The sequence below is a fragment of the Burkholderia sp. PAMC 28687 genome (assembly GCF_001577465.1).
Classification (GTDB): Bacteria; Pseudomonadota; Gammaproteobacteria; order Burkholderiales; family Burkholderiaceae; genus Caballeronia.
Map to the genome: position 1 here is coordinate 741,398 of NZ_CP014505.1, position 226,827 is coordinate 968,224.

The following is a 226,827-nucleotide window of genomic DNA, read 5'->3' on the forward strand; positions in this document are numbered from 1 at the left end:
TACCAGCCGGCGCGCCCGTGTTTCCCAATCGACGATGAGACTCTGTGCTCCGGCCCCGGTAAACGTGAACGAGAGCAGATTCCGATCCCGCTCGCCATCCAGCCAGCCAACAAACAACGCCGCCGCCTGCGCGTTCCATCGCAACGCGTTCCATTGCCGGTCGAGCACGTAGGCGGGGGCATCGATCAATTCCACGGATTTCAGCAGCGACGCCGGCGCATCCTGCGCGGCCGGATCGGGCTCGGCGGGATCGCGCTGGGCGGCGAGTTCAAAGAGATATGCGCGCTCGGCCCGCGAGAGCTGCAATGCGACCGCGATGCGCGCGAGGGCATCGGCGGAAGCGGAAACCGGCCGGCCTTGCTCGATCCACGTGTACCAGGTCGGGCTGACGCCGCACAACTGAGCGACTTCCTCACGACGCAAACCCGGCGTGCGGCGGCGCGGACCGGGTGGCAAGCCGACGGCCATCGGCGAAAGCCGCTCGCGATGCGCGCGGATGAACTCGCCGAGCGCGCGCGCGGGCGTGGCATCGAGCGGCGGCGCGACGCTGGGTGCGTTAGAAGAAGAGGGCGACGACAGAGTCATGAATGGGCGTTGAGATGAATTCGATACGCGGTCGGGTACTTTATATACCAGAATAACTGCACAACTTGTACCGGTACAGGGCGGCGCTTATTGTAGCGTTGCTGTCGCTGGGAAAATACTGACAAAAACCTGGAGCTGCCCCATGAAACACCACGATCAGGTCGCCGATGCATTCGGCTCGACCGCCGCCGCCTATCTCACGAGTGCCGTGCATGCAACCGGCGCCGATCTGCAGGAACTGGCGCGCGAAGTTGCCGCGGTTCCGGATGCGGTCGTGCTCGACCTGGGTTGCGGGGCGGGTCACGTGAGTTTTTCGGTCGCGCCGCACGCCAAGAGCGTGGTGGCGTACGACATCGCGGAACAGATGCTGGCGACGGTTGCCGGGGCGGCGCAGGAACGCGGGCTTGAGAACATCACGACGCAGCAAGGTCCCGCCGAACGTCTGCCTTTCGCCGATGCCATCTTCGACCGCGTGCTGAGCCGCATGAGCGCTCACCACTGGCACGATGTGCCGGCGGCGCTGAAGGAAGTCCGGCGCGTGCTGAAGCCGGGCGGGCGCGTCGTGTTCGTAGATATCGCGGGCGCGGACCATCCGTTGCTCGATACCCATATCCAGGCCGTCGAAGTGCTGCGCGATGGCTCGCATATCCGGGATTATCGTGGGGACGAGTGGCTGGCCTTGTTTGAACAGGCGGGCTTCAAGTCCGGGATTCGCAGCCGATGGCGCTTGCCGCTTCAATTCGATACGTGGGTCGCGAGAATGCGTACGCCGCCGGAACGCGTGACGGCGATTCGCTCGCTGTGGAAGAACGCGCCCGACGAAGTGCGCCAGTATTTCGCGGTTCAGGACGATGGTTCGTTTGAACTGGATGCGTTGATGGTCGAGGCGGAATAACGAAAAAGCCGGCAGATACCTCGCCGGCTTTACTCAACGCAACTGCGAAAGATCAACCCGTATTACGCAACCCCGCCGCAATCCCGTTGATGGTCAAGTGAATCCCGCGTCCTAGCCGCACGTTGTCATCCCCCGCGCGGTGCCGTTTCAGCAACTCGACCTGCAAGTGATTCAGCGGGTCCAGATACGGGAAGCGGTTCTTGATCGACCGCGCGAGCAGCGGGTTGTTCGCGAGCCGCTCGCTGTGCCCCGTGATTTCCGACAACACGCTCGACGTCCGCTCCCATTCCGCCACGATCCGGCTGAACACGTGCTTGCGGAGTTTTTTATCGGTGACGAGTTGCGCGTAACGCGAAGCCACCGCAATGTCCGTCTTCGCCAGGACCATGTCCATGTTCGAGAGCAGGTTCGCGAAGAACGGCCAGGTCTTGTGCATCTTCTTGAGCATGGCGAGCCGCCTCGCGCGCTCGGCGGCGTCGGACGCGGTATCGAGGAAATTCGTGACCGCGCTGCCGAAGCCATACCATCCCGTCAGAAGCAGACGGCATTGGCCCCACGAAAAGCCCCACGGAATCGCCCGCAGATCCTCGATCTTGCGTTGCTTAGGATCCTGCAATTTTCGCGATGCCGGCCGGCTGCCGATGTTCAGCTCCGCAATCTCCGAAATCGGCGTCGATTCGAAGAAATACTCCTTGAATCCAGGCGTTTCATAAACCAGCGCACGATACGCGGCCATCGCCGAATCCGACAGGGTCTGCATGGTTGCTTCGAACGCGGGCAACTGCGCCGGCGTATTTTCGTGTGGCAAAAGCGAAGCTTCGAGCGTCGCCGCCACCACGAGCTCGAGATTGCGCCGCCCGATCTCAGGATTGCCAAACTTGCTCGCGATCACTTCGCCTTGCTCGGTCGTGCGTATCTGGCCATCTACCGTCCCTGGCGGCTGCGACAGGATTGCCTGATACGTCGGACCGCCTCCGCGACCGACCGTGCCCCCACGGCCGTGAAAAAGGCGCAAGGTTGTCTTGTGCTGCTTGAACAACGCGACCAGCGCCAGTTCCGCGCGATACAACTCCCAGTTCGACGTAAGAAAACCGCCGTCCTTGTTGCTGTCGGAATAACCGAGCATGACTTCCTGCTCGCCGCCTTGCAGCTCGACCAGCTTGTTCACGCCCGGCAGCGCGAAAAAGTCGCCCATGATGTGCGGCGCGTTGCGCAAGTCGGCGATGGTTTCGAACAGCGGAATCACCATGAGGCCATCGTGCGCGGGATCTTTCGCGTGTCCGAGACGCCCCTGCAGCAGGCCGGTTTCCTTTTGCAGCAACATCACTTCAAGCAAATCGCTGACCGTTTCCGTGTGCGAAATGATGTAGTTGCGCACGGCCCGCGTACCGAATTTCTCACGCGTCACGCGCGCCGCTTCGAGCACGCCGAGTTCGCTCTTCGCGAGATCCGAGTAATCGAAATACGGCAGGCGCAGCGGCCGCGGCTGGGCCAGTTCGTTGAGCAGCAACGCGACTTTATCGGCTTCGGGCAGCGCGGCGTAATCGTCCTGCACGCCTGCGTGCGCCAGCAACTCCGCGATCACCGCTTCGTGAATGTCCGAGCTCTGACGCAAATCGATACTCGCCAGATGGAAGCCGAACACTTCGGCCGCGCGCGCCAAAGGCGACAAGCGCGGCGCCGACAGATACTCGCCGTGATGCGCGGCGAGCGATTCGATCAGCACGTTCAGATCGGCGGCAAACTCAGTTGCCGATGCATACGGCTTCGCCGGATGACGGCTGCGCGCTGCGACCACGCCCGCGCCCAGACGTTCGTCGGCGGACGCGACGAGCCTTGCGTACACGCCGATCAGCGCGCGCCGATAAGGCTCATCGGTACGATGCGGCGACGCATCCGGGGAGTTATCGGCGAGTTTCTTGAGTTCGGCGCTTGCGCCGGCCAGCAAGTTCGACACCGATAATTCCGCGCCGAGCTTATGCACCTGCTCCAGGTAGTGTTCGAAAATCACCGTGGCCTGGCGCGTGATGGCGTGAACCAGCGTGGGCGCGGTGACGTTCGGATTGCCGTCGCGATCTCCGCCAATCCAGCTTCCCATTTGCAGGAACGGGGGCAGGCGCGCGGGCAGTCCGTGCTCGGCGAGCGCGGCTTCTATATCAGCGTAAAGCGCAGGAATTTCTTCGAGGAACGTTGCACGATAATACGAAAGCGCATTTTCGATTTCATCGGCGACGGTCAGGCGCGCTTCGCGCAACATCCGCGTTTGCCAGAGCGACGTGACGCGGGCGCGCAGCATCGACTCGTTGTGCGCGCGTTCGCGTGTGGTCAGGTCCTGATCGCGTTCGGCCAGCAGCCGCGCGACTTCGTGCTGTGCATCCAGAATGCTCTTGCGCGAGACTTCCGTGGGGTGCGCGGTCAGTACGGGCACGATCAGGGCGGCATCGAAGAACTTCTGGAGCGTCGCCTGCGCCGATGAAGCATCGGGACTCGCTTTCAGCCGCTCGATTGCATAAGCCATTGTGCCGGCCTGCGGCGTCGAGCCGGCGAGCGCATGAATCCTGCGGCGCCGGTTGTGATGCCGGTCCTCGGCGATATTCGCCAGATGCGAGAAATAGCTGAACGCGCGCACGACGCTCACAGTCTGCTCGGGCGAAAGCGATTTCAGGCGCTTGTCCAGCGCCTGCGATGCCTCGCTGTCTTCCTCACGACGAAACTTGACCGCGGTCTGACGAATCGTTTCGACGACATCGAAGACCTTGTCGCCTTCCTGTTCACGCACGACGTCGCCGAGCAGGCGGCCGAGATAGCGGATGTCCTCGAAGAGGGGAAGGTCCTTGTCGTCGCGTGTACGCGATGCGGCTTTGGGCGGCTTACTGGCGGCCTTAGCAGCGGGCTCTTTCACAGCAGGCTTCTTGACGGCGGTGGCGCGCGCCTTGGAGGCTTTGGCGGCAACCGTTACATCGGCCGCAATGGCCTTGACGGACGAACCTTCATTCTTCGATACCGCGTTGCGGCGGGGGCGGGCATTGCGCGCCGATCCGGGAGACGTCACGTTGAATTCCTCTTGCTTGTCGTTCAGTTAGCCAACTTTAAAGCCGCAGACTCGATATGGAAGCGTGCAGGCGCCGTGCATGAAAGAAACGGCGTCCGCTTGCCCGCCAAGCTGCTTACAGTGTTACTGGCGTTGCGGCTGAGACTCGGGAAATCCAAGGCGACAGGCACGGCAGCGCGAGAGAATGCGTGCCTCAACCATGACGCGTGCCGCATGTTGCGGCTTTTGTGCCCTGCTGTCTCCGTCCTGCCGCAGCGCGCCAGGCCCGTTTCCGCGGCGCTTCGGCGCGGTCAGGACTGTAATTGGGCTTGGGCGTGCGTGCTACCATTGTTTGTTATCCATCCCGTCATTCGATTGACCCGCAATGAACTCCGAGACGCCTTCCACGCCACCGCCCCGTACTTTGGTCATTGCCTCGCGGGAGAGCCGTCTTGCCATGTGGCAGGCTGAGCACGTGCAGTTTGCGCTGCACAAATTATATCCATCTTGCGACGTCAAAATCCTCGGAATGACGACGCGCGGCGATCAGATTCTTGACCGGACCTTATCGAAGGTCGGCGGCAAGGGACTCTTCGTGAAGGAACTCGAAGCAGCGCTCGCCGACGGCCGTGCCGACCTCGCCGTGCATTCGCTGAAAGACGTGCCCATGGAACTGCCCGACGGCTTTACCCTGAGCACGATCCTCGAACGCGAAGATCCCCGCGATGCCTTCGTTTCGCCGCACTTTGCGTCGCTGGCGGATTTGCCTCACGGCAGCGTCGTCGGGACGTCGAGTTTGCGACGCGAAGCCATGTTGCGCATGCATTTTCCTCATCTCGAAGTCCGCCCGTTGCGCGGCAATCTCGATACCCGTCTGGGCAAGCTCGACCGGGGCGACTACGCGGCAATCATCCTCGCGGCCGCCGGGCTGATCCGGCTCGGGCTGGAATCGCGGATTCGCGCGTATCTGTCGCCGGAGGAAAGTTTGCCGGCGGCGGGGCAAGGCGCGCTCGGCATCGAGATCCGTGCCGGCCGTGACGATCTCGCCGCGTGGCTTGCCCCTTTGCATCACGATGCCACGGCTGCAGCAGTGGAAGCCGAGCGCATGGTGTCGCGCTCGCTTGGCGGCAGTTGCGAAGTGCCGCTCGCGGCGTACGCGCAATGGCGCGACGGCGCGCTGCATTTGCGTGGATGTGTATCGACGGTCGATGGTACGCGCGTCCTTCGTGCCGAAGGCTCGGCGAATGCCACCGGTGTCGAAGCCGCGCTCGATCTCGGCGCGCGCGTTTCCGCCGAGCTCGAAGCGCAGGGCGCGATGGACATCGTCCGCGAGTTGAGCACGGCAAGCGGTGCGCGCATTCCTCCTGCTGCAACGCCTGCCGACTGATGGCGAGCGCTCACGATTCGACCCATACCCCGGCCGAAGCCACACCCCGGCCATCCACGGTTGTCATCACGCGTCCGTCCGGCCAGTCGGCCGAACTCATGGCGCTGCTCGAACGCGCGGGTTTCGAGCCGTTGGAGTTTCCACTCATCGATATAGGCCCCGTCGCCGATACCGCACCGCTGCAGGCCGCGCTCGGCGAGCTTTATGCGCCCGCTGAACTTGGCTTTGCGCTGGTCGTCTTCGTGTCGCCGAACGCCGTCCAGCACGCGTTCGCCGGGCTCAGTGCGCCGTGGCCAGCGCATGTTGCGATTGGCGTGGTCGGTCCCGGCAGCGTGGCTGCTTTGGCGCGCCAGGGCATCGCACCACCGGCTTATACGGTTATCAGTCCCGGCGCCGATGCCACGATCACCGAGACGCCCACCGATCCCCGCTACGATTCCGAAGCACTGCACGCAGCAATCGTGGCGCATTTCGGCGCGGATGGCCTCAGGGACAAACGTGTGTTGATCGTGCGTGGCGATGGCGGCCGTGAATGGCTTGCCGACACGCTCGCCGAGGCCGGCGCGAAGGTGGAGAAGGTCGCGGCCTACACGCGCATCGTGCCGGAGCCGTCCATGCGCGACTGGGAGCGCATCCACGAACTGCTGGCGGGCGAACCGCACGCGTGGCTCCTCACCAGTTCGGAGGGCGTGCGCAACCTCGAAGAGCTGGCCCGCGAATATCTGACCGTCGATGAAACCCTGACGCTCAAGCACGTTCCGCTCGTCACGCCGCATCCGCGTATTGCCGAAGCCGCGCGGCAGGCGGGTTTTGATAGGATTACGGTGTCCGGCGCCGGCGACGAACGCATTGTTCAGGCGTTCAGCACGCTCTTCGGCACTGCTTCACTATCGGACGGGAAAGCGGACCCGAAAGCGGAGGCGAAACCGGACGCGCAGGTTGCAGAGGCACAAGAATATGGATACACGGCCCCGGCGGCAACGCCGCCTGGCCAGTCCAGTCAAAAAACCAACCAGGAGTCCGCGCCGACGGATTCCAGGCCGGCGTCCGCGCCGGCTCACCAACCGGCTCAATCACGCATGACTGATTCGATCGATTCAAGCAAGACCGCTTCCAAGTCCGACGCAAAATCCGATGCCAGGTCCACGGCGTCGGCTCCGCCTTCGAATCCGCCCAACACGCCGTTCACGCCGTATGAATCGCAGCCGAAAGAGCGGCGTGGCGGCGCGGGCACGGCGCTGCTGTGGCTGGTGCTCGTGATCATCGTGATCGTGGCGGGCGTGGGCGGCTTCATGCTCAACCGCAAATTCGATCAACGCGACGCGCAACTCGCGCAACGTCTGCAGGCAAGCGACGCGCAAACCGCGGCGTTGCGCGCGCAAGCCGACCAGGCGGCGAGTTCGGTCACGGCCATCAGCACGCAGATCATCCAGTTCCAGGGCAAGCTCACAGATGCACAGGCGCAAAGCCAGGCGCTGCAGCAGCAATATCAGGATCTGGCGAGCAATCGCGACGACTGGACGCTGGCCGAAGTCGAGCAGATCCTGTCGAGCGCAAGCCAGCAACTGCAGCTCACGGGCAACGTCCAGCTCGCGCTCTTCGCGCTGCAAAGCGCCGACACGCGTCTCGCCGCCACGACCGGCCCGCAGATCGTGACCATCCGCAAGGCCATCGCGCAGGACATGGACAAGCTGCACGCCACGCCATCGACGGATTTGACGGGCCTGGCCATCAAGCTCGACACCGCCATCGACCAGATCGATCGCCTGCCGCTCGCCGGCGAAGCGCCAATCGTGCCGTCGACCGCACATGCCGATGCACCCGGCGACAGCGCCGCAATCGCCGCCGCGACGAACCAGCCGCGCTGGAAGGTCTGGCTGCAGCAGATCGCGGGCGGCATCGGGCAGCAGTTGTCGAGCCTCGTGTCGGTACGCCGTATCGATAACGCCGACGCCATGCTCGCTTCCCCCGACCAAGGCTACTTCGTGCGCGAGAACGTGAAGCTGCGCTTGTTGTCGGCGCGGTTGTCGCTGTTGTCGCGCAGTGAACCGGCACTCAGGTCGGATCTCAACGCCGCGGATACGGCGCTCGGCCGCTACTTCGATCCGTCGTCGGGCAAGGTCAAGTCGGTGCGAGATCTCGTCAAGCAGGTCAATGACGCATCGACCGCCGTCGCCGTGCCCGACCTGAACGCGAGTCTTGCGGCGGTCCACCAGTTCAAGCGAGGCGGGTGATGACGATGCGTGGACTCATCTGGTTTGTGCTCCTGTTCGCGGCGGCGGCGGCGCTCGCGCTCGTCGGCGTGTTCGACGGCGGCCAAGTGCTGCTCGTAATCCCGCCGTATCGCGTGGACGTGTCGCTGAACCTGTTCGTGGTGGCGCTGGTGGTGTCGTTCATCGTGCTGTACGCGGTCCTGCGCGCCATCCGCAGCGTGTGGAAGATGCCGCAGCGCGTGTCGGCGTACCGGACGCGCTCGCGGCTGGCGAAGGCGAACGCGGCGTTGCGCGATGCCATCGGCCACTTGTATGCCGGGCGGTTCTCGAAGGCGGAAAAATCGGCGCGCGATTCTCTCATCGTCGATGAAAACGCCGGTGCCGCCGGCCTGATCGGTGCAAAAGCGGCACACGAGATGCACGAGTACGCGCGCCGCGACGAGTGGCTCGCCAAGGTGGCGGACAGCGACTGGCAGGACGCCCGTCTGATGGCGACCGCCGACATGCGTGCCGATGGTCGCGATGCCGACGGCGCACTCGTCGCGTTGACCGAAATGCAGGCCCAGGGCGGCCGCCGCTTGCACGCGCAGCAGATCGCGTTGCGTGCGCAGCAGCAGTTGAAGAACTGGGGCGAAGTGCTGAAGCTCGTCAAGACGCTCGAAAAACGCGAGGCGCTGCATCCTGCGGTCGCGGTGCGTCTGCGGCAGGTTGCGGCTGAAAACCTGCTGCGCGATCGCCGGCACAATCCCGATGCGCTGCTTGAATTCTGGCAGTCGTTGTCGCCGGTGGAGCGACAGTCGCCGCGTCTGGCCGATCTCGCCGCCGAGTTGTTGATCGCGCTGGATCGCCGCAACGACGCGCGCAGGATCGTCGAGGAAGCGCTGAACCACAATTGGGACGCGCGTTTGCTGCGCCGATATCCGGATTGCGCGTCGCCAGGCGATGCCTTGCCGCTGATCCAGCGTGCCGAAGCCTGGCAGAAGGAGCGCACGGAAGACGCCGATTTGCTGTTCACGCTCGGCCGTCTGTGTCTGCATCAGCAGTTGTGGGGCAAGGCGCAGGCGTTCCTGGAATCGGCTTTGAAACTCGCCGATAACGAACCGCTGAAGATCCGCACCCATCGGGCCCTGGCGCGTCTGCACGAACAGCTCGGCGACAGCGACAAGGCGAGCCAGCATTATCGTGAGAGTGCGCTGGCTATGAACGTGGTCTGAGGTTTTGTTGGCTGCTATAACAAACCGCGAGCTTCCTTTTGTACGAAGGCTCGCGGTTTTTTTATCGCTTATTGCGGCAGGGAGCGCCGGCCGGCTGCCGGATTCGCCGTGCGCGGATGCGGCACGGTCGGGACCACGGGCAGGGCGGTGAGCGCCGTGTCGTCGGTGGGGGAGAGCAGCGAGTTCAGCGAGAGCACGTCGCTGTCCGTTAGGCTCGCCGTGGACGCCTTCAGCTTCAGCGAGTTGACCAGCGTGTCGTAGCGCGCTTTCGCAAGATCGCGCCGTGCCGAAAAAAGCTGGTCCTGGGCGTTGAGTACATCGATATTGATCCGCACGCCCACCTGATAACCCAGCAAGTTCGATTCAAGCGATGTCCGCGCGGACCGCTCGGCGGTTTCGAGTGCGCGAACCTGCGCCAGTCCGCTCGATACCCCCAGAAACGCCTGTCGCGCAGATAACGCCGCCGAGCGCCGCGCGGTATCGAGGTCGGCCTGCGCCTTGTCTTCGAGCGCGAGCGTCTGCCGCACGCGGCTTTGCGTTGCGCCGCCTTCGTAAAGGGGAATGGTGAGTTGAACGCCGACCGTCGCGTTGGTGTAATACGCACCGAAGTTGCCGAGTTCGGCCGCCGCAGCCGGAATGCCCGGACCGATCGTCCCCGCGCCGCTGCCAAAACCGCCGCCGAAGTTCCCGCCGAAGTTGCCCGCGCCCGCCGCGCCCAGGCTGCTTTTGGAATAACTCGCGACGAGATCGAGCGACGGGTAATGACCTGCTTTCGCCTTCAATGTCTCGCGCTGCGAATTTGACGTCGCCAGTTGCTTGAGCACCACGTTGTAGTTGGTGTCGCGCGCGGCGTCGACCCACTGCTGCATGTCTGCGGGAACGGGCGGCGGCAGTGTCACGCCGCGCGCGAGGCCGTCCACACGGGTCACCGGATGCCCGACGATCTGCTCCAGCGACGCCAGTTTCACTTCGAGATCGTTCTGTGCCGCAATTTCCTGCGAGATCGCCTGATCGTACTTGGCCTGGGCTTCGTTGGTATCGGTGATGGTGGCGCTGCCGGCATCGAAGGAATGCTTGGCCGATTCAAGCTGCTCCGCAATCGATGCCTTTTGCGAACGCACGATCGCAAGACTGTCCTGGGCTGAAAGTGCATCGAAATAAGCTTGTCCCAGCCGGACGATCAGATCCTGGCGGGCGGCGGCGAACTGCGCCTGGGCCGTGGTCAGCGCGATCTGGCCTTGCTGGTAGCCCTGCCAGTTCGCGACGTTGATGAGCGGTTGGGTCAGCGAAACAACGAAGCCGTTGCTGTTTCCATTCGATGCCGGCAACCCGCCGCCAAACTCCGTGCGCTGCTCGTTCGCGCTCGCCGACGCCGACAATTGCGGCAGCAGCTTTGCGCGCGCTTGCGGCAGTTGTTCGCTGTCGGCCGCGAGGCTTGCCCGCGCGCTCTGAAGCTGCGCGTCGGTGTTGAGCGCTTCGTCATAGAGCTGATCGAGGCCCACGGCCATGGCCGGTGAGCACGCTAACCCGGCGCTGATGCTGGACAGCGCCAGCGCAAACATCGGGCGCATGGAGATTCCGTGATGACTGAATACAGCGTCGAATCAATACGTGGGGATGGCCGGATCGACTTGCTTTGACCAGGCATCGATACCGCCAAACAAGTTGTACACCTGCGTGAAGCCACGCGATTCCAGGAACATGCCGACTTGCGCGCTACGGGCGCCGTGGTGGCAGATGCAGACGATCTGCGCTTCGTCGTCCAGTTCTTCGCTGCGGGCAGGGATGTCGCGCATCGAGATGGCGACGATGTTGGCCATCTTGGCCGTTTCGAGTTCCCACGGTTCGCGAACGTCGAGCAGGACAGGGGCGGGGCGCGATGAATCGGCGAGCCATTCGGCCAGTTCGGGTGCGGACAGATTTTGCATGGGATTCCGTTGAAAGCAGCAGGCAACGGCGAGCGGATTTGCTCACCGGTATGCTGTCTGAGTTTGCCGTTTGGAAGTATCGGACCCGAACGGTTCACCCCGCACGAGTCCGGATTTCCGGGGAAAACTTAAAACTTGAAGCGCGAAGGCTGTACAGCGTTCTTGAGCGGCCCGATCAGCGTTTCAAAGATATCGGCGACGCGGAACTGTTTTTCATCCACGCGCGTGATGATCTGCGCCTTCATGACCGGCGCGCTGCCAACGAACGCCGCCAGCCGGCCGCCAATCTTCAACTGGTCGAGGAATTCCTGCGGCATGACCGGCAAACCGCCCGAGACGCAGATGATGTCGAAGGTCTCGCCCTGGTTCCAGCCGCGTGCGCCGTCGCCGACTGCAACTTGCGCATTCGACACACCGTTGGCCGCCAGATTGTCTTCGGCCAGTTTGGCGAGTTCGGGTTCGATTTCAACCGTCGTCACCGAGCGGCCGCGCGCGCCGAGCAGCGCTGCCATGTAGCCCGAGCCCGCGCCGATTTCGAGCACGATCTCGTGCTTTTTCACAGCCAGTTCCTGCAACACACGCGCTTCGACGCGCGGAAACAGCATGTGCTGGCCGGCCGGCAGCGGAATCTCGAGATCCGCGAACGCGATGTTCCGGTACGCGGCAGGGACGAAATTTTCACGCTTGACGATCGACAGCAGGTTCAGGACGTCCTGGTCCAGCACATCCCAGGGACGGATCTGCTGTTCGATCATGTTGAAACGCGCTTGCTCGATGTTCATTTTCAGTCTGCGGGTCGATCGACCGTTGAGGGTGGAGTTGACTTATTGACTAGAGCAACGACGAGACGCAATGACGTGTTCATTGCCGTCAGTAAGCCGAAAATCGAAGTCGGATTGTAGCAAATCGACAGGCGCCGGAAATTAACGGCGGCGAGCGTTGGCCATTCGGCCGGGTTTAAGCGCGGCTGACGGCCCGGTTCGCAGTCTATTAATGAGGCAGCCGCACGTCCAGTTTCAGCGTCACCAGCCGCGCCACGAGAATGAACGCCGTCGAGAACAACACGTTATAGACGCCCAGGACGCCCAGTGCATCGAGTCCGAGATACAGCCAGCATCCCGCGAACGCACACACGGCGTAAGGCCGGGAGTCGCGCAGGATCAGCGGGACCTCGTTGCACAGCACGTCCCGGATGATGCCGCCGAAAACCCCTGTCACCACGCCCATCAAGGCCGCAGTGAATGCAGGCATTTGTGCATCGAGCGCGATGGACGTGCCCGAGATGCTGAACAAACCCAGGCCGATGGCATCGGCGACCAGCAAGGCGCGCTGGTCGAACAAGCGGGTCGTGAGGCGCAGGAACATCGGTGCCGTGAGCGCCAGTGCGAAGATGATGATGACGTAATCCTGATGCTCGACCCAATAGAACGGCCGGCGCGAAAGCAGGACGTCGCGCACGGTCCCGCCGCCGAATGCCGTCGCGAGGGCGACCAGGAAGGCGCCGACGGCATCCAGCCGGCGCTTTCTCGCTTCGATCAGCCCCGAGATTGCATACGCGAAGATCGCGAGCCCCTCCATGATGGAGATTGCCAGCGTGAGCCTGGGATGCACCGTCAGGACCTCTCACGCGGATCGCGATGGCTGCGGGCATCGTGGTCTTGCGGGTGCCCGTGATGATGTGGCGTCCCGCCCGGTTTCAGCAGCACCAGCACGGCGCCGGCACCGCCATCGTGAGGACGCGCCTGACAGAACGCGATCACTTCTTCCTTTTGCACCAGCCACGCGCGGACCTTGCCTTTGAGCACGGGTTCGCGCCCAACGGATCCAAGGCCTTTGCCATGAATCACGCGCAAGCATCGCACACCACGTTTCACCGCTTCCCGGATGAAATCCGATAACGCCTCGCGCGCTTCCTCGCGCCGCATGCCGTGCAGATCGAGTTGTGCCTGCACGATCCAGGCGCCGCGCCGGAGCTTGCGCACGACTTCCTCGCGTACGCCGTGGCGGCAGTAGGAGAGGGAATCGTCGGTATCGAGGAGGCTTTCGGGGTCGTATTCGTCGGAGAGGGCTTCGTGCAGCACGGCTTCCTCGTCGAGCCGCGTCTGCAGCGGCAAAGGCGACGGAGGCACGCGCGGCAACGGTACGCGCACCGCCACGTTCAGCGGTTCGACCTCGCCGATGGCGTTGCGGAACACGTCGGCATCGGCGAGGGCTTCGCGTTCCGCCACGATGGCGGCGGCCCGCTGGGCACGGTGCCTGACCGCCTGCGCCTGAAGCGATTCGCGCAGCGCGGCAAGTCCGGCCAGACCTTCACGCTTGAGCGCGGCCGCGAGTTCCTCGGGCGTCAGCGGCGCTTTCGCGGACGCGGCGGCCGTGCGCGGCGCCATGTCGCGCGGGCGTCTGGGCCGGGGTTCGTTCGGATGGGGCAGGTTCTTGGGCATTGCAAGGCAAAAGAAAATGCACGGCGGCGCAACGCGATATACGCCGCTTCCGGAGCCCCTTTTTAACATGAGAGCCGGGGAAATGGACGCGCCCGAAGCGCGGCCGCCCGATTTTCACCGCGTCCGAAACGAAAACGCCGGCCGATCCAGAGGATCGAAACCGGCGTTTGAAGGTTCCGGACGCTTTTTCGCTCCGGTGCAACGGTCAGCAGCTTAACGTTCCGCTTCGGCGCTCATCGAATGGACGGCCGGGTTCTCGTTGATGCTTTCGAGATAACGCTGTGCGTCGAGCGCAGCCATACAACCCGTGCCGGCGCTCGTAATAGCCTGCCGGTAAATGTGATCCTGCACGTCGCCGGCAGCAAACACGCCGTCGATGCTCGTGCCCGTCGCATTGCCCTGCAGGCCGCCATTCGTGATGATGTAGCCGTTCTTCATTTCCAGTTGACCCGCGAACAGGTCCGTATTCGGCTTGTGACCGATCGCGACAAACACGCCTTGCAGCGGCACTTCCGTGGTCGTGCCCGTTTCCGTGCACTTGATCTGCAAGCCGGTTACGCCGGTCGCGTCGCCCTTGACTTCATCGAGAACGTGATTCCACTTGATGTCCACCACGCCTTCTTTTTCCTTCGCAAGCAGGCGGTCGATCAGGATCGGCTCGGCGCGGAACTTGTCCCGGCGATGCACCACTGTCACCTTCTTGGCAATTCCAGCCAGATAGAGCGCTTCTTCGACGGCCGTATTGCCGCCGCCGATCACGGCCACTTCGCCGTTCTTGTAGAAAAAACCGTCGCAGGTTGCGCAGGCCGACACGCCTTTGCCCATGAACGCTTCTTCCGAAGGCACGCCCAGATATTGCGCCGATGCACCCGTCGCGATGATCAGCGAATCACATGTGTACTCGCCCGAATCGCCGATCAGGCGGATTGGCCGTTCGGTCAGCTTGGCAGTGTGAATGTGATCGAACACAATTTCCGTGTTGAAGCGTTCGGCGTGTTCCAGCATGCGCTGCATCAGTTCCGGACCTTGCACGCCCAACGGGTCGCCCGGCCAGTTTTCCACGTCGGTCGTGGTCATCAGTTGACCGCCTTGCGCTAGGCCCGTGATGAGAAGCGGCGACAGATTCGCACGCGCCGCGTAGACGGCGGCGGAATAACCGGCGGGACCGGAACCGAGAATCAGCACTTTTGCGTGTTTGGACGAAGACATGAGAGCAATCCGTTTGGTTAGGGCCAAACCGCCGGGCGAACAAGCGGTTTATGGGCAAAAGGCGCGGGCGGTCGAGAAAAACTGCGCCGGCGGCGCGCTTCTGCCGATGACCTGTAAATAGGCGCGAATTCGCCATTATAAAGAGTGTCTCCAGGCGCCGCCGAGTGATCCTTTCAATGGCGGCCATAGCGCGCACGGGCCGTTGCAGCGGGCAGGACGCATGTAACGCGGGTGTTACAGGGTGAAACCATGGCCCATTTTTGTCCGATCATCGCAATGCAGCGTTTACAATGCGTCCTTAACTCTGTCGGCTCGCCGTGCCTTTCATGGCGGGTCAAAAGCCTTACGGATCAATGGCAAAAGCTACCTATTCTGCAAGTGCGCAGGCATTGCCTCATCGCATGTCGCGCCTTTTTACCGAGATTCGATGGATCTTGCAGGTCGCGCTCGGCGTGTTCCTGCTCATGGCGCTCGTGAGCTACAGCCGCCATGACCCGAGCTGGACCCATGCCGCGCAAGTCGACCAGATCGCCAACTGGGCGGGACGGGTCGGTGCGTGGACGGCAGACATCCTGTTACTGCTGTTCGGTCTTTCCGCTTATTGGTGGGTGGTGCTGCTCGCGCGGCGGATCATCGCGAATTACCGGAGGATCACGAATCAGGAAGCTTCGGCCGAGCAACCGGTGAAGGATCGGACGTGGCTCGCCGAGGCCTTCGCGTTCGTGCTGGTGCTGCTCGCAAGCGACGGCATTGAAGCGCTGCGCATGTGGTCGCTCAAGGTGCAGGTGCCGCGCGCGCCGGGCGGCGTGGTCGGCGAAGCAGTGGCGCACGCCGTCTCCCACGCGTTCGGTTTTACCGGCGCCACGCTGATCCTGTTGATCGCGCTCGCGATCGGCTTGTCGCTGTATTTCAATTTTTCCTGGCTGTCCGTCTGCGAAAAAACCGGCGACGGCATCATGGCCACCATCACCGGCGCGCGACTGCGCCGCGAAGCCGGGCGTGACCGCAAGCTGGGCGAAGTGGCAGCCGAAAAGCGCGAAGGCAAGGTGGTGCGCGGCCGGGTCAAGATCGAGGAACAGGAACCGGTGATGATCGTGCCGCCGGTCGCGACTGCGAAATCGGCGCGTGTGGAGAAGGAAAAGCAGGTGCCGCTTTTCACCGATCTGCCCGGCGATTCCACGCTGCCGCCGCTGGCCTTGCTCGATGCCGCGCCGGAAGTGAAGGAAACCATTTCCGCCGACACGCTCGAATACACGTCCCGGCTGATCGAGAAGAAGCTCAAGGATTTTGGCGTGGAAGTCGCTGTGGTCGCTGCCTATCCGGGCCCGGTCGTGACACGTTACGAGATCGAGCCGGCCACGGGCGTCAAAGGCTCGCAGATCGTCGGGCTGGCGAAGGATCTGGCGCGCTCGCTTTCGCTGGTTTCGATTCGTGTGGTCGAGACCATCCCGGGCAAGAATTTCATGGCGCTGGAGTTGCCGAACCAGCGCCGCCAGACCGTGCGTTTGTCGGAGATTCTCGGCTCGCAGGTTTATGCCGACGCCGCTTCGCCCCTGACCATGGGTCTAGGCAAGGATATCGGCGGGAAGCCGGTCTGCGCGGATCTTGCGAAGATGCCGCACCTGCTGGTGGCCGGTACGACCGGTTCGGGCAAGTCGGTCGGTATCAACGCGATGATCCTGTCGCTCTTGTACAAGGCCACCGCCGACGAAGTGCGCATGATTCTCATCGATCCGAAGATGCTCGAAATGAGCGTCTACGAGGGCATTCCGCACCTGCTTTGCCCGGTCGTCACCGACATGCGGCAAGCCGGGCACGCGCTCAACTGGGCCGTGGCCGAGATGGAACGCCGCTATAAGCTCATGAGCAAGATGGGCGTGCGCAACCTCGCGGGTTTCAACAACAAGATCGACGAAGCCACGAAGCGCGACGAGAAGATTCCCAACCCGTTCAGCCTGACGCCGGACGAGCCGGAACCGCTGAACCGCTTGCCGACCATCGTGGTCGTAATCGACGAACTGGCCGACCTCATGATGGTCGTCGGCAAGAAGGTCGAGGAGCTGATCGCGCGGATCGCGCAGAAGGCGCGTGCGGCCGGCATTCACCTGATTCTCGCGACGCAGCGGCCGTCCGTGGACGTGATCACGGGCTTGATCAAGGCAAACGTGCCGACGCGCATGGCGTTCCAGGTTTCATCGAAGATCGATTCGCGGACCATTCTCGATCAGCAAGGTGCCGAGTCGCTGCTCGGCATGGGCGACATGCTTTATCTGCCGCCGGGTTCGGGCCTGCCGGTGCGCGTGCATGGCGCGTTTGTATCGGATGAAGAAGTGCATCGCGTGGTGAACAAGCTGAAGGAGCAGGGCGAGCCGAATTACATTGAAGGGATTCTTGAAGGCGGCGTGGTCGGCGACGGTGAAGAAGGTGCGCCGGGCGCGGCGGGCGGCGGGGATGGCGAAGCCGATCCGCTTTACGATCAGGCCGTCGAGATCGTGATCAAGAACCGTCGTGCGTCGATCTCGCTTGTGCAGCGGCACTTGCGGATCGGTTATAACCGTGCAGCGCGCTTGCTCGAGCAAATGGAGAATTCGGGACTGGTATCAAGCATGTCCTCGAACGGTAATCGCGAGATCCTCACGCCGGCGCGTGAATCGGAATAAACGCAGCAGAGTTGGTTTCTGGAGGTTTTATTGTTATGCAGTCAGTGTCGAAGTCGTTTCATCGCGTAGCTCATCGTATGGTTCAGGCAGGAGTTTTGAGTGCTTCCATGCTGCTCGCATCGCACGCATTCGCAAGCGGCACGGAACAGTTGAAGGCGTTTGTGGCTCAGGTTCACGCGGCGCACGGCTCGTTTGTCCAGCGTGAAATCAAGGCGCCGAGCAAGGCGGCATCCGCCACGGCCGCGCAGAGCGCAGCGCCGAGGACCTCCGGCACGGCAAGCGGCACATTCACGTTCGCGCGGCCGGGCAAGTTCATCTGGTCGTACGAAAAGCCCTACGCGCAAATACTCCAGGCCGACGGCGACAAGCTCTATGTCTACGACAAAGACCTGAACCAGGTCACCGTTCGTCAGTTGGGCAATGCGCTGGGCGCGAGTCCTGCCGCCATCCTCTTCGGCAGCAACGATCTCGACAAGAACTTCACGTTGCGCGACGCGGGGGTCAAGGACGGCATCGACTGGCTGGAGTTGACGCCTAAGGCGCAGGACACGCAGTTCCAGCAGGTGGGTATCGGCTTCAGGAACGGCAATCTCGAAGCAATGGAATTGCACGATGTATTCGGCAACGTGACCTTGCTGACGTTCTCGAATATCGAGAAGAACCCGCCGCTGAAGGCCAACCAGTTCAAGTTCGTGGTGCCGAAGGGCGCTGACGTGATCGACGGCTGATTACCGTTGCGAAAAGCGGGGCGATCATCGCCTCGCTTTCCTGAATTGCCGTCATCAAGCTCAAGTCGACGACCGGCTCTCTTCCCGCCGACCCGCACCCAGCACCAACGCCAGGTAAGCCACCGCGCCGATGGCAAGCGACGGCAAGGTCGCGCCGAGGTTCGGGATCCATTGGTTGATCGCGTGATACGCGGCGATCCCGAGCGCCCAGGCAACCAATCCGCTGACATGCCATCCGCCCGAGAACGCGTACGGGCCTTGCCGGTCGGTGAGCGCAGCTACAACCACGCGGCGTTTGCGCACGATGAAATGATCGGCAAGCACCACGCCGAACAGCGGTGCAAAGACCGAGCCGATCAGGAGCAGGAAGTTCTGGTACTTGCCCATCTGCACCAGCAACGCGATCAACGTGCACAACCCGCCGAACGCCGCGGATAACAACGGCACACTCGCCTTCGCCCAGAAGGTGCCGGTGGAGACGGCGGCGGAATGGATATCGGCGAAAGCGTTATCGATTTCATCGATGAGAATCAGCAGCAGCGCAATCCCGCCCGCCGCCTGCGCGAATGCCACGGTCAGCAGCGCGTCGCCGCCGCCGGCAGCCAGGCCGTAGAAGGCGCCGAGCGCATAAAACCAGATATTCGCAATGCCATAACCGAACAGCGTGCCGCGAAACGTGCCGCCTGCACTGCGCCCGAAGCGCGTGTAATCCGCGATCAGCGGCAGCCATGAGAGCGGCATCGCCACGACCAGATCGATACCCGCGCCGAACGGCATCTCGCCTGTCCCCGGCCGGTTCATCAACGCGCCAATATCCTGTTTCGACAGCAGGTTCCACGTCAGCCAACCGGCGCCTCCGAGCAGCAGCCACATGCCCCAGATGCGCAGGAATCGCCGGACGAAGGACAGCGGGCCGGTGATCGCAAGGATCGTGGCCAGCACGCCGAAGATCAGCGTCCAGATGAGCGGCATCGATAAACCGAAGGATTGCCTGGCAAGGGCATCGGCGGAATCGCGCATCACGATGATCTCGAACGATCCCCAGCCGACCAGTTGCACCGCGTTGAGCACGGCCGGGACGGATGCCCCGCGAAGCCCGAGTGTGGGGCGCAGCGACGACATGGCGGCGAGTCCGGTGTCCGTGCCGACCACGCCCGCCAGTGCAAGCAGCAACACGCCGATCACTGTTCCGACAGCGATGGCCGCAAGCGCGTGCGGCAGCGACATGCCCGGCACGAGCAGCGCGCCGGCCTGCGCCACCAGCAAGCCGATGCCAAGAGAAAACCACAACGCGAAGGCGTCCGACGTTCCGAACGCGCGGCGCTCGACCGGGACGGGCAACAAAGGCGCGTAGGTCGAGGCGGCGGTGTCGGTGGTGTTATCTGATGCCATTCAGGTTCTGTCCTTATTTGCAGATGTTGGCTGTCGCGTCCGCTCTGAAGCGTGGGCAATCCGGGGAAGCGGCAACTGTCATAATCAACCATTGCAGCATTTTGAAGCAGCGCGGGCGCTTGTCTCGAACAAGGGAACGATTATCGCTGTCTTCGCTGTTGTCCAGACCATTCGGAACCCCTCATCGCGCCATGTTCGAAGAAAACCGTGCCAATGTCCCTCTTGCCGAGCGTTTGCGTCCTCGCACCATCGACGAGGTGATCGGCCAGAAACACCTTCTCGGCCCCAACAAACCGCTGCGCGTCGCGTTCGAATCCGGTGAAGCGCATTCCATGATTCTCTGGGGACCGCCCGGCGTGGGCAAGACCACGCTCGCACGGCTGATGGCCGCGGCGTTTCATGCGGAGTTCATTTCGTTGTCGGCGGTCTTGTCGGGCGTGAAGGATATTCGCGAGGCCGTGGAACTGGCGCAGATCCATCGGGCGAACGGGCATCAGACGCTGGTTTTCGTGGACGAGGTGCACCGGTTCAACAAAAGCCAGCAAGACGCGTTTTTGCCGCACGTCGAGTCCGGGTTGTTCGTGTTCGTGGGCGCGACGACCGAGAATCCATCGTTCGAGGTGAACAGCGCATTGTTGTCGCGGGCAGCCGTGTATGTGCTGAAAAGCCTGGATGAAACGGAGCTCAATGAATTGCTCGAACGGGCGCAGGGCGAGCTGGGCGGCCTGACGTTCTCCGATGACGCTCGTGCGGCGCTCATCGGTTCCGCCGATGGCGACGGCCGCAAGCTCCTCAACAATCTGGAAATCGTGGCGCGGGCGGCCGCGCAACAGAAATCGACGCACATCGACGGTGAGTTGCTCGGCAGCGCGCTGACCGAAAACCTGCGTCGTTTCGACAAAGGCGGCGACGCGTTCTACGACCAGATCAGCGCGCTGCACAAATCGGTGCGCGGCAGCAATCCTGACGCGACGCTTTACTGGTTTTGCAGGATGCTCGACGGCGGCGCCGACCCGCGTTATCTCGCGCGGCGAATCGTCCGGATGGCCTGGGAGGATATCGGTCTCGCCGATCCGCGTGCGGGCCGCATCGCGCTCGATGCCGCCGAAACCTACGAACGCCTGGGAACGCCGGAAGGTGAGCTCGCGCTGGCTCAGGCGCTGATTTATCTCGCGGTTGCGCCGAAATCGAACGCTGGCTACATGGCCTATAACGAGGCGCGGCGGTTTGTCGGCAAGGACCAGTCGCGAGGCGTGCCGGTCCATCTGCGCAACGCGCCGACCAAGCTGATGAAGGAGCTTGGATACGGGCACGAATATCGGTACGCGCACGACGAACCCGACGCTTACGCGGCCGGCGAAACCTATCTGCCCGACGGCATGCGCGACCCGCACTGGTACGAGCCAACGCCGCGCGGTCTGGAGGGGAAGATCAGTGAAAAGATGGCGCGTCTTGCGCAACTCGATGCCCAATGGCGGCGCGACCACAAGGACGAAAAATAAGCGTTGCTCCATTGCCGACGGATGGTGAAACGCCGCGTTCCATTAGACCGAACGGCCAACGCGGCCAAAGCGCGCCAACACGGCCGCCTCGCTGCGCTAAAATCGCGGATTCGCACACTCAGAAGAACCGGCCCTGCCATGCTCGACATCCAACTCCTGCGCAAAGACCCCGACGCCGTTGCCACGCGCCTGGCTCAACGCGGCTACACACTCGACGTCGCTGCGTTCGCGGCAATCGAAGCGGAACGGCGCGAAATCCAGACGCGTACCGAAGAGCTGCAAATGCGCCGCAATACGCTGTCGAAGCAGATCGGCGCAATGAAAGGGCGTGGGGAAGACACCGCAGCAGTGATGGCGGAGGTCGGGGGTATCGGCGACACCATGAAGGCTTCGGCGGCTCAGCTCGATGACATCCAGAAGCGCCTGTCCGACCTGATGCTCGGCGTGCCCAACCTGCCGCACGAAAGCGTGCCGGTCGGCCCCGACGAATCCGGCAACGTCGAAGTGCGTCGCTGGGGTGCGCCGCGTTCGTTCGATTTCGAAGTGAAGGATCACGTCGATGTCGGCGCGCCGCTTGGCCTCGACTTCGAAACGGGCGCAAAGCTCTCCGGTGCGCGTTTCACCTTGCTGCGCGGGCAGATTGCGCGCCTGCACCGGGCGTTGGCGCAGTTCATGATCGACACGCACACCGAACAGCACGGCTACACGGAGGCGTACACGCCGTATATCGTAAATCCGGAAATTTTGGTGGGTACGGGCCAGTTGCCCAAATTCGCCGAGGACATGTTCCGGGTCGAGAAGGGCGGCGAGGAGAACACGGTCACGCAGTACCTGATTTCGACCTCGGAGATCTCGCTGACCAATACGGTGCGCGAAAGCATTCTTGAAGCGTCGGCGCTGCCGGTCAAACTGACGGCGCATTCCCCGTGCTTCCGCTCGGAAGCGGGTTCGTACGGGCGCGATACGCGCGGCCTGATCCGTCAACATCAGTTCGACAAGGTCGAAATGGTGCAGGTCGTATCGCCGGAGAAATCCTACGAGACGCTCGACGAAATGGTCGGCCACGCCGAAGCTATCTTGCAGAAGCTCGAGCTGCCGTATCGCGTGATCACGCTGTGTACCGGCGACATGGGATTTTCTGCAACGAAGACCTTTGACCTGGAAGTCTGGCTTCCCGCGCAAAACACGTATCGGGAAATTTCGAGCTGCTCGAATACGGAGGCGTTCCAGGCGCGGCGGATGCAGGCGCGGTTCCGGAATGCCCAAGGCAAGCCGGAGTTCGTTCATACGCTCAACGGATCAGGTCTCGCGGTCGGGCGGACGCTCGTCGCCGTGCTGGAAAACTACCAGAACGCGGATGGCTCGGTGACGGTGCCAGTGGCGTTGCGACCGTACATGCGCGGAGTCGAAAAGCTCGAAGTCTCGAAGGCGAGTTAAGACCTCTTTGTTGTATCAAGCTCACTAAAAGGGGCTTGGAAATCAGATTGGACTCGTCTATAATCTTTCTCTCGCTGGACATCGACCCGTTCAGCGAGAGCCGCAGCAAGCAGTCGCGCGGTTGCAGGATCTGGAAAGGTGGCAGAGTGGTCGAATGCGCTGGACTCGAAATCCAGTGTACCTTTAGGGGTACCGTGAGTTCGAATCTCACCCTTTCCGCCAAATTAAAAACCCTCGCTGATCGCAAGATCAGCGGGGGTTTTGCTTTGTGTGCCTCAGCATTTGGGCAACAGACCTTGAATATCCGAGATGCTCCTGCCATCCGGATTCTTGCCAATTGAACTCCGCGTCAAATTATTCGATGTCCGGCAAGCCCAGTTGTCCGGTTTTTCAAGAGCGGGGGTCGGGCGCGCCGGCTCGTCAACGCCCGACGCGGTGTTGAGATCAGAAGCCTCGGGCGACGCTCCCATGATGGATGGTGACTGGTACCTGTACCGAGGCGTTATCGACAGCGAAACGGGATCGTCAGGCGGCGGTGCTGCAGGCCCTGCGGCGTGAGCGGCCGACCATAGGCACAACAAGTCGGCAACGACGGCGATGGCCAGCAGGCTTTTTCTAACATTGGACATGAAGTTTTTCATGCATGCATTCCCTCGACGTTAATCAATGCGTCGAACCCGGCGAACATGACGAGAAGGCTCGCGATTCGATGCTTTTATAAACCTTTAAAACTCTGTAGAAACTTTTCACTAAATTAACCTTAGCAACGTTTTACTAAAAAACGGACGATAAAAGATTAGAAGCCGTGCAACGGCGTTGTTGTTCGCAAGCGACAGCCAGTTACTGGCAGGCGTTCCTGGCAGCCGCTCCCAGCGGGAGCCAGTCAATAAATCATAGCGCCGAAAAATCAATTAGGACCGCTCTTATGGGTCCGACGCATCTTCACCATTTAATCTTTCATTCGTTGCGAAATTCAAAGTTGCAAAATTTTTGTGACTTTCGGATTAGCCGATCATGCAACAAACGCGGCAATTAACTTTGCTTTCGATTTAACGTTATGTTTTTAAGTCATGTTCAACTTCAAGAAATTTATTGCCGCGCTGGTCATTGCTCTGACCGGCCTATCCGCAGCACAAGCCAGTGAGTTTTCCGGCCCTTACGCAGGCCTGAAAGTGGGTGAGAACTGGTCTGACGCTTCTGGCGTCGTCAACGTAGGGTCCCATGCATCGACTTTCCTCGGCCTGACTGCCGGGTATAACTTCGATGTAAGCCGCTTCGTTATTGGTGCTGAGGCATTCGCTGACTTCCATCACTCGTCGACCACATACAAGGATGGTGGCATCGATGCGAAACTCGGCTTGCCGTTCAATTCGGTAATGCCGTATTTGCGTCTGGGAGTGACGGGAACCTGGCCGAACGCACGTTTGCACACTTGTTTGGGCGTTGAGTACAAGTTCATCAAGCAGGCAAGCCTTGCGCTGGAATGGACCACCGACCAAAGCAAGCGTGACGGCACCACGCGCCACAACGACAGCGTCACCCTGGGCGTGCATTACTTCTTTTAAAGACGACTGGCGTTCAAAAAGCCCCGCTGAGCTGAAAGCTCATCGGGGCTTTTTTACGACCTGCTCGCAAATCAATCAGGTTGTACATCGCGCGATATCGAAGCGCATTTCAGGTTCCGGCAATCCGCCGTAGTCCCGGTCAGATTTCTGCACCTTCACAGTCGACCCATAGTGCGACGGCGTCAATGTCACGAGCCACGCGTTCGGTCCGACCACGAGTTCCGAAGCGTTACCCGATTTCGAGGTAGACACTGAAGGCAGCCGGTCCTCGAGGCAACTGAAGACGTCGGAAGGCGCACGCCGCGATGACACGTAGATTAGCGGGCTCGACGCGCGAAGTTCAGGTGCGCTCGTGGAACTGCACGCCGTGAGCGCAACGGCCGCGAACACTGCAGCCAATAAAGAACCGGAAAGAGCAAACGAAACAACGCGACTTGAGATCATTGGCGGAAGACGTTGGTCAAAACGATAAGCGAATAGAGCGTAAACCGCTCGAAGTGGCAAGCGCGAATCACGACGAACGCAGCGCGGCGTGGTTGTGCGGCGACTCGTCGGGGCATTGGAAAAAGAGCGGGAAAGCGCGCGATGCTATCATCGCCGGCATCCTGAAATAATGCGCTGCGGATACATCGATTTCGTATCGCGATTAGACGCGTACCGCGCGCCGACACACCAACGCTCCATGGCCATCACACTCAAGTCGCCTGCCGACATCGAAAAGCTGCGAATCTCCGGACGTCTCGCCGCAGAAGTCCTCGCAATGATCGGCGAGCACGTCAAGCCCGGCGTCACGACGGAAGAACTGGATGCGATCTGCAACCGCTTTATCGTCGATGAACTGAAGGCGATTCCGGCGAACGTGGGTTACATGGGCTTTACGAAGACCATTTGCACATCGGTGAACCACGTGGTCTGCCATGGCATTCCGAGCCCGCGTGAGTTGAAGGACGGCGATATCGTCAACATCGACGTCGCGATCATCAAGGACGGTTATTTCGGCGATACGAGCCGCATGTATTACGCAGGCACGCCGAGCCGCGATGCAAAGCGCCTCTGCGACACGACGTACGAAGCCATGGTCGCGGGCATTCGCGCCGTGCGTCCGGGGGCCACGCTCGGCGACGTGGGTCATGCGATCCAGACGGTGGCCAACCGCGAGGGGTACTCGATCGTGCGTGAATATTGCGGCCATGGGATCGGGCGTGTTTATCACGAAGATCCGCAAGTGCTGCACTACGGGCAGCCGGGCGCGGGCCTGCGCCTGAAGCCCGGCCTTGTCTTCACCATCGAACCGATGGTGAACGCCGGTCGTGCTGCAACGCAACAATCGCGGGATGGCTGGACGGTTACAACGAAGGACCGGTCGCTCTCGGCGCAGTGGGAGCACATGGTGGTCGTCACCGACGATGGCTTCGAGCTGCTTACGCCGTGGCCCGACGGCACGGGCGGATACGCGGCGCCCTGAGCGCATGCCTGCACCAAAGAACGTAATTGAGCCGGTCGCGCACGTTGCCTGCAATAATGATTTGACTCGTTTGCCTGTTCGGTTGAAGCTACTAATTAGACTAAGCCGGCTAAGAAGCCCTAAGAACATAGCCTAAGAAGACAGCTTAAGAAGCTTGTGAAAGCTTGAGAGAAAAACACCCGCATGAGTCCTTCACTTACTGTTCACCGGATCGCCGCGCATCAAGGCGCCGTCCTGCGCGAACTTCGCACGGCCTCGTTGCGCGAAGCACCGTATGCGTTCGGGGAGACGCTGGAGGAAGCCCTGTCCGCCGATGTCTCGAGCTTCGACGAAACGGCCGGTCGCCACGCGAATTCCGATATCACGGCGTCGTTCATCTTGTACACGGAAGGACATCCGGCGGGTCTCGTCGGCGCGTTCATCGAAGAGGCGGCTCAACCGCGCGCCTTCGTGTACGCGCTATGGGTGGCGCCGGCGGTGCGGCATCTGCGTGGCGGCGAGCTGCTGGTGAATGCGGCCACGCAATGGCTCGCGGAGCGCCGCGTGCACGACGTCTTTGCGTGGATCGCCGATGGCAACCGCAACGCCATGCGCTTTTACGAGCGCCTCGGCTTCGGTCCAACCGGCGAGCGGCGCCGCATTCCCGCGCATCCCGAGGAATTCGAGACGCTGCTCGTGCGGCGCGTGAGTGAACACACTGCGTAGCTGCCGAATGGGTAGTTGCCTGATCGGGTAGCGGCGAATAGCGTGTTTGCTGCAATCCTGGCAACAGGACGGGCCGTGCGTGATAACGTGGCCCGTCGTTCATATCCTCTTCGCTGTCCTCTTTCTTCCAGTTGAACTTCACGACGGCCCTCTTTGTGACGGCAATCTGAAATTTTCCTGCTGCCCGCGCTCACGCCTGTAAAATACGCAAAAATTTTGGCTTTACCTATGTCGCTCAAAAAAACGCCCTTTTTCGAATTGCGCAGCGGCTCTGTCGACACGCTTTTGTTTGTCGTCAAGACTACCGACTTCGACGCGCTGCGCACGGAACTCACGCGGCGCTTCGAAGCGACTCCCGAGTTTTTTGCCAACGATACCGTCGCCATCGACGTGCGCAAGCTCGACGCCGGCGAACGCATATCGGTGAGCGAGCTTGCTGCGTTGCTCGACAGCGTGCGCATGCGCCCCATTGGCGTGGTCGCGCTGCCCGAACAGACGTGGGCCGCGGAAGGCACGTTGCCGCTGCTCGAAGCGCGCGACCGGCGCGGTGCGCCCAAGCCATCGGTCGACGCCAACGTCGAGAACACCGAAGCCGTTGCCGTGATCGAAGCCGCCGTCGCGCAGGCGCCGCCGCCGAGCGCGCCGGTGCCGAAGACGACGATCATCGACCGGCCGTTGCGTTCGGGGCAGCAGGTCTATGCGAAGGGCGATCTCGTCGTGCTCGGGCTCGTGAGCTACGGCGCGGAAGTGATCGCGGAAGGCAACATTCATATTTATGCGCCGTTGCGCGGCCGGGCGCTCGCGGGCGTGCACGGCAATCTCGATGCGCGCATTTTCTGCACGTGTCTTGAACCGGAACTGATTTCGATTGCCGGGATTTACAGGACGACGGAAACACCGCTCGGCCCCGACGTCCTGGGCAAGCCGGTGCAGATCTGGCTCGACGAAGAAAAATTGATGATCGAACCGCTGCGGCTGACCTGAGTGGCCTGACAAGAATCAGCCAGGCGCGCCCGATGGGGACGGCGCGCTCTCGAACAGAACGCCAGCGGATTTAATTGACGAACACAAGGTACAGGAATGGCAAAAATCATTGTGGTGACATCGGGCAAGGGCGGCGTCGGCAAGACGACCACCAGCGCGAGTTTCTCATCGGCCCTCGCGTTGCGCGGGCACAAGACGGCCGTGATCGACTTCGATGTCGGCCTGCGCAATCTCGATCTCATCATGGGCTGCGAGCGCCGCGTAGTGTACGACCTCATCAACGTGATCCAGGGTGAAGCGAACCTGAACCAGGCGCTGATCAAGGACAAGAAGTGCGAGAACCTGTTCATCCTGCCGGCATCGCAAACGCGCGACAAAGACGCGCTGACGCAGGACGGCGTGGAAAAGGTCATCAACGACCTGATCGCGATGGACTTCGAATACATCATCTGCGATTCGCCTGCCGGGATTGAATCGGGCGCGCTGCTCGCCATGCATTTCGCCGACGAAGCGTTGATCGTGACGAACCCGGAAGTGTCGTCCGTGCGTGACTCGGACCGCATTCTCGGCATTTTGTCGTCGAAGACCAAGCGCGCAATCGAGGGCAAGGAGCCCGTCAAGGAACATCTGCTGATCACGCGCTACAACCCGAAGCGCGTGAGCGAAGGCGAGATGCTGTCGCTCACCGACATCCAGGAAATCCTGCGCATCGACCTGATTGGCGTGATTCCGGAATCGGAAGCGGTGCTGCATGCATCGAACCAGGGTTTGCCGGCCGTGCACCTCGATGGCACTGATGTGGCTGAAGCGTACAAGGACATCGTTTCGCGCTTTCTCGGCGAAGAGAAGTCCCTGCGCTTTACCGATTATCAGAAGCCAGGTCTGTTGCAACGCATCTTCGGCAACAAGTAAGGGGACGCAATGTCGATTCTTTCGTTTTTGCTGGGCGAGAAAAAGAAGTCCGCTTCGGTCGCGAAGGAACGCTTGCAGTTGATCATCGCGCACGAGCGCGCGGGTGGCCAGCCGGCCGCTGATTATCTGCCGGCGTTGCAACGAGAACTCGTTGCCGTGATTTCCAAGTATGTGAAGATCTCAAGCGACGATATTCGCGTGAGCCTGGAACGTCAGGACGATCTCGAAGTGCTCGAGGTCAAGATCGAGATTCCATCGGCGTGAGATAACTCGACCGCTGATGAAAAAGCCGGAATCGATGTCTGATTCCGGCTTTCGCGTTTTTTCGGTTTATCGTTTGCGCGCCCGTGGTTGTTGAGCAGCGGCAAATTACATCAATATTCCGTTGCAGTTTAGCCATCGCGGTTACACGGGCGGTGTCGGCTAAAGCGCGGCCTCGCGCATTGATTGGGTATCGCCGTAGATTCACGGACGCGGCGAATCACTCAGGAGGCCGATCATGAAAATTCGTTTGTTAATCGCCCAGGCCGCCATTGTCATGGCCGGTGTCGCGGCTGTCGCGGGAACCGCTTCGGCTGAAGTCATCATCGTGGCGCCGAACGCGCCGCCGCCCGTGCGCATGGAGGCGGTGCCGCCGGCGCGTGTCGGATACGTGTGGGATCAGGGTCACTGGCGCTGGGAGCACGGCCAGTACATGTGGAACCCGGGGCATTGGCAAGTCGAGCGCGTGGGGTATCACTGGGTGCCGGGGCACTGGATCGCACATCGCGGCGCGTGGCGTTATATGCAGGGGCATTGGGCCTGAGGTCGACCGGCTTTGACGTAGCCCTTTGAAGCGATGGGCGGCCGCAAAGCCGCCGCCCGCATACCGGAGCACCACATGAAAACGAAGCTTCTGATCATCACCTTGCTGGCGACGCTGCTTGGCGGTTGTATCGTCGTGCCGGCCCATTCCTATGCATACCGGCCGGCCGCGCGTGTCTATGTGTATTGAGTTTTATTTGACGGCCGGCGCTTCTGCATCGGCGGGTTCCTCGGGTTCTTCAGGCTCTTCTGGCACTTCCGGCGATGCCTTGGGCACAGGCACCGGCAACGGCGTCATATAACGCTCGGCGAGCGCCTCGTAAAGCGGCGGCGCGAAGAAGCGCGATACGCGGCTTGCGATCAGCGCCGTCCCCATCAGTGAAATCACGAGCGCGTGGCCGTTGATCATCTCCATGACAATTACAAACGACATGATCGGCGACTGCGTGACGGCCGCGAGATAGCCGACCATGCCGAGGGCGATGAGCATCGACAACTGCATGTCGCCGAAGACCATATGCAGCACGTTGCCGAAACCGGCGCCAATCGACAGCGACGGCGCGAAGATGCCGCCGGGAATGCCGGGCAGATATGACCCGATCATCGATACCATCTTGAGCAGCGGATAAAACACCGAGAGTTGTTCGTGGCCTTCCAGCAGACCACGTGCTTCGGCGTAACCGCTGCCGAACGTGGTGCCGCCCGAGACAACCCCGACGATGGCGATGATGAAGCCGCATATCATCGCGAAGACGACCGGCTTCGATGCATGCAGTTCGCGCAGGCGCGCTGGAATCCACTTCGACGTATTCAGCAGCAGCCAGCAGAACACGCCACCCGCAATACCCGTCACGATCGCCGTCAACAATACGGCGAGCGCAAGGAGCTTGGGAAAATGTGCACTGACTTCGATGGTCCCGAAGTACGTGTAATTCCCGTTCAGCCCAAGAGCGACGATCCCCGCCAGGATGATGGCAGTGATCAGCACGCCGCTCGTGCGCGCTTCGAAGCTGCGCGTGAGTTCTTCGATTGCGAATACGATACCGGCAAGCGGCGTATTGAACGCAGCCGATAGCCCCGCCGCCGCGCCCGCGAGCACGAGTTGCCGTTCGATGCGCGCGTTGGATCTCGGAAAGAGGCGGCGCAGGTTGTACATGAGCGCCGCTCCGACCTGTACGGTCGGCCCTTCACGGCCGATGGTGAAGCCGCCGAGGATCGCGAGAAAGGAGATGCCGACCTTGGCGACCACGATTCCCGGCGACAACAACCGCGTTCCCAGTCCTGGCGGACTGTGCAATACCGCGATGACCTGAGGAATGCCGCTGCCTTCCGAGCCGCGAAAAAACTTGCGCGTGAGCCAAACGGACAACGCGGCAACGGCCGGCGTGAGGATGAGCGGCAACCAGACGTGCTCGTGCTGAAGCGCGCGGAAGGTGTTGTACCCCCAGTCGATCAAACGCGCGTAAAGCACCGCGACCAGCCCGACCACAATCGCGCCGACCCAGAAAATGCCGTACCGATACCAGAGACTGCGTGCGCGGCGGACGGTCAGCCGGGGGAGGGAACTGAACCTGCGATTCATAGGCAATGAGCCATGCGACCGGCTGTCGGCAAAGGCATGATTATAACGACGCATGTAACAGCTCCGAATTTAATCCGCTTAAAAGGGTTATATCGATTCGGACCGCAAAGAAAAATGGGACGCTGGCTTAGTGCCTGCGTCCCATAAACACTCTCGTCGGGGTGGCGAGAGCGGAGAGAAGATCGAAAGTAAAAAGTAATATTAGGTTCAGCCGTTTGTATAATGCGCAAACGTTTGAACAGACGCGCAGGCTAATGAAAGAATTATCGACTAGTGTTAGAGAAACCCGGAACGAACGGTGGTACTTAATTCAAACCGTGCGTGGAATTTTTCCAGAGCGTGAGTCGATACGAACGACTTGGCGGCAGTGGACTCGCTCAATACCGTCGAGCGTTACTGCCATGATAAGCCTCAAATCTGTTCAAGGTTTGTTTGAGTATAGGCAGCCCGGGCCGGTACGCAAGTTGCGATTGTCACAGCGAGCTTATGTGCCACACCTTTCTCGCTGTAAGTGAATGATCTGACAGGAATTTTCCAAACGCGTTCAGTACTAACCCGCATCTGCAGGGTGAACCTGAATTCGAACCTTTGGCGTTGTCGCAGACACGTTGTTTCCACGGAGTCGCACCCATGAGTTCCCCGAATCGCCGCTCCCTCGAAGTTGATTTTTTCCGGGGGCTCGTGCTGCTTGTCATTGCCGTTGACCACATTTCGGGAAGCGTCCTGTCGCGCTTCACGCTGCATAGCTATGCATTCTGCGATTCCGCTGAGGTGTTTGTATTTTTGGGCGGCTATGCATCGGCGGCGGCTTATACATCGATTGAATCGAACCGCAGCCATTCGGCCGCGCTCCGGCGCTTCTTGAAGCGGAGCTGGGAGATCTATCGTGCATATCTGTTCACCGCGGTCATGATGCTATTAGGCGGCGCGCTGCTGATGTGGATGCGCATTGACACCCCCATGCTGCAAATCACCGAATGGCCGGCTTTCCTTGCCCGGCCGCTCAGCCTTTCCTTCGATATCGCCACGTTGCGGCATCAGCCGTATTTGTCGTCGGTGCTGCCGATGTACGCCATGTTCGCGCTCGCCGTGCCGTTCGTCGTGCCGCTTGCAGAGAAAAAGCCCGTTGTCGTGCTGTTCGGCAGTCTGGGCATGTGGCTGTTCGCGTCGTCGCTTGCGCAGTGGCTGCCTTCGGCCTACGCCGAGGGCTGGTCGTTCAACCCGTTCGCTTGGCAATTGATGTTCGTGCTGGGCCTGCTTTCGCGGGTTCAGCCGATCAGCGCCGAATTCCACAACTCGAAAACGGCGCGTTGGCTGACGCGCGCCGCGATCGTGGTGTTCCTGACGTTCGCATTCGCCAAGCTGTTCCTTGAGACGCAAGCGCCGCCGGGATACATGAAGCAGAACCTCGCGACGCTGCGCATCGTGAGTTTTGTGGTGGTTGCGTGGCTGTTCGCGCAGGCCGTTCACGCAGGGTGGATTCGATCGCTCGCGCAGGCTTTGCCGAGTGTGGTGAACGTCGGCAAGCAGGGGCTCGTGTGCTTTATTGCCGGCGCTTGCATGTCGCTGGTCATTGATTCCGCGTTGCGCGTCGTATCGCTCGGATCGTACCAATGGATGGCCGGACTGACCGGCGACGCCATTGCTATCGGCACGCTGATCTGGCTCGCGGCATTCTGGCGCGACCGGAAGGCCGCCCAGCTCAACCGCGTGCCCAAACATCCCGCCGTGCCGGTGCATGCGACCAACCGGCGGGATCGATAAAACGTCGAAGCAGCGTCAGAGCTTGATCCCGCGCGTCTCACGCATGCACAGGACGCCGATCAAGCTGACTGCGGCCGCCGCGGAAACGTAACCGCCAACCCACGTCAGGCCGCCGCGATTCGCCAGCAATTGCGCGATATACGGCGCCACCGACGCACCCAGAATCCCGCCGAGGTTGTACGCCACGCCCGCGCCGGTGTAGCGCACGTTGGTCGGGAACAGCTCGGGCAAGAGCGCGCCCATCGGGGCAAACGTCACGCCCATCAAAAATAGTTCGATGGTCAGGAATAGCGCGACTGCGAACGTGTTGCCGCTGCCGAGCAAGGGCGCCATGGTGAAGCCGGAAAGGATCGCGGCAATGCAACCGACGATCAGCACCGGCCGACGGCCGAATTTGTCGCTTGCGAGCGCCGAAAGCGGCGTGGCGATCGCCATGAAGATCACCGCAAAGCACAAGAGGCCCAGGAATTTCTCGCGCGTGAAATGCAGCGTCGAGACGCCGTACGACAGCGAGAAAACCGTCGAGATGTAGAAGAGCGTGTAGCAGACGATCATCGCAATGGCGCCAAGCAGCGTCGGCCCGAGATAGCGGCTGAGCAACGTGGCGACAGGCATGCGCACGCGTTCGTGCTTTTCAATGGCCGCGCGAAACGCCGGCGTTTCCGCGATTTTCAGGCGCACGTAGAGTCCAAGCCCCACCAGCACGGCGCTGACAATGAACGGCACGCGCCAGCCCCAACTGCGGAATTGTTCGTCGGTGAGAGACAGCGCCAGGCCGAAGAACAAGCCGTTCGATGCCAGGAACCCCACCGACGGCCCCAGTTGCGGGAACATCCCGAACCAGCCGCGTTTGTTTTGCGGGGCGTATTCGGTCGCGAGCAGCGCCGCACCGCCCCATTCGCCGCCGAGGCCAATGCCTTGCCCGAAACGCAGGATGCACAGCAGCACGGGCGCGAGGCTGCCAATGGACGCATATCCCGGCACGAAGCCGATCAGCGTCGTGGAAACGCCCATCACCAGTAGCGAAGCAACCAGCGTCGATTTTCGTCCGATCCGGTCGCCGAAATGGCCGAACACGAAGGAACCGATCGGGCGCGCGATAAACGCAATGCCGAACGTGACGAATGCCGACAACGCCTGCGCGGCGGGCGAACTATGCGGAAAAAAGACCGGGCCGATCACGAGCGCGGCGGCGGTGGCGTAGACGTAGAAGTCGTAAAACTCGATCGCCGTACCGATAAAACTCGCGAAAATGACGCGAGAACTGCTCATTTTGGCATCGCTGGCGGGCGATGCAGGCAGTGAGGATGAAGCTGACGACATGGCGTCTCCGTTTTGCCCATCGCGCGCGATTCTCAACCGCGCCGCGGGACATTTTATAAAGGCAAACAAGGCAGGCAGACTGCGTCGAACGGCGCGCGGGTGCGGCGTGGTATCGAGCGGGCGGGGCGCATTGCACAGGCGCTGGATGGGCGGCGGCAATGGCGTGACCGGCATGGCCGGCCAACCGGTGTAACGGGGTATCGAAAATTATAACGACCGTGCGTGGCGACGGGCAAGGAAGTGTTTCCCGAAGTGCAATGAAAGTTCCCTCAGTCGATGGTCGTTGCCTGCGGCGAATGCGCGCTCCTTAGCTGGAACTGGCCGTTGTCGTTGAAAAGCCAGCCTTCGAAGAGGTCGAGGTGGCCGTTGCCATCGAGCAGGCGCGTGGGCGGTGCGGGCAACGGCGAGGCCCGGCGCAGCGAGGCGAGGGCGGTGGCTTCGGCTTCGTCGTCCCCATTCGTCCGATACACCGACGAGCGGATCACACGCCCGTTGCGATCCACGGTGTAGGCGACCACGACAAGCGAGCGCAGCATGGCTTGCGGCGTGCCCTTGAGCACCAGCGACGGATTGTGCTCGAAGATATGTTCTGCGACGCGCACCTTGTATTGATCGAGCGTCGCGCCCGCGACCGCCGCGGCGGGTTTGGGCGTTTCGAGCGCGCTGGGCGGCGGTGTGATCGTGCAGGCAGCAAGAGTCGCGAGGAGCGCGATGCTGAATCCAATGTGTGCCTGTTTGAAGCGGTAGGTCATGATCGGCGAAGCTCCGCAGAAATCGCTGCATCCAGGCTCAACGATACGCGCCGGGACCACGTCTTGCTGCCCCATTTTGCATACCCACAGCATCTCAATGCAAGGAGAGGACCATGAGCAGCGATCCGACCGATCTGAACAATCCGCAACCGGCTGAACACAGCGACAACGAGGCGAGCAAGATGCCCGATCGCGACGACGACCAGCGCAAGCAGGCGCCAAGCGATCAGCCTGGAAAGAAACCCGGTGAAGGTGAGCCGGACGTAGGTTGACGAAGGGCCCGACACCTCAGCCCGGCGCAGCCTTCTTGCTGCGCCGGCGGGGTTTGGGCTCGACACCGATCCGTTCATCGCGCGCGAGTACAAGCGCCGTCATCCTCTTCACAGTGTCTTCAAACGCCGGATCATCCTGCGATATATAAAGCCACTTCCCGAGCACCGGATGCGGCTGCAACGCCGGCATTTCACTGATGAGCGCAGCGTGGCGATCCTGCGACGTGGACACCAGCAAACCATTCCACGGTTCGTCGCGATCGCCGGCAACCAGGCATAACAATCCGTCCAGGTAAGCGGCGTCGAGGCCGAACATCCGTTTGCTGAGGTAGGCCGGGTCACGCTCGAATGCCTCGAAGATCCAGGCGAGCGAGTTGTTGATAGCGGAGGGCATCGATTTCAAATCCCATTGTGCAAGGCGTATTTAAACCCGGTCCCTCGCGGTTTCGCTGAGAAGCCATTCGCGGAACGCGACGAGCCTGAGTAGTGCCGCGCATTCCTTCCGGTAGACCACGAAATACGCGAGCGATGACGGCAGCGTGATCTCGGGAAACAAGCGGATCAAGCGGCCGGAATTCAGATCATCGCGCGCGAGAACGCTGCGTGCCAACGCCACGCCGTGACCATCGACGGCAGCCTGCAACACTGCCGCGGAATTGTTGATCTTCAGGCCGGCGCGGCTCGCGACGACTTTCACCCCTGCGTTTTCGAGCCACGTATCCCACGTGACAAAACCGGATTGCCGGTCGACGGAAAGATCATCGATCAATGTCAGTCCGGCCAGATCGGCAGGGCCACGCAACCCGGAATGGCGCTCAAGGAATTCACGCGAACAAACCGGAAAGACCTCCTCGTCCATCAGCTTTTCCGCTTGCAGCCCCGGCCAATGGCCGGCGCCATAACGCACTCCGATATCGATACCCTGACTCGCGAAGTCCATGAGTTTGAGACTCGTGTCGAGACGTACATCGGTTTCTGGCCACGCAGTCTGGAACCGGTCTATACGCGGTAGAAGCCATTTCGCCGCGAACGCCGGGCTGACAGTGACGGTGAGTACGCCTCCGGTCGACGCTTCCTTGAGCCGCGCGAGCCCGAGGTTCAGCCGGTCGAAGCCTGCACGGATGTCGGGCAGCGCCCGGGTTGCGATGTCCGTGGGTATCAGACGCGCCCGCCCGCCGCCGCTTCGATGAAAGAGTGGGAAGGCCAGCCACTCTTCGAGGCTTCGAACAAGTTGTCCGACAGCCGCCGGGGTGACATTCAGTTCCGCTGCTGCTGCCGAAAAGCTTTGGTGGCGCGCACTCACTTCGAATGCACGCAACGCGTTCAAGAAAATTGGCGTGGTCATACGATAAAGTTTTTCTTTTAAGAACAGACAGAATAACTGATTTGCGATTGCGTACGCGCGAGCCAACAATACTCTCCATCAAGGAAGCAGGGAGCGGATCGTTCCTTCACTTGGCTGAACTTTTCAGGAGTATCGGAATGCATAGTTTTTCTTCTAAAGTGGCGATTGTTACGGGCGGCGGATCGGGGATTGGCAAGGAGGTCGCGGCGCGCCTCGTGCAAGCCGGGGCAAGTGTGGTTATTGGCGGGCGTGACGACGCCAAGCTCAAGCAAGCGGCAGAGCAAATTGATCCGACCGGCGCCCAGGTTCGCACGTTCGCCGGTGACATTGCAGCGCCAGCGACAGCCGCCGGCCTCGTGAATCTCGCGACTCATGCCTTTGGCGGCGTCGATATCCTGATCAACAATGCTGGCGTGTTTGCGCCTAAGCCGTTTCTCGACGTGACGGAATCTGAATACGACTGGTTCATCGATACGATCCTCAAAGGCAAGTTCTTCATGGCCCAGGCCGCGGCGCGCGCCATGAAGCTGCGCGGTGGTGGCGCCATCGTTTAGACCGGCTCGCTCTGGGCGTTGCAGGCGATCGGCGCAACGCCTTCAGCGGCGTATTCGGCGGCGAACGCGGGCGTGCATGCGTTGACGCGGAATCTGGCGATCGAACTGGCGTCGTCGAACATTCGCATCAATACCGTAGCGCCGGCGGTCGTCGAGACGCCTGTCTACAACACGTTCATGACCGACGATCAGGTCAAGGCGACGTTGCCTGCGTTCAACGCGTTTCATCCGCTCGGGCGCAACGGGCAGCCGGCGGATATCGCCGAGGCAATCCTTTTCCTTGCATCGCAAAATGCATCGTGGATTACCGGTACCGTGCTGCCCGTCGATGGCGGCGTCATGGCCGGCCGTCAGGCCTGAACCGGGGATTCCGTGACGACGCGGTATCCCGCGATTGAACGCAAAAGGTGCGCTGACCCCTCATTCCCGCTCTTCCGCCGATAAAACGATTGGCGCCTTCGTTCCCGCCTCGCCTGATGTCTCGCGCTGCCAGATCGCCTTGTAAAGCCGCTCGAGATCGCGCGTGAATTGCGCGGTATTGAAGAGCGGAAGCGTTTCACGGCGCTGGATCAACTGAGTGCTCAGCGCGGCGAGCCGTTCCGGATCGGAAGCGAGTGACAGCGCAACATTGAAATAGGTCTCGTCGTCTTCCGTCACCAGTTCGCCAAGCCCGGCGGCCCGCAGCAGGCTCGCGCCCACGCGGCTGGCGAACAATGCACCGCTGCGCGTGACCATAGGCACACCCGCCCACAATGCGTCGCTACCCGTGGTGTGGGAGTTGCACGGAAAAGTGTCGAGCGCGATGTCCGCCAGCGCGAGGCGCGCAAGATGCGCCGGCTGTTTCAGGCGATCGGCGAAAATCAACCGTGACGCATCGATACCCCGGGCCGTTGCCTCTTTACGCAGATTGTCGATGACATCGGGCACGGGTGGTTCGAGAAGCCATAGCACGCTGCCCGGCACCGCCGCGAGCAGACGGCACCAGACCGAGAACATCGTGGGCCCGAACTGGAACGTCTGATTGAAACTGCAGAATACGATACCGGTTTCCGGCAAGCCCGCTTCGGCATGGGTGGGCTGCGGGCCGGATTCGCGGCGGTGGTCGTTCGGCTGATAGCAATGCGGCATCAGCGCGAGTGTTTCGCTGAAATGATCGGCATGGGCCGGTGGCGTGACGACCGGATCGCCTATTAGGTAATCCGCGAGCCCGGAATGCCCGAGCGAGCCGGGATAGCCAAGCCAATTGAGCGTGACAGGCGCAGGGCGCCGCGCCGAAATGCCAAGCCGGGTGCCAGTCGTGAAACCCTTGAGATCGACCAGAAGTTGAATACCGTCGGCCGCGATCTGCGTGGCGGCCTCTGCATCGGTCGCGGCGGCGACATCATGAAAGGTCGCCGGCATGTTGGCGATGCGCGAGGTAAAAGCGTCGTCGCGGGATGGCCCGTACGAATACAAATGCACATCCACACACGATTGATCGTGCAACTCGAGTACGCCGGCCAGCAAGTGCATCGTCGCGTGATCGTAAAAATCCGATGACAGGTAACCAATTTTCAGCCGGTGCCCGTCGGCTTCGCGGGGCGTCGCCGCAGACGCGCCTTGCGCATTCAATTCCCGGCCCCAACGGCTCAATGCAAAAAGACGACCCGCTTCGCGATGGACCGCAGGCGGCATGGATGGAATGCCAAGCAGTTCCCATGTCCCCGGATTGGCAAACCGCGCCGACTCGACCAGTTCGATGGCGGCGGCGTCAATCTCATCCAGTCCATCCCACGACGCCGCCTGTCGCATGACATGCTGAACGGAGTCCCATCGGCCAGCCTGCCTGTACGCGGCTTCTGCATCGTCCAGCCGGTTCAGTGAGTCCAGCAGGTCGGCATAGGTCGACCAGATCGCACCGGTTTCCGGCTCGATTGCGAGCGCCTGCCGAAAGCTGGTTTCGCTTTCGTGAGGACGGCCAGTCTCGCGCAACAGGATGCCCAGGTTCCGGTGAGCCAGGCAATAACGGGGATCGGTGGCGAGCGCTCGCCGATAGTTCAATTCCGCGCCCGCTCGGTCCTGCATGCGGTCCAGGATCGTTCCAAGGTTGTTGTATACGCGCGCGGCCTGAGGCTCAAGCGCAATGCCGGCTTGGTAAGCATCGCGCGCTTGTGCATCTTTGCCCTGGGAGGCCAGGGCAAGACCGAGGATGATGAAATAGGTCGGGTTCCGGTTGATAGCGACCGCTTTCCTGAGGCATTGCTCAGCTTCCGGAAAACGCTTCTGCTCGATGCGCGTGATGCCGAGGAGGTGGATCGCCTCGGCGTTGCGCGGGTCGCGTTTGAGCAACTGCTGGATCAAGATTTCCGCCTTGATCAACGAGCCCGATTGGAGCGCAACAGTGCTGGCCTGAAGCATGGCGCCGACGGTGGGACGGCCTGCAGTACGCGACCCGGAAATGTTTCTGGTTGCTGACATTGATCGATTACGTGAAACAACGCCTCGCTCTGCCGTGCGGGGCTTGCCGACAATCAACGAGTCTGGGGGAGCGTATCAGCAGGCCGGCCACACTTACAACTTCGGCGGCTTCCTCTGAAACGGTCCTGAAGAGCGTTGATATAACCGGGACAGGCGTGAACGCGCCTGCTTCGGCGCTCGTATCTCGATCGACGCCATCACATGGCCGTTGTCGGTCTACAAAAAATGACGAGTCAGATGCAACGGAGCAACAGGACAGGGATAGGCCGCGAGCATTCAGCAGAGATTTCGGCCGCATGACGGGCCTGTTGGTGCGTAGAAAAGACAAAACCCCGTAATTCATTGAATTTACGGGGTCTGTTGTTCATTCTGGCGGAAGCGGTGTCCGCGACACATCCTTGCTAGGCAAGGTTTTCAAGGATGGCGCTTTAGACAGTCCACCATCCAGTCCACCATAAAATCATTGGCGAGCAAAAATAGCGATCAATTCGTCTGCGTTGAGCTTGCGGGGTGCTCCAAGATCGACACGGATCGGCTCGAACACGGTGAGCATTCGTTTGTAGCGCGGCGTCGTCGGCATGTGTGAGTTGTTGACCCGTCCATCAAATTCCTCGAAGCGTTCGAGTTTTCCGACAAGCATTCGAGCAATCGAAAGCAATTCGCTTTCGTTGTTGCCATCAAAGCCTGGAAACGTGCCGCTGAAGTGGGGATGCGCCTCTTTGACCCTGGCTACGTCTTCGGTAGACAGGCCGGCACTGGCATCTTCAATAAATGACCACATATCGAGGACGTCGACCACATAGCCGACCTCTTCCGGGGTCTCATCTGCATTGTCAGCGAAGAGTCCGTGATATTTCCATTCGATTGCCCACAGGTGATTCGAGTAGATCGCATCCTGAATTAGATCCGGGTCAAGTTCATCGGTTGCCTTCACCTTTTTCATGACCTCGCACAGCATCGTAGCGATTAGCTTCTCGGCATTCGACATCTTCATTGCTGGATCCTCGCAGGGTAAATGAGATGCAGCCCCGACAGGGGTGTCACTGTTCGTTATCACCTGCCGGGTGTTCGCGCTGCGCGGTTAGGCTAGCACGATCACAAGCCACGAAGGGCTACGGATCCAACATAACAGCTCGCGGAGTCAGAGTGATAGACGATCTATGACGCTAACGCGACCCACATGGAAAAATCTTTTTCATATAAGATTTCTGCATCTACTCAATTCGCGAGATTCTAAAAATGAAAGCATCGGAGATTTTCACGCCAGGGAAAACCCCAACGGTTACACTTATCAACGAACATCTCGTTGAGCGACGTCAGCTTTTTGAAGATGCCCTTGATCAAGGTGGGATGCTAATCTCAATCTCTGGACCCTCCAAATCGGGAAAGACAGTGTTTGTGAAGAGCATCACCGGTTCAGATAACCTCATTCCAGTGACGGGTGCTGGAGTTAATAGCGTAGACCAACTTTGGTTGAGGGTGTTTCATCAGATTGGAACCGCTGTTTCATATACCGAGTCATCGGAAGAAACTAAAAATTATGCGAGTACGAACGGTGCCAAAGTCTCAGGCGGGCTACCGTTTTTGAGGGGCGAAGTTGGTTTGTCAGACACCGACACTTCCGGCACTAAAACAACTTCTGGTAATACAAAAGCGGTAGATTATCTCCAACTTTTGATTTCTGAGCTGGCCAACTCCGGTTTAGTACTTTTCATAGACGATTTTCATTATATTCAACGAGACATTCAAATTGAAGTCGCGCGGCAGATTAAAGAGGCGATTGACAAGGGCGTCGTAATAGTATGCGCTTCCGTTCCTTACCATTCCGAGGATGTCCTCCGCGCAAACTCGGACCTTCGAGGGCGTGTTGTTTCGATAGACTTTGATTATTGGAAATTGGATATCTTAAGAAAAATTGCTGAAGTTGGTTTTGAAAAGTTAAATGTTCAGGTTGATCGCGAATCAATGAATTTTTTGGCGAGTGAAGCTGCCGGTTCACCACAACTTATGCAGTCGGCGTGCTTGAACGCTTGCTACGAAGCGAAGGTTAGAGTCCGACCTGATAAAATTACCGTATTTCCGAATGATCATCACTTTCTCAAGTCAATTTGCAATCGCACTGCACAAAGCGCTGATTATTCAAATACTTTGGAGCGTTTGAACGAAGGACCGAAAACCCGTGGGACTGAAAGAAATCAATATCGTTTGAACGATGGTACGGTTGGAGATGTTTATATTATTATTCTTAAGGCCATAGCCGCATCACCCCCAACGCTACATTTTCGCTATCCCGAATTATTGGACCGTATCAAAGCGATATGCGAAACCGAGACACCGGTTGGATCGAGCGTAACTGGCGCTTGCTATCAAATGTCCCTGTTAGCTAACGACGGTGCTCAAAGAACAATTTTGGAATGGGACCACAGCGAAGATGTGTTAAATATTCGTGACCCGTATTTGTTATTCTTTATAAGGTGGGCAGAAAGTTTTTTGCGAAATTAATGCGCTACCGATTTTTTAAGCTTGGTTGTCGCAAATCGCATACGCGGCAGATGCACCTGTTTTTATCCTACCTGAGTGCTGGGAAGTGCTGTGGCCGGTTTTTCGGCCACAGCTTGATCGTGAGGTCTGCCGGCCGCTGCCAGGGGAGAGCGATGCCACTCGAAGAGGTAACCCCCGCCTGGCCACATTGCGTCGACAGATGCCGGTGTTTGTTTTGCGCACCGCCGGCTGACGCATGGACTAGATCTTGTCGGCCGTGAGTTCCTCGAGCGCCTCAGTAATGATCTCCGTCAGCAGGTCATTAAGCTCGTTGACCGTTTTGCATCGATGCAGCCGCGGCGAATTTCCAGACGGGATCGATAGAAGCCGGGTTCGGACCTTCGCATATTCTTCGCCAACGGCCTTCGCGACATCCGCGACCATGACAACTTGCCCGGACTTCTGGTCGTATTCCAGCTCGTTCAGCAGGGCGAGGTAGTTTTCCTTGACCCGGCGCGCCTCGTCGAAACTCATGTTGGCGCCGCGCTCGATCAAAACGCGTGCAGCCGCCTGGTCATATTTTTCGCCGGGCAGCATTTCTACCGGCGGACGATCGTCTGAAAACGCAATTGCGGGCTGTTTTTCGCCGTCAGCGTTACCCCTTAAGTCTGTTTTTTCGGCCACCGTTACCCCTTCGTTACCTGGGGGGGTAATGGTGGGGGTAACGGCTGCCGCGCGGTTGTCGTGGTACCGGTCAAGAAGCTCAATAGATTTTTCAACATCGACCAAACGGCCTTGTGTGACAAGCCTTTTCTTGTCTTTGTACTTTGAAACCGTCTTTGCTGAAACGCCGCGGATCTTCGCGAACTGCGCCTGAGATACGAGTGTCATAGTTTTCCTCTATGGGCTGATATTGCCCTTGAATTACCCTAAATTAAAAATTTTCCAGCTAGGGGAGAATCGGGGTGCGCAATAGCCCGTAGTGGTTTTTCTTCATGGAGGGACCCTGACAATTCTGTAAGGTATTTCCTACACGGTCGGATGGGTCGCGAGTGGGCGCCGCACCCTCGAAACAGGAAAGGTTTACAAAGACGCGCGTGGTTGCGGTCGGGCAGGGCGGTTCGCACGATCGTTCGAATATCACAAGTCCTGATTAGGGCGTGGGTATTGGCAGTTGGCGCGGGCCGCGATTTGTTCGCCGCGTGATTGCCGATGGTTTGGAGGTGGATGTTGGCGAGGTTCATGTGCCCAATCCACACTGTTCGGCAATGCGTTGTTGGGCGATTGCCACGCTGTTCATATCAACTTCAAGGTAGTTCACAGTGGTCGCGACGTTCTTGTGACGCATCGCTCGTTGGATCGCTTGGACGGGCACGCCGGCATAGCTGAGTGAAGTTGCGAACGAGGCTCGCAATCTGTGTGGTGTGATCCGGTCGATGCCGACGTGCTGAGTCGCGGCATGAATGCTGGCGCGTGTGAAGCCGCGACCGTACTGGCGGCCGTCAGGCTTGACGATCATCGGTCCAGTGATCTTTCGCAATGGCCTCAGGTAGTCGCAAAGCCAGATGGGCATTGGAACAGGGTCAGCCTCGCGACCTTTGGTTTTCGGGGGTGTGTAAGACATTCGGAGCCAGTCGCAATTCTCCCAACGGGCGGACGCTGCTTCTGATTCCCGCAATCCCATGCCGAGCATGAGCCTCACCGCGAGTTGAATGCCGGGTGGGGCAGTCTCATCGATCGCCTTGAGCCATTGGGCGGTGAGGTCGTGTGGCAACGTGGCACGAGCTTTTTTCTGGACTTTGATCATCCTGACCTTGAACGGCACGGCCGGAATCACTTCACGATGGACTGCCCAGTTACACAGCAGTCGAATCGTTCGGCACCAGTGGTTTGCCGTGGTGGCCGCGTGCGTTTCGAGATGCTGGTTCCGAGCTTGCTCGACGGACGCCGTGGTCAACTCATCAATCAAGGTATCGCCGAGCCCGTATAGATGAAGGCGCCCGAAGGTTTCCACGCCGCTGATGTGCGACCGACTGACAACGTTATCGTGTGCCTGCAGCCATTGCGAGACGAGCTCACGAAGCGTCGGGATCACGCGGCCGTTGCGAGCCCAGAGGCTTGCTTCGCGATATGCGGCCTGCGCAACCTTTTCGGCTCGAGCGTATTGGGTGCTTCTGCTTGATCGTTGGACCCGCTTGCCGTCGACGGTGTATCGGAAGTGCCAAACCCGGCCGATTCGAAAGAGATTCACGCTCATGGTTATTTGGCCGTGGTGATAGCTTGGGCCAGCGCGTCACGCAACTCACGTTGAATGATCATCGGGACCATGCGCTGAGCGAGATCTCCGAATCCGAGACGCTGGGTTACAGGGTGAGCGTCGGCGAAACGAATCAACAGCTTCAGCCCGGTTTGCCGGCCGGCGACCATTCCTTGATTGGTACCGGAGCGCCGCGCCGTTCCGCGCACTTGGCGCCGCTTGGCGACGGGCGGACGCATCCAAATTCCGTTGATGGTCTGGCCGCTCCGTCGAAACGTGACCGGCCCAACGAACACGTTTGGATCCGCGAGCAGGTTCTTGATGTAATTTCGAGGCAGGTTGCCGTACTTGTTCAGCCTTGCCTCGATCGGCTTGAGCAGGGCGCGGCTATTCAGTTTGTTCGTGCCGCCAATTTCATAAGGATCAAGGTATCCGGCCGCGATCGGCTTTACGAACACGATCGCTGTGGGATTGGACTTGTTCCCTTTTTTAACGCCCACCGAATTGATAGTGAAGGGTGTCGGCTCGTCGAGCACCTTGCGCATGTTCGCTTGCTCGGCGGCTTGGATTTTCACGGCGGCCGCATTGACCGCTTGCGATGCGGCGAAAGGCATTTGCTTCCGGGAGAGATCGTCCAGCCGCTTGGAGATCTCCTTGATGTTGGTTTTGATCGAGATGGTGAGCATGGCCGCCTTACTCCGCCTGGTTCGGCACGTTCGTCGTGAGGTTGGCTGACCCGCTCGCCGCGACGAAGTTGTGGTTGTGCGTATCGTAGATTTGACGGTCTGCAACCATGCTTCGGCCGGTCGTGTCGCAGTGGTCGACGATGTCGCCAGTGCATTCCAGAAGCGGCGTTTCAGCGCGGACCTTCGGCGTGTTGGTGATCGTCACCGGCTTTCCACCGCCATTCAGGATCATGCCGGCAGCCGACAGGTACACCGACTGGCCCGTGTCGTCGTGAATCGCCACTTCGCCCGTTGCCAGGCCAGTCATTCGATATTTGGCGTTTGATGTCGCGATCACGATGCCGTCGTCACGGTCTCCATTCTTGAAGGCGATAACGACTTGCGTTCCCTTCGGGGGATTTGATGTGAAACCATACTCGGCGAAGCGGGGCAGGTCGTCGATAAGCTCGAGCTGGTTCACCTGTGCTTGGATTGTCTGCACGGGTTTGGTGTCATCGGTCAACGTCACGCCCCCGCGGGACATCAGCAGCAGCATGCGCCGCGACAGTCGGTTGAATGCTTCCATCATTGCTGTACCCCTGAAGTAGTGGATTCGTCCATCGGCAGCGTGTCGAGCGCGACCGGCTCCGGGATAAACCCTTGACGCGGTGCAAACGCGAGCTCCGCGTGATGGCCGTTCTCGTCGAGAATGAACGTCGCCTCAATAAGGAGAAGGGTCGTCCGATCGGGAACGCCCACGCTGGGCCCGGACACCGGGTAATTGACGTTGACCAGCCACGGGGAACCATCTTCAGCCCGCCATCCGTCCGTCAGTACCCGCACGCGGCGGGACCGGCCGTACGCGCGGGCCGCCATCCAGTTCACACGTTTTTCGATGAAGCGCCGATCCGTCGCGCTTTGCTCCGACACGAAAAACGTGGGCCGCAGCCGGGACGACTGAGCCACGACGGTGACCGCCGGCATGTTGACCACGCCTTCGTCGTCCGTGCTGGCGCTGTACGCGCTGAGTACCGCGTTATAGGTGGAGTAGGTTCCTAGTGTTGTCTTGGTGCAGGTGATTGCTTCGATGTTCGCGCCCACGCCAACGCCTGATGCTGATAGCTCGGTCCCAGCGGTCGAAAGGGTCAACTCGCCTTCCTCGCTTTCGAAAACGAGCACGCCGCAGTAGCGGGCGTAGCGCTCGATCACTTCCCATGCGGTTTCGGTGATGCTGACCAGCTGGCGAGGAAGCTTTGGAAGCGCGTCGAGAATCGCCTGCGTCCCATTTGGCGGAATGAATATATCGATGCCGTAGGGCGCCGCAATTGACGTCGCCAGGCTCTCCAATGTCGCGGAGACGTTGACGCGATCGATGCGACACGAACAGTCAATAAGATCCGCGCACTTGCCGCGCCCGGAAAGGATGAGATCGTGAAACTTGGGCGTCAGGATGTGCTGTACGGTTTCCAGATACCCCGACAGCACCACATCCTGGCCGATCGTGATCTTGACCGGCGCGCCCTCGTTGGAAATCAGTTTGAACGCATTGGCGTCGGATGAGCAGCGCATCTCGAAATATGATGTCCCGGTCTCGATAGAGCGCGTGATACGCACTGCCTTCCAGCCGGTGAGAGTCAGTCCATCCGCCGTGAACCGGATCCGAACCTCGTTCTCCCCGGGTGCGGTGCCGCCCTGCATTTCGGAAATTCGGTCGGCGCTGGGCATTAAAACGCTCCCGGGCGCGAAGCGAACTGTTCACCGAGCGACATGCTTTGGCGATCCGTAGTCATCGAAACGTCTACGTCACGCGGTGACGTGACATTCACGTTCGTACCGGGCGGCGGATTCCTGTGAACGATCTCCAGCTTGATCGCCTGCTGCCGCTCACCGCGACCGACCGGACCGCCTTCGGCCTCGGGCTGCTCGCGCCGGCTTGCATATGGGCTTTCCGGTACGGCTTGTGATTCGTCGGGCGGTGTTGCCTGTGCTGCGACGCCTCTCGGATAAATTCCGGAAATCAGCGATTTCACCGCGCCCATTGCCGTGGTTTCAGATCCTGCAGCGGGTGCGGGTGCAGCGGGATAGAGTGCGGCAAGCTGCGAGGCGATGCTTGCGCGTACGCTTGCTTCGGCATCAGCTGCTTTGGGCCGCTCGTATTGGCGCGAGAGGATTGCGGCGCCTGCCTCGACTGATCCAGCCGACTTCAACGCGGCATTCGTGCCCTGGTAGTTTCCGGCTCGCAGCTCGTGGTCCATAAACCCAAGCTGTTCCTCGAGCGTGGAGGTGCGGATAGTGTGCCCCGACCATTTTTCGAAATCCTTTTGCCGGTCTTTGTGCCACTGCGCCACGCCGAACGCTTCGCCGTTGTCGCCCTCCGCTACCGGGTCAAGTTTGCTTTCACGAACCAGATTAGCTGTTTTTGCGATCGCTTCGATGCGCGATGATCCGTGCTGGGTGAAATACTCAATGGCGCGCGGCACGTTCGCGTTCGGCTCGGCCGCCACCTCTGCATTGGATCGAGCGCCATTGCCGCGCAGATAATTGCCGAAAGCCTCGATCGGGTGCCGTGCAGTAGGATCAGGGCCGTTTTGCTGAAGCTGTTCGTTGGTCAGCGCGCCATTGCCGCGCAGCTGGTTTCCGAACTGCTCGAAACCTTCGTGCACGCGCTTTGTGTCCGGCGTCTTGCGGCCCTCGACCGTATCAAACGCAAACTGGACCGCGCGCAAAACCGAGTTGAGCGCCGGCTCAAAGTCGCTCAGGATCGTGTTGCGCAGATTTTCGTAGGTGATACCAAGCTTAGCGGTCGCGTCGGCGTATTGATTGGCGCGCTGTATGTCGAGCGGGCTTGGAACATAGGACGTCGCATTCTGAAGGTCTGACGCTACGCGAGAAGGACCGCGATTCAGGAAATCGATAAGCTGCCCGGCGCCTGCTGCATTCAAGTAATTCGAAGAACCCCCGTACTTGCCTTGATCGCGCAGCGTTTGCGCGTAAGCGGAAAGCTTGGTGAGTACCGTTTCCACGGTATCCATGTGAGTGGGGTCGGTCGAGATCCCTGCCGCCTGGTACCGCTTCAATGCCTCAGGGTTCCGATTGTTCAGCGCGTCGCTGTACGTTTGGCGAAGCTGTTCGATGCCACCGTTCGCTTGCTCGGGCGTGAGTCCGGCGAGCCGGCCGGCGTACTGGACTTTGTACGCCTCGGGCGTTGCAAGGCCAGTGCGGGTGCCCAGATTGGTCATCGCTCGACCCTGCGCTGCCCACGCAGCTTCGAGTTTCGACAGAGCAAACACTGCCGCAGCTACACCGCCGACGACACCCAGCGTTCCGCGCAAGAATCCTGAAACCGCGCCATTGCCAGCTGAGAATGATTCCACCACGTGAGTCAACCGGTCGGTGTGCCGGTAGGTCACCGTCGATGCTTGCTTTGCAAGCTGCTGCAGCGAGTTTTTCGCTTTATTGATCGGGCCGTTCGTCTGGTCGACGGCCGTCAACACGACCTGGAAATTATTCGCCATATTCATCTTCTCCGAACTGGCTCATGAAGCGGCACGCGGCCGCGAAGTCGCGTGCACCCAGCCGCTCAATGGCCTCAGCAGGCACTTCGGCGACCAGCGCGAGCATGGATATAAGCTGGTCCATGTCGTCACCGGCTTTCGCGGCCCGTTCGGCCTGTTTCTTCGTCGGGCACGCAAGCGCGAGATCCGTGTATCGGATGGCGCCTCGCCCGCTCCCTATCATCACCGGCCGCTTCAGGCGCAACTTCAGCGTCGGCTTCACATTGATCACATCCATGCGGTTTCTCCGTTGCGCGAGCATCCGTCTGTCGGACAGGCTTCTCATCGAACACCTGCAACGATGTCGATCGTTTCGCTTTTCCCGAGAATCGCTCGCGACCTCATCAGCAAGGCATCCCCGTCTTCATCGACAGGATTGAGATCATCCATGCCGTAAACTTTCACGAGTAGCTGACTACGCAACAAGAGCGCGAGAGGCTCATCGATGTCAACGTCATCGCCGACCGTGTACGTGGCCTTTGGGCTTTGAATGGTCCCGCGAAGGATGCGAACCTTCAATTTTTTGGCAGCAGCGAAATCCATTACGCCACCTCCTTCTCAACCAATTCGGCCAGCCGTTGCGGCAACTCGATCCCGCGATCCTCGAGACGTTGTGCAATGCGCAAGACGTGGGGCTCGGTCATACTCCAATCGGGACCACGATCCAATATTGGAGAAGGGTGAAAGTTAGGGGGGGCGCTCACAATCCCGTGTTGGCCGATCATTCGCACCAGCGCGTCATACGCGTTCATCTGGTACGTCGAAGTAGCCGTGCCGAAATTCGAAGAAGTCGCCGCGGCCGCGTGTATGCCGGCTATTGCCGAGATGTACGCCGCCAGCGCTTTTTCGTATTCATCGATCGCCCGTGCATACGCCTCCCCACACTCCTTCACGGCCTGGCTGGTGTTCTCCAGTTCAATCTCTTCCAGCTCGGAAGTAGCCACTTCAATTTTTCTCGCCAAAATCACTTTGGCGTTAGCGGCGGCGACACCTGTATCGATCGCCGCGCGATGCGCTTGCTCCGCATCAGCGATCTGCTTGTCGAGCTTCTTTGTATCGGGATTGGTGCTATCGAGAAATGCCTGGGCGACGATGGTTTCGCGCTGCTTCTTCAGGTCGGCGACGGCCTGCCTATGAACGTCTCCGGTTGCGGCGGACGAGTCGCAGCGCGCAACGTCCTCATGCAGCTTTGCTATTTCTACGCGCTTCGCGTGGAGCTGATCTCGAAGTTTGGGTGCGGACATCATTTTCCTTTTGGTTAAATCTCACCGCGCCGGCGCTTTCCGGCATCGATGATTCGTTGAGCCGTTGTATTGGCTTCACTGGGTTGAGTTGCGGCGGGCTTCACAGCCTCTCCGCGCCGTTCCTTGCCGGCGGCGACAATCTGGGCGGCAAGGGTTTCAGCACTGTTGAGTCCCTTCTGGGGGGTCGCGCGGGCTGGGGCGTAAAGCGCCTTTCCCATTGCGTCCGCGAAGGGTGTCGAGCTCGATACACGTTGCGGTCTAGATGCGTTTGGCTTCGCGGTGGGTGGGGCGGACTGACGAGGCGATTGAGCAGTTAATTTCGACGCGACGGTCGTGGAGAGACCGAGATATTTTGCGAGTGGGTCAGTCTGCTTTGCGGGCATGCGTTACTCCTTACTCGTCGGCGAAGCGCCCAGCGCGGAGCGCAGATCGCCAACGCGCCACGTGAGCACGCCACCTTGTTTAATGGGCTGGGGGATCTCGCCGACGTCAACGCGGCGATGGACGGTGCGGGTGCCGACTGAGAGCAGGGCGGCTACAACCGAAATCCGCACGCGCGCGACGTCGGGGAGATCGTCGAAACCACGCAGTGCGTCACGGGTTGAGATTGCTTGCGATGTCATCGGATTTACCTTGTTGGCTTTCGATGACCGCAATTTGACAGATTGCTTTTTCTTACCTCAACTATGCGAGGCGAGGTAACTTATTTCCGTTTGGTGAATTGATTGGGCCATCTAAATGGACCGGCCGGTGCGGCTGTGGATTTGCGGGTGAGGCGGGACAGCGGACGGCGGGTCAAGCCATGCTTAGAAGCGAACTTGACCAGATAGCTTCGCTTACGCGAAATACCCCATGCTACGAGCGTGTCCCGCGCAACGTCGAAGTTCACGCCACGCGACCCCGAGCCCAACAACGCCACGCGGATTGATCGAATGTTCAACTGATCGACGCGTGCCAACGGCGCCCGCTTGCCGCCGCGGTACAGCGCCTTCTGCGTTTGAGACGGCGTGGTGGCCGTGATTAATGGCTCCCGCAACCGGGATAGGCCAGCGGTCACACAGCGGCGAAGCACCTGCCATTCGCGGCGTAATGGCCGTTTTCCGTTACCTGCCCGGAACCATGATCGCTCTGCCCGATCCAGCCGGTCTAACGCGTCGAAGAGCAGCAGGTAATTGCGGCTCTCCCTCCACGCAAAGAAGTACTCCCAGCCGCTTAAAATGAAGTCGTCAGACTCTTCGTGCACGATCAGCATGTCGCTCCTTTCCTGTAGCCGTTTCGGCGCGCGCCTTTTCCAATCGAAGGCGAAAGTACTTTAGGTCGCCGCGCAGGGTGCTGGCCGGCTGCTGATAGATGCATTCGATTACGTGCGAGCGATCTTCCGGCCGCCATCCCTCCAGTGACGCGAGATCAGCAACTATCAACGCAAGCTTGTCGCGCCACTCCCGAAGCGTCTGAGAATTTATCTGCGGGCCCCATGGCAGATAGAGGTTCCCCGCAGGCGTGAGAAGTGCACCGATGCAATCCGTGGGAATTTCGTCTGAATCGATTTTTGGAATACGCCCACCCGGCTCACTGACAAAACTGACAGAAGGTGCATCGTTTTTTTCAAGGCGCTCCCCCATGGTACTGACAGAACTGACAAAAGCCGAATCGCGTTTTTCGATATGCTCACCCACGCCACTGACAAAACTGACAGAAGGGTGTTTGCTGGGTTTGAGGCGGTCGAGGTATTTATTCATCGCCACACCTCGGCGTGATCACGCATCTCCGATAAGGGCTCGTCGGCACATACCAGCAAAGCCGTAAATCCGGCGTAGAAAAATGGGCGTAGGGCGCGCGCCGTTTTCTTATCGAGGTTGCTTACGAAATACTCAACGCCAATTTTGTAGTCATGCCACAGTGGTTGCACCGTCGGATGCAAAAGACGCCCAGCGGCCTCTAGCGTTCCGCAAAGCCACGCAGCCCGCTTGAGTTCGTCCAACGGCGGGGCGGTGTCCTCTAGAGACTCGACAAGGTCCCATATGCGATCGCTCTGGCTTCTCATGACCGCAACTCCGGATAGATCCGATAGAGGGACTTGCTACGGCCGCCCGTATCAACTGCTTCGGTTCGCAGATACCCGTATTCGACCAAGACGCTGATCGCTTTTGCAGTCGCTTCGCGGTTCTCCAAGCCCGACCACTGGTTGCGATAGACGTCGCGCGCCGTGAACGCATCTTCGATGTCGCCGACCACGATCCGCTTCAGCAGCGCCTTCGCACCAGAAACCTCGGCGAGCAGGACTGAGCCGTAAGCACGTTCGGCGTGGCTGCGTAGGTACGCCGCCCAAGCAAGTGCCCGAGTCATCGCTTGGGCACTGATATTGCCAATCCCGTCATCAGCCAAGTGCAGCACCAATGCGAGCGACGGGACCAGCTTCCTGTACTTCGCAAGATGACTTTCCATCGCCGGGTGAAGATCGCCTCCGCGCAGCTCGTTCTCGTGCTCGGTCCGCCACTCCACGAACAGTTCCAGAGCTTCGGCATCAAGCCGGAGGAACGGCGGGTTACCGTCATGCTGGCCGTCCGGGCCCGTCGGCAGTTCCGCTTTCCACGTCTCGATCGGATCGGCAACGTCCAGCTTTTCGAAGACTGCATACGCACTGTGTTTCGCCTCGGCGTCGGGCCAGCAATCGACGTTTTCCCACGCCTGCCGCGGCACGTCGGGCCATACCAGCACGCCGAAACGTTGCATCAACCCATCATCCGCCGCACCGCCGCCAATCGCGCCGCGCAGATATTCCGACAGCCGGCCGGGTTGTGTACTGCCGATCACACTCAAACAAACCGCCTCGATTCGCTGATGGCCGCGCATTATGCGGTCGACAATGTAGGATTCGTTGCCGTTCCAAGCCGTCAAATAGAAGCCGCGCGCGCTTTCCTGCCCGTCACGCTCAAGCGATTTCAGCAAGCTCACCAGCTCATCTCGAAACACGCCGATTCCTTGCGGATTGTCGGCGCAGATTTCCCCAAGCTTCTCGACGGTCGCGTCGTTCACCAGATAGCGGTGATGCTTCGGCGGATCCAGTTCGTCAGTCTCAGGCAGGCTTACGTGAGCGTCCGGGTTTTTCTTGAGCGCTGCCATGGCTTTCTTCTCGCCAGCGTCCTGACGCATCTTGTGGATTTTGGCCTCGGCCTCGAAGAGCGCCAGCTCGTTCTCGAACTGCATTGACGCGTCGTAGTCGAGCCGCTTGAGCGGCGCAAGCACAGCAGACATTGCAGGCGACTTCATAACACCGGGCCGACCTACGATGCATACCCATTGATTCGCGTATTCGGTCCAGTCGTCGCGTGATTTGGGGCGAACGCCGACGCGCCGGCCGATGATCGTGCCGAGTACACCGATGATCGTGGCGCCGATGAAGTCGGGCGGGCATTGCACACGATTCGCGATGTCCTCAGCCCAACGACACAGAGACTCAGGCAAAAGCCGCATATCGAAATCAGCCACCGGCCGCAATGAATTCGGCAAAGGCTCTGGTGCCGGCCAGTCGGGCGTCGCTTTGCCGGCTTCAACAGCGGCGGTCAGTTGCGCGTTTTCGATAGCCGCTTTCACTGCGGCCAAACCTTCCTTTGCCGCCATATCGTTGAAGTCCGTATCGTCGTTGGTGCGTTTGGAAAAAGTCGGTTGAGCGACCGCGCCGTTGATAGCCAGCGCGGCCGCTTGAGCCGCAGTTCGACCAGGATTGCCGGGCGTGAAATCATCGTCGCCGCACACGATGATCGAGCGGCCGGGATACTTCTCGCGAAGCGCGGTACACACCGCCATCAGATTGCCGGCGCTCATCGCTGCCGCTACCGGATAGCCAGTAGCCTGTCGCAGGGTGCAGGCCGTCGCCCAGCCTTCGCATACTAGTAAAGGTGTCGATGGGTTTAGTCCGGCGCCGACGGTACAGAAGGAGCCGGCGACAATCCCGCCGCTCTTGAATGTTTTCTTGCCGTCCGGCTGGATGTACTGGGCGCTGCGCAACACGCCGTCAGCGTCGCGGAGCGGCACCATAATTGCCGCAAACCGCTGCTTGGCTCCCGCGGGTGCAATTTTCTTGCGGACCACATAGGCGTGATCAGCCCTAATCGGATATGCCTCTGCCCAGTGTGCCGTCACGATGCGCTGCGCTTCGTCAGCACGCTCGGTCCGGATGCGCGCCTCTAATGCACGCGCCTTCGCGATGCGCACCCGGTTTTCACTACGCTCAGCATCGGTCAATGAGCTTTCGACTTTGGCGCACCAAGTGTCTCTCAGACCTGTTCGCCAGTCCCCAAAGACTCCCACGCCGATGCCGTCGGCGAACAGGATGTACCAGGCTGAGCGCTTGCCGCGTTTTTCATCAGGCCCATCAAAGCGGTGTACCTGGCCGTCGCCAACGATTTCGGCGGGGGAGAACCCAGCATGTGACAACGCACTAGCGAATTCAGCTTCGATGTTGATGACTTCGCTCATGCGACCTCCCCGAGGCTGACTTGATAGCGCTCATAATTCCGCTGCATGGCCTCTTTGTAACTGCAAAATGCAGAAGAGCGGTCAATGCAAAGAGCTTCAGCCATTTTCGCGAGCCGGTTTGGAAGCGAACCGGGTTCAGTGGCCACCTGTATGGCTTCGAAAATCACGCATAGGTCCCCAAAGGACTCTTCCGCATGCCCGAGCAGCGACGCTGCTCCATCAATCTCGTGCACGACTTCCTTGACGTCGAGTTCCTGATCGTCTCGTGCAATTGTGCTCATACAGCCTCCTGTGAGGACTGCTCAACGAATCCGACATGCTGGGATTTTTCTTTAGACCTTGCTGCGAAACGTTCATTAAGGACGTATGAGGCACCCCCTGCAATCGTTGCAAGTTGGCCGATTACCGCCAATGTGTTGGCAACCTGACACAGATAATTGTGCACGCTGGTGCCATTAACTAAGGAGAAATCCCGGCCGGCCTCTTTGTCTTCGCAGGCTGCGGCTGCGGCCGCCAGCACCGTGTCAGCAGTTATGTTCGCCAGCGTCGACGCCTCCTCTGAGGCATTGGAGAGGAAATCCAGATCTTCATCCGATGCGCCTTTGGCATCGAATCTATGCCATAAAAACTGAAGCACATTGGAAGTGTCGGAAATTCGCAGATCCGTGTGGAGTTGATTATCAGCCATGGTTCACCTCGCGCTGGGTCAGGGTGGCGAGGGCGAGGAGAGCTTCACCAGCGATGTCGAGCGCGGCGACCGGCGTAGGTGCCAGTGAAGCGCGCTTGATGGCATCGCGAGCGATGAATTCGATGATGGCGGGGCTTACATGCTCAGAACGAGCGGGGGCAACAGCACGCATAGCGGGCTCCTTCGGTTTGTTTGAAGGCCCGCCGTCCACTGCAAAATGGGGTGGGCGGGCACACGGGAGGGTTTGCAGACCGGCAACCGAAGGAACCGGCGCATCCGAAGATGCCCCCACCGAGGCCCACCCGTAGAAAGGATGCGCAAAGGCGATACGCACAAAAAAGCCGCTGAGCGCGGCGTGTGCGCTTCGATTGTTCAGGCTGCAAAACCCGGCGTCTGTTATTTCAGACACGTTCCGAGTATAGCGAATCTGCCGGGGTATACAAGCGATTTTTTCGGATATGTCGCCCGGGGTAACTGACACAACTGACACAAGATGCTTTTGGCAGTTTTGGCAGGCACCTCCCGGTGTGCTTGGTGAAATTGCGTCGATACTTCTGTCAGTTTTGTCAGTGCCCTGGGTAGGGGTTCCTGAAAAACGTGATTTCACGATGTACGCGCTGAAAGCAGGATTTCCTGCTTTGTGGATTGCCGAAGCTGTGGCGGATTTTTCCGCCGCTGCATTGATGGTCCGCATCACGCACCTCTTTTAGGATCGTGCGCCTGGACCGCGAGAGTGAGCGCTTGAATGATCTGGGGGACGTGTTCCGGACGAAGCGAAATACCGCGCTCAGATGGAGACCATTCGCCGGCGTCATCGCGGAACCAGAGACGGAGACCCACATACATGCGGCCGCGGTACTCATGCAGATCGACTCGGATCTGCTGCTTATCGGTTTTCTCAATGCGAAGAAGGGTGGTGTTCGTCATCAAACACCTCCGAGGAGTCGGCTGGCGACTTGAGCGAAAGCCAGCGCGGATTCTTTGGCTTGCCTATACGCTTCCTTGTGGTCGGCGCCGGCCTTAATTGCTGCATGCAGCGCGTTTCGCATCACTACTTGGAGATTGGTCACCATGAGCCGCTGGGTGTCGGAAAGCTGATCGCGCATTCCGGCGCTGATGCCGGCCGCTTTGTTGACGAGCTTGTTGGCGTTGCAGTGAAAGACCTCGTTGCCGGCCAAGCTACCGTGGTCATGCGCGATTTGAGCCAGCGCCATTACTTCGTCGTGGAGGGCGTGATACCCGGGCAGGTACTGAGTGTCCGACAAGGTACGGCGTTCCCGGCATTCTCGAAAGGCCAGTACAAGCTTGAGCTTCAGCGCGCGCACGCGATCGGTATTGCGGCTGTACGACAGAAGCAGATAGCACTGATCTTCGTTCAGTAACGCGTAGCGTTCCGGCTGGCCGCGCCCGTGGATTTCTCCGGTTTGAAACCGGAGTATTCCGAGCGTCTCGAAATCTGCCACGTAGCCTTCAATCAGTTCACGAACGTGTTGGTGAGCGTTCCCAAGATGATCGGCGAATACTCGGCTGTCTACACGCACTTCGCCGCGTGACTCGTGCAATGCCACTGCGGTATCATTGCCGCGCACCTCAGCAAGGATGCATTTTGGGCTGCTCTTCGGAGTGGCCTTTTCTTTTTTCATGCGGCCTCCGCGCTCGACATTGCCTCGCGAAGCTCGCGCACAATCCAGCGCGTGCAACTACCTTGCTTGTGCGGTTTCGGCAACAAGCCTTTTTTGGCGTGGCGCCATACGGTCGGTATTGAGACGCCCAAGATCGCAGCAACGACCTTTACGTCTACTCGCTGGCTATCAGCGAGATCGTCATAGTGTTTGACGGTTGGCGAGATGACGCCGGGGAAGGGTGATTTAGCCATATCAGGACTCCATCGAGGGCCTGACGCGGGCTGATCAAAACGTATGCGCCAGGCTGGTTCTCGCAGTTGGATAATTCAGCCTGATACGAATTCTTTACCTCAATAGGAAAGGCAAACACCCTGTATGCGTGGTGCGTGCAACCGCTGCGCGGTCAAGTTACACCGCGCGCGCAGAGGCTACACTCACCGTGGAGGGAGTCTTGACAAGTTCCATTTAGTGACGTACCGACGGGCAGTCCTGAACGCGACAGGAACAACCTTCGTCAGCTGTTCCGCTGCGTGATCCATGCTGTTGCAGCTGACATCAAAATTCTCAGTCAGCCAGTCGAACGCTGATTGCATGATTTGCCTGGTCTCTGCATGGCGGGCATGCGCAGCACGGCGCGTCAAAGCCGAGACGCTCTCAGATTCCGGTGCATGGCCACGGCTTTTGAAAAGGCCGATCGCGACACCGTGCCAAAAAGATGCGTCTTCTACATAGCTCCACGCAAGATTATTTGCTTTTACTAAAACAGCGAGCCTGACATGCACTGCGTAAGCGTAAGCAAGCACAATAGGTTTTTCAATAAGAGGCCATGTGGATAGCGCTACGCTGTTTTGATCTTTAATTTGTTCGTAGTCGTTTTCAAGTGTTTCAACATCAGCTTCATCGTGAAGAGGAGTCGCAATGATCTCGTCAAACTTCTCCGGTGTTGCATCGGGCGATACTGCTATCCATAACGATTCGAGCTCGTCCATCAGATCAAGTGCGGCCACTTCCGCTGTTCTCGTCCCGCGCGGCGAGAAGTCGATATAAGGTTCGTATTCCATGCTTACCCCACAGCAACCCTAAAAGCGGAGCCGTGCCGGTCGGGTAGGGAACCCGATCTTCGCCCCGTCGGGCTAGGCACGGCAGAACGGTCATGCTGTTCTATTTATCGGTATCACTTCGCCTGGCGTGTGCGGCTTGGCTATAAATTCAGCCCAGTCAACAGAGGTGGCCCCGTTCGGTCGGACAGTTTTTTCGATTTTTAAGTGGAACGCTGGGCGGTCACGCTGCCGTTTTCATCGCGGGCAGCATCGCGAAGTAAGCTTCATCCGGGGTCTTGTCCGACAGACTTGAATGAGGCCTTTGCTGGTTGTACCACGTCAGGTAGTTAGCGATCGACTGCCGTGCCTGGCCGACGGACTCATAGGCCTTCAAATATATCTCTTCGTACTTCACGCTGCGCCACAGCCGTTCGATAAAAACGTTGTCCCGCCAGCTTCCCTTGCCATCCATCGACAAAGCGACCCCGCGCGACAGGACCGCGTCGGTGAAGACTGTACTGGTAAATTGGCTGCCTTGATCGGTGTTGACGATCTCAGGCAATCCATATTTCGCGAATGCTTCTTCAAGTGCTGCCACCGCATGCTCAGCTTCCATCGTGATCGCAACCCGGTGCGCTAAAACACGACGGCTAGCCCAATCGATCACAGCAGTCAGATAGACGAAGCCCTGTGCCATAGGCACGTAGGTCGTGTCCAGTGCGTACACCTGGTTGCCGCGCTCGATCTTCCGATCGCGCAGCAGGTACGGCCAGATCTTGTGCGCCAAATGTTTGCGGCTCAAGTTCGGCTTGCGATACAGCGCTTCGATGCCCATTTTGCGCATCAACGTGCCGACGTGCTTGCGTCCGACCACTATGCCCTCTCGCTTGAGCAGGCGCATCAACATGCGCGCGCCGGCAAACGGATGCTCCAGGTGCAACTCGTCGATGCGGCGCATGAGCGCCAGATCCGCGGCACTGACCGGGCTCGGCGCGTAGTACGCACTGGATCGACTGATGCCGACCAGCTTGACCTGCCGGGAAACCGGTAGGGGGTGGGCACGATCAATCATTTCTTTGCGCTCAGCAGGCCTGCCTTGCCGAGCGCGCCGGACAAAAAATCATTCTCCAGCGCCAATTGGCCGATCTTTGCGTGAAGCGTCTTCAGATCCACCGGCGGCTCATTGACGGGCACGCCCGCCGCGCCGAACACATCGGCCGCTCGTTCTTGCAACTGCCGCTTCCATTCTGTGATCTGGTTCGGATGAACCTCAAACTGCTGCGCCAATTCTGCCAGCGTGCGCTCGCCGCGTACGGCTGCCAGTGCCACCTTCGCCTTGAACGCCGCTGAGTGCGTGCGACGGGTTCTCTTAGTCATCGTCTGGTTTCCTTTGTAGGCATTATGCCTATCTCAGAACCCAGCGATTCCACCTAACCGACTGTCCAGATTTCCGGGGCCACCTCTAACCATCATTCGCCTGCGCTTCTCAAGCACGTCACCCCGCCAGTACGCTGCCTCGGTAGCGTCGTTCTTGATGTGCGCAAGCGCGACTTCAGCCAGCTCGCGCGGATAGTTGGTGTACTCGCCTGCCCAATCTCGAAACGTCGACCGAAATCCATGGGGAGTCGCTTCAAGGCTCTGACGGCGCATTAACGCGAGAAGCGCCATATCTGAAAGCATGCTGCCGGATCGAGGGCTGGCGAAGATCAAATCGTTGTCCGGGCGTACGGGCATCGCTTTCACGAGCGCAATCGCGGCTGGCGACAACGGCACGCGATGTTCCTTTTTTCCCTTCATCCGCTCGGACGGGACGATCCAAATTCCCTTATCCAGATCTACTTCGGGCCTTCGTGCGCCGCGCGCCTCACCGGACCGAGCGGCGGTCAATATCGTGAATTCAAGGCAACGAGCGGAGATTCCCTGTATGGCGCGAAGAGTAACCATAAACGTCCCCATCTGTTCGATAGGGAGCGCAGGGTGATTGCGAACGCGCTTAGTGCGCTTGGGTGCCGAAAGCAGCTTGTCGAGGTTCCCGCGCCATGCGGCAGGGTTAATGCCGTCATCACGAAAACCCTTCACTCTCGCCCAATCGAGTATCGCCTCGAGCCGGCCGCGCAAACGTGATGCGGTTTCGGTTTTTGTCGCCCAAATCGGCTCGAGTATTTCCACGATATGCGGGCGAGTGATATGCCGCACCATCATTTTCCCGATCACCGGGTTGGCATATTCCACGATCGTGTTGGTCCACTGGTCGCCATGTTTGACGTTGCGCCATTCCGGAGCCTTCGCCTTTATGAATCGTTTGGCTGCGTCCTCGAACGTGATTTCGAGCGCGTGGCTTGCACGCAAACGGCTTGCGACTTCCATCCGCTGTATTACTGGATCAATGCCACGAAGTATTTCCTCGCGCATTGCGGTGGCTTTAGTCCGGGCTCCCGCGACACCTATGCCCTGGTCTGAGTAACTGCCGAGGCCAATCTCGCGCCGCCGCCCACCCACCACAACACGAAGCACCCACGAGCGGGATGTTTCGCTCACGACCTTGAGATACAAGCCTTCCACACCGCCAACCGGATGCTTTCCCGGGGTGGTCAGTCGCTTTACGGCCAATGGGCCCAGTTCCTTCGCTTTCTTTGGCATCGTTACCCGCTACAAGGCGTCGGCAGTCCACCATCCGGTCCACCAACGTCAGTCCACCATCTAGTCCACCATAAAATCTAAGACTGAATGATGTTTGATGAAACGAGTTGATACAAGAAATTTCTTGGAAATATGCTGAGAGGCTTTCTAGGCGGGGATTTGCGAGATGCGGGGAGGTGAGGCGATACACTGTGATATGAGCGTTCTGGCGGAAGCGGTGAGATTCGAACTCACGGACGAGTCACCCCGTCGCTAGTTTTCAAGACTAGTGCCTTAAACCACTCGGCCACGCTTCCACGTTCACACATCACAACCAAAGGAACTGCCGGAACAGCACACCTTTCCGGCAAGGCGCGTATTGTAGCGCAACTTCGCCGGCCGTTTAAGCCTTCGCCAGCGCGTCATCCTTCCAGCGATTTCGTCGCCCGCAAAGCAGGAAACAGGCGCATCCAGATCAGGGCCACAACGATCGTCCCGGCTCCGCCGATCAACACCGCCGGCACCGCGCCGAACAAGCCCGCAGTCATGCCCGATTCAAACTCGCCAAGCTGATTCGATGTCCCGATAAACAACGAATTGATCGCGTTGACGCGGCCACGCATATCGTCGGGCGTTTGCAACTGGACGAGCGAATTGCGCACGACCACGCTGATCACATCAGACGCACCCAGTGCGCCGAGCGCGAGCATCGAAACGATGATGTTGCGCGATAAACCGAACACGATCGTTGCAATGCCAAACGCAATTACGCCTCCGAACATTGCGGTTCCCGCGCGTTGCCGCAACGGGAAGTGCGCCAGATAAATCGATCCCGCCAAGGCACCGACGGCCGGCGCCGCGCGCAAGACGCCGAGCGCCCAGGGTCCGGCCTGCAGCACATCGCGGGCGAACACGGGCAACAAGGCCGTCGCGCCGCCGAGCAGCACCGCAAACAGATCGAGCGACAACGCGCCGAGAATCACCGGTTTGCGTCGAATGAATGCGATACCCGAGAACAGCGACTCGAACGAAAGCGGCGTTTTCATACGAACCGCTTTTTCGATTTTTATCAGTGAAAGCAGCAGCGCCGCGCCCACGAACGCCACCGATACCGCCCCGTACACCACGAGCGCGCCGAGCCCGTAGAGCAGGCCGCCCATCGCGGGGCCGAGAATCTGCGCGGTCTGGTTCGCAGACGTGGACCACGCGGTGGCGTACTGCAACTGGGCGCGCGGAATGAGGTTGGGCAAGAGCGCTGACATCGACGGCGATTCAAACGCCCGGGCCGAACCGGCAACTGCAGCGATCACATAGATCAGTTCCTGACTCGTCACCCCACGCCACGTGGCGATACACAAGGTCAACGCCGCCACGCCCTCGATCGCCTGGCAGATGAACGCGATCGTGCGCCGGTCGTACCGGTCGGCCACATGACCGACCACGAGCGTAAGCATGAACATGGGCAGGAACTGCGCGAGGCCGACCAGCCCGAGCGCGAACGCGCTGTGCGTGATCGAATAAATCTGCCAGCCGATGGCGACCGACATCATCTGGAACGCCACCGATGACATGACCCGCGCGCTCCAGAAGAGCGCAAAGGGCCGGTGACGCATCACTGAATTGGGCGGTACGGCAGGAGAGGAGGCGCTCAATTAACGGTTGTCCTTGGTCGTCTTCGAGTCAGGGTTCTTGAGGAACAGCGCCTGCAGGTCGTTGAGAAAATCCTGGCCGCGCTGCGTTGGCGCAATGGTGTCGATATCGCGCGTGATCAGGCCGCGCTTCTCGGCTTCGATCAACGCGGGTTCGATCGCGGACATGGCAAGGCCGGTGCGTTCGTTAAACGAATGCACCGGAAATCCTTCGACGAGCCGCAGCGTGTTGAGCATGAATTCGAACGGCAGATCGCGCGGACCGACTTCGTTTTCTTCCTGCACGGCCGCGCCTGCGAGCGCTTCGTCCATGTATGTGCCTGGATGTTTGTATCGGACCTGCCGCACGATCTTTTGCGGGAACGACAGCTTGGTATGCGCGCCCGCGCCAATTCCCAGATAGTCGCCGAAGCGCCAGTAATTCAGGTTGTGCCGGCTCTTTTTGTTCGGCTTCGCATACGCCGATACCTCGTAGCGCTCGTACCCCGCCGATGCCGTGCGCTCGTGAATCCAGTCCTGCATGTCGGCGGATTCGTCGTCGTCGGGAACGGGCGGCGGGTATTTCGCGAACAGGGTGTTCGGCTCGAGCGTCAGGTGATACAGCGACAAATGCGGCGGCGCGAAACTGATTGCGGTTTCTATGTCGGCACGGCATTCGTCCTGCGTTTGCTTCGGCAGCGCGAACATCAGGTCGAGGTTGAAGTTATCGAAGTTCTTCGCGGCGATTTCCACGGCCTGGCGCGCTTGCGTCGCATCGTGAATCCGTCCGAGCGCCTTCAAATGCGCTTCGTTGAAGCTCTGGATTCCTATCGATAACCGGTTCACGCCGCTCGCCCTGAACTGCGCAAACTTCGCCGCTTCGAAAGTACCGGGATTCGCTTCGAGCGTGATCTCGGCATCGGCGTCGAGGGGCAGCAACGCGCGGGCGTCGGAAAGCAGACGGTCCAGCCCCTTTGCCGACAACAAGCTGGGCGTGCCCCCGCCGATGAAAATTGAATGGACCTGCCGGCCCCAGACCTTCGGCAATGCTTGTTCCAGATCGGCGCGCAATGCATCGAGATAACGGTCTTCCGGAAACGTCTGTCCCTTCCACTCATGCGAATTGAAGTCGCAGTACGGACACTTTTTGACGCACCAAGGGAAATGCACGTACAGCGACAACGGCGGCAGCGACGTCAGCCGGATACTGCCCGGCGACGTGAACGCCTTGACGACGTTGATCGTTTGGGGACCGGCGCTCACGAGACGTCCTTCAACCGGCCGAGCAGATGCCGAAGCGCGATTGCCCGGTGGCTGCTGGCGTTCTTGACTGCGGGATCGAGTTCACCGGCCGTTTTTCCAAGCGATGGCACGAAGAAATGGGCATCGTAGCCAAAGCCGTTTGCGCCGCGCGGAGCATCCACCACTTCGCCATGCCAGCGGCCCTCCGCAATCAGCGGTTCTGGATCGTCGGCATGACGAACCAGCACGAGCACGGAGAAAAAATACGCGCGACGATCGGTTTCATTCGCCAGGTCCGCGACAAGCCGCGCGTTGTTCGCGGCGTCGCTTTTTTCGCCGCCGTTGAGCAATTGCGCGTATCGCGCGGAATAGACACCGGGCGCGCCGCGCAACGCGTGAACGCAGAGACCGGAGTCATCGGCGAGAGCGGGAAGTCCCGTCGCCTTCGATGCATGCCGCGCCTTCGCCAGCGCGTTCTCGACGAACGTCACGTGCGGTTCCTCGGCCTCGGATACACCGAGTTCGCCTTGCGTCACCAGATCGATGCCGGCGCTCGCGAGCAAAGCCGCAAACTCGCGCAACTTGCCGGCGTTGTTCGACGCCAGCACGACCCGTTTGAATACAGGATCAGACACTGAGCAGCTCCAGGGCGACTTTCTGCTTCGCAATCAACGTTTCAATGCCGCTTTGCGCCAGATCCAGCAATGAATTCATTTCCGAGCGCGTGAACGGCACGCCTTCGGCCGTACCCTGAACCTCGACAAAACCGCCGGCGCCCGTCATCACGACGTTCATGTCGGTATCGCACTGGGAATCTTCGTCGTAGTCCAGGTCGAGAACCGGCTGGCCGTTGTACACGCCAACCGAGATCGCGGCGACGAATTCGTTGATGGGCGATTCTGCGATCTTCCCGGCTGCAATCAGCTTGGTGACGGCATCGTGGGCCGCGACGAACGCGCCCGTGATGCTTGCCGTGCGCGTGCCGCCATCGGCCTGGATCACATCGCAATCGATATGCAGCGTCCGCGCGCCGAGTTTGTTCAGATCGAACACGGAACGCAGCGCGCGCCCGATCAGCCGCTGGATTTCCTGCGTGCGTCCGGTCTGTTTGCCGCGCGCAGCTTCGCGATCGTTACGTGTGTTCGTCGCGCGCGGCAGCATGCCGTATTCGGCGGTGAGCCAGCCCTGATCGCGGCCGCGCAGGAATTCGGGCACGCGCTCGGAGATGCTTGCGGTGCAGATCACCTTGGTATCGCCGAATTCGACGAGGACCGAACCTTCCGCGTGCTTCGTGTAATGACGCGTGATGCGCACGTCGCGCAACTGGTTCGCGCGGCGGCCGCTGGGGCGTGAAGTCGGGGCGGGCGAGGTCAGCGGAGAATCTGTCATGGAAGCGATCAAGTGAAAAAGCAGTAAGGGAGGGCGGTGCTGAAAGTCGCCAGAAAGCGGCAGCGAGCGACGAACACAGCGAAGGAACGCCGGGCCGGAAAACAAATTTTATCCGCAATCCGGGTGAGCGTCCGGCTGCGTATGAAGCCGACGCACGCGTTTCCCCGGGCTTTCAAGGGCAGTAACGGCAAAAATGGGATAATGCCAGCTTCCCCGCCCGGCCAACCATGCATGCCATTCGCGCAGCTTCACGCCGGGCGTACTGAAGTGAACCAGCCGTGCGGCGCATGCAGTGAAGACGCCGGTGCACACGGTCTTCAACAACGGACGCGATAATGATCTACAGCATGACAGGCTATGCGAGCGCCACGCGCGAGGTAGCGTCGGACGGCGCGGGCGCAAATGGCTCGGGCGTGGGAGTATCGGTGGAATTGCGCACGGTGAATTCGCGCTTTCTCGACATGAACTTCCGCATGCCGGAAGACGTTCGCGTATGCGAGCCGCAGTTGCGCGAAATGCTGATGAACAAGCTCTCGCGCGGCAAGGTCGATATCCGCATCAACCTGAATCGCGCCGAGCAAACGACCATTTCCGGCGCGCTCAACCGCGATGCGCTGTCCCAACTGGCCGCGCTGGAGCGCTCGGTTCTCGACGTTTTCCCCGATTCCGAACGCATGCGCACCGGTGAAATCCTGCGCTGGCCCGGTATTTTGTCGGAAAGCGGTGTTTCGGCAGAAACCTTGCGCAACGCGGTGCTGGCGTGCGGCAAGCAGGCGATTGCCGAACTTATCGATGTCCGCGCCCGCGAAGGCGCCGCGCTCAGCGCCGTGTTGATCGCGAATGTGACGGAAATGGAAGCGATCGTCGCGCGCATCACGCCGCTCGTGCCGGAACTGATCACGAAGCATCAGCAGAAGATCGTGGAACGTCTGCAGATTGCGCTCGGCATTGCCGCACCGGAAGGAACGACGCAAACCAGCATTCCGCGCGAAGAGATCGCCGAGCGGATTCGCCAGGAAGTGACCATGTACGGCATCCGTATCGATATCAACGAAGAATTGCAGCGCCTCACCGCGCATTTGAAGGAAACGCGTCACGTGCTGCAAAAGGGCGGCAAGGTGGGCAAGCGGCTCGACTTCATGATGCAGGAACTCAATCGCGAAGCGAACACGCTCGGCTCGAAGGCGGCAGCAAAAGAACTCGCAGATGCATCGATGACGCTCAAGCTGCTCATCGAACAGATGCGCGAGCAAGTGCAGAATCTGGAGTAACGGCACATGAACGACGCTCAACGCAACACCTACGCCGGCGTTTATCCGGGCAACCTGTTCATGGTCGTGGCGCCGTCGGGCGCGGGCAAATCCACGCTGGTGAACGCGCTGCTCGCGCAGGATCCGGCAATCCGCCTGTCCGTCTCGTACACCACGCGCGACCCGCGTCCCGGCGAGGAAAACGGCGTGCAATACCATTTCGCTTCCGTCGATGATTTCATGGCGCGGCACGACGCCGGTGAATTCCTCGAAAGCGCGGAAGTACACGGCAACTACTATGCAACGTCGCGCGTATGGATTGAAGCGCAGATGAAAAGCGGCCATGACGTGCTGCTCGAAATCGACTGGCAAGGCGCGCAACAGGTCAAGAAACGCTTTCGCAACGCGGTGGAAATTTTTATCCTGCCGCCCTCGCTCGATGCGTTGGAAGAGCGCTTGAAGAAGCGCGGACAAGATTCGCCGAACGTGATCGTGCGCCGTTTGCTTGCTGCCGGCAGCGAGATGGCGCACGCGCCCGAAGCGCAATATGTGCTGATCAACGAGAACTTCGACAAGGCGCTGACCGAATTGCGCTGTCTCGTTGCCGCGACACGTCTGCGCTTTGGTTCGCAATATGCACGTCATACGCAGTTATTCGTCGAGTTGGGCATACACTCGCCGCACGCCGAGTGAGCGGGCTTTCCGGTCACATAAGGTAGAATGAAGAACATATCGAGAAGGAATCAACCATGGCCCGCATCACTGTCGAAGACTGTCTGAAAATGATCCCCAATCGCTTCGAGCTCGCGCTCGCAGCAACGTACCGCGCGCGCCAGCTCGCTCAGGGCCACACGCCGAAGATCGAAAGCCGCGACAAGCCGACCGTTGTAGCGCTGCGTGAAATCGCGGCGGGCCAGGTCGGTGTGGAAATGCTCAAGAAGGTTCCGGTTTAAGTTTCAACCGGGTTATCGGCACGAGCGATTTCGAATCAACGCGCATCTTTGCTAAAGCGTCAGCTAACCACGGAGGCGACCATGAATCCTGTTCCATCGTCCGTCTCTGTGGATACGCACCACGACGCGCTCAGTGTCGATTCGCGTCGTGACGCCCAGGTTGAGCTGAACACTGAAAACCACGCGCACGATCACGACCAGGACGGAGATTCTCCGTCGGCGGCGCGCAAGTATATTGACGCAGTCCTCGAACAATCGTTTCGCCATCTGTTCGGGCCGACCGCCACCCCGGAAAAACCGCGCCGCAGCGACGTCGTTTCCATCGCGAAACTGACGACCGAACTGGCCGCGTATCTTTCGCCGGAAGAAATCAAGCAGGTCAAACAGGCTTTCCATTTCAGCGACGAAGCCCATCTCGGGCAGTATCGTCAGAGTGGCGAGCCGTACATCACGCATCCTGTTGCAGTCGCGGAAATTTGCGCGAGCTGGAAACTCGACGATCAATCCATCATGGCGGCATTGCTCCATGACGTGATCGAAGATCAGGGCGTGACGAAAACCGAAATCGCGGAACGGTTCGGGCCGAAGGTTGCAGAACTCGTCGACGGTTTGTCGAAGCTCGACAAAATGGAGTTCCGCAATCGCGAGGAAGCGCAGGCGGAAAACTTCCGCAAGATGCTGCTCGCCATGGCGCGCGACGTACGCGTGATCCTCGTGAAGCTCGCGGACCGGCTGCACAACATGCGCACGCTCGGCGCCGTGCCGCCGGAAAAACGGCGTCGTGTGGCGCGCGAGACCATCGACATCTATGCGCCTATTGCGCATCGGCTCGGGCTGAACAATACGTATCGCGAACTGCAGGATCTGAGTTTCGCGAACTTCAATCCGCACCGTTACGCCACGCTCGAGCGCGCCGTCAAGGCCGCACGCGGCAACCGGCGGGAAGTGGTCGGCAAGATCATGGAAGCGGTGCAGCGGACCATTGCTGACGCGAAGATCAAGGCGGACGTTACCGGCCGCGAAAAAACCATCTTCAGCATCTACAAGAAGATGCGCGACAAGCAGTTGTCGTTTTCGCAAGTGCTCGACGTGTACGGCTTTCGCGTCGTGCTGGACACGGCGCTGGAGTGCTACACGTGCATTGGCGCACTGCATGCGCTCTACAAGCCGGTGCCGGGCAAGTTCAAGGATTACATCGCGATTCCGAAGGTGAATGGCTATCAGTCGTTGCACACCACGCTCGTGGGTCCGTTTGGCGCGCCTATCGAGTTCCAGATCCGCACGCGCAAGATGCACGAGATCGCAGAAGCCGGGGTGGCAGCGCATTGGCTGTACAAGAACGGCGGCGCCGATCTCAACGACGTGCAAAAGCGCGCGCATCAATGGCTCAAGTCGTTGTTGGACATACAGAGCGAAGCCGGCGATTCCAGCGAATTCCTCGAACACGTCAAGATCGACCTGTTCCCGGATGCGGTGTATGTGTTCACGCCCAAGTCGAAGATCATGCCGTTGCCGCGCGGCGCCACGGCGCTCGACTTTGCGTACTCCATCCACAGCGACCTCGGCAATCAGTGTGTCGCGGTCAAGATCAACAACGAGTTGCTGCCGTTGCGTACGGAGTTGAAGAGCGGCGACATTGTCGAAGTCATTACCGCGCCGTACTCGAAGCCGAATCCCGCCTGGCTCGGCTTTGTACGTACCGGCAAGGCGCGCTCGGCGATTCGTCATTATCTGAAGACGATGCGCCTGAATGAATCGGTGCAGCTGGGCGAACGGCTCGTCGATCAATCTCTCAAGGGCTATGGCCTGGCGCTTTCCGAAGTAACCGCGGAAGTCTGGGAGAAGCTGGCTCAGTGGACGGGCAACAAGAGCCGTCAGGAAATTTTCGCGGACATCGGCCTCGGCCGCCGTGTCGCAGCAGTGATGGCAAAGCGCATCGAAGTGTTGATGACCGGGCGGGACGACGACGATTCTCCGCGCGAGAGCTTCACCACGAACACTGCGCCGCCGGTCGTGATCACCGGCACGGAAGGCATGTCGGTGCAACTGTCGGCGTGCTGCCGCCCGATTCCCGGCGACGACATCATGGGTTATATCGGCATCGGGCTGGGCATGGCGATCCACACCACGGAATGCCGGGTTGCGCAGCGCATCCACAGGCGCGATCCCGGCCGATGGATCGACGTTGCCTGGGCGCCCCAGCCGGGCCGTCTCTTCGATGTCGCCATCAAGGTGCTCGTGAGCACATCGAAGGGCGTATTCGCCCGCGTGGCGGCTGACATCACGTCCGCCGACGCGAACATCGTCCACATTGCAATGGACGAGGACGTGACGCAGGAATCCACCGTATTGCGCTTCGTGATCCAGGTCAGTGACCGCGTGCATCTGGCGAACGTGATGCGGCGTGTCCGGACGAATCCGGATGTGATGCGCATTGCGCGTGAGCGGCCAAGTGACGAGCCGCATCATCGCAACAACGAAGGCGGCATGCGGATCGATCGCGAACGCGGCGACTACTAGCGTCCTCACGTTCGCCTCATTGCGGCAGTTGGCGCGGCAAGTTCAAGCACCGACGCTGGAACACGACCTGCGTGCCCTGTACCCATTCTGCGTACAACGAGGGCACTTATGAAAACATCAGAACTGGAAGGCGCCGAGCTCGACTATTGGGTCGCGCGAGGGCTGCACGACTTCATCCGCGAAATCCATTTCACCGATGGTGGCCAGACCCTCGCCATTCGTGGCAATGACCGTGGACGCGCGTGGGATGGGCGGTTCTTGCCGTCATCGTCCTGGGAAGCTGCGTCGGTAGTGTTGGAGCGCGCGTGCCGGCTGGAAATGAGCGATCACGGGCGCGGCGAAGTCGTTTGCACCGCGGTGTTCGGCAAGGATGGCGGGGAAGTGGAGGGGCGTGGCGCGTCGTTGAGAGTTGCGTTGCTTCGCGCGTTTTTGCTGCACGCATTTGGCGAGACCGTGGACGACGAATATCCGCATCGTTCGCAAATGCTTTTGGGCGAGCGTGCGGAGCCGTTGGGCGAGCAGAGTTCGGTTGCGTCGGTTGATGATGCACCGGCGCCGGATGGACGTATCGGCGACATTGGTTCGGCCGCGCGCCAGTAAGCGCCGGGCATCAAACCGGCCCACAAACAAAAAGGGCCTTCCGCGAGGAAGGCCCTTCTCAAATTGGTGCGGCTGGCAGGATTCGAACCCACGACCCCTTGGTTCGTAGCCAAGTACTCTATCCATCTGAGCTACAGCCGCATGTGCAACAGGGTAATACAAAAATCGACTATGACAAACTAATACATGAAACGCTCGATGAGCAAAGCGTTTTGAAGAAGTGGTGCGGCTGGCAGGATTCGAACCCACGACCCCTTGGTTCGTAGCCAAGTACTCTATCCATCTGAGCTACAGCCGCACGCGAGACCAAGAGTATAGCCAAGCTCTCCCAAAAAAGGAAGGGTTATGGCGCAATTTGTGTGATGCCGATCTTCTTCGTGTTACCTTGCACAGGAGCGATCTCGCCTTTCTATACGTTATTTTGAGCGGTTTGCACCATGAATAAAGCATTTGTCAAAGAATCGGATGAGAGTGACGACGACCTCGATATCGAACAGCCGCCAGGCGTTCCGCCCGGCACCAAGAACTACATCACGCCGGCAGGGCACCTGCGCCTGCGTGATGAATTGCTGCATTTGCTCGATGTTGAACGTCCGGATGTCGTGAAGCTGCTCTCATGGGCGGCATCGAATGGTGACCGTTCGGAGAACGGCGACTACATCTATGGCAAGCGTCGATTGCGCGAGATCGACCGGCGTATCCGTTTTTTGACCAAGCGCCTGGATTTGGCAGAAGTGGTGGACAGCAGCCGGCAGGAGAACGTCGATCAGGTGTTTTTCGGTGCGACGGTGACGTATGCCGGCGACGATGGGGAAGAGCAGACGGTGACGATCGTGGGCGTGGACGAGGTGAATCTGGATGTAGGGCATGTGAGCTGGATATCGCCCATTGCGCGCGCGTTGCTCAAGGCGAAGGTTGGCGACACGGTGACGCTGCATACGCCGGCGGGCGTTCAACAGATCGATATCCTCGACGTGCACTATCCGCCGAAGACCTGAGCCGGGATCACGCAAAACCTCGGGACGAAAAAAAGCGCCGCAAGCGGCGCTTTTTTCACATCGGTACTACCTGAATCAAAGCTTAGAAGCGGTGACGAATGCCAACCGTTGCCGACACTTGATTCGGGGTCGACGACATGCCTACGCCCGTGATCGGAGCGCCGAGGCCCGTGCCGTCGAGGTCGATTGCGTGAACGTACTCACCTTGCAGGTACACGTCAGTGCGCTTCGACAGCGAGTAAGCCGTTTGCAGGGCGAACTGATGGAACGAAGGCTTCTGACCGTCGATACGTGCGTCCGTGTACGTGTACTCGCCAGCCAGGCTGAGTGCCGGGGTCAGCGCGTAACGGCCGTTCAACTCGTAGTTGTTGAAGCGGATGTAGTTGCCGGTCGCGACGCCGTTCGTTGCGCTGATTGCGCCGGCTGCGATGCCAACTGCATCTTCAAGCTTCGTTTGCGTGAACACGAAGCCAACCGTTGCCGGGCCGAACGCGTAGTTCAAGCCAGCACCGTACGTGCGCTGCGTGCCAGCCACGAACGTGTTGTCGCCTGCAACTGCACCACCCGTGTTCGACAGTGCGGCGTTGATGTTCGCGCCGGTCGTGTCGTTGTTGAGTTGCAAGTAAGCAGCAGCGATGTTCAACGGACCGTAGTTATACGACGCGCCAACGCTGTATGCACGGTTGTTTGCGAAACCGTCAGCCTGGTTCGAGAAGCCGTACTGCGCGCCGAACTTGAAGCCAGCGTAGTTCGCGCTCTGGTACTTGACCGAGTTGTTGATACGGAACGAGTTGTCGAGGTTGTCGTTGTCGAACGGGTGGGCGAACTGCGTACCACCGTACTGCGTGCCGGTCAGAGCCAACGGGCCCAGGTAGTCAACCACTGAGTCATATTGACGACCGAGGGTCACAGCACCGTATTGCGTGCTCGACAGACCAACGAATGCTTGACGGCCGAATTCGCGACCACCTTGACCCAGCGTGCCGTTAGCAATGCTGAAGCCGTTTTCCAACGTGAAGATTGCCTTCAGGCCACCACCGAGGTCTTCAGCGCCGCGCAGGCCCCAACGGCTGCCGTTCACCGAGCCGCTCGTCATCTTGAAGTTGTGTTGGCCGCCTTGGTTGTTCGTGTACGTCAGGCCAGCGTCGATCAAACCGTACAGCGTCACGCTGCTTTGTGCGTGAGCAGCGGTAGCAAATACGCCCGTCAGGGCGGCGACCATGAGAGTCTTTTTCATCTTTGTAACTCCGAGAGCAGTTTGGGTCTGACAACCCAGGCTTGAAGGAAACCTTCACTCCGACGCGCTGCGAGAGGCGCTGTCAGATGAATTCGTGTGGCAATGAATTGACACAGTCGTTTCCGGACCAGACGAAGTGTAAAGACGGTGTTACAGCGATGGCATTCCGATTTCCGCAATAAAGTATTCTGCTATCGGCAATGATCGTAAAATTCCAGCGAAGGCTTGACTGGCAAGGAGTTGCGGGGGATTGGGAAGGGTGATGCGCACGTGTCAACAACGTGTCGTTGCGCAATTGCTACAACTTCTATCGTTAAAATACAACGCCAATAATCCGAAAAGGCGATTGTTGACGGAACCGCAATAGATGATTGCCAGAAGTGTGGATGATTCCCCGGTAATGCATGGCTATACTTAATTCGCTGCTTTCCGAAGCAGACTTTTTCGTTGACGGAAAAGATCTCCAAACCTTGTCAGCGCGACTTCACCGTCGCGCTTTTTTTTCGTCTAAACCGCGAAAAGCGGATTCACGAGGAATCCGCTTGGTGCAATCTCAGTCTTCCACGAAAACCTCAGAACGCAGGCTCCATTTCTTCTTTAGCCTGCCCCGGTGCGTCTTCAACCTGGGTTTCAAGCGACAGAGGAGCCGCAAAAGTCCAGTCTTCCATTACGTACCGCCGAGCATCCATTGGTGATGACAACAAGTTTTGCCAGTGATCCCCATGCCACGCTGGATCGAAATCGAGTAAAGACAACGTTTGTGCTTCTGATGTTTCCACTGCGGGTTGAGGGCCTACCAGAGTCCTGATCCACGAAAACATGCTTTTGAGTTCGGTCGTCACGACATGACCTCCTTAAAAAGTGTTTGCGGTACACATCCATGATGCCGAGCGTCTGCTTCGGTAACAAGACTCGTAAACGCTTACGATTCGATAAAACTGGTTACATCGCAAGTAAATTATGCCGATGGCGATTTTCGGAGCCCGATTTCGCAAATGTTGCGATGACTCGTCCTTTCAATCTCCGAACTCAATAGGCGAATTGCATGAATTCGAAGGGCGGACGGCCCGTGGGCTAAAATGGGCTGACTCTCTCTATTAGTGGTCAGCAGCCTTGCTCCCAACCGTTTCCAATCTCTATTGTGCCGAGCCGCTGGTTTTTGTCGATCTGGAGACAACGGGCGGAAGCCTGGGTGTTCATCGAATCACTGAAATTGGTGTGGTCGAAGTCGGCCCGGCGGGTGTGACGCAATGGAGTTCGCTCGTCAATCCGCAGCAGCCCATTCCATTCTTCATTCAGCAACTCACCGGAATCAGCGATTCAATGGTGCGTGATGCGCCGACTTTCGATGTAATCGCGCATGATCTTCTGGCGCGTCTCGACGGCAGATTGTTCGTGGCTCACAACGCGCGCTTCGATCACGGCTTTCTGCGCAGCGAATTCAAACGACACGGCATCAGGTTTCAGCCGGACGTTCTGTGCACGGTGCAGTTGTCGCGCGCGATCTATCCTACCGAGCGCCGGCACGGTCTGGATGCGTTGATCGAGCGGCACGCGCTGGTTCCGTTTGCCCGTCACCGGGCACTCGCCGATGCCGATCTTCTCTGGCAGTTCTGGCAGCACCTTCACAACGCGCATTCCGCCGATATTCTCCGCGGTCATATAGATCAGGTCACGCGGCGCTTCCGGCTGGCCGGGGATATCGATGAAGACACCATCGAGCGCATTCCGGCGGGTTGTGGCGTCTATGTGTTCTACAGCGAAAACGACGTGCCGCTTTATGTGGGGCGAAGCGTGCGTTTGCGTCAGCGCGTGCGCGCGCATTTGACGGGTATGAAGCGGTCCGCGAAGGAACAGCGGCTTGCGGAACTCGTGAGGCGCGTCGAGTGGACGGGGACGGGCGGTGAGATTGGCGCGATGCTCGAGGAAGGGCGTTCGATTGCGCGGCTTGGTCCGGCGCATAACCGTGTATCGAAAGCACGTCGCGACGATCCGCGCGGCGCGCCATGGACGCATCCCGGCGCAATTGCGATCGAAGAGGCGGACGCCACGACCGGCGCGCGCGCCTGGCATGTGGTCGACGGGTGGCAGTTTTTCGGCACGGCAACTTCTCTCGACGAAGCTGCGCGCCTGCGTTCGTCCGCAGCATTGGCGGTCTTCGAGTTGTCGACCTATCGAATTCTCAGCGAGCGGTTGTCGCGTGGATTGAAGATCGTGCCGCTCGGGGTTGCAATGCTGGTTGGCACCGAATCCGCTTAACCCACAGCCCCGACGCCTCCCGCGCAGACGTGCGATAACGCGCGTGTCAGCGGCGCATTCTGGGTCGAGTCGTAGCGCGTCATATGTTTCCATCGAGCGATGCTGTCGGAGAGGCGCACCGGGCAGTCATCGGCGTGACGCAAGGGCTCCACGCGAGCCAGCGCGCCAAGCAGCGAATTTGTCACGCGATCGAGTTGCGGCCGGGTATCTCGGGCGAGATCCGGTGGCGTGCCTCCCGGCGGACGGGACTTGCGCCAGTTGTCGAAGAGGGCGTTCTGCACATCCTTGCTCGCCTCGATCTGATCACGAAAGAAATCTCGCGCGAACGCCGGATCGATTCCGGCGGCCTTCGCCTGGCTGTCAATGCGTGCAAGCAGCGCGGCCTCGCGGGGTTGATCGGTGATCGATTCGTGATTCGCCCACTTCCAGCGTGCGACTGGTTCAGCCAAGGCCAGCCGTTGCGACGATAACGCGATGAGATTGGTGAGCGGAGTATCGTCGCCGTCGGCTAGAGCATTCGATGCAAACGTCGCGGCGATCGTCATGGACGTGGCGGCAAAAGCGATGGTCCGCAGAGTACGCAAGAAGGAAGTGGAGAGCATGAGCGGCCGTTAGCGTGCGAAGAGCCGCAGCTTAACCCACGATGTTTGAAATGGTTGTCACATTGTGATGCGCGCGGCCGCGCACGGCATCACAGAGGAGAGATGTCGCGAAACTCAGGCGTGTAGCGGCCGCAGTCCGCGCGCGGTCCACACAAAGCCGGCACACGCATGGCGCATGCGAAAATTTTCAGCAATTACTTCGAGTCGCACAGGTTGCGTTGTTCGTCGAAGAAGGCCCGGACATGCTCCGGCAATTCCGCGAGGAATTCGACTGCGACCGGATCTTGATCCGGACAGCGCACCTTGTCGGGCGTCGGAATTTTGGTCGGTTTGGCGTCCATCACTTTCTCTCCTTGTATGAGGTCGATTATCAATCTCGACTCTGGCTTCGCGCTAGCGTCGAATGCGCGGTTGGAACTTTTCCGGTTTCTTTGTTGCTTTAACGGAACAACCCTGAGGTGACTTAAGCGTGTCACAAGTTAATCCGTCGGTATTGGCTTCTGCCTTTATTGCCGATACCCATGCTGCTTTGCGGCAAATATTTCGCCAGATGCTTCAAACTCTGCGTGATGCGCCAGATGCGCTATTCGGCGTGGCGCAAACCGCTGAATAACGCGTCCTCCTATTATTGATAACGGCAGCATTTCGGCTCGGTTGACCAAATTATTAACTTTTAAAAAGCTTTTTGCTCTCGATGCGTTTGGCAGCGCACATTCCCATAGAAACGAATGTTCGCAAATCAGATAAATCCGAAACATCGATAAAGCGACGTGAATATGTTCGTTTTACGATGAGTTTAAATTCCGGGCTTAACGCATTACTTTAAGTGTGCGGCGTGAAGCATTGCAGCGAAAGAATATTTAGCGCTGAAGGGCTAGTTGGACCGCGCTGCAACCGAATCAATCGAGCCGGTTGCAAGCGCCAATGCGGCCGCCGCCGAGAGCGCGCCGCTGTAACTGTCCGCGCTTGCGTTTTTCGCGACCAGCAGTTGGTTCTGTGCGAGCAACGCGTCAGTGATCGAACCCACGCCTTGGCGGTATGCGTCGAACGCGGCGTCGTACGTGGTCTGCGCGGCGCTCAGCAATTCGCTCGCGGCGGCGTTCGCGGCCAGGCTCGTCTGCAGTGTGTTCTGGGCGGTGACAATCTGCCGGACCGCTTCTTCGCGGCTTCGGGCGAGGCGGGTGGACGCACTGTCGGCATCGTTGCGTGCCTGTGCGAGCACGGCCTGCCGCAAGCCGCCGTCGTATAACGGAATGGTCACGCCGACGATCACGCTGCCGCCGTAGCGGCCGCCGCTCAGGTTCACCGTCGGCAATTGCTGGCCGATGCTCGGAACAGCCGATATGGAAGAACTGCCGGTGTTGTACGCACCGTTCGCCGAGAGAAAAACCTTCGGCATGAATTCCGACTCGGCGGACTTTACTTTTGCGAAATTGATTCGTTCGGCGGCATAGGCGCTTAGCACGTCGGGGCGCCGGGCAATCGCGTCCGACACGATCCGCTCGATTGAATCGTTCAGCGGTGACGGAAGCGTGCGCGCCGGCATCACGGCGATCATGGGTTGCGATAACGGCGATATTCCCATGGCCGAAATCAGCATCAGATAGGCATTGCTCTCGACGCCCTGCGCCTGGACCAGCGCGAGCTTCGCCTGCGCGCGGTTCTGGTTGGCCTGCGCGACTTCGATGACCGTGCCGATGCCATGTTTGTAGCGCGATTGCGCGGCGGCGAAAATGGCTTCGGCGTTGTCCAGGCCTTGCCGCGTGGTGGCAATACGGGCGCGCGCCGCCTGATAGGTATAGAACGCGACGCTGACATCGAAAATCACTTGCTGGTGAACCGCGGTAAAGCCGATGTTCGCCATCACCGAACCCTGCGACGCCGCCTCGACGCGTGCGGCGCGTCCGCCGAAATCGAAGAGCAGCCATTGCAGCGACAGCACCGATGTCGCGCCGTGTCCCGAGCCATTGGTTGACGAACCGTCGAACGCCGACGAGTTCGGGCCCTGGGTGGCCGCGTACTGTCCCATTGCTGCTATCGATAATTGCGGAAGGTACGCGCCCTTGGTAATGCCTGCCGCCAGCGCTGCGTTGCGCGCATCGTTCCACGCAATACGCGTCAGCGGATTCGCCGATTCCGCCAGATCGATTAGTTCGGCCAACTCGTACGCATGTGACTGCGATAGCGTCGGAGGAGGGCGAACGGCGGCGAGCGCGGGATTCGCGGGCAATTGATAGTTGCTTGCCAACACCGATCCTGCTGATCCCGTCGCCGGCCCGGGCACGATGGCGCCCGTCGAATCCGTCTTTGGCTGCCAAGGATGGTCGGGGCTCTCGGGCGCCATATCGATGGACGATGTCGCGCACCCGGCCAGACCCGCCGCCGTCAGGATTGCCAGTGCGAAGGAAGGCTTAAGCCGCAGCATGAGTCGTGAAGCCCTTCGCCGCGTCGCTCGGCGCGGCGTGTTCGAGTTGGATGAGGCGTGCATTGCCGAGGCCGAGCAAGGCGGTGCGCGTGTCGTTGTTTGCATCGGCGGGCGATGGTGGTGGTGTGCCGGCGCCAACGGTTTCACCTGAAAGCCGGCTGATCCAATCGTCGATGGCGGTATCGCCCGGATGCCGTTCTGCGAGCAGGAACATGGGCGTTTCAAGGGCGTCGAGCCTGGCCAGTGCGTTGCGGCGCTCGGCGATCCACGTTGCATCTGGACGAACCCATGACGGCTCGAAATGCATCGTCGCAAGATCCTGTTCCAGCGCGCCGCATTGAGCCATTGCGCTCGCGGCCATCGCGCGGCGCGTGCCGGCGTGCGTCAGCATCGCGATCCGCTTCCATTGCTGTTGCAGCGCGGTGAGGCCGGCATCCACGCGCGCCGCAACGCTTACCGGCCACACGCGCGTGAAGATGAGATAGACGACCACGTTGCCGATCAGAATCCCGATCGTGCGATCCCGCGCGATGGTCAGGTCGAATGCGGGCGCCGGACCCTGGATCACGCACATGAAAAACACCAGCGCGATCTGGAATCCCGCATACGCGATACGCGGCGAACCAAACGCGATCCACGCCGAGAGCCATGTACCGGCAAACACGATTCCCATCAGCCCGAGAGCGGCCGTCGTCACGGGCATCAGGAACACGATCGCAGCCGTACCGAGGATCGCGCCAATGAGACACCCGGCGATACGCAGCGTCATTTTCTCTACGGTTTCGGCGGTCGTGCCGAGCGACACCATGTAGACGGTGATGAAGCAGGTATGGATGCCCGGCCAGTTGATTTGCGTGTAGAGCAGATAGCAGAACATCGCGGCTGCCGTGGTCTTCAGCGCGTAGCGGACGTGCTCGGGGTTCGTGAATGCATCGGGCAGAAAGAACCCGCCGGATTTGGCGGCGGGCGGTGGGAGCGGTGCATCGGCTTCAACCACCGCAAAGCGGGTGATCGCCCGCTGCAGATCTTCGGCAACGACTCGTGCGAGCGGCAGCAGTTCAGCCACGCCGGGCAGAGTGAGCTCGATATCGACCGGATAACCGCCTGCCTCGAGCATGCGCGCCATGTTCTCCAGTGTGTCGGCCATCGGTGCTGCAAAGGCTGCGGGCAAACGCGCCGATGCTTCGCGGGCGGCCAGATCGGCGGCGACCAGAATCGCAAGCGTCGATGAAACCGCTTGCCTGAGCGCCGGGAAATCCGCGCGCGCCGACGAGCCGTCGACGACTGACAGCTTCAGCCATGTGCCGATCTGCTCATCGCCTTCACGCAAGCAGGCGCCGAGTGCGGCTTGTGTCGACTCCGGGTCGACCAGGCTCCGGGCGGCAAGCCGCAGGCGCCTGGCTAGCGTGCGGCCCGCGAGCCGCCGTGGCGACGGCGCGATCAGCACGTTGACGCAAACCGATACTGCGAACGGAATTGCTGTCATCACCCAGGCGTAGAGCAGGGCGCGGGTCGCCACTTCGCCGAACGGCACGCTGCCGAGTTCATCGAGCAAAAAGCCGATGATCATCGCGAGGATCGCGCCCACTGGCCGCAGCTTGCTCGCCGACGTCACGAACAGCAATCCGAACGACAGCCCCGCGATGCATGCGACCCGCCAGAGGGGATCGTCGAGCGCAAACATGGCCACGATCAGTACGATGCCGAGAAACACCGTGACCAGCACGAGCATCGCGATGCTTTGCACGACGCTCATCACCCGGTCGGGCTGGTTCAGGAAAAACACGACATAAGCGGAAATCGCGGCTTCCACCGTGCCGTAGGCGCTTGTCACATATGCCGTCAGCGCGCAGATCAACGCAATGCGGCACGCCATTGCCGCTCGCCCGGGAAAGGGCGCGAGGAGCTTCAGGATGTCGGCGGCACCCGGCCGGGCAAGATCACCGGCAGGCTGCGCCATGCCGCACCTCGACCATCGCACTTGCGCCAACCCGGACCAGTTGCGCGGCCGGCTCGTCAAGACGCACGCGAACCGGGAAGCGCTGGGCGACGCGGACCCAGTTCACTGATTGCTGAACGATAGGCAATGAGCGCGGCAGATCGATCCGGTCGGTATCGGCAACACCCGCGCCGATGCCCGTCACCTTGCCGTGGATCGCCTGGCTTCGGTCGATCATCGAATAGACGGTTGCGCAATCGCCGGGTTGAATGCGCGCGAGTTCCGTTTCGCGGAAGTTCGCGACCGCGAACCATTCGTCCGAGTGGACGAGCGTGAAGATCGACTGATGCGGCGCGACCGTTTCGCCGGCCAGCACCGAGAGGCCCGTGACAAAACCATTGTGCGGCGCGCGCACGATGCTTGAATCGAGGCTGTGCTGCGCAATCCCGAGTGCGGCCTCGCGCGCAACCACGATGGCGACTTCGCCTGCATCGTCGCCGATCGTCTGCGCGGTTGCCTGCTTTTGTTCTTGTGCCTGCTTGAGAGACAGCGCGGCGTCGCGTTGGGCAACTTGCGCCTGATCGAGCTGCTGCGTGGACACATAGCCCTTCGCCGCGAGCGGCGTGAGCCGCTGCACGCTGCGCGATGCGAGTTCATAGTTGCGTGCGGCTTTTCCGGTCTGATCTCCTGCGATCACCGCATTAGCGCGCTCGCTGATGAGCCTCTTGCGGCGCGTTTCCAGCGCCGCCCGGGCGAGATCGAGGTCGGCCTGGGTCTGCGCGACCAGCAGCCGGAACGGAACCGGATCGATCTCGAACAGCACGTCGCCTTTTGCAACGTGCTGGTTGTCCTCCACGAGCAACCGGACGATGCGGCCGCCGACCGGCGATGCGATGTGGACTACATCGGCATCGATTGTGGCGTCATCGGTCGAAGGAAAGCGGGTTGTCCGGTCATACGCGTAGTACGCCGCTGCGAGACCGAGCACGATGATCACGCCCGCGATCATTCGACCTTTCATAAAGCCTTGGCGTTTGCCGGCGATTTTCATGGCAGATGTCCTGTTCCCGACAGCCAGAAGAGCACGGCGATCATGACGCCAATAGCCATGCACACGAAAAGCTGAAACGGGACGATCTGCGCAAGGCCAGTGGACACGAATATTCGATGTGCGATCAGCGCGCCAATAAACCCGATCAACGCGCTCATTAACCAGAGCGGAAAATAGGCGCCGAAGATTTCATATGACGGCGCACCGCGTAACGCGCATCCCGAGAGAAGCAGACTCAACACAGGAGTCGCGGAAAGATGCCGCGTGCGCTGCAGGATCGCGTTGCGGACGCTTATTTGAATGGGTTTTGGCGGCATTGCAGCGTGCGTGTTGATAAAGGCCCGGGGGAAGCAACGAAATCATGGGCACTTTAACAGCGCGGCAAATTCATATCCAAGAATTCGCACAATGCACAACTTTTATTACGAATTTTCCGAAAGCGTGCAGCAAATAGAAATAATGAGATAACGCGGGCGGAGTTTATGTCTTGAGTTTTTAAGTCGAACGCAACGCGAATCAGCAAAGCAAAAAGCCCAGTCCGAAGACTGGGCTTTTTGCTTGATGCTATTTGGTGCCGGAAAGAGGAATCGAACCCCCGACCTTCGCATTACGAATGCGCTGCTCTACCGTCTGAGCTATTCCGGCATCAGAGAAACGAGATTATAAGGACCCTTCGCCGAGTTTGGCAAGACCCCTGGTCAATTCTTTTCTGCGTGATAGCGCGTGACGCGTTCGACCTCGCTTTTCGACCCGAGGAACACCGGGACGCGCTGATGCAAGCTGGTCGGAACGATATCGAGAATGCGCTGTTCGCCATCGGTCGCGGCGCCGCCCGCCTGCTCCACGATGAACGCCATTGGATTCGCTTCGTACATCAGGCGCAACTTGCCCGGACGATCCGGCGTGCGTTTGTCGGCGGGGTACATGAACACGCCGCCACGATTCAGGATGCGATGCACGTCGGCGACCATCGATGCAATCCAGCGCATGTTGAAGTCTTCCTTGCGCGGACCATCCTTGCCTTCGTTCAGTTCGTTCACATACTTCTGCACCGGCGCGTACCAGTGACGGCTGTTCGACGCGTTGATTGCGTATTCGCGCGTTTCAGTGGGAATCTGCATGTTGTTTTGCGTGAGCACCCACGAACCAAGTTCGCGATCGAGCGTGAAGCAGTTGACGCCGTAACCCGTGGTCAGCACGAACACCGTTTGCGGTCCATAAACCGCGTAGCCTGCCGCGACTTGCGCCGAACCCGGCTGCATGAACGCCTCTTCACTCGGCTCCATGCCGTCGGGGCATCGGAGAACGGAGAAGATCGTCCCAATCGATACGTTCACGTCGATGTTCGACGAGCCATCGAGCGGATCGAACGTGAGCAGATAGTTGCCCTTCGGGTAACGATTCGGGATCGGGAAGATCTTTTCCATTTCTTCCGATGCCATCGCGGCGAGGTTGCCGCCCCATTCGTTGGCTTCGAGCAGGATTTCGTTCGAGAGGATGTCGAGCTTCTTCTGCACTTCACCCTGGACGTTCTCGCTGCCGGCCGAGCCGAGCGCTTCGCCCAATGCGCCCTTGCTGACTTGATAGCTGATCTGCTTGCACGCACGCGCCACGACTTCAATCAACAAACGCAGGTCGGCGGGAAGGTTTTGATGTTCGCGCTGCTGCTCAATCAGCAACTTGGTCAGCGTGGTGCGACGGGAAATCGATGAAGGGGTCGACATTGCGTTGGGCTCCGGGAGCGTTAAGACGAATGCCCCAGATTCTACCCGCTCAGCTTGTGTGTCTTGATGTCACAAAAAGCATGGCAGCTATATGGCACAAAAAAACCGGCGCCGAAGCGCCGGTTTTTGCGTGAAAGCTCGATCTCTGGCAATTATTGACCGAGCGCCTTTTCCACGATTTCACGCACATCCCGCGACTTCACCTTCGACGCGACCTGTTCCAGCGCCGCGTGCGCTTTTTCGCGCAAGGCAGGCGTGTACCGGCGCCATTGTTCGAGCGTGCGTGCAAGGCGCGCGGCGACTTGCGGGTTCATTGCGTCGAGCGCGATCACCTGTTCCGCCCAGAACGCGTAACCGGAACCGTCGGCGGCGTGGAACTGCGCCGGATTGGCGCCACAGAAGCTGAAGATCAGCGAACGGGCGCGATTCGGGTTTTTCAGCGTGAACGCCTGGTGCTGCATCAGCTTGCGCACGATTTCGAGCACGTTGCGTTTCGGTCCGCCACGTTGCGTGGCTTGCAACGAGAACCATTTGTCGATGACAAGCGGCTCGTTCTCGAAACGTTTGTAGAAGTCGTCGAGCGCGGCATTGGCAGCGGTGGTATCGGCCGAGCCCGATGCGCCCGCCGTCAGCAACGCCGACAATGCCGCCGACCGGTCCGTCATGTTATTCGCGGCGTCGTACTGCGCACTCGCGAGTTCGATGGCGCGGGTCGGGTCGTCGAGCTGGCTCAAGTAGGCGAGGGCGAGGTTCTTCAAGCCGCGTTTGCCGGCGTCGTCCGGGCTCGCGCGATACTCACCCGGCGTCCGGTTGGCTTCGTAGACGGCCAGCCACCGGTCGCGCAGGCTCGTGGCGAGCCGCTGGCTCACGAACACACGTGCTGCATGGACCGCGGCCGGGTCAGAGACGGCCATTTGCTCGGCGAGATATGCCTCCGATGGCAACATCAGCGCGAGTTCCCGGAACGCCGGCGTGAGTGTTTGATCGTCGAGAACCTGGGCGAAGGCTGCGACCACCTGGTCGTCGAGGGTAAGTTCTTCTCCCTTCGATGCCCGGTCCGCCAGCGTCAGCAACTCGCGCGTGGCGAGGCGCTGGCCGGCTTCCCATCGATTGAACGGGTCGCTGTCGTTCGCCAGCAAGAACGCCAGTTGCTCGTTGGTGTAGTCGTATTCGACCACCACCGGCGCCGAGAAATTACGCAGTAGCGACGGCAATGGTTCCTCCGTGACGTCGGTAAACGTGAACACCTGCTCGGGTTCTGTGAATTCCAGTACACGCGTTGTGCCAAGCGCTTCTTTCTCGCCTTCGAGTTTCAGCGGCAAGTCAGCGCCGCTCTTGCCAATGAGACCGATCGAGAACGGAATCAGCAACGGACCTTTCTGCGTCGCACGCGCGGCTTCGGATGCCTCGCCGTAACCTTGCTTGAGCGTCAGCGAATAACGTTTGGCGGCAGCGTCGTAGTGCGTGCGCACCGTCACGCGCGGCGTGCCCGCCTGGCTGTACCAGCGCTCGAATTGCGAGAGGTCGCGGCTGTTGGCGTCGGCCATGGCGTGCCGGAAGTCGTCGCACGTCACGGCCTGGCCGTCGTGCCGCTGGAAGTAGAGATCCATACCGCGCCGGAAACCGTCGCGTCCGAGCAGCGTCTGGTACATGCGCACGACTTCCGAGCCTTTCTCGTAGACGGTCATCGTGTAAAAGTTATTGATTTCGACGTAGCTTTCCGGGCGCACCGGATGCGCCATCGGGCCCGCGTCTTCGGCAAACTGCATCTGGCGCAGGACCCGTACGTCGTCAATGCGCTTGGTCGCGCGCGCAGCATCCGCGGCGGCGCCCGGCTCGTGGCCAGCGGCCATGTCGGCGGAAAATTCCTGGTCGCGGAAGACCGTCAGGCCTTCCTTCAGGCTCAACTGGAACCAGTCGCGGCAGGTCACGCGGTTGCCGGTCCAGTTATGGAAGTATTCGTGGCCGACGACAGCTTCGATATTGCCGAAATCAATATCGGTCGCCGTTTCCGGATTGGCCAGCACGTACTTCGTGTTGAAGATGTTCAAGCCTTTGTTTTCCATCGCGCCCATGTTGAAGTCGCTGACGGCGACGATCATGAAGCGGTCAAGATCGAGCTCCAGTCCGAAGCGCCGTTCGTCCCATTCAATGGAATGGACCAGCGAATCCATGGCGTGCTGGGTCTTGTCGAGGTCGTGCGGTTCGACCCAGACCTGCAGCAGCTTTTCCTTGCCCGAACCCGTCTTCATGCGCTGTTCGAGCTTGACCAGCTTGCCCGCGACCAGCGCGAACAAGTAACTCGGCTTCTTGAACGGATCTTCCCAGCGGGCGAAGTGCCGGCCGTTTTCCAGGTCGCCTTCTTCAATCAGATTGCCGTTCGACAGCAAGACTGGATAAGCGGCCTTGTCGGCGCGCAGCGTGACCGTGTAGGTGGACATGACGTCGGGTCGGTCGAGGAAATACGTGATCCGGCGAAAGCCTTCGGCCTCGCATTGCGTAAAGAAATTGCCGCTCGATACATACAGCCCCGACAACGTGGTGTTGGCCGCCGGGTTGCACGTGCTTTCGATGGTCAATTCGAACGAGTCCGGAATATTGTTCACCGATAGACCGTTTTCACTGACACGGACGTCCGCGTGCGGACGTCCGTCAAGCGTGGCGCCAAGGAACTCCATATGTTCGCCAATCAGCTCCAGGCTCGCCGCCGGCGCGGCGTCCGGATTGCGGCGCAGGCGCATGGTGTTGCGCACGACGGTTCGCTCCGGCACGAGATCGAACTCGAGCGCGACGGTGTCGATCAGGAATGCGGGCGGCGTGTAGTCGGCGCGGCGGATTACGGCTGGGGCGGTCGAGTTGGACATGTCGGTTCGAATTGAGTTGGGAGCTGTGCCTCGGCTGCGAGGCGGTCGAGGCGGCCTTGTATCGGACCATTGTACAAAGGCTCGGAGAAACGTGGGCTCGATTCGGGGTCAGCCGAATGGCCTATTCCCCGAACTTCGACAGGGCATTACAGTCTCTTAACAGGTGGGGCAAGGCAATATCCATGCAGCGCTTGTGGCACTGGCTTGGTGGGGCTCGCTAAAAAATCAGCGTAAGAAGATCAACGGAATCAAAGAGGTCGGCCATGGCGTTTGGACGGTTGTGCGGAGAATGGAAAAGTGCGGCGCGCGTAGCGCTGATCGCGGGTTTCGCACTGCTCGGAGGGTGCACGACCTACGTCCAGACGCAGGTCTCGGCGTTTTCGGACTGGTCGGGTAGCGACGCGACCCGGACGTATGCGTTTGCGCGCTCGGCGGAGCAGCAGAACAGCATCGAACAGAAAACGTATGAAGCGCTGGTTGCGAACGAACTCGCGACGCATTCGTTTCGGCAGGTGCCGGATACGAGCGCGACTTATCGGGTCGAGTTGTCGTATTCCATTCGCGGTGACTTCGTGACGGTGCGGCAGCCGGTCTATTACGATCCGTGGCCCATGTACGGCGGCTGGTACGGACGCCCGTACGGAGGCTGGGGTGGTTACGGGGCGTGGGGCGGCTGGGACATGGGCCCGGCGGGATACGTCGATCAAAGCTATCCTGTATTCGTCCACGCGCTGCAGATCCGCCTGACTGATCGGGCAACCGGGCGCGAGGTTTACAAGGTGAGCGCAAGCAATTCGGGCGGCGAGGCGTCGCTGGTGCGGGCCATGCCATATTTGATCCGTAGCGCGCTGACCGATTTCCCGCTGGGTAACGGAACGGTCCGCACGGTGAAGATTCCGCTCGACAAAACCGGGAGTGCCAGCAATGAGACCGCGGTCGCAGCGGGAAGCGCCAGCAAACCGTCAAGCCCGCCGACGGCGGTGCCAGTACCCCTGCAGTAGGCGGTCAAGAAAAAAATACCGACGTTTAGACGGGCTACTTTGCCCGCACCATGGTTTAGGTTTGGAACACTCAAACGAGCAATAAAACTTTGCGTTGCACTGTGCTCGAATGCGGACACAGTGCGGCTCTAACGCGCATCGAATCCGGTGACCCCATATATGCAATTAAACTCGAAACGAGATATATTTCGAGGATGAACAATCCCCGCAACGCTACACTCCGTGCCCTTCCCGAGCCCGCAACCTTGGACGCGCGGCTCGCCCGGCGCCTGGTTACGCCGCTGATCGGCACCCCGATTACCCCCAACCATCTCACCACCTTGCGCCTGCTCATTGGCGTGGTTGGCGCATACTACCTGTCGGTTGGCAGTTTCTGGTCTTGCAGCCTGGGTGCTTTACTAATCGCTGTGTCGAATTTTGTCGATCATACGGACGGTGAATTGGCGCGGATCAGCGGGCAATCCAGCAAGATCGGTCATTTTTACGACCTCGCGTGCGATTCTGTCGTGACCGTGTTGCTGTTTGTAGGACTTGGGTTCTACGTCGGCGTGCATCATCCGTCAATGATCGTTCCGGCCCAATGGCTGGGCGGCGTAGCGGGCGTTGCAGTCGCGCTGATCTTTTTCTTGCGCATGCGAATTGAATCCATGGCGGGTAAAAACGGTACGAAACAGGCGTCCATGGCAGGCTTTGAAACCGAAGACGTTTTGTATCTGTTGCCCGTCGTGACCCTGCTCAATGGCATGACGCCGTTCCTTGTTGCTGCTTCCATCGGCGCGCCGCTGTTTGCAGTATGGGTCGTGGTGGACTATCTGCGTGTGGTTCGCCGTGCCGCCCGTAATACAGCATCGAGCGGGGACGCCGACGGACAAGACTTGCAGGCTGTTCAATGAATTCAACTGTCAATCCGGCTTCCACGCATAGTTACGGCGGCACGACTGCCGCGCGCAAAGGCGTGCAGGCTGTCGACGAAGCGCTCGCCGCACATTTTCAGCGTTTTGCCGCGGATCTTCAGCCGGCAACGCTGCACAAGACCTTCGATGACCAGGGCGCGTTCCTGTATCTGGAAGACTTCCTGCCAAGCGCGTTCACGGAAAAGCTCGTCGAGGCCGTGCGTGCCGTGACGCCTTCAATCAACCGGAATTACATTCCGGGGCACAAGGCGGGCGGCAGCGTAAGCCGGCACACAATTGACGAACTGGCGCCGTTCATCGCCGATTTGTACCGGTCTCCCGCGCTGATCAAATGGCTGGAAAAGATCAGCGGCGACACGCTCCAGGAGTCTCCTGCCGACGACCCGCATGCCTACGCGCTGTATTTCTATACGAAGGCGGGCGATCACATCGGCTGGCATTACGACACGTCGTACTACGAAGGCCGCCGTTACACGCTGCTGCTGGGCGTGATGGACGATTCATCGTGCCGCCTCGACTACGAGCTGCACACGCGCACGCCTGAGATTCCGGATCAACCCGGCTCGGTGCAAATCCCGCCGGGCGGCCTTGTTTTCTTCGATGGCGACAAGCTGCGCCATCGCATCACGCCCGCACGCGCGAATGAATTTCGCGTATCGCTGACTTTCGAGTACGTCACGAATCCGAACATGCGGCCGTGGCAGCGTTTTATCTCGAACATGAAGGATTCGATCGCGTACTTCGGTTTCGGCCAGGTATTCCGCCGCAAAGGCGGGAGGAACGGCGCCGCATGAGCCGCGCTGGAACTGTCCTTCTGTCGCTCGGCGTGGTGTTGTTCATCGCGCTGCTGGGCTGGCAGGGTTTCGGTTCCGTCGCGACGGCGCTTGCGGCCGCTGGCTGGGGACTGCTCGCGGTCGCGGCATTTCATGTGCTGCCGGTCGTGATCGACGCGCTGGCTATCGAAACTCTTTTCCCCCGCAATGAACGCGATGTCACGTTCCGTGACGCATTGCTCGCACGCTGGACCGGCGAGTCCGTCAATAGCCTGATGCCGGCCGGCCAGATAGGCGGCCCCATGCTGATGGTGCGTTATCTCTCGCAGCGCGGCATGCGTGCGCGCGACGCCGCCGCCGTCATCACCGTCAGCACGACCATGCAGTCCGTCGGCCAGATGATCTTCGCAATGATCGGCCTCGCGCTCCTGAGCGGCTATGCATCGGGCGTGGGCATGTTGCTGCCGGTGCTGATCGTGATCGTGGTGTGCTCGCTGATGGTCGTCGGCTTCTTCTTTGCGCAGCGTGCGGGTTTGTTCGGCCGGGCAACGCGTTTTGCTTCCCAGTTTGCCGCGCGCTTTTCGAAGAAGCGCGACTGGTCGTCGCTGGTATCGCGCGCGGAAGCCGTCGATAGCGCCGTGCTCGAGCTCTACAAGAAGCCCGGACCGGTTGCCGCGAGTTTCGCGCTGAGCCTGCTGGGCTGGATCGTCGGTACGGGCGAAGTCTGGCTTGCACTGCATTTGCTCGGCTCGCCGGTTGGGTGGGGCGAAGCGTTGATGCTGGAAAGTCTTGGCCAGGCCATTCGTGGCGCGGCGTTCGCCGTGCCCGGTTCGCTCGGCGTGCAGGAGGGCGGCTACCTGCTGCTCGCGCGCCTGATTGGTTTGCCGCCCGAAGCCGCCCTGGCGCTTTCGCTTGCCAAGCGCGCGCGTGAATTGCTGCTGGGTTTGCCGGGCATCGTTTATCTTCATTTCGCTGAAAAGGGCTGGCAGCGCCGTCGTCTTGCGCGCGTGCCGGATATCGAATAAAGCCTTACCCATAGGATCAACATGCGCGCAATCATCCTTGCCGCCGGCATGGGATTACGTCTCGTGCAGCCTGAAGGGCAGCAAAAGCCGAAGTGCCTGCTGCGTTTTGGCGAATCGTCGCTGCTTGAACGTCATCTGCAACTGCTGAAAACCGCGGGCGTCGACGAGATCGTTTTTGTACTCGGATTCAAGCACGAAGTGGTTGAAGAAGAACTGGCCACGATCGCCTGGAAGCCGCATACCGAAGTGGTGGTGAACAACGAGTTTTCGCTTGGCAGCGTGTTGTCCGTGCATACGGCGGCCGATGCGTTGACGCGTGGCGGCGACGTGCTCCTGATGGACGCCGACGTGCTTTACGACGAACGCATTCTCGAACCGCTGGTCGCGGGCGCGGGGCCGGTGAACCGCTTGTTGATCGACCGTGATTTCGAAGCGGGCGATGAACCCGTGAAACTCTGCGTGGCGAATGGCGTACCGGTCGAGTTGCGCAAGCAGGTGCTGGCGGATCTGCAGTACGACGTGATTGGCGAATCGGTGGGATTTTTCCGCTTCGATGAAACCGCCGCACGCCGTCTGGCCGAGGTCGTCGCGGGATACGTCGCGACGGGTCGCGCGAACCTGCCGCATGAAGAAGCTGTCCGCGATCTGCTGCTGGAACGCAGCCAGGTATTCGACGTCGCCGATGTAACCGGCGCGCCGTGGATCGAAATCGATTTTCAAAACGACGTTAAACGCGCGGCCGACGAAGTCTTGCCGCAACTGCGTCAGCTTGCTGGAGCCCTACGATGAACGCACCGTATCAACTGCCCGCGGCTTATGCCCGTTCCCTTCGTCTGCGCGAAATGCTTCAAAGCAATGAGCTCGAATTCCTGATGGAAGCGCACAACGGCTTGTCGGCGCGTATCGTCAAGGAAGCCGGTTTCAAGGCGATCTGGGGGTCGGGCCTGACGATCTCCGCGCAGTTCGGCGTACGCGACAACAACGAAGCAAGCTGGACGCAAGTGGTCGACACGCTCGAGTTCATGGCGGATGCCAGCGACCTTCCTATCCTGCTCGACGGCGACACTGGTTACGGCAACTTCAATAATGTCCGCCGGTTGGTGAAGAAGCTGGAACAGCGCGGTATTGCAGGCGTGTGTATTGAGGACAAGCAGTTTCCAAAGACGAACTCTTTCCTGAACGGTGAGCGCCAGCCGCTCGCCGAGATGGACGAGTTCTGCGGCAAGATCAAGGCCGGCAAGGATTCGCAAAGCGATCCGAATTTCTCGATCGTCGCGCGCGTTGAAGCGTTGATTGCCGGCTGGGGCATGGAAGAGGCGTTAAAGCGCGCCGAGGCTTATCGCCAAGCCGGTGCGGACGCCATCCTGATTCACAGCAAGCTGTCGAAGCCCGACGAGATCCTCACGTTCGCACGTGAATGGGCCGGCCGCGGTCCGCTCGTAATCGTGCCGACCAAGTACTACAGCACGCCAACCGATGTCTTCCGTCAGGCCGGCATCAGCACGGTGATCTGGGCGAACCATTTGCTGCGCGGTGCGGCATCGACCATGCAGGCGATCGCGAAGGAAATCCACACCAGCCAGACGCTCGTGAACGTGGAAGACCGCGTGGCGAGCGTGAACGAGATCTTCCGTCTGCAGGATGCCGAAGAGTATTCGACGGCCGAGGGCGTGTACCTGTCGTCGGCGAGCGCATCGCGTAACGCGGTTGTTCTGGCGGCAAGCCGGGGCGCAGGCCTCGAAGCCGTCACCGCCGACAAACCCAAGGTGATGCTGCCGATCGCGGGCAAGCCGCTGCTGCGCCGCCTGGTCGAAGCGTTCAAGAAGGAAGGCATCAACGACATCACGGTGGTGGGCGGTTATCGCGCTGATGCCATCGATACATCGGGCGTTCGCCTTGTAGTGAACGAAAAGCATGAGCAGACGGGCGAACTGGCGTCGCTCGCATGCGCAGCGAAATCGTTCACGGCCGACACGGTCATCTCGTACGGCGACCTCTTGTTCCGCAGCTACATTCTTCGCGATCTGGTGGAGTCCGACAGCGACTTCTGCGTGGTCGTGGATTCGTCGCAGACGCCGCAAGCCGGGGTTGCATCGACGGACTTTGCGTTCTGCTCCACCGCCGATGACCGCGCGCTCTTCGGCCAGAAAGTCTGGCTCGAAAGCGTCACGAGCTCGGCCGCTCCGGCAAACGTGGAATCGAAAGCGCCGCAAGGCCGCTGGATGGGCTTGCTCAACGTCCGCGGCGCGGGCCGCGAGCGTCTGGTCGCCACGCTCGAACAACTGCAACGACGCGATGACTTCGCCAGGCTCGACATGGCCGCGCTGCTCAACGCACTGATCGCGGCAGGCGAGCGCATCGAAGTGCAATACGTGCATGGCCACTGGCGCGGCGTGAACGACCTCGACGAACTGCGTCAAGCCGGTGACTTCGCTCACGGGCAAGCACCGTACGGATCGAACGGATCGTCGGGCGCGGAGGCAGGCGCGTGATCGAAGCTGCACAATTTGTCGAAGCTGCGCGTGAGCGCGGTTTCGACTGGTACGCGGGCGTGCCGTGCTCGTACCTGACGCCGTTCATCAATTACGTGCTGCAGGACGAGTCGCTGAATTATGTTTCGGCAGCGAACGAGGGTGACGCGGTTGCGTTGATCGCGGGCGTGGCGCTGGGCGCATCGGGCGAGTTCAAGAAGCGGCGCGGTGTGGCGATGATGCAGAACTCCGGGCTCGGCAACGCGGTGAGCCCGCTCACGTCGCTGACGTGGACGTTCAGGCTGCCGCAATTGCTGATCGTCACATGGCGCGGCCAGCCCGGCGTCGCCGATGAACCCCAGCACGCGCTGATGGGTCCGGTCACGCCAGCCATGCTGGACACCATGGAGATTCCATGGGAATTGTTCCCCACCGAAGCCGATGCAATTGGTCCCGCGCTCGATCGTGCGACCGCGCATATGGACAGCACCGGGCGGCCGTATGCGCTCGTGATGCAGAAGGGCAGTGTTGCGCCGTACAAGCTCACGAAGAAGGGCTTGAGCGGCGTGCGCCGGCGTGCTTTGAACGAGCGCGCCGAAGTCCGAACGCAATTCGCTGAAAACGGCGAACTGTCTTCACGCCACGACGCACTGCAACGCGTGATCGCGCATACGCCGAAGGAATCCACGGTCGTGCTGGCATCGACGGGATTTTGCGGGCGCGAACTCTACGCCATTGACGACCGCGACAACCAGTTGTACCTCGTCGGATCAATGGGATGCGTGACGCCCATGGCGCTCGGGCTGGCTTTGTCGCGCCCGGACCTGAACGTGATCGCGCTCGATGGCGACGGCGCCGCGCTCATGCGCATGGGCGTGTTCGCCACGCTCGGCGCGTACGGCCCGTCGAACCTCATGCACCTGCTGCTCGACAACGGTGCCCACGAGTCGACCGGCGGTCAGGCAACCGTGTCGCCGGGCGTCGAGTTTGCACGCATTGCATCGGCGTGCGGGTACGCGCTGGCGCTCGACGGCGACGATCTTTCGGTCATCGACACGTTGTTCGAAGCAAAGGGTGTCGATGGCGTTCGCTTCGCCCGCCTGTCGATCAGCACCGGCACGCCCGGCGACTTGCCGCGGCCGTCGATCACACCGGAAGACGTGCGCGCGCGCCTGCAAAAACATATCGGACGCTAGACATCATGCTGCTGCTCAACCCCGGCCCTGTCACGCTGACCGAACGCGTGCGCAATAGCCTGCTGCAAACCGACTTGTGCCATCGCGAGCCGGAATTTTTCGATCTGCAGGACGAAGCGCGCTCGCGTTTGCTTGCGGCTTATTCGCTTGATCCGAAGGTCTGGACGGCTGTCTTGATGACTGGTTCGGGCACGGCTGCCGTGGAAAGCATGATCGCCGGAATGGTGCCTCAAGGCGGCCGTCTGCTGGTCATCGAGAATGGCGTGTACGGCGAGCGGATTGCGCAGATCGCGACGCAGTACGGAATCGATCACGAGGTCGTGAAGTACGCGTGGATGGACGCGCCGGATGTCGATGCGATCACGGCCAGGCTGGATGGTTTCACGAACGTCGCGATCATCCATCACGAGACTACAACCGGCCGCCTGAACAAGATCGACCAGTTGAGCGCGGCGTGCAAGGCACGCGGTATCGGCTTGTTGCTCGATGGCGTGAGCAGCTTCGGCGCCGAGCATATCGACTTCGATGGCGGCGGCATCACCGCCGTCGCCGCGACCGCCAACAAATGTCTGCATGGCGTTCCCGGCGCGGCATTTGTGATCGCGAAACGCGAAGCGCTGAAACATGCTGCGAGCCGCACCTATTACCTCGGCATCACGCGCTTGGCCAGGTTGCAGGACGAACGCAATACGCCGTTTACGCCCTCCGTGCACGCGTATTACGCGCTGGTCGAAGCGCTGCGCGAGTTCGAGGACGAAGGCGGCCTGAACGCGCGTCATGCGCGCTACGCGGCGCTCGCCGAGCAGGCGCGTTCGGGGCTGGCTGCGTTGGGTATCGAAGGCGCGCTGCCGGATGGCGAGTCGTCGGTCGTGTTGCGGGCTTACCGGTTGCCCGCGGGAACCACGTACCCGGTTCTGCACGACGCGTTGAAGACCAAGGGTTTCGTGATCTACGCCGGGCAGGGCGGTTTGTCGAACGAACTGTTCCGCATCTCCACGATGGGCGCTTTGCACGCAGCGGACATCGACCGGCTGATTGCATCGATCGCGAATATCGTGCGTTAAGCCTCAAGGCTTGTGCTCAAACGAAGAAGGCCGCGACAACGCCATGTTGTCGCGGCCTTCTTTTTGGAAACTCATCAATCCCGGTTGCAGAAAATCGCGGTGATGAACGGCGCGACATGATGGATGATGGCGTCGCTTCCGGCGGCGCGAACTTTCTGTCTCACTGACTCTTCCCCGCCGATAACCACCGCGCCGTAAGCCGATTCCGCGATTGGCGCGCCGGTCCCGGTCTTGAAGATCGCGTCGTCCTTTTGAAATCCGACGACCGCGAACACACCGAAATCGAAGGCGGTCAGATGGCTGTCGCGCGTCGGCTTGAATGCGTTGATGGAGTTGGCTTCCACGCGCATGGGCGTGGCTTCGATAACGTGGTCCTGTTGAAGCGGCGCGATGAACGCGTGCGCGTCGGCTTTGCAATCGAGCAAGGAGTCCAGCGCGTAAGCCGAAGCGTGCACGGAGGTTGCGGCAATCAGGACGGTCAAGCCGATTCGGACGGCTCGATAAAGCGGCTTGATGTGTGGCTTCATGAACGGTGGGTAAGCGCTCGGGCGTTGCCAAAGGCTAAACTTTACCGGGAAGCCGACAAACGCGCTCGATCTGTAATTTTGTCCGATCGGGCTTACGTTCTTGTAATGGTTAAACGGCCCCGTCGCGCGTGGTCAAGCTGCAGCCAGCTCCGCAACCGCAGCACGCCGTGCATCTCTTTCATGCACACGCTGCCCCGCCGAATAGGTTTCGAAGACCGCGCGGTCATCGCCCAGCATTGCGAATGCGAACAACAGTTCTTCCAGCGAGTCCGCCCGTGTCGTGCGACGCGCGAGAAGCGGCGTGCCGGCCGGATCCAGCACGACGAAATCGGCTTCACTGCCAGGTTTCAGCGTCCCGACCTTGTCCGCCATATCGAGCACTTGCGCGGCGCCCGTCGTCGCAAGCCAGAACATGCGTGCGGCCGTCAGGTGATGACCTGTCAGGCGCGCGATCTTGTGTGCTTCGCCCATGGTTTGCAGCATCGAAAACGATGTGCCGCCGCCTACGTCGGTGGCGAGCGCGACCGGCATGTTCGCTTTGCCGGCTTTTTCGATATCGAAGAGGCCGCTGCCGAGGAACAGGTTCGATGTCGGGCAATGCGACGCGACCGCGCCGGTCTCGGCCATGCGTTGACGGTCGGTATCGTCGAGGTAGATGCAATGGCCATAGACCGCGCGTTGACGCAGCAGATCGTAGTGATCGTAGATGTCCAGATAGCTTCGATGCCCGGGGAACAGGCTTTCGACCCATTTGATCTCGTCGGTGTTTTCCGCGACGTGGCTCTGGATATATACGTCCTGGTGCTTGCGCGCGAGCACCGCGCAGGCTTCGAGTTGCGCCTCGGTGGAGGTCGGCGCAAAACGTGGCGTGAGCGCATATTCCTGACGTCCGCGGCCATGCCATTTCGCGATGAGTTCGGCGCTGTCGTCGTAACCGGATTGCGCGGTATCTTGCAGATATTCCGGGCAATTACGATCCATCAGCACCTTGCCCGCGATCATGCGCAGATTGCGGGATTCGCTTTCGCCGAAGAAGGCATCGGCGGATTGCTTGTGGACCGTGCAATACACGAGCGCGCTGGTCGTGCCGCACGCGAGGAGTTCATCGATGAAAAATCCTGCCGTCTCGCGTGCATACGCCGGGTCTTCGAACTTGCGCTCGGTCGGAAACGTGTACGTGTTCAACCATGGCAGCAAACCGGGCGCGGGCGACGCGATCATGTCGGTCTGCGGATAGTGAATGTGCGAATCGATGAAGCCCGGCACGATCAGCTTGTCGCGCAGATCCTTGACGATGGCGTCCGGCGCGATCTGAGCGCGCAAGGCCGCATACGCGCCCGCCGCCACCACGCGGCCATTCTCCACGAGCAACAGGCCGTCGGTCTCATACACGGCGTTGCTGTCGGAGAAAGCAGGATCGTCGCGGAACGTGAGAAGTTGCGCGCGGTAGGCGGTCTGGCGGGTGGGCGTAGGCATTTGAAACGTCTCCAGTAAAGCGTGTTATAGCTGTGTCAAAAGCAGCAACGAAAGCGCGGCGACAATCCACATCGCCGGCTTGATTTCTTTTCCGCGGCCCGTGAAGAACTTGATCACGACAAACGCGAGGAATCCGTACGCAATGCCATCGGTGATCGAGTAGGTCAGCGGGATCAGGATCATTGCGAGGAAGGCGGGAATGGCTTCGTCGAAACGGCCCCATTCGATCTTCGTGATCGATTCCATCATGAACACGCCGACAAGCACGAGCGCCGGCGCCGTCGCGATTGCGGGCACGAGCGAGAGCAGCGGCGAGAGGAACAGGAACGGCAGGAAACACAGGCCCGCGATGACCGCGACCAGGCCCGTGCGTCCGCCCGCCGAAATCCCCGCCGCCGATTCAATGTAGGCGTTCGCCGGGCTTGTCCCGAGCGGCGCGGAAATCAGTGCGGAGAACGAACGACCATCATCGACTCGCGGATGTTGCGCGGGTTGCCATCTTTGTCGTAAAGCTTGCCGGCTTCCGAGATCGCCATGAAGGTTGAAAGCGCGTCGAAGAACGACGTGAACAACATGACGAAGATGAACGGCCAGTAGATCACCTTCAGCGAGCCGAAAATATCGAGCCGGCCGAGCGCCGAAAAATCCGGGGCCGAGACCAGGCCGTTCCAGTTCACGAGTGTTTTCGTGGCGATTGCGGCGGGCCAGTATGCCGTGCCGTCGCCCCAGAACCGGCCAATTGGAATCGCAATCACGGTCGTGAAAATGATGCCTAGCATCAGCGCGCCGGTCACCTTGCGCGCGACCAGGATGGTGGTCACGGCCAAGCCGATCAGGAACGTGATCACTACCGGATTCAGCGATGCCGAATGCACGATCGTGACCGGATCGCCGACCACGAACTTCGCGTTGACCAGGCCAATCAAGCTGATAAAGAGCCCGATGCCGCACGATACAGCGTGGCGCAGATTCGCCGGAATGGCATCGACGACCAGCTTGCGCGCGTTGAACAACGCGAGGACCGCGAAGATCACGCCGGCCCAGAAGACGCAGCCAAGCGCCGTCTGCCACGGCATCTTGCCGCCGTGGACCATCACGAACGCAAACAGCGCGTTCATGCCCATGCCGGGCGCCACCAGCACGGGGTTGCGCGCGTACAAACCCATCGCGCAACTGCCGAGGAAACTCACGATCACGGTCGCCGTCAGCGCCGCGGGAAACGGCACGCCCGCCTGCGACAAGATCCCTGGATTGACGACGATGATGTACATCGCCGTGAGAAAGGTCGTGATGCCCGCGACGACTTCCGTTTTCGTGCGCGAACCCGCGGCGCGGATGCCGAAGAAACGCTCGAGCGTGGTGCTGTCCTGAGTAATCGATGCCATGACGTTCCCGCGCGTCAGGCCGCTGCGTGCCAGTAGGCATCGAGCTTGGCGACCATGGCGTTGCGTTCTGCATCCGTCACGAACGAGGCTTCCAGGCTGTTCTTGAGCAGCGTGTAGACCTCGGCATCGGTGAGATTCAGGGCTTCCTGGATCGCGAAGTAATTGGCGTTCACGTAACCGCCGAAGTACGCCGGATCGTCCGAATTGATCATCACGGCCACGCCCTGGTCGAGCAGCGCCTTGAGCGTGTGCTTGGTCATGTCGTCGAAGACGCGCAGCTTCAGGTTCGACAACGGGCAGACGGTCAGCGCAATGCGGGCATCGGCGAGACGCGCGACCAACGCCGGGTCTTCCATGCTGCGCACGCCGTGATCGACACGATCGACCTTCAGCAGATCGAGCGCTTCGTACACGTACGCAGGCGGTCCTTCTTCGCCTGCATGCGCCACGAGTTTCAGGCCTTTATCGCGCGCCTTTGCGAACACGCGCTCGAACTTCGACGGCGGATGTCCACGCTCCGACGAATCCAGCCCGACACCAATCAGCCGATGCTTGTATTGATCGAACAGGGGCAGGGCTTCATTGAATGTCTTGAGCGCGTCTTCCTCCGGCAAATGGCGCAGGAAACACAGGATCACCTTGCTCGTCAGGCCGCGCTTCTCGCCTTCGGCCAACGCGCTTTCAATACCCGCCATTGCCGTCGCAATCGACACACCGCGCTCGGTGTGCGTCTGGGGATCGAAGAAAATTTCGGTGTGCGTGACATGGTCGGCAAGCGCGCGTTCGACGTACGCCATGGTCATGTCGTGAAAATCGCGTTCGTGCAGCAGCACGCTCGCGCCGGCGTAATAAATATCCAGGAACGATTGCAGGTCGGTGAATGCGTAAGCCGCGCGCAATGCATCGATGGAATCGTACGCGAGCGTCACGCCGTTGCGGTTTGCCAGCTCGAAAATCAGTTCGGGTTCGAGCGAACCTTCAATATGGATATGGAGCTCGGCTTTGGGCGCGCGGGCGATCTTTTCGGCGAGAGTGGCAGTCATGTTGTTGTGCTTAAAAAAGGTCTTGATCACGCGGTTTGCGGATGCTGCGCGGAATTGTAGCCGTGCGCGGCGTGTTCTTCGACCTTCTGCAACAACTGGGCTGCAACGGAGACTGCGATCATTTCCGGGGCTTTATCAACGATTCCGGGTACGCCGATGGGGCAGGTCATGCGGTCAATCCGCATGGGTTCGACACCGCGCGCCGCCAGACGCCGCTCGAACTGGACCTTCTTCGTGTGCGAACCGATCATGCCGAAAAACGCGAAATCCCCACGGCGGAGAATGCGTTCGGCGAGCGCGAGATCGAGCGCGTGGTTATGCGTCATTACCAGGAAATAGCTGTTGGCCCTGGCTTCGTCCACGGCGGATTCGGGCGTGCCGCTGGCGTCCATGGTGACGTTGTCAGGGAGATGATCCGGGGGCGGGAAGGTTTCATCGCGTTCATCGACCCAGACGACCCGGCATGGCAGATTGACCAGCACCCTGACGATCGCCGCGCCCACGTGTCCCGCGCCGAACAGCACCACGGAGAACTCGCGCAACGTGATGGTCTCGGTGAGCAATGCGCCGCTTTCGTCGAAGCCTGAGCCGTCCCAGAGCAGGCAGTCCTGCGTGTTCGTGCCCGGCTCGGGATCGGACAGCATCACAGCTTCGGGGAAGGGACCGAAACCGACGCTGCGCACGGTCGGATGGCCCTGCGTCAGGCGTTTGTTAAGCGACGTCACCCATGCCAGATCGCCGATGTCCAGGCGCTCGAACGCCAGCACGACTGCGCCGCCGCAACACTGGCCGAGACTCGGGCCGAGCGCAAAACGTTCGAGACGCCGCATGTGCGGACTGCGCGCGCCGTCTTTCAGCACTTGCCGCGCGGTTTCGATCGCTTTCCATTCGAGATGCCCGCCGCCGATGGTATGACGCGTGTCGTCGCGGGTAACGAGCATCTTCGTTCCCGGCTCGCGCGGCGCCGAACCCTGCACGCGCGCGACCGTCACCAGCACGACGGCGTCGCCGTGCGCGAGAAGGTGTTGCAGGTCGTGCAGCCAGGCTTGCATGGTGTGCGCTCCTAGTTGACCGTCGCCGGCTGCGCGACGTCTGCTACTGCTTCGACTACTTGCTTCGATGCTTGCGCGTCCAAAGCGTTCAGTATCGATTCAGGTGTGGCGGGGGCGCGCAAAACGGGGGCATCGATGGAATCGGGTGCTGTCGACGCGATGGCCGCGCGAATCGCGAGCAACACCGAAAACCCGAGCAGCAGCGGCGGCTCGCCTACGGCCTTTGAACGGAACACGGTCGGCTCGACGTTCTGGTTCTCGAAGAGCTTCACGTTCATCGCGGCAGGAATATCGCTCACCGATGGAATCTTGTAAGTGGACGGCGCGTGTGTCATCAGCCGGCCATCGCGATTCCACCAGAGTTCTTCGGTCGTGAGCCAGCCCATGCCTTGCACGAAGCCGCCCTCCACCTGACCGATATCGAGCGATGGGTTGATCGACTGGCCCGCGTCGTGGAGGATATCGGCGCGTAGCAAACGCCATTCGCCGGTCAGCGTGTCCACGACCACTTCCGAGATCGCCGCGCCGTACGCGAAATAGTAGAACGGCTGGCCGGTCAGCGTTTTCGAATCCCAATTGACCTTGGGCGTGGCGTAGAAACCATCGGACCACAACTGGACACGCGCAAGATAAGCAGCCGCGACGAGTTGATCGAAGGGCATCTGGCCACCGTTCGATTCCACCACGCCATTGTGGAAACGCACGTCTTCCGGACGTCCGCCGAGTTGTCTTGCCGCCAGTTCCGCGAGCCGTGCGCGAACGGTGAGTGCGGCGGCTTCGGCCGCTTTACCGTTCAAATCGCTTCCCGTCGATGCCGCCGTCGCCGATGTATTCACGACCTTGGAGGTATCGGTCGCCGTCACGCGAACTCGCGATAACGCCACGCCCAATGCATTCGCCACGACCTGCGCGACCTTTGTGTTCAAGCCCTGGCCCATTTCCGTGCCGCCGTGATTCACGAGCGCGGAGCCGTCCTTGTAGACATGCACGAGCGCGCCGGCCTGGTTCAGGAACGGCACGTTGAACGATATGCCGAACTTGACGGGCGTGAACGCAATGCCGCGCTTGAGCACGGGACTTGTTGCGTTGAACGCGGCAATCGCACGGCGCCGCTGCGCATAGGCACTCGTTGAAACCAGTTCATCGGTCAGGGGTTGAAGCACATTGTCTTCGACGGTCTGGCCGTACGGCGTAACGTTGCGCTCGCCGATGCCGTAGTAGTTCACGCGACGCACATCGACGGGATCGCGCTTCAACCGGTGCGCGATCTCATCCATCAAGACTTCCATCACGAGCGCGCCTTGCGGACCGCCGAAGCCGCGAAATGCCGTGTTCGACTGCGTGTTCGTGCGGCAGCACAGCGCGGTGATATCGACGTCTTTCAAGAAGTACGCGTTATCGAAATGGCAGACCGCGCGTGTCGCCACGGCGCCCGACAAATCCGCCGAATAACCTGCGCGCAATGCGATTTCCACGCGCGCGCCTTGCAGACGGCCGTCGTCATCGAAGCCGGCTTCGTAGGTGTAGACGGCGTCGTGGCGCTTGCCGGTGATCATGAAATCGTCGTCGCGATCGGCCCGCAGTTTCACGGGTTTATGCAGCAAATGCGCGGCCAGCGACGCGATGCACGCAAAGATCCCCGATTGCGATTCCTTGCCGCCGAATCCACCGCCCATCCTGCGGCATTCGCACTGGACGTTGTGCGTGGGCCAGTCGAGCATGTGCGCGACCAGATGCTGCATTTCGCTCGGATGCTGCGTCGAGCTATAGACGAGGATTGAGTCATGTTCCTTCGGGACAGCGTACGCAATCTGCCCTTCCAGATAGAACTGCTCCTGCCCGCCGACTTCGAATTCACCCTGGAGCCGGTGCTTCGCCGCCGCCATCTTTCCATCCGGATCGCCACGTTTCAAATGCAGCGGCGGCAACACGAATTCCTTCTTCGCCTTGGCATCACGCGGTGTGAGGATGGCTTCGAGCGGTTCGTACCGGATCACTTCTTCGCTTTTGGCGAGCGCGGCAGCGCGGCGCGCCAGATCGTGCGTTTCCGCGATAACCGCAAACACCGGCTGCCCGAGGTAATGCACTTCGTCTTTGGCGAGGATCGGGTCGTCGTGCAGCACGGGGCCGCAATTGTTCTCGCCGGGGATGTCGTCGGCGGTAAAGACGGCGATCACGCCGGGCGCGGCGAGAACGAGATCGAGGTTGATCGACACGATGCGCGCATGCGCATGCCGCGACAGGCCAAGCGCCGCGTGCAAGGTGCCGCGCACCTCGCCGATGTCATCCACATACGTGGCTTCGCCGCTTACATGCAGATGCGCCGATTCGTGCGGCAAGCCGACGCCGATCGCGGCGCCCTCCGGCTTTTCCGCCGATGGCGCGTCGAAGGTTTCACCGGTGCGCGCCGTGATTTCGCTGTCGGCGGCGCTGTCGAGAAGGGGATCGGTACGCTTGTTCATCGCGTGGTCCTTGATGCTTGTGGTGCTGCGTTTATACGGCCTGTGAAAGACCCGCTTATTGCGTGTCGAACGCGAACGCGTTGACGTCGTGGAGTGCGAGCGGCTCGTTCTCGCGCGTTTCCAGGAAGAAACGCCAGAGCACGTTGCGCGCCACTTTGCTTCTGTAGGCGCTCGACGCACGCATGTCGGTAAGCGGCTGGAAGTCGACGTCCAGCGCCTGCATGGCGGCCTTGACGTTCGCCTCGTTCCACTCCTGATTCACCAGGACGGCTTCGGCATTCGATGCCCGCTTCGGCGTTGCCGCCATGCCGCCGAACGCGAATCGCGCGGCGGTGACACGGGTGCCATCGAGCGTCACCGCGAACGCCGCGCACACGGCCGAGATGTCCGAGTCGTAGCGCTTCGAGACCTTGTAAGTGCGAAAACGCAATTTCGCCGATGGCAGCGGCACACGGATCGCCGCCACGAACTCGCCCGGTTCGAGCGCGGATTTCTGATAGCCGAGATAGAACTTGTCGAGCGGCATCGAGCGGGTTTTCATCGCACGCTGCAGCACGATTTCGGCGTCGAGCGCGATCAGCGCAGGCATGGAATCGCCGATGGGCGAACCGTTCGCGACATTCCCGCCGAGCGTGCCGGCGTTGCGGATCGGCCGCGATGCAAAGCGCGTCCACATCTCCGCGAGTTCCGGATAAATGGACGAGAGCGCGCCATACGCATCTTCCAGCGACGCCGCCGCGCCAACGGTGAGCCATTGAGCATCGCGCGTAATGGACTTCAACTCGGCCACATTGCCAATGAAGAGGATATCGCCGAGATTGCGGAATTGCTTGGTGATCCACAAGCCGATGTCCGTGCTGCCGGCAAGAATCCTTGCGTCCGGGTGTTCGGCGCGAAGGCGGCCGAACTCCGCGAGCGTCACCGGCGCGTAGAAGGTCGGACGGCCGAACGCGGCGCCGCGTGCGTCGGGCGCCGTGTATTCGAACGTGTACTTGCGCTGGATGGATTGGAGTTGCTCTTTGAGCGTCTCGCGGTCGAGCGCCGAGCGCGGATACTCGAACATTTTCTGCGAAGCATCCACGATCGGCCGATACCCCGTGCACCGGCAGAGATTGCCGGAGAGGGCGGCGTTGATTTCGTCGCGGGTGGGCATGCCGGCGTCGCTCGGCTGATTCTGGTAGAGCGCCCACATCGACATCACGAATCCCGGTGTGCAGAAGCCGCATTGCGAACCGTGGCAATCGACCATGGCCTGCTGGACGGGATGCAGCGTGCCGTCCTTCTCGCGCAGATCTTCGACGGCGAAAAGCGCGCGGCCATCGAGCGTCGGCATGAGCTGGATGCAGGCATTGACCGCCTTGAGCTGCGGTTGCCCGTCGCCATCCAGTTCACCGATAACCACCGTGCACGCGCCACAATCGCCCTCGGCGCAGCCTTCCTTGGTGCCGGTGCATTGGTCGTGTTCGCGCAAATGCTGCAGCACGGTGCGGGTGGCGGGTGCATCAAGCACTTCGCGGATTGCGCCGCGCTGAAAAAACCGGATGGTTTGCGTTGTCATATAGAAGTCCGAGACATTGCGGATCAGGCGCGCGTTACGCGAAATCGGCTTTGAAAGTCCGGCCGAAGAGCGCACGTGGATCGCCATCCATGAAACAAGATATCACCGCAATATCTTGAAAAGATTCCGGTGAGCGTATCCAGATCATGCGAGGAGCCGAATGAGGGCGGAACGCGTTCGGCGACGCGGGTGATCCGGGGCGAGGGGGAAAGCCCCGGATTCGAGGCGCAGCGGCCTGGAGCGGCCGGATTTGCTTGGCTGACGCGGTTCGGGGAGTTCAAGGGCTCGGCGAAACACAGGGCCAGCGCCGAGGCCCGTTTATCAGGCTCGCAGCCTGCGTTTGGACCACAAACTTCCGGCGACGGCCAGAAACATTACAGTGAACCCGATCAGGCCCCACTGCGGAAGCGAAAGTCCGAGAATTGGCGGGTACGGCGTCTCGCACAAGCCTGCGACCTTGAACACCTGCGGCAGCCACTGCGCGGGCGGCAGGGAATCCACAAGGGGTTGCAGCGCATCGAAACCGCAACTGAAACCCGGATGCGCCTGGACATAGACGTGCCGCGCGGAAGCGACCACGCCGCCCAGCGCTGAGAGGACGACGAGCACCTCGAGCAGCGCGATCCCGCGCCAACCTCTGAACGACGCGCCAAGCAGCGCAAATACGGCGATCAGCACGAAGAAATAACGCTGGATGATGCATAGCGGGCAGGGATCTTCACCTTTCACGAACTGCAGATAAAGCGCGCCGCCGACCAGTGCCAGGCTTATCAGCGCAAGCAGGACCAGTAGCCGCCGTTCGCGGCGAATTGTGCGATCGTCCCCGTGCATGGTGAAGTGATTCAATGAATTATTCATATTTCCGGTTGGTTCGAGAAAAAAGCACCTGAAGATGCGCATCCGGCGACGGAATTCTATCGCGTTGTTTATCGGGTGGTCTCAAGCACGGCTTCGACCGCGCGGCCAATGGAAAGCAGCACGTCGTCGCCAAATGGCGCGCCGGCCAGCATCAGGCCGACCGGAGCTTCGCCACGTGGATGGCAAGGCAGTGACAACGCGCAACTATCGAGGAAATTGAAGACCGACGGATTGCGCAAGATCAGTGCATTGATGCGGCCGAATGCTTCGTCGTCGTGTTCCAGATCGGCGATGCGCGGCGGCCCGACCGGCACGGTCGGGCACACGATGGCGTCAAACCGCTGCCACAGCGTGCGCGCTTGCTCGATCATCGCGGCGCGTGCCTGCAAAAGGTCGAGATAATCGGCAGCTGTAGCCGGCGCGCCCTTCACGATCCGCGTGCGCACGCGGGGGTCGTACTGGTCGGCATGCGCTGCGAGCAATGGCCGGTGCCACGCATATGCTTCCATGGACGCGAAGCTGAAGCGGCTGATCTCGCCAAGCTGGTCGAGCGGCCCGAAACGCACGTCCTCCACCAACGCGCCCGCCGCCGACAGATGCCCGATGGCAGCCGAATACGCGCTTGCAACGGTTTCGTCGACGCCGTCCATCACGAAGTTGGTCAGCACGCCGAGGCGCACGCCGTCGAGCGGCCGGGTTGCTGGCACGACGGCGTCGCGGCCGGCCAGGATCCTGTCGACCAACGCGCAGCACGCCACCGACAACCCGATTGGCCCGAACGAATCGAGCGTCGTGGACAAGGGCACGCCGCCTTGCGTGGGCACGCGCGCCGCGGTCGGCTTGAAGCCGGTCAGTCCGCAGAGCGCGGCCGGGATGCGGATGGAACCGCCGGTGTCCGTGCCCAGTGCAATGGCGGCCATGCCGTCCGCGACCGATGCCGCCGCCCCTGAAGACGAGCCGCCCGCGATGCGTTCGTCGCCCGCCACGTTGCTTCGATACGGCGAGCGCGGCGTCCCGTAATGCGGGTTCAGCCCCAGCCCGGAAAACGCAAATTCGCTCATGTTGGTTCGCCCGACGATCACGCCGCCGGCACGCCGCAACCGTGCAACGGCGACGGCGTCAGCCTTGGCCGGCTGTGCGTCGGCCAGCACGCGCGAACCCGCGCGCGTGACCTGGCCTTCGATATTGAAGAGATCCTTGATCGATATGGGAATGCCTGCGAGCGGCGAGAGCACGGTGCCGGCGCGGCGAAGTGCGTCATGCGCGTCAGCGGCGGCGCGGGCGCGGCCGGCATCGACCTGAAGGAAAGCGATCGCGCCTTGTCCGGCGGGATCTGCGATGCGTTCGAGTGCCTGTTCGACGAGCATCCGGCTAGTGGCCTTGCCGTCGCGAAGGGCTGCAGCGAGTTGCGCGAGGGGAGCAAATTGCGGCGAAGTGATGGGCATGTTCGACAAGATTCAGTGGCGTGAACTGGACATGGTGCCGGGCGGCGCGCGAGGGCCGACCGTGCCCGAAAGTGGCTGTCATTCTATGCCAGTCGGACGCTTCCGGTAGTTAATACTCAGCGCAAACGAGCGCGTTAGCCATCCGGCTGATAGCGGCGACAGGGCGGGTTCCTTAAGCTTGGATTTCCGCTGCTGCGATTGTCTGCATGCGGAAAACAACAATGCCAGAAAAAACCCAAGCGTTTGGGTTTACTTGCGCGCTGCCAACGTATAGAGTGAACACATGCCAACGATTTTTCGCATCGGCGCTGCCCGCGTCGTGATTTATCTGAACGACCATATGCCGGCGCACGTCCACGTACTGGACGGGAACCAGCATGCTGTTTTTAATCTTCACTGTCCGAATGGACCGCCGGCGCTTGTTAGAAACCACGGTTTTTCACACGCCGCTGCAAACACCTTTGCCCGCCGGATGCAGAACGTGGTCGGCTCACTGTGCACTGAATGGAAGACACTTCATGACTGCTTTAGTTGAAATTACCGAACGCCAGATGCGCGAAGCCGAAGAGCGGGCGCGCAAGCACGTTACCGAAAATCCGGTAGCGCTTTCCGCGGTGTTCATTCCGGAGGACGGCCGGCTATCAATCGAGTTGTCGAACGGTGCGTCGTTCGCCATTCCTGCGCGGCTGATACAAGGTCTGGAACACGCATCGAATGAGGATCTCGAAGAAATCGAGATCACGGCTTCGGGTACGGGCCTGTATTTCCCTGCCGTCGACGCCGACATTCTTGTGCTTCCGCTGCTCGCAGGCGTAGTTGGATCGAGGTCGTTCATGGCCCGGCGAATGGGCAAGGCCGGCGGCGCGAGCCGCAGCGCTTCAAAGGTTGAAGCTGCTCGGGCGAACGGCGCTCGCGGCGGCCGGCCGCGCAAGGTTGCGGTACGGAGCGAAGAAGAGGGCTTGGTCCTGGCGAAAAAATAGCCTTGGGCGGCAATGGTTCCGCGCCGCCTTCGGCTTTATGGAAGGCGACCCGCAAGTCGTGCAAGTTAAAGCGGCCCCGTGCCCGTTGCCGGCTTCTCCTTGCGTCGCCATTTTCGTGAGGCCCACGCGCCGAAGTCGTCCAGCACCGTGTAGACCACCGGCACGACTACCAGCGTCAGCAGCGACGACGTAATCACGCCGCCAATCACAGTCTGCCCAAGCGGCCCGCGCTGCTCGCCGCCTTCACCCAGCCCGAGTGCGAGCGGCAGCATGCCGAAGATCATTGCGAGCGTGGTCATCAGGATTGGCCGCAGACGCACGCGCGCGGCTTCGAGCAACGCATCGCTGCGGGACATGGCGTGTCCCTTGCCGGAGGCATCGAGCAGACTTCCGCGCCGCGCCTGGTTCGCAAAGTCGATCAGCAAGATCGCGTTCTTTGTCACGAGCCCCATCAGCATGATGAAGCCGATGATCGAAAACATGTTGAGCGTGCTGCCGAACAGCAGCAACGCGGCCAGCACGCCGATCAGCGTGAGCGGCAAGGACGCCATGATCGCGAGCGGCTGCAGGAAGCTGCCGAATTGCGACGCAAGGATCATGTAGATGAAGATCACGGCCAGCGCCAGCGCCTGCACGGCGTAGATGAACGACTCGTTCATGCTCTTCGTGGAGCCGCCGAAGCGGTATCGGTAGCCGGCCGGAAGGTGCATGTCGTCAAGTGTCTTCTTGACGTCCGCGGCCACTTCGCCCGGCGAGCGCCCGGTCACGTTCGCCGATATCTCGACCTCCCTCGACAAATCCCGGCGGCTGATCACATCGGGCCCGGTGGTTTCGGTGATCGCGGCGACCTGGCGCAGCGGCACGAGCAAGGGCGCGCCGTTGGCATCGGTGCGGCTCGTAGCGATCATCAGCTTCGACAAGTCGTCCACGTTGCGCCGTTCGGCCGATGGCAACCGCACGCTCACATCGTAATCCTGATCGTCGGGCGCGCGCCACGTGCTGATGGCGTCTCCCGAAAGCAACGGGCGCAACGCCTGACCGACTTCCGCCACGCCGACGCCCAGGTCAGATGCGAGTTCGCGCCGGATATCAATGGCCACAATCGGCTTGTCGTCTTTCAGGCTCGCGTCCAGATCCACCAGGCCCGGAATCTTCGCAAGCCGGTGTTGTGCTTCGGCCGAAAGACGGCGCAGCTCGTCAAGGTTGTCGCCCTGAAGGCTGAACTGGACGGCTTTGTTCGACCCCGCGCCGTCCGACATGCCGATCTCGGTCACAATAATCCCGGCGATGCTTTTCAGCCGGTCGCGGAAGACCTGATTCAGCTCCTGCACGCCGCGCGTGCGGTCGCGCCGCTCCTTCAAATGCACGGTGATCATCGCGTCGTTCTTGCCCTGCGCGTTGCCGGAGTTGATGGTCGCGTAGCTGTAGCGGACTTCCGGGTACTGCGCGAGCACGGTTTCGACTTGCCGGACCTTGTCGGCGGTAGCTTCCAGCGACGTCCCCACCGGCGTGTTCAAGCCGATCTGCGTAGTGGAGAAATCGGCGTTCGGCACGAACTCGGTGCCGATCAGCGGCACGAGAAACAGGCTGCCAATGAACGTCGCGGCTGCGACCACGAGGGTCGCCACGCGATGCCGCAGCGACCACCCGAGCAGCCGCTGGTAGAACCGCGCGAGCCGCTCCACGCCGTGCTCGAAGTACGCAAGAAACCGCGCCAGATATTTCGTGCCGCGGACATGCAGGGCAGGGTCCGGCCAGATCGACGAAAGCATCGGGTCGAGCGTGAAAGACACGAACATCGATATCAGCACGGCGGCCGCAACCGTCACGCCGAACTGATGGAAGAAGCGTCCGATAATCCCGCTCATGAAGCCGACCGGCAGGAACACGGCGACAATGGAGAATGTCGTGGCAAGCACGGCGAGCGCGATTTCCTTCGTGCCGTCGAGCGCGGCGGTGCGGTGATCGGCTCCAAGCTGGACATGGCGCACGATGTTCTCGCGCACCACGATCGCGTCGTCGATCAGCAGCCCCACGCAAAGCGACAATGCCATCAGCGTGATCACGTTGATCGTGAATCCGGCCATGTACATGAACGCGAACGTGCCGATCAACGCAATCGGCAAGGTGAGTCCGGTGATCACGGTGCTGCGCCACGAACCGAGGAAGAGGAACACGATTGCAATCGTCAGCAGCGCGCCTTCCAGCAACGTGCCCTTGACCTCGTTCACGCTGTTTTCGATTTCGCGCGATGAATCGTCGGTGACGTCGAGCTTCACGCCCGGCGGCAAGGATTTTTGGAGCGCCGCGACTTCGGCGCGGATCCCTTGCGCCACGTCGACGGTGTTCTCGCCCTGAGCCTTGATCACCGATAAAAACAGCGCCCGGTTCCCGTTCAGCAGCGCCATGCTGTCGGGCTCTTCCTGACCGTCGACAACTTGCGCGACCTGATCGAGCGTGACGGCATGGCCTGCATTCGAGGCGCCGCGCCGGGCGACGATGATCCGCTTGAAGTCATCGGGCGTCTGGAAGCGGCCCTTCACCTGCACGGTCTGCTCGATTCCCGCCGATGTCAGCGGCCCCGCCGGAATCTCCTGGTTTTCGTTCTGCACGGCGCGGATCACCTGATCGACGCCTACGGAAAGCGCTTGCAGCCGGTCGGGACTGACGTCGATGCGCACTTGCCGTTTCACGCCACCGACAATGCTCACCGACCCCACGCCGCGCACCGTCTCCAGGCGTTTTCGCACGATCTGGTCGGCGGTGGTCGTGAGATCGCGGGTGCTGAGCAGCGACCCCGGCGCGTTCGAAACCGCGACGGTAACGATCGGCATGTCGGCCGGGTCGTAGCGCAACACGCGCGGTTCCTTCACGCCGTCGCGCAGGTCGGGCCGGATCAGCGCCACTTTGTCGCGCACGTCCTGCGCCGCCTGCATCACATTCACGGACAGGTCGAACTGGACGATCACCACCGACAACGCGTCGTACGAGTGCGACGAGATTTCATCGATACCGCTGATCGTGTTGACCGCTTCCTCGACCTTGCGCGTGACATCGGATTCCACCGATTCCGGCGATGCCCCCGGATACGCTGTCTGCACGACAACAACGGGGAAGGTGATATCGGGGAACTGATCGACCTTCAACCGCTGATACGAAAAGAGACCGATCACGAGAAACGCCGCCATCATCATGGCGGCAAAAACCGGATTGTTGATGCTGATTCGCGTGAACCACATGGCGTGCGGCTCCGCTATTTGGAGGCGACGGGTGACGAAGCCGCGGCGCTTGTGCTTGAACCAACCAGCCGCACCTTGCTGCCTATACGCAACGCCCCGAGGTTGTTCTTCACGACCTGCTGACCTTCCTTGAGTGACGAGTCCGCGAGTTCCGTCCAGCTTGCACCGTCGGCGTCGCCGGTCGCGCCTGTCGTCACCGGGACTTCGACGAGCTTGCCGTTCGTGACTGCGTAGACGCTATGACGCGAGCCGTCCGTGCGGACCGACGTCGCCGGCACGACCATCGCATTTGCCGTGCTGCCGACAATGACGCTGCCGGTTCCGAACATGCCAACGCGCAAGGTCGACTGTGGATTGGCCACGCGCACATAGATCATGATCGAGCGCGAGCCGGCTTGCGCGGCCGGGTTGATGCGCGTGACCGTGGCGCTGACCGGGGCATCGATTCCATCGAAGCGGATGCGCACCGGCTGGTCGACCCGCACGCGCCCGATCTCGCCCACGGGCACGGGTGCTTCGAGTTCGAGCTGGGTTAGATCGACGACATCGAACAGCTTGGCGTCCACGGCCACATGCTCGCCCGGTTCCACGCTGCGCGAAGCAATCTGCCCGCCGAACGGCGCGCGCACGATGGTGTCCGCCACCGACAAATTCGATGACGACAACGCCGCCCGCGCCGCAGCCAGGTTTGCTGCGGCGATGGCGTATTGGCTTTGCGCCGTATCGAAGGCGTTCTTCGATATGAAGCCCTTTTCCACCAGCACGCGATTGTTTTCGAGCGTCTGTTTCGCGATGTCCAGTTGACCGGCCATCGCGGCCATCTGTCCGCGCGACTGGTCGGCGCGGGCGGCGTAGTCGCGCGCATCGATCGTGGTCAGGATTTGTCCGGCCTTGACCGTATCGCCTTCGCGCGCCCGGACATCCAGCGCCGACCCCGCGACCTTCGCCTTCACTGCCGCTTGCGTGACTGCGCGCAGCGACCCGGTGAGCGGCAGCGTTTCGGACAGCGTATGACGCGTGACGACGGTGAGATCGTCCGGCGTGAATTCGATGACCGACTCATCGGCCGAAGCGGACGGCGTCGCCGGTGCTTCGGCCGCAGCGCGCTTTTTGAGCGAATGAACGACGCCGATCGCCAGTAAGATAACGACGACGATAGCCGCAATGACGCCTGCCCGTTTTGTGGATAAATGCATTGCCTGCCTGTGGAACGTGGAGCACGCCGCACGATAGCGCGTTTCACGGCGACGGGCGGCAAAGTTGCCAAAGGTATCGCGAGGAGGCGGGCGCTGCAAGGGCCATGCGGCCGCGGATCAAATTGTTCTGGAGAAGCGCTGCACGGCATGACCGGCGAGATAGCGATCGAAGATCATTGCCACGTTGCGCACCAGCATGCGTCCGTCGGCGAGCACGTTGATGCCCCAGTTTGTGACTTCGACCAGCCCGTCCGCTTCGAGCGGTTTCAGCCGTTCGAGTTCGCTCGCGAACGCAATGGGAAACCGGATGCCATAAACCGCCTCGATGGCGTCGAAGCGCAGCGAGAACTGACACATCAACTGAGTGATGACGTCGCGCCGCATCCGGTCGTCGGCGGTAAGGCGCACACCGCGGGTGATCGCCAGCTCGCCGCGGTCGATGGCCTCGCCGTATCCCGCCATGTCCTTCGCGTTCTGCGCGTAGACGTCGCCGACTTTGCTGATCGATGAAACCCCGAGCCCGATCAGATCGCAATCCGCTTGCGTGCTGTAGCCCTGGAAATTGCGCTGCAGCGTCCCGGCGCGCTGGGCGATCGCGAGTTCATCGGTGGGCAGCGCGAAATGATCCATCCCGATATACACGTAACCCGCCCCGGTCAGCTTCTCGATGACCCGTTCCAGGATCGCGAGACGTATGGCGGGGGACGGCAGCGCGGTTGCATCGATGTGCCGCTGCATCTTGAAAAGGCGCGGCATATGCGCGTAGCCGAAGACGGACAGACGATCCGGCGCGAGGCCGATGATCGTATCGAGCGTACGGCTGAAGCTCTCGACGCTTTGATGCGGCAACCCGTAAATCAGGTCGACGCTGACCGACTTGTAGCCTTCCGCCCGCGCCGCCGACATCACTGCTTCGGTCATCTCGAAAGGCTGCACGCGATTGACCGCCTGCTGCACGCGCAGATCGAAGTCCTGCACGCCGAAGCTGAGGCGGTTGAAGCCCAGATCGCGCAACACGCCGATGGTCTCCGCCGACGCCTCGCGCGGATCGATCTCGATGGAGTATTCCGCTTGCGCGTCGGGAAGCAGATCGAACGCCTCGCCGGTCGCGACCATCAGCTCGGCCATTTCCTCGTGCGATAAAAACGTCGGCGTGCCGCCGCCCCAGTGCAATTGCGTGATGGGGCGGGTTGTATCGAAGCACGCGGCCTGCAAGGCAAGCTCACGTTTCATCCGATCGAGATACGGCCTCCCGTGCGCGCGATTCTTCGTCACGATCTTGTTGCAGCCGCAATAGAAACAGACGGTGTCGCAGAAGGGGATATGGAAGTACAGCGAGAGATCCGCCGATGCCGCGTCCGGGTCCGCCGCCGCCCGCCTGTAATGGTCGCGATCGAAGGAGTCGGTGAACTGGACGGCGGTCGGATACGACGTGTAGCGCGGCCCGGCCGCATCATATTTTGTGAGCAGATCGGGGCGGAAGAGGGACATTGCTGACACGCCGTGATGGGATCGTTCGAGTCTATCCGACACATTTCCACGATTCTTGCGTGATATCGCCGCAGTCACCCAGTGGCACAATGCCGGGTTGCCGCTTTTTAAAAACGCCCGATCCATGGCCGCCGTTCCCGACCCGAAGATGTCCGCCCACGCGTGCCGCGAAGCGTGCGGCGCGTGCTGCATCGCGCCGTCAATTTCGAGCGCAATCCCCGGCATGCCTCACGGCAAGCCGGCGGGAGTACGCTGCGTGCAGCTCGGAGAGGATCTGCGCTGCGCGATATTCGGCGATCCGCGCCGACCCGCTTGCTGCTCGGGCCTTCAGCCATCGGAACCGATGTGTGGAGACAGCCGCGGCTACGCGCTCGCCTGGCTGACGCAACTCGAAATCGATACACAACCTGAGCAACCCGAGCGCGTCTGAACGGTCGAACGCTCATTCAAGTCACTGGAGAATTTCGCATGACTCAAGCCGTTGCGCCGAAGCGGCGCCGGTTCCTGCTCGCGGCCCTGGGCGGCGCGGGCGCGGTGGCGCTGGGAACTCAGCCGGGCAAACCGGCGCGCGCTGCATCCATTTTCCCGTTCATCCCCGATCACTACACGTTTAGCCGCGCCGAAGTACAGGACGCCGTGCAGCGCAAGTTTCCGTTCCAGCGCACGGCATCGCAGATATTCGATGTCACGCTCGCCAATCCGCTGGTCGGCCTTGCACCGGATCGCAACCGCATCACCGTGCGGGTGGACGCCCGCCTGGCAACGCCATTCATGCCGAACCCCGTGACGGGCGTCTTCACGTTGTCCAGCCAACTGGCCTACGACGCAGCCAGCCATTCGGTCATCCTGATGTCGCCGACTGTCGACGATACCCAGGTCACCGGCGACGCCGCGCAATACACCCAGCAGATCAACGCGGCCGGCGCGGTCATGGCGACGCAGTTTCTCGACCGCTACCCCATCTACACGTTCAAGCCCGAACAATTACAGTTTGCCGGAGTTAATTACGAACCCGGTACAATCACCGTCCTTACAAACGGCATACGCGTGCAGATCGTCGAGAAATAGTTTTTTTCGATGAGATTTCCGCTCGCGGCATGCCCTGAACGACCGGCCGGCAACGGCCGACCAATGGCGAAAGGGCGGAGCGATGGACGGGATTCTGTTTTGCAAGGCGCTGATTCTGGGCGTGGTGGAGGGGTTGACCGAGTTTTTGCCGGTCTCGAGCACGGGACATCTGATCGTGGCCGGCAGTTTGCTGAACTTTACGAACGCCCAGGCGAAGACGTTCGACGTGGTGATCCAGTTCGGCGCGATCCTTGCCATCGTCTGGGAGTACCGGCGCAAGATCGGATCAATCGTGGCCGGTCTTCCAACGCAGCCCAAGGCACGCCGGTTCACGTTGAACGTGATCATTGCGACCATTCCGGCCATCGTGCTGGGGCTGCTGCTCGAAAAGCACATCAAGGCTGTCTTGTTCGCGCCGGTGCCGGTTTCGGTGGCGCTGATCGTGGGTGGCCTCGTGATCCTGTGGGCGGAGGCACGCAACCGCGACAAGAATGTCGCGCCGCGCGTGACTTCCGTCGACGACCTCAGTTATTCCGATGCGCTCAAGGTCGGCCTCGCGCAGTGTTTTGCGCTGATTCCGGGTACATCGCGTTCGGGATCGACGATCATCGGCGGGATGTTGTTCGGGCTGGAACGCAAGGTTGCGACCGAGTTTTCGTTCTTCCTCGCGATCCCGATCATTTTCGGCGCCACCTTGTATGAGCTTGCGAGGGACTGGAAGTCGCTGACGGTGGACTCGCTCGGGCTCTTCATGGTCGGGCTGGTGGCGGCGTTCATCAGCGCGTTCGTTTGTATCCGATGGCTGCTGCGCTACGTCGCCACGCACGATTTCACGGCGTTCGCGTGGTATCGGATCGGTTTTGGGTTGCTGATCTTGATCGTCGGATACAGCGGCGGATTGAGCTGGGCTGAATAAGCGATTGCCCATGCATATGGAAACAGGCCGGTTCAACTTCAGTTGAATCGGCCTGTTTTGTTTCAGCGATGCGGGGTATGCGCTACGTCAGCGGCGTTTGAACACCAGGTCCCAGACGCCGTGGCCGAGTTTCAGCCCGCGGCGTTCGAATTTCGTCACCGGCCGATAATCCGGACGCGGGGCATAACCGGCATCGGACGTATTGTCGAGCGCCGGTTCCGCCGATAACACCTCGAGCATCTGCTCGGCATAGTTCTGCCAGTCTGTCGCGAGATGCAGATAACCGCCGGGCTTGAGCCGCGAAACGAGCAGCGAGACGAACCCCGGCTGGATCAACCGGCGCTTATGGTGCCGCGCCTTGTGCCACGGATCGGGGAAATAAATGTGAACGCCGTCGAGGCTTTCCGCCGCGATCATGTGTTCGAGCACTTCCACGGCGTCGTGCTGGACGATCCGGATGTTTTCAAGGCCCTGCTCACCGATCAGTTTCAACAGCGCGCCCACGCCCGGCTCGTGCACTTCGACGCCGAGAAAATCATCGCCGGGACGTGCCGTGGCAATTTCCGCCGTCGTCGCGCCCATGCCGAAGCCGATTTCGAGCACGCGCGGCGCGCTGCGGCCGAAGGTGGCGTCCCAATCGAGCGGTTGCGGCGTGTACGGCACGACAAAACGCGGGCCGAAGTCATCGAGCGCACGACGTTGTCCCGTCGATACCCGGCCCGCCCGCGTCACGAAACTCCGGATACGGCGGTGCGGCCGGCCGTCAGCCGTATTCTCGCTTTCGGTTGAATCGTTATCGGCCGCTTCGGCGTCGTCGTGGTCTGAAGTGGGGTCGTGGATCATCGGCAAGGACGGATTCAGTGGTTGAGCAAAGGCGCGGCGGCGGAAAATACGAGAACGCCGCCTTAAATCAAAAAGCCGCCTAGGAGGGCGGCTTTTTGAAGTCAAAACAACTCGAAACTGGAGCGGGCGATGGGAATCGAACCCACGTCTGTAGCTTGGGAAGCTACGGTAATGGCCATTATACGACGCCCGCAGAGACCGCGATTTTACGCGGAACGGCCGCGTTCCCGCAACCTCGGCCGTTTGGACAACGCTTCAGACGCCGAACATGGTCATTGTCACGGCCAGGCGCGTCACGATCATCAACAGCACCTGCACGATCACGAACAGCAGGATGGGCGACAAATCGATACCACCCATGCGCGGCAGAATGCGCCGCAGCGGTTCGAGAAACGGCGCCGTCAGTTGATACAGCAGCGGCATGGCCGGCGATTGCGGATTGAGCCACGACAGCAACGCCATCAGGATCGTCATCCAGATGATCAGGTTCAGCGCCCATTTGACGACCGTGATCACCGCGACCAGGAGCAGGGTAGGCAGCAGGACCGGGATGCCTGCCGGATCAATGCCGGCAAGCAGCACCATCAGGATCAGGAAGACAAACGCCGCGATGAACGCGGCAATGATGCTCGCCAGATCGACCGACTTGGTGGCCGGCAAGATCTTGCGCAGCGGCAGGACGAGCCAGTTGGTCGCCTGCATCACGGCGTTGGAAACCGGGTTGTACGGCGGCATGCGGACAAATTGCATCCAGGCGCGCAGCAACAGCGCCGCGCCGAACAGCGTAAATACGGTGTTGAGTACAAAACGGGCGATCTCGCCAAACATCTCAGATCCTTTTCAAGGCAAAAGCGCGGCGCTCGCGGCCGCGCAGGGTTGTCACGAGGGCAGTAAAGGGCGGCGTGGCACGCCGCATAGCCGGTTGTTTACCTAGCTGCTGGCTCGGACTTCGCTGATCTGCACGACGGCCGGATCGCCGTCGGTGTAATTCGTCAAATCGTCCGCAAAAGCTTTTGCGTGCGGCGCTACTGCGGCCTTGAACGCATCGACGGAGTCGAACAGCAGGTGGCCGGCGGCCACGTATAGGGGCTTTGAACCCGGTGCGCCGCCGCCAAGGCCGACGTCGGCCGACCAGCCTTTCAATGTAGTGCCCAACAGGCCGGCGACCCACGGCATATGGTGCGAGCAGTAGTAATCGATGTCGAAGCGCGCATTCTCGCTATACGGATACATAAAGCTGACTTTGATCATTTTGTTCTTTCTGGTAGCTGAATGGATTGGCGTCGAGGGCAGCCGGGTAACTGGTGTATCGGGTGTTTCCGGCCAGCGTTCAACCAGGGCATTCGAACGGGTGGTTTGCAGCATTGGTTCAGCGCGCCCGCCAGATCCCCCGGCGGCTTCCCCACACTGGCGCGCCGGGCATCACCATAGCATGGCTTGAGTGCGCCTTGGGACGGTTGCCGCACGCTGCGGTTGGGCATGCGCTCGCCTTCAGCCCGGGCGATTCGATGGTCATGCGTTCGGCGTCGCACCGATGACGTCAATGGGGAGGGTTAAAACTACAACATAGGTGGGACGAGGGCGATCGTCTGTATGCCAGAGCGTTCGCCCGCAAAGCCAGGAAGCGATATGGAAGGAAGGGCATAGTCTTTGCTCCGATGAAAAAGTAAGCACCTTTTTGATCGCGGCGTGGTCGGTTTGCGCGACGCGACGGTAGGAATAGGCGGAATCGGCGCGGCGGCCCATTCCTCATGGGTTTCGACAGAGTGCCGCTTCAGCGCCAGGTTCAAGTGTCAGATTGCTTGCCAATGCCGGTTTCGCAACCTTCAGGGGTCACCATGAGTATCTTTGCTTATCGGAAACATCTTCGTTTTCTCAGTGAGACGCATCGGCGTCAGTGGTGGGATCAACGAAAAAGACTTACGCCGCGGGTGCGCATCAGCGGGGCGTACGTGCCACCCAATGTCACACGCGAATTCGCGTACGTGAAAGTAGGCTGAGCGAAAAAACTTGCAGCACCTTGCCTGACTTAGAACGCTTAGAAATCGCAGCCCTGTTCGATGGTTCTCCATCGGCGGGGCTGTTTTAGTTTTCGCGTCGTTCAGTCAATTGTAATGAATCATTTCATTGGTGACATTTGGAATAAACGGTCACCTCGGGCTGTGACTGGCGGCTAACTCTGCAAACCCTTAACATCGCCCGCTGAGCGGTTACAGCTATGAAGCGAAAGGCGCCGCTCGACTTGAAAACCGCCGGAGAACGCCCAGTTTCAAGACAGTTTCAATTGCATTTGGCTACAAATGCTTAAGGTGGGTTTCAGGGTTTTTAGCTACATTCAATGCATGTCGTTGCGTTATCCCGTCGTGTGCACGGGTACCGCAGCGGGGAGAAGAAAAGTGAAAAAGTTAGTCCCGTTTGTGGTCGCTGCAGCCATCGGTGCAGGCTTCGCAAGTGCAGCTCAGGCTCACGTTTCCGTAGGTATCGGCATTGGCGTGCCGGCGTATCCGGTCTACGCTGCGCCGCCTCCGCCCGTGTATTACGCTCCGCCCCCGGCTCCGGTCTATTACGCGCCGCCGCCGGTGGTCTATGCGCCGCCCGCTGTGGTCGTCGGTGGGGGTTATTATGGTCGGCCGTACTACGGCGGGTATCACGGTGGATACGGATATCACGGTGGCTATCGTGGTGGATATGGCGGCGGATACGGTGGATGGCGGCGTTGAGCCGCGGCTCGTTAGACTGATTCTTTCGCTTGATGACAAGCGCGGATGACAAGCGCGGCGCAATTCGGCTCGACCGGTTGCGCCGTTTTGCTTTTTCGAGGTTTATCCGCAGTTCTCGATCGTAGGCCGATTGGCCAGCTTTTCAGACGCAGCACTATGCTGGGACAATGGCGTTCCCTCCAACCGCCGCCTGATGCTAGATGCCCATTCTCCCCGCACCCACATATGCCGACGTCGCCGATGCCGCCAAACGCATTGCCGGCGCCGCGCATCGCACGCCTGTCCTGACCTCGAACACCGCTGACGCCCTCGCCGGCGCCAGCCTCTTATTCAAGTGCGAGAATTTCCAGCGCATGGGGGCCTTCAAGTTTCGCGGCGCATTCAACGCGATCTCACATTTCTCCGATACCCAGCGCAAGGCCGGCGTCCTGACCTATTCGTCGGGCAACCACGCGCAGGCAATCGCGCTATCCGCCCGGATCGCGGGCATCAAGGCGACGATCATCATGCCGGAGGACGCGCCCGCCGCGAAAATGGAAGCCACGCGTGGCTATGGTGGCGAGGTGATCACATATGACCGGTACACGGAAGATCGTGAGGCTATTGGCGCGAAGATCGCGCAAGAGCGCGGCATGACGCTGATTCCGCCGTACGATCATCCGCACGTGATCGCCGGGCAGGGAACCGTCGTGAAGGAATTGATCGAGGAGACGGGGCCGCTGGACTACTTGTTCGTGTGCCTTGGCGGCGGTGGGCTGCTCGCCGGATGCGCGCTGGCAGCGGCCGAGCTGAGTCCGTCGTGCACGGTGATCGGCGTGGAGCCGGAAGCGGGCAACGACGCCCAGCAATCGCTGGCGCGCGGTGAGATCGTGCATATCGATGTGCCGCGCACTATTGCCGATGGCGCCGCGTCCACGCATGTCGGCGAATACAACTTCCCAATCCTGCAGCGGCTCGTGGATCGCGTCGTGACCGTCAGCGACGACCAGCTTGTCTCGACCATGAGGTTCTTTGCCGAGCGCATGAAGATGGTTGTCGAGCCGACCGGCTGTCTCGCGGCCGCAGCGGTGCTTCAGAACGTCGTGCCGGTAGCGGGCAAGCGCGTGGGCGTGGTGATCAGCGGCGGCAACGTGGACATGGCGCGGTTTGCGGGTTTTATCGCGTGATGCGATCGCGTTAAATTGCCGTTGCGCTGTTCACGATCAGGTCGTGGTATCCGTGCACGATCACGCTGTACGAGAAGTACGCGAAAAGCACCGCCGATAAAACATGGCAAGCGCGCAGCAACGCAGTCCCTGCGCGCTCGCGGCCATGGCTTGCGAGCGTGCAGATGAACACCGTCCATGCGAGGCCGCCTGCAAGAAAACCTGCGAGAAATACCGACGCGCTCATCTTGCCGGTCGCGCCGGCTTTCGCGATGAGCGCGCCACCCACGGCGGCGAACCAGAGGATTGCGCTCGGCGATGAAACCGCCAGCAACACCCCGCGCAGGAAACTGCGCAGATGCGAGGGCCGGGGCGTGGCGACATCGGCCTCGCCTTCCACCGGAGGCGCGGATGCCGGATATAGCGCCTCACGCGTCATCCTGAAGGTGAGGAACAGCAGCACGATCGAGCCGCCGATCCATACGACCCAGCGCACGGCATCGAACTGGAGCAACGCGGCCATGCCCGCCAGCGCCAGCGCCGCATACAGCAGGTCGCCGACGCAGGTGCCGAGGCCCAGCATCATGCCGGGCTTGAAACCGTGGGAAAGCGTCAGCGAGATGATCGCGACGTTTGCAATACCAATATCCAGACACAGCGACAACGACAGAAAGAATCCATCCGACAACAACGGCAACGCGTGCATCCAGGCTTTCCCTTTTTGATTGCTATTGAGTGGGGCAGTGGTTACGCGCGTTCGAGCGGCACTGAGGCCACAAGCCGTCCCGTTTCAATACCCATCGTGTTGCGCATGGTCGGATTCCGGTAGGCGCTTAGCTTTTCGCGTTGTGCCGCGTTGCCAATGCCGAGTTGATCGAGCACGTCGGTGACGATGGCGTAGAGCACGGCCGTGTTGCCGTCCTCGACTTTCACGGCGATACCCAGTGCCGGGCGCGAGCCCGATTCGCGCACGCCGATCGCATAGCTCGCATCGGCGCCCACCTTGCCGACCAGTTCACCTTCGAAGGCGCGCATCAGCGCAGTACAGAAGCGGTGTTCGCCGGCGACGAGTTCGGGGTAGGTTGTCATCGCGCGGTAGATCCGGGCGAGGGCGGCCGAGCGCGGCGTGTTATCGGGAGGTGTACCGGCGGCGGCGATCTTCACGAAAAGCCGTGCGAGCCGATCAAGCGGAAACGCCGGCGTAGGCAGGTTGCATCCGTCCGTGGCCCATTGCACACCGTCGCCCGGAAGATCGCAAACTTCGGCCATGGTCTGCTTGACCCGGACCTGAAGCGGATGATCGGGCAAGTGATAATCCGCGATCGCCGCACCCAGTGCCTGCGCACCGGCGAGCATCCCCGCGTGTTTTCCCGAGCAATTGCTGCACACGCCTGTTGGCGTGAAGTCGCGCCTGATCCAGTCCTTCCAGACCGCGTCCGATAACGGCGGATGACCGCCGCATCGAAGATCGGTTTCTGTTGCGTGCGCCTTGGCGAGCATCGCCTTCACGCGTTCGATATGGCGCGGCTCGCTGTTGTGCGACGCGCACATCAGGGCGAGATCGGCGTCATCGAAGCCGAAACGTTCGAGCGCGCCCGTTTCCAGCACGGCCAGCGCTTGCGCCGGTTTTGCGGCGGAGCGCGCGAGCGTCATGCGCGACGGATCGCCGAATGCATGCAGGAGGCGGCCTTCGGTGTCGACCACGGCGACATGCGCGGTGTGCGTGTTCTCCACCGACTCCCCACGATAAACCGTCGCCGCAGCGCTCATGACCGTGCTCCTCCCGAAAAGCCGATTTCGTCCCACAGCGCATCGACGCGCCGTTTGACCGCGTCGTCCATCACGATCGGGCGGCCCCATTCGCGGTCCGTCTCGCCGGGCCATTTGTTCGTGGCGTCGAGACCCATCTTCGATCCTAGCCCGGCCTTCGGCGAAGCAAAATCGAGGTAATCGATCGGGGTGTTATCGACGAGCACCGTATCTCTCGATGGATCGATACGCGTTGTAATTGCCCAGATCACTTCCTTCCAGTCGCGGATGTTGACGTCGTCGTCCACCACCACGATGAACTTCGTGTACATGAATTGCCGCAAGAAGCTCCAGACGCCGAACATCACGCGCTTGGCATGTCCCGGGTAGCTCTTCTTGATCTGCACGATTGCCATGCGGTAGCTGCAGCCTTCGGGCGGCAGATAGAAGTCGGTGATCTCGGTGAACTGCTTCTGCAAGAGCGGCACGAATACTTCATTGAGCGCGACGCCAAGGACGGCGGGTTCGTCGGGCGGCTTGCCTGTATACGTGGAGTGATAGAGCGCATCGCGGCGCATGGTGATCTTTTCGACCGTGAAGACCGGGAACCACTCTTGTTCGTTGTAGTAGCCCGTATGGTCGCCGTACGGACCTTCGAGCGCGTGCTCGTATTTGCCGGACGCATTGTTCGATGGCCTCGGCGGCGCGCCCTCGGGCGCCTGCGGCAGGGGACCGTCTTGCGGGTAGATAAACCCTTCGAGCACGATCTCGGCGCGCGCCGGTACTTGCAGCGTGTCGACGCCCGGCGTCAGGCATTTTGCCAGCTCGGTCTTCGCGCCGCGCAGCAGACCGGCAAACTGATATTCGGAAAGCGAGTCGGGCACCGGCGTCACGGCGCCGAGAATCGTTGCGGGATCGGCGCCGAGCACCACGGCAACCGGATACGGCTTGCCCGGATTGGCAAGCGCGAACTCCCTGAAGTCGAGCGCGCCGCCGCGATGTGCGAGCCATCGCATGATGAGCTTGTTGCGCCCGATCAGTTGCTGTCTATATATGCCGAGGTTTTGCCGCGTCTTGTTCGGCCCGCGCGTGACGGTCAGGCCCCACGTGATCAGCGGACCGGCGTCGCCCGGCCAGCATGTCTGAATAGGAAGGCGTGCAAGATCGACGTCCTGTCCTTCCCACACGATCTCCTGGCACGGCGGGGCGTTCACCGTCTTCGGCGCCATGTCCCATACGGCCTTGGCGAGCGTGAACAGCTTGCCTGCGTCCTTCAATCCCTTGGGCGGCTCGGGTTCCTTGAGGGCGGAGAGCAGGCGCCCGACATCGCGAAGTGACTCGAGTGCAGCTTTGTCACTGAGAAGACTCGGGTCCGAAGCGGCTTGCGCCTCCGTTTCGATACCCATGCCCAGGGCCACGCGCCTCGGCGTACCGAACAGGTTGGCCAGCACCGGCATGGTGTGTCCGGTTGGCGTCTGGAAAAGCAGCGCGGGGCCGCCCGATCGCAGCACGCGATCGGACAACTCGGTCATTTCAAGAACTGGAGAAACGGGCTGCTTGATGCGGCGCAACTCGCCAAGCGTTTCGAGGCGAGCAGTGAAGTCGCGCAGGTCTTTGTATTTCATCGGCTGAGGGGTAGGGCCTGCGAGGAAAATTATCTGCAGCCCGGCGCATAACAAAGTTCGTGGAGAGGCTCCGGAGCGCGCGCGGGCGATTGTCGATTTTACCTGTGTTGATGTCGGTACGTCAGGTCACACAACGGCACAACTCGGGCTTGACCGCTGGAAAACCGCTTGGGAAGGCGCTTTGAGGGCTCTGAACACTGTTTATAATAACCAAAAGTAATGGGTTTTACATTTCTCAGCATTGACGGATCATTTGAGGCTGCTAGAATCCATCGACATTGACAACACCGATTGCAACTTTTTACCAGTGCCACGGGTCTTTTGAAACGACGCGCTGCGTCACCCGGCCGGATTGTTCCGGTAAGTAATGGCAGTGGTGTTCATGCCGGCGCTCTTCTTCGCCGGTTTTTCGCGTGGTGGCCTGTGTGCGCGCCCCGGCATGTTCTTCGTGCCGCGCGCACCCGGATTCGAAGTATTCCGGTTAGGGCTGTCCCAACGGTTTGTGCCGTTTTTCCCGATACCGCTCGTGGGCTGTCCCAGAGCTGGCGGTGTCGATTTCTCCGTGGTGTGGCGGTTTTCAACGTTTACATCTGTAGAAATCAATGCATTTGGGAGCTCCAATGAATGCTTGGTTGTCGTGGCGTCCTGACGCTCGCATCGCGCTGTATCTGCGCGCCGTGCTGCGTCGCGCCAAACATATGAGTCTTACCGTCTTCAGCCTGGTCGGTTGTGCGGCCGTCGTAACAGCGCTCGCGCTGTGGCTGCTTCCCGCCTGGCGCGGCTCCTTCGCCGCAAAATTGATGCCGCTGGTCTCGGCGGCCGTCCAGGCCGGCCCGGCGCGTCTGCTTGCTGGCCAACCCCTACCGCCATTTGCAATTGGTCATCAGCGTGAAGAAGCATTGCGCAACGGCGAGACGGCGTCGCTCGGCTCAGCCGCCAGCGACGACGACAGCGCCCGCAAGCTGACTGGCGGCCTGAGCCTGGCGGTTTCGCCGAACGGGCTCGATCCCCGCACCTTGCCCACAGTTTCCACGCTCGCCAGCGCAATTTCATCGCAGCGGGTAGTGGCCGATGCCCGCGACGATCGCGTTCTGGTTTCCACGCGTGAGCAGAACCTCGTGGCGAACTTCATTGCGCGGCGTTATCACGTGGCGCAGGACCCGGTGAGCGAGCTGGTCCGTGCCGCCTTCGATACCGGCCGTGAAGTCGGTCTCGACCCGTTGCTGCTCCTCTCGGTCATGGCGATCGAATCCGGCTTCAATCCTTACGCTGAAAGCGGCGTGGGCGCGCAGGGCCTGATGCAGGTCATGTCGAAGGTCCACTCCGACAAATTCCAGTACTTCGGCGGATCGCACGCCGCGCTCGAGCCGCTTGCAAACATCAAGGTCGGCGCGCTGGTCCTGAAAGATTGCATCGCGCGCGGCGGTTCCGTTGCGGGTGGCCTGCGGTTCTACGTAGGTTCGACCTCGCAGGACGACGGCGGTTACGGCGCCAAGGTGCTGGCCGAGCGCGCACGTCTTCGCGATGTCGCCCACGGCCGCAATGTGCCGATCAACGCGCCGCAAGCGCCGGCACAGCCGGTTGCGCCGAAGACGGTGGTGGCGTCGGCTAACGCGCCGGCGAATGGTTCTACCGACAAACGTGTGCACTTCACGCTCGACGGTGTTCCGCCGATCACGGCGCCGGCCAAGGCTACGTCGCCGCAAGCGAGCGAGCGTAACGAAACCGACGACGCTGATACGCAAGCCAAGCATGAACATGGCGCCTGGGAAGTTGGCGCTTGAGACGGCATCCCCAGCCTTAAACCGGTAGCAGATGCAAAAAAGCCGTTCCAGCTTGATGCCGGGACGGCTTTTTCAATGGCGAAGGCTTTCCAAGCGGAGGCGCTAGACCCTGAACAACGTCCCAAGCCGCTGCACGGCTTCTTCGAGCTTCGAATACGCCGTGGCATAAGAGAGCCGGATATAGTCCCGCGGCGCATGAACGCCGAAATCATTGCCGGGAACCAGCACGACGCCGGCATCGTGAAGCATGGAGCGGGTCAGCGCCGTGCTGTCGCCGGCGGCCGGGTGCGCGACACGGCGGGTATCAGCGTAGACGTAGAACGCACCGTCCGGCACTACCGGCACTTCGAACCCGAGCGTGCGCAACGCCGGCACGATGAAATCGCGTCGGCGCCCAAATTCCAGCCGGCGTGACTCGTAGACTGCAAGCGTGGCAGGTTCAAAGCACGCGAGCGCCGCGTGTTGCGCGAGCGCGGACGCGCAAATGAACAGGTTCTGCGAGAGCTTTTCGACCGTCGAGACCATTGCGGGCGGCACGACCAGCCAGCCGAGCCGCCATCCAGTCATGTTGAAGTACTTCGAAAAGCTGTTGACGGTGACTACGTCGTCACCAAGCGAAAGCGCTGAAACGGGTTTCGCGTCGTAGCTCAAGCCCTGATAAATCTCGTCGACGATGGTAAAACCGCCGTGCGAACGCACGACATCGACGATCTTCGCCAGTTCCGCCGGTTCGATGGACGTCCCGGTAGGATTCGACGGCGACGCCAGCAGGACGCCGCGTGTAGCGGGCGTCCAGTGCGCTTCGACCTGGGCTGCGGTCAACTGGAAGCGCTCGGCCGGACCGCTCGGAATCAGGACCGGACGGCCTTCGGTTGCCGCCACGAAATGGCGATTACACGGGTAGCACGGGTCGGGCATGAGGACTTCGTCGTCGCGATCGACCAGTGCCGTGCATGCCAGAAGCAACGCCGCCGATGCACCCGCCGTCACCACGATGCGCGCCGGATCGATATCGAGCCCGAACACATCGCGATAATGACCGGAAATCGCCTCGCGCAACGACGCCAGCCCGAGCGCGTTCGTGTACTGCGTGACGCCGCGCCGCAAGGCGTCGGTCGCTGCGGCAATTACCGGTTCGGGCGCAGTGAAATCCGGCTCCCCGATACCCATGTGGATGATGTCGCGCCCCGCGCGTTCGAGCGCCTGCGCTTGCTTCGCCAGTTCCATGACATAGAACGGCTCGATCGCATCGACGCGCGCGGCGTAGCGAATTGCGCTTTGGGAGACGGCGCCGAGCGGGTCTTTGGCGAAATTCATCAGCTTCGCTGGCCGCGGCCTTGTGCTTCTGTCGGGCGCAGTTGAGCCGCAAGCTTGTCCAGCACGCCGTTCACGTACTTGTGGCCATCGGAACCGCCAAACGTCTTGGTCAACTCGATCGCTTCGTTGATCACCACGCGATACGGAATGTCCAGGTGATGCTTGAACTCGAACGCGGCGACCATCAGCACCGCGCGTTCAACCGGCGAGAGCTGGTCGAGCGGGCGGTCGAGGCAGGGCTGCAATTCGGCGGAAATGATGTCCGCTTCCTTGATCACGCCGTGCAGCAGGGCGTCCAGATGCTCCTGGTCGGCTTTATCGTAGCCTTGCGCGCCGCGCAACTGCGCGTCGATCTCGCCACCGGGCGAGCCCGACAGCAACCACTGATAAAGCCCTTGTGTCGCGAGTTCGCGCGAGCGGCGTCGAGCGCTTTTCATGCACGGTCCTCGTCATCTTCGTCTTCATCGTCCCCGCCCAACTGTTCCAGCGCGACCGACAGGTTGGCCATCTCGACCGCCACGCGTGCAGCGTCGCGGCCTTTTTCCGTCATGCGGGCAACGGCTTGTTCGTCGTTTTCCGTTGTCAGGACGGCGTTTGCGACCGGCGTGCCGAAGTTGAGCGCGATGCGCGAAATACCTGCACCACTTTCATTTGATACCAGTTCGAAGTGATACGTCTCGCCGCGAATGACGGCGCCGAGCGCGATGAGTGCATCGAACTGACCCGATTCAGCGAGCTTTTGCAGCGCCAGCGGGATTTCGAGCGCGCCCGGCACGGTGACGAGCAGCACGTCTTCACCGATCACGCCAAGCCGTTCGAGTTCTTCCGTGCAGGCGTCCACGAGGCCGTTGCACACCGGTTCGTTAAAGCGCGATTGCACGATGCCGATGCGCAGTCCGTCGCCGTCGAGGTTCGGTTGGTATTGTCCGATTTCCATTATTTATCCGTTTTCAGTGTTGTACGTGTGGTGTTGAGCCGGCCGGTCGTGGTCAGACCGAACGCAGATGAGCGATCGAAGCAGCGTCCGCGGCATCCGTGGATGGCGTGGCAGGGCAGCCGGGCATGGGAATGAAGCCCGTCACTTCGAGACCGTAACCGGACATGCTGCCGAGCTTGCGCGGATTCGACAGGACCTGCATCTTGCCCACGCCCAGTTCACGCAGGATCTGCGCGCCGATGCCATAGGTCTTGAAGTCGATCGGCCTGCGCTTCAGTTCAGCCGCCTTGTCTTCCTGCTCGAACGCCTCGAAGACCTCGACCAGATGCTCTTTCGTGTCACCGCAATTGAGCAGCACGATCGCGCCCAGATCGCGCGCGGCGATCTCCTTCATGGCGGCATCGAGCGTCCAGGAATGCGTGGACGAATCCACTTCCAGCAGATCCAGCACCGAAAGCGGCTCATGCACGCGCACCGGCGTTTCTATATCCGGCGTCGGCCGGCCGCGTACCAGCGCGATATGCGGCGATCCGCTCGGCTGATCGCGATACAGCACTGCGCGAAACGCGCCGTGCGCCGTTTGCATCGTGCGTTCGGCGACGCGCTCGACGATCGATTCGGTCCGCGAGCGGTAGTGAATCAGGTCGGCGATCGTGCCGATCTTGATGTCGTGCAACTCGGCGAATTCGATCAGATCAGGCAGGCGCGCCATTTCGCCGTCGTCGCGGATCACTTCGCAAATCACCGATGCTGGCGTCAAACCCGCCAGCGCCGTCAGGTCACAGCCCGCTTCGGTGTGTCCGGCGCGAACCAGCACGCCGCCCGGTTGCGCCATGATCGGGAAAACGTGGCCCGGTTGGACGATATGTTCGGCTTTCGCGTCGTGCGCGACGGCTGCCTTGATCGTGCGGGCGCGGTCGGAAGCCGAAATGCCGGTTGTCACGCCTTCGGCGGCTTCAATGCTTACCGTGAACGCCGTACCGTATTGCGTGCCGTTTTTCTGCGTCATCAGCGGCAGGTTCAACAAGCGGGCGCGTTCCGGCGTAATGGTCAGGCAGATCAGCCCACGGCCGTGCCGCGCCATGAAGTTGATCGCTTCCGGCGTCACGAAGTCGGCTGCGATGATGAGATCACCCTCGTTTTCGCGGTCTTCTTCGTCGACGAGAATCACCATCCGGCCTGCTTTCAGCTCAGCGATGATCTCTGGAGTGGAGGCGAGCGTCATTGCGATGGTCGTCCGTTCGGGAAAGGGCGTATTTTACGCCACCGGGGAGGGCAACGCGGGGGTTTTGCCGGTTTGAGGCGTGCCGGGCGCCGGGGTCAACGTCGAGTCATTGCCAGGCATGTCAGTCAGGTGGGAAGCGAATCTGCGAAAAGTGCCTTCCCGCAAAGGTCGCCTTGCGCTCAATTTGTGCCGGTGTTGGCCGGCATCGGTTATTTGCGCAGCGCGTTCAGGTCGTCGATCATGCGAGTGTCCTAGTTGGCCGATCCCGACGACGAAAGAATCCGCTCCACATACCGCGCGATCAAATCGATCTCCAGATTCACCTTCGAACCTGCCTTGAGATGCCGCAGCGTCGTCACTTCCACCGTGTGCGGAATGAGGTTGATCGAAAACTCGCATCCGTCCGGCCGGTCGGTCACGCTGTTCACCGTCAGGCTCACGCCGTTGACCGTCACCGATCCCTTGTACGCCAGGTACTTGCCGATATCCTTCGCCGCCAGAACCCGCAACTCGTGCGATTCGCCAACCGGCTCGAAGCGCGTCACTTCGCCGAGACCGTCCACATGTCCGGATACCAGATGTCCGCCCAGCCGGTCATGCGCGCGCAATGCCTTTTCCAGGTTGACATCGCCGGGGTCGGACAGGCCCGCCGTCCGGTTCAGGCTTTCCCGCGATACATCCACGGCAAACGACTCCGCCGATTTCTCGATCACGGTCATGCACGCACCCTGAATCGAAATGCTGTCGCCGAGTTCGACGTCCGCGAGATCCAGTCCGCCCGATGCAACCGTGAGGCGCACGCCGGTATCGTCATCTGCGGGCGAGCCCAGCGGGGTGACAGTTTCAATGCGGCCGACCGCCGCGACAATTCCTGTGAACATCGTCGAAATTCCTTGGAGTTATGCGTCAGGTAAGAGGCTGCACGTCGGCCTTCACATCGGCAAAGCGCGCGAGCATCCGCACATCGTCGCCCATCCGGTCGATGCGATGAAACCGCAAATGCGGCCGCGCCTCGAGCGTCCCGGGCGGCGTGAAGTCGAACATGCCTGGCGCGTTGCCAAGCAGGCTCGGCGCGAGATAGATCAGCAATTCGTCGATGCAGCCCTCGCGCAACAATGAGCCATTGAGCTTATGGCCGGCTTCCACATGCAGCTCGTTGATACCGCGATCGGCGAGAATGCCGAGCATTGCCGGAAGATCGACCTTGCCTTGTTCGTTTGTCAGCGACGTGAATTCGATACCCCGTTCACGCAGCGCTTCGGCTTTAGCCATATCAGGCTCGGCGCCGCAAAAAATCCACGGCGGCGCACCTTCCAGAATCCGGGCATCGAGCGACACGTCAAGCCGGCTGTCGATCAACACGCGTTGCGGCTGGCGCGGCGTTTCCACTGCGCGCACGGTCAGTTGCGGATCGTCCTCACGCACCGTGCCGATTCCCGTCAGGATCGCGCAGGCACGGGCGCGCCATGCGTGGCCGTCGGCGCGAGCGGCTTCGCCTGTGATCCACTGGCTGTCACCGTTCGGCAGGCCCGTACGGCCATCGAGCGTGGCCGCAATTTTCATGCGGACCCACGGACGGCGTCGCGTCATTCTCGACACGAAACCGATGTTCAGTTCATATGCCTCGTTCGCAAGGAGGCCGCAACGCACATCGATACCCGCGTCGCGAAGAATCGCCAGCCCACGCCCGGAGACGGCCGGATTCGGATCTTCCATTGCCGCAATGACCTTCGTGACCCGCGCCTCGATCAGCGCGTTCACGCACGGCGGCGTGCGGCCGAAATGGCTGCATGGCTCGAGCGTCACATAAGCGGTTGCGCCGCGCGGATCGTGGCCGCGCGCGCGTGCGTCCTTGAGCGCGCGGATCTCGGCGTGGTCCTGCCCGGCAGGCTGCGTGAAACCTTCGCCGATGACATCGCCGTCCTTGACCAGCACGCAGCCGACGCGCGGGTTGGGCGTCGTGATGTACATCCCGCGCGCGGCGAGCGCCAGCGCGCGCTCCATGTGCGAGAAATCGGTCTGCGAGAACATTGCGGCGGCCTCTTTTTTTCTGACGTAAGCGTTGATCAGGCAGCGAGACGGCTGAAAGCGCCCCGGGCGGCATCGAGCGTGGCGTTGATCACGGCGTCATCGTGGACGATCGAAACGAAGCCCGCTTCATACGCCGACGGCGCGAAGTACACGCCTGCATCGAGCATTTCGTGGAAGAAAGCGTTGAAGCGCTTCGTGTCGCCTTTCGTGACTTCGGCGAAGCTCGCCGGGATGCTGTCGGCGAAATAAAGACCAAACATGCCGCCGATGGCATCGGCCGAGAACGCTACGCCGGTTTCCCTGGCGATCGCGGCGAGGCCATCCGTGAGATGACGCGTTTGCCTGGTCAGCGTCTCGTAGAAACCCGGCGCCTGGATCAGTTGCAGCGTTTTCAAACCGGCCGCGACCGCGATCGGGTTCCCCGACAAGGTGCCCGCCTGGTACACGCCGCCAAGCGGCGCAAGATGCGCCATGATGTCCCGGCGGCCGCCGAAAGCAGCCGCGGGCATGCCGCCGCCGATCACCTTGCCGAGGCACGTCAGGTCCGGTTTGATGCCGTAGACCTCTTGCGCGCCGCCGAGCGCGACGCGAAAGCCGCACATGACTTCATCGAAGATCAGCACCGCGCCGTGTTCGTCGCAACGCGCGCGCAACGCCTGGAGAAACGCCGGCGAGCCCTTCACGAGGTTCATGTTGCCGGCCACGGGCTCCACGATCACCGATGCAATCTCCCCGCCGAACGCGGCAAATGCCTCGTTGAGCTGCTCGACGTTGTTGTACTCGAGCACGGTGGTGTGCTTGGCGATATCCGCCGGAACGCCCGCCGATGTGGGGTTGCCGAACGTCAGCAGCCCTGACCCCGCCTTCACCAGCAGGCTGTCCGCGTGGCCGTGATAACACCCTTCGAACTTGATGATCCGGTCACGTTTGGTGAAACCGCGCGCGAGACGCAGCGCGCTCATGGTCGCCTCGGTGCCGCTCGAGACCATGCGAACCTGTTCTATCGATGGAACCAGCTTGCAGATCTCTTCCGCGATTTCGATCTCGGATTCAGTCGGTGCGCCGAACGAGAAGCCGTTCGCCAGCACGCGCTGGACGGCCTCGAGCACTTCAGGGTGGACGTGGCCGAGGATCATCGGCCCCCATGAACCGATGTAATCGATGTACTGCTTGCCATCGGCGTCCCAGAAATGCGGACCCGACGCGCGTTCGATGAATCTCGGCGTGCCGCCGACCGAGCGAAACGCGCGTACCGGCGAGTTCACGCCGCCGGGAATGGTTTTCTGGGCGCGTTCGAAGAGAGCTTCATTTCTGGACATGACTGGACCTGCGCTGGATGACGGGTTCTGCTTGAGAGGGCTGCGGCCGCGGGGATTGCGAAGCTTCGATCCGGCGCCGGACGATGGTCGGGCGCGCTGGCGCGGCTGCACGAAATCAAGGTGAAATTGTACCGGAGTCGCCTGGATCGGGCCGCAAGGGGCGGGCGCGTTGCGCTCGTGGCGAGGGAGGGCCAAACCGGGCGCGTACAATGCTCCCACTGTTAAGGCTTCGTTTAAGTCGTTTCGACGTCCGCCGAAGACCTTGTCCCTACGTTCCTTTTTGTCTCTCATGCCCGAAATCATCAAGCGCCGTTCCGATCGCCGGCTGATTCTTCTGCTCGGCGCGCTGGCGGCATGCGGTCCGCTGTCCATCGATATGTATCTGCCAAGCCTGCCGTCTCTTGCCGATGCGTTCGGCACGACAGCCGCCGCCGCGCAGATCACGTTGACCAGTTTCATGCTCGGATTCTCGCTCGGCATGCTCGTGTACGGACCGCTGTCGGACGCTTATGGGCGCCGGCCCGTGCTGCTCGGCGGCATCATCTTGTATGCGATCGCGAGCGTGGGATGCGCGCTGTCGTTTTCCATCGATTCGCTGGTTCTGATGCGATTTTTGCAGGCGCTCGGCACGGGGTCCGCTTCGGTGCTGGCGCGGGCGATTGCACGCGATGCCCACGCGCCATCGGACGCGGCGCGCGTGTTGTCCATGCTGGCGATCGTGACGTCCATCGGGCCGTTGCTTGCGCCGTTGATCGGCGGGCAGTTGCTGCTGCTCGGCGGGTGGCGCGCGGTGTTCGTCACGTTGTCGTTGTTTGGACTGGTGTGTGCGGTGACCACCTACCTGCGTGTGCCGGAGACATGGCCGCGGGAGAAACGGGCTTCTTCGGCGGTTGGGCGCTCGTTTGCCGCTTATGGGCATTTGCTCAGCGATCCCGTCACGTGGGGCCACATGTTATGCGGCGGGATGGCGTTCGCGTCGATGTTCGCCTATATCACCGCAACGCCGTTTGTTTATATCGACTACTTTCATGTGAAGCCGCAGCATTATGGGTTCTTCTTCGGCATGAATATCATCGGGATCATCGGATGGAATGTGGTGAATACGCGGCTTGTCGGCGTGCTCGGGTCTTTGAAGCTGATTTCAATCGCTTCGTTTGTCAGTGTCGTTGCCGCGCTTGCTACTGCGTTTGTCTGTCTTACCGGGATCGGTGGGTTGTGGTCGATTGTCGGGTGCCTGTTTTTTGTTGTGGGCGTCGTGGGGCTGCTTTCGGCGAATTGCACGACCGATCTCATGCATCGGTATCCGCATAATGCCGGCGCAGCGGCCGCTGTTTTTGGCGCCGTGCAGTTGGCGCTGGGGGCGCTCGCAAGTCTCGCTATCGGGATGCTGCACGATGGCACGCCGAAAGGCATGGGGATCGTTATCGCCGTGACCGGAGTGCTGACTTTTGCCGGGCGGACGCTGGTCTTACGGTGGCATGGGACGCCGGTTAAGGCTCGGACCGTTGGGTGAATCCGGGCTTTGGTCGTAGTGGTCGGGGCTGGTGCCGGGTTGCTGCTTTTTAAGCTACCGCGCGTTCTGTTCTAGCCGTTCTTTTTCGCACTATTAGCCCCTGTCCGTGGCGGGACTTCATTTCTTTTTCCAACGGCGAAAAAGAAACGAAGCAAAGAAAACGCCTCTCAACCGCTAATTCTTAAGTGTCCCGAGCGTGCACGTACAACTGTTTGGTTCTTCAGAAGAACGCTCGACGCCGCAATCAAGAACACTTGAAACCCTCCCCCTCCGTCAACAGATACCCACACGCTTCGCCACCAGTGTGGGAATCCATTAACCAGGAAACCCATACTGCGTCTTTGTTTTTTTAACGTTGGGCCGTCATCGTTTTCAGGAACGTGAACGCCGTTGCCTCCACCCTCGCAATGCTTTCCGCTTCCACGCCCGCGCCGTGGCCTCCATCGCGGTTCTCCAGGTACCACACGCGGTCGTGGCCCTGTGCCTGCATCCTTGCCGCCATCTTGCGCGCGTGACCCGGATGTACACGGTCATCCGTCGCCGATGACGTGAACAACGCCGGCGGATACGTTACGTCGGCCTTCACGTTCTGGTACGGCGAGTAGGTCATCAGGAAACGCAAGTCGGCAGCGTCGTCGGGGTCGCCGTATTCGTCCATCCACGATGCCCCCTGCAACAACACATGGAACCTCGCCATGTCGAGCAGCGGCACCTCCGATACCACTGCGCCAAACAACTCGGGCCGCTGCACGAGCATCACACCCGTCAGCAAGCCGCCATTGCTGCCGCCACGCACCGCAAGTTGTTTCGATGTCGTCACGCCCGATGCCACCAGCGCTTCTGCAACAGCAATGAAGTCATCGAAGGCGACTTGGCGCTTTTCCCGCTGCGCCGCCTGGTGCCAGCCCGGGCCGAACTCGCCGCCACCACGAATGTTCGCAATGGCATACAAGCCGCCACTTTCAAGCCATGCCATGCCGGTGGTCGCGTCGTAATGCGGGTCGAGCGCAACTTCGAAACCGCCATAGCCATACAGCAGACACGGCGCCGATTGTTCGCCCTTGACGTTTGCTTCGCGGCCGACGAGCCAGTAGGGGATCTTGACGCCGTCGGGCGCCATGGCGTGGCGGCGTTCGGCGATCAGACCCGTGGCATCGAATTGGGACGGAAGGCGCGCGAGCAATTGCCACTCGCTTCCAGGCGCGGCGAGATCCGCGAAATACATCGACGGCGGGCTCAGGAAATGTTCGATGTACACCAGCACGGTGTCGTCGCGCTCGCTGTCGATGGAATTCACATACGACTGGCTCGCGGCCGGCACCGCGAAGTCACGGCAGGTCCAGGCGCCTTCGAGATTCGCGGGCGGCGCGTATAGCTGGACTTGCGGCGAGCCGTCGTTCATCAGCGATACAAGCAGCCAGTGCTTCGTGAAGTCGATATTCGCAAGCACGTTGCGGCCGGATGCCGCGAACAGCACGGTGAAATCCCGCGCGCCGGCGAGAAACGCGTCGCGCCGGATCACGAGCAGGGAACCGCCGGCATGGACCGTCGGGCCTGCATCGTATGCTTCACGCGGTGTCGCGAACAGCCAGCCATTCCAGTGCTCGAGCTCGACGTGCAGCGGGACATCGTATTGTTGCCACTCGCCGGTGGTTTCATCGAGCCAGTATTGCAGCGTCTCGAAGAACGAGGTCGCACGCGACGCGAGGTGCAGGTTTTCGAGCGGGTCGTAATCCACGCCCGCCGATACATCACGCCGCTTGCCTTCGAAGACAATGGGCGCATCGGCGAGCTTCGTGCCGCGCTTCCATTTGCGCGCCTGGCGCGGGAAGCCCGACGTGGTGAGCGCCGGTTTCTTGCTATGCGCGCTGTCGTCCCAGCCGACATACACGGCGTCGCGATTGATCCACGATATGTCGTGCTTGCCGACATCGGGAAGCTCGAAGCCGTCTTTCACGAAAGTGCGCGATTCGATATCGAACTCGCGCACGAGACATGCGTCCGAACCACCCGGCGACAGGCTCACCAGCGCGCGGTCCCAGGTGGGGTAGAGCATGTCGAAATCATGCAGCGCCCAGCGGGTGGCATCGTCGGGATTGTTGTTGAGGTCGAGCTTGTCGACATCGAGGACGATCTGCCACTTCGCCTTGCCCGCGAGCCATGCAGCCCACGGTGTGCGCCGCACGATGCCCAGCGGATTCTCCTCGTCCTGCCACGTGTTGTAGCCCCAGTCGCCATATCGCGAGCAGGACACGATGCGCTCCTGCGACGTGTATGCCTTCTTGAGGCGCGCGGTGAGCGCATCTGTTTCAAGCGTCTTGCCGAATGCGGCCGTCGTACGCGCGTTCTGCGAATCAACCCATTGCTCGACGCGGGCGTTATCGAGCGACTCCAGGTCGATTAACGGATCGGCGCCCGAGGTAGCGGGCCATTCGAGTTCGGGGTGTTGGCTGAGGAAGGAGTTTGTCATATAGGAAAGCGCGCCTGCGTTGGAATGCCGGCGAGTGCGCCGACGTGATCAGGAATCAGAAGGCTGATTGTGCCTGATGACGTGTCGCGCGGCAGTCCGCGTGAATTCGGACTATTCCTATTTCGGTTTCGTAACGAACCTTTAGATTATTACAACACGACGGCGCGACGGAAAGCCGCGAGAAACGAGCGGCCGAAATCACGAGCCGCAGATCAATTTTTCAGGAGGCAATGTGTTGGATCTCATCATCGCAGCAATCAACAAGCGGCAAGTTCTTTCAATGACGTACAGCGGATTGGCAAGGGTCGTAGAACCGCATGCAGTTGGCCTGTCAACGGCAGGAAAGCACGTCCTTCGCTGCTTTCAGACGAGCGGCGGACACATTAACGCGGGGCACGATTGGGATCTCTTCGCATTGTCCGACATAGAGGTCTTGGCTCCCACCGGCGAGTCGTTTGTCGGTCCGCGGCCCGGATACAAGCGCGGCGATCGACATATGATCGAAATCTATGCGGAACTTTGATTGAAGCACCGTTGGTTTCACCGGCATAAGTGGCCAGAAGGGACAGTGCAACGGAACTCTCGATCGAAATAAAAAATGCCGCGTGTCCCTCAGGACCACGCGGCATTTTTAATGCGGAAACCTGCCGTCAAGCCAACCGTTCTTCCGTCTTCGCGTCAAACAACACCGCTTTCGATACATCGAACAGCAGCGTCATGTTCGTCAGCGGCTGCGGATTTGCTGCCGGGTGCACGCGGCTCACCACGCGCTTGCCGTTCACCTGGGTGAACACGAGCGTATCCGGGCCGGTCGGCTCGATCACATCGATCTTCACCTCAACCGGCTGCAGACGTGCGTCTTCCACATTGTGCGCGCTGCGGGCATCCGTAATGCGCTCCGGACGCAAACCAAGAATCACGTTCTGCCCGATCTTGCCACGCACGGCGGCGGCATCGAAGGGCAGGTTCAACACGGTACGCGACACGCCCGTGTCCAGCTCGATACCCACGCCCGATCCGGCCTCGACCAGCTTGCCGTCGATAAAATTCATCGGCGGCGCGCCAATGAAACCCGCCACGAACAAATTCGATGGCGAATCGTAGATGTCCTGCGGCGCGCCGAATTGCTGTACGACGCCATCCTTCATCACCGCAATCCGGTCGCCGAGCGTCATGGCTTCGATCTGATCGTGCGTCACGTACACGATCGTCGTGCCCAGGCGCTGATGCAGCAGCTTGATTTCCGAACGCATTTCGATACGCAGTTTCGCGTCGAGATTCGACAACGGTTCATCGAACAGGAACATCACCGGATCGCGCGCCAAAGCGCGGCCCATTGCCACGCGCTGGCGTTGGCCGCCCGACAACTGGCCGGGCTTCCGGTCGAGCAGATGCTGGATCTGCAGCGTATCCGACACGCGCTTCACAATGGCGGCCTGCTCGTCCTTCGGCACCTTGCGAATGTTCAGCCCGAACGAGATGTTCTCGCGGACCGTCATGGACGGGTACAGCGCGTACGACTGGAACACCATCGCGATGTCGCGATCTTTCGGCGAGAGGTTGTTCACCGTCTTGCCGTCGATCATGATGTTGCCCTTGGTGACCGTTTCCAGGCCGGCGATCATGTTGAGCAACGTGGACTTGCCGCAGCCCGAACCGCCAACGAGGATCAGGAACTGACCGTCCTCGATGTCGATGTTCACGCCCTTCAGAACGGGTACGCCGTTCGCATAAGTCTTGTATACGTCGCGGATTGAAAGGCTTGCCATGCTATGAATCCTTTAGTTTCTCTGCGCTGAGCGTGGTCGTCCGCGCATCTGTTGATCTTTTATCGCGGGCGCTTCGTTCGGTTCGAACCTGTGGAAGCGCCCCGCGGAAATCAGCCCTTCACCGCGCCCGCTGTCAGGCCGCGCACGAAGAACCGGCCGGCGACCATGTAGACGAGGAGGGTGGGGAGAGCAGCGATGATCGCAGCAGCCATGTCGACGTTGTATTCCTTCACGCCCGTCGATGTATTCACGAGGTTGTTCAGCGCCACGGTAATCGGCATTGAATCCACGCCCGAAAACACGATGCCGAACAGGAAGTCATTCCAGATCTGCGTGAATTGCCAGATCAGGCAAACCATGAAGATCGGCAACGATACCGGCAGCAGGATCTTCGTGAAAATCGTGAAGAAACCCGCACCGTCGATACGCGCCGCCTTCACCAGTTCGGCTGGAATGCTCACGTAGAAATTGCGGAAGAACATGGTCGTGAACGCGATACCGTAGACCACGTGAACGAGTACGAGACCCGTCGTGGTATTGGCGAGTCCCAGCATGCCTTGCAGACGCGCCATCGGCAGAAGAATGGCCTGGAAGGGGATGAAGCAGCCCACCAGCAGCAGCGTGAACACGAGGTCCGCGCCGCGGAAACGCCAGTGCGTGAGCACGTAACCGTTGAAGGCGCCGATGATCGATGAAAGCAGCACAGCCGGAATCACCATGCGAACGGAGTTCATGAAAAACGGTTCCATGCCGTCGCAGCGCACGCCGGTACACGATTGCGACCACGCCTTGACCCACGGCGCGAACGTGAACGATGTCGGCGGCGTGAGCAGGTTGCCCGTGCGCAACTGGTCGAGGTCCTTGAAGGACGTCGAGAGCATCACGTAGATCGGAAACAGGAAATACAGGGCAAACAGGACCAGCGCCGCATAGATGACGGCGCGGCTGATCGTCATCTTAGATTCCATTGCGGGTGCTCCTCGATTCCAGATACATGAGCGGCACGAGCACGGCGACGACGGTGGCGAGCATCATCATCGATGAAGCTGCGCCCAGGCCGAGCTGTCCGCGGTTGAACGAAAACGTGTACATGAACATGGCCGGCAGCGACGACGACGTGCCCGGACCACCCGCGGTCAATGCGACCACGAGGTCGAACGTCTTGATGGTGATGTGGCAGAGAATCAGCAGCACGGAAAAGAACACGGGACGCATGCTCGGGATCACGATCTTGCGATAGATGCGCGGCAAGGACGCGCCATCCATTTGAGCCGCCTTGAAGATTTCCGCGTCCACGCCACGCAAACCGGCGAGGAACAGCGCCATCACGAAACCAGTCGATTGCCACACGGCCGCGATCACGACGCAGAAAATCGCCTTGTCGGGGTTGCCGAGCCAGTCGAACGAAAAGCTCGTCCAGCCCCAGTCGTGGAACACTTTCTCGAGTCCGAGGCTCGGGTTCAAAATCCATTGCCACGCCGTACCCGTCACGATGAACGACAGCGCCATCGGGTACAGGAAGATCGCGCGCAACGCGCCTTCATTGCGGATCTTCTGGTCGAGCAGGATGGCGAGGAACAGCCCGAGCCCGACGCAAATGGCGATGAACGGAATGCCGAACCAGCCGAGGTTTGCAGCGGAGGTCCACCAGACGTCGTTGGAGAACAGCTCGGTGTAGCGCTGGAAGCCTACGAAATCGTAGCGCGGCATCAATCGCGAGTTCGTCAGCGACAGATACCCGGTGATCAGAATGAAGCCGTACACAAACACGAGCGCGATCAGCACGCTGGGTGCGAGTACGAGCTTGGGAATGTAAGTATCGGCAAGCGCCGCCAGGGGCGACGTACGGCGGGGCGGGGTGCGCGATGTCTTGCTCGCGATACCGCTAGGGGAGGCAGCCACTTCTCGACTCCTGAAAATTTGCCGGCAAGAGTCTCAGGCCGGAACAGGGATACAGCGGTTTTTACGGTAATCGACTTGTGCTTTCGGGCGCGCTCCCGAGAGAGCGCGCCCGTGCGTAACACTAAAACGCTTACTTCGTCTTCGCTGCGTTCGCGAGAGCGGCAACTGCGCTCTTCGAATCTTGCGTCGAGTTCATGAACTTCGTGACGACGTCGGTGATGGCGCCGGCAGTTGCATCGCCTTGTGCCATTCCGTGCGCCAGCGACGGAACATAGCCGCCCGACTTCAGGGCCGTTTGTTCATCGGCGTAGGACTTCTTCGCGCAGTCGTCGAACTTGGTCATCGGCACGCCCAGGCGAACCGGGATGGAACCCTTGTTCAGGCTGAACTGCTCCTGGAACTCAGGCGTCATGATGGTCTTCGCCAATGCCAGTTGACCCGGCGTTGCATCCTTCGCGCCCTTCTGCTGGAAGAACACGAACGAATCGACGTTGAACGTGTAAGCCTTCTCCGTACCCGGAACGGCTACGCAGACATAGTCCGTGCCCGACTTCTTGTTCGCGCCGGCGAACTCGCCCTTGGCCCAGTCGCCCATGAACTGCATGCCGGCCTTGCCGTTGATGACCATGGCAGTTGCAAGGTTCCAGTCACGGCCGGTGCGGCCGTTATCGAAGTACGATTGCACGTGACGAACCGTATCGAACACCTTGACCATCTGGTCGGACGTCAGCGTCTTCTGGTCCAGATCGACGATCGCCTTCTTGTAGAAGTCCGCGCCTTGCGACAACACGACGTCTTCCCACAACGTCAGGTCTTGCCACGGCTGGCCGCCTGCTGCCACCGGAACAATACCGTTCGCCTTCATCTTGTCGGCGAGGGCGAAGAATTCCGGCCACGTGGTCGGGGCCTTGCCACCGGCCTTGTCCAGTGCGTCCTTGTTGATATACAGCCAGTTCACGCGGTGCACCGAGAACGGCGCGCCTACATAATGACCGCCTGCATGCATGACCTTGTCGATTTCCGGCGGCAGGTTCTTCTTCCAGTCGCCCGTCACCGAATCGATGTTCACCAGCACGCCCTGGTCAGCCCATTCCTGGATCAGCGGACCCTTGATCTGAGCCGCCGACGGCGCGTTGCCCGAGATCACCTGCGTCTTGAGTGCGGTCATGGCTGCGGCGCCCGCGCCACCGGCAACCGCGAAGTCCTTCCAGGTGTAGCCTTGCTTGGTCATGTCGTCCTTCAACACGCCAATAGCCTTCGACTCACCGCCGGACGTCCACCAGTGCAGTACGGAAAGGGCTTCTGCAGCCTGAACCGCCTGTGCCGTCACGCCGCACAACAGACCTGCAGCGCCGAGCGCGCCCATGAGCTTGCGAAATTTCATTGTTTATCTCCTCCGAACACCTGAACAAAAAACGATTGGCCCCTGATGCCGCCAGGAAGCGATGGCTGGAACTGAACAGACTTGAAGTGGCCGGAGTCGGCGGTGTCAGCGGGATAAGACCGGTATGCCTCGTCGATGAACGGCGGGCGCGCCAGTCTGGCCGGCAGACCGAACCTCGGCCGCACGGCTCTCAAGAGATGAGTGTGTCGAATCGCAACTGTGTCTCCTCTTTTGATTTTTGCCCGTTCACACTGGCTGACCACTGTGACGTGCGACCGGGGTCCTGCATCCTGCGGTTTTAGCCTGTTCCATGACATTCCCTGACGGCGAACCGTTCGGCGAGAGCGTCCTTGGCTCAGGTCCATTACCATGCAACTAGACATGAATCTCCGGGAAAACACGCATGTTCTGATTGACTAAGTGTTTTTTTCCGAGATCACGTTACCCCTTGATTTGAATTGTAGTTAAACTACAATTCAGTGTCAAAAAAAATTTTATCGGACTACGGTCCTTCAGAACCCCTGCGGAGACACATGCAAAACGACTCGAATTTCACCTTCGTTCTTTTCGGCGGAACGGGCGATCTTTCGATGCGCAAGATCCTGCCGGCGCTTTTCGAAGCGCATCGTGGCGGAATGCTTGCATCGGGCGGAAAGATCGTCGCGGTGGCGCGCGCCTCCGAAGATCGCGATGCGTATCTCAACTGGGTCGACGAACACGTCAAGCCGCACGTCTCGAAGAACGGTGTGGACGACGCAGTGTGGAAGGGTTTTCTCGAGCGCATCGATTATGTGCGGCTCGACCTCGGCAAGCCGGAAGACTTCAAGCTGCTGCGCGACGCCGTGAACAAGCATGGCGGCACGCGCGTGTTCTACCTCGCGACCGGTCCGTCGCTGTTCGTGCCGATCTGCCGCGCGCTCGCCGACGTGGGCCTGAGCGAAAACGCGCGCATCGTGCTGGAAAAGCCGCTTGGCTATGACCTGAAGTCGTCGCAGGCCATCAACGACGCCGTCGGCGAAATCTTCGCGGAAGAACAGATCTACCGGATCGACCATTACCTCGGCAAAGAGCCGGTGCAGAACCTGCTTGCGCTGCGCTTCGGCAATGCGCTTTTCGAACCGTTGTGGCGGCGCGAATGGGTGGAAAGCATCCAGATCACGATTGCCGAAGAACTCGGCGTGGAAGCGCGCGGCGACTTCTACGACAACACCGGCGCCTTGCGCGACATGGTTCAGAACCACTTGCTGCAGTTGCTTTCCATCGTGACGATGGAGCCGCCGCATTCCATGGATTCCGACTCGGTCCGCGACGAAAAGCTGCGCGTGCTGCGCGCGCTCAAGCCTGTCGATCCGCGCGATATCAGCAAGGTCGCCGTGCGCGGCCAATATCATGCGGGCGTGATCAAGGGCACGTCGGTGCCGGCATACGCGACCGAGCACGGCGTGCGTCCTGACAGTCACACGGAAACGTTTGTCGCGTTGAAGGTGGAGATCGAGAACTGGCGCTGGGCCGGCGTGCCGTTCTTCCTGCGCACCGGGAAGCGGCTTGCCGACCGCACGGCTGAGATCGTCGTGAATTTCCGTCCCGTGCCGCACTCGGCGCTTGGCGCCAATGCATTGCGCGCAGGTACGAACCGCCTCGTGATTCGCCTTCAGCCGAACGAGACGATCCGCCTTTATTGCCTGGCCAAGCAGCCGGGCGAAGGCATGAATCTCGCGAGTGTCCATCTGGATCTCGCGTTCGACAAATTCTTCAAGGAAGGGCAGATGGAGGCCTACCAGCGCCTTCTGCTCGATGTCATCAACGGCCGTCTCGCGCTCTTCGTGCGGCGCGACGAACAGGAAGCGGCGTGGCGTTATGTCGAGCCGATCCTCGATGAATGGGCTGCATCGTCGAAACCGCCGAAGCCTTATGCATCAGGCACGTGGGGACCGGCGGCCGCGAGCGCCATGCTGGCGCAACACGGCACGTGCTGGCTCGAAGAAGAGAATTAAGCCCGCTTGTTCCAGCGGGTCGGTGGGAACGTGTTCCAGGACGTTTGTGCTGTAGACATGTTGCAATTAAAGCCGAGACAAATCCCGCCGTGCGACTCTCGGCGGGCGAAATGAAACCAAAACAAGGCAGCATGGAGGAGCAGTGATCCAGCTTCATACTTTCGATGAACCAGGCGCCCAATCCGACGCCCTGGCAGAAGCGGTAGGCGACGCGCTTGCTGCAACGCTCGCGGCTCGCGGCGCAGCTTCGGCCGATGCCGCCGTATCGGGTGCATCGGGTAACCAGACCCAGCATGCAACACTCGCCGTCTCGGGCGGCACGAGCCCGAAGCCGTTCCTGAAAACGCTGTCGACGCACGCGCTCGACTGGGCGCATATCAATGTCACGCTCGTCGATGACCGCTGGGTGCCCGAAACGGACAACGCCAGCAACGCGCGACTCGTGCGCGAGACGCTGCTGCAGAACGCGGCCAGCGGTGCTTATTTCCTGCCGCTCGTGGTTGTCAACCGGCCGCTCGCCGCGCATATCGCCGACCTGAACGCTGATCCGCAGCGCCGCGTGCCCGATGTCGCCGTGCTCGGCATGGGTGAGGACGGTCACACCGCGTCGATTTTTGCCGATGCCCCCGAGTGGGATTTCGCGATCACCACGCCCGACCGGTTCATCTCCGTTCATCCGGGCAGCGCGCCGCATGCGCGGGTGTCGCTTTCCATGTCCGCGCTCAAGGGCGTACAGCAGCTATTCCTCTTCATCAGTGGACAGAAAAAACTCGATGTACTGAACGCCGCGCTCGCCGCACCGCAAAAAAACGCCATCTCCACGTTGGCAAACGCTCAAGGAGTCAGGCTCGATGTCTACTGGTGTGCAAAGTAAGGCCGTAACGGTAGCGGCCCAAAGCCAGCACGCTGATGGACCCCGGCTTCTGGCTGACATCGGCGGCACCAACGCGCGCTTCGCGCTCGAAACGGCGCCGGGTGTCATCGGCGAGATCCGCGTGTATCCGGGCAACGATTACCCGGGCATTGCCGAAGCAATGCAGCAGTACCTGAAGGACACGAAAGTCAGCCGCGTGAACCATGCGGCCGTGGCGATCGCAAATCCGGTCGACGGCGATCATGTTTCGATGACCAACCACGACTGGAGCTTTTCTATTGAAGCCACGCGCCGCGCGCTGGGTTTCGATACCTTGCTCGTAGTCAACGATTTCACCGCCCTGGCCATGGCGCTTCCGGGTCTCACCGATGCCCAGCGCGTGCAAGTTGGCGGCGGGTCACGGCGCCAGAACAGCGTGATCGGGTTGCTTGGGCCCGGCACGGGCCTGGGCGTGTCCGGCCTGATTCCCGCCGATGACCGCTGGATCGCGCTTGGCAGCGAAGGCGGCCACGCGAGCTTTGCGCCATCGAACGAAACCGAGGATATCGTCCTGCGTTTTGCGCGCAGGAAATTCCCGCATGTCTCGTTCGAGCGCGTGTCGGCCGGTCCTGGCTTGTTGCTGATTTATCAGGCGCTGGCCGAGCGCGATGGCGTTTTCGTGGCGGACGATCTGGAATCGGCCAGCATCACGCAGCGCGCGCACGATGGCGAGCCGCTCGCGCTCGAAGCTGTCAATTGTTTCTGCGGGATCCTCGGCACGTTCGCCGGGAACATTGCGGTGACGCTGGGCGCGCTGGGCGGGATTTTTATCGGCGGCGGCGTGGTGCTGAAGCTGGGCGAACTCTTCACGAAGTCGCAGTTTCGCGAGCGCTTCGAGGCGAAAGGGCGTTTCCAGCAGTATTTGTCGAGCGTGCCGACGTTCATCATCACCGCGGAATATCCGGCGTTTCTGGGGGTATCGGCGATTCTCTCGGAGCAGTTGTCGAATCGTGCGAACGGGGGATCTTCGGCCGTGTTCGAACGCATTCGCCAGATGCGCGATGCGCTGACGCCCGCCGAGCGCCGCGTGGCTGATCTGGCGCTGAACCATCCTCGCTCGATCATCAACGACCCGATCATCGATATTGCGCGTAAAGCCGACGTCAGCCAGCCGACGGTGATCCGTTTTTGCCGGTCGCTTGGGTGCCAGGGTTTATCGGATTTCAAGCTGAAGCTCGCGACCGGTCTGACGGGCACGATTCCGGTAAGTCACAGCCAGGTGCATCTTGGCGACACTGCCACGGATTTTGGCGCGAAGGTGCTCGACAACACCGTCTCGGCGATCCTGCAATTGCGCGAGCATTTGAACTTCGATCATGTGGAACGCGCCATCGACATTTTGAACGGTGCGCGCCGGATCGAGTTCTACGGGCTGGGCAATTCGAACATCGTCGCGCAGGACGCGCACTACAAGTTCTTCCGGTTCGGCATCCCGACGATTGCCTATGGCGACCTGTACATGCAGGCGGCGTCGGCGGCGTTGCTGGGCAAGGGCGATGTGATCGTGGCGGTATCCAAGTCGGGCCGCGCGCCGGAGTTGCTGCGTGTGCTTGAAATCGCGATGCAGCAGGGTGCGACCGTAATTGCGATCACGTCGAGCAATACGCCCTTGGCGAAGCGCGCGACGGTCGCATTGGAGACGGATCACATCGAGATACGCGAGTCGCAGATGTCGATGATCTCGCGCATCTTGCATCTCGTGATGATCGACATCCTGGCGGTGGGCGTGGCGATCCGCCGGGCGGTGCCGAATGCGAGCGCGGACGTGAGCGAAGCGATGACAAAGGTCCGTGAAGCGGGCGATGACGACACGGGCGCGGTGCTGGACTGGCTGAGCCACGGCGCGGCGGGAATAGCGCGGGATTAAAGCGAGGTAGCAGCATTGAAAACAGAATGCCGCCGATGCGAGTTTGCATCGGCGGTGTTTTGCGTTTTGGGGCAAGAGAATATTTCGCGCCTTGAACAATCCGGCTCGGGTTTACTGATTGATGGCAACCCACACGAGTGGCGAAGCGTGTGGGTTGCCGTAGACCAAGTGGAGGATTTCAAGTGGTCTTGATTGCGGCGCCGAGCGTTCTTCTGAAGTACCAGACAGTTCGGAACTGCATGCCCGGACCCTTTGCCGGGCCTGCGGTGGCGCTCGTATCTCTTGACGCATGCCGCCGGATCGATCTACTGACTGTCGAGCAAGTCCCGTCGTTCATTCCGGTTTCCGCTTCCACATGGAGACGTGGGGTTAAGAGCGGACATTTCCCCGCTGGCGTTCACTTGTCGCCGAAGTCGGTTTTCTGGCGCGTCGATTCGATCCGCGCGTCGCTGCCAAGCCCTTGACGCAAACACCCGTTTAACGCACCGCCCGCGCCCCCGTCTCTTATTGAGATGCACGCGCGGAAAAGTGCGTTAGCGTAGGAGCGTTGCCACGACAAAATAATCAGGATGACAACCGAATTAATGCGGTATGAAGGCCATCGGTTCATGCTCTATAAGCGATGGCATTACGCGCCGCACGGCAGAACCAAAGAGCAGCAGGAAGCACTCGACGCGGGCCAAGCCTTATTCAAGGCCGCGAATTTCGAACATTGGGCGAGCCAGCCCGCACTAGTCGAGCGTATCCAAACTTTCCTTAAGCGTGCGGTACCGTCATATCGTCCGAGTCCCTACGGCGACAGGCCCTGCGACGTGATTAACGCGCTGTGCTGGGAGGTGCGAAACGGGGCAGTGTTGATCGTGCGCGCGAAGCCTGCCTATATCGCGCATAGCGGTTTCGCCCCGGCGCTTACCGAGGATGAACGGTATAGGCGCGAAATGGCGGATATGGCCGAGCGCGGCGCGATCTACGAGGCTCGCACGAAATGGTATCAGCAGGAGTTAGCGGAATATCACCAACTAGTCGAGGACGCCCAACGCGCAGCGCGCCCGCCGCAAGTCTTCCGGCACATCGAGACTCTCGCAGAGGCGGCGGTGCGCAATCGGGCAGCGTGGGCGGCGCGTGATGCACTTGCCGCGCTTGCATCGACGGCGGCGTCTGCCGTCGCGTCTGCGTTGCCGTCCATGGGTGGTGATGATGTCTTCGATTTGGGCACTGTGTCGGAGGTTGGCACGGGCAGCACGCCGCTAGGCGACGCTGCACCGTTCGAGTACGCGCCGAACGCGACCGGCGATGATGTATTGTCGATAGCAGCGCGAGGCGTCAGTGAAGCCCGCGAAGCCGAATGCTTTGCAGAGTATGAGCGAACGATCGATTTTTGTAACGCGTTGGGACCGGCAATAGGGGGCGCGCGCGGCGCAGCGTTATGCAGGCAAAACGCTTTTGATCGATACCAACAATGTAGGGGTTACTAATGAATGCATCCCATCTGTCACGTTGTGTGATTGTGGACTTTTCGCCCGGCGATGAATCAATTCCCGTTTACCAGGTCGCCCGAGCGGAGGTTGAAAAAATCGTCGCTGTCGCGCCGAAGTTTCCGGTTTTTTTTGACGAGACCGCCGCAATAGGAGAGCAGGGTTATTTGCTTGACGATGAGTTTGCCCGGCGGATCGGCGTGGGCATACTTAACGCACTAGCGCTGTCATATCCGGAATTGAAAAGTATGATCACCGCGACGAATCAACCTATACCGCGAGCACCAGCCGCACCCGCGGTTTAGCATCGGCCCGCACCTTGCGGGCCTTTCTTCGCTGGCGGCGGCGTGGCGAGGCTATGCGGCGGTTACAGTAGCATCGGCATCATCGTTCGCGGCGCGCTTCTCGTACGGCCGTTCCACTTCTCAGCACTGCGCCGGGTTATCACGACTTTGCGCGCGCTCGCCCGTAGTTCGACCGGCCCGTCGCCGGTCTTCTGCAGCGCGTAATAATGCGTGCGGACCATGTGATACCCAAGCGCCAACACGCTCCGCAGTACAGCATTTTTGTACACGGACAGTGACTATAGTGCTGAAAAAATCAGCTAGAACGAAACGCGCGAAAGCCTGAGAAGCAGCAACCCGGCATTGCCATTGACCGCTGCAAACAGCTCCCAACCGGCAGCGACTTTTAACCAAGTGCGAACAAATAAAAAACGGTGCGATGCCCTTTCGGACACCGCACCGATACGCGCCTCTCGCAGCAGCGTGAAAACCAATTAAAGCTATGAAAAACTGGCTTTAAACAAACTCTCTCTGTCGTTATGCTCCGGCCAACCGCTCCAAATCAGATTAGAACGTGTGCTGGATACCGGCATAAACACCGGTTTGGCTATGACCCGGCAGCGGGTTGTCAGTACTGACCGCCGTACCTGAGTTGTTCGCATTCAGGCCGTAGTTAGCACCCTTGCTGTTTTGAGCCGTTGCCACCTGGAGGTCCAGCAGCGTGCGCTTCGACAGGTTGTACGAGCCGCCGACCGTGTAGATCGTCGCGTTGCCTGCGCCATTGTTGCCGTTCACGTGATACGCCGCTGCGATGATTGCAGCTGCCGGCGTTGCTTGCCACGTAATACCGCCCCATTCGTGATCAAGCGACGTCGGCTGGCCCGGCAGAACGTTCGTTGCGCCCGACGTGCGGATAGCCTGGTAAGCGCCCTGGATCTTGAACTGACCCAGGAACACGTTCACAGCAGCCGTGTATTCGCGCGATGCCGCAAACACGCCGCTCGATACGTTGCCCGCATTGATGTCGCCCGGATTCGCACCGTACAAGCTACCGTTGGCTGCGTTGCGGATTTCATCGTACATACCGCGGACCTGGAACAGCGAGGTCGTGTAGGTGACCTGTGCACCCGCTTCACGGCCTTGCGGCGTCGTGCCGTTACCGTTCCAGTTCGTCGCGTTCGACAGCGCGTATTGACCGTAGAAGTCAAAACCCGCGACCTTCGGCGACTGGTACGAAATGTTGTTGCTCGATTGCGGCCAGTTGCGGCCACGCACCAGCGAAGCCGACGACCAGTTCGACTGACCGAACGGGTCAAAGTCCCACACGCCGTTGGAGATGAACAGTTCGCGACCCAGCAAGAAGGTACCGAACTGGTCGTTGGCGATACCTACCGTCGCCCAACGATTGAAGATGCCATTGTTGCCCGGGCCTTGACCGGTCATGGTGTTGAAGCTGCCTTCCAACTGGAACACGGCCTTATTGCCGCCACCCAGGTCTTCGACGCCCTTCATGCCCCAGAGGCTGGTACCCCAGTCGCCGCTTTCTGCGCGGAAACGGTGACCGGTGCTGGTTGCAGCGCCGGCAGCATTCGAGCCAGTCGGCACGCCCGTCATGTATTCCAGACCGGCGTCGAGCCGGCCATAGAGCGTCACGCTACTTTGAGCGTGTGCTGCAACGCCGACCGTCAGCAGCGAAGCCGCGAGCAAAGCTTTCTTCATCATCTCCTCCAACCCTGTCAAAAAATAGAAGCCCAAGTGCGGCGGTAGTGGTCCGGTGCCAGCGCACCGAACCGGAAACTATTGAGAGGGATGACACGCAATGGGCAGGTGTGTCCGTGATCCGGGCAAAGAGACCGCCCACGTCACAACCGACCCAGTGGATCGGTGTCTCCTCAGTTCTTTTTGAAGTAAAACTACTTTTAATGAACTTCGTTTCCGTACTTTGATTACTAATTTAGCAAATTACCTTTGTGTCGCCAAAAAAATTTGCTGTCTCCCAATCTTCTGTCTCAAAAACGCAATGGTTGGTGTGTTCAGCAAATGAAAAAAATGATCCATATCGGGGCCGGTTCCTTATGGGTAAGGCTTAGGCTCATTTCCGGACTTGACGCTATGGATTGCATCTATTGACGTGCGTTACGTCTGCCGCTAATGCAAAAAGCGGAATGCGGGCCGAACCTGTTTAGAGATACCAACTAAAAAAAGCGCCCCGTAGGGCGCTTCTGTTTTTGGTTCGTAAGAGAACGTCGACGCTCTGTAGTTTTACTTCAGACTTCCTGAGAGGAACTGCTTCAGCCTTTCGCTGCGCGTGTTGCCGAAAACCTCATCGGGATGACCTTCCTCTTCGATCAGCCCCTGATGCAGGAACACCACGTGGTTCGATACATTGCGCGCGAACGCCATTTCGTGAGTTACCACGATCATCGTGCGGCCTTCCTCAGCGAGCGTCTGCATGACCTTCAGCACCTCGCCAACGAGTTCGGGATCGAGCGCGGAGGTGGGTTCATCGAACAGCATGACGTCAGGGTGCATGGCGAGCGCGCGCGCAATCGCCACGCGCTGCTGCTGGCCGCCCGACAAATGCGACGGATATTGTTTTTCCAGCCGCGGCGCGAGCCCGACTTTCTCCAGATAGGTGCGCGCCCGGTCCTCGGCCTCCTTCTTCGATAACCCGAGCACCTTCACCGGCGCTTCCATGACGTTTTCGAGCACGCTCAGGTGCGACCACAAGTTGAAGTGCTGGAACACCATGGAAAGGCGCGTGCGCATGCGCTGCAACTGCTTCGGCTCGGCCACTTTCAGCGCGCCGTATTTGTCCTTGAGCGTGCGGATTTCCTCGCCATCGACAAAAATCCGGCCCTGGTTCGGCTGCTCGAGAAAGTTGATGCAGCGAAGCATCGTGCTTTTTCCCGACCCCGACGAGCCGATGACGCTGATCACATCGCCGGCTTTCGCCCGCAGCGAGACGCCCTTGATGACTTCGTGGTCGCCGTACTGCTTGTATAGGCCATCGACGAAAAGCTTGGTTGCCGGAGAATTCATGTGTGCCTGATCCTTGGGCTTATTTACCTTGCGGCCGCAAGTAAGCGAGCCAGCGATGTTCCGCGCGGCGGAACATCCACACGAGCGCAAACGAAATACACAAATAGAGCAATCCGGCGATGCCGAACGCCTGGAACGATTGATAGGTGGCCGAATTCACGTCCCGGGCGATCTTGAGGATGTCCGGCACGGTTGCCGTGAACGCAACGGTGGTTGCGTGCAGCATCAGGATCACTTCATTGCTGTAATAGGGAAGCGCGCGGCGCAGCGCCGACGGCAGGATCACCCGCCGATACAGCGTGAACGACGACATTCCGTACGCCCGCGCCGCCTCGATCTCACCATAAGGCGTGGCGCGAATGGCGCCGGCGAAGATTTCCGTGGTGTAGGCGCACGTGTTCAGCGTGAACGCGAGCAGCGTGCAATTCATGCCGTTACGGAAAAACTCGTTGAGCAGGACGTGATCACGGACCACTTGCAGGCTGTAGAGGCCCGTGTAGCAGAGCAGAAGCTGGACGTAGAGCGGCGTGCCGCGGAAAACGTAGGTGTAGACCCAGACGCTGCGCGAAAGCAGCTTGTTCTTCGACACCCGCGCGACCGCCAGCGGAATGGAAAGACAAAAGCCGAGCACGATCGATACAACCAGCAGCCACATCGTGATGGCGAGGCCGGTGATCCGATAACCGTCGGTGAAAAGATAATTGCGCCAGTATTCCTGGATGATTTCGAGCATGGATTCCGCCGCGTGGATGTGCCTGGTTTCTTTTTAGGGAGCTGGACCGGTGTCGAAGGCCTATAAATCCGCCTTGCGCACGCCCGACGAATAGCGCTTTTCCAGCCACATCAGCACGAGATTGGACAGCGTCGTGATCACGAGATACACGGCGCCCGCCAGCAGCGTGAAAAAGAAGAACCGCAACGTGCCCTTGCCGGCGTCCTGCGCGGCCTTGACGACATCGGCGAGACCGATGATCGATACCAGCGCCGTCGCCTTCACCATCACCTGCCAGTTATTGCCGATGCCGGGGAGGGCGAAACGCATCATCTGCGGGAACATGATCCGCGAGAAGGTTTGCCACGGCGTCATGCCGTAGGCGGCGCCCGCTTCGAGCTGGCCGCGCGGCACGGAAAGAAAGGCGCCGCGGAAGGTCTCGGTGAAATACGCGCCGTAGATGAACCCGAGCACGATCACGCCGGCCACGAACGGATCGATATCGATCTGATCCCAGCCGAGCGCGTCGGTCAGGTGGTTCAGCCAGATCTGGATGCTGTAGAAGAGCAGCAGCATCAGCACGAGGTCGGGAACGCCGCGCACGAGCGTGGTGTAGACAGTGCCGACACCCGACGAAATGCGGTTTCTCGACAATTTCGCCGCCGCCCCGATCAGTCCGATCACAAATGCGAACACCAGCGACAAGACCGCCAGCTTGACGGTTTGCCATGTGCCCGAGAGGATGAGCGGCCCGTAGCCTTGCAGAAACATGGAGATTCCTTGGTGACGTGCGCGTGGGCTTGCGCCTTTTGCCTGCGCTTTTTGCTGTTCAACTGCGTCTCTTGCCTGCCCCGCCGCTTGAGCGCTTACCGGCTACGGCCCCAGGCGGTGCCTATTCTAGATGTCCAAAATTGGTGCGCAGCGTTCGAAAGGGCGCTGAAAAGACAAAATCGCCATCGGCCGGACCGGCGCGGCAGTGTGTCCGGAGCAACTTCTGGGCGCCTCCAGCCATCCGCCCGGCTTCGGCCGGTCCCGAAAAGGCCGGTATTCTACCCGAAGCCTTTGTGTCCGCGAGGACCGGCGCGGCTCAAGTGGGCTCGAGGCGGCTCGGGCCAGATCGATTACATGCATTTTCAGGACGGTGTGGTGCCTGCGCAGACAGTTGTTGCGGAGCGTGTGCGCCCTTACATTCTCTCCATCGCAACATCACAGGGAGTTCGAAATGTTTGAAATCCGACGCGCCAATGAACGCGGCCACGCCAACCACGGGTGGCTCGACTCGTATCACAGCTTCTCTTTTGCAGGCTACGACGATCCGGAGCACGTGCATTTCGGCGCGCTGCGGGTAATCAACGAAGACCGCGTCGCGGCGGGGCAGGGGTTCGGCACGCATGGGCACCGGGATATGGAGATCATCAGCTATGTTCTCGAAGGCGGTCTCGCGCACAAGGACAGCATGGGCAATGGTTCGACCATCCGTCCCGGCGATGTCCAGCGCATGAGCGCCGGCACGGGCGTACGGCATAGCGAATTCAACGGCTCGGCGACCGAGCCTGCGCATTTCCTGCAGATCTGGATCATTCCGGACGCAGCGGGCGATGCGCCGGGCTACGAAGAAAAGCATTTCGACGATGCCGAAAAACGCGGCCGCCTGCGGGTGATTGCATCGCCGCAAGGACGGGACGGCGCGGTGAAGCTGGGCGCAGACGCCGAGCTTTACGCCGGTCTCTTCGATGGCGACGAGCGCGCCGAATTCGATGTGCCCGCCGGCCGTCGTGTGTATGTGCACGTGGCGAGGGGAGCGATAGCGGTGAATGGCGAAGCGCTTTCAGCCGGCGACGCTGCCAAGATCGAGGATGTATCGAGGGTGACGCTCGACCGGGGAACCGGCGCTGAAGTCATCTTGTTCGATCTCGCCTGAGCCGGATCAACGCCCTGGCTTGTAGATGAAGAAAGGCCGTGGACCCAAAAGTCCACGGCCTTTTTACTGCGCGGCGATCTTGAAAGACGAATGCATCAAGGCATCAACGCATCAAGGCTGTACCGCCGATGCCCCGGCGCCCGGCGCGCCACGGCGCTGCTCCCAGCGCTGATGCATCTTCTCCTGACGCTCATGCATCTTCGCGAAACGCGCTTTCAGTGCCGAGCTGACCGTGGTCTTTTGCTGGTCATTCAGCGCGTTGTAGAAGTTCAGCCATGCGGCGCTGGTCTGGTCGCGCAACTGGGCGTTCTGCGCTTCGATCTTCTGATGCGCCGCGTACATTGCGTTCAGATCCAGGATGGGCTGGTTCTTCATGGATTCCATTTGCGAGCGCATTTGCTGATGGCTTGCGCGCATCGCTTCATGGTTTTGTTTCATGGTTTGCAACGCGGACTGCCACAGCTTTTCCTGGTCCGCGTTGAGATTCAACTGGCCGTGCAGCTTGTCCAGTTCCTTCTTCATGCGCATTTCCATTCCGTGCCCGCGATGACCGCCGGGGCCACCGGGACCGCCTTCGGTCATCATCATGCCCGGGCCGCCCGGGGGCGGCGCATCCGGCGTGGCCGCGCTGGCGACGTTGGCTGTACCTATGGACAGCGCGAGCGCCGCGGCGGTGATGGCGAGGAATCGGGACTGCTTCAACATGGCGTACTCCTTTTTGATTTGCGGAGCCCCATGGATTGATCCGGGCAGATGCCGGGATCAACCGGGGCTGATCCGAGTCTGGCAGCGTCGTCTCGGTCGTCGCGCCTTCGGTAAGACACAGCGTAGAGACTCGGCGCGATGCGCGTGTTACGAGCCGCCGCTGCGTTATTACGCCGGTTTACGCGTCGCTTTCGCGGTAACACCCGGTAACTGTTTACGGAGGGTTTGCGGCATCGGCTGGCCCGGACTGGCGTTAAACTGCGTCGCATGGCTACTCAAATACTTGTCGTCGACGACGACTCCGAACTGCGCGATCTCTTGCGCGACTATCTGGTCCGGCAGGGCATCGAGGTATCGGTGCTGCATGACGCAGGCACGCTCGAACGGCGACTCGAACGCGAGCGCCCCGATCTGATCGTGCTCGACCTCATGATGCCGGGTGTGGATGGACTGACCGCGTTGCGCAAGCTCCGCGCGTCGGGCGACGACATCCCCGTGATCATGCTGACCGCACGTGCTGACGACGTGGACCGCATTGTCGGACTCGAGCTCGGTGCGGACGATTATCTCGGCAAGCCGTTCAATCCGCGGGAATTGCTCGCGCGCGTGCAGGCTGTCCTGCGTCGCCGCCGAACCATTCCTTCAGCGGCGCCCGAGCAGCGGGAACCGTTTTCGTTCGGGCGTTTCCGGCTCGACTTCCAGTCGCGCACGCTGCATCAGGACGAGACGCCGCTCACATTGTCGGGCAGCGAATTCGCTCTGCTGAAGATTTTCGTCAATCACCCCATGCGCACGCTGACGCGTGAGCGCCTGCTCGAACTGCTGCACGGTCCGGAGTACGACGGCACCGACCGGGGTATCGACGTCCAGGTGTGGCGTCTGCGCCGGATTCTCGAAACCGATCCGTCCACGCCGCGCTTCATCCAGACGGTGCGCGGGCGCGGTTATGTGTTCGTGCCCGACGGCGAGCAAAATGCGTCGGCCCATTGATTCACTTTTTGGCCGGCTGGTGGTGCTGGTCATCGGCGTGCTGGTGTTGTCGCACGTCGCCTGGTTCGCCGTCATCCGGGTCGAGCGCGACCAGACCCAAACCCGCTACGCAGTAGAAGAGGCCACGTTCCTGGTCGACGCCGTGCGCCAGCACATCGCGAATTCGCCGGATCAGCCGTTGCCCTCCAGCGTGCACGTGGTCGCCCCGACCAGTCCCGAAGTACCGCGTCCCATTGCCGACGCCGATACCGATCGCGTACCGCCGCCGTTTGCGCGTTTCATTGAAGACTTGCGGGACCGCCTGCCCGATGGCACCGACGTCCGCGTCGGCGAGCCCGGTGGTCCCCCGAGCCTGTGGGTGCGCGGTGCACGCGACGCGAACTGGATCGTCGTGCCGGTCCAGCCGCTGCGTCCGCCGCGTTCGCGCGACCGCATGCTGCTGTGGCTTGCCATCATCTTTTCGACCGCCGTCATGGCGGCGCTCCTTGCCGCGTGGCAGCTCCAGACGCCGTTGCGTTCGCTGGCGCAAGCCGTCGGCCGGTTCGGCCGCGGCGAGCCCACGCCGCCGGTCCCGGAGCGCGGCCCGCGGGAATTGCGGCAACTGACGCACGGTTTCAACCAGATGGTGCGCGAAGTCGCGCAGGCGGAAAGCGATCGCGCGGTCATGCTCGCGGGCGTGGCGCACGATCTCAAGACGCCGCTTGCGCGGTTACGGCTGCGTGCCGAAATGATGGAAGAGGCGAAGCTGCGTGATGGCGTAGTGCGAGACGTGGACTCCATGGCGCATATCGTCGATCAATTCCTGGTGTTTGCGCACGATGGTACGGATCGCAGCGAACCGGTTGAAGTCGATCAGCAATGCGAGCGGATCGCGCGCAGCTACAGGGCGGTCGCGCCGGGCGCGCAGTCAATCCAGACGCGGCTCACGGCCGGACGCGGCTTTGCCTTGCCGGCGGCGACGCTTGACCGCCTGCTGTCGAATCTTCTCGATAACGCTCACGCCTATGGCGCACCGCCTATCGTGATCGAAACCCTGCGTGGGTCGAACGGCTGGGTTTTGCGTATCAGCGACAGTGGTGGCGGCATCGCCGCGCAGGATCTCGTGAAGGCCAGCCGGCCGTTTGTGCGGCTTGATCCGGCGCGCGGCGGCAGCGGCCATAGCGGGTTGGGGCTCGCCATTGTGGATCGGCTGGTGCGGCGGGCAGGCGGAGAGTGCGACATCCGCAACCGGGAAGAAGGCGGACTGGAGATCGCAATGACTTTCCCGTTCGATATCGTCGCAAAAGCGGCGGATCAACTGCATATCGACGGCGTGCTGAAACACGCCTGATGCGCGCCTGATTCGCCCGCGAGGCAGGGCGCGCCAAGGCGCCCTCGCCGGAAGCGCTCAGTCGAACAGCGTATTGAGGGCGGAAGCCGCTTCGCTGTCGACGGTGTTGTAGGTCACCGTGGCGGCCTCGAAAATATAATGCGTGGTGTATTTCCCCAGCCGTCCGAGGATCTCCTCCTGGATGACTTCAGGCGCGACATCGAGCCTCAAGTACCAGGTGGTGGACGAGAGCCGCGTCTGGAACGCGCCATACTCGGCCAGCAAGTGATCGAATGCTTCAGCGTCCTGATCGCGGCAGACAATGACCAGATTTCCCTTCATTCACCCCTCCTGAAAACGGCAGATATTCGACTTCGAATGTCGATAATACCTGCTGTCACGCCGCTTGCCCCACTAGACCTTTTGGCCGGTCCGTGCGTTCAGGCTGTCTCGGGATGACGCGGCATGGGCGGGATGGTGTCGGCGGGATGCACTTCGCTGCGGTCGCGGCCGCCCGATTTGGCCGCGTAGAGCGCAAGGTCGGCGCGCTTGAGCAGATTTTCGGCGGTGTCGCCGTCGCACAGGGCGGTGATGCCGATGCTTACGCTCAACGCGGTGTCATCGGGCAGATGGGCGCAATGCTCCTGGTTGAAGCGCTTGCGCAGGCGTTCGAGCACCGCGTGGGCATCGGCGAGAGACGTTTGCGGCAGCAGCAGGCCGAACTCCTCGCCACCAAGCCGGCCAACGCCATCGCTCGCGCGCAACTGTTCCTCGCACATCCGCACGAAATGCTCGAGCGCGCGGTCCCCGGTCGCGTGGCCGAAGCGGTCGTTGACCTGCTTGAAGTAGTCCAGGTCGGCAATGGCGACGGACAGCGGCGTGCCCGAGGAAGACGCGAGCTCCACTTCGCGGCGCAGGGTATCGAGGAAATATCGCCGCGACAAAGCGCCGGTCAGCGCATCATGCCGCGCTTCGGCCGAAAGCAGCGTATTGGCCGACTGCAACTGGTTCGCGAGATGCCGCGTCGCCCGATGCAGCCGGCGCTCGCGCAGATACGACACCGTAATCACCACGGCCAGGCCGACCACCCCGAGCGCCGTCAGGAACACGAGCAACTGGTCGCGCCGCTGGTTGCGCAAGATCTCGGACCAGTTCGGCAGCGGATGCACGATATGCGCCGCGAGCCCGGAATTGAGGCCGGTGCGTTCGTCATAAATCGCGGGCGCCGTGCCGTTGCTGGTGCTGAACAAGCCGCTCGAAAGCGTCGGCGACAGCCAGGGCGCGTCCGCCCGCACGCGCTCGCCTATATGGGTGATTCGCAAGGTCTGGAAATCTACGCGCCGGTAGGCATCGAGCCGCTCCGTGCGCGACATCTTCAGCACGGGTGAATCCGGCAGCACGCGGTTTTCGAGCTGGCTTTCATTGGCCATCACGACTACGCCGTTGCTGTCGGTCACGAACGTCCCGGCGCGCGCCACCCAATGCCGCAAGCGGTCGATGCTCACTTTCGCGATCACCGCGCCCACCAGAAAGCCGTCCCGGTAGATCGGCGTGGCGATGAAAATCCCCGGATCGCCGTTCGTCCGGCCGACGCCATAGGTCTCGTTGAACGCGCCGAGCAGCGCCTTCTGGATATACCCGCGCGCCCGCATGTCGACGCCGACAAAGCTGTTCGAATCGATGGCGTTGCTCGATGCCACGCAAAAGCCCTCGGTATCGACGACCCAGATGTAGTCGAGGCCCGTGAAGCCCCGCGCGTTGCGCAGGAAGTTATCGACTTTTTCCAGCGCGGGCGCGGCGAGCCACTTGACGCGCCGGTCGGCCGCCGTCGGCGCGGCGCTGGCGGAAAGACCGTGCTGCTGGACCAGCGCGAGCTGGATCATGTCCATCTCGGCGATCGTGGCGGGAATGGCGCGGGACATGGCGAGGTCGCTCGCGATGATCTGCGCGGTGTTATCGACGATGGACGCCGCCATTTGACGTTCCACCCGCATCGATGTGGCCAGTTCTTGCTGTACCATTCGGTCCGACACCAGTCCGGCTGCAACCCAGCACACGCATGCAAGCAACGCGCAGCAAAGCGTCGCTATCGCAAGGTGGAAGGTTGTCTTGTTCATCTGATCTGGCCTGTCTGACTGTCCCGCGGCCCCGCGCGACGAGCAATGTTATGAGTTTTGTGCCGGCACATGAGCATCTTACCGGGCGCGGCCGCGCGCGCCGATGGTACTTGCCCCAAGTGCTGTTGCTGAGCGCCGACAGTGGCGCCTGTTGCAAGAACATGTTTTGTCTGCGCAGGAACCGCGACCTCGTCCGGAGTCCCCTCAAGCCGGCTTTGGTTTGCCCCGGATGTTCCGATTGGACGACGTTTTCTTTCGTCCATCAAGTTTCTTATCGGCGGGAACGGGCTTTTCTTGAGCGATGCAGCGCGGTTTGACGATGCACCGGAACGCCCGCCAGATAACGAAACGTAAACCAGCAGGCTGCGGTTGTGCCTGAAACAAAGTTTGGTGTAGTGTCGTGCCGTCCTGAAAACAGGCATGGCGCTGACCGGCAAGATACAGACTTGGAAATACAGACGCCGGACGATGCCCTGAATCGGGCGCACCGGCCGCAACAAGCCTCAACGGAGAGGGCGTGTAATGGATTTTGGCTTCAATCTGACTCGCACGGCGAATGCTTCGGCGTGGCGTCTATTACCGAATCGCTGGGACTTCGTCGCGTTCCCGCTGATCATCTGCATCCTCGCGCTGACCGCGGTGGGCTTTCACGAGACGCTCGCACCCATCTCGACGCTGCAGACGCAGGCTATTTCGCTGGATCCGTCGAATCTGCCCGAGTACGCGTTACGCACCACGCTGCGCATGCTTGCCGCAATGGTCGCATCGCTCATCTTCACGCTAGTTTATGGCACGCTCGCGGCCAAGAGCCGGCGCGCGTCCATCGTGCTCGTGCCGATTCTCGACATCCTGCAGTCGGTGCCGGTGCTCGGCTATATCTCGTTTACGGTCACGTTTTTCCTCGCGTTGTTTCCCGGACGGGTGTTCGGCGCCGAACTCGCCGCGATCTTCGCCATCTTCACGAGCCAGGCCTGGAACATGACCTTCAGCTTCTACCAGTCGCTGCGTACGGTGCCGCGTGACCTGGACGAAGTCTCGCGCGGGTTTCACCTGACCAACTGGCAGCGCTTCTGGAAGCTCGAAGTGCCGTTCTCCATGCCGGGCCTCATCTGGAACATGATGATGTCGATGTCCGGCGGCTGGTTCTTCGTGGTCGCCTCCGAAGCGATCGTGGTGGGTAACCGGACCATCGTGCTGCCGGGTATCGGCGCGTATCTGGCGACGGCGATCGGCGAGCGCAATCTCGGCGCGATCGGCTGGGTGATCCTCGCCATGACCGTCGTGATCCTTGCCTACGATCAGCTCATGTTCCGTCCGCTGGTCGCATGGGCCGACAAGTTCCGCATGGAAAACACGAGCTCGGGCAACGTGCCTGAATCGTGGCTGCTCGACCTGATCCGGCGCACGCGGCTGATTCACCAGTTGCTGGTGCCGGCCGGCTGGCTCATCGGCAAGCTTGCGCGCGTGCCGCTGAAGCTGCCTTCGCTGCAGGGCGTGAAGCTGCCGCTGCTGGCGAGCGCCGCGTCCGTGTTTACAGCGACGCCCGGGAGAGCGCGCAATACTTCCCGCATTGGCGATATTGTCTGGGCGACGGTTGTCGTGGCGCTGACCGCGTTCGTGGTCTGGAAAGTAAGCGTCTTCGTTTCGTCCGGCGTGTCGTGGAGCGAAGTGGGGCATGTCTTCTGGCTCGGGCTGATCACGCTTTTCCGCGTCATGGTGCTGATCGCGATTGCGTCGGTGATCTGGGTGCCTGTCGGCGTGCTGATCGGGTTGCGGCCTGCGCTTGCGAGCAAGATCCAGCCGATTGCGCAATTCCTTGCGGCGTTTCCGGCGAACCTGCTGTTCCCGGTGTTTGTCGTGGTGATCGTGAAGTTCAACCTGAATCCGGATATCTGGCTTTCGCCGCTGATCGTGCTCGGCACGCAGTGGTATATCCTTTTCAACGTGATCGCTGGCGCTACGTCGTATCCAAACGATTATCGCGAGGCCGCCGCCAACTTCCAGATCAAAGGCTGGCAATGGTGGCGCCAGGCCATCTTGCCGGGCATCTTCCCGTATTACGTGACCGGCGCGATTACGGCGTCAGGCGGGGCGTGGAATGCGAGCATCGTGGCCGAAGCGGTATCGTGGGGCAATACGAAGATCGTGGCGCACGGGCTGGGCGCGTACATCGCGGAAAGCACGGTCAACGGCGATTATCCGAAGATCATTCTCGGGATCGCGGTGATGTCGCTGTTCGTCACGCTCTTCAACCGGTTGTTGTGGCGCCCGTTGTTCGCGTTCGCCGAAGCGCGCTTGCGGCTCGACTGAACGCCGCCGCCGGAACAAAGCCCTTCGAAATCCATAATGTCAGGTCGCCAGCGGCCACACCATTTTGTAATCAGCAACACGCGAGCGCCCATGCCAACGCAGACGAATCCTTCCAGCCAAACGCCGCCATCCGCACCCCCGCGCCTCGGCCGGGAAATCCTGCACGTCGATCAGGTCAGTCGCGGTTTCAACAAGACGCAGGGCGAGTTGCTCGTGCTCGAAGACGTCAACCTGAAGCTGCACGAAGGCGAGATCGTGGGTCTTCTCGGCCGATCGGGGTCGGGAAAATCGACGCTCCTGCGGATCATCGCGGGTTTGATCGAACCGACGGGCGGCCAGGTCACGTACCTGAACGAGCCGCTCAACGGCCCGGCGAAAGGCGTGGCGATGGTGTTTCAGACCTTCGCATTGTTTCCGTGGCTCACCGTGCTGCAGAACGTCGAGGCGGGGCTGGAAGCGCAGGGCGTTCCATCCAAAGAACGGCGCGAGCGCGCGCTGGCGGCAATCGACCTGATCGGTCTCGACGGCTTTGAAAACGCGTATCCGCGTGAGCTGTCAGGCGGGATGCGACAGCGGGTGGGTTTTGCGCGTGCGCTGGTCGTCGACCCGACGCTGCTCCTGATGGACGAACCGTTTTCCGCGCTCGACGTGCTGACCGCCGAGAACTTGCGTACCGACCTGCTCGATCTGTGGACGCAAGGCAAGATGCCGATCAAGTCGGTGCTGATCGTCACGCACAACATCGAGGAAGCGGTGTTCATGTGCGACCGGATTCTGGTGCTGGCATCGAATCCGGGTCGTGTCATGGCCGAGATTCGCGTGCCGTTCAAGCATCCGCGCAACCGTCTCGATCCCGCGTTCCGGCGCCTGGTCGACGATATCTACGCCAAGATGACCGCGCGTCAACTCGGCGAGGAAAAGAAGAAGGGGCTCGAGCTCAGTAGCTGGTTGCCGCAGGTGTCGACCAACCTGATGGCGGGTTTGATCGAGACACTGGCCGCCGACCCGTACCACGGCCGCGCCGACATGCCGGAGATCGCGCGGACGCTGCATCTGGAAGTGGACGATCTGTTCCCGGTCGCGGAAGTGTTGCAGCATCTCGGTTTCGCCGATGTCCGCGAAGGCGATATTTTCCTGACGCCGCCGGCGCGTGTGTTTGCCGAATTCGGTACGCAGGAACGCAAGATGATGTTCGCGGAGCATCTGCTGCGTCACGTGCCGCTCGCCGCCCGGATCAAGAAAGTGCTGAACGAGCGGCCGGGACATCGTGCGCCGCGTGTGCGCTTCGAGCAGGAACTGGAAGATTTTCTCTCCGATAAAGCCGCCGAGGAAACACTCGACGCCGTCATCAACTGGGGCCGTTATGGCGAGATCTTTTCGTATAACGACCAGACGGAGATCTTCAGCCTGGAAGACGTGGAGTCTTGATGCTGCGCGTAGTGCTTCAGTGAGATACGTGCCATCTGGCGCGGGATAAAAAAACGCGGTGCTTCTGGAAACAGATGCCGCGTTTTTTGCATGTGGACGTACCTGAAAAGGTAGCCGATAACGCGGTTCGCTTCGATCTCATGCACGGAATCCGCCGATTGCCCGTTCTGATGAAAACGTCCGCAACGATCGTTTCGCGCCGGGCGCAAACCCTTGTCCATTGTGGCTTCCAGCGTTTTCGGAAGACCGCTTCGAATCGCTTTTCACAAGATTGCCGAAGCGCAAAACGTACTCTACGCTGGGGAATCCGCCAACGCTGACGGCAAACAAGGAGCCTCCGAAGATGCGTCGACTGCGCTTGCCGTTATCACGCACGAGGCGTTTGTCGGAATTGACGATCGGCGTGACATGTCTGTTGCGCGTGCCGTCGGCGCTCGGCAGTTGCGATAACCTCGCGCCCGTCAGCGGTGAATCTGCCACGTGCGATTCGAGTCTGCCGAATCCATCCCTCACGGGTATCGCGGCGGCTGCCGGAAGCACGGGGGTCACCGTGCGCATCCAGCCGGGTGCAGGCATCAGCGTGAGCAGCAGCAACGCGGTCTTCGTGCGGGATTCGAGCACTGTCACGAACCTTGGCACGCTGCAGGTCAGCGGCGATACCTTCGACGCCATTACCTCGGAAGGCAGCCCGAACGGCTTCGGGCACAACACACTGACCAACGCAGGCGCGATTCATACGACCGGCGTCGAGTCGGAGGGCATGTACAACGGCTCTGCATCAGTCACTATGGTCAACGCCGTGGGCGGCGCGATCACCACGAGCGGAGCGAACTCGGCGGCAATGCTCGATGTGTCGGCGGCGGGAGGCGGGAAGCTGACCAACAACGGCACGCTTGCCACATCGGGCGACGACTCCTACGGCATGCTCGCCCAGACCTCCGGCGACGCGCTCGCGAACACCGGCTCGATCACGACGACCGGTTCACGCGCGTACGGCCTGTACGCCAATGGCGGCGCGCCGGGAAACAATACGCTGACAAACCACGGGTCCATCGATACATACGGGGTGAACGCGCACGGCATTGTCTCCGTGGATGCATCGCCCGGTCTTGTCACCAACACCGGGTCGATCGCCGCGCACGGCGCCGATGCGCTCGGCGCTTTTTTCGGGCAGAAGGTCACGCTCGTGAACGCAGCGGGGGCGCGGATAACGAGCGACCAGAGCAACGCCATCGATGCCAACAGTGGCGGCAGCTTTACGAATGCCGGAACGATTTCGGGCGGCAACGAGGGGATATCGATTGTCGGCGGCAATGCGGACATCGTGAACAGCGGCGTGCTTTCGGGCGGCGGCAATCTGGCGGTTTCATCGACGGGGCCGTATGCGATCACGATCACGAACACCGGGACTATATCGGGCGGCGGTGGTGTCGCGGTCTGGACCGATACCGGCACGAACACCTTCAAGATGAACGGCGGCACGGTGACCGGTCTGATCCGGCAAGGCGCCGGCGTCAACACGTTCGTGATGCAGGCGGGACAGGTCGATGACATCGATCAGGGCGGCCCGCAACCGCGTTTCACGCTGAGTGGCGGGCGCGTGACGGGCGGCCTGACGAACGGCGGCGTGGCGACGATTACTGGCGGGCGTATCGGCAGCGTCGGGTTGACGGCGGTGCAGAACACCTTCGCAATGTCGGGCGGTTCGATCGATGCAAACCTCACCGCGGGTTCCGGGGATACGTCCATGACGCTGTCCGGCGGGGTGATCGGCGGCGCGGTGACGCTTGGCAATGGCACGAACGCCATGACGGTATCGGGCGGTTCGATTGCCCAGGGTCTTGCCGTTGGGGACGGGCAGAATACGTTCAAATGGCTCGACGGCGGGGTGATCGGCGGTGCGGTCACGTTCGGCGCGGGACAGGCGGCGGCCACCTTGTCGAACCTGAGCGACGCGCAACTTGCGTCCACATCGATCTTCGATGCCGGCGCCGGCCGCGACACGCTCACGTTCGATCACGTCGACGCCACCGGGCTGAGCCGCTTCGTGAACTGGGAGAGCGTGGCGGTGACGAACGCGAGCCGCCTGACGCTCGATGCCCACGGCCTCACACTCGGCGATTCCGGAACGCGAACCGGCACGATCGATATCGACTCGTCGAGTTCGCTTGCCTGGAACGGCGCAGGAACGTCGGCGATCATGGCTGCCGTGGCAGGGGCACGCGTGACGATGAACAACGCTGGGATCATCGATCTGACGGGGAGCACGCGCAATACGCTCGTGGTGAGCGGCGACTATGCGGGGCGCGCGGGTCATTTGCTTGTGGACAGCGTCCTTGGCGCGGATGCTTCGCCGAGCGGAAAGCTGGTCATAGCGCAAGGCACCGCTACGGGCGATACATCGATTGGCGTGAGAAACGCGGGCGGCGCCGGCGCCCAGACGATCGCCGATGGAATCATGGTCGTGCAAACGCTTCAGGGCGCCACGACGGCGGCGACGGCATTCTCTCTGGCGAGTCCCGTCAAGGCGGGCGCCTATACGTACTATCTGTTTCGGGGCGGTGTTACGACAGGCACCGGGGATAACTGGTACTTGCGTTCCAGCATTCCGGCGGTGCCGCCTGTGCCGCCGGTCACTCCAGTGCCGCCCGTTACACTGGTCACGCCAGTACCACCGGTTGCACCTTCTGAGCCAACAACGCCTGTCGAGCCCGCTGCGCCAACCGAGCCTACGCCGCCACCTTCGATCGTGCCATCCGTGCCAACCGCGCCGGCGGAGCCGCAACCGCCTACCACAGCAACTCCCCTTTACCGCATCGAAGTCCCTCTCTACGCAGCAGTGCCAACGCTTACGCGCGAGCTTGTCATCGATCAGATCGGCACCTTCCACGACCGGCACGGCGACCAGTCGCAACTCGATGAAACCGGCACGCTGCCCGCGACCTGGGCCCGTGTCTGGGGAAACCACGCGCGCGTTGGCAGCGACACAGGCGTCGATGCGCATTTCAGCGGATTCACGGGCGGCACGCAGATTGGTCAGGACGTCTACGCAGATGCCACTGCGTCAGGAAATAGGAATCACTATGGCTTGCTGCTGGGCGCGGCGCGCGCTTCGGGCGATGTCACCGGCTTCGCGCTTGGCATGCCGTCGGTTCAGGCGGGCAGCGTCGCCGTGGATTCGGCGAGCGCGGGCGCGTACTGGACGCACATCGGCCCCGGTGGCTGGTATGCGGACACCATCGTGACTGGAAGCGCGCTGACGATCAAACCATCGTCGAACGACGGCCTTGCCGTGACCACGCATGGCCGGTCGATCGCGGGATCAGTGGAAGCAGGATTGCCGCTGGCTTTGCTGGCCGGACTGAGCATCGAGTCGCAGGCGCAGGTCATCTGGCAGCATGTGTCCATCAACGATATAAATGACGGCATCTCGACCGTCAGCTTCAGCAACCCGAGTTCGTTCGCCGCCCGTCTGGGACTGCGCGTATCGGGGCGCTGGCAAGCGGGCAGGGTGGCGTTGCAGCCTTATGCGCGCGTCAATCTATGGCGTTATTTCGATGCATCGAGCAACGTGGTCTTCGGAGAAACCACAACGATCCCGGCGCAGTCATCGGCGACGCTGGCCGATTTTCAAACCGGCGTCGCGATCGACGTCAGCGCGCGGGGCAGCCTGTTTGCGAACGTCCATTACGCAATGAACGTGGGCGGCGCCACGCGCGCCACAATAGGCGGCGATGCTGGCGTACGCTGGCGTTGGTGAACGGCTGGGCGCACGGCCAATCTCGCAGACAAGTTACTGCAGATTGCCCCAGCGCGCGACGGCCGGTTCCGCCGATGCCCACTTCCACGCGCCGCCATTGTCATTGCCCTTGCAAGCCTGGGCGACGAACCAGTCCTGATGTGCGTCGGCCTTGTTGCCATCGGCCACCGAGAACGCGAACTCGCGGCATGTCGCAAGCGCGCTGGTGAACTCCCGCAGTACTCGGACATTGCCGTGGCCATTTTCCACCGGCAGCGTGTGCTTGACGCTCCAGGTTTTTTCATCGCCTATGGGAAGGTCGCCCGCCGTCGTCGCAATGGCGATCTGCTGGTCGCTGTGCAGGCGCTTCATGAGGCGCGCGATGGCTTCGTCGGTCGCGGCCTGCACTACGATGCCCACGCCGAAACCGATTGCCGGGTTGCTCGTGACCACGCCCGTCGATACGCCCGCGGCCGCGCCGGCTGCCGCGCCAATCGATCCACAGCCGCTCATGAATACGCAGCTCGCAGCAGCGCCGGCCGCGAGCATCAGGCTCAGACCGGGCCTCATTGCAGCGCGCCCCAACGCGGCGTGGCAGGTTCCGCCGACGCCCACTTCCACGTCTGTCCGTCGCGGCAGATGGAGGCTACGTAGAAGCCGCTGTCGGCGGGCTTGTCCTTCACGGCGTCGGTGTCCACCGAGAACACGATTTCCTTGCAATCGAGCGTGCCGGTACTGATGGTACGGCTGACCGTCACGCGGCCTTTTTCATCCGGCTCGATGGGCACGGTATGCACCGCAGCCCATTGCGCTATGGCCCCGACTGCGAGCGGTCCGGCCGCGCCTGCGATACGGTCCTGCGTATAGGTGTGCATTACCCGCTGGCTGTATTGCACACCGGCTCTGGCGGCAGCAACGGCGCCCAGGCCGATACCCGTCGCGACGGCAGCATTGCTGGTCACGGCGCCGGCGATCGCCGCACCACCGATACCCGCGCCTGCCACAGCGCCTTCGCTATACAGCGAGTTGCAACCCGAAAGGGTGAAACACGCGATGGCTCCCATCAGGAGCGTTGCCATTGCCGCGGCGTGAGTCGGACGCCGGTAAATCGTTTTCTGCATGATGCTGTTCCTTCCTCGCCTTTCTCTATTCTTTCGATGACGGCAACCGGCTTCTTCGCGCAGACCTTGAGCGCAAAAGACCTAGCAAACGGAGCGCCCGGGCATTTTGAATGACGTAACAAGGAGGTGGGCAAAGAAATTTGCAAGAAATTGCAAATAAGGGGAACGTGCCGCTTCAAATGAAAAACTGGCGTGACAGTTGGGGCGAAGTCGATGGATCGCGGGAGGATCCATCGACGTAGCGAGCATTGGCTTGCATTCAGCCTTCATTCCCGGCGGGCGCCGACGGCTCCGCTTCACCGCCTTCGTCATCGTAAGCACCAAGGCGGTTATAGAGGGTCTTCAGACTTACGCCCAAGGCTTTGGCGGCCCGGCGTTTGTCGCCGCCGCAATGCTTGAGCGTGCCGAGGATGATCTGCTTTTGCGCATCGGCGAGCGGTGTGCCTACCCAGACGTTCATGGCATCGCCCTGCGTTATAGGTTTCTTCACCCGCGACGCCAGATGCGGATGCGCAATCTCCACCGTTTTCTCGGCAAGAATGAACGCGCGATACACCGTGTTCTTCAACTCGCGCACGTTGCCCGGCCACGAGTATGTGCGCAGCATGTCGATCGCGCGTTTGCTGAACGACTTGTTGGTGCCTTCCTGCGCGTTCATCTCGGCGAGAAAATGCTGCGCAAGAAATTCGCGGTCGCTGTCGCGTTCACGCAGCGGCGGCGCGCGCAATGGAAACACGGCCAGCCGATACATCAAGTCTTCACGCAGGCCATTCTCCTTGACCGCCACGATCGGGTCGCGATTGGTCGCGGCGATCACACGGACATCGGAGTGGATCAGCTCATTACCGCCGACTCGAAAGAACGTTCCGGTTTCAAGTGCGCGTAACAGCTTCACTTGCCGCACCGGCGACATCTCGGTCACTTCATCCAGGAACAGCGTTCCGCCATTCGCATGTTCGAAATAACCAAGGCGTCCTTGGACCGCGCCGGTGAAACTCCCTTTTTCGTGCCCGAAGAGTTCCGGCTCGATAAGATTATCGGGAATAGCGCCGCAATTGACCGCAACGAACGGGGCATCGCGCCGGGCGCTTTGATCGTGAATGGTACGAGCAATGAGTTCCTTGCCGGTTCCCGATTCACCGATGATCAGCGCCGTGGCATCAGTTGCGGCCACGCGTTCTATCTGCGAGTAAAGCTCCATCATCACGGGCGATGAACCGTACAGAAGTCCAAATGACTTCAACCCGGCAATCTCTCCCGCGTTACGTTTCTTCTGCGATGGCGTATCGCCGGAGGCGACGGCCGGCGAGTCCAGATCGGTTGACGCCATGAGTCTTTAAGTCCTGCAAATGTTGTTTGGGCGACAGGGTTTGGCCGGGCGCCAGGACAAGGCGGCAGCACAGTGTTGCGCTGATTCCCGCCCTGTTGGTGGCAGGAGGCAGCTTCGGCCCCACTATCGCTCAGGGTGACGAAGCATCGTTTAATGGCAGCAGGCCTGGACATTTCAATGAAAGCCGCAAGCGTGCAACTCATCTCGTAATCCGTATTTAACCATCCGCAACGACTTAGCGGCAACGTGCTTTGTTCTGCTTGAGTAATCGCAACACGATTAGCCGCGCGGTACGCCATATTGCGCGCAAACTCCGGAAACCTTCACCGATACCTTGCCTCATTTACACGCGCTGTACGTAATTGTTACGTGCGTCCGGGTATTCACACGCGCGCAATCGATGCAACCCGGCCCGCAATGACTCATCACAAACCGGCTTCGGTCGATATGGCACGGTTTCTGCGTAGCACGTGGCATCTGCGAACGAACGGCCGTGACCCGGCACAGACAGCCATGGAAGATTCCTTGCATTTCGACATCCACGTGCCACAGCGCGCCCGTCCAGTACGCCGTGCACGTGCGCCGCAGCGCGCCGATGAGCGTCCGGAACTCCTGGCGGCCGAGCCGATCAACGTATATCACTGGGCCGCCGTGGCGCTCGTGACCGCGCTCATGTGCGTGGTGATGGCATGGGCTGCGGGCACACCGGCACTTTCCCGCGCAGCGGGCGTGACGAGTTTCGTGTTCGCCGCGCTCGGCAGCGCGCTCGTCCTGGGCGGCATGCTGCGAACGTTGCGTACGCGCCGGGACGCATCCACATCATGATCGGCGCATCGGCGACCGATCGACCACAAGTCAATGGCAAGGGGTTTCAAAACATGAGTCAAACGACAGTCCAGATCTCTTTGGGCAAGCAGAAGATCATCGAGGACATCAAGGTCTTGTTGAACGATTCCGAGGAACTGGTGCGCCTGAGCGCATCGTTGCCGGCTGAAGGCGTGGACGCCCTGCGCACCCGTCTGCGCGACCACGTCGATACCGCCCGCCACGCGCTGGAAGCTGCGCAAGCGGGCGCGCAGGACAAGTACCGCGCGAGCCTCGATGGCACCGTCCGCTACACGCGTGATAACCCTTGGCAGGCGCTCGGCATTGCGGCGGGCATCGGCTTTCTGGTGGGCGTCATCGTTTCGCGATAGAACGTATGCAGTCCCCGATCATCTGAATACAAGGAGAGAAACAATGGCACGACCGAAGATCGGCTTGTTTGGCGCGTTGTTCGCAGTGGGCAGCGTGCTCGCATGGAAATGGGCGCAAACGAAACGCGATACCGTAAAACGCACCCCGCGCGACCTGACGCGCTGGGAAGACGAGGGCGGCAAGGTGGTCACGCCTTCAACTGCAACGGCTTCAGGGCAGCCCGTTGCGGCACGGCCAGCCAACGGCAGCAACGGAGCCTTGGGTGGAACGCCGGACGCGTGGCACTTTCCGCACAGTTAAGTGAATGTGCGCGGGTCTCGAAACAGGCTCGAAGCATGACCGAAACGCACGCCCTGGCGTGCGTTTTATCTTGATAAAGCCTTATAATCGATGTACTCACTGCAATAACCGCGCTGTATGGCAATTATTGCGGGTGCAGTGACATGCCAGTTAATCAATCGGAAAGATTTTCATCTTTCGGCGTGCTTGAGTTCAATCGGTGCGCATTCGGCCTGGCGGGCGGAGCCTTCATCGTTCTACGTGTTCAAGTATGACGATGTGTGGCCGGCGCCCCCGGAGACCTCCACGATGCGTTCAGCATCGTGTGACCCTCAACGCTTTGGATAAATTCGAGACGCATGCCACACGTATTGATTGTCGATGACGATCCCAGTACCCGCGAGGCACTAGCCGCGATCATCGGCGAAGACGGACTGACGACAGCAACTGCCGGCGACCTGCGCGAAGCGCGGATTCAACTCGTGCGCCAGACGCCGGATGTCGTGTTCACCGACCTCAAGCTGCCCGATGGCTCGGGCGTCGACCTGTTCGAGGACCTCGATCCGCGCTCGGGCGTGGAGATCATCGTCATCACGGGACACGCGACCGTCGAGTCCGCGGTGAACGCGTTGAAGATGGGTGCGACGGATTACCTCGTCAAACCCATCAACATGCAGCGCGTGAAGGCCATCTTGAGCCGTTTGCCGCGTCCAGGTGACCTGAAGGCCGAGATCGGCACATTGCGCGGCGAACTGCGCCGCATGGGCCGTTTCGGCCTGATGCTCGGCAATTCGCCGGCCATGCAAACCGTCTACGACCAGGTTGGCCGCGTGGCGCCCACAGCCGCTTCCGTGCTGCTGATCGGCGAGTCGGGAACCGGCAAGGAAGTCGCGGCGCAGACACTGCACGAGCTGAGCCTGCGCCGCAAGCACTCGTTCATTGCGGTGAATTGCGGGGCGATATCGCCGAACCTGATCGAATCGGAGATGTTCGGGCACGAGCGCGGGTCGTTCACCGGCGCCGATCGCCAGCACAAGGGTTATTTTGAACGGGCGAACGGCGGCACGCTGTTCCTCGACGAAATCACCGAGATGCCTATCGAGCTGCAGGTGAAGCTCTTGCGCGTGCTCGAAACGGGCATGTTCATGCGCGTCGGGACGACCAAGGAACTGGAAACCGATGTTCGCCTGATCGCCGCGACCAACCGCGATCCGGAGCAGGCCGTGCTCGAAGGCAAGATGCGCCTCGACTTGTATCACCGGCTCAACGTGTTCCCGATCAACCTGCCGCCGTTGCGGGACCGCGGTACCGACGTCGAATTACTGGGTCAGGCGTTCCTCGACGAGCTCAATTCGCGCTACAACACGAAGAAGACGTTCCCGGCGGCCGTGCGCGACATGCTGGCGTCGTATCCGTGGCCGGGGAACGTGCGCGAGCTGAAGAACTACGTTCAGCGTGCGTACATCATGTCGGGCGCCGAATCGGACAGCACGGCGACCGTGCCGCTGCAGATCTCGTTGTCGAAGCCATCGGCGGGAACGGCCGTGACGATTCCGTTCGGCACGTCGCTCGCCGAAGCGGATCGTCAGTTGATCCTGGCGACCCTCGAACAATGCGGCGGTGTGAAAACGCGTGCGGCCGAGATCCTCGGCATCAGCCTGAAGACGCTTTATAACCGGCTGGTCGAATACGGCGATGACGCCGCGAACAAGGCTGCGGAAAGCGAAGCCAGTGAAGTAGGCGACGCAGGCAACCGCTGATCACGTTGTTGCATCGTTGACGCCCGTTCATGGGGACATCGAAAGATGTCTGCTTTGGACGGGCGTTTTTCGTTTGCACGCGCAATATGTACGCCGATAATGCCTGATGGGTCCTGTGAATCGCAGGGCATGGCCCTTGCTGCAACTGGATGGTGGGCTTAAGCGAGTTGCTTGATATTCGGGCGACTTGCGATGCGAACCAAATCGAGAGTCCTTGGCCGGATCCGTTACATCAGGACCGTACGAGTGTCACCATCATAAGATCCAGGGAGCGCGCCATGACCGATCTCACCTCGTCTCGAAACCCATTGCGCGCACAGACGCCGCAACCGCCTGATCCGCCGTTCACACCGGAACCGCCTTCGCCGTCCCCACAGGAACCGCCGGACACCGTTCCCGATCCGACCCGCGAGCCGCCGTCACCGCCTAGCCAGCCGATAGGCGATCCACCGCCGGGACCGAACGAAACACCGCACATGTCCAGCACGTTTCATTGATACGACGAGGCGCCGAATTGCTTGAAGGATTTTCCAACACGCTGTAGGCATTACAACGCACGAGGTAACAATGACCTCATCAGTATTTTATCCAAGGTCATTAATTCTGCTTTTTTTAGCGATTCGCCGCCGACTTAACGCTCCGACGGCCTTCTTCCTGGAGGCATCCATGAGACATCCCGCACTGCGCCGTTCCGCGCGTCATACGTCTCGCCGTGAGGCACGCGCCGACTCACTCAAATCAGCAATGCCGCCGGAGCCTGAGGTTCCGGCGCCGAATGCGACGACCGACCAGACACCACACGATCCCGCCGGACAGAACCGGCCAGCGCCGGGAACGCCGCCTGACGGCGATCACAATCAGGGCGGGGTACGCAAGGAAGGCATCGACTATCAGCGCGATCTGGGCTCGGAACAAGACGCCTGAGAGGGATAAGCAAAGCGTGTCGAGCGCTCTGGCCTTGCACCAAAATCTTCTGCGCTACACGCCCTTGCCGCGTGTTTTCGTTCGTTTGTCACATTTATACACAATTTTTATTTTCCAGATTGTAAAAACGGCACGTGTCTTGCATTGCTATTCCGATCAATTCGAACGAGCAACGACAACTGAGAGGTAAAGCTGTAATGAGCAGATTGATCGTGGTATCGAATCGCGTCGCGCCGATCCAGGAAGGCAAGCCTGCTGCAGGCGGCCTGGCGATCGGCGTGCTGGACGCGCTGAAGGAGACAGGCGGTGTGTGGTTCGGCTGGAGCGGCGAGATTGTCGGGGAAGCATCGGCGCCAGTGGTGGAGAAGCGCGGCAACGTCACGTATGCGACCGTCGGACTGACGCGGCGCGATTATGACCAGTACTACCGCGGCTTCTCGAACGCGACCTTATGGCCAACTTTTCATTATCGGAATGACCTGTCGCGGTTCGATCGCGAGGAATACGCCGGTTACGCCCGGGTCAATGCAAACCTTGCACTGCAATTGAAACCGCTGCTCGAACCCGATGACATCATCTGGGTACACGACTATCACCTCCTGCCGTTCGCGCAGGAATGCCGCGCAGCCGGCATCAAGAATCCAATTGGTTTTTTCCTCCACATCCCGTTTCCAGTCCCTGAAGTCCTCCGCACCGTGCCGCCGCACGAAGAGCTGATCATGGCGATGTGCAGCTATGACATCGTCGGATTCCAGACCGAGGCGGACAAGCAGTCGTTTGTGGATTACGTCGAACGCGGCCACCTCGGGCATCTCAGCGAAGACGGCATGTTGCAGGCGCATGGGCACATGTTGAAGGTCGGCGCGTATCCGATCGGCATTTATCCGGATGCGATTGCTAAGATCGCCGAGCAATTTTCCAATCGCAAGCCGGTCAAGAGCCTGCGCGACAGCCTGCGCGGCCGCAAGCTGATCATGAGCGTGGATCGTCTCGACTATTCGAAGGGGCTGGCGGAGCGCTTCCAGGCCTTCGAGCGCCTGCTGCTTCATGCGCCGGGTTGGCATGGACGGGTGTCGATGGTGCAGATCGCGCCGCCTACGCGCTCCGATGTGCAGACCTATCAGCGCATCCGGCAGAATCTCGAAGGCGAAGCGGGGCGGATCAACGGTCGCTTTGCACAACTCGACTGGACGCCGATTCAGTACCTGAACCGCAAGTACGACCGGAACTTGCTGATGGCGCTGTTCCGGCTGTCGCAAGTGGGATATGTGACGCCATTGCGCGACGGCATGAATCTCGTTGCTAAGGAATACGTGGCATCGCAAGACCCCGCCGACCCGGGCGCACTCGTGTTGTCGCAGTTTGCCGGCGCGGCCGACCAGCTGCCGGGCGCGCTCGTGGTCAACCCGTTCGACCTGTCGCAGATGTCGGAAGCGCTGGAACGGGCGTTATCGATGCCGCTCGCCGAGCGTCAATCCCGTCACACCGACATGATGGCGCCGCTGCGCGAGAACAATCTTTCCGTCTGGCGCGATTCCTTCTTGCAGGATTTGCGCAGTGTGGCGACGGCTGCATCGGTGACGAAGAAAACGGTGCGCCAGGTTTCCGAAGCGAAGCGACCGGCGCGCGTATCGAGTTGAAGCGCTTGCTCCTTCGGTGAAGCCCCGCGCCTGTTCATCCGGCGCGGGGTTTTTTATTTGCGGTCGGCGTGCACGCGGAACGGCTTTTGCGTCGATGCATACACGCAATCAGGAGGTCATCATGAGTGGAAGCACTTTGGATCCGGACGAAGAAGGTGGTGTGGAAGTTGGGAAGGGCCATGGAACCGGCGCATTGGGGCCGAGCGATTCCTCGGATAGCGGATCGGACGTGCAAGGCGAAAAGCGGTATCCAGGTGATATCGAAGACGAACTCGATCAGCATGCGATCGGCCAGTCCGCAGCGGAGCTGAACAGCGACACGGATCGAAACGGAACGGGCGAGATGGCATCGGCGGACGGGGACAACAACCTCGAACTCGATTCGGACATCCTGCCCGACGAGGTCGAAGACGAAACCCGTGCAATCGACGATGAAACCGCCGACCCGGCCAACGACGAGGAAGAAGAGCCGTAATTTCCGCGGTTCCATGCAAAACGGCGCGCCTCGAGGGTGCGCCGTTTTTCTTTGTGCCTGTCAAGCAGCGTTGTCAGGCAAAGCCCGAACGACCGCCCAGCGACGATTACGCGCTACCATCGCAGAAAAAGAACATCTGCGGGAGCGCGCGTTTGACCACGGCAACCACCAAACCGAAAGAACGAAGGCTGAAATTCTTCTGGTCCTGGATCCAGGAGCCGATCGTCCAATGGTCGCAGGATCATTGCGTCATGTTTTCTGCGGCCGTCGCATTCTTCGCGGCGTTTTCGCTTGCGCCAACGCTTGTCATCATCATCGCGGTCGCGAGTATTTTCTTCGGCGCGGACGCGGTGCAAGGGCGCCTGTTTGGCGAGATCGCGGGTGTCGTGGGCGCGGACGCGGCGCATGGCCTGGAAGCGATCGTCGCAAACGCATGGCACGCCGATATCGCCACGCGTACAGCGATTCTTTCCGGCGTGGGCGTGCTGGTCGGGGCATCGGCGACGTTTTCATCGCTGCATACGGCGCTCAACGTGATCTGGCCGGCACCCGTGTCAAGCACACGCGACAGCATTCTCGCCATCTTGCGCGTGCGGGCGATCTCGTTCGCGTTCGTGGTCGGCGCGGGTTTGCTGATCGTGGCGCTCCTCATACTCGATGCCGCCGTGGTCCTCGTCGGACAGTGGGTGCTCGGTACGAGCGGTCCAGCGTTCCTGATTGCGGCGGTTGCTCAACGCGCAATTTCGCTTTTCATGATGATGCTGGCGTTTGCGGTGCTGCTGAAATTCCTGCCGAGCTCGCGCATGCAGTGGCGTGACGCGGCGCTGGGCGCCTCGGCGGCGGCGTTGCTTTTTGAGTGCGGCAAACGCCTCTTTGCGTTCTACCTGCAACACGCGGGCATGACCAACACGTTCGGCGCGGCGGGGTCGCTCGCGATCATCCTGATGTGGCTGTACTACTCGGCGGCGGTGTTCCTGCTCGGCGCGGAAGTATCGGCAACGGCAGGACGCAGGCGCAGGCAACACGTTTCCGGCTGGCGATAAAAAACGCCCTTGAATTGCTTCAAAGGCGTTGGGTTCAGGCCGGGAAAACCAGATTATGCGCGACGCAACTCGGCCGGCGGCACCTTCATCAGGTGGCGATACTTCGCCACTGTCCGGCGCGCAACGATCACACCCTGATCCGCGAGCATCTTCGCGAGGCTGACATCGGAAAGGGGTTCGCTGCTGCTCTCCTTTGCGATCATCTCTTTCAGCAACGCGCGCACTGCAGCGGCCGAACACGTACCGCCGCTTTCCGTGCTCAACTCGCGCGGGAAGAAATGCTTGAACTCGAAAATGCCGCGCGGCGTCGACATATATTTGTTGCCTGTCGCGCGTGAAATGGTCGATTCGTGGAGTTCGAGCTCATCGGCGACATCGCGCAGGACGAGCGGCTTGAGTGCGATTTCGCCATAGTCGAAGAACGCCTTCTGATGTGAAACGATGCACTCTGCCACGCGCTGAATGGTCGTGAAGCGCTGCTGTGCGTTGCGGATCAGCCAGCGTGCTTCCTGCAGTTGCTGGGCGAGCGGTGAACGGCTTGCACCAGCCGATTGCGCGAACAGCTCGGCATACATGCGGTGGATACGGGCGCGCGGGAGAACCGCCGGGTTGATCGTCACGACCCAGTTTTTCTTGACCTGGCGCACGATCACATCGGGAACGACGTAGTTGTCTTCTGCTGCGCCATAATTCGAACCTGGCTTCGGATCGAGCTTGCGCACGAGCGCACAAGCCACGCGCAGTTCGTCCGCGCTGCAGCCGATCTTCTTTTGCAACTCGGCTTGCTCACGGCGTGCGAGCCGTTCCAGATGATGCATCACGATCTCGATCGCAACAGCGCGTCCCGGCGTATCCGCGTCGAGTGCATCGAGTTGCAGACGCAGGCATTCGGACAACGTGCGTGCGCCGACGCCGGGTTTATCGAGCGATTGCACGAGCTTCAGCGCGATGTTCAATTCGGCTTCTGACAATGCCGGTTCGATATCGACGAGCTCGGACAACTCCTGCAAATCCTGACGCAAGTAACCGTCGTCATCGAGTGCTTCGATGATCAGTTGCGCCACCGCGCGGTCGCGATCGTTGATTGGATAAAGCCGCAGGGTGTCGTGAAGCGTTTCATGCAAAGACGGTTCGATGCGAACCCAATCCGCGGGATCGGACCCGTCTCCATCGCCGTTGTTGCGTGTCGATGTACGGCCAAACGGATCGGAGGAGAACTCGCTCATGGAGTCCTCGTGCGACTGCGAGTCGCTGCTGTCCGAACCATCGTTGCTACTCTCGGCGGCCATGGGTGCGTCGACCGGTGCGGTGGCTTCGCCGAGCGAGGGCGTCTCGCTCAGGGAGCTGCCGTTGTCGGTAGAAAGCGCGTTGTCTTCCGCTTGCGTCTCGTCGTACTCGAGGAAGGGATTGGTATCGAGCGCGTTGCGCAATTCCTGCTGAAACTCGAGCGACGAAAGCTGCAGCAGACGAACCGATTGCTGGAGGCGCGGCGTGAGCGCAAGACTTTGCTTGGTACGTAGTTCGAGGGAAGGCGGCATTGCGTGTTGTTCCTCAATGTTGGATCTTTCGTGCGTCCTCTAAAAGCAACACTCGTGCCATGCGAGTGATCGCCATCATGCAACGTGCGTGAGTGCACGATCCGATAGAGATTTTTCGCATGGATGTTGCCCGTCGTATTCTTGTTCAGGGACTAATTCGCGCACTTTTTACACGCCCATCGGCAAAGCGCGGTGGTCTTGAAGACTGATAGGGGGTGGCTGTCGAGACGCAAACATCACACGTATGAATCGTGCGGTGCGCATTGATGCATGGGGTTTTCAGGGTTTAGTCCGGGTCACATTTGCCGATCGCCGCAAGCGTCCCGGCACGCTACTTGCGTCGCTTACCATGCTACCGGTAGTGCTTTGGCATAGCTGGTATGAACCGAGCAGGTTAGTGCAGCAAGAAGCTGCGGCCGTACGAGGCGGCCTGCGATCAATCTGGACAGCGGACTCCGCCGTCCTCTTAATTCGATAAGAAGGAGATTCTCTATGAAGTCGACCCAATTCCTGAAAGCAGCCGGTGGTATCGCTTGCGTCGTGTTTGCGCTGAATGTCAACGCACAGACCGCTACGCATGCAACAGGTGCTTCCACGTCGATCGGCACGAAGGTCGATGACTCTGCAATCACGACGAAGGTCAAGGCCGAGTTGCTGGGCGCGAAGAACGTCAAGTCCACGCATATCCACGTGAAGACGCGTGCGGGCGTTGTCTCGCTGACGGGCACGGTGCCGACGGCCGATGACAAGAGCGGTGCTGAAGAAGTCGTGGCAAAGGTCGACGGTGTCGACTCGGTCAAGAACCATTTGAAGGTCGTTCAATAAGACTAACTGAGAGATGCGGGCGGGCTGAGAGCCGTCCGCCTCTTTTCTGGTTTTATCGAAAAAATTTTTCACGCTGGACACAATTGATCAGAAGTACGAATAAGTAACTCAACGTCCGGGCGCACAGGGATTACTGTAGACGTCCGGCTTACAAGGAATTGGAGATGACCATGAAGACCACTAAAAAGTTTGCTTTGCTCGGCGCACTCGCTTTTGCATTGGCCGGCCCCGCGATGGCTCAATCGGGCGGCGGTGCGGCCGGCGCGGGTGGAGCAGGTGGCGGTAATTCGGGCGGTCCGAATGCCGCGCCGGGAGATCCGACAACGGCGGCTCCGGACGGAACGATGAAGATGCACAAGAAGGGCATGGGCGGAACGACGCTGCACCAGCAGGACAAGAAGTCGCGTCTGCACGGCGCGTCGGCGGCTGCCGCGGCGTCCGCCATGGGCACGAACGACAAGGGCGCGCCGCACTGATTGATCGCTTTGAGTTTGCAGCACCGAACCCGCCCTTGCCGGCGGGTTTTTTGTTGGCTGATTCGTTTCACCGAACGCCAATAAAAAAGCCGCTGCGCTTTCAAGCGCAGCGGCTTTCGCCGTACATCACAACAAGCTTGAGTTACGACTTCGCAGCCGCTGCGTACTGGTTGCGGAGATCGCGTATGCGATCGTGGTTCTGGATCACACCCTGGTACTGGCGTTCGACGACCGCGCGAACATCGGCGGGTAGTTCCTTGTCCAGCGCCTCGCGATAATTCTTCTTCGCGACGTCTTCACCGCGCTCGCATTCGTCAAGGATCGCGTGGTCCGTGCGGTGGCTCATAGCCGCCTTCACGTCCACCCATCCGCGATGCAGGGCGCCACCCACGGTACCGCCCGTTTCCGGCTTGCCGCCAAGTCCTTGAACCACACCTTGAAGCTCCGTCGCGCCGCGTGCGCAGTCGTCTGCGCGGCCGGCGAACAGTTGCTTGAGCGATACGTCCTTCGTGTCTTCTGCTGCCTTCCTGAAGCCCTTTTCGCCGTCTTTCGACGTTTCGATCAGATCGTTGAGTACCGAGACGATGTTCGTGCTCATATGAACCTCCTGTGAGTTATCGAAGATGGCCCGCGGCCGGGTTTGCAAGGATGGTTCTGGAATTTCCCATCGGACCGTGGTCTTTATACAGTCGCAACGGGCGTGCCTGAACAAAGTGCCGAGGTAGAAAAAGAAAGGCCGCCAGCGGTGCATATACTCGCGGCGGCCCGTGAAACCAAACGCACGTTTCTATGCGCGCCGTTCAGCAAATTCCTGCACCGGTTCGGGCGGCTTGACCGGGTCGAAGTCCGCCCAGCGTCCGTTCCTCCATTGCCCCGAAGCGCGTTCCACTTCCATGCCGCCGGCATCGCGAAGGATGGATGCGGCTTCACTCTGCTGCTCAGGCGAGCAGTGCACCGCTACCAGTACGCCGGACTGGCGTGCGTCGATTGCATTGGCCGAGCCGTGGTTATCGGAACTTGTTTCATCTTGCGGCGCGCGTTTGCCTGATTTGGCGTGAGACATGGCGCCGGCCAGCGAACCCACATAAGCGCCCACACCTGCTGCGACGACCGCAGCGAGCCACGGGGCCTTGAACACGAGGAAGATGGCCGCGCCGATGATCGCGCCGATCACGGCGCCGATCGTGACACCTTTACCCGCACCCTTCGATGAATCCTTGGCGCCGGCATTTGCATTGTGGTCTCCTCCGGTGTTCAGCCGCGAGTGTTGTCCGCTCGGGGACACGTAGAAAAGCGTGACGTCTTCCTCAACAAAACCGCGCGTGAACAAGCGCTGGGCCGCGGCCTCGGCTTTTGGAAACGTCTGAAATCGTCCAGCGATGATCAGCGACATAAGGACCTCCAGAAAACGTTGAATCGGATCAAATCGAACATGCGCAACTACATGCGATGCAAACCGTCACTCAGGCTCCATGCCCGCGACGCGAAACAAGCCGCTACGCAGCACGACACTGTCACCGCCGTTGCGATCGAGCGCTTCCGCACACACCGAACGAATCCGGGCGCGGCCTTGTTCGTACGCATTCATGAGGTCTTCCTCTCTCGCGGAAGCGGCGCCGAAGTGATCTTCGAGCGCCTCTGCAGAAATGGAACACACCACGGGGTCGGAGTCGACCAACGCCGTGAAGTGCAGCGCAAAGTCATCACCGTCGTAGACGGGGGAGTCGTCGGCAAACTGGATGTGCATGGTCGAATCCTCATAGGCCGGCCGGGGATGCTGATCGTGCAGAACAAACCTTCCCGGAACGGCGGTCATGATGCGATGCCCTTCAATTTGGCGAGTTGCTGCGCCATGGCGTAGTGGTGCTTGATGATCGGCAGTGCCTTGGCCGCCGTGTTCTTGAGCAGCGCGTCGTTGCCCTTCATGCTTTCCGTGCTGAATACCGTGATCGCCTTCTGATGCCCGTTCAACGCGACTTGCTGGATATAAACTTTATCGAACGCAGCGCCGCGCAGCGTTTCCAGACTTCCCGTCACCGCTGCATCGGCGCTCGGCGCCTCCGTGATGCCGTGATGCATGGCTGCGGCATCGAGGTAACGCGCGAGACGTGTGTGATCCGCGACCATCCGCTGAGCGAAGGCTTTTACTTGTGTATCGGACGAATTCGACAGCGCCAGTTTGCTGGCCGCGATTTCGGTGGCACCCGCGGTGCCGGCTTCCAGGACGAATTGTTGGTCGATGGTCGACAGTTTGCCTTTCGCTGAGCTTGACGAAGCCGCCGACACCGGCGATGCGCCACTCGCTGCGGGCGCTGCCTGGCTGTCCGAACCCGGACGGGCCGGCGCAACGGAGTTCCCGTTTTGTGCATAAGCCGCCAAGGGAACGCTCAGCGCCATTCCTATGAGCAGTACGTGCCGCGCCAGTCGTGTCATTCGCATCTCCATGACGGGACGAACTCAAGCCACTCTTTCGCGTTCGCCGAGCGCTTCGATGATGACCTTGTTGAACGCGGGAATGTCGTCCGGCTTGCGGCTCGTGATCAGGTTGCCATCGCGATGAACCTCTTCGTCAACCCACGTGCCACCGGCATTGCGAATGTCATCCTGCAACGTCGGCCAGCTTGTCAACGTGCGTCCCGCAACGATGCCCGACGAGATCGGCAACCATCCGCCATGACAGATCACGGCGATGGGTTTTCCGGCCTTGTCGAATTGCTTGACGATACTCTGGGCTTTGGCATCAACGCGGATTGCGTCGCCGTTCACCACGCCGCCCGGCAGAACGAGCGCGTCATACTCGGCGGGTTGGGCCTGATCGAACGTAACGTCCACGTCCACCTTGTCGCCCATGTCAGTGTGGACGAAACCTTGGATTTGCCCCGGCTTTTGTGAGATCACATCGACGCGCGCGCCGGCAGCTTTCAACGCCTTTTGCGGCTCCACGAGTTCGGCTTGCTCGAATCCGTCGACCGCGAGGATCGCGACCTTGTAGCCGTTCAGGGAATCAGCCATGCGTAAGCTCCTTTAGTGCATTGATGAACCGGTCCCGATAAGGGAACCACGTTCATCGAAGCAGCAAAGGGTGTGCCCAGGGACTGAAAGCGAAAGGCGGCCCTCAGGCCGTTGCCGGCGTCTTGCTGCGTGAAATCCGCAACAGGCTGACGAGTGCCGCGGCGGCTGCAAAACAGGCGGCAACAATCAGCGTAATCGTTGCGCCGTGTTGCGGCGCGATACCGAAAATGAGCGCGACCAGCGCCGCGCCCAGTGTCTGGCCGGAGAGCCGCGCGGTGCCGAGCATGCCGCTTGCGCCGCCGCTGCGGTTGCGCGGCGCGGATGACAACATCTGCCGGTTGTTGGGCGACTGGAACAGACCGAAGCCGAGGCCGCAAAGTGCCATGCGCCATGCGATATCGAACGGGGCGGGATGCGCACCCGTGCTTGCAAGCAGCAGCAATCCGGCGCTCAAAAGCGCAAGCCCGATGCCGCCGAGTACGCCGGCCGAATACCGGTCGGAAAGCATCCCCGCAAGCGGCGCGATGAACACGATCACCATGGGCCAAGGCGTCATGAGAAAGCCGGTCTCGACCTGCGTCATGCCGAGCGTATTTTGCAGCAAAAACGGCAGCGAGACGAACGTCAGCATTTGTGCGGTGAACGAACAGAACGATGTCGCGATCGATAGCGCAAAAACAGGAATCCGCAGCAGATCGACGGGTAGCAGCGGCGCCGTCTGCGTCAATTGCCGGCGCACGAAGAAGTATCCAATCACGCCCGCCACGACAAACTCCGCAATTACGTATGGGCGATGTTCGCCGTGGCCCAGGCCATCGACAGCGGTAATCGCGAGGCCGAACACCGCGGCGTTCATCAACGCGCTGAGATAGTCGTATGGCCGGCGATGCCCCGGCGTGCGTGGCAACGCTTTCCAGCCCACGAACAGCGCCGCGACACCGATTGGCACGTTGATCGCAAACAGCCACGGCCATGGGGCAATGGCGAGCACGCCGGATGCGACCGTCGGCCCGATTACCGCCGATACAGCCACCACCGACGCGTTGATGCTGACACCGCGACCCAGATGCTCCGGCGGGTAGATCATGCGCACGAGCGCGGTGTTGACACTCATGATGCCTGCAGCGCCGAAGCCCTGGATCACGCGGGCGACCGCCAGCGAGGTCAGCGACCCGGACAGCGCGCAGCCAAACGATGCCAGCGTGAACAGCGCCAGTCCGGCCATATAAACGCGCCGATAACCGATCCGGTCGCCTAAAGACGCCAGCGGCAACAATGAAACGGTGATTGCGAGCTGATAGGCGTTGACGACCCAAATGGAGTCGGCGGGACTCGAATTCAGGTTGCGTGCAATGGTGGGAAGCGCGACGTTCGCGATGGCGCCGTCGAGCACTGCGAGCGTGATGCCGAGCGCAACGACCAGGATGGCCCAATAGCGCTGGGGGTACGGAAGGCCTTGTTCTGCGTCCATCGATGGGGAAGAGGGGGGGAGCCGCGCAGTTTAAGGCGTGCGCCTTTCAAGTGGTTTACTTCCACTGCGGCGGCAGGGACAGCCGCCGCAGCGAGCGGAATCCTACTTCAGCTCATAAAGCCCGGTGTACGTCGCCGAATCGATCTCGTTCAGATGCGTCATGAAACGCGCAACGGCATTTGTCGTCGAGGCATCGACGGGAAGGTGAGCGGCCTTCAGCGCGTGAATCCGGAAGATGTATCGATGCGCCTTGTCCCCACGCGGCGGCGCCGTGCCACCGAATCCGACCGTGCCGTAGTCGTTGCGCAGTTGCAGCGCGCCGGCCGGCAACAGGCTGCCGTCGGCCTTTCCTGCGTTTTGCGGCAGCGAGTGCGTTTCTGCCGGAATGTTCACCACGACCCAATGCCAGAAGCCGCTGCCGGTAGGCGCATCGGGGTCGTAGACGGTAAGCGCAAGGCTTTCGGCTTCAGGCGGCACGCCTTCCCATTGCAGCGCGGGGGACAGGTTTTCACCGTCGACGCCAAATGACTGCTGGTCGAATTCATGCGTCTTCGAAAGATAACCGTTGGCCGCGAACTCATCGGACCAGATACGAAAATCAGCCATGGGACATTGCCTCCTTGACGGTTGGATGACATGCCTGCGCGCAGCAAACATGCCTGAGGCGCGTGGAATCGCGCAAAAGTGTTGCAGCCACGCCCGGACTTTTGGCATTCAGCTTATTTTTGAGATGTCTGCGCATAAAATGGCGCAAACCGGATCATTTCAAGCACGAATCTGAAAGGATGGACATGCCGAACACCTTGGGACGCGCATTGCACAGCGTGACTGCATCGCCGAGCCAGCCCGCGGACGACGCCGATATGTTCGAACTCGCGCCGGTCTCGCTGTGGCTCGAGGATTTCAGCGCGGTGCGCGAGGTGTTCGAGGGCTGGCGCGCGGACGGTATTGTCGACCTGCGTTCTTTCCTGCGCGCCGATACCGCCCGGATTGCCGAATGCTCGTCGCGCATCCGCGTGATCAAGGTCAACCGGCGCACGCTGGCGCTCTTCGGCGCGAGAGATCTGAGCCACCTCGTGGACAATCTCGGCGCGGTGTTTCGCGATGACATGCTGCTCACCCACGCTGACGAACTGGAGCAACTCTGGTCGGGCAAGGCGCAGTTCGTGAGCAAGACCGTGAACTACGCGCTCGATGGAAAACGCCTCGACGTGTTGCTCAAGGCGGTCATCCTGCCGGGTCACGAAGCAACGTGGGACCGTGTGCTCGTGACGGTGGAGGACATCACCGAGCTGGAAAACGTGCGCCGCAAGGCGGCTCTCAGCGAGCTGTACGCACGCGGGCTGTTCGAGCACTCGCCGGTGTCGCTGTGGGTGGAAAACTTCAGCACGGTAAAGTCGTTGCTCGACGATATCCGCGAAAGGGGCATCGTCGACTTCCGTACTTTTACGAACGTGCATCCGGAGTTCATCGAGCGATGCATGCAGGAAATCCACGTGCTCGACGTGAACCAGCACACCCTCACCATGTTCGGCGCACCTGATAAAGCCACGTTGCTGAGCCGTCTAGGCGATGTTTTCCGCGACGAAATGGTCGGCCATTTCCAGGAACAACTCGTCGATCTTTGGGAAAACCGGCTGTTTCACCAGCGCGAAGTCGTCAACTATTCGCTCGAAGGCCATCAGCTCAACGTGCATCTGCAGTTTTCGGTGTTTCCAGGCCATGAAGCCAACTGGGACCTCGTGCTGGTCGCACTCACCGACATCACCGCGCGCAAGAAAGCCGAGGCATACCTCGAATTCCTCGGCAAGCACGACGCGCTGACGAAGCTGAAAAACCGCTCGTTTTATATCGATGAAATGAACCGGCTGGAACGCAAGGGCCCGTTCCCGGTGACGGCCGTAGCGGTTGATGTCAACGGGCTGAAGGCCGTCAACGATCAACTCGGGCACGCTGCCGGCGACGCATTGCTGCGGCGCGCGGGCGAGGTGCTGGGCAAGGCGGTTGAAAAGCCGAGCCACGCCGCACGCATTGGCGGCGACGAGTTCGTGCTGCTTTTACCGGGTGTCGATGAACGCGGCGGCGCGGCCGTGATCGAGAGCATCCGGCAACTGGTCGAGGTCAACAACCAGTTCTACTCAGGGCTGCCACTGAGTTTCGCGTTGGGCGCCGCCACCGCGCAGGACGGCGAGCGGCTCGAAGCCATGATGCAACGCGCCGATGCCGCCATGTACCTCGAAAAGCGCGCGCACTACGGCGCATCCGATCAGGCGTAGTACGCGTATTGCCTACTGACCGGCCGTCGATTCGTCGATACCGCGCGTGAGCGCCGGGCACGCCTCGCCGATCTTCTGCTCGTACTCTTGCGGGTTGCTTGTCTTGAGCGCCGCGAAACGATCCACGGTTGATTGCGCCTCCTTGTAACCGAGGTTCCACTCGCCGTCGAAATCGGGCGCATCGGTGAAACTTTTGCGTGCAACCGCTTTGAAGCGCGCGATTTTTACCGCATCGATATGGCAGATATCTGCCGCACCGCGCGCGATATTCGCGCTCGTGCGCACGCCTTCGGCCGCGACGCTTTGCGGTGACGGCTGCTGCACGGCCGGGTGGCCTGGGGGCAACGCCTGCGCAGTCGAAGGCTGCACCGTTTGCTTCTGCGCGTGCGCGGTGAGCGGGAGACCGCAAGCAACGACGCATGCGATCAGGACAAAATTTACGCGTATAACGGCGTGTCGAAGAGTCATGCAAATCCTTGTATTGGGGGCCACGTCGAGGCCTGCGAGCGGGTGGGGAAGTATAGCCAAAGAGCACCCGGCAAGCTTTGCCGATGGACCCGGGAGACGCAGCGCAAGATTGGATTTTGCGCGAAAGGCCCTTGAAAACCCATGCTAAACTCGTTTCACCTAGAGGCGCTCTGCACAAGTAGATGATGAAAAAAGCAAGTAAAGTAACAGCGCCGGTTCGTTCGAAGTTCCGCTCGGAGCCTCGCAAAAATCGTTCGGTGTCCGTACCGGTACTTGACCGGCACGAAGTGAAACGGAAATACGATCCGGAACTAACCAAACGCAACATCATTGAAATCGCGACCGCCGAATTCGCCGCAATGGGCTTGAGCGGAGCACGCGTCGACGCCATTGCCGAGCGCACGAGCACCACGAAGCGCATGCTGTACTACTACTTTGGCAGCAAGGAAGGGCTGTACGAAGCGGTGATCGACGAAGCGTACGGGAAGATCCGGGCGCTCGAACAAGCGTTGCGCCTTGAAGCCATGGAGCCTCGCGAAGGCCTGTGCCGGCTCGTCGAATTCACATTCGATTTCCACGATACACAACGTGACTTCGTCCAGCTCATCGCCGGTGAAAACATCAGCGGCGGCACGCATGCCGAGCATCTGAAAGCCTTCAAGGCACGCAATTCGAGTGTGGTGAAGACCATCAGCAATCTCATTGGCCGGGGTATCGCGGCAAAGGTGTTTCGCGACGATGTCGAACCCGTCGATCTGCATCTGATGATCAGCTCGCTGTGTTTTTATCGCGTCTCGAACCGGCATACGTTCGCCATGGCGTTCGGACGCGATCCCGCCGGTCCGCGATTGCGCGTGCGCCATCGGGCGATGATCGTCGATACGATCTTGCGGTTCATGGCGCGCTGAAAAGCAGCAGGTCCTAAGCGGGCATCTCCGGTTACCCGTTTTTGATCGCGTGACCCGCATTCACATGCAAGGCTGTTTATTCGACGGAATCAGGCGTCACATCGGACGCATCGAGCATTGTCCGGTGAGTCGCCTCGTACGCATCAATCTGCAGATACAGCCGGTGAACCGTCTGGATCTGCGTATGCGACAAGTGCGATGCCCGTGCCACCAATGCCAGCCGTTCCCGCCAGTAGGCTGGCGGAAGAATCGGACTCAGCGCGTCGTCGATGAGTGAACGCCGCAGCACCAGCTCGAGGTGCGACAACTCCTGATCCGCCAGCATTGCGGAAAATGCGCCCTGAGGCTTGGTGTCGGACATAAGGTTCATCAGTGCTCAACGGCTGCATTCATTGAAACTTTAGGTGTCCGCCGGTCGGTACAAACCCTTGGGGCCGTGGCCTGTCTGGTTCCTTACTGGATGGGTCTCGCAATTGCGCGGTCCAGATCCGCACGCGCCCGGTTCACCTTGCGTTGCCACGCGTTGATGTTGAGCTGGTCCGTGCCCTTCTTTTGCGCCCGCGCCAATTCGCCCTCCCACGCGCGCAGCGTGTTCCTGGCCTGCGCGATGGCGTCATTGTGGCGCTTGAGCGCGCCGGACCTGCGTTGCTCGATGGCCTCCGGCGTGCATTCGGCGTTGGTTTTATCGAGCGCCGCTTGCAGCGAATCGAGTTGCGCCGTGTCGTCCCGATTGAGCGCAATGGCCATCTGTCGCTCCAGGCTCTGGCGATGGGCGTCGCATGCATCGGTTTCCGCCGAGGCGTGAGCAACCGACAAACACATGCTGAGCGCGACGGCGACGAACAATTTCATGGCGGAATCCGTAACTGACTAGATTGGGCTTTGGGTCGAAAAGCGTGTCCCGCCGTTATCCTGAGCAGGCGAGGTCGGCGTATTTTAGCGAGTTGTGGATTGCGCGCGGAATGAGTTTTGCGCGGTTTGCACTGACTGACTACTTTTTCACGAGGAATACGCTCATGCGTTTCGATTACGAGGGCTTTCATATCGATTGCCGGTCGCGGCACGATCAGGACGGCCTTTACTACGCCCAGGCGCACATCACGAAGGCTCCGGCCAAGGGCAACGGGCATCCGGAACGGCACGAGTCAGGCGACATAGACGCATTCGATAACGACAGCGACGCCATTGCTTGCGCGCGGGCCTGGGCCATTGACTGGTGCAGTGAGCATGCGGCCTAGCGCGGCACGGGTGGATGCGCCCGTCGCATGCTAGGATCGCGGCCTGCCAACGGGAGAAGCCATGCAATATTTGCACAATGAACATGTCATCGACGTGTTCGTCGAAAAGCGTGGGGACCGTTGGGACTGGTCCGTGCAGGCGGGCGCGCTGCCGCTCAAGAAGAATACGGGCGAGATGGCGCCGACCAGCAATGTTGCGGAAAACGAAGCGCTGATGTGGGCGAAGCGTGAGCTCGACCGAAGGTTTCCGGTCGAGCGCGAGTAGACGGCTTAAGTTCGCGTCAGGCGCGCCGTTAGTATTGGCATGGAACCTTTAAACTTCACCTCCGATGCCTCCCGTGACCTCATCCGGGCAGCCGGCGAGACGCTCGAACTGATTTGCCGCCTGCGCGGCATTGCGCTCGAAGCACTCACCGACGACGAACTCGGCGAGTTCTTTCTCAATGCGCTGGCGGTCGATGCCTGAAGGCATGATGCAGTCGGCCGGTTGAATGCCCGCGTTTTTTCTCAAGTTATGTGCTGCGCGGCCGTTATCCGGGTCATGGACATGACCAATCCCACCGCGACCGCGTTTCGCAACCTCGTGCTTGCCGCCGACGAGACCCTCCATCTGCTGTGCCGCCTGCGCGGCATCACCATCGATGATTTGTCGGAAGACGCGCTCGAAGCGTTTTTCTTCGAAGCGCTCGATGACGAGTTCTGGGTGAATTCGCGGTAGAGGGTTTTTTCTCAAGGCCGGCTTGGCGTTTTGCCGGACCCGAGATAGCTCTGATGGACAGAGCTGGAGCTTCTTGGTCCCCCTGGCAGGAATCGAACCTGCATCTAGCGCTTAGGAGGCACTTGTTCTATCCATTGAACTACAGGGAGATGGATATGAGCGGTGAGCGTACGTTCGGCCAAGCCGCTTCTTCCTAAATGAAGCGCCGACGCAGCGGGCAGAGTATAGCAAAGAGCGCCACGGTGAAGGGCAGCGGCGGCATTGCTGTAACTGGAAAACCGCAGCCTTTCCTAAGTCCTCGGGAGCGCTCAACAATCAATTTTCCAGCTACTCGATCGGGCGTCGCGCGAAATCTCTCCGGTCAAACGTCGTCGAACGAATAACCGTGCTTACAAAGCCGAGTTCTTGCCGCAAACATTTGATGGCCCGGAATGATAGCCGCCGCTAGCAACGCCCGTAAGCAGCTCCAAACCAGCGCGCAAGGCGTCGTCGGAGAACGTGCTGTCTTTTGAGCGGGCGAACGGCTGGATCGACCGGTTCGTGCATTCGTTGCCGTATGCGCTGTTTGCGAGCGGGGTGGCGCTCAGCCGGATGTTATCGGCGGCCGTATTGGCATTCGCATTTGAAACCATCGACGCAATACCTCCGGTGCACAGGATAAATACGGCTGTCAGACGCGTTATGTTTTCCATGGATTGCTCTCGATAATGTGTTGCAAAAACACGGACTGATTATCGAGCGAATTGGTATTAGCGTCAATTTCCGGCATTAGCTCAATAGGATAGCTTTTGGACGAATATGATCGCCGTTCACTCCAGGCATAAGCCATGACTGAATTGGAAACTGCTTCGGTCGTTTTTTTCCTTCTGCTGGCGTCGGCCGGCGTCGGCGTATTCATCCGTCCGCTGTTGCCGGAAGAGCACAAGGCGTTCGAGACCGTGCAATTGCTGAAGCTGGTGATCGGCATGCTCGTCACGTTCGCGGCGCTCGTGCTGGGGTTGCTGACGGCGTCGGCGAAAACCCTGTTCGATACCACCAACAACGACATCCGCAGCTACGCCACCGCGCTGATCCAGCTCGACAACAGCCTGCGCCAGTATGGCGCCGAAGCCGACACGCCTCGCCAGCTCCTGCGCACTTATACGGCGGCCGCGATTGCGTCGACGTGGGCGCAGGAACCGCCGCCGCCAGGCGACTATTTTCCGAAACTCCCCGCACCTGATCCGAATGCTGATCACCTTGACAGCCGAGAGCTGGGAACGCTGCTCGAGCGTGCGCAGCACGAAGTGCGCGAACTGCAACCGCGTGACCCGTACCATCAAAAGATGGATAACGAGGCGCTGCTCCGGTTCGACAACCTCGTCCAGCAACGATGGAAGATCGTCGAGGAGGCGCGCGGGTCGATATCGACACCGTTCGACCGCATCCTGGTCTTCTGGCTGCTCGTCATCTTCCTGTGCTTCGGGTTGATCGCACCGCGCAACGCGCTGGCGTTCGTGATCATCACACTCGGCGCGCTTTCCATAGCATCGGCGGTGCTTGTTATCCTCGACCTCGGCACGCCGTTCACAGGACCGATCATCGTGCCAAGCCAACCCATGCGCGACGCGCTTTCGTATCTGAGCCGCTGAAGCCCGCCAACTATCCGTTCCACATGCCATCGACGCTCTACACCGATCCACGCCTGGTCGCGCTTTACGACACGCTGAACCCCGCTGCGGCGGATACCGCCTTCTACCTTGCGCTTGCCGCAGGCAAGGACCGTGTCATCGATATCGGTTGCGGTACTGGTTTGCTCACATGCGAGCTGGCGGCGCAGGGCGCTCATGTGATCGGCATCGATCCGGCGCCTGCCATGCTGAAGGTCGCGCGCAAGCGGCCGCACGCCGACCGCGTCGACTGGATCGAAGGCGATGCCCGTGCTCTCACCGTGTTATCCCCGGCCGATCTCGTTTTGATGACGGGCCATGTGGCGCAGGTTTTTATCGATGACAGCGTTTTTCTGGAAACGCTCAGAGCCGCCCGGCACGCGTTGCGTACAGGTGGCAGACTGGCCTTCGAAAGCCGCAATCCGGCTGTGCGTGCCTGGGAGGCATGGACGCCCTCGAGTTCACGCAGAAAGATCACGGTGGACGGGATTGGCGAGGTAGAAGTGTGGCTTGCTGATGCCGCCGAAAGCCCGCAATCAGTCGTGCGCTTCACGACGCACTACAAGTTTCGCGCATCGGGAAACGAACTGATATCGCAAAGCGCGCTACGGTTTCGCAGCCAGGACGAGCTCGCCACGCTGCTCGATCAGGCGGGTTTCGGCAAGCTTGAGTGGTTTGGCGACTGGGACAAAACAGCGGTAAGGGCGGACAGCCGCGAACTGATAGTCATCGCGCGATAAAAAGCCCCGAGCGGTCAGCTCAAAACTCGACCGCCACGAAATCTTCCTTGCCCACGTCGCACAGCGGGCAGCGCCAGCTATCGGGGATATCGGCGAAGCGGGTTCCGGCTGCAATGCCGTCTTCCGGCAAGCCGTCTTCCTCGTTGTAAATCCAGCCACAAATCAGGCAAACCCAGCTTTTATATTCTAAAACTTCACTCACGACAGACTCTTTCTTCTCGTTCAGCGAAAAACAGCGAATTATGTACGGATCAACAGTGACGGATCGAATTGTCACAGTTGTTGCCGGCGAACCGCATGTTACCGGAATGTCCGAATCCGCTCCCGGAGAAGGGCGTTTTGACGTGCGATAAAACCTGTTTCGCCGCCACCACTCTGGACCTCAAGTGACCTGCGTCTCTTTCACACGGTCGGTGTATCCTCTGCCGGGCGGATTTTGTGCACTTCCGCGAAGGCTTGTTGCCAACTGGTTTGAGCGATGCCATCGCGTGCTGCACAAGGCCTGTTTTGGCGGCCGGGATTGTTCATCGGCAGCCGCACTCTTCTTGGGAGCAAAAAAATGACGTTCAAGAAACTGTTGTCGGGATTGGTGTTGTCGAGCATGTTCCTCGTGAGCGCCGCGGCGCATGCCGAAGCGCGTGTCTTTTTCGTGGAGCCGAAAGACGGTGCGACCGTCACAAGCCCGGTGCACGTGGTATTCGGGCTGGAAGGCATGGGACTCGCGCCGGCCGGCGATCTCGATCCGAACAAGGGCCACCATCACCTGTTGATCGATGCCGGACCGATGCAGAAGGGCCTTGTCATTCCGGCGAACGACAAGTCGCTGCATTTCGGCAAGGCGCAGACGGAAGCCGACGTAAAGCTGACCCCCGGCGACCACACGCTGACGCTGCAATTCGGCGACGGCGCTCACCAGTCGTTCGGCCCGGAAATGAGCCAGACGATCAAGATCCACGTGAAGTAATCGTGTTGAAAGCGCAGCAAGGCGGACGTCGCGACGATGTCCGTCCGAATCTCAAAAATCACGGCAATCAAATCGTTTATTTGTAACCAGGCAGGTCTCTTTATTAGGCCTGATGGCATAGGGGTCCGGGCGTACCGGTCAAGACCGGTACAATGGCCCCTTCCAGTATTTGCACTTTTCCGGCTGCCTCCCATGTCGCTTTATTCCATTTCCGACGCGCAACTCGCGTTCGGCCACGTCGCGTTGCTCGATCACGCTGACTTTTCACTCGAAGCGGGCGAACGCGTCGGGCTTATCGGGCGTAACGGCGCGGGCAAGTCGTCGCTGCTGAAGATCATCGCCGGATTGGCGAAGCCGGACGACGGCCTGGTCACGCGCCAGAACGAGCTTACGACCGTCTATGTGCCGCAGGAGCCGGAGTTCGACCTCGATGCGTCGGTGTTCGACGTCGTCGCGTCGGGCCTGTCGCACGCGCGCCAGTTGCTCGATGACTACGACGCTGTCGCGCACCAGCTCGCCGACGCGCCGCATGAAGGTCCCGAGCACGACGCGCTGATGTCGCGCATGAACGCGCTTCAATCGTCGCTCGATACAACCGATGCCTGGAACTGGCAAACCCGCGTCGCGACCACGCTGCAGCAGATCGGCCTGGATGGCGACGTCCGCTCGGGCGCATTGTCGGGCGGCATGAAAAAGCGCGTTGCGCTTGCGCGTGCTCTGGTGGTTCAGCCGGACGTCCTGCTGCTGGACGAGCCGACCAACCACCTCGACTTCGAAGGGATTCGCTGGCTCGAAGAGTTGCTGGTCACGCTGCGTACCGGCTTGCTGTTCATCACCCACGACCGGGCGTTCCTGGACAAGGTTGCAACGCGTATTGTCGATCTGGATCGCGGGCGCCTGCTTTCGTATCCGGGTAACTACACCGCGTACCAGACGCGCAAGGCGCAGCAGCTTGAAATCGAACAGGTCGAAGCGGCCAAGTTCGACAAGCTGCTGGCACAGGAAGAAGTGTGGATTCGCAAGGGCGTGGAGGCGCGGCGTACGCGCAGCGTCGGCCGAATCGCGCGGCTGGTCGAGATGCGCAATGAGCGCGCCGAACGCCGCAACGTGCAGGGCAACGTCAAGCTCGACGTAGGACAAGGCGAACGCTCGGGCAAGATCGTTTCGGAACTGACGGATGTCACGAAGAAATACGGTGAGCGCACTATCGTCGACAACTTCACGGCCACCGTCATGCGCGGCGACAAGTTCGGTTTTATCGGGCCGAACGGCGCAGGGAAGACTACGCTCCTCAAGATGATCCTGGGCGAACTCGCGCCGGACAGCGGCACGGTCCGCACCGGCACGAACACGCAGGTCGCGTATTTCGACCAGATGCGCGCTCAGCTCGACCTCGATAAAACCCTCGCCGACACCATCAGCCCGGGCAGCGAATGGGTCGAAGTGAATGGCGTGAAGAAGCACGTGATGAGCTATCTCGGCGACTTCCTGTTTGCGCCGGAACGCGCGCGTTCGCCTGTTCGGTCGCTCTCCGGCGGCGAGCGTAACCGGCTGTTGCTGGCGCGCCTGTTTGCACGGCCGGCGAACGTGCTGGTACTGGACGAACCGACCAACGACCTGGATATCCAGACGCTCGAACTGCTGGAAGAACTGCTCACCGACTACGACGGCACGGTTCTCCTCGTGAGTCACGATCGCCAGTTCCTGGATAACGTGGTGACGTCGGTGTTTGCATCGGAAGGCGGCGGGAAGTGGCGCGAGTATGTCGGCGGCTTTACCGACTGGCAGATCCAGAGCGACCGCTCGGAGAAGATGGCGGCAGACGCCGCACGCGACACCGCCAAGCAAGCGAAGAAGGACGACGGCCCGAAGGACAGCGGCGCAGGACGCAACTCGCAACGCTCCAACAAGCTGCCGTACAAGGAAGTCCGTGAACTCGAAGCGTTGCCCGCGCAGATCGCGGCGCTCGAAACGGAGCAAAAGTCCATCGCGGCGAAGCTCGCAGACGGTTCGGTTTTTGCCAAGGATCCGAAAGAAGGAGCGCGGTTGAGCGAGCGGCACGCCGCTATCGATGAAGCATTGCTTGTCGCGCTCGAACGCTGGGAAGAACTGGAAGCGAAGCGGAAGTAGGCCGGTCTGCGGACCTGCGTGTTTCGCGACATCGTTCGTCATATCGAAATATTTGTCGAAATCAGTAAAATACGTCGCGTTTTCGGGTGCGCTGGCTCTGGGGCCACAGTTTGGCTGCAAGTCGGCGTTCGCCGTCGCGGTTTCAAGTTATTGACGCTCAAATCGGCGCGGGCCGGACACGTGCGGCAAGCCCGCACCGGATCGGCCCGTACTGTTCACGCATTCGCCGGTGGTCCTGCACGGACCGCCGGACCACCGTCCAGACATGTCCACGAAAAAACCCAGCGCCGCCGACGGCGGCAAGAACAGCGGATACAGCGAAGCATCCATCAAGGTGCTGAAGGGGCTCGAGCCGGTCAAGCAACGGCCCGGCATGTACACCCGCACGGAAAATCCGCTGCACATCATCCAGGAAGTCATCGATAACGCTTCGGATGAGGCGCTTGGCGGCTACGGCAAGCAGATCACGGTGACGCTGCATGCCGACCATTCGGTGTCCGTCGAAGACGATGGGCGCGGGATTCCCTACGGCCTGCATCCCGAGGAAGGCGTGCCGGTTGTCGAGATCGTGTTCACGCGCCTGCATGCGGGCGGCAAGTTCGATAAAGCCGCCGGTGGCGCCTACACGTTCTCGGGCGGCCTGCATGGCGTGGGTGTATCGGTAACGAACGCGCTTTCCACGCGGCTGGACGTGACCGTCTGGCGCGATGGCAAGGTGGCGGATCTCGGTTTCGCGAATGGCGATGTGGTCAAGCCGCTCGAAACACGCGCGATGAATCGCGGCGAGAAAAAATCTGGCACGCGCGTCACCGCCTGGGCCAACCCCAAGTATTTCGATTCGCCGAATTTGCCCGTGGGCGAGTTGCAACGCCTGCTACGCTCGAAGGCCGTGTTGTTGCCGGGCGTGGAAGTCACGCTCATCAACGAGAAGACCGGCGAGCGCCAGACCTGGAAATATGAGGATGGACTGCGCGGTTACCTGCTCGAAGGCATGGGCGGCAGCGACCTGCTGATTCCGTTGTTCGAAGGCGAACGCTTCGCGGGGAATGCCAAGTCGACCGAAGAAACCTTCGCCGAAGGTGAGGGCGCGAGTTGGGTCGTCGCGTGGAGCGAAGAAGGTCCGTTGCTGCGCGAGTCGTACGTCAACCTGATCCCGACGCCCGCAGGCGGCACGCACGAATCCGGCTTGCGCGACGGCTTGTTCCAGGCGGTTAAAAGTTTTGTCGAGTTGCACAACCTGCAGCCAAAGGGCGTCAAGCTGCTCGCGGAAGATGTGTTCGCGCGGGTGTCGTTCGTGTTGTCGGCGAAGGTGCTCGACCCGCAGTTCCAAGGCCAGATCAAGGAACGCCTCAATAGCCGCGACGCGGTGAAACTCGTGTCGTCGTTCACGCGGCCCGCGCTCGAACTGTGGTTGAACCAGCATGTGGAGTACGGAAAGAAACTCGCGGAACTGGTGATCCGGCAGGCACAGGCGCGCACGCGCGCCGGGCAGAAGATCGAAAAGCGCAAGAGCTCGGGCGTGGCGGTGCTGCCCGGCAAGCTGACCGATTGTGAATCGACGGATGTATCGCGCAACGAATTGTTCCTCGTCGAGGGCGATTCGGCGGGCGGTTCCGCGAAGATGGGCCGCGATAAGGAATTCCAGGCCATCCTGCCGCTGCGCGGCAAGGTGCTGAACACGTGGGAAACCGAGCGCGACAGGCTCTTCGCTAACAACGAGGTGCATGACATCGCGGTGGCGATCGGCGTGGACCCGCATGGTCCGGACAGCCTCGACAACAAGGCCGATCTCTCGAACCTGCGTTACGGCAAGATCTGCATCCTGTCGGATGCGGACGTGGATGGCGCGCACATCCAGGTCCTGCTGCTCACGCTGTTCTTCAAGCACTTCCCGCAACTGATCGAGCAGGGCAATGTGTGTATTGCGCGGCCGCCGCTGTTTCGGGTCGATGCACCCGCTCGCGGCAAGAAGCCGGCGCAAAAGCTTTACGCCCTGGATGAAGGCGAGCTCGAAGCCATCCTCGACAAACTGAGAAAGGACGGCGTGCGCGAGACGCAATGGTCGATCAGCCGTTTCAAAGGCCTGGGCGAAATGAGCGCGGAGCAACTCTGGGACACGACCATGAATCCCGACACGCGCCGCTTGCTGCCGGTTCAGCTCGGCGAACTCGGTTTTGACAACACGGTCACGCGCATGACCATGCTGATGGGCAAGGGCGAAGCGGCGTCGCGGCGTAGCTGGCTGGAAGAGAAGGGCAACGAAGTCGAAGCGGATATCTGACCTGAGCGCTGCCAAGCCTGACCTTGAACCTCGTCAACGCATAACACTGGAAATTCGATGGACGATCTCTTCGCGGAACAAGAAGCCGCGCCCGATGGCGAAAAACTGACGCTTGGCGACTACGCCGAGCGCGCGTATCTCGACTACGCGGTGAGCGTGGTCAAAGGCCGTGCGTTGCCCGATGTCAGCGACGGCCAGAAGCCCGTGCAACGCCGCATCCTGTTCGCCATGAACGAGATGGGCCTGGCGAATACGGCCAAGCCGGTGAAATCGGCGCGTGTGGTGGGCGACGTGCTGGGTAAATATCATCCGCACGGCGACCAGTCGGCGTACGACGCGCTGGTGCGCCTCGCGCAGGCTTTTTCGATGCGGTACCCGCTGATCGATGGCCAGGGCAACTTCGGTTCACGCGACGGAGACGGCGCGGCGGCCATGCGCTACACGGAAGCGCGCCTCACGCCCATCGCCAAGTTGCTGCTCGATGAAATCGACATGGGCACCGTCGATTTCATGCCGAACTACGACGGCTCGTTTCAGGAGCCGAAGCTCCTGCCCGCGCGTCTGCCGTTCGCGCTGTTGAATGGCGCATCGGGGATCGCGGTGGGTCTTGCCACTGAAATCCCGTCGCACAACTTGCGTGAAGTCGCCGCCGCCGCGGTCGCGATGATCCGCAATCCGAAGATCGAACACGCCGAGTTGATGGAGATGATTCCCGGACCGGACTTTCCGGGCGGCGGGCAGATCATTTCCAGCCCGGCGGAGATTGCAGCGGCTTATGAAAACGGCCGCGGCAGCCTGAAAGTGCGGGCGCGCTGGAAGATCGAGGACATGGCGCGTGGTCAGTGGCAACTCGTGATTACCGAGTTGCCGCCGAGCACGTCGGGCCAGAAGGTGCTCGAGGAAATCGAGGAACTGACGAACCCGAAAATCAAGCTCGGCAAGAAGGCGCTCAGCCCCGATCAGTTGCAGACGAAACAGACCATGCTTGCGCTGCTCGATACGGTGCGCGACGAATCCGGCCGCGACGCGCCCGTGAGGCTTGTGTTCGAGCCGAAGTCGAGCCGTATCGACCAGACGGAGTTCGTGCATTCGCTGCTCGCGCATACGAGCCTGGAATCGAACTCGTCCATCAATCTGGTCATGATCAGCGCCGACGGCCGGCCGCGTCAGAAAGGTCTGCGCGAGATCCTGCACGAGTGGGTCGGGTTCCGCTTCACGACGGTCACGCGGCGCACGCAGCATCGGCTGGGCAAGGTGAACGACCGCATTCATATTCTCGAAGGACGGATGATCGTCTTCCTGAATATCGACGAAGTGATCCGCGTCATTCGTGAAGCCGACGATCCCAAGGAAGCGCTCATGGAGCGTTTCAAGCTGAGCGAGCGCCAGGCCGACGACATTCTCGAAATTCGTTTGCGTCAGCTTGCACGCCTCGAGGCGATCAAGATCGAGCAGGAATTGAAGGATCTGCGCAGCGAAAAGGAAAAGCTCGAAGAACTGCTGAATAGCGACGCTGCCATGAAGCGCCTGCTGATCAAGGAAATCGAAGGCGATGCCAAGACGTATGGCGACGAACGCCGCACGCTGATCCAGGCCGAAAAGCGCGCCACATTCGAAGCGCGCGTGGTCGACGATCCGGTGACGGTGGTTGTATCGCAGAAGGGCTGGGTGCGTGCCTTGAAGGGGCATGGACTCGATCCCGCGACCTTCCAGTTCAAGGCGGGCGATGGCATCTACGGCACGTTCCTCGCGCGCACGCCGGATATCCTGATCGCATGGGGCAGCAACGGGCGCGTGTATTCCGTGCCGGTCGCCATGTTGCCGGGTGGGCGTGGTGATGGTGTGCCGGTGACGTCGTTGATCGAACTGGAATCGGGAACCCATCTGCTGCATTACTTTGCGGCGCCGGTAGAGCAACCGTTGTTGCTGGCATCGAGTAACGGCTTTGGCTTCATGGCCAAGCTCGGCGATATGGTCAGCCGCGTGAAGGCGGGCAAGTCGTTCATGACGATTGACGAAGGCGCGCTTCCGTTGACGCCCATGCCGGTGCTGGCCGGCGCCACGCATGTCGCGTGCTTGACGAGCAACGGGCGCCTGCTGGTGTTCGGTATGGATGAAATGAAGACGCTCTCGGGCGGCGGGCGCGGCGTGATCCTCGTCGCGCTTGAACCGAAGGAGACGTTGCGGCAGGCGTTGACCATCGACAAGCGTGGTCTCGTGCTCACCGGCGCGGGACGCGGCGGCAAGGTGCGCGACGAAAAGCTCACGTGGGCGGCGCTGGAGGCTTATGTCGGCAAGCGTGCGCGCAAGGGTCGTGCGCCGGATGTGACCATCAAGGTGACTGATTTGCGTCCGGTCCTCGAAGGCTGAGAGCCGGCGTGATTCTCAGATGCCTCGGGCCCGTCCGCCCGAGGCATTTCTTTATCTTGAAAAATACTTGAACTGGTTTCATTCAGGCGAGTCGAATGCCCGAATGTCGCATTCAGCGACGGCTTCACCTGCAATTGGGAACAGAGATGAACAAGGCGATTGAAGTGGCGCTGTTCCTGCATCTATTGGGAATCGCGGTCTGGATTGGCGGAATGATTTTCGCGCATTTTTGCCTGCGGCCGGCCATCGCGGATTTATCGCCGCAATTGCGTCTGCCTTTATGGGAATCCGTGTTTGCCCGGTTTTTTAATTGGGTCGCGGCGTCGGTGCTCGTGATCTTGCTGACAGGCGGTTTCCTGTTGACCCAGTTTGGCGGTGGCCATGCGCCCTGGCCGCTGCATGCAATGGCCGGCATCGGCATTGTGATGATGCTGATTTTCGGGCATATCCGTTTCAGCGTGTTCCCGAGGATTCGGCGCGCGGTCCAATCGCAGAACTGGCCCGACGGCGCGCGTTCTGTCGGCACCATTCGCCGTCTCGTGCTGATCAATATTGTGCTGGGCGTCGTGACTGTCGGTACGGCGGTTTTATCGCGTGGAATGTAGTTCACCGACAAATCCAAATAAAAGATCGCAGCATTTCGCTCCTTGTTTGAAGGCCCCATTGCTCATCGCCAACGCGTTCTCGACAGTCTAAAGTGCTGAGTCGATTCGATTTGGAAATGGGTGATGAGCGCTTCGAAAAGGTCAAAGAGACCGCGCGGTGATTCGGTATCCTGGGTAAAAAAAGAGCATCGCTGGATCGGTCTGCCGATAACAATACTGGCATTCGCCAATTTGACAGTCGACACCGCGAATGCCACTGATCTGGCCGGTTCAAACACCGGCTACGCGCTCAATCCCGCTGACAATCCGTTCACTGTTGTTTCGAATGCCATTATCGATACAACCGTACAAGGCGGCGTCGCCATATACGGAAAGTCGGACAGCACGATAACGTGGACACTGGCGAATAACGGGGTCGTCATTGGCAGCTATTTTGCCCTTGAATTCGACAGCTCCGCATCGATCCTGAATAACGGCTCGACGCGCAGCAACACCACCACCGCAATGGCGTTGTACAGCGGCGGTAACGTGGTCAACGCAGCCGGCGCGTCGATCATCGGTCAGTTCGATGCAGTCTTCGCAAACCGATCGACCAGCACCGTCACCAATGCCGGCACGATCAGCGGCTCGGAGGACCTGTCGGCCACGCACGCGGGCGTTCACTTGCCAAGCGGCGGCACCGTGACAAATTCCGCTACGGGAAGCATCGTTGGGCAAGGTCCCGCCATTCTCGCCAATTCCGCCACGACGGTTCTCAACGACGGCTCGATCGTTTCGCTAAACGGCACGGCCATCGATCTGAGCGCCGGCGCAACCGGCACAGGGAGCTTCGTTTCGAACAGCGGCAGCATCAACGGCAAAGGCGGGACGGCGATTCTCTTCGGGCCGGACGACGATACGCTGCGCTTGACGGGTACGGCGATATTGGTCGGCGTAGCCGATGGCGGCGCGGGAACGAATACGCTGATTCTCGGCGGCACGAGCGATGGCAGGTTCGATATTTCCGGCCTGGGTGCATCGGCGCAGTATCGCGGCTTTGAAGTCTTGCGCAAGGATGATTCAGGCACGTGGACCTTGACCGGCGCGAATGGCGTTACGCAGATGTGGCTCATTGGCGGTGGGACCGTTTCCGTGGCAGGGCAGTTGAACGGAAGTCTCATTGCGCAGCCCGGCGTGACCGGCGTCGCCATCGATGTGTTGCCTGGCGGATCGGTTCAGGCAAGCTCGGGGAACGCGGTATCGGTGAATGACAACAGCCGGGTGGACAATCGCGGTTCGATTTCGAGCAGCGCCGACGGAGAAGCCGCCGTGCTCGCGACAGGCGACGCCACGAGCGTGCAGAACTCGGGTTTCATTGCGTCGCATGGGGCGCAGGGGATTGGGGTTTCGATCGTCCTACCCACGGGCGCTGCAAGCCTGACGAATGAACAGCGTGGATCGATCACGAGCACAGCTGGTGACGCGGTCAAGGCGTCGGTTCAGGCGGGCGCGAGCGTTTCGATCATCAACGCGGGATCGATTGCGGGCAGTGAGGTCGGTGGAACTGGCGTCGTGATTGACGCATCGACGGGTTCCGCGAGCCTTGCGAACTACCGAGGCGCCTCGATCAAAGGCGCCAACGGTGTTTCGGCGTCGACCAGGACTCACGTTTTCATCGAGAACGCTGGGTCCGTCGCGGCGCAGGGTGTGAACGGAACGGGCGTTTCCGTCGATGCCCCCGGCGGCGTTGCAAGCCTGACGAACGAGCAGGGCGCATCGATCAGCAGCGCGACGGGCGTCGCCGTTCTCGCCGGCTCGAACGTGTCGATCGTCAACGTGGGAGCGATCAGCGGGCCGGCCGCGGCGGTGCGTTTTACGGGATCGAACAACCGCTTGCTGTTAAGCAGCGGCAGTGACATAAACGGCAATCTCGATGGCGGCCCTGGTTCATCGAATGCGTTGACGTTGAATGGCGCGGGAACCTTGTCCAGCCGGACGTCGGGCTTCTCGACACTGACGATCCAGGACGCGGGCTGGACCGTGTCAGGTCCGGTGTCGATAACATCGGTCAGCACGATCCGCAACGGCGAGCTGACATTGACCGGCATTTTGGCGAGTCCTGCAATCACCGTCGCGCCCGATGCGACGCTCAACGGCACGGGCACGCTAAAAGGCGCGCTTTCGATGCAAGGCGTCATCGCACCGGGCATGCCGGCCACCGCCGCAATTCCGGGACTTCAGCCCCTGTCGACAGGCACGCTTTCGGTCACTGGCTCATACACGCAGACGCCCGGAAGCGGGTACGAAGCCGATATCACGCCGCAAGGAAACGACCTGATCGCCGTCGATGGAACGGCAGAGTTGCAAGGCGGTATCGTACGCGTTCGTCTGCGCTCAGCGTCCTTCGCGCCGACCGACACCTACACGATCCTGAGCACGACAGCCGGTCTGACGGGCGTGTTCAGCGGCATGGAGACGCTCAATCCGTTCGTCTCGGCATCTCTTTCCTACGATTCCCACAACGCATACATCCACGTGCAGCGCGGCTTCCAGTTTGCGGGCGGAACGCCGAACCAGATCGCCGTCGAAGCGGCGCTCGATCATGGCGTTGCGGGCATTGCGGCGGGCGGGTCTCCAACGCGCGATTTCCTGTCGATTGCGGGCGATCTGCTGAGCCTTGAAGGTTCATCGGCGTATGCGGCGCTTGACCAGTTGAGCGCGGAAGCGTACGCCGCGTTTTCGAATGCGCACTTCGAAGCAGCGCGGCTCGGCATGGACGCTATCGGTAACAGGCTGAACGCCGCGCGTTTCTCCGGCGAATGCGCTGCGGACGAAGCCTTGCCGTCGTTGGTCAACAACGGGCGAGCGTGTTCATGGATCAGCGTTCTCGGCAGCACCGGCAAGCTCGGTGGCTACGATACCTGGCTCGGCCAGCAAACGAGTGCTGGCGGCGTGATATCGGGCATCGATTACCGGATCATGCCGAAGGTCACCCTTGGCGCAGCGCTCGCCGCCATGCACGGCAATACATCGACCAGCACGTTGCCCGTTCACGGCCAGTTCGATACGTATCAAGCCGCGCTCTACGGCACTTACATGCCGGGCGCGTACTGGCTGCAGGCATCGTTGGGTTATGCGCGCAACAGCGACGACATGAAGCGTTCGATCTTTTTCACCGATACCCCGCGCACCGCGCTCGGCAGCGTCGATGGCAACCAGTACTTCGCCACGCTCAGCAATGGCGTGGATGTATCGATGGGAAAAATCGGTGTGCTGTCGCCGTTCGTATCGCTTGAAATGCAGCACGAGGAGACGCCGGCCTTCAGCGAAAGCGGCGCCGATTCGGTGAACCTCGGTGTATCGGCGAACGCTGCAGATTCGATACGAACTTCATTGGGCGCGCGCTGGCGCAATCAGTTCGAGTTCTTCGGCCGTGCATGGAGTTTGAACGGCGACCTAGCGTGGGTTCATCAATACGGCGCCCTGACTCAAGCGGTGAGCGCGAGTTTCGAAGGCGCGGAGAACAGCGCTTTCACCGTGCACGGCAGCGGCCCGGCACGAGACGCGATGCAAGCCGGAGCCGGCGTGCGCGTTGCATTAGGCCGGCAAGTGCATGCCGGTTTGCGCTACAACGGTGAGTTCGGCGGCGGTGGACATGCGCATGCAGGAAGCGCGGAATTCGACTACCGGTGGTAAAGCACCAGAACCCGGCTCATTCCACCGCATTCGATGGCGCTTCGCCAAACGGAAGCGCGACGACATCGGATACGAGGCCTAAACCGCACACTCCGAACCGGTCGAGCAAGGCCTGTACGCCTTCAGCGGGCACCGCCCGAGAGAAGAGAAAACCCTGCGCTTCAATCGGCCCGAGTCGCGACAGCCAGGTGATCTGCTCTTCGGTCTCGGTGCCTTCTACAACCACGGTCAGTCCGAGCGAGCGCGCCAGATTCACGATTGCTGAAACCATCACGCAGACGCTGCGGTCATGCGGAATGGCCTGGATAAACGACCGGTCGACCTTGAGGGTATCGACAGCAAAACGGTTGAGGTACGACAGCGACGAATATCCCGTGCCGAAATCATCCAGCGCGATCCGCACGCCGAGCCGCTTCAACGCCGCGATCTTTTCCGCGACGATATCCGGAAACTCCATCATCACGGTTTCGGTGATCTCGAGTTCGAGTTTGCCCGGCGCAATACCGCTGTCCCGTATGGCCGCCGCGACCGTTTCGAGCAGATCGCCGCGCCAGAATTGCACCGCCGAGATATTCACCGCGAGCGACAGGCCGTCATACCCTTGTGTCTGCCAGATGGCCAGTTGCCGGCACGCGGTATGAATCACGAAGTCCCCGATAGGTACGATCAAGCCCGTGCTTTCCGCGACCGGGATGAATTCGTTTGCGGGAATCAGGCCGTGCTGCGGATGGTTCCATCGGGCGAGCGCTTCGAAACCGGTGATGCATCGGCGAGTGAGGTCGATCTTCGGCTGGTACGCGAGGAACAACTGGTTCTGCGCGAGCGCGACGCGCAGTTGCTGTTCCCACTTCATCAGATGGTCGGCGCGATGCGACAACTGCGGCGAGTAAAACTGATAGCAGTTCTTGCCCGCGTCCTTCGCGCTGTACATGGCGAGATCGGCCTTCTTCAGCAAGTCGATTTCGCTTTCGCTCGCTACCGAATACAACGCAATGCCGACGCTCGCATGCAGCACGAAGGCGCTGCCGCGGACGTCGAAGGGCGTGGCGAACATATGCGAGACCGCTTCGGCCATCTCGACCGCCTGCCGCTCGACATCGGCGCCCTTGACGACGACCACGAATTCATCGCCGCCAATGCGCGACAGCGTGCCATGGTCGCCGACGGTTTCCGCGAGCCGCGATGCGGTCATCTGCAGGACGATGTCGCCGGCGTTGTGACCGAGCGTATCGTTCACGGTCTTGAAGTTGTCGAGGTCGATAAACAGCAGCGCCAGACGACCCACGTTCTCGGGTTTGACCACGTCGTGCCTGAGCGTCTGCAGCGTGGAATAGCGGTTACGCAATCCGGTCAGCAAATCGTATTCGACCAGATGCGTCATCTCGCGCTCGCGTCCGAGCAACTTGCCGATTAGACCTGTCGCCACTGCGAAAAAACCGAGCATGGCGAGCGAGATGAACGTCGCCATCAGCAGATAGACGCGGCGCGTGTGATTGAAATCGACGAACTCCTCAGCCTGCGACAGCCCGACCAGCACGCCGAGCGGATAGCCATCGATATGCCGGTACGAAACAATGCGCGTGACGTTATCAATGGGATCGACGTAGATGCCCGACGCGTGCTCGGACGTCGGATACACGCCGCTTGCCGTGAAGACGCTCGCCGTGTCGCTGCCCGGCTCGCCCATCTGCATCATGCGGCCGTTGGCCTTCGATGTGACCGAACCCGCGCCGGTACTGCGTGCCAGCACGGAGCCGTTATCCGAGATCACGGCAACGACGCCTTCGCGGCCGATGGACGCAACGTTATAGAAATCGCTCGTGAAGTAGCTGGGGTTCTCTGAAACGACCACCACGCCCGCGAACGACCCATCTGGATGATTCAGGCGCCGTGTGATCTGCAGCGTCCATTGTCGCGAGACCCGGCCAAGCACCGGCTTGCTGATAAACAGCAAGTCATCGTTCGATAACGCGTGAACCCGGAAATGCTCGCGGTCCGAGAGATCGAGAGGCTTGGGATTCGATTCAGCGGTGGTAGCGGTGAGAATGCCGTGTTCGTTGATCAGAGACACTTGCACCAGCGTGTCGCTTTGCACCACGCCTTTTTCCACCGTGCTCGCCAGGTTGAACTGGCCGGGTGTTTTCTCGAACTCGTATTTGACGAAACGCGTAATCTGGTCGACCTGGTGGATCGCCTTGATTGTGTGCTGTTCGAGCGCGGAAGAAAGAATGGCAGCCGATGCCATGGACGCGTGCGTCGCCGCCTCGCGCTCCACCGAAAGACGCGCGAAGATGACCGTCCAGAGCAGCACGAGCACGAGCGCCCCCAGCGCGGGAATCGCGAACAATGCGCGACTCCTGCGCGGAAAGTCCGCGTGTTTCATATCCCGTGGCGCTTTGGGCCGTGATCGATTCATGGGTTCGGTCAGTTCAAGGACCCGGTGACGTGGTAGCGGGCGGGTGGTCCGGATCACAGGTCCGGCGGTGCGATGCTGACTCGATCCGGTTCGTAAGTCATTCAAACTGGATGCGTTTTTCGGAATCGTTCGCGAGTTTGCGCAAAATTGCCTTTAGCACGTCTTGCATTTCTTACAGTTGATTTATTGGACACGAATACTTAAATCTTGCGACCCATCAACGACAAGCCCCGACGCCGACAGGTCAGATATTACCAATGACGACCGGTTTAGATATTACTGAAGGCGACCCGTTTAAGGAAGCTCATGGGCGCAATGAGGCATCGAGGTATACGCGGAGGGCCTGAAACGCATGGCTGGCGCGGCTCCGCGGTCTGAAACGCTGTTTCGCAGATGCAGTTTATCGATATAAAGAACATCTGGATTTAAGATCCCGATGCCGGGCGGCACCGGGGAAACAATCAAGTGCAATAAACCGGCGTTCGAAAACGCCTTTAAGGTTTAATTCTCGACAGTTCAGGCGACTTCGGCGATCAATTCAATCTCGACACACGCGCCGAGCGGAATTTGCGCCACGCCGAAAGCGGAGCGGGCGTGCTTGCCGCGCTCGCCGAAGACATCGGCGATCAATTCGGATGCGCCATTCGTCACCAGGTGCTGTTCGGTGAATTCGAAAGTGGAATTCACGAGGCTCATCACCTTCACGATTCGCGTGACCTTGTTCAGGTCGCCCACATGTGCGTGCAGCGTGGCAATCAGATCAATGGCAATTGAACGCGCCGCGGTCTGGCCTTCGGCGGTCGTGAGCGTGGCGCCCAGCTTGCCCGCCCACACCTTGCCGTCTTTCTTCGCGATATGGCCGGAGAGGTACACCGTGTTGCCACTTTGCGCGCTCATCACGTAGGCCGCGGCGGGGGCGCCGGCGGTCGGCAATTCAATACCGAGTTCTTTCAGCTTGTCATACACGTTGAGTTGGGCCATGCGAAATCCCTTTGAAATGAATGATGAAATTCAGACCTGCGCGCGGATCAGCGCGCCGAGCTTTGCAATGCCTTCGTCGATCACGGCCGGGGGCACCGTCACGAACGACAGGCGCAGCGTGTTGTGCTCGGCTTCGTTCGCGAAGAATGGTCCGCCTGGAACGAACGCCACGTGCCGTGCAATGGACTGCTCGAGCAGTTTCATTGTATCGATGTGCTGGGGCAGCTTCACCCACACGAACATCCCGCCTTCCGGCCGGTTCCATTCCACGCCCGCCGGCATGTGTTTTTCAAGCGATGCCAGCATGGCCGCGCATTGATCGCGATACAGCGCGCGGATCTTCGGGATATGCGTTTCGAGAAACCCGTCCTTCACGACCTCATGCACGATGCGCTGCGTGAGGCTTGGCGTATGCAGGTCGGTCGCCTGCTTGGCCTGCACGAGTTTGAAGTGCAGTTCCTCGGGCGCGATGATGTAACCCACGCGCATGCCCGGCGACAACACCTTCGAAAACGACCCAAGATGCACGATGTGATCCGGCGCCATGGAGAGCATGGTCGGCAGCGGCGCGCCGGCATAGTCGAGCGCGCCATACGGATCGTCCTCGATCACAGGGAACCCGGCACGTTGCGCGAACGCGGCGAGCGCCGTGCGGCGTTCGAGCGAAAGACGACGGCCTGTCGGGTTCTGGAAATTGGGCTGCGCATACAAGAGACGCGCGCCTGCTGTCAGCGTGCTAGTCAGCGCTTCGGGGATCAGGCCGTGTTCATCGGTTGGGACCTGAACGTAATTTGGTTCGTACATTGAAAACGATTGCAGCGCGCCGAGATAAGTCGGTGTTTCGACCAGCACGCGGCTCGCCGGATCGATCAGCACCTTGCCGAGCAGATCGAGCGCCTGCTGCGAGCCGGTGGTGATCAGCACTTGCGACGCACGCACTGACGCGCCGTTCACCGAATACCGTTGCGCAACCCATTCGCGCAACGGCAGATAGCCCTCGGTCGCGCTGTATTGCAGCGCGGCGGCGGGGCTGTCGCGCAGGATGCGATCGCACGCCACGCGCATTTCCTCGACCGGAAAAGTCGCCGGCGACGGCAGTCCGCCCGCGAACGAAATGACCTCGGGCCGCTCGGTGACCTTCAGGATTTCACGAATCGCCGAACTGGTGAGCTTTCTCGCGCGTTCGGAAAGTTGCCACGGCTGGGCTTGAAGGTCGGCTTGATTCATGGGGTCCTCGGTCGGTCTTGGTGGGCGGTACGGGTGTGGGTGCAATGGGTGCGGCGCACGCTTATTATCGCGCCGCTTACAAGTATTTAGCGCTCGTCCTGCTGTCCGTCGTCTTGTTGCACGGCTTCGTCGGGCGACGAATCGGCGGCAGTTTCGGCAAGATCGGCTGTTTCGGTTACGTCTTCTGGCTTCCTGCTTTTCGCGCGCTTGCGGGCGGGTTTTGCCGCGGCAAGTTCGGCTTGCCGCGCTGCCTGCGCTGCGGCTTCGATTGTTTCGGACGTTTCCCCCATCGTGACGATGGACCCGTCCGGCAACTCGAATTGCGCGACCAGGACCGGCGCGCCTTCGGTCACTTCGACGTTCATCAGGTGCGATGCGCCGAGCCACGCCATCTGCTCCAGGAGCACATGCGCGCGCGGATGAAACCCTGTAAGCGATTTAAGCGCAATGCCCGTTTCCGGCAACGACGCACCCGGATGCCGCGTGGTGTCCCACTGAATCAGCGAGGGCAGGACTCCATCGCCGGAACCTTGCCAGGCCGGGAACGAGCCGTCGTCGGGAACGGTCAGGTTCCAGCTATTCGCGCCGCGCGACATGGCGACGACCGACGCAATGCGCTCCGGGTATTGCGCCTGCCAGCGCGTCAGCACCTTCGGACGCTCGACGCGTGCAACCCAGTGCACGAGTTGCGGCCCTGTTTCGAGCCGCTTGAGAAACGCGGGGTCGTCGAGTGCGAAGAGACGCGGACGCGAGGAATCCGTATTGGCCGCAGCCGGATCGATAGCGATGACTTCCAGATAAGCGCCGCCCCAGAGATTCAACAGGCGGTTGTGCGTGCGCATCAGCGGATGGGCGCCACCCTCGCTCGTCTGCACGCCCAGCTTCGCGGCGACAAAACTTGCGCCTTCTTCAAGCGTTCGGGCGGCGATGACAAGATGATCGAGTTGCAGCGGCGGAGCGGTCATGGAGCACGGACTACGTAAATACGACGTGAATGAGTTGCATGGAAAAACCATGGCCAAGCTCGCCAGCATACCTGTTTCGCCTCGTTGCGCAGTCGCATCGGCCATTCGGCCGAGCACTCGACACTCGCTGCACGGCTGCAAAAGTGGCCAGATTAGCATCGGCGCGATCTCAAAATGTAGCGGGTGGGACCGTAACAGTAACGGTACAATCAAGCCGATACCTCTCAGTACAGTCACCGCACGCAATCACTCGATGGAGCCCGGCATGTCCGTCCCGCTCGACCAGATTCCGGCGCCGCACGGCGCGCCACAGCTCACGCTCGTCGACCAGCTGGTCCAGTGGGGGCGGCGTCGTATCGATGAAAGAGTGTTTCGCCCGGGCATGCGCATGCCGTCGATCCGCAAACTCGCCGTCGACAAGGGCGTGTCGCGCTTTACCGTGGTCGAGGCGTACGAGCGGCTGGTCGCGCACGGTTATCTCGATTCACGGCGCGGCTCCGGTTTTTTCGTGCGCGACCGCAGCGGATCGAACGATGCCCACGTCCATCCCCAATCGGCCAGTGAGCCGCAGCCGGTCCCGAGCACCATCGACGTGGTCTGGCTGCTGCGCAACATGCTGCATACGTCGAGTCCGGCGAAGGGGCCGGGCATCGGCTATTTGCCGTCGAGCTGGCTGAATGGCGAATTGCTGACCGGCGCGCTGCGTTCGATAAGCCGGCAAAGCGGCGGCCAGATGCTCGGTTTCGGCACGCCGCAAGGGTTTTTGCCGCTGCGCCAGCAATTGCAGACGCGGCTTGAAGAACTGGAAATCGGGGCATCGACGCAGCAAATCGTGATGGTGTCGGGCGTGACGCAAGCCATCGACCTGATTGCGCGCGTGTTCGTCAAACCGGGCGACACGGTGATCGTGGGCGACCCCGCGTGGTTCCAGATGTTCGGCCGCTTCGTGGCGCAGGGCGCGCGGCTCGTCGGCATGCCGTACACGCCCGACGGCCCCGATCTCGACGCCCTCGAAAACCTCGTGCAGACGTGGCGCCCGAAGATGCTCGTGATCAATTCGGTTCTGCAGAATCCCACGGGAACATCGCTTACGGCCGCGCAGGCTTTCCGGATTCTCCAGCTCGCGCAGACCTATGATTTCATTGTCGTGGAAGACGATATTTACGGCGACCTCTGCCCGACCAACTTCGCGGCCACGCGCCTCGCAAGCCTCGATCAGCTCAAGCGCGTGATCTTCCTCAACAGCTTTTCGAAGACGCTCGCGCCGAACTTGCGGGTGGGGTACATCGCGTGCGCGCCGGAGGTGGCGAATGCGATTGCCGACCAGAAGATGCTCGTTGGCATGACCAGTCCCGAACTCAATGAGCGCGTGCTGTACAAGGTGCTCACCGATGGCCACTACCGCCGCCACGTCGAACGCCTGCGCGTGAAACTCGACGGCGTGCGCGAGAAGACCGTACGCATGTTCGAAAAAGTGGGCTACAAGCCGTATCTCGTCCCGGCGGCGGGCATGTTTTTATGGGCCGATACCGGCGTGGATTCGGAAGCGCTTGCGGCCTTCGGGCACGAGGCCGGTTTCCTGCTGACGCCGGGCAGCCTCTTTTCGCCGCATCAACTGCCGAGCACCTGGATGCGCTTTAACATTGCAAATTGCGGCGATCCGGGATTGCCCGCAGTGCTCACCGAGTATGCGGACCGCATGGGTTAGGGCGGCGCGCTCCTTCGCGCGCTTTCGAAAAAACCCCTTGAAATTCTCACAGCCGACCTCATGTGTCGCAGGATTCGCGCGATGCTTTTGCTCGGTTTTGCTGCATCGCACTGCCGCTAAAACCCGTCAACACTAGACAAACGAGGAACCGACCATGGCACAAGAAACCATGAGCTTTCAGGCAGAAGTGAAGCAGCTTCTGCATCTGATGATCCATTCGCTTTACAGCAACAAGGAGATTTTCCTGCGCGAGCTGATTTCGAACGCATCGGACGCGGCGGACAAGCTGCGTTTCGAGGGCATCGAAAACGGCGCCTTGTATGAGAACGATCCGGATCTGCGCATCCGCATCTCGTACGACAAGGCGGCGCGGACCATCACCATCGACGATAACGGCATCGGCATGAGCCGCGACGAAGCGATCGCGAACCTCGGCACGATCGCGCGTTCGGGCACGAAGGAGTTTTTCTCGAAGCTCTCCGGCGATCAGCAGAAGGACGCTGCGCTTATCGGCCAGTTTGGTGTCGGCTTTTATTCGGGTTTCATTGTCGCGGACAAGATCACGGTCGAAACGCGTCGCGCCGGGTTGCCGGCCAGCGAAGGCGTGCGTTGGGAAAGCGCGGGCGAGGGCGATTTCGTGGTTGAACAGATCGAGCGTGCGCAACGCGGCTCGAGCATCACTCTGCATCTGCGTCCCGAAGAAGATGAATTCCTCTCCACGCACAAGCTGAAGTCGGTCATCCAGAAATATTCGGATCACGTCGCGCTGCCCATCCTGATGAAGAAGGAAGAATGGGATGCCGAGAAGTCCGAAATGGTTACGCAGGACGAAGACGAGACGGTGAACCAGGCGAGCGCGCTGTGGACCCGCGCGAAGAGCGACGTCACCGACGAGCAATACAAGCTGTTCTATCAGCACATCTCGCACGATCATGACGAGCCGCTCGCGTGGACCCACAACCGCGTGGAAGGCCGCAGCGAATACACGCAGTTGCTGTACGTGCCGAAGCACGCGCCGTTCGATATGTGGAATCGCGATCATAAAGGCGGCCTGAAGCTGTATGTGAAGCGCGTGTTCATCATGGACGACGCGGAACAACTCGTGCCGGCGTACTTGCGATTCGTGAAGGGCGTAGTCGATTCGGCGGATCTGCCGCTGAACGTATCGCGTGAAATCCTGCAGGAAAGCCGCGACGTAAAAGCCATTCGCGAAGGCGTGACGAAGCGCGTTTTATCGATGCTGGAAGAAGTGGCATCGTCGTCCGCTGACGCCACCGATGACGCCGGGAAAGCCAGGTACGCCACGTTCTGGAAAGAGTTCGGACAGGTGTTCAAGGAAGGTATCGGCGAGGATTACGGCAATCGCGAACGCATTGCCAAGCTGGTGCGCTTTGCATCGACGCATACGGATTCGTCGGAGCAGACAGTGGCGCTGGCCGACTACGTGTCGCGCATGAAGCCCGAGCAGACGAAGATTTATTACGTCACCGCCGACACGTGGCAGGCCGCGAAGAACAGCCCGCACCTGGAAGTGTTCCGTAAGAAGGGCGTGGAAGTGTTGCTGCTGACGGACCGTGTCGATGAATGGATGCTGTCGTTCCTCAATGAATTCGACGGCAAGCCGCTGCAGAGCGTGGCGCGCGGCGACCTGGATCTCGGCGCGCTGAACGATGAAGAAAAGCAGGCGCAGGAGAAGGTCGGCGAAGAAATGAAGCCGCTGGTGGAGAGCATGAAGGCTGCGCTGGAAGGCAAGGCGAAGGACGTGCGCCTGACGTTCCGCCTGACCGATTCGCCGACGTGCCTGGTTGCCGATGACGGCGATATGAGCGGCTACTTGCAACGTATGTTGAAGCAGGCCGGTCAGGCCGCGCCGCAGATGCAGCCGATCCTGGAAGTGAACCCGGAGCATCCGCTGGTGAAGAAGCTTCACGCCGATGACGCGAATTTCGGCGACTGGTGCCATCTGTTATTCGATCAGGCGATGCTGGCCGAAGGCGGCACGCTGGAAGATCCGGCGAGTTTTGTGAAGCGGACGAACGCGTTGTTGCTGGCGCGATAAGTCAGCGAATATCTACCTGTGCATGCGCCCTTCGGGGCGCATTTTTTTGCGTGTCCCACCAACCACGGGGATGGGGCAGGGCAGACGCACTAGAACTTGTGAATCATGCCGATCCGCAAACCCAGTTGGCTGCCGTTATCGGGCGTGCCTTGTGCGTTGGAAGCAAAAGCGGTTGCCCCCAAGTCGGGCGCGCCCACCATGACGCGCGAAAAGCCGCCAAGACCCGTGGTCCTGGTGTATCCCGCCAGCGCGTACATTTCGGTACGCTTCGAAAGCGCATGGAACCCGGACAGGTTGAACTGGAAAGCGTTTCCGGTCAGGTCTTGGTTCAATCGCGTGTACGCGCCGCCCGTGTAGAACTTGGCCGCTGGCGTTGCCTGATAGTCGAGCCCGACCTCGAAGGTGCGCACGACCTGGTTCGGTCTGGCTGCGCAGGTGGAAAAACACAGCGTGTTGGCTGCCGTGCCTCGCGTGTCTGTATAGGCCAGATGCACCGTTGCAGGACCGAGAACATATTGCCCGTCCACTACGGCGACTCCGGTCAGTCGGTTGCCGTTGGCATCGTTGATACGTAGATAAGTCGCCCCCAAACCGACCGGTCCGTTGCTGTAATTGCCCCCGGCGTTGAAGACGCGAAAGGCCGCGTCATTGCCGGCGATTCCACCGAAACCATATTGACCGGCGAAGGTAAATCCGTTCAGGTTCGGAGTCTGGTATTTGACGGCATTATTGACGCGATCGGCCAGGCGATCCACCCAATGGGAGAGACCTGTATAGTTGTTGGCTCGGGAGGCGAAATTGGCATGGTACGGTGCGAGATCTACATCGAGCGTATATTGACGTCCTATCGTCAGTTTTCCTAACCGGTTCTGCAAGCCGAAAAACACCTGTCGGCCGAACAACAGGCCGCCCTGCGTGCTCGCTCCATTGTTAAGGGCGAAGCCGCTCTCGGCTGTGAATATAGCCTTGAGCCCGTCGCCCAGATCCTCGCTTCCTCGTATGCCCCATCGGTTGCCGTAGAGCGTGCCCGAATCAACACGGACCACGCTGCTATTCTGGATACCTGAATGATTCGCGTAGTCAACGCCTATATCCACAGCGCCATAAAGCTGGACGCTCGATTGCGCTTGCGCCGCTCCGGCTATCACTGCAAATGCAGCGCTTGTTATCGAGAATATCTTCATTTTCCCTACCCTGCGTGCAACATCTTGCCTCGGTGAATGAGGTCCCGTTACGCTTTGATCCGTTCCACTTTGCCGACCAGAAAGACGTACGACAGCGCGCCCAGCAACGCCACGCATGCCACGTACGTGATGGCCGGCGCGAAGTTGCTGCCGTTGGCCAGATAGCCGATGGCAAGAGGCGTTGAGATAGCGGCGAGATTGCCGATGAAATTGAAGACCCCGCCAGTGAGGCCCAGCATTTTTTCAGGGGCTAGCGACGTAACCAGTGACCATGTGATGGATGCAAAGCCGTTTCCGAAAAACGCGACGGCCATGAAGAAAATCACCCATTCGGTGGAGTCGGTGAAGTTGGCGCCAATGATGCTGGTCGATATCAGCAGCCCGGAGATGATTGGAAATTTGCGGGCAAAGCCGACGCTGGCGCCTTTGCGGATCAGCCAGTCGGAGAACAGACCTGCACTGATGACGCCACAAAAAGCGGCAAGAAATGGTAGCGAGGTAAGGAAACCGGACTTGATGAAGTCCATGCCGCGATACTTCACCAGATACGTCGGAAACCAGGTGAGGAAGAACCATAACGTGGAACTGACGGCGTACTGGCCGAGGTAAATGCCCCACAGCTTGCGCTTGCTCAATACGACTCGAAGCGCAGCCCGGCTGAATCCAGGCGCTTGCGTTGAATTCTTCTGTCCAAGGTCGACCAGACCGCCGCCTGCGCTGATCAGTTCGATCTCAGCCGGATTCACGCCTTTGAACTGCCTTGGTTCCCGATACACCGCATACCAGACTGCGGCCCATACGATGCCGGCCAGACCGGTTCCGATGAAGACCGCGTGCCAGCCGTACCGATGTTGTAGCCAGGCCAGCACGGGCGTGAGGAAGGCCAGGCCGACAAACTGGCCCGACGTGTAAATTCCGATTGCCGAGGCGCGTTCGTTTTCGGGGAACCAGGTTGTGACGACGCGGCTGTTGATGGGATAGGCCGGGGCTTCCAATGCACCCACCATGAGTCGCAATCCGAACATTGCGGCAAAACTGCCGACAAACCCCATGCTCACCGTTGCCAGCGACCACGAGGCGAGCGCGAGTGCATACAGATAGCGCGGGCGTACACGATCGACCAGCCAGCCACCGGGTATCTGCATGGCGGCATAGGTCCAGCCAAACGCGGAGAAGATCCAGCCTGCCTGAACGGGACTGATGGAAAGCTCGCGCATCAGTTCGGGCGCCACGATCGACAGATTGCTGCGATCCAGATAGTTGATTACTACGGTGACAAATAATAACAATGCGATCAGCCAGCGTCTCCGGCTTGGTGCCTGTTGGGGTATTTGTGCTGTCTTCTTAAGATCTGGAACAAAAGAATTTTGCTTGATACCCCGAATTTCATGGCTCATTTTACCGCTCCTCTCATCTTGCTTGATTTATGTAAATTAGCAATGGTTTATATTGAGATATTGCTGCGCCGGTGTTGAGGAAGTCACTTAATCGAGATAACGCCGCCATTCTCCTGAGCGGTGCTTGGCCCGGCAGCGACGACATAATGGCGACACAGTGTCGAATTCGTTGATATTTGTGTCGCCAGGACCATATGTGGTAACGATAATATCGAGATACGCCGTCATCTACGCCGGGTGGCTCGACCTCCATATAAAGTTTTTTACTTTTCACGCGATCTGGGGGCTTTGTTTAGGACAGCCAAATGCACTTTATTTCAGGTTATATCCTTTGTCGATTTAAACCAGTGTGTGCCGGAATATGGGAAATCGGGCTATCTCATTATTTATCTTCACATACAAGAGCGAAGGCCGCAGTGCTGGTCAATCGATTTTGACGGTGCTATCAACCGATTGGATATTAGGATTGTTTGGTTTTTGAAATCCGATTTGCCCAAATGGCATTATGGAAACAGACCGATTTCCAAAAATTCGGATTCTTCTTGTATTTAATTGAATCGCAAATCGACACAATCACTCTGTTTCGGAAACCGCCTATTGGATCGGCTTACGAAATCGTAGGAAAAATTTCACCGGATATTTGATTTGTATGTCCCGGTTTGTGATTTAACTTTAAGAGGTAAAAAAATATGTCTACAAATGATGTCACGCCTGCAACACCGTCCATCATGGGCCTGATCGATCACTCGGTGAGCAACTACGCTGATTTCAGTTACGGTTCGACCTTGCACGACGATGCACCCGGCATCGTCTTCGCGAGCATTCCCGGCGCCACCTACAGCATGTACGACAACGGTGCGCTGATCGGTACCATGGTTGCCACCAAGACGAACACGAACTGGACCGTTCCGTCAGTCCTGTTCAACGGCGCGCATGAGCTCACGCTGATGGCCACCGACGCAGCGGGCAACAACAGCGCACAGGCGAGCATCAACTTCACGGTAGCAGCAGGTCCGGCCGCACCGGCATACCTCGGCTTGATCGATCATTCGGTGAGCAATTATGCTGAAGCGGACATCGCACAGGTGACGCATGATGCTCATCCGTCGCTCGTGCTGAGCGCAACGGTTGGCGACACGCTGAACCTGTTCGACAACGGCCAGTTGGTCGGAACGATGGTGGTGACGCAAGCCAACACGAAGTGGGACCTGCCTACGTTGTCCAACGGCGTGCATAACCTGAGCATCACGGAGACGAACGCATCGGGCACGAGCGTTCCGCTGTTCCTGCAGATGACTGTGGATGCAACGCCTGCACCCGCGGTCCAGTCGCTGGTCAGCGCCGCTCACGCCGTGAGCCAGGACGTAACCGCTGTCTCGAATGACGCAAGCGTAGGCCTGCATGACAAGTTTGTCGCATCGGCTGGTCATCAGAACGTCGACCTGAACGTCGATCCGAACTCGTACTTCAAGCAGTCGTCAGCCCACATCGAAGGAGGCAGCAAGGGTCTCCACACAATGCACCTGGAAGGCAGTCACCAGGTACTGGACCTGACCTCGTTGACCGGCCAGACAGCAGCGGCCAAGATTTCGGGTGTCCAGGCCTTCGACTTGGGCGGACATGGAAACACGCTGCACTTGTCGCTCGTCGACGTGCTGAACCTTGGTCAAGCTGATTTGTTCCAGCACGACGGCAACAAGCAACTGATGGTGAATGGCTCGTCCGCTGACACGGTCGATGTGTCGCACGTAAAGCTGGCGGGCGTGGCAGATGCTCCGTGGGTAGAGCACGGCACGGCCTCGGTTGGCGGCGTGGCGTACAACGTGTATCAGAATTCAGCTGCTCACGCTGACCTGCTGATTCAGCAAGGCGTGCACGCTGTCGTACATTGATTTGATCGTTATCTCGCGTTTGCCTGAGGGCTGACGCGAGGTGTGTCGAGTTGAACGAAGCCGTTCCGGGTGCTCCCGGAACGGCTTCGCTTATTTGGCCTTACGCTCCTTGTTGGCCTGCGCTACGACAGACGCCGCCAGCGTCCTGGTGTCCTTCGAATATTTGTCGCTGTGGAGAACGAGCGAGGCCTTGTGCTCCATCTGAGCGCCGGTCTGGTTCTTCGTATGCGTTTGCGATAGCGCCGATGCAGCAAGACTCTTTGCAATGGCCGACGCTTTCGGATCATGCAACGTCTTCGATGCGAGCGTTGCGACGACCTTCGACGTTTGCTTTGTATTCACCGACATGTCTTTCCTCTCTGGTTGATTGAGCGCCGACCATTTCCCGGCCGGTTCCCCAGTCTTCCCGTCGCGGACATCGACATCTATACGATTCGTCCTATTTACACGCGTGGTTTTATAATCTCGCGCATGCTGAATACCCTTATTGTGGCGCCTGGCAACTGGCGCATCCGTCCGCTTCCCACGTTCACCGTCGACCAGAAAGACTGGCTCACGCGCGGCGGTTCGCTCACTGCACATCTGCGTGCACTCGGCACCGTCACCGTCGATGTCACCCGCGAAACCGTCAGCCAACCCTGGCGCGATGAATCCAGCGCGTTGAACATCACGCCGCGCACGCCGGTATGGACTCGCGAAGTCGTGCTTAACGTGGAAGGCGTGCCGTTCGTCGCGGCACACAGTATCGTGCCGCTTAATGTCAGTTCGGGCGTGTGGCAAGCGATCCGCCGTTTGAGGACGCGTCCGCTGGCCGAACTTCTATATAGCGACAGCAGCGTCTGGCGCTCGCCGCTGACGTCGCGCAAGGTGACGGCGCGTGATCCGCTCTACAGGCTCGCGGCCACACAAACGCATCATGAAGCCCCCCCTACCTTCGTCGCGCGCCGTTCCGTGTTCGTGAGAAAAAGTGCGCCGCTGATGGTCACCGAATGCTTCCTGCCCGCGCTCTGGGCTTTCCTCGAGCGTTGCGAAGAATGCTGAAAGGCTTTCCGCCCATCGCCGATGAAAATACGCACACGCTCATACTCGGCAGTTTCCCCGGCGTGGCGTCGCTCGATGCCGCGCAGTACTACGCCCATCCGCGCAACCAGTTCTGGCGGCTGGTCGGAACGGTGATCGGCGAGCCTTTGCACGAGCTTGCCTACGATCAGCGCGTTCTCAAGCTGCTTGAACATGGCATCGGCTTGTGGGATGTGCTTGCGGCGTGCGAGCGCGAAGGCAGTCTCGACACCGCGATCCGCCACGCGAATCCCAACGACTTTGCCTCGTTCCGCCTTCACGCGCCGGGCTTGAAAAAGCTCTGCTTCAACGGCAAGACATCAGGGCGTTTCGAACCGGTGATCCGCGAGGCAGGCTACGAAACCCTGGTCCTGCCGTCGTCGAGTCCGGCGAATGCTATCCTCTCGTTCGATCAAAAATTGCGCATCTGGCGCGACATCCTCAAATGACCCAATTAATCAAACGCGCGTCGGCTGAAGCGCGCGCGTTCGGCGGCAAGCGCCAAGAAAAAAAGCACGATAAAAAGCAGGCCAAGCGCGCAAAGCGCGATCGTGATGACGACCTTGAAAACGCGCCCCGTATCGATGCACCTCGCAAACCGCGCTTCGCGCCCGTGACGTTCTCGGAAGAGGGCGGCGTGCGATTCCTGCATTTCGGCACCGAATGGGTGCAGGGCGCGATGCGCCTGAAGAAGCCGAATCACATCGAACTTGAATACGCGCAGCAGATGATGGCGTGGCTGTTGTTCATCGAAACGCCCAAACGGGTGGTGCAGCTTGGTCTTGGCGCGGCTGCACTGACCAAGTTCGCGCACGCGTTCCTGAAGCGCGCTAAGGTCGAGGCGGTCGAGCTGAACCCGTCGGTTGTGATCGCCGCGCGCACGATGTTCGAGCTGCCCAACGACGACGCGCGCCTCACCATCCACGAGCAGGACGCCTACGACTTCGTCAACGACGCCGCGAACCACGGCAGCATCGGCGCATTGCAAATCGATGTCTACGATGCCACCGCGCGCGGCCCCGTGCTGGACAGCGTCGCGTTCTATCGTGCGTGCCGGGCTTGCCTGACGCCGGCGGCGGGCGTGGTGACGGTCAACCTGTTCGGCGATCATCCGAGCTTCGTGCGCAACATGAAGCGCCTGAACGAAGCCTTCGATGGCCGGGTGCTCGCGCTGCCCGAAGTCCACGACGGCAATCGCATTGCCGTCGCGTTTGCGGGACCCGCGCTCGATGTGCCGTACGCGCAACTCGAACAACGGGCAAAGCTCATCGAAAAGGAACTGAAGCTGCCCGCGCGTCAATGGGTCAAGGCCTTGTCGATCAGTACTGAAGCCGGCAATACACCCAACTTTTCCATCTAGATCCAGCAGCGAACCCGCCGCCCTGCCAGCGGTCGATAAAGCAAAAATTACATAATGCTTTCTCTACCCATTACGGTTCGGGTTCGCCCTGCTTGACCCACTTTTAGGCGTCCATATACTCCACGTGTTATTTCGGGGCGCTATTAGGCTGGCGCCTTGCCGCGAGATCCGCGCAGGTCCCAGTCCAGCAGCAATTTAAAGAGAAAAGAGGAGACCGTCATGGCTCAAGATGCGGTGACCGCCACTGGTCAGGTCCGCAACAAACAGTGGCTTTGGCTGCTGATACTTCCCTGGATCGGCGTTGTCTGGGTGCCGTTTTACAACAAGATCGAACCGGTGCTTTGGGGCTTTCCGTTTTTCTACTGGTATCAGTTGCTCTGGGTGCTCATCAGCGCGGTCATCACGGCCGTGGTCTATATGAAGACCAAGCCCATCCACGCTGCTCCCAAGCTCACGCCCGGGAGCCCGCGATGATGAATCCCACCGCAACCTTCGTCTTCGTCCTGTTCTTCATCGGCGTGACGATCCTGGGTTTTGTCGCCGCTCACTGGCGCAAGGCCGACCTCGGTCAGCTCGATGAATGGGGCCTCGGCGGCCGTCGCTTCGGCACGATCGTCACGTGGTTCCTGCTCGGCGGCGACCTGTACACCGCCTACACGTTCGTCGCGGTTCCGGCCCTCGTGTTCGGCGCGGGTGCGACCGGCTTCTTTGCGCTGCCGTACACCATCCTGATCTACCCGTTTGCTTTCGTCGTGTTCCCGAAGCTCTGGTCGATCTCGAAGAAATTCGGCTACGTCACCGCCGCCGACTTCGTGCACGCCCGTTACAACAGCCGCATGCTGGCGTTGGCGATTGCCGTGACGGGGATTGTCGCAACCATGCCGTATATCGCGTTGCAGCTCGTCGGCATTGAAGTGGTGATCGGCGCGCTTGGATTCGACACCAAGGGGTTTGTCGGCGATCTGCCGCTGATCATCGCGTTTGCGATTCTCGCCGCGTACACGTACACGTCGGGCCTGCGCGCGCCGGCCATGATCGCGGTCGTGAAGGACGTGCTGATCTACATCACGATCATCGCGGCGATGATCATCATCCCGGCGCAGCTTGGCGGTTTCGGCGCGATCTTCCATGCGGTCGATCCGGCGAAGATCCTGTTGAAAGCTCCGGATGCATCGAGCCTCAATGGGTATAGCGCGTATGCCACGCTCGCGGTCGGTTCGGCGCTCGCGCTGTTCCTGTATCCGCACTCGGTGACGGCGGTGTTGTCGTCGAAGTCGGGTAACACGATCCGCCGCAACATGGCGCTCCTGCCGGCCTATTCGCTGGTGCTCGGCTTGCTCGCGTTGCTGGGGTACATGGCGCTTGCATCGGGTGTGAAGGACATGCCGGAATTCGCCCCGTACTTCAAGGCCTACGGTTCGAACTTCGCGGTCCCGGCTCTGTTCCTGCACTTTTTCCCGTCGTGGTTCGTGGGCGTTGCGTTTGCGGCGATCGGTATCGGCGCGCTGGTTCCGGCCGCAATCATGTCGATCGCGGCCGCCAACTTGTACACGCGTAACGTGCATAAGGAGTTCGTGAACACGAACATGACGCCGGAGCAGGAAACCAACGTCGCGAAGCTGGTGTCGCTGCTGGTGAAGGTCGGTGCGGTCGTGTTCATCCTGGCGCTGCCGCTGACGTACGCTATCCAGTTGCAGTTGCTCGGCGGGATCTGGATCATCCAGACGCTGCCGGCGCTGGTGCTCGGCCTCTATACCCGTGTGCTCGATCACCGGGGTTTGCTGATCGGCTGGGCTGCGGGGATCGCCACCGGCACGTGGATGGCGGTATCGCTGAAACTGGCCGGGTCGATCTTCACGATCCACCTTTTCGGCTACGCTATTCCGGGGTACGCCGCGGTGTGGGCGCTGGTCGTGAACCTGGTGGTGTCGATCGTGGTCAGCATCCTGGTGCGCGTGATCGGGCTCAAGCGATCCGATGACCGGACGAGTCCCGAGGACTATCTGGATGTAGCTGAAACCTGATCGCGGGTTAGCGGTAAAGTTGGCGAAACGCCCGTAACGGATGTTGCGGGCGTTTTCTTTTTCCGGCTGCGGCCTTATTGCAGCGTTATCGTCAGCGCGTTGTTCATCTCTTCACCGGAACCGCATGTCCGCAACCGAACCGTCGAAGCCCCTCCGGAGCCATACGCGCCGCACGCTGCACGTGCTCGGCTCACCGTATTTTCGATACCGCCACGCCAAGTACCTCCACGCGGCGCGCGTGGCGCTGGCGCTGCTTGCGTCGATTGCGCTGACGTCGGGCATCGATATTCCCCACGGCGAATGGTCCACGGTGACTTTGCTCGTCGTGATCGGCGGCTTGCAGCATCACGGCAATATCCGCAAGAAGGCGGCGGAGCGCGCGGTGGGAACGCTGCTTGGCGCGTCGCTCGGGCTTGGGCTGATCCTGCTGCAATCGGTCACCCACTCGACCATGATCACCTTCGTGCTGCTGGCTGTAATTGCCGGCGTGTGCGCGTATCACGCCATCGGCAAGCCGGGGTATATCGCGTTGCTCACGGGCATCACCACGGTGATCGTGGCGGGGCACGGGAATCTGTCTATCGATGTCGGCTTGTGGCGCACCCTGACCGTGCTGATCGGCATAGTGATCGCGCTGGCGTTCTCGTTCGTGCTGCCGCAATACGCCACGTATTCATGGCGTTATCGGCTCGCCGACAACATGCGCGACAGCGCACGGATCTATAGCGCGATCGTGGAAGGCCGGCGCATCTCCGTTGAGGCCTTGACGAAGCAGTTCGCCACGATGAACTCGCGGCTGGTTTCATCGCGTTCGCTGCTGGCGTCGGTTGCAAAAGAGATCGACGCGCCGCTTGCTGTTCTGGAGGATATCCAGCGCCAGCATCGTTCGATCATCACCGCGCTGGAAATGATGGCGTCCGCTATGCCGGACAATGCCCCCGGACTTGCCGCCAGCGGTCACGCCGAAGAGCGCGCCGTGCGTCATACCTTGTTGCTGATGGCGCGTGCGTTGCGGTTCGGCCGTGTCGGTCTGCTGCATGCGGCGACCGGGTCACCCGCCGCCGCCGCGAGGCTGGAGCAGACCGCCGGCATTGCCGCCGACCTCGCACCGGAGTTGCAGGGCCCGTACTGGCTTGCGAAGCGGCTCGCGGAACAGGTGGACCGGCTGCGCTTGCGGCTGATTGAAATAGAGCGGCAGTGGAACCTCGAAGGTGCGCAACCGTTTCATCGATAAAGTGCTGCCGCAAGAACTCAACCGCCCAGATCGTCCATCACGCTCACGATCCACGGTATGCCGAACTTGTCGGAGATCATGCCGAAACCGCTGCTCCAGAAAGTCGGTTGCCAGGCCATCCGGACGTTCCCGCCGACGCTTAACGCGTCGAACATGCGCTGGCCCGATTCGTCGTCGTCAGCGACGATCGCGATGGCGAATCCCGAGAACACCTGCGGTGCTGCGTTCACGCCATCCGACGCCATGATGATGCTCGAGCCTATCCTGAACGTGGAGTGCATGATCTTGTGCTTCCATTCGGGCGTTGCGTTGACGCTCTCGGGAGAATCCTCGAAACGCAATACTGACAAGGTTTCCGCACCAATCGCGTGCTGATAGAACATGAGCGCTTCTTCCGTGCGGCCGTTGAAGTACAGGTAGGGTTCGAGACGCATTGGCACTCCTTCATTGATGGGCGGCCCTCCGCCCGCCTCAAAAGTCTAGCCCACGCTCAAGGCCTAAAAACCCCCGTGCCGACTCGGTCTGCACAAAAAAAGGCGCCGGCGAAATAGCACCGGCGCCCGTTTCTGGACACGTAGTCTCTGTATTGCAGCCGCCAAATTACTTCAGCGCTTCGATCAGTTTTTCGAGCTTGACCGCATCGGCAGCGAAACCGCGAATGCCTTCGGCGAGCTTTTCGGTCGCCATGGCGTCGTCGTTCAGGAGGAAGCGGAAGCTCGACTCATCGACGTTGATCTTGTCGACCTTGTCGTTTGCAACGGCTTCCGGCGACAGCTTGCGCTCAACCTTGTCATTGCTCTCGGCAAGCTTCTTGAGCAGATCCGGGCTGATGGTCAGCAGATCGCAGCCGGCCAGTTCCGTGATCTGATTGACCGTGCGAAAGCTCGCGCCCATCACTTCGGTCTTGTAGCCGAACTTCTTGTAGTACGCGTAGATCTTGCGCACCGACTGCACGCCCGGATCGTTCGCGCCGCCCATCTTCACTTCGTCCCAGCCCGCGCCCGCCGACTTCTTGTACCAGTCGTAAATACGGCCGACGAACGGCGAGATCAGTTGCGCGCCCGCGTCCGCTGCAGCCGCTGCTTGCACCGGTGCGAACAGGAGCGTCATGTTGCAGTGGATGCCGTCCTTCTGCAGCGTTTCCATGGCGCGGATGCCTTCCCACGTAGACGCGAGCTTGATCAAAATGCGCTTGCGGTCGATGCCCGCATCTTCGTACAGCTTGATGATCTCGCGGCCCTTGTCGACGGAAGCCTTCGTGTCGAACGAAAGACGTGCATCGACTTCAGTGGACACGCGGCCCGGGACGATCTTCAGGATTTCCTTGCCGAACGCCACCAGCAACTGGTCGATGATGTGACCCGTAGACTTGCTCGCGTGATCCTTGACGGTCTTTTCGAGCAGCGGCTTGTAGTCGTCGTTCTGGACGGCCTTCAAGATCAGCGACGGGTTCGTGGTCGCGTCCTGCGGCTTGAATTCGCCGAGTTGCTGGAAGTTGCCGGTATCGGCGACGACGGTGGTGTATTGCTTGAGCTGGTCGAGAGCGGATGTCATATCTGGTCTTCGGCGCGTTGTGCCGTTGTCAAAGATGCGGATTGCCCGCGTTGAAAGGAGGTTGCGAGACCGCACGTGATGCCGCGGCGCCAAACCTTCTGGCAATTGTCTCGCACAAGAGTGACATTCTAGTCCTGCTGCGCAATTTGGCGCAGGCGTCGGTGTTTCCCGCTGCAATTCGAGTGCCCGAGCTGGCAGAGGTTCCGGCGCGGCGCACACGGTCCACCAAGCCATTACACGCCGACGCTGTGAACATTTCGCGTCGACACCCTGAATTTACGCCCGGCGCGCGTTCAGCACAATCTGCGTGACGATGCCGGCGACAAGACCCCAGAACGCCGATCCTATCGATAAAAGCGTGAGCCCCGACGCCGTCACCATGAACGTGACAAGCGCTGCTTCCCGCTGGCGAATGTCCTGCATGGCGTTGGTGAGACCGCTCATGATCGAGCCGAACAATGCGAGCGCCGCGACCGAGACTACCAGCGCCTTCGGCAGCGACCCGAACAGCGCCGCGATGGTGGCCCCGAAGATGCCGGCGACCAGATAGAAAATGCCGCACCAGACGGCCGCCATGTATCGGCGGGAATGGTCCTCGTGCGCTTCCGGCCCGGTGCAGATGGCGGCGGTGATCGCGGCCAGGTTGATGCCGTGCGAGCCGAACGGCGCGAGCAGGAGCGACGCAATGCCCGTTGTCGCGATCAATGGCGCCGATGGCGTGTCATAGCCATCCGCGCGCAGCACGGCGATGCCGGGCACGTTTTGCGAGGCCATTGCCACCACGAAAAGCGGGATGCCAATACTGACCGCCGCCGCGAACGTGAAGTGCGGCATGGTGAAGACCGGGTGCGCCAGCGCGACGTGGAACTGGCTGAAATCGAGCAGGCCGAGCGTTCCGGCGGCGACGATGCCGACCACGAGCGTCGTCAGGATGGCGTAGCGGGGCGCGAGGCGCTTGACGATGAGATAGGTGAAGAACATTGCCAGCACGAGGGCTGTCTGGAACTGCGCGGCCCTGAAGATTTCGATGCCGATCTCGAACAGGATGCCCGCCAGCAAAGCCGCCGCGATGCCTGCAGGGATCTTGCGCATGAGGGTATCGAACCAGCCGGTCAGGCCGACAACCGTCAACAGGACCGCACAGACGATAAACGCGCCGATCGCATCCGCATAGGGCACGTTCGGCAGCGACGTCACGAGCAGTGCTGCGCCCGGCGTGGACCACGCAATCACGATCGGCGCGCGGAACTTGAGCGACAGGCCGATCGTGCACAGCGCCATGCCAATGGAGAGCGCCCAGATCCAGGAGGAAATCTGCGCATCGGATAAATGCGCGGCACGCCCGGCCTGGAACATCAGGACGAGGGAGCTGGTATAGCCGGTCATCATCGCGACAAATCCCGCGACCATGGCTGACAGCGACGAATCGGCGAATGGCCGCAAAGCCGTGGCGGACGGATTCATTTAAAGCCTCTCAGGGACGTTTCGCGCGGATCGTACGCGCCGAGAGGCTGAAAGGGCAGGGACAGTGTGAAAAGAAGTGGCCGTGCCACTTGGGACCCGATTTGATTTATTTGGAAAGCGCACGCATCGCGCTTTCAAGCCCGGCCAGCGTCAGGCCGTACATGCGACCGCCCAGGATCTGCCGGATGACCGATACCGATTGCCGGTATTCCCAAAGCCTTTCCGGTTCGGGATTGAGCCACGCGAAACGCGGAAACTGGTCGGCGAGGCGCCTGAGCCAGACCGCGCCGGCTTCGGCGTTGTTATATTCCACGGAACCGCCTGGTTGCATGACTTCGTATGGGCTCATGGTGGCATCGCCGACAAAGATCAGCTTGGTATCAGGCGAAAACTTGTGCAAAACGTCGAACGTGGCAGTTCGTTCGCCATGCCGGCGCTTGTTGTTCTTCCACAGATAATCGTAGACGCAATTATGGAAATAATAGAACTCGAGATGTTTGAACTCGGATTTCGCCGCCGAAAATAATTCTTCCACGCGCTTGATGTGATCGTCCATTGAACCGCCTACGTCAAGCAGCATCAGGACTTTCACATTGTTGTGGCGCTCCGGCACCATTTTCAGATCGAGCCAGCCGGCATTTGCGGCGGTACTGCGGATGGTATCGGGGAGATCGAGCTCATCGGCGGCGCCTTCGCGCGCAAACCGGCGCAGCCGCCGTAACGCGACCTTGATATTGCGCGTACCGATTTCGACCTGGTCGTCGTAGTCCTTGTAAGCGCGCTCATCCCAGACCTTGACCGCACTCCGGTTTCCAGCGGAGTCGCCGCCAATGCGAATGCCTTCCGGATTGAATCCGCCATTGCCGAAGGGCGACGTGCCGCCCGAGCCGATCCATTTACTGCCGCCTTCGTGCCGTTCCCTTTGCTCTTCGAAAAGCTCTTTCAGGCGCTCCATCAGCTTGTCGATACCGCCGAGCGCCTCGATCTGCCGTTTCTCTTCGGGCGTGAAATCCCGGTCGAGCTTTTTCTTCAGCCAGTCGAGCGGGATGTCTAGCGCGGTTTCATCGAGTGCGGCAATGCCGTGGAAATACGTGCCGAAAGCCTGGTCGAATTTATCGAAGTATTTCTCGTCCTTGACCAGCGTCATGCGCGCAAGAAAATAAAACTCGTCGATAGACGGCCCGATCACCTGTGCCTTCAACGCTTCGAGCAAGGTCAGGTATTCCTTGACCGAAACCGGCAGCTTGGCGTTGCGCAACGAATAAAAGAAGTCGATCAGCATGACCGGCGTCCGCTCAACGGTTGTTGCGGTTCATGAACAGGAGCCGCTCGAAAAGGCTCAGGTCCTGTTCGTTTTTCAGCAACGCGCCATGCAGCGGCGGGATGATCTGCTTCTGATCGCTCGAGCGCAGCGCTTCGGGACCGATATCTTCCGCCAGCAGCAACTTCAGCCAGTCGAGCAGCTCGGACGTCGAGGGCTTCTTCTTGAGTCCCGACACGTTGCGCAACTCGAAGAAACTTTGCATGGCGGCCGCAACCAGTTCTTCCTTGATGCCCGGAAAATGCACTTCGACGATCTGCTTCATCGTCGTGGGTTCGGGGAACTTGATGTAGTGGAAAAAGCAGCGGCGCAAAAACGCGTCCGGCAGTTCTTTTTCGTTGTTCGATGTGATGATCACGAGCGGCCGGTGTCTCGCCTTAACCAGCTCGTGCGTCTCATACACATAAAATTCCATGCGATCGAGTTCGCGCAACAGGTCGTTCGGGAATTCGATGTCGGCTTTGTCGATTTCATCGATCAGCAAGACGGTCGGCACGTCGGCATCGAAGGCCTGCCACAACACTCCCTTCACGATGTAGTTGCGGATGTCCTTCACGCGTTCGTCGCCAAGCTGTGAGTCCCTCAGACGCGAAACAGCGTCGTATTCGTACAGGCCCTGTTGCGCTTTCGTGGTCGATTTGATGTGCCATTGCAAGAGCGGCATGCCGAGCGCGGCCGCCACTTCCTCGGCCAGCATGGTCTTGCCGGTGCCGGGTTCGCCCTTGATCAAAAGCGGGCGTTGCAGCGTGATCGCGGCGTTGACAGCGAGCTTCAGGTCGTCTGTGGCGACGTACTGCGATGAGCCTTCAAAACGCATGACGCATCTCTCGATGAGGGAAAATTGCAGTATAAGTCAGATGCCGTTTTGCCATTGAGCGCCCAATACCCGGTATTCGGGCATTTTCAGGATGTCCATTGGACACAGTGTCGCAGGCCGCCGGGCCTTGATTGGCAAGGCTTTGCGCGGTGCAGACCTTCCCGCCGCGGCCTGTGGACGCAGGGTAGGCCGCGCGGTACAATTAGCGCGATTTTTTTGGCCCGTGTGGCTGTCAATCAGACGTGCCTCAGGCTGCGCGCTGGAAGCACAGGAAGCACGGCCGATTGATCAGTCCCGAGAAAGTCCCGGAACGCCAGGCCTTTACAAGGTGCCGGATTTCCCCTCATGCCAGGTTAGAAGCTATGAATAAATTCGTCGGCAAATGTGCCGTGATCGCAGCGCTGTCGGGGCTTGCCGGCTTCGCGACCCAGGCTTCCGCCGATGTCGTGGGCAACGCGAAAGCGGCCCAGGGCAAGGTTGCGATGTGTATCGGGTGTCACGGCATTCCCGGTTATCGCACCGCGTATCCCGAGGTGTACCGGGTGCCCATGCTCGGCGGCCAGAGCGCCCGCTACATTGAGAACGCGCTGCAAGCCTACAAGAAGGGCGATCGCCATTTCGAGACCATGCACGGCATAGCGGTGACGCTGACCGATCAGGATATCGCCGATATTGCAGCGTACTACGCCGCGCAAACCCCCTCTTCGAAGAACAATCCCGACAAGTGATCCTGCGCGTTGGTCCTGATCATGCAAGGCATCAGGCCCGAGACGCACTCACTCGGCATTCACAATTCGCGGGATAGGAGAATTCATGAAGGCACTCGAAACAGTGTTGAAAACAGCATGTACGGCAGCCGCGCTGGCCGGCGTGATCGCCATGCAGCCGGCGTTCGCCGCCGATGCCAGCAACGGCAAGGTGCTCACCGAAGCGC

The 226,827-nt window shown here is 60.6% G+C and carries 209 protein-coding genes, 7 tRNA genes and 4 pseudogenes (2 of these 220 only partly in view); 94 read left to right on the forward strand and 126 right to left on the reverse strand.

What is annotated here, in order from left to right:
• A protein-coding gene (locus tag AX768_RS03445; RefSeq protein ID WP_172811919.1) for a helix-turn-helix transcriptional regulator crosses the window boundary here: on the reverse strand, window positions 1-585 show its 5' portion. 243 nt of this gene lie to the left of the window's left edge; only the first 585 of its 828 coding nucleotides appear in the window; its start codon is at window positions 583-585; the stop codon falls past the left edge of the window.
• Window positions 586-727: 142 nt separating this feature from the next.
• On the opposite strand from AX768_RS03445, the gene AX768_RS03450 reads away from it, so the two are divergent.
• Complete coding sequence (locus AX768_RS03450; RefSeq protein WP_061998792.1) at window positions 728-1,480, forward strand: class I SAM-dependent methyltransferase; 753 nt, start codon at window positions 728-730, stop codon at window positions 1,478-1,480.
• A gap of 52 nt (window positions 1,481-1,532) precedes the next feature.
• Here the strand turns inward: AX768_RS03450 and ppc are convergent, their stop codons facing one another.
• Window positions 1,533-4,532 carry a phosphoenolpyruvate carboxylase gene (gene ppc, locus AX768_RS03455; protein ID WP_061998793.1) on the reverse strand — a complete coding sequence of 1,000 codons (3,000 nt, stop codon included), beginning with the start codon at window positions 4,530-4,532 and terminating at the stop codon, window positions 1,533-1,535.
• Window positions 4,533-4,896: 364 nt separating this feature from the next.
• Between ppc and hemC the strand changes: the two genes are divergently transcribed.
• Genes hemC through AX768_RS03470 form a run of 3 tightly spaced genes read left to right on the forward strand, consistent with a single transcriptional unit; the run spans window position 4,897 to window position 9,325 of the window.
• Entirely contained in the window at window positions 4,897-5,898 is a 1,002-nt protein-coding gene (gene hemC / locus AX768_RS03460) for a hydroxymethylbilane synthase (RefSeq protein WP_061998794.1), read from the forward strand.
• A complete protein-coding gene (gene hemDX / locus AX768_RS03465; RefSeq protein ID WP_061998795.1) occupies window positions 5,898-8,132 on the forward strand; it encodes a fused uroporphyrinogen-III synthase HemD/membrane protein HemX in 2,235 nt (744 codons plus the stop codon). The genes hemC and hemDX overlap by 1 nt, the downstream gene beginning before the upstream one ends.
• A complete protein-coding gene (locus AX768_RS03470; protein ID WP_061998796.1) occupies window positions 8,132-9,325 on the forward strand; it encodes a heme biosynthesis protein HemY in 1,194 nt (397 codons plus the stop codon). Before hemDX ends, AX768_RS03470 begins: the two co-directional genes overlap by 1 nt.
• A gap of 68 nt (window positions 9,326-9,393) precedes the next feature.
• On the opposite strand, the gene AX768_RS03475 is transcribed toward AX768_RS03470, so the two are convergent.
• From AX768_RS03475 to trxB, 6 genes are all read right to left on the reverse strand, one after another.
• The gene (locus AX768_RS03475) at window positions 9,394-10,896 is read right to left on the reverse strand and encodes a TolC family outer membrane protein (RefSeq protein WP_061998797.1); all 1,503 of its coding nucleotides are present in this window, start codon (window positions 10,894-10,896) and stop codon (window positions 9,394-9,396) included.
• A 33-nt stretch (window positions 10,897-10,929) separates the two neighbouring features.
• The gene (locus AX768_RS03480) at window positions 10,930-11,253 is read right to left on the reverse strand and encodes a rhodanese-like domain-containing protein (protein ID WP_061998798.1); all 324 of its coding nucleotides are present in this window, start codon (window positions 11,251-11,253) and stop codon (window positions 10,930-10,932) included.
• Window positions 11,254-11,381: 128 nt separating this feature from the next.
• The gene (locus AX768_RS03485; RefSeq protein WP_061998799.1) at window positions 11,382-12,035 is read right to left on the reverse strand and encodes a protein-L-isoaspartate O-methyltransferase family protein; all 654 of its coding nucleotides are present in this window, start codon (window positions 12,033-12,035) and stop codon (window positions 11,382-11,384) included.
• 208 nt (window positions 12,036-12,243) lie between these two features.
• Complete coding sequence (locus tag AX768_RS03490; RefSeq protein ID WP_061998800.1) at window positions 12,244-12,864, reverse strand: trimeric intracellular cation channel family protein; 621 nt, start codon at window positions 12,862-12,864, stop codon at window positions 12,244-12,246.
• Window positions 12,865-12,866: 2 nt separating this feature from the next.
• Window positions 12,867-13,694 (reverse strand): Smr/MutS family protein, encoded by an 828-nt coding sequence (locus AX768_RS03495; RefSeq protein WP_061998801.1) that lies wholly within the window; start codon window positions 13,692-13,694, stop codon window positions 12,867-12,869.
• A gap of 213 nt (window positions 13,695-13,907) precedes the next feature.
• Window positions 13,908-14,903 carry a thioredoxin-disulfide reductase gene (trxB, locus tag AX768_RS03500; protein ID WP_061998802.1) on the reverse strand — a complete coding sequence of 332 codons (996 nt, stop codon included), beginning with the start codon at window positions 14,901-14,903 and terminating at the stop codon, window positions 13,908-13,910.
• 353 nt (window positions 14,904-15,256) lie between these two features.
• Between trxB and AX768_RS03505 the strand changes: the two genes are divergently transcribed.
• Together AX768_RS03505 and lolA are read left to right on the forward strand one after the other, a co-directional pair.
• Complete coding sequence (locus AX768_RS03505) at window positions 15,257-17,563, forward strand: DNA translocase FtsK (protein WP_061998803.1); 2,307 nt, start codon at window positions 15,257-15,259, stop codon at window positions 17,561-17,563.
• A gap of 77 nt (window positions 17,564-17,640) precedes the next feature.
• Window positions 17,641-18,291, forward strand: a complete 651-nt coding sequence (lolA, locus tag AX768_RS03510; protein ID WP_231941310.1) for an outer membrane lipoprotein chaperone LolA — start codon at window positions 17,641-17,643, stop codon at window positions 18,289-18,291.
• A gap of 60 nt (window positions 18,292-18,351) precedes the next feature.
• Here lolA and cytX read toward each other — a convergent pair whose 3' ends face one another.
• Window positions 18,352-19,683: a putative hydroxymethylpyrimidine transporter CytX gene (cytX, locus tag AX768_RS03515; protein WP_061998805.1), complete on the reverse strand. Its 1,332-nt coding sequence runs from the start codon at window positions 19,681-19,683 to the stop codon at window positions 18,352-18,354.
• A 191-nt stretch (window positions 19,684-19,874) separates the two neighbouring features.
• On the opposite strand from cytX, the gene AX768_RS03520 reads away from it, so the two are divergent.
• The 3 genes from AX768_RS03520 (at window position 19,875) to AX768_RS03530 (ending at window position 22,844) form a co-directional block, all read left to right on the forward strand.
• Window positions 19,875-21,185, forward strand: a complete 1,311-nt coding sequence (locus tag AX768_RS03520; RefSeq protein ID WP_061998806.1) for a replication-associated recombination protein A — start codon at window positions 19,875-19,877, stop codon at window positions 21,183-21,185.
• Window positions 21,186-21,323: 138 nt separating this feature from the next.
• The gene (gene serS / locus AX768_RS03525) at window positions 21,324-22,622 is read left to right on the forward strand and encodes a serine--tRNA ligase (RefSeq protein ID WP_061998807.1); all 1,299 of its coding nucleotides are present in this window, start codon (window positions 21,324-21,326) and stop codon (window positions 22,620-22,622) included.
• Between the two features lie 132 nt (window positions 22,623-22,754).
• A tRNA-Ser gene (locus AX768_RS03530) sits at window positions 22,755-22,844 on the forward strand.
• Between the two features lie 53 nt (window positions 22,845-22,897).
• Here the strand turns inward: AX768_RS03530 and AX768_RS32565 are convergent.
• Window positions 22,898-23,263, reverse strand: coding sequence for a hypothetical protein (locus AX768_RS32565; RefSeq protein WP_144022283.1), 366 nt, complete (start codon window positions 23,261-23,263; stop codon window positions 22,898-22,900).
• 429 nt (window positions 23,264-23,692) lie between these two features.
• Between AX768_RS32565 and AX768_RS03535 the strand changes: the two genes are divergently transcribed.
• The gene (locus tag AX768_RS03535) at window positions 23,693-24,187 is read left to right on the forward strand and encodes an outer membrane beta-barrel protein (protein WP_061998808.1); all 495 of its coding nucleotides are present in this window, start codon (window positions 23,693-23,695) and stop codon (window positions 24,185-24,187) included.
• Window positions 24,188-24,262: 75 nt separating this feature from the next.
• On the opposite strand, the gene AX768_RS33600 is transcribed toward AX768_RS03535, so the two are convergent.
• Entirely contained in the window at window positions 24,263-24,439 is a 177-nt protein-coding gene (locus AX768_RS33600; protein ID WP_231941312.1) for a hypothetical protein, read from the reverse strand.
• A gap of 430 nt (window positions 24,440-24,869) precedes the next feature.
• Here AX768_RS33600 and map point away from each other — a divergent pair, with 430 nt between their 5' ends.
• From map to AX768_RS03570, 6 genes are all read left to right on the forward strand, one after another.
• Window positions 24,870-25,652 carry a type I methionyl aminopeptidase gene (gene map, locus AX768_RS03545; protein ID WP_062000743.1) on the forward strand — a complete coding sequence of 261 codons (783 nt, stop codon included), beginning with the start codon at window positions 24,870-24,872 and terminating at the stop codon, window positions 25,650-25,652.
• Between the two features lie 183 nt (window positions 25,653-25,835).
• On the forward strand, window positions 25,836-26,357 hold the full coding sequence (locus tag AX768_RS03550; RefSeq protein WP_061998810.1) for a GNAT family N-acetyltransferase: 522 nt from the start codon (window positions 25,836-25,838) through the stop codon (window positions 26,355-26,357).
• 228 nt (window positions 26,358-26,585) lie between these two features.
• Window positions 26,586-27,341 carry a septum site-determining protein MinC gene (gene minC / locus AX768_RS03555; protein WP_061998811.1) on the forward strand — a complete coding sequence of 252 codons (756 nt, stop codon included), beginning with the start codon at window positions 26,586-26,588 and terminating at the stop codon, window positions 27,339-27,341.
• A gap of 96 nt (window positions 27,342-27,437) precedes the next feature.
• The gene (gene minD, locus AX768_RS03560; RefSeq protein ID WP_061998812.1) at window positions 27,438-28,253 is read left to right on the forward strand and encodes a septum site-determining protein MinD; all 816 of its coding nucleotides are present in this window, start codon (window positions 27,438-27,440) and stop codon (window positions 28,251-28,253) included.
• 9 nt (window positions 28,254-28,262) lie between these two features.
• Window positions 28,263-28,517: a cell division topological specificity factor MinE gene (gene minE / locus AX768_RS03565; RefSeq protein WP_056351927.1), complete on the forward strand. Its 255-nt coding sequence runs from the start codon at window positions 28,263-28,265 to the stop codon at window positions 28,515-28,517.
• A gap of 235 nt (window positions 28,518-28,752) precedes the next feature.
• Window positions 28,753-29,058, forward strand: a complete 306-nt coding sequence (locus AX768_RS03570) for a YXWGXW repeat-containing protein (RefSeq protein WP_061998813.1) — start codon at window positions 28,753-28,755, stop codon at window positions 29,056-29,058.
• Between the two features lie 192 nt (window positions 29,059-29,250).
• Here AX768_RS03570 and AX768_RS03575 read toward each other — a convergent pair whose 3' ends face one another.
• Entirely contained in the window at window positions 29,251-30,639 is a 1,389-nt protein-coding gene (locus tag AX768_RS03575) for a chloride channel protein (RefSeq protein ID WP_062000744.1), read from the reverse strand.
• 630 nt (window positions 30,640-31,269) lie between these two features.
• On the opposite strand from AX768_RS03575, the gene AX768_RS03580 reads away from it, so the two are divergent.
• The gene (locus AX768_RS03580) at window positions 31,270-32,403 is read left to right on the forward strand and encodes an OpgC domain-containing protein (RefSeq protein WP_061998814.1); all 1,134 of its coding nucleotides are present in this window, start codon (window positions 31,270-31,272) and stop codon (window positions 32,401-32,403) included.
• A gap of 15 nt (window positions 32,404-32,418) precedes the next feature.
• On the opposite strand, the gene AX768_RS03585 is transcribed toward AX768_RS03580, so the two are convergent.
• On the reverse strand, window positions 32,419-33,675 hold the full coding sequence (locus AX768_RS03585) for an MFS transporter (RefSeq protein ID WP_439823457.1): 1,257 nt from the start codon (window positions 33,673-33,675) through the stop codon (window positions 32,419-32,421).
• Here AX768_RS03585 and AX768_RS32570 point away from each other — a divergent pair.
• On the forward strand, window positions 33,656-33,919 hold the full coding sequence (locus AX768_RS32570) for a hypothetical protein (protein WP_162915985.1): 264 nt from the start codon (window positions 33,656-33,658) through the stop codon (window positions 33,917-33,919). The two genes, AX768_RS03585 and AX768_RS32570, sit on opposite strands and share 20 nt — an antisense overlap.
• 76 nt (window positions 33,920-33,995) lie before the next feature.
• Here AX768_RS32570 and AX768_RS03590 read toward each other — a convergent pair whose 3' ends face one another.
• Window positions 33,996-34,478 (reverse strand): energy transducer TonB family protein, encoded by a 483-nt coding sequence (locus AX768_RS03590; RefSeq protein ID WP_062000746.1) that lies wholly within the window; start codon window positions 34,476-34,478, stop codon window positions 33,996-33,998.
• Window positions 34,479-34,591: 113 nt separating this feature from the next.
• On the opposite strand from AX768_RS03590, the gene AX768_RS33205 reads away from it, so the two are divergent.
• Window positions 34,592-34,750 carry a hypothetical protein gene (locus AX768_RS33205; protein WP_162916033.1) on the forward strand — a complete coding sequence of 53 codons (159 nt, stop codon included), beginning with the start codon at window positions 34,592-34,594 and terminating at the stop codon, window positions 34,748-34,750.
• Between the two features lie 16 nt (window positions 34,751-34,766).
• Here AX768_RS33205 and AX768_RS03595 read toward each other — a convergent pair whose 3' ends face one another.
• Entirely contained in the window at window positions 34,767-35,144 is a 378-nt protein-coding gene (locus AX768_RS03595; protein ID WP_061998815.1) for a hypothetical protein, read from the reverse strand.
• Window positions 35,145-35,174: 30 nt separating this feature from the next.
• Window positions 35,175-36,095: a transcriptional regulator GcvA gene (gcvA, locus tag AX768_RS03600; RefSeq protein ID WP_061998816.1), complete on the reverse strand. Its 921-nt coding sequence runs from the start codon at window positions 36,093-36,095 to the stop codon at window positions 35,175-35,177.
• A 137-nt stretch (window positions 36,096-36,232) separates the two neighbouring features.
• On the opposite strand from gcvA, the pseudogene AX768_RS03605 reads away from it, so the two are divergent.
• A pseudogene (locus tag AX768_RS03605) lies at window positions 36,233-37,009 on the forward strand (SDR family NAD(P)-dependent oxidoreductase).
• Window positions 37,010-37,069: 60 nt separating this feature from the next.
• Here AX768_RS03605 and AX768_RS03610 read toward each other — a convergent pair.
• Together AX768_RS03610 and AX768_RS03615 are read right to left on the reverse strand one after the other, a co-directional pair.
• Entirely contained in the window at window positions 37,070-39,106 is a 2,037-nt protein-coding gene (locus AX768_RS03610; protein WP_061998817.1) for an O-linked N-acetylglucosamine transferase, SPINDLY family protein, read from the reverse strand.
• Between the two features lie 460 nt (window positions 39,107-39,566).
• A complete protein-coding gene (locus AX768_RS03615; RefSeq protein ID WP_061998818.1) occupies window positions 39,567-40,100 on the reverse strand; it encodes a YfbU family protein in 534 nt (177 codons plus the stop codon).
• A 245-nt stretch (window positions 40,101-40,345) separates the two neighbouring features.
• On the opposite strand from AX768_RS03615, the gene AX768_RS32575 reads away from it, so the two are divergent.
• Entirely contained in the window at window positions 40,346-41,608 is a 1,263-nt protein-coding gene (locus AX768_RS32575; RefSeq protein WP_155524173.1) for a hypothetical protein, read from the forward strand.
• A gap of 240 nt (window positions 41,609-41,848) precedes the next feature.
• Here the strand turns inward: AX768_RS32575 and AX768_RS03620 are convergent, their stop codons facing one another.
• From AX768_RS03620 to rph, 28 genes are all read right to left on the reverse strand, one after another.
• Window positions 41,849-42,478 (reverse strand): hypothetical protein, encoded by a 630-nt coding sequence (locus AX768_RS03620; protein ID WP_061998819.1) that lies wholly within the window; start codon window positions 42,476-42,478, stop codon window positions 41,849-41,851.
• Between the two features lie 349 nt (window positions 42,479-42,827).
• Entirely contained in the window at window positions 42,828-43,844 is a 1,017-nt protein-coding gene (locus AX768_RS03625; protein ID WP_061998820.1) for a tyrosine-type recombinase/integrase, read from the reverse strand.
• 2 nt (window positions 43,845-43,846) lie between these two features.
• Entirely contained in the window at window positions 43,847-44,530 is a 684-nt protein-coding gene (locus tag AX768_RS03630) for a hypothetical protein (RefSeq protein ID WP_061998821.1), read from the reverse strand.
• Window positions 44,531-44,537: 7 nt separating this feature from the next.
• Entirely contained in the window at window positions 44,538-45,098 is a 561-nt protein-coding gene (locus AX768_RS03635) for a phage baseplate assembly protein V (protein WP_231941314.1), read from the reverse strand.
• Window positions 45,095-46,234 carry a phage baseplate assembly protein gene (locus AX768_RS03640; protein ID WP_061998822.1) on the reverse strand — a complete coding sequence of 380 codons (1,140 nt, stop codon included), beginning with the start codon at window positions 46,232-46,234 and terminating at the stop codon, window positions 45,095-45,097. Before AX768_RS03640 ends, AX768_RS03635 begins: the two co-directional genes overlap by 4 nt.
• Entirely contained in the window at window positions 46,234-48,024 is a 1,791-nt protein-coding gene (locus AX768_RS03645) for a phage tail tip lysozyme (RefSeq protein ID WP_061998823.1), read from the reverse strand. Before AX768_RS03645 ends, AX768_RS03640 begins: the two co-directional genes overlap by 1 nt.
• Window positions 48,014-48,301 carry a phage tail assembly protein gene (locus AX768_RS03650; protein ID WP_172811920.1) on the reverse strand — a complete coding sequence of 96 codons (288 nt, stop codon included), beginning with the start codon at window positions 48,299-48,301 and terminating at the stop codon, window positions 48,014-48,016. The genes AX768_RS03645 and AX768_RS03650 overlap by 11 nt, the downstream gene beginning before the upstream one ends.
• 44 nt (window positions 48,302-48,345) lie before the next feature.
• On the reverse strand, window positions 48,346-48,606 hold the full coding sequence (locus tag AX768_RS03655) for a hypothetical protein (protein ID WP_061998825.1): 261 nt from the start codon (window positions 48,604-48,606) through the stop codon (window positions 48,346-48,348).
• On the reverse strand, window positions 48,606-49,310 hold the full coding sequence (locus tag AX768_RS03660; RefSeq protein ID WP_061998826.1) for a hypothetical protein: 705 nt from the start codon (window positions 49,308-49,310) through the stop codon (window positions 48,606-48,608). The genes AX768_RS03655 and AX768_RS03660 overlap by 1 nt, the downstream gene beginning before the upstream one ends.
• An 11-nt stretch (window positions 49,311-49,321) precedes the next feature.
• Window positions 49,322-49,690, reverse strand: coding sequence for a hypothetical protein (locus AX768_RS32580; RefSeq protein ID WP_155524175.1), 369 nt, complete (start codon window positions 49,688-49,690; stop codon window positions 49,322-49,324).
• Window positions 49,691-49,693: 3 nt separating this feature from the next.
• Entirely contained in the window at window positions 49,694-49,930 is a 237-nt protein-coding gene (locus AX768_RS03670; RefSeq protein WP_061998828.1) for a helix-turn-helix transcriptional regulator, read from the reverse strand.
• A gap of 80 nt (window positions 49,931-50,010) precedes the next feature.
• On the reverse strand, window positions 50,011-50,559 hold the full coding sequence (locus AX768_RS32585; RefSeq protein ID WP_155524176.1) for a hypothetical protein: 549 nt from the start codon (window positions 50,557-50,559) through the stop codon (window positions 50,011-50,013).
• Complete coding sequence (locus tag AX768_RS03680; RefSeq protein WP_061998830.1) at window positions 50,534-51,046, reverse strand: hypothetical protein; 513 nt, start codon at window positions 51,044-51,046, stop codon at window positions 50,534-50,536. Before AX768_RS03680 ends, AX768_RS32585 begins: the two co-directional genes overlap by 26 nt.
• Window positions 51,047-51,347: 301 nt before the next feature.
• A complete protein-coding gene (locus tag AX768_RS03690) occupies window positions 51,348-53,786 on the reverse strand; it encodes a DUF3987 domain-containing protein (protein WP_061998832.1) in 2,439 nt (812 codons plus the stop codon).
• Window positions 53,783-54,067: a hypothetical protein gene (locus tag AX768_RS03695; protein WP_061998833.1), complete on the reverse strand. Its 285-nt coding sequence runs from the start codon at window positions 54,065-54,067 to the stop codon at window positions 53,783-53,785. The genes AX768_RS03690 and AX768_RS03695 overlap by 4 nt, the downstream gene beginning before the upstream one ends.
• Window positions 54,064-54,474 carry a hypothetical protein gene (locus AX768_RS03700; protein ID WP_061998834.1) on the reverse strand — a complete coding sequence of 137 codons (411 nt, stop codon included), beginning with the start codon at window positions 54,472-54,474 and terminating at the stop codon, window positions 54,064-54,066. The genes AX768_RS03695 and AX768_RS03700 overlap by 4 nt, the downstream gene beginning before the upstream one ends.
• Window positions 54,467-55,168, reverse strand: a complete 702-nt coding sequence (locus tag AX768_RS33605) for an ash family protein (protein WP_231941315.1) — start codon at window positions 55,166-55,168, stop codon at window positions 54,467-54,469. Before AX768_RS33605 ends, AX768_RS03700 begins: the two co-directional genes overlap by 8 nt.
• Complete coding sequence (locus AX768_RS03710; RefSeq protein WP_061998836.1) at window positions 55,168-55,401, reverse strand: transcriptional coactivator p15/PC4 family protein; 234 nt, start codon at window positions 55,399-55,401, stop codon at window positions 55,168-55,170. The genes AX768_RS33605 and AX768_RS03710 overlap by 1 nt, the downstream gene beginning before the upstream one ends.
• Window positions 55,401-56,117, reverse strand: a complete 717-nt coding sequence (locus tag AX768_RS03715) for a Rha family transcriptional regulator (protein WP_082778741.1) — start codon at window positions 56,115-56,117, stop codon at window positions 55,401-55,403. Before AX768_RS03715 ends, AX768_RS03710 begins: the two co-directional genes overlap by 1 nt.
• A complete protein-coding gene (locus AX768_RS03720; RefSeq protein ID WP_061998837.1) occupies window positions 56,114-56,350 on the reverse strand; it encodes a helix-turn-helix transcriptional regulator in 237 nt (78 codons plus the stop codon). Before AX768_RS03720 ends, AX768_RS03715 begins: the two co-directional genes overlap by 4 nt.
• Window positions 56,351-56,533: 183 nt before the next feature.
• Window positions 56,534-57,160 carry a hypothetical protein gene (locus tag AX768_RS03725; protein ID WP_061998838.1) on the reverse strand — a complete coding sequence of 209 codons (627 nt, stop codon included), beginning with the start codon at window positions 57,158-57,160 and terminating at the stop codon, window positions 56,534-56,536.
• A 220-nt stretch (window positions 57,161-57,380) separates the two neighbouring features.
• Window positions 57,381-58,516, reverse strand: a protein-coding gene (locus tag AX768_RS03730) for an IS3 family transposase (RefSeq protein WP_442857242.1) whose coding sequence is annotated in 2 segments (ribosomal slippage) — window positions 57,381-58,252 and window positions 58,252-58,516 — 1,137 coding nt in all. Because the reading frame shifts where the segments join, the coding sequence is not laid out codon by codon here.
• Between the two features lie 33 nt (window positions 58,517-58,549).
• Window positions 58,550-59,779: a tyrosine-type recombinase/integrase gene (locus tag AX768_RS03740; RefSeq protein ID WP_061998841.1), complete on the reverse strand. Its 1,230-nt coding sequence runs from the start codon at window positions 59,777-59,779 to the stop codon at window positions 58,550-58,552.
• 206 nt (window positions 59,780-59,985) lie between these two features.
• Window positions 59,986-60,075: transfer RNA gene (locus tag AX768_RS03745), tRNA-Ser, on the reverse strand.
• A gap of 105 nt (window positions 60,076-60,180) precedes the next feature.
• Window positions 60,181-61,371, reverse strand: a complete 1,191-nt coding sequence (locus tag AX768_RS03750) for an MFS transporter (RefSeq protein WP_061998842.1) — start codon at window positions 61,369-61,371, stop codon at window positions 60,181-60,183.
• 39 nt (window positions 61,372-61,410) lie between these two features.
• The gene (hemW, locus tag AX768_RS03755) at window positions 61,411-62,649 is read right to left on the reverse strand and encodes a radical SAM family heme chaperone HemW (RefSeq protein WP_061998843.1); all 1,239 of its coding nucleotides are present in this window, start codon (window positions 62,647-62,649) and stop codon (window positions 61,411-61,413) included.
• Entirely contained in the window at window positions 62,646-63,263 is a 618-nt protein-coding gene (gene rdgB / locus AX768_RS03760; protein ID WP_231941316.1) for an RdgB/HAM1 family non-canonical purine NTP pyrophosphatase, read from the reverse strand. Before rdgB ends, hemW begins: the two co-directional genes overlap by 4 nt.
• Window positions 63,256-64,002: a ribonuclease PH gene (gene rph, locus AX768_RS03765; protein WP_269465467.1), complete on the reverse strand. Its 747-nt coding sequence runs from the start codon at window positions 64,000-64,002 to the stop codon at window positions 63,256-63,258. The genes rdgB and rph overlap by 8 nt, the downstream gene beginning before the upstream one ends.
• 350 nt (window positions 64,003-64,352) lie before the next feature.
• Here rph and AX768_RS03770 point away from each other — a divergent pair, with 350 nt between their 5' ends.
• The 5 genes from AX768_RS03770 to AX768_RS03790 all read left to right on the forward strand — a co-directional run bounded on the left by AX768_RS03770 (window position 64,353) and on the right by AX768_RS03790 (window position 69,340).
• On the forward strand, window positions 64,353-65,288 hold the full coding sequence (locus tag AX768_RS03770) for a YicC/YloC family endoribonuclease (RefSeq protein ID WP_061998846.1): 936 nt from the start codon (window positions 64,353-64,355) through the stop codon (window positions 65,286-65,288).
• Window positions 65,289-65,294: 6 nt separating this feature from the next.
• The gene (gmk, locus tag AX768_RS03775; protein ID WP_061998847.1) at window positions 65,295-65,960 is read left to right on the forward strand and encodes a guanylate kinase; all 666 of its coding nucleotides are present in this window, start codon (window positions 65,295-65,297) and stop codon (window positions 65,958-65,960) included.
• Window positions 65,961-66,016: 56 nt separating this feature from the next.
• Window positions 66,017-66,220: a DNA-directed RNA polymerase subunit omega gene (gene rpoZ / locus AX768_RS03780; RefSeq protein WP_031359151.1), complete on the forward strand. Its 204-nt coding sequence runs from the start codon at window positions 66,017-66,019 to the stop codon at window positions 66,218-66,220.
• An 81-nt stretch (window positions 66,221-66,301) separates the two neighbouring features.
• A complete protein-coding gene (locus AX768_RS03785; protein WP_231941317.1) occupies window positions 66,302-68,740 on the forward strand; it encodes a RelA/SpoT family protein in 2,439 nt (812 codons plus the stop codon).
• Between the two features lie 108 nt (window positions 68,741-68,848).
• Window positions 68,849-69,340, forward strand: a complete 492-nt coding sequence (locus AX768_RS03790) for a phage protein NinX family protein (protein ID WP_061998848.1) — start codon at window positions 68,849-68,851, stop codon at window positions 69,338-69,340.
• A 64-nt stretch (window positions 69,341-69,404) separates the two neighbouring features.
• Here AX768_RS03790 and AX768_RS03795 read toward each other — a convergent pair.
• Together AX768_RS03795 and AX768_RS03800 are read right to left on the reverse strand one after the other, a co-directional pair.
• A tRNA-Arg gene (locus AX768_RS03795) sits at window positions 69,405-69,481 on the reverse strand.
• A gap of 80 nt (window positions 69,482-69,561) precedes the next feature.
• A tRNA-Arg gene (locus tag AX768_RS03800) sits at window positions 69,562-69,638 on the reverse strand.
• Window positions 69,639-69,777: 139 nt separating this feature from the next.
• On the opposite strand from AX768_RS03800, the gene greB reads away from it, so the two are divergent.
• Window positions 69,778-70,338 (forward strand): transcription elongation factor GreB, encoded by a 561-nt coding sequence (greB, locus tag AX768_RS03805; protein ID WP_061998849.1) that lies wholly within the window; start codon window positions 69,778-69,780, stop codon window positions 70,336-70,338.
• A gap of 82 nt (window positions 70,339-70,420) precedes the next feature.
• Here greB and AX768_RS03810 read toward each other — a convergent pair whose 3' ends face one another.
• Together AX768_RS03810 and AX768_RS31845 are read right to left on the reverse strand one after the other, a co-directional pair.
• Entirely contained in the window at window positions 70,421-71,575 is a 1,155-nt protein-coding gene (locus AX768_RS03810) for a porin (RefSeq protein WP_061998850.1), read from the reverse strand.
• A gap of 572 nt (window positions 71,576-72,147) precedes the next feature.
• Window positions 72,148-72,396: a hypothetical protein gene (locus AX768_RS31845; protein WP_069638375.1), complete on the reverse strand. Its 249-nt coding sequence runs from the start codon at window positions 72,394-72,396 to the stop codon at window positions 72,148-72,150.
• Window positions 72,397-72,688: 292 nt separating this feature from the next.
• Here AX768_RS31845 and AX768_RS03815 point away from each other — a divergent pair, with 292 nt between their 5' ends.
• A complete protein-coding gene (locus AX768_RS03815; protein ID WP_061998851.1) occupies window positions 72,689-73,834 on the forward strand; it encodes an exonuclease domain-containing protein in 1,146 nt (381 codons plus the stop codon).
• Here AX768_RS03815 and AX768_RS03820 read toward each other — a convergent pair.
• Window positions 73,831-74,436, reverse strand: a complete 606-nt coding sequence (locus tag AX768_RS03820) for a chorismate mutase (RefSeq protein ID WP_061998852.1) — start codon at window positions 74,434-74,436, stop codon at window positions 73,831-73,833. The genes AX768_RS03815 and AX768_RS03820 overlap by 4 nt on opposite strands.
• Window positions 74,437-74,630: 194 nt before the next feature.
• Window positions 74,631-74,777 (reverse strand): hypothetical protein, encoded by a 147-nt coding sequence (locus AX768_RS33210; RefSeq protein WP_162916035.1) that lies wholly within the window; start codon window positions 74,775-74,777, stop codon window positions 74,631-74,633.
• 128 nt (window positions 74,778-74,905) lie between these two features.
• Between AX768_RS33210 and AX768_RS32595 the strand changes: the two genes are divergently transcribed.
• Window positions 74,906-75,049 (forward strand): hypothetical protein, encoded by a 144-nt coding sequence (locus tag AX768_RS32595; protein ID WP_155524178.1) that lies wholly within the window; start codon window positions 74,906-74,908, stop codon window positions 75,047-75,049.
• A 261-nt stretch (window positions 75,050-75,310) separates the two neighbouring features.
• Here the strand turns inward: AX768_RS32595 and AX768_RS03825 are convergent, their stop codons facing one another.
• The 7 genes from AX768_RS03825 to pepN all read right to left on the reverse strand — a co-directional run bounded on the left by AX768_RS03825 (window position 75,311) and on the right by pepN (window position 84,439).
• Window positions 75,311-76,861 (reverse strand): TolC family protein, encoded by a 1,551-nt coding sequence (locus tag AX768_RS03825; RefSeq protein WP_061998853.1) that lies wholly within the window; start codon window positions 76,859-76,861, stop codon window positions 75,311-75,313.
• Window positions 76,848-78,821 (reverse strand): FUSC family protein, encoded by a 1,974-nt coding sequence (locus tag AX768_RS03830; protein ID WP_061998854.1) that lies wholly within the window; start codon window positions 78,819-78,821, stop codon window positions 76,848-76,850. Before AX768_RS03830 ends, AX768_RS03825 begins: the two co-directional genes overlap by 14 nt.
• Window positions 78,802-79,851 (reverse strand): multidrug transporter subunit MdtN, encoded by a 1,050-nt coding sequence (gene mdtN, locus AX768_RS03835; protein WP_061998855.1) that lies wholly within the window; start codon window positions 79,849-79,851, stop codon window positions 78,802-78,804. Before mdtN ends, AX768_RS03830 begins: the two co-directional genes overlap by 20 nt.
• Window positions 79,848-80,168, reverse strand: coding sequence for a YtcA family lipoprotein (locus AX768_RS03840; RefSeq protein ID WP_144022153.1), 321 nt, complete (start codon window positions 80,166-80,168; stop codon window positions 79,848-79,850). The genes mdtN and AX768_RS03840 overlap by 4 nt, the downstream gene beginning before the upstream one ends.
• A 252-nt stretch (window positions 80,169-80,420) precedes the next feature.
• A tRNA-Thr gene (locus AX768_RS03845) sits at window positions 80,421-80,496 on the reverse strand.
• A gap of 53 nt (window positions 80,497-80,549) precedes the next feature.
• Entirely contained in the window at window positions 80,550-81,575 is a 1,026-nt protein-coding gene (locus tag AX768_RS03850; RefSeq protein ID WP_061998856.1) for a class 1 fructose-bisphosphatase, read from the reverse strand.
• Between the two features lie 152 nt (window positions 81,576-81,727).
• A complete protein-coding gene (pepN, locus tag AX768_RS03855) occupies window positions 81,728-84,439 on the reverse strand; it encodes an aminopeptidase N (protein WP_061998857.1) in 2,712 nt (903 codons plus the stop codon).
• Window positions 84,440-84,702: 263 nt separating this feature from the next.
• Here pepN and AX768_RS03860 point away from each other — a divergent pair, with 263 nt between their 5' ends.
• The 8 genes from AX768_RS03860 (at window position 84,703) to AX768_RS03895 (ending at window position 92,883) form a co-directional block, all read left to right on the forward strand.
• Window positions 84,703-85,440: a DUF4136 domain-containing protein gene (locus tag AX768_RS03860; protein WP_061998858.1), complete on the forward strand. Its 738-nt coding sequence runs from the start codon at window positions 84,703-84,705 to the stop codon at window positions 85,438-85,440.
• Between the two features lie 194 nt (window positions 85,441-85,634).
• Window positions 85,635-86,333, forward strand: coding sequence for a CDP-alcohol phosphatidyltransferase family protein (locus tag AX768_RS03865; RefSeq protein ID WP_061998859.1), 699 nt, complete (start codon window positions 85,635-85,637; stop codon window positions 86,331-86,333).
• Entirely contained in the window at window positions 86,330-87,148 is an 819-nt protein-coding gene (locus AX768_RS03870; RefSeq protein ID WP_061998860.1) for a HalD/BesD family halogenase, read from the forward strand. Before AX768_RS03865 ends, AX768_RS03870 begins: the two co-directional genes overlap by 4 nt.
• Window positions 87,145-88,152 (forward strand): flippase-like domain-containing protein, encoded by a 1,008-nt coding sequence (locus AX768_RS03875; protein ID WP_061998861.1) that lies wholly within the window; start codon window positions 87,145-87,147, stop codon window positions 88,150-88,152. The genes AX768_RS03870 and AX768_RS03875 overlap by 4 nt, the downstream gene beginning before the upstream one ends.
• A 21-nt stretch (window positions 88,153-88,173) precedes the next feature.
• Window positions 88,174-88,941, forward strand: a complete 768-nt coding sequence (locus AX768_RS03880; protein ID WP_061998862.1) for a phosphocholine cytidylyltransferase family protein — start codon at window positions 88,174-88,176, stop codon at window positions 88,939-88,941.
• Complete coding sequence (gene aepX / locus AX768_RS03885) at window positions 88,938-90,644, forward strand: phosphoenolpyruvate mutase (protein ID WP_061998863.1); 1,707 nt, start codon at window positions 88,938-88,940, stop codon at window positions 90,642-90,644. Before AX768_RS03880 ends, aepX begins: the two co-directional genes overlap by 4 nt.
• Window positions 90,641-91,819 carry a phosphonopyruvate decarboxylase gene (gene aepY / locus AX768_RS03890; protein WP_061998864.1) on the forward strand — a complete coding sequence of 393 codons (1,179 nt, stop codon included), beginning with the start codon at window positions 90,641-90,643 and terminating at the stop codon, window positions 91,817-91,819. The genes aepX and aepY overlap by 4 nt, the downstream gene beginning before the upstream one ends.
• A 5-nt stretch (window positions 91,820-91,824) precedes the next feature.
• Window positions 91,825-92,883 (forward strand): 2-aminoethylphosphonate aminotransferase, encoded by a 1,059-nt coding sequence (locus tag AX768_RS03895; protein WP_061998865.1) that lies wholly within the window; start codon window positions 91,825-91,827, stop codon window positions 92,881-92,883.
• Window positions 92,884-92,957: 74 nt separating this feature from the next.
• Here AX768_RS03895 and AX768_RS03900 read toward each other — a convergent pair whose 3' ends face one another.
• From AX768_RS03900 to AX768_RS03940, 9 genes and pseudogenes are all read right to left on the reverse strand, one after another.
• A complete protein-coding gene (locus AX768_RS03900) occupies window positions 92,958-93,410 on the reverse strand; it encodes a hypothetical protein (protein ID WP_061998866.1) in 453 nt (150 codons plus the stop codon).
• Window positions 93,411-93,542: 132 nt separating this feature from the next.
• Window positions 93,543-94,886, reverse strand: coding sequence for a guanine deaminase (gene guaD / locus AX768_RS03905; RefSeq protein WP_061998867.1), 1,344 nt, complete (start codon window positions 94,884-94,886; stop codon window positions 93,543-93,545).
• A 24-nt stretch (window positions 94,887-94,910) separates the two neighbouring features.
• Window positions 94,911-96,271, reverse strand: a pseudogene (locus tag AX768_RS03910) (NCS2 family permease).
• Between the two features lie 14 nt (window positions 96,272-96,285).
• Window positions 96,286-97,314: an adenosine deaminase gene (locus AX768_RS03915; protein WP_062000751.1), complete on the reverse strand. Its 1,029-nt coding sequence runs from the start codon at window positions 97,312-97,314 to the stop codon at window positions 96,286-96,288.
• Window positions 97,315-97,340: 26 nt separating this feature from the next.
• Window positions 97,341-98,366: a xanthine dehydrogenase accessory protein XdhC gene (gene xdhC / locus AX768_RS03920; RefSeq protein WP_061998868.1), complete on the reverse strand. Its 1,026-nt coding sequence runs from the start codon at window positions 98,364-98,366 to the stop codon at window positions 97,341-97,343.
• An 11-nt stretch (window positions 98,367-98,377) separates the two neighbouring features.
• On the reverse strand, window positions 98,378-100,828 hold the full coding sequence (gene xdhB, locus AX768_RS03925) for a xanthine dehydrogenase molybdopterin binding subunit (RefSeq protein WP_082778742.1): 2,451 nt from the start codon (window positions 100,826-100,828) through the stop codon (window positions 98,378-98,380).
• Between the two features lie 55 nt (window positions 100,829-100,883).
• Window positions 100,884-102,386 (reverse strand): xanthine dehydrogenase small subunit, encoded by a 1,503-nt coding sequence (gene xdhA, locus AX768_RS03930; RefSeq protein ID WP_197672645.1) that lies wholly within the window; start codon window positions 102,384-102,386, stop codon window positions 100,884-100,886.
• Window positions 102,387-102,707: 321 nt separating this feature from the next.
• On the reverse strand, window positions 102,708-103,217 hold the full coding sequence (locus AX768_RS03935; RefSeq protein ID WP_061998870.1) for a disulfide bond formation protein B: 510 nt from the start codon (window positions 103,215-103,217) through the stop codon (window positions 102,708-102,710).
• A 95-nt stretch (window positions 103,218-103,312) separates the two neighbouring features.
• Window positions 103,313-104,689 (reverse strand): amidase, encoded by a 1,377-nt coding sequence (locus AX768_RS03940; protein WP_061998871.1) that lies wholly within the window; start codon window positions 104,687-104,689, stop codon window positions 103,313-103,315.
• A 283-nt stretch (window positions 104,690-104,972) separates the two neighbouring features.
• Between AX768_RS03940 and AX768_RS31850 the strand changes: the two genes are divergently transcribed.
• Together AX768_RS31850 and AX768_RS03950 are read left to right on the forward strand one after the other, a co-directional pair.
• The gene (locus tag AX768_RS31850) at window positions 104,973-105,224 is read left to right on the forward strand and encodes a DUF4160 domain-containing protein (RefSeq protein WP_082771386.1); all 252 of its coding nucleotides are present in this window, start codon (window positions 104,973-104,975) and stop codon (window positions 105,222-105,224) included.
• The gene (locus tag AX768_RS03950; RefSeq protein WP_082771387.1) at window positions 105,208-105,669 is read left to right on the forward strand and encodes a DUF2442 domain-containing protein; all 462 of its coding nucleotides are present in this window, start codon (window positions 105,208-105,210) and stop codon (window positions 105,667-105,669) included. Before AX768_RS31850 ends, AX768_RS03950 begins: the two co-directional genes overlap by 17 nt.
• Before the next feature lie 65 nt (window positions 105,670-105,734).
• Here AX768_RS03950 and AX768_RS03955 read toward each other — a convergent pair whose 3' ends face one another.
• The 3 genes from AX768_RS03955 to hemN form a co-directional block, all read right to left on the reverse strand.
• The gene (locus tag AX768_RS03955; RefSeq protein ID WP_061998874.1) at window positions 105,735-108,908 is read right to left on the reverse strand and encodes an efflux RND transporter permease subunit; all 3,174 of its coding nucleotides are present in this window, start codon (window positions 108,906-108,908) and stop codon (window positions 105,735-105,737) included.
• A gap of 14 nt (window positions 108,909-108,922) precedes the next feature.
• On the reverse strand, window positions 108,923-110,104 hold the full coding sequence (locus AX768_RS03960) for an efflux RND transporter periplasmic adaptor subunit (protein WP_061998875.1): 1,182 nt from the start codon (window positions 110,102-110,104) through the stop codon (window positions 108,923-108,925).
• A 117-nt stretch (window positions 110,105-110,221) separates the two neighbouring features.
• Entirely contained in the window at window positions 110,222-111,595 is a 1,374-nt protein-coding gene (gene hemN / locus AX768_RS03965) for an oxygen-independent coproporphyrinogen III oxidase (protein WP_061998876.1), read from the reverse strand.
• A gap of 124 nt (window positions 111,596-111,719) precedes the next feature.
• On the opposite strand from hemN, the gene AX768_RS03970 reads away from it, so the two are divergent.
• From AX768_RS03970 to AX768_RS03980, 3 genes are all read left to right on the forward strand, one after another.
• Window positions 111,720-112,025 carry a YkgJ family cysteine cluster protein gene (locus AX768_RS03970; RefSeq protein ID WP_061998877.1) on the forward strand — a complete coding sequence of 102 codons (306 nt, stop codon included), beginning with the start codon at window positions 111,720-111,722 and terminating at the stop codon, window positions 112,023-112,025.
• 38 nt (window positions 112,026-112,063) lie between these two features.
• Window positions 112,064-112,663 carry a DUF1439 domain-containing protein gene (locus AX768_RS03975; RefSeq protein WP_061998878.1) on the forward strand — a complete coding sequence of 200 codons (600 nt, stop codon included), beginning with the start codon at window positions 112,064-112,066 and terminating at the stop codon, window positions 112,661-112,663.
• An 82-nt stretch (window positions 112,664-112,745) separates the two neighbouring features.
• On the forward strand, window positions 112,746-113,579 hold the full coding sequence (locus AX768_RS03980; RefSeq protein WP_061998879.1) for an undecaprenyl-diphosphate phosphatase: 834 nt from the start codon (window positions 112,746-112,748) through the stop codon (window positions 113,577-113,579).
• Between the two features lie 87 nt (window positions 113,580-113,666).
• On the opposite strand, the gene trmB is transcribed toward AX768_RS03980, so the two are convergent.
• The 4 genes from trmB to AX768_RS04000 form a co-directional block, all read right to left on the reverse strand.
• Window positions 113,667-114,422: a tRNA (guanosine(46)-N7)-methyltransferase TrmB gene (trmB, locus tag AX768_RS03985; protein ID WP_061998880.1), complete on the reverse strand. Its 756-nt coding sequence runs from the start codon at window positions 114,420-114,422 to the stop codon at window positions 113,667-113,669.
• A 118-nt stretch (window positions 114,423-114,540) separates the two neighbouring features.
• A tRNA-Gly gene (locus AX768_RS03990) sits at window positions 114,541-114,615 on the reverse strand.
• A 62-nt stretch (window positions 114,616-114,677) separates the two neighbouring features.
• Window positions 114,678-115,250, reverse strand: a complete 573-nt coding sequence (locus tag AX768_RS03995; RefSeq protein ID WP_061998881.1) for a YggT family protein — start codon at window positions 115,248-115,250, stop codon at window positions 114,678-114,680.
• Window positions 115,251-115,352: 102 nt separating this feature from the next.
• Window positions 115,353-115,673: an EthD family reductase gene (locus AX768_RS04000; protein WP_061998882.1), complete on the reverse strand. Its 321-nt coding sequence runs from the start codon at window positions 115,671-115,673 to the stop codon at window positions 115,353-115,355.
• A 1,145-nt stretch (window positions 115,674-116,818) separates the two neighbouring features.
• On the opposite strand from AX768_RS04000, the gene AX768_RS31855 reads away from it, so the two are divergent.
• Together AX768_RS31855 and AX768_RS04010 are read left to right on the forward strand one after the other, a co-directional pair.
• Window positions 116,819-117,142, forward strand: a complete 324-nt coding sequence (locus AX768_RS31855; protein WP_075359639.1) for a hypothetical protein — start codon at window positions 116,819-116,821, stop codon at window positions 117,140-117,142.
• 200 nt (window positions 117,143-117,342) lie between these two features.
• Window positions 117,343-118,308, forward strand: coding sequence for a threo-3-hydroxy-L-aspartate ammonia-lyase (locus AX768_RS04010; protein ID WP_061998884.1), 966 nt, complete (start codon window positions 117,343-117,345; stop codon window positions 118,306-118,308).
• Between the two features lie 10 nt (window positions 118,309-118,318).
• Here AX768_RS04010 and AX768_RS04015 read toward each other — a convergent pair whose 3' ends face one another.
• The 3 genes from AX768_RS04015 to ubiD are packed head-to-tail and all read right to left on the reverse strand — an operon-like array spanning window position 118,319 to window position 121,661.
• Complete coding sequence (locus AX768_RS04015; RefSeq protein WP_061998885.1) at window positions 118,319-118,993, reverse strand: LysE family transporter; 675 nt, start codon at window positions 118,991-118,993, stop codon at window positions 118,319-118,321.
• A gap of 41 nt (window positions 118,994-119,034) precedes the next feature.
• Entirely contained in the window at window positions 119,035-120,057 is a 1,023-nt protein-coding gene (locus tag AX768_RS04020) for an asparaginase (RefSeq protein WP_119024631.1), read from the reverse strand.
• The gene (gene ubiD / locus AX768_RS04025) at window positions 120,054-121,661 is read right to left on the reverse strand and encodes a 4-hydroxy-3-polyprenylbenzoate decarboxylase (protein ID WP_061998887.1); all 1,608 of its coding nucleotides are present in this window, start codon (window positions 121,659-121,661) and stop codon (window positions 120,054-120,056) included. The genes AX768_RS04020 and ubiD overlap by 4 nt, the downstream gene beginning before the upstream one ends.
• 620 nt (window positions 121,662-122,281) lie before the next feature.
• On the opposite strand from ubiD, the gene AX768_RS04030 reads away from it, so the two are divergent.
• Window positions 122,282-123,445, forward strand: coding sequence for a transglycosylase SLT domain-containing protein (locus tag AX768_RS04030; RefSeq protein ID WP_061998888.1), 1,164 nt, complete (start codon window positions 122,282-122,284; stop codon window positions 123,443-123,445).
• A gap of 102 nt (window positions 123,446-123,547) precedes the next feature.
• On the opposite strand, the gene AX768_RS04035 is transcribed toward AX768_RS04030, so the two are convergent.
• From AX768_RS04035 to hemL, 7 genes are all read right to left on the reverse strand, one after another.
• Window positions 123,548-124,762 carry a pyridoxal phosphate-dependent aminotransferase gene (locus tag AX768_RS04035; protein WP_061998889.1) on the reverse strand — a complete coding sequence of 405 codons (1,215 nt, stop codon included), beginning with the start codon at window positions 124,760-124,762 and terminating at the stop codon, window positions 123,548-123,550.
• Window positions 124,762-125,199, reverse strand: a complete 438-nt coding sequence (gene nusB / locus AX768_RS04040; protein WP_061998890.1) for a transcription antitermination factor NusB — start codon at window positions 125,197-125,199, stop codon at window positions 124,762-124,764. The genes AX768_RS04035 and nusB overlap by 1 nt, the downstream gene beginning before the upstream one ends.
• Window positions 125,196-125,699 (reverse strand): 6,7-dimethyl-8-ribityllumazine synthase, encoded by a 504-nt coding sequence (gene ribH, locus AX768_RS04045; protein WP_061998891.1) that lies wholly within the window; start codon window positions 125,697-125,699, stop codon window positions 125,196-125,198. The genes nusB and ribH overlap by 4 nt, the downstream gene beginning before the upstream one ends.
• Window positions 125,700-125,751: 52 nt before the next feature.
• The gene (gene ribBA / locus AX768_RS04050; protein WP_061998892.1) at window positions 125,752-126,924 is read right to left on the reverse strand and encodes a bifunctional 3,4-dihydroxy-2-butanone-4-phosphate synthase/GTP cyclohydrolase II; all 1,173 of its coding nucleotides are present in this window, start codon (window positions 126,922-126,924) and stop codon (window positions 125,752-125,754) included.
• Between the two features lie 251 nt (window positions 126,925-127,175).
• Window positions 127,176-127,805: a riboflavin synthase gene (locus AX768_RS04055; protein ID WP_061998893.1), complete on the reverse strand. Its 630-nt coding sequence runs from the start codon at window positions 127,803-127,805 to the stop codon at window positions 127,176-127,178.
• 25 nt (window positions 127,806-127,830) lie between these two features.
• On the reverse strand, window positions 127,831-128,955 hold the full coding sequence (gene ribD, locus AX768_RS04060; protein ID WP_061998894.1) for a bifunctional diaminohydroxyphosphoribosylaminopyrimidine deaminase/5-amino-6-(5-phosphoribosylamino)uracil reductase RibD: 1,125 nt from the start codon (window positions 128,953-128,955) through the stop codon (window positions 127,831-127,833).
• A 35-nt stretch (window positions 128,956-128,990) separates the two neighbouring features.
• Window positions 128,991-130,274, reverse strand: coding sequence for a glutamate-1-semialdehyde 2,1-aminomutase (hemL, locus tag AX768_RS04065; RefSeq protein WP_061998895.1), 1,284 nt, complete (start codon window positions 130,272-130,274; stop codon window positions 128,991-128,993).
• A gap of 289 nt (window positions 130,275-130,563) precedes the next feature.
• Between hemL and AX768_RS04070 the strand changes: the two genes are divergently transcribed.
• On the forward strand, window positions 130,564-131,787 hold the full coding sequence (locus AX768_RS04070) for a Bcr/CflA family multidrug efflux MFS transporter (RefSeq protein ID WP_061998896.1): 1,224 nt from the start codon (window positions 130,564-130,566) through the stop codon (window positions 131,785-131,787).
• A 349-nt stretch (window positions 131,788-132,136) separates the two neighbouring features.
• Here AX768_RS04070 and AX768_RS04075 read toward each other — a convergent pair whose 3' ends face one another.
• Window positions 132,137-134,257 (reverse strand): prolyl oligopeptidase family serine peptidase, encoded by a 2,121-nt coding sequence (locus tag AX768_RS04075; RefSeq protein WP_061998897.1) that lies wholly within the window; start codon window positions 134,255-134,257, stop codon window positions 132,137-132,139.
• 235 nt (window positions 134,258-134,492) lie between these two features.
• On the opposite strand from AX768_RS04075, the gene AX768_RS04080 reads away from it, so the two are divergent.
• Window positions 134,493-134,780: a hypothetical protein gene (locus tag AX768_RS04080; RefSeq protein WP_197672646.1), complete on the forward strand. Its 288-nt coding sequence runs from the start codon at window positions 134,493-134,495 to the stop codon at window positions 134,778-134,780.
• A gap of 127 nt (window positions 134,781-134,907) precedes the next feature.
• On the opposite strand, the gene AX768_RS04085 is transcribed toward AX768_RS04080, so the two are convergent.
• From AX768_RS04085 to AX768_RS04100, 4 genes are all read right to left on the reverse strand, one after another.
• Complete coding sequence (locus tag AX768_RS04085) at window positions 134,908-136,026, reverse strand: ABC transporter ATP-binding protein (protein ID WP_061998899.1); 1,119 nt, start codon at window positions 136,024-136,026, stop codon at window positions 134,908-134,910.
• A 110-nt stretch (window positions 136,027-136,136) separates the two neighbouring features.
• Window positions 136,137-136,994 carry a carbohydrate ABC transporter permease gene (locus AX768_RS04090; protein WP_075359593.1) on the reverse strand — a complete coding sequence of 286 codons (858 nt, stop codon included), beginning with the start codon at window positions 136,992-136,994 and terminating at the stop codon, window positions 136,137-136,139.
• A complete protein-coding gene (locus AX768_RS04095; RefSeq protein WP_305954644.1) occupies window positions 136,984-137,907 on the reverse strand; it encodes a carbohydrate ABC transporter permease in 924 nt (307 codons plus the stop codon). Before AX768_RS04095 ends, AX768_RS04090 begins: the two co-directional genes overlap by 11 nt.
• A 151-nt stretch (window positions 137,908-138,058) precedes the next feature.
• The gene (locus AX768_RS04100) at window positions 138,059-139,312 is read right to left on the reverse strand and encodes an ABC transporter substrate-binding protein (RefSeq protein WP_061998902.1); all 1,254 of its coding nucleotides are present in this window, start codon (window positions 139,310-139,312) and stop codon (window positions 138,059-138,061) included.
• Window positions 139,313-139,845: 533 nt separating this feature from the next.
• Here AX768_RS04100 and zwf point away from each other — a divergent pair.
• The 5 genes from zwf to AX768_RS04135 all read left to right on the forward strand — a co-directional run bounded on the left by zwf (window position 139,846) and on the right by AX768_RS04135 (window position 145,866).
• Complete coding sequence (gene zwf, locus AX768_RS04110; protein WP_061998904.1) at window positions 139,846-141,306, forward strand: glucose-6-phosphate dehydrogenase; 1,461 nt, start codon at window positions 139,846-139,848, stop codon at window positions 141,304-141,306.
• A 142-nt stretch (window positions 141,307-141,448) separates the two neighbouring features.
• On the forward strand, window positions 141,449-142,180 hold the full coding sequence (pgl, locus tag AX768_RS04115) for a 6-phosphogluconolactonase (protein ID WP_061998905.1): 732 nt from the start codon (window positions 141,449-141,451) through the stop codon (window positions 142,178-142,180).
• Window positions 142,158-144,086: a bifunctional transcriptional regulator/glucokinase gene (locus AX768_RS04120; RefSeq protein WP_061998906.1), complete on the forward strand. Its 1,929-nt coding sequence runs from the start codon at window positions 142,158-142,160 to the stop codon at window positions 144,084-144,086. The genes pgl and AX768_RS04120 overlap by 23 nt, the downstream gene beginning before the upstream one ends.
• Before the next feature lie 608 nt (window positions 144,087-144,694).
• On the forward strand, window positions 144,695-145,561 hold the full coding sequence (locus AX768_RS04130) for a hypothetical protein (RefSeq protein WP_061998908.1): 867 nt from the start codon (window positions 144,695-144,697) through the stop codon (window positions 145,559-145,561).
• Window positions 145,561-145,866, forward strand: a complete 306-nt coding sequence (locus AX768_RS04135) for a hypothetical protein (protein WP_061998909.1) — start codon at window positions 145,561-145,563, stop codon at window positions 145,864-145,866. The genes AX768_RS04130 and AX768_RS04135 overlap by 1 nt, the downstream gene beginning before the upstream one ends.
• A 546-nt stretch (window positions 145,867-146,412) precedes the next feature.
• On the opposite strand, the gene AX768_RS04145 is transcribed toward AX768_RS04135, so the two are convergent.
• The 4 genes from AX768_RS04145 to AX768_RS04160 form a co-directional block, all read right to left on the reverse strand.
• A complete protein-coding gene (locus AX768_RS04145) occupies window positions 146,413-147,564 on the reverse strand; it encodes a porin (protein ID WP_062000753.1) in 1,152 nt (383 codons plus the stop codon).
• Between the two features lie 543 nt (window positions 147,565-148,107).
• Window positions 148,108-148,887, reverse strand: a complete 780-nt coding sequence (locus AX768_RS04150) for an ABC transporter ATP-binding protein (RefSeq protein WP_061998911.1) — start codon at window positions 148,885-148,887, stop codon at window positions 148,108-148,110.
• A 19-nt stretch (window positions 148,888-148,906) separates the two neighbouring features.
• The gene (locus AX768_RS04155) at window positions 148,907-149,620 is read right to left on the reverse strand and encodes an ABC transporter permease (RefSeq protein WP_061998912.1); all 714 of its coding nucleotides are present in this window, start codon (window positions 149,618-149,620) and stop codon (window positions 148,907-148,909) included.
• A gap of 60 nt (window positions 149,621-149,680) precedes the next feature.
• Window positions 149,681-150,370 (reverse strand): ABC transporter permease, encoded by a 690-nt coding sequence (locus AX768_RS04160; protein WP_061998913.1) that lies wholly within the window; start codon window positions 150,368-150,370, stop codon window positions 149,681-149,683.
• Between the two features lie 451 nt (window positions 150,371-150,821).
• On the opposite strand from AX768_RS04160, the gene AX768_RS04165 reads away from it, so the two are divergent.
• Complete coding sequence (locus tag AX768_RS04165; protein WP_061998914.1) at window positions 150,822-151,520, forward strand: pirin family protein; 699 nt, start codon at window positions 150,822-150,824, stop codon at window positions 151,518-151,520.
• A 111-nt stretch (window positions 151,521-151,631) separates the two neighbouring features.
• Here AX768_RS04165 and AX768_RS04170 read toward each other — a convergent pair whose 3' ends face one another.
• On the reverse strand, window positions 151,632-152,225 hold the full coding sequence (locus AX768_RS04170) for a periplasmic heavy metal sensor (RefSeq protein ID WP_061998915.1): 594 nt from the start codon (window positions 152,223-152,225) through the stop codon (window positions 151,632-151,634).
• 267 nt (window positions 152,226-152,492) lie between these two features.
• Here AX768_RS04170 and AX768_RS04175 point away from each other — a divergent pair, with 267 nt between their 5' ends.
• Complete coding sequence (locus AX768_RS04175; RefSeq protein WP_031362548.1) at window positions 152,493-153,215, forward strand: response regulator; 723 nt, start codon at window positions 152,493-152,495, stop codon at window positions 153,213-153,215.
• On the forward strand, window positions 153,199-154,545 hold the full coding sequence (locus tag AX768_RS04180; RefSeq protein ID WP_061998916.1) for an ATP-binding protein: 1,347 nt from the start codon (window positions 153,199-153,201) through the stop codon (window positions 154,543-154,545). The genes AX768_RS04175 and AX768_RS04180 overlap by 17 nt, the downstream gene beginning before the upstream one ends.
• A gap of 57 nt (window positions 154,546-154,602) precedes the next feature.
• Here the strand turns inward: AX768_RS04180 and AX768_RS04185 are convergent, their stop codons facing one another.
• A complete protein-coding gene (locus tag AX768_RS04185; protein WP_056352150.1) occupies window positions 154,603-154,866 on the reverse strand; it encodes a double-stranded DNA-specific endonuclease in 264 nt (87 codons plus the stop codon).
• Between the two features lie 98 nt (window positions 154,867-154,964).
• Complete coding sequence (locus tag AX768_RS04190; protein ID WP_061998917.1) at window positions 154,965-156,641, reverse strand: sensor domain-containing diguanylate cyclase; 1,677 nt, start codon at window positions 156,639-156,641, stop codon at window positions 154,965-154,967.
• Window positions 156,642-157,163: 522 nt separating this feature from the next.
• On the opposite strand from AX768_RS04190, the gene AX768_RS04195 reads away from it, so the two are divergent.
• From AX768_RS04195 to AX768_RS04205, 3 genes are all read left to right on the forward strand, one after another.
• A complete protein-coding gene (locus AX768_RS04195; protein WP_061998918.1) occupies window positions 157,164-158,951 on the forward strand; it encodes an ABC transporter permease in 1,788 nt (595 codons plus the stop codon).
• 90 nt (window positions 158,952-159,041) lie between these two features.
• Complete coding sequence (locus tag AX768_RS04200) at window positions 159,042-160,379, forward strand: ABC transporter ATP-binding protein (RefSeq protein ID WP_061998919.1); 1,338 nt, start codon at window positions 159,042-159,044, stop codon at window positions 160,377-160,379.
• A 343-nt stretch (window positions 160,380-160,722) separates the two neighbouring features.
• The gene (locus tag AX768_RS04205; RefSeq protein ID WP_155524179.1) at window positions 160,723-164,139 is read left to right on the forward strand and encodes an autotransporter outer membrane beta-barrel domain-containing protein; all 3,417 of its coding nucleotides are present in this window, start codon (window positions 160,723-160,725) and stop codon (window positions 164,137-164,139) included.
• A gap of 33 nt (window positions 164,140-164,172) precedes the next feature.
• On the opposite strand, the gene AX768_RS04210 is transcribed toward AX768_RS04205, so the two are convergent.
• From AX768_RS04210 to AX768_RS04220, 3 genes are all read right to left on the reverse strand, one after another.
• Complete coding sequence (locus AX768_RS04210) at window positions 164,173-164,688, reverse strand: hypothetical protein (protein WP_062000754.1); 516 nt, start codon at window positions 164,686-164,688, stop codon at window positions 164,173-164,175.
• Window positions 164,685-165,239, reverse strand: coding sequence for a hypothetical protein (locus tag AX768_RS04215; RefSeq protein WP_061998921.1), 555 nt, complete (start codon window positions 165,237-165,239; stop codon window positions 164,685-164,687). Before AX768_RS04215 ends, AX768_RS04210 begins: the two co-directional genes overlap by 4 nt.
• A 259-nt stretch (window positions 165,240-165,498) precedes the next feature.
• Window positions 165,499-166,569 carry a sigma-54 interaction domain-containing protein gene (locus tag AX768_RS04220; RefSeq protein ID WP_061998922.1) on the reverse strand — a complete coding sequence of 357 codons (1,071 nt, stop codon included), beginning with the start codon at window positions 166,567-166,569 and terminating at the stop codon, window positions 165,499-165,501.
• A gap of 513 nt (window positions 166,570-167,082) precedes the next feature.
• Between AX768_RS04220 and AX768_RS04225 the strand changes: the two genes are divergently transcribed.
• The 9 genes from AX768_RS04225 (at window position 167,083) to AX768_RS04260 (ending at window position 173,887) form a co-directional block, all read left to right on the forward strand.
• Entirely contained in the window at window positions 167,083-167,394 is a 312-nt protein-coding gene (locus tag AX768_RS04225; protein ID WP_062000755.1) for a hypothetical protein, read from the forward strand.
• A 53-nt stretch (window positions 167,395-167,447) separates the two neighbouring features.
• Window positions 167,448-167,765 (forward strand): DUF883 family protein, encoded by a 318-nt coding sequence (locus AX768_RS04230; RefSeq protein WP_062000756.1) that lies wholly within the window; start codon window positions 167,448-167,450, stop codon window positions 167,763-167,765.
• 43 nt (window positions 167,766-167,808) lie between these two features.
• A complete protein-coding gene (locus AX768_RS04235; protein ID WP_061998923.1) occupies window positions 167,809-168,066 on the forward strand; it encodes a hypothetical protein in 258 nt (85 codons plus the stop codon).
• A 338-nt stretch (window positions 168,067-168,404) separates the two neighbouring features.
• Window positions 168,405-169,805 carry a sigma-54-dependent transcriptional regulator gene (locus AX768_RS04240; protein ID WP_061998924.1) on the forward strand — a complete coding sequence of 467 codons (1,401 nt, stop codon included), beginning with the start codon at window positions 168,405-168,407 and terminating at the stop codon, window positions 169,803-169,805.
• Window positions 169,806-170,083: 278 nt separating this feature from the next.
• The gene (locus AX768_RS31865) at window positions 170,084-170,302 is read left to right on the forward strand and encodes a hypothetical protein (RefSeq protein ID WP_082771389.1); all 219 of its coding nucleotides are present in this window, start codon (window positions 170,084-170,086) and stop codon (window positions 170,300-170,302) included.
• A 169-nt stretch (window positions 170,303-170,471) separates the two neighbouring features.
• Entirely contained in the window at window positions 170,472-170,729 is a 258-nt protein-coding gene (locus tag AX768_RS04245) for a hypothetical protein (RefSeq protein WP_061998925.1), read from the forward strand.
• Window positions 170,730-170,926: 197 nt separating this feature from the next.
• Complete coding sequence (otsA, locus tag AX768_RS04250; RefSeq protein WP_061998926.1) at window positions 170,927-172,369, forward strand: alpha,alpha-trehalose-phosphate synthase (UDP-forming); 1,443 nt, start codon at window positions 170,927-170,929, stop codon at window positions 172,367-172,369.
• Between the two features lie 118 nt (window positions 172,370-172,487).
• Window positions 172,488-172,844 carry a hypothetical protein gene (locus AX768_RS04255; RefSeq protein WP_062000757.1) on the forward strand — a complete coding sequence of 119 codons (357 nt, stop codon included), beginning with the start codon at window positions 172,488-172,490 and terminating at the stop codon, window positions 172,842-172,844.
• A 251-nt stretch (window positions 172,845-173,095) separates the two neighbouring features.
• Window positions 173,096-173,887, forward strand: a complete 792-nt coding sequence (locus AX768_RS04260) for a YihY/virulence factor BrkB family protein (RefSeq protein WP_082771461.1) — start codon at window positions 173,096-173,098, stop codon at window positions 173,885-173,887.
• Between the two features lie 53 nt (window positions 173,888-173,940).
• On the opposite strand, the gene AX768_RS04265 is transcribed toward AX768_RS04260, so the two are convergent.
• Window positions 173,941-175,425: an RNA polymerase factor sigma-54 gene (locus tag AX768_RS04265; RefSeq protein WP_061998927.1), complete on the reverse strand. Its 1,485-nt coding sequence runs from the start codon at window positions 175,423-175,425 to the stop codon at window positions 173,941-173,943.
• Window positions 175,426-175,917: 492 nt separating this feature from the next.
• On the opposite strand from AX768_RS04265, the gene AX768_RS04270 reads away from it, so the two are divergent.
• Both AX768_RS04270 and AX768_RS04275 read left to right on the forward strand, forming a co-directional pair.
• Window positions 175,918-176,250 carry a BON domain-containing protein gene (locus tag AX768_RS04270; RefSeq protein ID WP_061998928.1) on the forward strand — a complete coding sequence of 111 codons (333 nt, stop codon included), beginning with the start codon at window positions 175,918-175,920 and terminating at the stop codon, window positions 176,248-176,250.
• 170 nt (window positions 176,251-176,420) lie between these two features.
• Window positions 176,421-176,726 (forward strand): hypothetical protein, encoded by a 306-nt coding sequence (locus tag AX768_RS04275; protein ID WP_062000759.1) that lies wholly within the window; start codon window positions 176,421-176,423, stop codon window positions 176,724-176,726.
• A 142-nt stretch (window positions 176,727-176,868) separates the two neighbouring features.
• On the opposite strand, the gene AX768_RS04280 is transcribed toward AX768_RS04275, so the two are convergent.
• The 7 genes from AX768_RS04280 to AX768_RS04310 all read right to left on the reverse strand — a co-directional run bounded on the left by AX768_RS04280 (window position 176,869) and on the right by AX768_RS04310 (window position 181,815).
• Window positions 176,869-177,324: a PA2169 family four-helix-bundle protein gene (locus AX768_RS04280; protein WP_061998929.1), complete on the reverse strand. Its 456-nt coding sequence runs from the start codon at window positions 177,322-177,324 to the stop codon at window positions 176,869-176,871.
• 189 nt (window positions 177,325-177,513) lie between these two features.
• A complete protein-coding gene (locus AX768_RS04285; protein WP_061998930.1) occupies window positions 177,514-178,119 on the reverse strand; it encodes a hypothetical protein in 606 nt (201 codons plus the stop codon).
• Window positions 178,120-178,185: 66 nt separating this feature from the next.
• A complete protein-coding gene (locus AX768_RS04290; protein WP_375508125.1) occupies window positions 178,186-178,542 on the reverse strand; it encodes a DUF1488 domain-containing protein in 357 nt (118 codons plus the stop codon).
• Window positions 178,539-179,159 carry a DUF4142 domain-containing protein gene (locus AX768_RS04295; protein ID WP_231941318.1) on the reverse strand — a complete coding sequence of 207 codons (621 nt, stop codon included), beginning with the start codon at window positions 179,157-179,159 and terminating at the stop codon, window positions 178,539-178,541. Before AX768_RS04295 ends, AX768_RS04290 begins: the two co-directional genes overlap by 4 nt.
• Before the next feature lie 24 nt (window positions 179,160-179,183).
• On the reverse strand, window positions 179,184-179,738 hold the full coding sequence (locus AX768_RS04300; protein WP_061998931.1) for a type 1 glutamine amidotransferase domain-containing protein: 555 nt from the start codon (window positions 179,736-179,738) through the stop codon (window positions 179,184-179,186).
• A gap of 103 nt (window positions 179,739-179,841) precedes the next feature.
• Window positions 179,842-181,209: an MFS transporter gene (locus AX768_RS04305; RefSeq protein ID WP_061998932.1), complete on the reverse strand. Its 1,368-nt coding sequence runs from the start codon at window positions 181,207-181,209 to the stop codon at window positions 179,842-179,844.
• A gap of 102 nt (window positions 181,210-181,311) precedes the next feature.
• Window positions 181,312-181,815: a YbhB/YbcL family Raf kinase inhibitor-like protein gene (locus tag AX768_RS04310; RefSeq protein WP_061998933.1), complete on the reverse strand. Its 504-nt coding sequence runs from the start codon at window positions 181,813-181,815 to the stop codon at window positions 181,312-181,314.
• 185 nt (window positions 181,816-182,000) lie between these two features.
• Here AX768_RS04310 and AX768_RS04315 point away from each other — a divergent pair, with 185 nt between their 5' ends.
• Window positions 182,001-183,485, forward strand: a complete 1,485-nt coding sequence (locus AX768_RS04315; RefSeq protein WP_062000762.1) for a sensor domain-containing diguanylate cyclase — start codon at window positions 182,001-182,003, stop codon at window positions 183,483-183,485.
• Between the two features lie 12 nt (window positions 183,486-183,497).
• Here AX768_RS04315 and AX768_RS04320 read toward each other — a convergent pair whose 3' ends face one another.
• A complete protein-coding gene (locus tag AX768_RS04320; RefSeq protein ID WP_231941319.1) occupies window positions 183,498-183,854 on the reverse strand; it encodes a hypothetical protein in 357 nt (118 codons plus the stop codon).
• 284 nt (window positions 183,855-184,138) lie between these two features.
• On the opposite strand from AX768_RS04320, the gene AX768_RS04325 reads away from it, so the two are divergent.
• Window positions 184,139-184,861 carry a TetR/AcrR family transcriptional regulator gene (locus tag AX768_RS04325; RefSeq protein WP_062000764.1) on the forward strand — a complete coding sequence of 241 codons (723 nt, stop codon included), beginning with the start codon at window positions 184,139-184,141 and terminating at the stop codon, window positions 184,859-184,861.
• A 76-nt stretch (window positions 184,862-184,937) separates the two neighbouring features.
• Here the strand turns inward: AX768_RS04325 and AX768_RS04330 are convergent, their stop codons facing one another.
• Together AX768_RS04330 and AX768_RS04335 are read right to left on the reverse strand one after the other, a co-directional pair.
• Window positions 184,938-185,231: a hypothetical protein gene (locus AX768_RS04330; protein ID WP_061998934.1), complete on the reverse strand. Its 294-nt coding sequence runs from the start codon at window positions 185,229-185,231 to the stop codon at window positions 184,938-184,940.
• A gap of 83 nt (window positions 185,232-185,314) precedes the next feature.
• Window positions 185,315-185,713 (reverse strand): DUF1090 family protein, encoded by a 399-nt coding sequence (locus tag AX768_RS04335; protein WP_061998935.1) that lies wholly within the window; start codon window positions 185,711-185,713, stop codon window positions 185,315-185,317.
• A gap of 164 nt (window positions 185,714-185,877) precedes the next feature.
• On the opposite strand from AX768_RS04335, the gene AX768_RS04340 reads away from it, so the two are divergent.
• The 4 genes from AX768_RS04340 to AX768_RS32610 all read left to right on the forward strand — a co-directional run bounded on the left by AX768_RS04340 (window position 185,878) and on the right by AX768_RS32610 (window position 186,817).
• Window positions 185,878-186,099, forward strand: coding sequence for a hypothetical protein (locus AX768_RS04340; RefSeq protein ID WP_062000765.1), 222 nt, complete (start codon window positions 185,878-185,880; stop codon window positions 186,097-186,099).
• Window positions 186,100-186,160: 61 nt separating this feature from the next.
• On the forward strand, window positions 186,161-186,364 hold the full coding sequence (locus tag AX768_RS04345; protein ID WP_061998936.1) for a hypothetical protein: 204 nt from the start codon (window positions 186,161-186,163) through the stop codon (window positions 186,362-186,364).
• A gap of 39 nt (window positions 186,365-186,403) precedes the next feature.
• Window positions 186,404-186,565: a hypothetical protein gene (locus AX768_RS32605; RefSeq protein ID WP_155524180.1), complete on the forward strand. Its 162-nt coding sequence runs from the start codon at window positions 186,404-186,406 to the stop codon at window positions 186,563-186,565.
• Between the two features lie 81 nt (window positions 186,566-186,646).
• The gene (locus AX768_RS32610) at window positions 186,647-186,817 is read left to right on the forward strand and encodes a hypothetical protein (protein ID WP_155524181.1); all 171 of its coding nucleotides are present in this window, start codon (window positions 186,647-186,649) and stop codon (window positions 186,815-186,817) included.
• Between the two features lie 74 nt (window positions 186,818-186,891).
• On the opposite strand, the gene AX768_RS04350 is transcribed toward AX768_RS32610, so the two are convergent.
• Together AX768_RS04350 and AX768_RS04355 are read right to left on the reverse strand one after the other, a co-directional pair.
• A tRNA-Arg gene (locus AX768_RS04350) sits at window positions 186,892-186,966 on the reverse strand.
• Window positions 186,967-187,206: 240 nt separating this feature from the next.
• On the reverse strand, window positions 187,207-187,509 hold the full coding sequence (locus AX768_RS04355; RefSeq protein WP_061998937.1) for a hypothetical protein: 303 nt from the start codon (window positions 187,507-187,509) through the stop codon (window positions 187,207-187,209).
• A gap of 135 nt (window positions 187,510-187,644) precedes the next feature.
• Here AX768_RS04355 and AX768_RS04360 point away from each other — a divergent pair, with 135 nt between their 5' ends.
• Both AX768_RS04360 and AX768_RS04365 read left to right on the forward strand, forming a co-directional pair.
• Window positions 187,645-188,448, forward strand: coding sequence for a bestrophin-like domain (locus AX768_RS04360; protein WP_061998938.1), 804 nt, complete (start codon window positions 187,645-187,647; stop codon window positions 188,446-188,448).
• A 23-nt stretch (window positions 188,449-188,471) separates the two neighbouring features.
• Window positions 188,472-189,206 (forward strand): class I SAM-dependent methyltransferase, encoded by a 735-nt coding sequence (locus AX768_RS04365; protein WP_061998939.1) that lies wholly within the window; start codon window positions 188,472-188,474, stop codon window positions 189,204-189,206.
• A 19-nt stretch (window positions 189,207-189,225) separates the two neighbouring features.
• Here the strand turns inward: AX768_RS04365 and AX768_RS04370 are convergent, their stop codons facing one another.
• Complete coding sequence (locus tag AX768_RS04370) at window positions 189,226-189,408, reverse strand: rubredoxin (protein ID WP_062000766.1); 183 nt, start codon at window positions 189,406-189,408, stop codon at window positions 189,226-189,228.
• Window positions 189,409-189,765: 357 nt separating this feature from the next.
• Between AX768_RS04370 and AX768_RS04375 the strand changes: the two genes are divergently transcribed.
• From AX768_RS04375 to AX768_RS04400, 6 genes are all read left to right on the forward strand, one after another.
• On the forward strand, window positions 189,766-190,170 hold the full coding sequence (locus tag AX768_RS04375) for a DUF4399 domain-containing protein (protein WP_062000767.1): 405 nt from the start codon (window positions 189,766-189,768) through the stop codon (window positions 190,168-190,170).
• 192 nt (window positions 190,171-190,362) lie between these two features.
• Complete coding sequence (locus AX768_RS04380) at window positions 190,363-192,300, forward strand: ATP-binding cassette domain-containing protein (protein WP_061998940.1); 1,938 nt, start codon at window positions 190,363-190,365, stop codon at window positions 192,298-192,300.
• Between the two features lie 265 nt (window positions 192,301-192,565).
• Entirely contained in the window at window positions 192,566-194,581 is a 2,016-nt protein-coding gene (locus AX768_RS04385; RefSeq protein WP_062000768.1) for a DNA topoisomerase IV subunit B, read from the forward strand.
• 57 nt (window positions 194,582-194,638) lie between these two features.
• A complete protein-coding gene (gene parC, locus AX768_RS04390; protein ID WP_061998941.1) occupies window positions 194,639-196,951 on the forward strand; it encodes a DNA topoisomerase IV subunit A in 2,313 nt (770 codons plus the stop codon).
• A 146-nt stretch (window positions 196,952-197,097) separates the two neighbouring features.
• A complete protein-coding gene (locus tag AX768_RS04395; RefSeq protein ID WP_061998942.1) occupies window positions 197,098-197,556 on the forward strand; it encodes a CopD family protein in 459 nt (152 codons plus the stop codon).
• A gap of 231 nt (window positions 197,557-197,787) precedes the next feature.
• A complete protein-coding gene (locus AX768_RS04400; protein WP_172811921.1) occupies window positions 197,788-201,231 on the forward strand; it encodes an autotransporter outer membrane beta-barrel domain-containing protein in 3,444 nt (1,147 codons plus the stop codon).
• A 16-nt stretch (window positions 201,232-201,247) separates the two neighbouring features.
• Here the strand turns inward: AX768_RS04400 and AX768_RS04405 are convergent, their stop codons facing one another.
• From AX768_RS04405 to AX768_RS04420, 4 genes and pseudogenes are all read right to left on the reverse strand, one after another.
• Window positions 201,248-203,647, reverse strand: coding sequence for a bifunctional diguanylate cyclase/phosphodiesterase (locus AX768_RS04405; protein ID WP_075359562.1), 2,400 nt, complete (start codon window positions 203,645-203,647; stop codon window positions 201,248-201,250).
• Between the two features lie 516 nt (window positions 203,648-204,163).
• Window positions 204,164-204,628, reverse strand: a complete 465-nt coding sequence (locus tag AX768_RS04410; RefSeq protein WP_061998944.1) for a RidA family protein — start codon at window positions 204,626-204,628, stop codon at window positions 204,164-204,166.
• A 30-nt stretch (window positions 204,629-204,658) separates the two neighbouring features.
• Window positions 204,659-205,855: an aminotransferase-like domain-containing protein gene (locus AX768_RS04415; RefSeq protein ID WP_061998945.1), complete on the reverse strand. Its 1,197-nt coding sequence runs from the start codon at window positions 205,853-205,855 to the stop codon at window positions 204,659-204,661.
• Between the two features lie 302 nt (window positions 205,856-206,157).
• Window positions 206,158-206,820, reverse strand: a pseudogene (locus AX768_RS04420) (VOC family protein); the annotation flags it as partial.
• A 265-nt stretch (window positions 206,821-207,085) separates the two neighbouring features.
• On the opposite strand from AX768_RS04420, the gene AX768_RS04425 reads away from it, so the two are divergent.
• Both AX768_RS04425 and htpG read left to right on the forward strand, forming a co-directional pair.
• A complete protein-coding gene (locus AX768_RS04425) occupies window positions 207,086-208,528 on the forward strand; it encodes an aminotransferase-like domain-containing protein (RefSeq protein ID WP_062000769.1) in 1,443 nt (480 codons plus the stop codon).
• A gap of 154 nt (window positions 208,529-208,682) precedes the next feature.
• Window positions 208,683-210,587 (forward strand): molecular chaperone HtpG, encoded by a 1,905-nt coding sequence (gene htpG, locus AX768_RS04430; RefSeq protein WP_061998946.1) that lies wholly within the window; start codon window positions 208,683-208,685, stop codon window positions 210,585-210,587.
• 89 nt (window positions 210,588-210,676) lie between these two features.
• Here the strand turns inward: htpG and AX768_RS04435 are convergent, their stop codons facing one another.
• Together AX768_RS04435 and AX768_RS04440 are read right to left on the reverse strand one after the other, a co-directional pair.
• The gene (locus AX768_RS04435; RefSeq protein ID WP_082778745.1) at window positions 210,677-211,888 is read right to left on the reverse strand and encodes a porin; all 1,212 of its coding nucleotides are present in this window, start codon (window positions 211,886-211,888) and stop codon (window positions 210,677-210,679) included.
• A complete protein-coding gene (locus AX768_RS04440; protein ID WP_082778746.1) occupies window positions 211,819-213,168 on the reverse strand; it encodes an MFS transporter in 1,350 nt (449 codons plus the stop codon). The genes AX768_RS04435 and AX768_RS04440 overlap by 70 nt, the downstream gene beginning before the upstream one ends.
• A gap of 689 nt (window positions 213,169-213,857) precedes the next feature.
• On the opposite strand from AX768_RS04440, the gene AX768_RS04445 reads away from it, so the two are divergent.
• Window positions 213,858-215,060 carry an Ig-like domain-containing protein gene (locus AX768_RS04445; RefSeq protein WP_061998948.1) on the forward strand — a complete coding sequence of 401 codons (1,203 nt, stop codon included), beginning with the start codon at window positions 213,858-213,860 and terminating at the stop codon, window positions 215,058-215,060.
• A 90-nt stretch (window positions 215,061-215,150) separates the two neighbouring features.
• Here the strand turns inward: AX768_RS04445 and AX768_RS04450 are convergent, their stop codons facing one another.
• Window positions 215,151-215,408: a hypothetical protein gene (locus tag AX768_RS04450; RefSeq protein ID WP_061998949.1), complete on the reverse strand. Its 258-nt coding sequence runs from the start codon at window positions 215,406-215,408 to the stop codon at window positions 215,151-215,153.
• A gap of 123 nt (window positions 215,409-215,531) precedes the next feature.
• On the opposite strand from AX768_RS04450, the pseudogene AX768_RS04455 reads away from it, so the two are divergent.
• The 6 genes and pseudogenes from AX768_RS04455 to AX768_RS04480 form a co-directional block, all read left to right on the forward strand.
• A pseudogene (locus tag AX768_RS04455) lies at window positions 215,532-216,080 on the forward strand (chorismate--pyruvate lyase family protein); the annotation flags it as partial.
• Between the two features lie 14 nt (window positions 216,081-216,094).
• Window positions 216,095-216,568, forward strand: a complete 474-nt coding sequence (locus AX768_RS04460; protein ID WP_061998950.1) for a DNA-deoxyinosine glycosylase — start codon at window positions 216,095-216,097, stop codon at window positions 216,566-216,568.
• On the forward strand, window positions 216,565-217,479 hold the full coding sequence (locus tag AX768_RS04465; protein WP_061998951.1) for a hypothetical protein: 915 nt from the start codon (window positions 216,565-216,567) through the stop codon (window positions 217,477-217,479). Before AX768_RS04460 ends, AX768_RS04465 begins: the two co-directional genes overlap by 4 nt.
• 219 nt (window positions 217,480-217,698) lie before the next feature.
• Window positions 217,699-217,953, forward strand: coding sequence for a DUF3311 domain-containing protein (locus AX768_RS04470; protein WP_061998952.1), 255 nt, complete (start codon window positions 217,699-217,701; stop codon window positions 217,951-217,953).
• On the forward strand, window positions 217,953-219,503 hold the full coding sequence (gene mctP / locus AX768_RS04475; protein WP_062000771.1) for a monocarboxylate uptake permease MctP: 1,551 nt from the start codon (window positions 217,953-217,955) through the stop codon (window positions 219,501-219,503). The genes AX768_RS04470 and mctP overlap by 1 nt, the downstream gene beginning before the upstream one ends.
• 124 nt (window positions 219,504-219,627) lie before the next feature.
• A complete protein-coding gene (locus AX768_RS04480) occupies window positions 219,628-220,737 on the forward strand; it encodes an FUSC family protein (protein WP_061998953.1) in 1,110 nt (369 codons plus the stop codon).
• Between the two features lie 17 nt (window positions 220,738-220,754).
• Here the strand turns inward: AX768_RS04480 and AX768_RS04485 are convergent, their stop codons facing one another.
• The 5 genes from AX768_RS04485 to AX768_RS04505 all read right to left on the reverse strand — a co-directional run bounded on the left by AX768_RS04485 (window position 220,755) and on the right by AX768_RS04505 (window position 225,893).
• The gene (locus AX768_RS04485) at window positions 220,755-221,171 is read right to left on the reverse strand and encodes a VOC family protein (RefSeq protein WP_061998954.1); all 417 of its coding nucleotides are present in this window, start codon (window positions 221,169-221,171) and stop codon (window positions 220,755-220,757) included.
• A gap of 166 nt (window positions 221,172-221,337) precedes the next feature.
• The gene (gene tal / locus AX768_RS04490; protein WP_061998955.1) at window positions 221,338-222,291 is read right to left on the reverse strand and encodes a transaldolase; all 954 of its coding nucleotides are present in this window, start codon (window positions 222,289-222,291) and stop codon (window positions 221,338-221,340) included.
• A 276-nt stretch (window positions 222,292-222,567) separates the two neighbouring features.
• Window positions 222,568-223,755: a benzoate/H(+) symporter BenE family transporter gene (locus AX768_RS04495; protein WP_061998956.1), complete on the reverse strand. Its 1,188-nt coding sequence runs from the start codon at window positions 223,753-223,755 to the stop codon at window positions 222,568-222,570.
• Window positions 223,756-223,861: 106 nt separating this feature from the next.
• Window positions 223,862-225,037, reverse strand: a complete 1,176-nt coding sequence (locus AX768_RS04500) for a vWA domain-containing protein (protein ID WP_061998957.1) — start codon at window positions 225,035-225,037, stop codon at window positions 223,862-223,864.
• Between the two features lie 13 nt (window positions 225,038-225,050).
• On the reverse strand, window positions 225,051-225,893 hold the full coding sequence (locus AX768_RS04505; protein WP_061998958.1) for an AAA family ATPase: 843 nt from the start codon (window positions 225,891-225,893) through the stop codon (window positions 225,051-225,053).
• A gap of 362 nt (window positions 225,894-226,255) precedes the next feature.
• On the opposite strand from AX768_RS04505, the gene AX768_RS04510 reads away from it, so the two are divergent.
• Window positions 226,256-226,621: a c-type cytochrome gene (locus tag AX768_RS04510; RefSeq protein WP_056352325.1), complete on the forward strand. Its 366-nt coding sequence runs from the start codon at window positions 226,256-226,258 to the stop codon at window positions 226,619-226,621.
• A gap of 85 nt (window positions 226,622-226,706) precedes the next feature.
• Window positions 226,707-226,827, forward strand: partial view of a c-type cytochrome gene (locus AX768_RS04515; protein WP_061998959.1) — the 5' end (the start) only. 251 nt of this gene lie beyond the right edge of the window; only the first 121 of its 372 coding nucleotides appear in the window; the start codon lies at window positions 226,707-226,709; its stop codon lies off the right edge, out of view.

What these genes read in the sequence shown, in the direction of transcription:
- AX768_RS03935 (WP_061998870.1), bottom strand. Translation starts at nt 103,217, where the DNA reads ATGCACGGGGACGATCGCACAATTCGCCGCGAACGGCGGCTACTGGTC.
- AX768_RS03725 (WP_061998838.1), bottom strand. Translation starts at nt 57,160, where the DNA reads ATGGAATACGAACCTTATATCGACTTCTCGCCGCGCGGGACGAGAACA.
- AX768_RS04075 (WP_061998897.1), bottom strand. Translation starts at nt 134,257, where the DNA reads ATGACAAACTCCTTCCTCAGCCAACACCCCGAACTCGAATGGCCCGCT.
- lolA (WP_231941310.1), top strand. Translation starts at nt 17,641, where the DNA reads ATGGTTCAGGCAGGAGTTTTGAGTGCTTCCATGCTGCTCGCATCGCAC.
- AX768_RS04355 (WP_061998937.1), bottom strand. Translation starts at nt 187,509, where the DNA reads ATGGAAAACATAACGCGTCTGACAGCCGTATTTATCCTGTGCACCGGA.
- AX768_RS31850 (WP_082771386.1), top strand. Translation starts at nt 104,973, where the DNA reads ATGCCAACGATTTTTCGCATCGGCGCTGCCCGCGTCGTGATTTATCTG.
- AX768_RS03810 (WP_061998850.1), bottom strand. Translation starts at nt 71,575, where the DNA reads ATGAAAAAGACTCTCATGGTCGCCGCCCTGACGGGCGTATTTGCTACC.
- AX768_RS03860 (WP_061998858.1), top strand. Translation starts at nt 84,703, where the DNA reads ATGGCGTTTGGACGGTTGTGCGGAGAATGGAAAAGTGCGGCGCGCGTA.
- minC (WP_061998811.1), top strand. Translation starts at nt 26,586, where the DNA reads ATGTCGCTCAAAAAAACGCCCTTTTTCGAATTGCGCAGCGGCTCTGTC.
- AX768_RS03630 (WP_061998821.1), bottom strand. Translation starts at nt 44,530, where the DNA reads ATGCTCACCATCTCGATCAAAACCAACATCAAGGAGATCTCCAAGCGG.
- AX768_RS03850 (WP_061998856.1), bottom strand. Translation starts at nt 81,575, where the DNA reads ATGTCGACCCCTTCATCGATTTCCCGTCGCACCACGCTGACCAAGTTG.
- aepX (WP_061998863.1), top strand. Translation starts at nt 88,938, where the DNA reads ATGAACGCACCGTATCAACTGCCCGCGGCTTATGCCCGTTCCCTTCGT.
- AX768_RS04335 (WP_061998935.1), bottom strand. Translation starts at nt 185,713, where the DNA reads ATGAAATTGTTCGTCGCCGTCGCGCTCAGCATGTGTTTGTCGGTTGCT.
- AX768_RS03700 (WP_061998834.1), bottom strand. Translation starts at nt 54,474, where the DNA reads ATGGCTGATAATCAACTCCACACGGATCTGCGAATTTCCGACACTTCC.
- AX768_RS03585 (WP_439823457.1), bottom strand. Translation starts at nt 33,675, where the DNA reads ATGAGCAGTTCTCGCGTCATTTTCGCGAGTTTTATCGGTACGGCGATC.
- AX768_RS04440 (WP_082778746.1), bottom strand. Translation starts at nt 213,168, where the DNA reads ATGAGCCATGAAATTCGGGGTATCAAGCAAAATTCTTTTGTTCCAGAT.
- AX768_RS32580 (WP_155524175.1), bottom strand. Translation starts at nt 49,690, where the DNA reads ATGCCCGCAAAGCAGACTGACCCACTCGCAAAATATCTCGGTCTCTCC.
- AX768_RS04035 (WP_061998889.1), bottom strand. Translation starts at nt 124,762, where the DNA reads ATGAATTTCGCCAAAGACCCGCTCGGCGCCGTCTCCCAAAGCGCAATT.
- AX768_RS04415 (WP_061998945.1), bottom strand. Translation starts at nt 205,855, where the DNA reads ATGAATCAAGCCGACCTTCAAGCCCAGCCGTGGCAACTTTCCGAACGC.
- AX768_RS04200 (WP_061998919.1), top strand. Translation starts at nt 159,042, where the DNA reads ATGCCAACGCAGACGAATCCTTCCAGCCAAACGCCGCCATCCGCACCC.
- xdhC (WP_061998868.1), bottom strand. Translation starts at nt 98,366, where the DNA reads ATGCAAGCCTGGCTGCACGACCTGCAACACCTTCTCGCGCACGGCGAC.
- AX768_RS04485 (WP_061998954.1), bottom strand. Translation starts at nt 221,171, where the DNA reads ATGCGTCTCGAACCCTACCTGTACTTCAACGGCCGCACGGAAGAAGCG.
- AX768_RS04375 (WP_062000767.1), top strand. Translation starts at nt 189,766, where the DNA reads ATGACGTTCAAGAAACTGTTGTCGGGATTGGTGTTGTCGAGCATGTTC.
- AX768_RS33205 (WP_162916033.1), top strand. Translation starts at nt 34,592, where the DNA reads ATGAGCAGCGATCCGACCGATCTGAACAATCCGCAACCGGCTGAACAC.
- ribD (WP_061998894.1), bottom strand. Translation starts at nt 128,955, where the DNA reads ATGTTCTCGCAGACCGATTTCTCGCACATGGAGCGCGCGCTGGCGCTC.
- AX768_RS04120 (WP_061998906.1), top strand. Translation starts at nt 142,158, where the DNA reads ATGTCTACTGGTGTGCAAAGTAAGGCCGTAACGGTAGCGGCCCAAAGC.
- AX768_RS04510 (WP_056352325.1), top strand. Translation starts at nt 226,256, where the DNA reads ATGAATAAATTCGTCGGCAAATGTGCCGTGATCGCAGCGCTGTCGGGG.
- AX768_RS04345 (WP_061998936.1), top strand. Translation starts at nt 186,161, where the DNA reads ATGCAATATTTGCACAATGAACATGTCATCGACGTGTTCGTCGAAAAG.
- AX768_RS03880 (WP_061998862.1), top strand. Translation starts at nt 88,174, where the DNA reads ATGCGCGCAATCATCCTTGCCGCCGGCATGGGATTACGTCTCGTGCAG.
- AX768_RS03895 (WP_061998865.1), top strand. Translation starts at nt 91,825, where the DNA reads ATGCTGCTGCTCAACCCCGGCCCTGTCACGCTGACCGAACGCGTGCGC.
- AX768_RS04380 (WP_061998940.1), top strand. Translation starts at nt 190,363, where the DNA reads ATGTCGCTTTATTCCATTTCCGACGCGCAACTCGCGTTCGGCCACGTC.
- AX768_RS03695 (WP_061998833.1), bottom strand. Translation starts at nt 54,067, where the DNA reads ATGAGCACAATTGCACGAGACGATCAGGAACTCGACGTCAAGGAAGTC.
- mdtN (WP_061998855.1), bottom strand. Translation starts at nt 79,851, where the DNA reads ATGAAAATCGCCGGCAAACGCCAAGGCTTTATGAAAGGTCGAATGATC.
- minE (WP_056351927.1), top strand. Translation starts at nt 28,263, where the DNA reads ATGTCGATTCTTTCGTTTTTGCTGGGCGAGAAAAAGAAGTCCGCTTCG.
- AX768_RS33210 (WP_162916035.1), bottom strand. Translation starts at nt 74,777, where the DNA reads ATGGACGCCAAACCGACCAAAATTCCGACGCCCGACAAGGTGCGCTGT.
- AX768_RS04465 (WP_061998951.1), top strand. Translation starts at nt 216,565, where the DNA reads ATGACCCAATTAATCAAACGCGCGTCGGCTGAAGCGCGCGCGTTCGGC.
- AX768_RS04055 (WP_061998893.1), bottom strand. Translation starts at nt 127,805, where the DNA reads ATGTTCACAGGAATTGTCGCGGCGGTCGGCCGCATTGAAACTGTCACC.
- AX768_RS04480 (WP_061998953.1), top strand. Translation starts at nt 219,628, where the DNA reads ATGTCCGCAACCGAACCGTCGAAGCCCCTCCGGAGCCATACGCGCCGC.
- AX768_RS03865 (WP_061998859.1), top strand. Translation starts at nt 85,635, where the DNA reads ATGAACAATCCCCGCAACGCTACACTCCGTGCCCTTCCCGAGCCCGCA.
- AX768_RS03595 (WP_061998815.1), bottom strand. Translation starts at nt 35,144, where the DNA reads ATGCCCTCCGCTATCAACAACTCGCTCGCCTGGATCTTCGAGGCATTC.
- AX768_RS03840 (WP_144022153.1), bottom strand. Translation starts at nt 80,168, where the DNA reads ATGCCGCCAAAACCCATTCAAATAAGCGTCCGCAACGCGATCCTGCAG.
- AX768_RS04280 (WP_061998929.1), bottom strand. Translation starts at nt 177,324, where the DNA reads ATGAGCACGAACATCGTCTCGGTACTCAACGATCTGATCGAAACGTCG.
- AX768_RS03790 (WP_061998848.1), top strand. Translation starts at nt 68,849, where the DNA reads ATGAAAACATCAGAACTGGAAGGCGCCGAGCTCGACTATTGGGTCGCG.
- AX768_RS03535 (WP_061998808.1), top strand. Translation starts at nt 23,693, where the DNA reads ATGTTCAACTTCAAGAAATTTATTGCCGCGCTGGTCATTGCTCTGACC.
- AX768_RS31865 (WP_082771389.1), top strand. Translation starts at nt 170,084, where the DNA reads ATGACCGATCTCACCTCGTCTCGAAACCCATTGCGCGCACAGACGCCG.
- greB (WP_061998849.1), top strand. Translation starts at nt 69,778, where the DNA reads ATGAATAAAGCATTTGTCAAAGAATCGGATGAGAGTGACGACGACCTC.
- AX768_RS04150 (WP_061998911.1), bottom strand. Translation starts at nt 148,887, where the DNA reads ATGAATTCTCCGGCAACCAAGCTTTTCGTCGATGGCCTATACAAGCAG.
- AX768_RS04360 (WP_061998938.1), top strand. Translation starts at nt 187,645, where the DNA reads ATGACTGAATTGGAAACTGCTTCGGTCGTTTTTTTCCTTCTGCTGGCG.
- AX768_RS03480 (WP_061998798.1), bottom strand. Translation starts at nt 11,253, where the DNA reads ATGCAAAATCTGTCCGCACCCGAACTGGCCGAATGGCTCGCCGATTCA.
- AX768_RS04395 (WP_061998942.1), top strand. Translation starts at nt 197,098, where the DNA reads ATGAACAAGGCGATTGAAGTGGCGCTGTTCCTGCATCTATTGGGAATC.
- AX768_RS04155 (WP_061998912.1), bottom strand. Translation starts at nt 149,620, where the DNA reads ATGCTCGAAATCATCCAGGAATACTGGCGCAATTATCTTTTCACCGAC.
- AX768_RS03715 (WP_082778741.1), bottom strand. Translation starts at nt 56,117, where the DNA reads ATGAAAAAAGAAAAGGCCACTCCGAAGAGCAGCCCAAAATGCATCCTT.
- AX768_RS03615 (WP_061998818.1), bottom strand. Translation starts at nt 40,100, where the DNA reads ATGAAGATGTCGAATGCCGAGAAGCTAATCGCTACGATGCTGTGCGAG.
- AX768_RS03645 (WP_061998823.1), bottom strand. Translation starts at nt 48,024, where the DNA reads ATGGCGAATAATTTCCAGGTCGTGTTGACGGCCGTCGACCAGACGAAC.
- ubiD (WP_061998887.1), bottom strand. Translation starts at nt 121,661, where the DNA reads ATGAAATACAAAGACCTGCGCGACTTCACTGCTCGCCTCGAAACGCTT.
- AX768_RS03450 (WP_061998792.1), top strand. Translation starts at nt 728, where the DNA reads ATGAAACACCACGATCAGGTCGCCGATGCATTCGGCTCGACCGCCGCC.
- AX768_RS04245 (WP_061998925.1), top strand. Translation starts at nt 170,472, where the DNA reads ATGAGACATCCCGCACTGCGCCGTTCCGCGCGTCATACGTCTCGCCGT.
- AX768_RS04215 (WP_061998921.1), bottom strand. Translation starts at nt 165,239, where the DNA reads ATGCAGAAAACGATTTACCGGCGTCCGACTCACGCCGCGGCAATGGCA.
- AX768_RS03740 (WP_061998841.1), bottom strand. Translation starts at nt 59,779, where the DNA reads ATGCCAAAGAAAGCGAAGGAACTGGGCCCATTGGCCGTAAAGCGACTG.
- AX768_RS04260 (WP_082771461.1), top strand. Translation starts at nt 173,096, where the DNA reads ATGTTTTCTGCGGCCGTCGCATTCTTCGCGGCGTTTTCGCTTGCGCCA.
- trmB (WP_061998880.1), bottom strand. Translation starts at nt 114,422, where the DNA reads ATGATCCACGACCCCACTTCAGACCACGACGACGCCGAAGCGGCCGAT.
- AX768_RS04470 (WP_061998952.1), top strand. Translation starts at nt 217,699, where the DNA reads ATGGCTCAAGATGCGGTGACCGCCACTGGTCAGGTCCGCAACAAACAG.
- hemC (WP_061998794.1), top strand. Translation starts at nt 4,897, where the DNA reads ATGAACTCCGAGACGCCTTCCACGCCACCGCCCCGTACTTTGGTCATT.
- ribH (WP_061998891.1), bottom strand. Translation starts at nt 125,699, where the DNA reads ATGGAAATCGGACAATACCAACCGAACCTCGACGGCGACGGACTGCGC.
- AX768_RS04330 (WP_061998934.1), bottom strand. Translation starts at nt 185,231, where the DNA reads ATGAACCTTATGTCCGACACCAAGCCTCAGGGCGCATTTTCCGCAATG.
- AX768_RS32565 (WP_144022283.1), bottom strand. Translation starts at nt 23,263, where the DNA reads ATGAAAAACTTCATGTCCAATGTTAGAAAAAGCCTGCTGGCCATCGCC.
- guaD (WP_061998867.1), bottom strand. Translation starts at nt 94,886, where the DNA reads ATGCCTACGCCCACCCGCCAGACCGCCTACCGCGCGCAACTTCTCACG.
- AX768_RS03975 (WP_061998878.1), top strand. Translation starts at nt 112,064, where the DNA reads ATGACTCAAGCCGTTGCGCCGAAGCGGCGCCGGTTCCTGCTCGCGGCC.
- AX768_RS04180 (WP_061998916.1), top strand. Translation starts at nt 153,199, where the DNA reads ATGCGTCGGCCCATTGATTCACTTTTTGGCCGGCTGGTGGTGCTGGTC.
- AX768_RS03720 (WP_061998837.1), bottom strand. Translation starts at nt 56,350, where the DNA reads ATGGCTAAATCACCCTTCCCCGGCGTCATCTCGCCAACCGTCAAACAC.
- otsA (WP_061998926.1), top strand. Translation starts at nt 170,927, where the DNA reads ATGAGCAGATTGATCGTGGTATCGAATCGCGTCGCGCCGATCCAGGAA.
- tal (WP_061998955.1), bottom strand. Translation starts at nt 222,291, where the DNA reads ATGACATCCGCTCTCGACCAGCTCAAGCAATACACCACCGTCGTCGCC.
- AX768_RS03915 (WP_062000751.1), bottom strand. Translation starts at nt 97,314, where the DNA reads ATGACTGCCACTCTCGCCGAAAAGATCGCCCGCGCGCCCAAAGCCGAG.
- parC (WP_061998941.1), top strand. Translation starts at nt 194,639, where the DNA reads ATGGACGATCTCTTCGCGGAACAAGAAGCCGCGCCCGATGGCGAAAAA.
- AX768_RS32570 (WP_162915985.1), top strand. Translation starts at nt 33,656, where the DNA reads ATGACGCGAGAACTGCTCATTTTGGCATCGCTGGCGGGCGATGCAGGC.
- AX768_RS03620 (WP_061998819.1), bottom strand. Translation starts at nt 42,478, where the DNA reads ATGACACTCGTATCTCAGGCGCAGTTCGCGAAGATCCGCGGCGTTTCA.
- AX768_RS03770 (WP_061998846.1), top strand. Translation starts at nt 64,353, where the DNA reads ATGATCTACAGCATGACAGGCTATGCGAGCGCCACGCGCGAGGTAGCG.
- AX768_RS03680 (WP_061998830.1), bottom strand. Translation starts at nt 51,046, where the DNA reads ATGAATAAATACCTCGACCGCCTCAAACCCAGCAAACACCCTTCTGTC.
- AX768_RS04000 (WP_061998882.1), bottom strand. Translation starts at nt 115,673, where the DNA reads ATGATCAAAGTCAGCTTTATGTATCCGTATAGCGAGAATGCGCGCTTC.
- AX768_RS03940 (WP_061998871.1), bottom strand. Translation starts at nt 104,689, where the DNA reads ATGCCCATCACTTCGCCGCAATTTGCTCCCCTCGCGCAACTCGCTGCA.
- AX768_RS04340 (WP_062000765.1), top strand. Translation starts at nt 185,878, where the DNA reads ATGCGTTTCGATTACGAGGGCTTTCATATCGATTGCCGGTCGCGGCAC.
- minD (WP_061998812.1), top strand. Translation starts at nt 27,438, where the DNA reads ATGGCAAAAATCATTGTGGTGACATCGGGCAAGGGCGGCGTCGGCAAG.
- nusB (WP_061998890.1), bottom strand. Translation starts at nt 125,199, where the DNA reads ATGAAAAGCGCTCGACGCCGCTCGCGCGAACTCGCGACACAAGGGCTT.
- serS (WP_061998807.1), top strand. Translation starts at nt 21,324, where the DNA reads ATGCTCGACATCCAACTCCTGCGCAAAGACCCCGACGCCGTTGCCACG.
- AX768_RS04240 (WP_061998924.1), top strand. Translation starts at nt 168,405, where the DNA reads ATGCCACACGTATTGATTGTCGATGACGATCCCAGTACCCGCGAGGCA.
- AX768_RS04220 (WP_061998922.1), bottom strand. Translation starts at nt 166,569, where the DNA reads ATGGCGTCAACCGATCTGGACTCGCCGGCCGTCGCCTCCGGCGATACG.
- AX768_RS03980 (WP_061998879.1), top strand. Translation starts at nt 112,746, where the DNA reads ATGGACGGGATTCTGTTTTGCAAGGCGCTGATTCTGGGCGTGGTGGAG.
- AX768_RS03875 (WP_061998861.1), top strand. Translation starts at nt 87,145, where the DNA reads ATGAGCCGCGCTGGAACTGTCCTTCTGTCGCTCGGCGTGGTGTTGTTC.
- pepN (WP_061998857.1), bottom strand. Translation starts at nt 84,439, where the DNA reads ATGTCCAACTCGACCGCCCCAGCCGTAATCCGCCGCGCCGACTACACG.
- AX768_RS04445 (WP_061998948.1), top strand. Translation starts at nt 213,858, where the DNA reads ATGTCTACAAATGATGTCACGCCTGCAACACCGTCCATCATGGGCCTG.
- AX768_RS04160 (WP_061998913.1), bottom strand. Translation starts at nt 150,370, where the DNA reads ATGTTTCTGCAAGGCTACGGGCCGCTCATCCTCTCGGGCACATGGCAA.
- xdhB (WP_082778742.1), bottom strand. Translation starts at nt 100,828, where the DNA reads ATGAACAAGCGTACCGATCCCCTTCTCGACAGCGCCGCCGACAGCGAA.
- AX768_RS04090 (WP_075359593.1), bottom strand. Translation starts at nt 136,994, where the DNA reads ATGGAATCTAAGATGACGATCAGCCGCGCCGTCATCTATGCGGCGCTG.
- ribBA (WP_061998892.1), bottom strand. Translation starts at nt 126,924, where the DNA reads ATGACGCTCGCCTCCACTCCAGAGATCATCGCTGAGCTGAAAGCAGGC.
- AX768_RS04425 (WP_062000769.1), top strand. Translation starts at nt 207,086, where the DNA reads ATGTCCGTCCCGCTCGACCAGATTCCGGCGCCGCACGGCGCGCCACAG.
- AX768_RS03635 (WP_231941314.1), bottom strand. Translation starts at nt 45,098, where the DNA reads ATGATGGAAGCATTCAACCGACTGTCGCGGCGCATGCTGCTGCTGATG.
- AX768_RS04145 (WP_062000753.1), bottom strand. Translation starts at nt 147,564, where the DNA reads ATGAAGAAAGCTTTGCTCGCGGCTTCGCTGCTGACGGTCGGCGTTGCA.
- AX768_RS04410 (WP_061998944.1), bottom strand. Translation starts at nt 204,628, where the DNA reads ATGGCCCAACTCAACGTGTATGACAAGCTGAAAGAACTCGGTATTGAA.
- AX768_RS03950 (WP_082771387.1), top strand. Translation starts at nt 105,208, where the DNA reads ATGACTGCTTTAGTTGAAATTACCGAACGCCAGATGCGCGAAGCCGAA.
- AX768_RS03750 (WP_061998842.1), bottom strand. Translation starts at nt 61,371, where the DNA reads ATGCGTCACCGGCCCTTTGCGCTCTTCTGGAGCGCGCGGGTCATGTCA.
- htpG (WP_061998946.1), top strand. Translation starts at nt 208,683, where the DNA reads ATGGCACAAGAAACCATGAGCTTTCAGGCAGAAGTGAAGCAGCTTCTG.
- AX768_RS03660 (WP_061998826.1), bottom strand. Translation starts at nt 49,310, where the DNA reads ATGATGTCCGCACCCAAACTTCGAGATCAGCTCCACGCGAAGCGCGTA.
- AX768_RS04265 (WP_061998927.1), bottom strand. Translation starts at nt 175,425, where the DNA reads ATGCCGCCTTCCCTCGAACTACGTACCAAGCAAAGTCTTGCGCTCACG.
- AX768_RS03970 (WP_061998877.1), top strand. Translation starts at nt 111,720, where the DNA reads ATGGCCGCCGTTCCCGACCCGAAGATGTCCGCCCACGCGTGCCGCGAA.
- AX768_RS03870 (WP_061998860.1), top strand. Translation starts at nt 86,330, where the DNA reads ATGAATTCAACTGTCAATCCGGCTTCCACGCATAGTTACGGCGGCACG.
- AX768_RS03825 (WP_061998853.1), bottom strand. Translation starts at nt 76,861, where the DNA reads ATGCTGCGGCTTAAGCCTTCCTTCGCACTGGCAATCCTGACGGCGGCG.
- AX768_RS04460 (WP_061998950.1), top strand. Translation starts at nt 216,095, where the DNA reads ATGCTGAAAGGCTTTCCGCCCATCGCCGATGAAAATACGCACACGCTC.
- AX768_RS03550 (WP_061998810.1), top strand. Translation starts at nt 25,836, where the DNA reads ATGAGTCCTTCACTTACTGTTCACCGGATCGCCGCGCATCAAGGCGCC.
- AX768_RS04405 (WP_075359562.1), bottom strand. Translation starts at nt 203,647, where the DNA reads ATGAATCGATCACGGCCCAAAGCGCCACGGGATATGAAACACGCGGAC.
- map (WP_062000743.1), top strand. Translation starts at nt 24,870, where the DNA reads ATGGCCATCACACTCAAGTCGCCTGCCGACATCGAAAAGCTGCGAATC.
- AX768_RS04290 (WP_375508125.1), bottom strand. Translation starts at nt 178,542, where the DNA reads ATGACCGCCGTTCCGGGAAGGTTTGTTCTGCACGATCAGCATCCCCGG.
- AX768_RS04175 (WP_031362548.1), top strand. Translation starts at nt 152,493, where the DNA reads ATGGCTACTCAAATACTTGTCGTCGACGACGACTCCGAACTGCGCGAT.
- AX768_RS04270 (WP_061998928.1), top strand. Translation starts at nt 175,918, where the DNA reads ATGAAGTCGACCCAATTCCTGAAAGCAGCCGGTGGTATCGCTTGCGTC.
- AX768_RS04190 (WP_061998917.1), bottom strand. Translation starts at nt 156,641, where the DNA reads ATGAACAAGACAACCTTCCACCTTGCGATAGCGACGCTTTGCTGCGCG.
- mctP (WP_062000771.1), top strand. Translation starts at nt 217,953, where the DNA reads ATGAATCCCACCGCAACCTTCGTCTTCGTCCTGTTCTTCATCGGCGTG.
- AX768_RS03690 (WP_061998832.1), bottom strand. Translation starts at nt 53,786, where the DNA reads ATGAGCGAAGTCATCAACATCGAAGCTGAATTCGCTAGTGCGTTGTCA.
- AX768_RS04275 (WP_062000759.1), top strand. Translation starts at nt 176,421, where the DNA reads ATGAAGACCACTAAAAAGTTTGCTTTGCTCGGCGCACTCGCTTTTGCA.
- gcvA (WP_061998816.1), bottom strand. Translation starts at nt 36,095, where the DNA reads ATGACCACGCCAATTTTCTTGAACGCGTTGCGTGCATTCGAAGTGAGT.
- trxB (WP_061998802.1), bottom strand. Translation starts at nt 14,903, where the DNA reads ATGTCTTCGTCCAAACACGCAAAAGTGCTGATTCTCGGTTCCGGTCCC.
- AX768_RS04070 (WP_061998896.1), top strand. Translation starts at nt 130,564, where the DNA reads ATGCCCGAAATCATCAAGCGCCGTTCCGATCGCCGGCTGATTCTTCTG.
- AX768_RS03900 (WP_061998866.1), bottom strand. Translation starts at nt 93,410, where the DNA reads ATGAAGCCACACATCAAGCCGCTTTATCGAGCCGTCCGAATCGGCTTG.
- AX768_RS04185 (WP_056352150.1), bottom strand. Translation starts at nt 154,866, where the DNA reads ATGAAGGGAAATCTGGTCATTGTCTGCCGCGATCAGGACGCTGAAGCA.
- AX768_RS03610 (WP_061998817.1), bottom strand. Translation starts at nt 39,106, where the DNA reads ATGTCAGCAACCAGAAACATTTCCGGGTCGCGTACTGCAGGCCGTCCC.
- AX768_RS33605 (WP_231941315.1), bottom strand. Translation starts at nt 55,168, where the DNA reads ATGCGGACCATCAATGCAGCGGCGGAAAAATCCGCCACAGCTTCGGCA.
- cytX (WP_061998805.1), bottom strand. Translation starts at nt 19,683, where the DNA reads ATGGCATCAGATAACACCACCGACACCGCCGCCTCGACCTACGCGCCT.
- AX768_RS04205 (WP_155524179.1), top strand. Translation starts at nt 160,723, where the DNA reads ATGCGTCGACTGCGCTTGCCGTTATCACGCACGAGGCGTTTGTCGGAA.
- AX768_RS04225 (WP_062000755.1), top strand. Translation starts at nt 167,083, where the DNA reads ATGGAAGATTCCTTGCATTTCGACATCCACGTGCCACAGCGCGCCCGT.
- AX768_RS04450 (WP_061998949.1), bottom strand. Translation starts at nt 215,408, where the DNA reads ATGTCGGTGAATACAAAGCAAACGTCGAAGGTCGTCGCAACGCTCGCA.
- AX768_RS04435 (WP_082778745.1), bottom strand. Translation starts at nt 211,888, where the DNA reads ATGCGTGGCGTTGCTGGGCGCGCTGTCGTACGTCTTTCTGGTCGGCAA.
- AX768_RS03590 (WP_062000746.1), bottom strand. Translation starts at nt 34,478, where the DNA reads ATGACCTACCGCTTCAAACAGGCACACATTGGATTCAGCATCGCGCTC.
- AX768_RS04300 (WP_061998931.1), bottom strand. Translation starts at nt 179,738, where the DNA reads ATGGCTGATTCCCTGAACGGCTACAAGGTCGCGATCCTCGCGGTCGAC.
- AX768_RS03520 (WP_061998806.1), top strand. Translation starts at nt 19,875, where the DNA reads ATGTTCGAAGAAAACCGTGCCAATGTCCCTCTTGCCGAGCGTTTGCGT.
- AX768_RS03505 (WP_061998803.1), top strand. Translation starts at nt 15,257, where the DNA reads ATGGCAAAAGCTACCTATTCTGCAAGTGCGCAGGCATTGCCTCATCGC.
- AX768_RS04100 (WP_061998902.1), bottom strand. Translation starts at nt 139,312, where the DNA reads ATGAAATTTCGCAAGCTCATGGGCGCGCTCGGCGCTGCAGGTCTGTTG.
- AX768_RS32585 (WP_155524176.1), bottom strand. Translation starts at nt 50,559, where the DNA reads ATGCTGATCGTGCACGAAGAGTCTGACGACTTCATTTTAAGCGGCTGG.
- AX768_RS03470 (WP_061998796.1), top strand. Translation starts at nt 8,132, where the DNA reads ATGACGATGCGTGGACTCATCTGGTTTGTGCTCCTGTTCGCGGCGGCG.
- AX768_RS04135 (WP_061998909.1), top strand. Translation starts at nt 145,561, where the DNA reads ATGAATGCATCCCATCTGTCACGTTGTGTGATTGTGGACTTTTCGCCC.
- AX768_RS04010 (WP_061998884.1), top strand. Translation starts at nt 117,343, where the DNA reads ATGCCCATTCTCCCCGCACCCACATATGCCGACGTCGCCGATGCCGCC.
- AX768_RS03485 (WP_061998799.1), bottom strand. Translation starts at nt 12,035, where the DNA reads ATGAACATCGAGCAAGCGCGTTTCAACATGATCGAACAGCAGATCCGT.
- AX768_RS03475 (WP_061998797.1), bottom strand. Translation starts at nt 10,896, where the DNA reads ATGCGCCCGATGTTTGCGCTGGCGCTGTCCAGCATCAGCGCCGGGTTA.
- AX768_RS32575 (WP_155524173.1), top strand. Translation starts at nt 40,346, where the DNA reads ATGAAAGCATCGGAGATTTTCACGCCAGGGAAAACCCCAACGGTTACA.
- AX768_RS04495 (WP_061998956.1), bottom strand. Translation starts at nt 223,755, where the DNA reads ATGAATCCGTCCGCCACGGCTTTGCGGCCATTCGCCGATTCGTCGCTG.
- AX768_RS03570 (WP_061998813.1), top strand. Translation starts at nt 28,753, where the DNA reads ATGAAAATTCGTTTGTTAATCGCCCAGGCCGCCATTGTCATGGCCGGT.
- AX768_RS04170 (WP_061998915.1), bottom strand. Translation starts at nt 152,225, where the DNA reads ATGTTGAAGCAGTCCCGATTCCTCGCCATCACCGCCGCGGCGCTCGCG.
- AX768_RS04385 (WP_062000768.1), top strand. Translation starts at nt 192,566, where the DNA reads ATGTCCACGAAAAAACCCAGCGCCGCCGACGGCGGCAAGAACAGCGGA.
- AX768_RS03575 (WP_062000744.1), bottom strand. Translation starts at nt 30,639, where the DNA reads ATGAATCGCAGGTTCAGTTCCCTCCCCCGGCTGACCGTCCGCCGCGCA.
- AX768_RS04235 (WP_061998923.1), top strand. Translation starts at nt 167,809, where the DNA reads ATGGCACGACCGAAGATCGGCTTGTTTGGCGCGTTGTTCGCAGTGGGC.
- AX768_RS03670 (WP_061998828.1), bottom strand. Translation starts at nt 49,930, where the DNA reads ATGACATCGCAAGCAATCTCAACCCGTGACGCACTGCGTGGTTTCGAC.
- AX768_RS04015 (WP_061998885.1), bottom strand. Translation starts at nt 118,993, where the DNA reads ATGCACGCGTTGCCGTTGTTGTCGGATGGATTCTTTCTGTCGTTGTCG.
- AX768_RS03655 (WP_061998825.1), bottom strand. Translation starts at nt 48,606, where the DNA reads ATGGATTTCGCTGCTGCCAAAAAATTGAAGGTTCGCATCCTTCGCGGG.
- AX768_RS04230 (WP_062000756.1), top strand. Translation starts at nt 167,448, where the DNA reads ATGAGTCAAACGACAGTCCAGATCTCTTTGGGCAAGCAGAAGATCATC.
- AX768_RS32610 (WP_155524181.1), top strand. Translation starts at nt 186,647, where the DNA reads ATGACCAATCCCACCGCGACCGCGTTTCGCAACCTCGTGCTTGCCGCC.
- AX768_RS31845 (WP_069638375.1), bottom strand. Translation starts at nt 72,396, where the DNA reads ATGTTTTCGTGGATCAGGACTCTGGTAGGCCCTCAACCCGCAGTGGAA.
- AX768_RS04020 (WP_119024631.1), bottom strand. Translation starts at nt 120,057, where the DNA reads ATGAGCGCTGCGGCGACGGTTTATCGTGGGGAGTCGGTGGAGAACACG.
- AX768_RS03830 (WP_061998854.1), bottom strand. Translation starts at nt 78,821, where the DNA reads ATGGCGCAGCCTGCCGGTGATCTTGCCCGGCCGGGTGCCGCCGACATC.
- zwf (WP_061998904.1), top strand. Translation starts at nt 139,846, where the DNA reads ATGCAAAACGACTCGAATTTCACCTTCGTTCTTTTCGGCGGAACGGGC.
- xdhA (WP_197672645.1), bottom strand. Translation starts at nt 102,386, where the DNA reads ATGACAACGCAAACCATCCGGTTTTTTCAGCGCGGCGCAATCCGCGAA.
- hemL (WP_061998895.1), bottom strand. Translation starts at nt 130,274, where the DNA reads ATGTCCAGAAATGAAGCTCTCTTCGAACGCGCCCAGAAAACCATTCCC.
- gmk (WP_061998847.1), top strand. Translation starts at nt 65,295, where the DNA reads ATGAACGACGCTCAACGCAACACCTACGCCGGCGTTTATCCGGGCAAC.
- AX768_RS04305 (WP_061998932.1), bottom strand. Translation starts at nt 181,209, where the DNA reads ATGGACGCAGAACAAGGCCTTCCGTACCCCCAGCGCTATTGGGCCATC.
- AX768_RS04310 (WP_061998933.1), bottom strand. Translation starts at nt 181,815, where the DNA reads ATGGCTGATTTTCGTATCTGGTCCGATGAGTTCGCGGCCAACGGTTAT.
- AX768_RS03625 (WP_061998820.1), bottom strand. Translation starts at nt 43,844, where the DNA reads ATGAGCGTGAATCTCTTTCGAATCGGCCGGGTTTGGCACTTCCGATAC.
- AX768_RS04315 (WP_062000762.1), top strand. Translation starts at nt 182,001, where the DNA reads ATGCCGAACACCTTGGGACGCGCATTGCACAGCGTGACTGCATCGCCG.
- AX768_RS03785 (WP_231941317.1), top strand. Translation starts at nt 66,302, where the DNA reads ATGAATCCTGTTCCATCGTCCGTCTCTGTGGATACGCACCACGACGCG.
- AX768_RS04505 (WP_061998958.1), bottom strand. Translation starts at nt 225,893, where the DNA reads ATGCGTTTTGAAGGCTCATCGCAGTACGTCGCCACAGACGACCTGAAG.
- AX768_RS04165 (WP_061998914.1), top strand. Translation starts at nt 150,822, where the DNA reads ATGTTTGAAATCCGACGCGCCAATGAACGCGGCCACGCCAACCACGGG.
- AX768_RS04325 (WP_062000764.1), top strand. Translation starts at nt 184,139, where the DNA reads ATGAAAAAAGCAAGTAAAGTAACAGCGCCGGTTCGTTCGAAGTTCCGC.
- AX768_RS03580 (WP_061998814.1), top strand. Translation starts at nt 31,270, where the DNA reads ATGAGTTCCCCGAATCGCCGCTCCCTCGAAGTTGATTTTTTCCGGGGG.
- AX768_RS04295 (WP_231941318.1), bottom strand. Translation starts at nt 179,159, where the DNA reads ATGACACGACTGGCGCGGCACGTACTGCTCATAGGAATGGCGCTGAGC.
- AX768_RS03495 (WP_061998801.1), bottom strand. Translation starts at nt 13,694, where the DNA reads ATGCCCAAGAACCTGCCCCATCCGAACGAACCCCGGCCCAGACGCCCG.
- AX768_RS04285 (WP_061998930.1), bottom strand. Translation starts at nt 178,119, where the DNA reads ATGTCGCTGATCATCGCTGGACGATTTCAGACGTTTCCAAAAGCCGAG.
- AX768_RS04500 (WP_061998957.1), bottom strand. Translation starts at nt 225,037, where the DNA reads ATGCTGATCGACTTCTTTTATTCGTTGCGCAACGCCAAGCTGCCGGTT.
- AX768_RS04085 (WP_061998899.1), bottom strand. Translation starts at nt 136,026, where the DNA reads ATGGCAAGCCTTTCAATCCGCGACGTATACAAGACTTATGCGAACGGC.
- AX768_RS03820 (WP_061998852.1), bottom strand. Translation starts at nt 74,436, where the DNA reads ATGCTCTCCACTTCCTTCTTGCGTACTCTGCGGACCATCGCTTTTGCC.
- hemDX (WP_061998795.1), top strand. Translation starts at nt 5,898, where the DNA reads ATGGCGAGCGCTCACGATTCGACCCATACCCCGGCCGAAGCCACACCC.
- AX768_RS03710 (WP_061998836.1), bottom strand. Translation starts at nt 55,401, where the DNA reads ATGACGAACACCACCCTTCTTCGCATTGAGAAAACCGATAAGCAGCAG.
- rpoZ (WP_031359151.1), top strand. Translation starts at nt 66,017, where the DNA reads ATGGCCCGCATCACTGTCGAAGACTGTCTGAAAATGATCCCCAATCGC.
- AX768_RS04030 (WP_061998888.1), top strand. Translation starts at nt 122,282, where the DNA reads ATGAATGCTTGGTTGTCGTGGCGTCCTGACGCTCGCATCGCGCTGTAT.
- AX768_RS32605 (WP_155524180.1), top strand. Translation starts at nt 186,404, where the DNA reads ATGGAACCTTTAAACTTCACCTCCGATGCCTCCCGTGACCTCATCCGG.
- AX768_RS04210 (WP_062000754.1), bottom strand. Translation starts at nt 164,688, where the DNA reads ATGAGGCCCGGTCTGAGCCTGATGCTCGCGGCCGGCGCTGCTGCGAGC.
- AX768_RS04195 (WP_061998918.1), top strand. Translation starts at nt 157,164, where the DNA reads ATGGATTTTGGCTTCAATCTGACTCGCACGGCGAATGCTTCGGCGTGG.
- AX768_RS03640 (WP_061998822.1), bottom strand. Translation starts at nt 46,234, where the DNA reads ATGCCCAGCGCCGACCGAATTTCCGAAATGCAGGGCGGCACCGCACCC.
- AX768_RS04130 (WP_061998908.1), top strand. Translation starts at nt 144,695, where the DNA reads ATGCTCTATAAGCGATGGCATTACGCGCCGCACGGCAGAACCAAAGAG.
- AX768_RS03960 (WP_061998875.1), bottom strand. Translation starts at nt 110,104, where the DNA reads ATGCATTTATCCACAAAACGGGCAGGCGTCATTGCGGCTATCGTCGTC.
- hemN (WP_061998876.1), bottom strand. Translation starts at nt 111,595, where the DNA reads ATGTCCCTCTTCCGCCCCGATCTGCTCACAAAATATGATGCGGCCGGG.
- AX768_RS03995 (WP_061998881.1), bottom strand. Translation starts at nt 115,250, where the DNA reads ATGTTTGGCGAGATCGCCCGTTTTGTACTCAACACCGTATTTACGCTG.
- AX768_RS03955 (WP_061998874.1), bottom strand. Translation starts at nt 108,908, where the DNA reads ATGTGGTTCACGCGAATCAGCATCAACAATCCGGTTTTTGCCGCCATG.
- AX768_RS04365 (WP_061998939.1), top strand. Translation starts at nt 188,472, where the DNA reads ATGCCATCGACGCTCTACACCGATCCACGCCTGGTCGCGCTTTACGAC.
- AX768_RS03650 (WP_172811920.1), bottom strand. Translation starts at nt 48,301, where the DNA reads ATGGATGTGATCAATGTGAAGCCGACGCTGAAGTTGCGCCTGAAGCGG.